This window comes from Streptomyces hyaluromycini, assembly GCF_002217755.1.
GTDB lineage: Bacteria > Actinomycetota > Actinomycetes > Streptomycetales > Streptomycetaceae > Streptomyces > Streptomyces hyaluromycini.
Genome location: NZ_BCFL01000019.1, coordinates 165,280 through 393,710 on the forward strand (window position 1 = coordinate 165,280; position 228,431 = coordinate 393,710).

Consider the following 228,431-nt stretch of genomic DNA (forward strand, 5'->3'; position numbering starts at 1 on the left):
GCCACCGCCGAGGCTCCGGGCAGCAGTTCCTCGTAGTGATCGAGGAAGGCACCCCACTCGGCAGGGGCTATCTGCGGACCCGGCTCGTTCAACTGGGTCGTGTCACCCGTCAGTCCGTCCACGACGGCGATGGTCCGGCGGGTCGGCCCGGCGACCGGGAGCAGCGCGTCCCGTACGCCCGGGGTCTCCGCGAGCCGCTCCCGCACCGCCCGCCCGGTGGCCCCGCCGACGAACCCCGTCACGGTCGCCTCGTGTCCGAGAGCGGCCAGTACCCGGGCCACGTTCACCCCTTTGCCGCCCGGCCGTTCGGCCACGTCCGAGACGCGGTGCGAGGTGTGCGGGCGCAGTGCGCCGACTCGGTAGGTGATGTCCAGAGCGGTGTTCAGCGTGACGGTGAGGATCACCGGGCGACCTCCCTCGCATATGCCCGTGCCACCGGTTGGGGGGCCTCGATCATGCCAAAGAGACGGCGACCGGCCTAGGGTCGCCGTCTCTCAACAGGGGGAGGGATCAGGACAGTTCGGGTACGACCACCCAAGCGCCCTTCCGCATCACGCCCTTCAGCGTGAAGTCCGCGTCCAGGACCAGCAGGTCGGCGTCCTTGCCGGGCTCCAGGGAGCCGACCCGGTCGTAGAGGCCCAGCAGCCGGGCCGGGTTGGCGGACAGAGCGGCGACGGCGTGCTCGACGGGGAGCTTGTCGACGGTCACCGCCCGCCGCAGCGCGCGGTCCAGCGTCAGCGTGGAGCCGGCGATGGCACCGCTGTCCGCGAGCCGGGCGACGCCGTCGGTGACCTCCACCTCCAGTGGGCCCAGCAGATAGCGGCCGTCGCCGAAGCCGGCCGCGTCCATCGCGTCCGTGATGAACGCGACCCGGTCCGGGCCCGCGTGATGGAACGCCAACTGGAGTGCGGCGGGGTGGAGATGGGTGCCGTCGTTGATGAGCTCGACCGTCACCCGCTCGTCCTCCAGGAGAGCGGCGATCGGGCCGGGGGCGCGGTGGCCGATCTGCGGCATCGCGTTGTAGAGGTGGGTGGCGACCGTGGCGCCCGCGTCGATCGCCGCCACCGTCTGCTCGTACGTCGCGTCCGTGTGGCCGACGGCGGCGATCACGCCGTGCTCCGCGAGGAGCCGTACCGACTCGATGCCGCCGGGGAGCTCGGTGGCGAGGGTGACCATCTTCGCGTGTCCGCGCGCCGCGTCGACCAGCTTGCGGACCTCCGCGGGGTCCGGGTCCCGCAGCAGCGCCTCGGAGTGGGCGCCCTTGCGGCACGGGGAGATGAAGGGGCCCTCGAAGTGGATGCCGGCGATCTCGCCCTGCTCGGCGAGCTCGGAGAGGAGACCGGCCTGGCGGGCCAGGACGTCCATCTCGTCGGTGACGGTGGAGACGACGAGCGTGGTCGTGCCGTGCACGCGGTGCGTGTGGACGCCGGTGAGGATCTGGTCCGCGGTGCCGGAACTGAAGGAGGCTCCGCCGCCGCCGTGGTTGTGCAGGTCGACGAAGCCGGGCAGGAGCCAGTGGCCGGTGAGGTCGATGACCTGGGCGTTCTCGGAGGGGGTGGCGGTGATCCGGGTGCCCTCGACAGCGAGTCGGGCGTTCTGGATCACTCCGGTCGGGAGGACTGCTCGGGCGCCGTCGAGGACCAGACCGTTCGACCCCGGCTGCGGGAGCGTTGTGGTTGATCGCGCAGTTCCCCGCGCCCCTGACGGGGCGCTGTCGTGCGGCTCGTTCGCAGCCATCAGGGCTTTACCTCCGGAGTGGTCGTCGCTAGTAGGTCCTGGGCGAGTAGGCCCGCCCCCAAACAGCCGGCCGTGTCTCCCAACTCGGCCGGGACGATCGCCGGCAGTTTCTGGAACGTCACCCGGCGCTCCACCGCCTCCCGCAGCGGGTCGAACAGCACGTCTCCCGCCTCCGCCAGGCCGCCGCCGATGATCAGGACCCGCGGGTCCAGCAGGGTGAGGGCCGTGACCAGGCCGTCGGCCAGTGCGGCCACCGCCTCCCCCCACACCCGGACGGCGTTCGGGTCACCGGACGTGACCGCCTTGGCGCAGTCCGCCGCGTCCGCGTCCGGGTCGCCGCCGGCCTTCGCCCAGGCCTCGCTCACCGCGGCCGCCGACGCGTACCGCTCCAGACAGCCGCGCTGCCCGCACGGGCAGGGGGCACCCTGCGGTCGTACGACGATGTGCCCGATCTCGCCCGCGAAGCCGTGCGCCCCCGACTCCACCCGGCCGTCCAGGCCGAAGCCGCCCGCGATCCCGGTGCCGAGGGCCACGAAGAAGAAGCGGTCCGCGCCCCGGCCCGCGCCGAGCCGGCCCTCGGCCAGGGCGCCGGTGCGCACGTCGTGGCCGAGGGCGGCCGGGATGCCGAGGCGGTCGGCGAGCAGGGCGCGCAGCGGGACGTCGCGCCAGCCGAGGTTGGCCGCGTAGACCGCGATGCCGGCGGGCTCGTCCACGATTCCAGGGACGGCGAGACCGGCCGCCGACGCCGGCTCGCCGAGCTGCTGCTCGCCGTACTCCCGCAGTTCGGCGGCGAAGTCGAGGATGGCGGTGACGACCGCGTCGGGGCCGCGGCCCCGGCCGGTCGCGCGGCGGTCCTGGTGGAGCAGCTCGCCGTCCGGGCCGACCAGCGCGGCCTTCATTCCGGTGCCGCCCACGTCCAGGGCGATGACATGTCTCACGGGAACAGTGTGGCCCGCCGACCCGCGAGAGGTCTAGTCCACTTGCGTGGTGTAGACCTTATAGGTCAGACATATTGAACGGCGAGACAGTAGGACAGGGGCAGTAGACGTGCGGCGGCGTAGGGCAGGAATGATCGCGGTGGTGTCCGCAACGGGCATGACGGCGGTTCTCGGTGGGTGTGGGACGACGGGATCCTCGGACGTCACCCTCAGACTCGTCGCCGCCGACTACGGAGACTCCGCCGCCAACAGCTCCCAGAAGTACTGGGACAAGCTGGTCAAGGCCTACGAGGCCCAGCACTCCGGAGTGAAGGTCGACGTCACCGTCTACTCGTGGAACGACGTCGACCGCAAGGTCAAGGACATGGTCGACGCCGGCCAGGCCCCCGACCTGGCGCAGATCGGCTCGTACGCCGACTACGCGGCCGCCGGCAAGCTGTACGAGGCCGGTGACCTGCTCTCCATCCCGGTCCAGGCCGACTTCCCGTCCCAGCTCGCCGAGGCGGGCCAGTGGAACCACGCGCAGTACGGCATGCCTTTCGCCGCGTCTACGCGCGTCCTCTTCTACAACAAGACCCTCTTCTCCGAGGCCGGCATCACCACCGCGCCCACCACCTGGAGCGAGCTCGCGGCCGATGCGAAGGCGCTCAAGGCGGACGGCGTGAAGTACCCGTACGCGCTGCCGCTCGGCCCCGAGGAGGCGCAGGCGGAGACCATGCAGTGGCTGCTCAGCGGCGGCAGCGGCTACACCGACGACACCGGCACGTACACGATCGACTCCTCGCAGAACATCGACACCCTCACCTGGCTCAAGGACGAGCTGGTCGGCAAGGGCCTGACCGGCCCGGTGGCCCCCGGCAAACTGAACCGCGCGACCGCGTTCGCCGCCTTCGCCGACGGCCAGGTCGGCATGCTCAACGGCCACCCCACGCTCATCGAGCAGGCCGAGAAGAAGGGCGTGAAGTTCGGCATGGTCCCGATGCCCGCCCGCGCCGGCCAGAGCACCACCACCGCGTCCATGGGCGTCGCCGACTGGATGGCGGCGTTCAAGCAGAACGGCCACGCCGACCAGGTGGGCGACTTCCTCGACTACGTCTACAGCGAGAAGAACGTCCTCGCCTTCTCCCGCGAGTACGGCCTGCTGCCCGTCACCACGTCCGCGTCCCAGACGATGACCGACTCCACGCAGACCCAGGACAAGCAGCTGCGCCCCTTCCTGGAGCAGCTGCCCACATCGGAGCTCTACCCCGCGGGCAAGACCTCCTGGGCGGCCATCAGCGCCGACATCAAGAAGCAGATCGGTACGGTGGTGAGCCCGACCGGCAACCCGACCAGCGTCCTCACCCGCCTCCAGGCCGAGGCGGCGACGGCCGACAGCCGTACGGCCGCGGGCGGCTGAGCGCTACCGTTCTCGCCATGGACCGGCAAGAACTGGGCGAGCGCGAGCAGGCCGTCCTCGCCCTCGAACGCCGGGGCTTCCCCAGCCCCGGCGCGAAGGAACGCGCGATACGCGAGGAACTGGACCTGGCTCCGGTGCGCTACTACCAGCTCCTGAACGCCCTGCTGGACGACGAGCGGGCGCTGGCCCACGATCCGGTGACGGTGAACAGGCTGCGGAGGGTAAGGGACGCGCGCCGATCGGAACGCTGAGGCATCGTCCGGAGTCCTGCGGGCCGGTGGGGGCTGGGCGCGCAGTTCCCCGCGCCCCTGCGGGGCGCTGCCCCTGACGGGCGGCTGCCCCTGACCCCTTTCGGGGCGCTGCTCGGATACTGTCGTCTGCATGGGAACCCACATCACGGAACCCCTCCCGACGCCGCGGACCCAGGCCGGTCGCGACGGTCTCGCCGCTCTTCTCGCGCAGCACCGCACGGCCCTCGTCGGCCTCGACTTCGACGGCACGCTCGCCCCGATCGTCGCCGACCCCGAGCAGGCCCGGGCCCACCCGGACGCCGTACCGGCGCTCGCCGCCCTCGCGCCGAAGGTGGCCGCCGTGGCCGTCGTCACCGGCCGCCCGGCCGAGGTCGCCGTCCGCCACGGCGGTTTCGCCGACGTCCCGGGCCTGGAACACCTGGTCGTCCTCGGCCACTACGGCGCCGAGCGCTGGGACGCGGCGACCGGCGAGATCACCTCCCCGCCACCCCATCCCGGCATCGCCGCCGCCCGCGCCGAACTCCCCGCCCTCCTCGACCGCGTCGGCGCCGCGCACGGCACCTGGATCGAGGAGAAGGGCTTCGCGGTGGCCGTCCACACCCGCCGGGCCGACGACCCCCAGGCCACCTTCGACTCCCTCCGCGCCCCCCTGACCGACCTGGCCACCCGGCACGCCCTGATCGTCGAACCGGGCCGCCTGGTCCTGGAACTCCGCCCCCCGGGCATGGACAAGGGGGTCGCACTGCGCGAGTACGCGAGAGAGATCGGCGCGGGGTCGGTGCTCTACGCGGGGGACGACCTGGGCGACATCCCCGCCTTCGCCGCAGTGGAGAAGCTGAGGGCGGAAGGCGTCCCGGGCCTGCTGGTGTGCAGCGGCAGCGAGGAGGTCACAGACCTGGCGGACCGGGCCGACCTGGTGGTGGAAGGCCCGGAGGGCGTCGTACGGCTACTGAGAAGTCTGGCTGCGTACAGCGCCCCGTAAAGGGCGCGGGGCTGCGCCGATATGCGGCTCGGCTCCGCCGCGTGGGCGCGCCCAGCCCCCTCCGGGCCGCAGTCCGCATCCACCGCCCGCGGGGGTCGAAGGGGGCGCAGCCCCCTGGTGATGGGACGGGTAGGGGCGGCGGGGGCGGAAACTACCCGCCCAACGCCCCCAGTTGCTCAAGAAACCAAGCCGCAGGAGGCAACGCCGTAGCCGCCTCGGCCAACCTCTTGCAGCGCTCCGCCCGCTCCTCCACCGGCATGGCCAGCGCCAGCGCCAACGCATCGGCCGTCCCCCCGATGTCGTACGGGTTCACGACCACCGCGTCCTCGCCCAGCTCCTCGTACGCCCCCGCCTCCCGCGACAGCACCAGCACACACCCCTCGTCCGACACCACGGGGATCTCCTTCGCCACCAGGTTCATGCCGTCCCGGATCGGGTTCACCAGCGCCACGTCGGCCAGCCGGTACGCCGCCAGCGACCGTGCGAAGTCGTCCTTGACGTGCAGCACCACCGGCGTCCAACCCGCCGTCCCGTAAGCGGCGTTGATCTCGTCCGCGACCCGCTGCACTTCCGCCGTGTAGTCGCGGTACACCGAGAGGTCCTGCCGTGACGGGTACGCGAACGCGACATGCACCACCCGTTCCCGCCACTCGGGGTGGTCGTCGAGCAGCTGCCGGTACGCCAGCAGCCCCCGCACGATGTTCTTCGACAGCTCCGTCCGGTCGACGCGGACGATCGTCTTACGCCCCTCGCCGCCGATCTCCTCGCGCAGCGCCCGCATCCGCTCGTCCACGTCCGGCTCGTGCGACCGCTTCCGCAGGAAGTCCGCGTCGGCCCCCAGCCCGTGCACCCCGATCCGGGTCCCGCCGGAGCCGGAGGCCCGATCGGCGGCCGGGATCCCAGGGCCCAGCACCGTGTGACAGCAGTCGACGAACGCGTCCGCCCACCGCCGCGTCAGGAAGGCGGCATGGTCGGCGCCCAGGATCCCGGTCAGCAGCTCCGCCGCGATGTCGTCGGGGAGGAGCCGGAAGTAGTCCGGCGGCGCCCACGGGGTGTGGGAGAAGTGGCCGATCCGCAGGTCGGGGCGGAGGCGGCGGAGCATGCGCGGGGCGAGTGCCAGGTGGTAGTCCTGGATGACCACCACCGCCCCCTGGCCCGCCTCCTGCGCCAGTGCCTCCGCGAACGCCTGGTTGTAGGCCTGGTACGACCCCCACTGCCGCCGGAACTCCGCGTCGAAGACGGGCTCCAGCGGGGTCTGGTAGAGCATGTGGTGGACGAACCAGAGGACCGAGTTCGCGATGCCGTTGTACGCGTCGGCGAACACGTCCGCGTCGATGTCGAGCATCCGGACCTGCTGCCCGCCGGTGTCCCCGGCCGGCAGCCGACCGCCCTCGGCCCGCCGCACCGCCTCCCGGTCGCCGTCGCCCAGCGCCGCGCACACCCACACCGCGTTCGCGTCCGGCCCGATGGCCGACAGCCCCGAGACCAGCCCGCCGCCGCCCCTCCTGGCGTGCAGCGCGCCGCTCGTGTCGTCTGGGCGCACCTCGTACGAAACCGGGCCGCGGTTGGACGCGACCAGCACCTCGGCACCGCCGGTGGTGGCAGCCATCAGATCTCCTTCGAGGGGACCACTGGCTTTGGCCGGTGGTGGAATCGCCGCGGGCCCGCTGAGGAGCCGCGCAGCAGCCGGTCCTGGACCTGATCCATCATCAAAAGTGGTAGCATCTTGGTTGTGGCTAGGGGTGATCGCCGGGAGTCGCTGAACCTTCGCGTTGCCCCCGAGCTGAAGCGGCAGGTCGAGGAGTATGCCGAGCGCGTCGGCATCTCGATCAACGCTGCCGCGTGCGTTCTCCTCGCCGAAGCACTTCGGGTGGAGCGGAGGCGCGAGCGGTGATTCGCGCGTACAAGTTCCTGCTGCGCCCCACGGCAGGTCAGACCGTCGCACTGCGCGACATGCTGAGCGATCACTGCTCGCTCTATAACGGCGCCTTGCAGGAGCGGCGGGACGCCTATCGGCACGTCTCCAAGACGTGCCTGCGGTACGGTGACCAGTCCGCCCAGCTCAGGGAGATCCGGGCGTTTGACCCGGAGCGCCAAGGGCGTTGGTCGTTCTCCTCTCAGCAGGCCACCCTGCGCCGCCTGGACAAGGCGTTCCAGGCGTTCTTCCGCCGTGTCAAGAACGGCGAGACGCCCGGCTACCCGCGCTTCAAGGGCGTCGGTCACTTCGACACCGTCGTCTTCCCGAAGGACGGTGACGGTTGCCGCTGGGACTCCACCCCCTACGACCGGCAGACACGTGTACGCCTGCAAGGTGTCGGTCACGTCCGTGTGCACCAGCACCGGACCGTCCGGGGCCGCGTGAAAACGATCAGCGTCAAGCGTGAAGGGCGCCGCTGGTACGTTGTCCTGTCCTGCGACGACGTCCCCGCCGAGCCCCTGCCCCCCACGGGTGCCGTAGCCGGGATCGACATGGGCACCACGCACTTCCTGACCACCTCCGACGGCGAGCACATCGGCAACCCGAAGTTCCTCGACCGAATGGCCGACGAACTCGCCGAAGCCCAGCAGTACCTCGCGACGTTCCCCCGGCGGACCCGGCAGCGCAGCAAGCGTCACCGTGCCGCCGCCCGCAAGGTTGCCAAGCTGCACACCAAGATCCAACGTCAGCGCGCCGACTCCCACCACAAGACCGCACTCGCCTTGGTCCGCGAGTACGACACGATCGCTCACGAGCGACTGAACACCGCAGGCATGACCCGCACCCCCAAACCCAAGCCCGACCCCGACAACAACGGCGTCTTCTTGCCGAACGGCGCCGCCGCCAAGGCCGGGCTCAACCGCAGCATCCTCGACGCGGGCTGGGCGCAGTTCCTCTCGATCCTGGCGAACAAGGCTGAAAGCGCCGGCCGTCACGTGATCGAAGTGGACGCGCGTAACACCTCCCGCACGTGCCTCGCATGCGGGCACGTCGCGAAGGAGAACCGCGTCACCCAGGCGAAGTTCGCGTGCACGGCGTGCGGCTTCACCGCGAACGCGGACCACGTCGGCGCGACGAACGTCCTCAACAGGGCCGGGCTGGTCCTCTGCGATGTGGCCTAGCCACTGCCTCAGGAAGCCCGCGCGTTGACGCGTGGGTGGAGTCACACGCGTCAACCTAGCCCGGCCCGTAAACGCTCAAACGTACGGCCACCCCCGACGCGCCGCCGTATACGGCCGTACGGCGAAGTCACGCCACCTTGCGCTCGGCGTACTCCGCGATCTCCGCCATCGGCGGCCGTTCCTCCGTGTCCACCGAGTAGGTGCGCGGCTCGAAGCCGTCCTCGCCCCGTTCGAACTGGGTGAGGGAGGGGCGGATCAGGTGGCCGCGGGCCAGCCGCAGCTGGGCCGTGCGGTAGATCGCGGCGGACATCCGGCCGAGGGCCTGGCCGTCCTGGTGGCGGTGTTTGCGGACCCCCACGTCGACCTGCGCCAGCGCGTTGAGCCCCACCAGGTGCAGGGCGTCGACCAGCATGCCCAGCTCCACGCCGTAGCCGACCGGGAAGGGGAGCTGTTCGAGGAGCGAGCGGCGGGCCGCGTACTCGCCGCCGAGCGGCTGGACGAAGCCGGCCAGCAGGGGCCAGTGCATGTTCAGCAGCGGGCGGGCCATCAGCTCGGTGACCCGGCCGCCCTGTCCGGCGGCGCCGCCGAGCGGGCGGTCGTACATCGCCTTGACCAGGTCCACGTCCGGGTCGGTCAGCAGCGGGCCGACGATCCCGGTGACGAAGTCGGAGGAGAAGTCCCGCAGGTCGGCGTCGATGAAACAGACGACGTCCCCGGAGGTGACGAGGAGCGAGCGCCACAGCACCTCGCCCTTGCCGGGGACGGCGGGGATGCGGGGCAGGATCTCGTCGCGGTGCACGACACGGGCGCCGGCCGCCGCGGCGACGGCCGCCGTGCGGTCGGTGGAGCCGGAGTCGACGACCACGATCTCGTCGACGAGCGGCACCTGCTGCATGAGGTCGTGACGGATGATCGCGACGATGTCGCCGACGGTCTCCTCCTCGTTGAGCGCGGGCAGCACGACGCTGACCGTCTGCCCGGAGGACCGTTTGGCGGCCATGATCCGGTGCAGCGGGCGGTCGGACACGGACCAGGAGCGGGTGGCCAGCCAGCGCTCGACTTCTTCCAGCACGGTCAGCGGCTCCTCACTGTCACGGTCACACGGCGACGTGTGATCCATCTCGCGGTTCGGACGACTCACTCAACTGTCCTGGCCTTCGGTTACAGTCTTGAACAACGCCGATGACCATCGCATGTCCTGGGGTCACCCGGCGTTGACAACCACATACCGCTCATCCAGAGGGGCAGAGGGAAACGGCCCGTTGAAGCCCCGGCAACCCTCCAGTCGGTACTCGTAGATCACTGTCGATCATCGCGAGGCTCCCGGCTAGGGAAGGTGCCAAATCCGTCTCACGGCGAGATGCGTCGTGAGGAAGATGAGGAGAAAGGGCCTCGCCTCACATGGCTGTGCAGACTGTTGCAAGCGCCACCGATTCCACCGTAGACCTTGGTCCCGCCGCCGCCCTGAGCTGCCGCGAGTGCGGTCACCGCGTTCCGCTCGGCCCGGTCTTCGCCTGCGAGGAGTGTTTCGGCCCGCTGGAGATCGCGTACGACTTCTCGGCCTACGACACCGAGGAGCTCCGCAAGCAGATCGAAGCGGGTCCCGCGAACATCTGGCGCTACGCGCCGCTGCTGCCCGTCCCCGCGGACGTGGCGACCAAGCCGAACATCAACCCCGGCTGGACCAAGCTCGTCAGGGCCGACAACCTGGCCCGTGAGCTCGGGGTGACCGGCGGCCTGTACGTGAAGGACGACTCCGGCAACCCGACGCACTCCTTCAAGGACCGCGTCGTCGCCCAGGCCGTCGAGGCCGCCCGCGCCTTCGGCTACACCACTCTCTCCTGCTCCTCCACCGGCAACCTGGCCGGCGCGGTCGGTGCCGCCGCCGCCCGGGCCGGCTTCCGCTCCTGCGTGTTCATCCCGCACGACCTGGAGCAGGGCAAGATCGTCATGGCCGCGATCTACGGCGGCGAGCTCGTCGGCATCGAGGGCAACTACGACGACGTGAACCGTTTCTGCTCCGAGCTGATCGGCGACCCGGCCGGCGAGGGCTGGGGCTTCGTCAACGTCAACCTGCGGCCGTACTACGCGGAGGGCTCCAAGACCCTGGCGTACGAGATCTGCGAGCAGCTCGGCTGGCGGATCCCGGACCAGCTGGTCATCCCGATCGCCTCCGGCTCGCAGCTCACGAAGATCGACAAGGGTCTGCAGGAGCTGATCAAGCTCGGGCTCGTCGAGGACAAGCCGTACAAGATCTTCGGCGCCCAGGCCGAGGGGTGCTCGCCGGTGTCGGTCGCCTACAAGGAGGGCCACGACGTGGTCCGCCCGCAGAAGCCGAACACCATCGCCAAGTCCCTCGCCATCGGCAACCCGGCCGACGGGCCGTACGTCCTCGACATCGCACGGCGTACCGGCGGTGCCGTGGAGGACGTCACCGACGAGCAGGTCGTCGACGCGATCAAGCTGCTCGCACGGACCGAGGGAATCTTCGCGGAAACCGCCGGCGGGGTGACGGTTGGAGTCACCAAGAAGCTCATTGAGAATGGGTTGATTGATCCGGCGAAGTCGGTTGTTGTACTCAACACCGGTGATGGACTGAAGACGCTGGACGCGGTCGCCGGTACCGGGCTCACCGCCACCATTCGCCCGAATCTGGAGTCTTTCCGTGAGGCCGGGCTCGCCTGAGTCCCCCGAGAAATAGGGCCTTGCCCAGACCGGAGGTAAAAACGTGAGCGTCACCGTTCGCATCCCCACCATCCTGCGCGCCTACACCGGCGGTAAGGCCGAAGTCGCCGCCGAAGGCACCACCCTCGGCGCGGTCATCGCCGACCTGGAGAAGAACCACGCCGGGATCTCCGCGCGCGTTCTCGACGACCAGGGCAAGCTGCGCCGGTTCGTCAATGTGTACGTAAATGACGACGACGTGCGGTTCGAGCAGGGCCTGGAGACCGCCACCCCGGACGGGGCCGGTGTCTCCATCATCCCGGCCGTCGCCGGCGGCTGACCCGCTGACCTGCTTGACAGGCTGATCGAATGACCGAACATTACCTTCGGTAACGCCGATCACCGACTGTTCATCCGATTGCCCCCTCCGTGAGAGAAGCGGAGGGGGCAATTCTGTGTGGTTGAGCGCGGTACAGTTGGGGAACGCGGTCCCGATCTCCAGGTCGGGGACCCCGTATTCGATACCGCGAGCCCGACAAGAAGTAGCCAAAGTGTGCGGGTTATATGCGGCTTTTGCGGCCTTTCTGTGGCCCGACTTGCCCTGAATTCGGCCGAATTCTCGCTACATTCCGGACCGCTCCCGTCCAGAATTCTCGTCCGATTGACCTGTTGCAGACGGCAGTTGGACAGATACATTCAGCCGCGGTCGACGCGTTCCGGCGCACGCCCCCAACCAATGGGGGGTGAGGTCTGACCCGGATCCGCGAAGTGTGGATCTGTGCAAGGGCCAGTAATAGGGGAGTTAGGCATGGCTCAGGGCACCGTCAAGTGGTTCAACGCGGAGAAGGGGTACGGCTTCATCGCGGTCGACGGTGGTGCGGATGTTTTCGTCCACTACAGCGCGATTCAGATGGACGGCTACCGCACCCTGGAAGAGGGTCAGCGGGTCGATTTCGAGATCTCGCAGGGCCAGAAGGGGCCGCAGGCGGACATGGTCCGGCTCGCGACCAGCTGAAGCACGCGCCGACTGACTGCAGCGACGTTCTTCCGTTCTTCTGCTGAAGGGCTCGCACCCACCGGGTGCGAGCCCTTCAGCGTGCCCGGGGTCCGGCTCCGGCAGGCCCGGAGATCCGGCCCCGGCGCGCCCGGAGGTCCTGCCGGACTGCGAGAGGCGCTTGCACTCGACCATGCCGAGTGCTAATCATTGGCGTTAGCACTCTGAAGGTGAGAGTGACAAAGAAGGACCGGGTCGGTGAGGCCCACAGGCCGGGTGGGGCAAGGAACCCACGGGCCGGTGAGCCGTCCGTCGCGGGCGCGGGCGCGGTCCGAAGACTCACCCCCAGTCCTGGAGGGACCACTTCACATGGCCAAGATCATCGCGTTCGACGAGGAGGCGCGGCGCGGCCTTGAGCGCGGTATGAACCAGCTCGCCGACGCCGTCAAGGTCACCCTCGGCCCCAAGGGCCGCAACGTCGTCCTTGAGAAGAAGTGGGGCGCCCCCACGATCACCAACGATGGTGTGTCCATCGCCAAGGAGATCGAGCTGGAGGACCCGTACGAGAAGATCGGCGCCGAGCTGGTCAAGGAAGTCGCCAAGAAGACGGACGACGTCGCCGGTGACGGTACGACCACCGCGACCGTGCTCGCCCAGGCCCTGGTCCGCGAGGGCCTGCGCAACGTGGCCGCCGGTGCCAACCCGATGGCCCTGAAGCGCGGTATCGAGAAGGCCGTCGAGGCCGTCTCCGGTGCCCTGCTGGAGCAGGCGAAGGACGTCGAGACCAAGGAGCAGATCGCCTCCACGGCCTCCATCTCCGCCGCCGACACCCAGATCGGCGAGCTCATCGCCGAGGCCATGGACAAGGTCGGCAAGGAAGGCGTCATCACCGTCGAGGAGTCCCAGACCTTCGGTCTGGAGCTGGAGCTCACCGAGGGTATGCGCTTCGACAAGGGCTACATCTCGGCGTACTTCGCCACCGACATGGAGCGTATGGAGGCGTCCCTCGACGACCCGTACATCCTGATCGCCAACTCGAAGATCGGCTCCGTCAAGGACCTGCTCCCGCTCCTGGAGAAGGTCATGCAGTCGGGCAAGCCGCTGCTGATCATCGCCGAGGACGTCGAGGGCGAGGCCCTGTCGACCCTGGTCGTCAACAAGATCCGTGGCACCTTCAAGTCCGTCGCGGTCAAGGCCCCGGGCTTCGGCGACCGCCGCAAGGCGATGCTGAACGACATCGCCATCCTCACCGGTGGCGAGGTCATCTCCGAGGAGGTCGGTCTCAAGCTGGAGAACACGACCCTCGACCTGCTGGGCAAGGCCCGCAAGGTGGTCATCACCAAGGACGAGACCACCATCGTCGACGGCGCCGGCTCGTCCGACCAGGTCGCCGGCCGGGTCAACCAGATCCGCGCCGAGATCGAGCAGTCCGACTCGGACTACGACCGCGAGAAGCTCCAGGAGCGCCTGGCCAAGCTCGCCGGTGGCGTCGCCGTCATCAAGGCCGGTGCCGCGACCGAGGTCGAGCTCAAGGAGCGCAAGCACCGCATCGAGGACGCCGTGCGCAACGCCAAGGCGGCCGTCGAGGAGGGCATCGTCGCCGGTGGTGGCGTGGCCCTGCTGCAGGCCTCCCAGGTCTTCGAGAAGCTGGAGCTGGAGGGTGACGAGGCGACCGGCGCACAGGCCGTGAAGCTCGCGCTTGAGGCCCCGCTGAAGCAGATCGCCGTCAACGCCGGCCTTGAGGGCGGCGTCGTGGTGGAGAAGGTCCGCAACCTCACCCCGGGTCACGGCCTCAACGCCGCGACCGGCGAGTACGTCGACCTGATCGCCGAGGGCATCATCGACCCGGCGAAGGTGACCCGTTCCGCGCTGCAGAACGCCGCCTCCATCGCCGCGCTGTTCCTCACCACCGAGGCCGTCATCGCCGACAAGCCGGAGAAGGCCGCCGCGGCCGCCCCGGGCGGCATGCCGGGCGGTGACATGGACTTCTGATCCGATCCCGGATCAGCCCGTCCTTTCCGAGGGCGGCACCTCTTGCCAATGGGCGAGGGGTGCCGCCCTCGGGCGTTTCCGGCGCCGGTGTCCGGGTGTCCGGGTGTCCCGGTGGCCGGGTGGCCGGGTGGCCGGGGTCACACCGCACCCGCGCGGGACCGGGAATGCGCACGACCGGGCAGGTCGTTGTGCACAGACGTGCACTCGATGCGCGTGCACATACCGACTGGTATACGACTCGTCCGGTATACGACCTACTCACGAGGAGCCCCCCACGTGACCGTCACCACGCCTCCCGCCTCCCGCGCGGCCGAGATCCTCTCCCGTCCCATCGCCCTGAACGGGCTCACGGTCCCCAACCGGATCGTGATGGCGCCGATGACCCGCCAGTTCAGCCCCGGCGGCGTACCCGGCGAGGACGTGGTCTCGTACTACTCCCGCCGGGCCGCCGCAGGTGTCGGTCTGATCGTCACCGAGGGGACGTACGTCGGCCACGACTCGGCCGGGCAGAGCAGCCGTATCCCGCGGTTCCACGGCGAGGAGCAGCTGGCGGGCTGGGCGAAGGTCGCCGAGGGGGTGCACGCGGCCGGCGGCACGATCGTCCCGCAGCTGTGGCACATCGGCATGGTCCGCAAGCAGGGCCAGCCGCCGTTCGCGGACGCCCCGGCCGTCGGTCCCTCCGGCATCCGCCTGGACGGCACCGAGGGCGAGGGCAGGGCGATGACCCGGCAGGACCTGGACGACGTCATCCGCGCGTTCGCCGAGGCCGCGGCCGCCGCCGAGCGCATCGGCTTCGACGGCGTCGAACTGCACGGCGCCCACGGCTACCTGCTCGACCAGTTCCTGTGGGCGGGCACCAACCGCCGCACCGACGCGTACGGCGGCGACCCGGTCGCCCGTACGAAGTTCGCCGCGGAGATCGTGGCCGCCGTACGCGCAGCGGTCTCCCCGGAGTTCCCGGTCATCCTGCGCTACTCGCAGTGGAAGTCCGACAACTACGACGCCCGCCTCGCCGAGACCCCCGAGGAGCTGGAGGCGATCCTCACGCCGCTGGCCGCCGCCGGCGTCGACGTCTTCCACGCCTCCACCCGCCGCTACTGGCTCCCCGAGTTCGAGGGCTCCGACCTGAACCTGGCCGGCTGGACCAAGAAGCTCACCGGCAGGCCCACCATCACCGTCGGCTCGGTCGGCCTCGACGGCGACTTCATCAAGGGCTTCCAGGGCGAGGGCTCCCCGCTCAAGGGCATCGACGACCTCCTCGACAGCCTGGAGCGCGACGAGTACGACATGGTCGCCGTCGGCCGCGCCCTGCTCCAGGACCCCGAGTGGGCGGCGAAGGTCCTCGCCGGCCGCACGGACGAGCTCAAGGCGTACGACGCGGCGGCCCTGAAGACCCTGAGCTGACCCCGCCCGTTCGCCCTCGGGTCAGCCGGCGATCCGGCCGAAGAACCCGAGGGCGAACGCGTAGGGCACCACGAGCAGCAGCGCCGGGCGCAGGGCGCGCCGGCGCTGTTCGCCTTCGTGCACCCGGGTGTCGTACGCGTAGACGAAGGCGCCGGCGGCACACCCGCCCATGTACGCCGTCGTCAGAAACCCGAACATCCTGCCCCACTCCCCGACCACGGCGACCACGGCCAGCACGTGGCCCGCGACCGCCGCACCCGCCCCGACCCAGGTCATCGGGTCGTCCTGCACCCGCCAGGCGGCGGCCCCCCTGCGCCCCCGGCCGGTGAGCCTGGTGAAGAGCGCGTACCCGATGGCGGGCAGGCCCGCGAGCGCCAGCAGGGTGGCCCACAGGGCGCCGGTGTCCGGGGAGACGGTCACAGCCATCCCCCGATGCTCATGATCATGGCGGCCATCAGCTGCACCAGCAGGGACAGGACGCCGAAGATCAGGGCGCCCAAGGGCGCGGCGTCCGCTTCCACGCCCGTGTACCTCCCGAGGCCCCAGCCTCCCACCGCGGCCAGGAGAGGTATGAGGGCCAGCACGACCTGACCCGCCGCGAACAGCGGGACCACGTCGAGCGCCATCAGTACCCCGACCCCGGCCCAGGCGCCCCGCGCCCCGCGCGTCTCCGGCCGGCCGAAACGCATCGCGCCGTAGATCACCGAGTGCACCACGGCGACGAGGGTGCACATGACGGCCGCGCGCGCGGCCAGGTCGCCCAGGGGCGCGAGGAAGTCCCCCCGTACCAGCCCCTCCAGGAGGTGCCCCGACGCGGTGAAGGCCGACATCCCGAGGGTGATCAGGAGCGAGACGCGCAGCTGCTTGAGCAGGCCGGTCATCGCCGTCCGCCTGGCGTGCGGGTTGCGTGGGTCGCGTACGTCATCACGGCTCGGCTCTCCGGTCGGCGGCTGATGGGGGCATGGGACGTCAGGAACCTGTGAGGGCGCCTCCCGGGGACGGTCACGAGATGCCCAAGGGGCGAGCCGCGGGTCTTCCTGACCCTTGACCCGGCTGAAAATCGCTGCTCCGGATGGGCGCATTCTATGCGCATGCCATGGGGCGCCTGTCGGGCAAACCGGTGCTGAGCTGCCAGAACGTCCCAAGTGGGGTGGGGGGCGCGGCCATTTGACGCACGCACTTCGTTATTGGCTTGTGACGGCTGCCGAAGTCACCGGTAGCGTCCTGACCATGCGGATACTCCATCTCTCGGACACCCACCTGGACCGCACCGACGCCCCCAACAGACGGGGTGTCAACGCCACCGCGTCGCTGCGGCTGATGCTCGACGAACTCCGCCATCTCCAGGGCCTCGACGCGGTCGTCGTCACCGGCGACCTCGCCGACGACGGCTCGGCGGAGGCGTACGCGGCCCTGCGCACCCTGATCGGCGCCTACGCCGAGGCCCGGAACATCCCCGTTCTCTGCACCACCGGCAACCACGACGAGCGCGAGGCCTTCGCCAAGGTGCTGGGCAGCGGGCATCTGGACGCCGACGGCACCGATCGCGCCGAGCTGGTGTTCGGTTCGCAGGAGCGGGCCGCCGTGAGCACGGTCGGCGGCTGGCGCTTCGTCACCCTGGACTCGCTCGTGCCGGGCAGGATCCACGGCCGCCTCGGCGCACCCCAGCTGGAGTGGCTGCGCGAGGTGCTGCGCACCCCGGCCGGGCACGGCACGGTCCTCGCCTTCCACCACCCGCCTCTCGCCCTGGACATCTCGCCGACCCAGCAGGCCTTCGGGCTGCGCGACCCCGGCGACCTGGCGGCGGCGATCCGGGGGAGCGACGTACGGGTGATCCTCACGGGCCACTACCACCTCCAGCTCTTCGGGGTGCTGGAGTCGGTGCCGGTGTGGGTGACGCCGGGGGTGGTCAACCGGATCGACCTGGCCGTGGCGCCCGGCGGTGAGCGGGCGGTGCGCGGGGCGTCGGCGTCGCTGGTGGAGCTGGGCGGGCCCGCGAGCCCGATGTTCCACACCTTCCATGCGCGGGATCCGCGGGCCCATGAGACGGTGTACGAGATCGACGAGGCGGAGGCCAGGGCGTTCGTGGCCCGGCACGGCTGACCTGGATTGCCTGGATTCACTCCAACGGGTGAGGGGTGTTCGGCACTCGTGCGAAGCGCCGGACGTTTCATCAGTGACCGGCCGTGACACCGGCAGCGATCACCAGAAACGGTGGGTGCGGTCGGCCGTCGAAGCGACAGCGGTCAGTCGTCGGAAGTGCCAGCAACCAGCCGTCGAAAGTGAGCGATCATGATCACGAACGAGTCCGCCGAGCCGGCACCCGCGACCGAGGGCCCCGTCGTGCGCACCACCGCCGGTGCCGTGCGCGGCCTGCGGGAGGACGGCCTGGCGGTCTTCCGGGGGATACCGTTCGCCGAACCCCCGGTGGGAGCGGCCAGGTTCGCGGCGCCCCGCCCGGCGCGGCCCTGGGAGGGGACGCGCGAGGCGTACGCCTTCGGCCCGCCGCCCCCGCAGGACCTGGGCATCCAGGGAGCCCCGGGTGTCCTGGACGCCCCCGAGGGCGACGACTGGCTGACGGTGAACGTGTGGACACCCGCCCCGGACCCGGCCGCCCGCCGCCCGGTGATGGTGTGGATCTACGGCGGCGCCTACAAACTGGGCCACTCCGGCAGCCCCGGCTACGACGCCCAGCACATCGCACGCGACGGCGACGTGGTCGTGGTCTCGCTCAACTACCGCGTGGGCATGGAGGGTTTCGCCCACATCGAGGGGGCGCCCGCCAACCGGGGCCTGCTGGACCAGGTGGCGGCGCTGGAGTGGGTGCGGGAGAACATCGCGGCGTTCGGCGGCGACCCCGACCGGGTCACGGTCTTCGGCGAGTCGGCGGGCGCCGGGTCGGTGGCCTCCCTCCTGGCGATGCCGAGGGCGCGGGGCCTGTTCCGGCGGGCGATCGCGCAGAGCGTCCCGGGCACCTTCTTCTCCGCCGAGCTCGCCGAGGACATCGGCAGGGCCCTCGCGGCCGAGGCCGGCCTGCGTCCCACGGTGGCCGACCTGGCGGCGACCGACCCGCGCCGGCTGACGGAGGCCGGGCAGGCGCTCGGCGCCAAGATGCCCCAGCACGTGGACCGTTGGGGCCAGATCGCGCCGACGGTCACCCCGTTCTCCCCGGTGGTCGACGGCGAGGTGCTCCCCACCACCCCCTGGCAGGCGCTGGCGTCCGGCTCCGCGCGGGACGTGGACCTCCTGGTCGGTCACAACCGCGACGAGTTCCGGCTCTTCCTGATCATGAGCGGGATGTACGGCAAGATCACGGAGGAGCAGGCGACCGGCGCCCTGCGCCTGTTCGCACCGGGCGGCACGGCGGGCGACCACGCCTACCGCGCCGCCCACCCCGACGCCTCGCCGAGCGAGCTGTACGAACGGGTCCAGACCGACTGGCTGTTCGCCATACCGTCCCTGCGCCTGGCGGAGGCGCAGACCGCGGGCGGCGGCCGGGCCCACCTCTACGAACTGACCTGGGGCGCCCCGGGCAACGGCGGCCTGCTCGGCGCCTGCCACGGCCTGGACATCCCGCTCCTCTTCGGCACGTTCGAGGCGGACCTGGCCAACCTCCTCTGGGCGGGCACCGACGTCACCCCCGAGGCGAAGGAGCTCTCCGCCCGCTTCCGCACCGCGTGGACGTCCTTCGCGGTGACCGGCGACCCGGGCTGGCCGGCCTACGACGCACAGGCCCGCCTCACCCAGGTCCTGGACACCACACCGACGGTGACGGCGTACCCGGAGGAGAGCAGCCGGCAGCTGTGGGAGGGGTACGACTTCACTCCCTCACCACTGCTCGGCTGACCGCGGCTAGGCGCTCCGCTGGAAGTGCCGAGATCTGCCGTCTGCCGTCTGCGGCGCCGTCGTGGCTGGTCGCGCAGTTCCTCCCCCAGCCTTCGGCCGGGGGAGCCCCAGCGCCCCTTCGGGGGCGCTGTCGAACCGCAGCGGACTTCGCCGGACCCGCTTAGGCCTAGTCGGCGGGCCCGCCCAGGTCCGCCGCCTCGGGCAGGATCACCATGTCGATGTCCTTGCGTCCCAGGAGCGGTCCCAGTGCCATTCCGCGCTCCGGCGGCCAGAACACCGGCTCCTCGCCGGGGACGGGGTCGTCCCCGCCTTCGAGCCACAGCCCCTCGCCCCCGCCGGGGGTGAAGAAGGCCACCATGCGCACCTGCTCGTCGGTGAGGTTGCGGAACCGGTGCCGCGTGCCCCGCGGCACGAAGACGAAGTCACCGGCGTTCGCCACGAAGGTCTCCTCGCCGTTCAGGAACTCCAGCGAACCCGATATGACGTAGAAGGACTCGTCGGCACTCCTGTGCACATGTGCCACCGGGCCGCCGCCCGGAGGCACCCAGCAGTCGGTGAAGCCCAGGATGCCGCCGGTGGAGTCGGCCGGTGCCAGGGTCGAGTAGACGTCGCCGGACATCCACTTGACCACGCCCTTCTCGGCGGGGACATGCATGACGCGCGGACGGAGGTAGTCCGCGATCTCCGCGTCGTTGTTCGGCGGTGCAGAACTCATGTCTCTTCCTCGGAAATTGGGGTACATCGGTGCGCCGGGCGTGGGGGCACCGCCCGGAGGTCTGTGGTGGTGCGACGCCGCGGACCGCGCGGCGGGTCAGCGGACGCCGTACTCGCGTGCCAGCCGGGCAGCGGCTCCGATGCCGCCGGTGAAGGGCTCACCGTGGCCGGGCAGCAGCAGGCCCGCCGCCGGCAGTTCGTCGAGGCGGTCCAGGGCGGCGAGTGCGGCCCGGCTGTCGTGGGTGAAGCAGCGGCACACCAGCGTGGGCCCGGTACGACCGGAGAACGCGTCGGCGGTGACCAGGGCGTCGCCGGTGAAGAGCAGCCCGCGGTCGGCGAAGAGGTACGCGGTGCTGCCGGGCGTGTGTCCGGCCAGGACGACGGCCTGCGGGGCGCCCGGCAGGTCCTTCAGCACCCGGTCGGCGTCGAAGATCCGCGCCCCCTGCACGGCGGGCGCGGTGAAGGCCCCGGAGCGGGCCAGCTGGAGGGGGAGGGCGAGCGCGGAGGGCCGGCGCAGCAGGTAGGGGAGCATCGAGCGCTCCGGCCTGGCGTGGCGGTTCACGCTCCGCGGGCCGTCGCGCAGGATGCCGGCGTCCCGTTCGTGGATCCAGATGTCGGCGCCGGCCTTCTGGAGGGTGTGGGCCAGGCCGGTGTGGTCGAGGTGGCCGTGGGTCAGGAGTACGGCGCGGATGTCGGCCACCGGACGGCCCAGGTCGTCCAGCAGTCCGCCCAGCTGCTCCAGATGGGCGGGCAGCCCGGCGTCGATCAGGACGAGACCGTCGGGGTCCTCGATCAGGTAGAAGTTGACGCCGTGGTCGCCCAGGCGATGGACGCCGGGTGCCACCTGCGTGGGCGCGGGACGGGACATGAGAGCCTCCGGCAACCGAGCAGAATGAATTCGATACAGCGGACTGTAACAGATTGGGGGTGTGCCGATGGCAGGCGAGACACCACGCCGGCCCTACAACTCCGAGCGCCGGCGCGAGGCCGCGCGCCGCAACCGTGCGGCGGTGCTGGCGGCCTGCCGTGAGCTGCTCTTCCGGGACGGCTTCCACGCAACGACCATCCGCGCGGTGGCCGAACGGGCCGGCGTCTCCGCCGAAACCGTCTACAAGTCGTTCGGCGGCAAACCGGGCATGGTCAAGGCCCTGTGGGACATCACGCTGGCCGGAGACGACGAACCGGTGCCCATGGCGGACCGCCCCCAGACGCGCGAGATCCTGCGGACGGCGGACCCGGTCGCCAAGCTCCGGCTCTACGCCGCGTACGTGCGCGGCATCCATGAGCGCGTGGCCCCGCTGTTCGCCCTGCTGACCCAGGCCGGGCCGGACGTCGGGGAGATCCTGGAGACGGGGGAACGGGAGCGGCTGACCGGCGTCACCTCCTTCGTCACGCACCTCGGCGAGAGCGGTGCGCTGCGTCCGGGGACGGACCCGGCCCACCTCACGGACGCCGTCTGGGCCCTGGCGGGACCGCAGCTGTTCACCCAGCTCACCGAGGGGCGCGGCTGGTCGGCCGCCACCTACGAGGAATGGCTGGCCGACACGCTCACCGCCACCCTCCTGTCCGGGGAACGGTGAGCGCGGGGCCGGTCACGGCAGGATGGAGTCGACGTATCCGCCGTCCACCCGCAGGGCGCCCCCGGTGGTGGCCGAGGCCTGGTCGGAGCTGAGGTAGACGACCATGTGGGCGATCTCCTCCGGTTCGATCAGGCGCTGCAGCAGCGACTGGGGCCGGTGCTCGCGCATGAAGACGCGCTGGGCCTCGTCCCAGGGCAGGTCGCGGTCGACGAGTTCGTAGACGAAGTCCTCGACGCCCCCGGTGTGGGTGGGACCGGCGATCACGGAGTTCACCGTGACACCGGTGCCGGCGGCCTGCTTGGCGAAGCCGCGGCCCACCGCGAGCAGCGCGGTCTTCGACATGCCGTAGTGGATCATCTCCGCGGGGATGGCCACCGCCGAGTCGCTGGCGATGTACTGGACGCGCCCCCACCCGCGTTCGGTCATGCCCGGCAGGAAGAGGCGGGTCAGCCGCACCGCGGCCAGCACGTTCACCTCGAAATAGCGCCGCCACTCCGCGTCGGTGATCCGCAGCGGGTCCTCGGCGCCGAAGATCCCCAGGTTGTTGACGAGGATGTCCACCTGAGGCAGCACCTCGGCCGCCCGCCGGGCGCCCTCCTCGCTGGTCACGTCCGCCGCGACCGGGACGAGACCGGCACCGGGGGCCTGCTCCGCCAGCCGGGCGACGCTGTCCTCGACGCGCCGCGCGTCCCGGCCGTTGACCCCCACCCGGGCCCCGGCACGGGCCAGGCCGACGGCGATCGCCGCGCCGATGCCCTGCGTGGAGCCGGTGACCAGTGCCGTGCGACCCGTCAGATCGATCTTCATTCCGCCGAACCCCTTCCGCGTACGTGTCACGGCTCAGGTACCCGGGTCGGCGTCCCGGCACAAAGGGTTCGGGCGTTCAGCGCCTGGATGGCGGCACCGGCGCCGGGCGATGCGGCAGGTCACTCCGGCGGTGCCGCGGTGATCCGCTTGCACCGGAGCAAGTCGGCTAGAGGTTGCCGAGGGGCTCGATGTCCACCTGTACCGGAGTGCCCCACACCCGGAGCACCTCGTAGTCGGTGAACTCGTGGACCAGCCGGTAGGCCATGGCGGGCCGGGACCCGCGCCGCTGGGCGGCGAGGTACAGCTCGGCCTCCTGCCGGTCGCGCCGGGGGGTGCCGCACAGCTCCCACTCCCGGCCGTTCCACGCCTCCGGCAGCCAGCGCTGCTGCGGTTGCGGCCGGTCGCCCCGCACCCCGTACCGGGACATGGACGCACTGACGGCCTCGCCCGGCACCGGCCGGGGCCCACCGCCGAACTCCGACCGCCGCGCGGCCCGCCGCCGCGTCTCGCACAGCAGACACAGATCGGGGGCGCTCTCGTCCACGGGCCCCTGCGGGTGCTCGGCGCACCGGGTCGTGGGCGCGGCCCTGCTGACGCTCTCCTCCAGCAGGTCGAGAGCGCGCCGGAGGTCGTCCTTGACCTCGTGCAACTTGCCGTCGGTCGTCTCGCCGGTCAGGGCCTCCCCGTGCTCGCCGAGGAGACGAAGGGCCCGGCCCAGGGCGGTGAGCTGGGAGTGATTCATATGGACCAGCGTGGCATACGGCGCTGACATCGCGGCCGGATGTCAGGTGCTGCGGCCGACTTTGAGCACGTAGACCGTGACGGTCTCGCCGTCCGGGCGGTAGAGCACCCGCCAGGTGCCGACGTGCAGGCGGTAGTACCCGGATGTTCCGAGTGCGCGAGCCTCCTCCGGACGAGGCTCTTCAGCAAGCGCTCGTACCGCTGCGGCCGTCGCCTTGGCACCCACGGGATCGATCGCTCGGAGCCGCCGGAACTCCTCCATGGCGTGGTGTTCCCACACCACCGCGTGGATCACGAAGCGACTCCGCGGCGGTCCTCTTCCTCCAACTGCGCCATGAACTCGTCGTGCGCCATCGAGGGCCCGGACCGACCGGCTTCCCGTGCACGTGCTTCGGCGATGTCCGCCTCGTCCCGAAGTCGCTGAAGTTCCTCAAGCTCGCTTATGGGGATGAGCGCGGCGGCGGGCTTGCCGTACTCGGTGATCAGGATGTGCTCCTGGCCGTGCCGGACCCGGCCGACGAGCTGACCGAGCTGGTTCCGGGCCTCCACAAGCGGATACGTCTCCATGGAAAAACTGTACACACCGGCGGGTGTGTGCAGTGTGTGCGCAGGAGTGGTCATGCGGGTGTCCTCTCTCGTCGTTCGTTCATCGCGCCACGGATCTCCGCGACGCGGGACCGGACCTCGGAAGGTGACAGGGGCGTGTTGGGGCCGCTGGGGGCGCGTTCGCCCCGGCACGCGCCGCAGGTACCGCCCGGCAGGGCCTCCGGGCGGCCCGGTGCTCTGCACTTCGCGCACTCCAGGATGCGGAGGGGCGGGCGAGCGGGCCGTACCGGCTCGGGCGGCAGCTTGTCGGTGAGGCGTTTGCGGAGCAGGGCGGCCGGGTGGTGGACGGGGGAAGGGAGGCCGCTGGTCAGGGCCTGGAGTGCGTACTCGTCGCTCGCACCCCGTGCGAACCACTCCGTCAGCAGTGGGGCGAGGGCGGCGCAGTCGGCCTGGGAGAGGGAGAGAGCCGGGGCCGTACGGCCGAGGGCGGCGAGGAGGATGTGGGCGCGGCTGCGGGTGGGGCGGACCCGGTCGGGGGGCTGCTCCGGCTCCGGCTCCGATACGGCGCCTCGCGTGAACGCAGCCCACCAGTCATCGTCGCGTGCGGTACGGGAGAACCACGATCGGGTGATCCAGCGACAGCTCCCCGAGTCGGCGAGATGTTCCCGGCCCCGCCTCAAGTGCCCGGCCCGCTGGAGGTTGTTGAGGGCGGTACGGAGGGCGCACTGACCGTACGGAAGCTGCTTGGCCAGCGTCTTCACGGAGATGTCGGCGCCGTCGGGGAGCCGGTCGACGTATGCGGCGATGGCGGCTTCGCGGGGTGGGAGATGGGCGAAGTCGTGCGCGGTGCGACGGTGTTGCTCAGGCGCGGACCGCTTTCCGTACCCCGGGTTGGCCATGGGGTGCGGGGCGGCGTGCGTGGGCAGGGAGGCAGCACTAAGCTGGCTGTCAGCCATGGGGATCGCTGGTTCCGATCTCGTTGGTCAAGCCCCCGCAGGTGTTGCTAGCGCCTGGCGGGGGCTGTTTCGTTCGTTATGCGGGCACGCTAGACGATCGTGACTGTGCGTGGCAAACCGAACGCGTGCCGTCAACTCGCGGGGTGGGAGGGTGGGTTGAGGCCCTCCACCCGTTCCTTGAAAAGAGCGCTCGGGGCTGAGCGCTTGAGCCTCGGGTGCTCGCTAGGCCTGTGACGTGACGACCAGGATCAGGCTGCCGGGTGAGCGATAAAGGTGACTTCCTCGCGATCGTCGTCCAAGGCGATGCTGAGGGAAGCGTCCAGGGCCAGGGCCAGGCGCCGCAGCAAGGGGAGGGTCGGTACGGTGTCGGCTCCTTCCAGGCGGGAGATCTTCGCCTGGGTGAGCCCGGCGCGTTCGGCGAGGTCGGCTTGTGACAGCCCCAGCTCCTTGCGGCGCTCGTACACGGCCTGGGCGAAAGCCATGGCCAGCCGGATCTCCGCGCGCTCGGCTGTGACCTCAGGGGACTCGGTGTGCTCCATGGCCAGCTTCTTCTCGCGCGCCAACCTCCAGCGGGAGTGGTTCATCGCGCGTCTCCTTCCTCTGCGCGGCTGTACGTCACGTGGGCCGGGCCGTGCTCGTCGGCGCACACCTTGCGGGCAGCCACCGCACGGGCTACCTGGTCCGCCTCATGCATTCGGGTCTTGCGGAACACGGTGAGGAGCACAATGCGGCGCTCCGGTGCGAACCAGTACGTGATCCGTGTGCTCACACCGCCCAGGGTGGGGCGCAGCTCGTACACCCCGTCTTCCAGAGGGCGAGCGAACGGCATGGGCGTTCGAGGCCCGAGGGCGGAGAGCAGCTCGGCGTACTCCTCTACTTTGCGGTGTTGTTTGTCGGGGAGAAGCTCCAGCCAAGACCGCACCTCGGGCTCCAGCTCGATCACGTACAGGTCATCCATGCGACGGAACGTAATATGTCGCTAACAGCATATCTCTGTTCGCTGAACGGTGGTCACCGGAATGAGTGATATGGAGCCCGAGGTGGCGGCTTCGGGCAGGCCGGCCGCTCCTGAGGTGCTTGAAGAGCCTTAGGACGGCCGGGGGGTTTCGGCGACGAGTGTGTAGAGCTCGACGATGACGCCGTCCCTGCAGTGGGCGATGTCCATGCCGGTCGCGACGGGCGGTTCGCCGGCCGGGCCGTACACCCAACCGAGATGGCCGAGGTCGTCGGTGACGGAGACGGGGCCCTCGGGCCGGAAGACCCAGCCCGGCTGCTCCGCGAGCAGCTCCGCGGCGCGCACGGAGAGGGCCTTGCGGCCGCGCACGACCCGGTCGGGCTCGTGCCACACCACGTCCTCGGCATACGTCTTGGTGATGGCCGCGTTGCGGCGCTTGGCGTCCGGTTCGTTGAAGACGCCGAGCAGGTTACGGCGCATCAGGTCGGCGACGGTGCTGGTCATGGGCGGCCCTTCGGGTGGTGACGGTCACTTCTTGACAGCCTCCACGAAGGCCGACCAGGCAGCCGACCGGAACACGAGCTTCGGGCCGAGGGGGTTCTTCGAGTCTCGGACGGGGGTGAGGGTGGGGAAGGCGTGGGTGACTTCGAGGCAGTTGTCGCCGCCGCCGCTGTAGCTCGACTTGATCCATACGGCCGCGCTCAGGTCATCGTCAGGGATGTTCCTCATGGGCATAATCCTGCGCCAACGCCTCGATCAGGGCCAGAGACTTCTCCTGCGAGAGCGCGGAGGCGACAAGAAGATCGAACAGGAACCTCAGTTGGGTGACAGTGGCCGGGTCGTCCTCCACCCGCCCGGTACGCACCGATTCGAGGTAGACCAGCTGAGGGGCATCGTCGAACTCCATCAGTTTGAGGGCACCCCCCATGGCCGTGTGCGCACCTGAACTGAGTGGCAACACCTGCACGATGACCCGGTTCCGGCGGGACAGACCCGCGATGTGACACAGGGCCTCCGCCATCACCGCCCGGCCGCCGGTCTCCCGACGTAACGCCGCCTCGTCCAGCACGGCCCACAACAACGGCTTTGTTGGGTGATCGAGCAGGCGGGCCCGTTCCATGCGGCCTTCCGTCCACTGCTCGATGGTCTCCTCCAGGGCCGTCGGGTCATACGCGCGGTTCACGGCAGAGGCGTACGCGCGCGTCTGAAGTAGCCCGGGGATCAGGAGCGGCGCGTACTGCCTGATCGCCGTGGCTTGGGCCTCTGTCTCCGCTACGTCCGCGAAGTGTGCCTCAAACTTCGACTTGGCTGCGGCCGCGCAGTTCCGCATGAAGAAGCCTGCCGTCTCCAGGACTTCGTCCAGCATCCGCGCGTACTCCGGCTGCATCCGCCGAGTTCCCGCCTCCAACTGCCCGATGAACGACCCGCTCACGAAAAGCCATTGGCCCAACTCCGCCTGGCTCAGCCCCTTCTGCTCCCGCGCATGCCGTAACTCCGCCCCCAGCAGGGCGCGCGGTGATGACGACGGGTCCAGGTCTTTCGGTCCTGCCATGTGCACGCCCCTGTCCAACAGCCGACGTTGTTGGGATGCCGTATCTGGCCAGGTTAGAGGCATGCACGACACGCTGTGTGGTGAACCGGGAACTCAGCGTGGAGGTAGGGAATGGTGCTGCGGACCACCGAAGAAGTGGTGGAGACGTTGCGGGCGGCCCTGAAAGGCGTCGGTGTCGTGCTGCCGTCGCTGTGCGTCGATCCGGTGACCGGGGCGAGTGACGAGCCGTTCGCTCTGGTGGAACTGGGGCGGTGCAATGTGCGGGTCGCGGAGCGGCTCGCGTCGGTGGTGCGGGGAGAACGGCCGCCGCTCGGGACGTATGTGACGGACGTACGGGACGGGCGGATCGGCGAGGTCAGGGGGCATGTCGGCGGTGTCGTGCAGGTGCGGCCCGTCGTCGGCGGCAAGGAGTGGGACTGTCCGCCGGAGTCGCTGGAGCCGGCGCCACCGGAGGAGGTGCTGCGGGCACAGGTGCGGCGGCTCAACAGGGTGCGGCGGCTGCCCTGTTGACGCCGGAGATTCCCGGCCTGAGTGTCGCTGCGAGAGAAAGCCCGCTCTGTAGTGTCGCAGTCATGAGCGTTGAGGTAGCGGTCGTCCGGGAAGCGGACGACGAGTCGGTTGAGGCATTGGCGCGCTTGCTGCCGCAGCTTTCGAGTACGGCCGGTCCCCTGGATCGCGGGGCCGTGCGGGCTTTGCTCAGCAGCGATGCGAACACAGTGGGCCTCGATGCGAGGGATTCCCGGGTCTACCGCTTTGTCCTGCGGCGGTGAGCGGAGTCGTATCGACGGACGTCACTGAGCGCGAGCTGACCCATCCCTGGGAAGGTGTTCTGATCGCTCCGGTGCACGGAAGCGAGGTCGGCGTTCTGGTCCTGGCGGGATCCAGCGGGCGCGTCGAGCGTGAGCGAGCGCGCATCCTCGCTCAGCAGGGCTTCGCGGCCTTGACGATCCGCTGGTTCGGTGGGCCCGGGCAGCCGCCGGGGATCTGCGAGGTTCCCCTGGAGACCTTCACCACCGCCGTCGACTTCCTCCGGCTTGGCGGAGCGCAACGCATCGGAATTCTCGGCTTCTCCAAGGGGGCTGAGGCAGCTCTGCTCACGGCTGTGCGTGACACGCGTGTGGACGTGGTCGTCGCGCTGTCGCCCACCTCGCGCGTCTGGTGCAATGTCGGCCCGGGCCGCGACGGTGCGCACCACCCGTATCGCTCGTCCTGGACCTGGCGGGACCGGCCGCTGCCGTTCGTCCCGATGGACGATTCCTGGGTTCCCGAGGAGCCGGACGGCGGTCCGGTCGCCATTCGGGGATGGTACGAACTGAGCGAGCGGACCTTCGCTCACTCGCTTCCGTCGGCGGACATCCCCGTGGACACGGCCAGAGCCGATGTCCTGTTGGTGGCGGGCGGCGATGACGCGATGTGGCCGTCGCTTCCCTTCGCCGAGCAGCTGGCACATCGCCGACGGTCGGCCGGGGCGGCCGTGTGTCTGATCGCCCGCGACGACGCCGGCCACCGGCAACGCCTTCCTGGTGAGAGCCCCGCGCCGGCGTCCCCGCGCTTCAGGTACGGAGGCACTCCTGAAGCGGATGCGCTCCTCGGCAGGGCAGCCTGGCCGCACATCCTCGACGCGCTCGGCGACGGAAGAGCCGCTGCCGACGACTGCTGAGACTGGCTGGCGGATACGCCTCGTGACTTCATCACCTGGATCGCCGAGGTGACGGGCTGCCAGGGCCACCCGGGCCACCCGGGCCGCCCGGGCTACCGGGGCTACCGGGGCCACCCGGGCTACCGGCGGAGCTGAGACCGACGTACGTCGCCAGGAAACCCACGGCGTAACCGGTCAGCAGGCCGCCCGCGTAGATCGCCGCCGCCAGGGCCGGCCCCCTGTTCCCCGTGAGGAGAGGGAACAGGGCCCAGCCCGAGGGGCCGATGGCGGTGGCGCCCACGCGGTCGCCGAGCACCGCGAAGAAGCCGACGAAGGCGCCGCCCGCCGCCCCGCCCGCGCAGGCGGTCAGGAAAGGGCGGCCGAGCGGCAGCGAGACGCCGTAGATGAGGGGCTCGCCGACGCCCAGCAGGCCCGCCGGGAGCGCCGACCTGATGGTCGTACGGAGCGCGGTGTCGTGACGGAGGCGGGCGTAGACGGCGATCGCCGCGCCCACCTGGCCTGCGCCCGCCATGGCGAGGAGGGGGAGCAAGACCGTGTAGCCCTGCTGCTGGATGAGGGTGGTGTGGATGGGGATCAGGGCCTGGTGCAGGCCCAGCATGACGAGGGGGAGGAAGAGCCCGCCGAGGATCAGGCCGGCGAGCGGGCCGGTGGTGGCGAGCAGCCAGTTCGCGGCGGTGCCGATGGCGGAGGAGACGACACCGGCGGCGTACATGAGGCCGTAGAGCGTGGCCAGTCCGGCGACGAGGACGGTGACGGTGGGGGTGAGCAGGACGTCGAGGGCGTCGGGGACGCGGCCCCGGCACCACCGTTCGACGTACGTCGCCAGCAGCGCCGCCGCCAGGGCCCCGAGGACCCCGCCCTGACCGGGTGCCAGCGCCACCCCGAAGGCCGTCACCTTCGCGACGCCCGGATAGACGACGATCGCCGCGACCGCCCCGCCCAGCACCGGCGTCCCGCCGAACACCTTCGCCGTGTTGTACCCGACGAAGACGCTGATCAGGGCCATGAAGCCGGAGGCGACGGCGGCGAGGGCGGGCGTCAGCCAGGGCAGCCAGCCGGCGTTCACGAGCAGCCCGTTCAGGCCGGCGAGCACCCCGCAGCCGATCAGGGCCGGGATGAGCGGCACGAAGACGTCCGCGATACGGCGGAGGGCGGTCTTGACGGGGGTCGCGTTGCGCCGGGCGCGCTCCGCCCGCAGCTCGGCCCCACGGGCGGCCAGTTGCCCGGCGGCGAGCAGCTGTTCGAACTCGGCGGTCACGTTCACCACGGCCCCCGGTCCGATGACGATCTGCAGGGTGTCCCCGTCGGCCACCACCCCCAGCACACCCGGCACGGCCCGCACCGCCTCCGCGTCCACGAGCGAGGGATCACCCAGCCCCACCCTGAGCCGGGTCATGCAGTGGGCGACGGAGGTGACGTTCGCGGGGCCGCCGACCAGGGGCAGCAGCGCGGCGGCGGTGTCGTACGACGATCTCTGCACCCCCTGAGCGTGCGGGTCAGCCGGCCGCCGAGGCGAGCGCGGCGCGCAGATGGCCGCCGGACTCCTCCAGAAGGCGGGCGGCGGAAGGCCCGTCGACGCCGGCCAGGATCACCAGGACGGCGTTCTTCACCTCGCCGTCGGTGGCGGTGAGGGCCGCCTCGATCTCCTCGTCCGGGGCGCCCGTGGCGAGGGCCACGATCCGCCGCGAACGGGCTCGCAGCTTCTCGTTCGAGGCGCGGACGTCGACCATCAGGTTCCCGTAGGTCTTGCCGAGCCGGATCATCGTGATCGTCGACAGCATGTTCAGGACGAGCTTCTGGGCGGTGCCGGCCTTGAGGCGAGTGGAGCCGGTGAGCAGCTCGGGGCCGACGACGACCTCGATCCCGTGCTCGGCGGCGGCCGCGAGCGCGCTGCCCGCGTTGCAGGAGAGGCCGACGGTCAGGGCACCGAGGCCACGGGCGTGCTCGACGGCGGAGACGGCGTAGGGGGTGCGGCCGGAGGCGGAGACGCCGACGACGGTGTCGGAGGCGCCGATTCCGAGCGCGTCGAGGTCCTTGCGGGCGAGTTCCGCGGAGTCCTCGGCCCCTTCGACGGACGTGACCATGGCCGTCGGCCCGCCCGCGATCACCCCTACGACCTGACCGGGCCGGGTGTTGAAGGTGGGCGGACACTCGGACGCGTCCAGGATCCCGAGCCGCCCGGCGGTACCGGCCCCGGCGTAGACCAGCCGGCCGCCCTGGGCCATCCGGGCGGCGACGGCATCGATCGCGGCCGAGATCCGGGGCACCTGCAGAGCCACCGCACCGGCCACTGCGGCGTCCTCGCCGTTCATGAGCCGGGCGATGTCGAGAGTGGGAAGCGTGTCGATCTCGGCGAGCTCCGGGCGGAAGGCCTCGGTGGTGAGCGACTCCAGCTCGGAGCGGAGACCGCGGTGTTCGGTGGTCATGGGAAACGGTTCTTTCTGACTCGGTCGAGTGCACCCACCCAGGGGCGCGGGGAACTGCGCGACCAGCCACAACGGCCCGCAGTCGACCCACAACGCGCACCCCTACGGTCTGTCTATCTCGGCACACTCCGGTGCCGATGGGCCAACGCCTCATACGACGCCGCCAACGCCGGCGCCGCCGCCTCATACGTCCGCTGCGCCACCCCCACGAACAGACAGTCCACCACCAGCAACTGACCGGTCCGCGACGACATCGCCGCGGGCCGCAGCTCGCTCTCCCGCGAGGTCGACGTCGTCAGCACATGGTCGGCGTACTGCGTCACCGAGGAACCCGGCCGCCCGGTGATGGCGACGGTCGTGGCCCCCCGCTCGAAGGCCACCCGCAACGGCTCTATGACATCCCCGGTCGCCCCGGAGTGCGTGATCGCTATCGCCACGTCCCCGGCCCGCAACTGCACCGCGTTGGTGACCGCGAGATGCGGATCGCTGTGGGCGTGCGCTATCAGCCCTATCCGCAGCAGCTTCTGCGTGAGGTCCTGGGCGACAAGACCCGACGCCCCGATGCCGTACACATCGGTCCGCCGCGCCCCGGCGAGCGCACTCACCGCGGCCCCCAACTGCACCGTGTCGAGGCCGGCCGCCGTGTCCGCGAGGGTCTGCTGCTCGTCGTGGGCGAGTTTCGCGACGACGTCGGCGATCGGGTCGTCGACGGCGATGTCGGTGGTGATCGCGGGCGCCCGCCCCGACTGCTGCTGCGCGGCGAGCCCGGCGAGGGCGAGCCGCAGGTCGCGGTAGCCGGGGTAACCGAGCAGCCGGGCGGTGCGGACGACGGTCGCCTCGCTGGTGCCGGTGCGCTCCGCGAGGCCGGTGACCGTGAGGGCCGCGCAGCCGGCGGGGTCGCCCGCGACGGCCTCGGCGACGCGCTGCATGGACCGGGTCATGGAGGGCGCGAGGGTCCGCACCTTGGCCGCGAGGGCGGCGGGAGCCGGCGGCGCGGCACCTGCTCCGCGGTTGCCGAAAGTTTCCTTCACGTTCTCGGTCACCCTTGAAAGATATTTTCGTTTCGGTCGCCGGGTCAAGACCGCGCACAATGGGACCATGGACCCCGTAAGCCCCTTGGAACAGGCGTTGCATGCCGCGCGCGCCCTGGTGCTCGCCGATCTCGTCGCCGGCGAGGTCGCCGAGGCGGACGTGGTCTCGCTGGTCGAGGACTCCGTCGTGCAGCGGCGCTGGTGGGTCCAGCAGTGGCCGGACGGCGCGGAGTACGTGGCGGGACTGGTGGCCCAGGACGTGCAGGACGCCCTCCTGGAGCGGTACGGCCGCTGGCCGCTGTGCCCGGTGTGCGGCTCCGGCGACCCGCACGCCCTGGACGTCGAACCGGAACTCGGCCCGGATCCGCACTGGGTGTGCCACAAGGCGGGCGTGAAGGTCGCCTCCGTCGGCTCGCTGGGCGGCTCCCTGGGCGGCTCTCTGGGCGGGGAGCCGTCCTCGTGACGGTGTTCTCATGACCGTGTACATCGACCCGCCGAACTGGCCGGGCCACGGCCGGATGTGGTCCCACCTGGTCAGCGATGTCTCGTACGCCGAACTGCACACCTTCGCCGAGGGCATGGGCGTACTCCGCCGCGCCTTCGAGCGCGACCACTACGACATCCCCTCCCACCGCTACGCGGACGCGGTGCGGGCCGGTGCCGTGGAGGTCAGCAGCCGCGAGGTGGTGCGGCTGCTGCACGGGGCGGGGCTGCGCCGCCGTAAGAGCGACAGCCGGTAACGGCCGTCACGGCGCGCGCAGTTCGAAGGCCACCTCGTTCTCGTCCGCGCTCACCCTGGCGAACCCGGCGCGGGTGACGACCGCCTGGGACGGGGTGTTGGCCGCCTCTATGGTCGCGAACAGGGACCGTACGTCGTCCCGGGCGAACGCCCAGCCGGCCAGGGCGCGGAGCGCTTCCGTCGCGTAGCCGTTGCCGCGGGCGGCCTCGGTCAGGTCGTAGCCGATCTCCACCCGGCCGTCCTCGTCGGGGGCGGAGTGGAAGCCCATGCCGCCGATCGCCCGGCCGTCCTCCCGGCGGACCAGGGCGAAGACGCCGAACTCGGGCCGGTGCACGCCCCCTTCGTACGCCTTGAGGAGGAAGCCGGCGGCGTCGCGGGTGCCTTCGTAGGGGCCGCCGTCGATCCACTCGAAGCCGCCGTCGCCGCCGAGGCGCAGGTCACGGGCTTCGGCGGGGCGGATGCCGACGAGGTCGAGGCGTTCGGCGGGGATGACGAGGTTGTTGTACCAGGTCCAGCCGGTGACCGGGGCGCGGCCGGGCAGCTCGCCGCGGCCGGTGGCCCAGAGCAGGGTCTGCCAGGGCGTCGGACCGGGCTGGACGTGCGGGAAGAGATGGGTGAGGACGGACTCGGCGAGCTCCTCGGCGGGCCGGTAGGGGATGCCCAGGCCCTCCGCCATGTCGTGGGTGTGGAGCAGCAGTTCGGCGACGCCCATACCGGCGAAGCCCGTGCGGTCGGCGCGCTGGGAGGGGTAGGGGTGGAAGGCGCGGACCTCGCGCGGGGTGCTGCGGACCGTGACGGCGAGCAGGGCGCCGGTGGTCTGGACGACGTGCAGCACGCCGGCGTCGTCGGCGCCGTCCTCCAGGACGAGCTCGAAGGGGACGTACGCGGTCTCGGCGCGCCCTGCGAGCTGGCCGGCGTAGGCGATGAGGGCTCCGGCGAGGTGTACGGCCGTCTCCCGGACGCTCCACTCCAGGCGGCCCGCCTGCACCTCCGACCAGTCCCGGTCCGTCGCCGCCCGCAGTGCCGCCACGCTGCCCGCGACGGCCTCCGCCACCTGGTCCCCGCCCAATGTCCGCATGGGCCGCACCCTAGGACGCCGGATCCCCGGCGGTCGACAGCATTTCGAGCTCCGCGGCGAGGTTGTAGCGGGCGGTCGGCTCCCACTCGGTCCGGCCGTACGGCGTTCTGAACAGCTGGGGCAGGTCGAGGAGTTGGCGCAGGATCGCGGAACGGCCGGCGCGGAAGGCGTCGTTGGGGACGAAGTGGTACTCCTCGCGCACCTCGGCGGTGTAGGCGGCGTACGCGGCGGGCGGGGCGGCGAGGATCGCGAGGTCGGCGTCGCACAGGACCTCGCCGTTGCGGTCGCCGGGGGCCGGGTCGTGGGTGACGGTGAGCCGGACCAGGCGGGCGACCTCGGCGGTGCTCTCCGCGGAGATCCCGGCCTCGGGGAGGGCGCGTTCGGCGAGGCGGGCCGAGCGCTCCTCGTTCTCCGACCGGTCCGGCAGGTACACCGCGTCGTGGAACCAGGCGGCGAGCCGGACCAGGTCCGGGTCGTCCGCGTACTCCTCCAGGACGTCGATGCGGTCGAGGACCGCCGTGAGGTGGGCGACCGTGTGGTATCTCCGCTGGGGCTCCTGCCAGCGGCGGAGCAGTTCGTCGGCGTACCGGTACGGGGAGGGCACGCTGGAGTCGTCGTCCCGTGACCGGAGGAAGGCGGTCAGCCAGCGGGAGTGCAGGGCGTCGAGATCGGCCATGTGCTCATTCTCCCGCCGGCCACTGACATCGCCCTAGCGTGGGGCGCATGACTGCTGCCGCTGACGACGCACGCGACCCCCTGCTGCCCGGACGTCTCCTCACCATCGAGCGCGACGCGCTGATCCCGCTCCTCCGTTCCCGGCCGGACGCGGACTTCGCGCTGCCGACCGCCGCCTGTCCGGGGTGGACGGTGCGGGACGTGCTCGCACACTGTTCGTCCGCGCTGATCCGGGTGGTGGAGAGCCGCTTCGAGAAGGGCGTGTTCTCGCCGGAGGCGAACGACCGGGACATCGCCGAGCGCGCCTGGGGGCACCTCCCACGCCTTTAGGGCAGTGGGGGAGGACGAACGCCCGGGTCCTCGACGAGCTGGAGCGCGGCATGACCGAGGCCGGGGACGTGATCGCGGGGCGGGCGGACGGGGCGCTGGACCCGGTCGCCCTGGGCGAGTGGGTGCACGCCGGTGACGTCCGGGACACCCTCGGGGAACCCGGCGCCTACGCGGGCGCGGGCCTGCCCCACGCGCTCTCCCTGCTGGCCTGGGTGACCCGGAAGCGGGGGCATCTCCGGCTCCAGGCCGACCTGGACGACGTGGACGAGCCGCTGCACCTGGGCGGGCCGAGCGGGACCCGGACCCCGGCCCGCTTCATGGGCGACGCGGCGACGCTCGTACGGCTGTACACCGGGCGGTCGCCGGACGGGGCGTCGTACGAGCTGATGGGGGCGGAGGCGGCGGAGCTGAACCTCTACGGCTGAATACGGCCGGTGTGTGACGGGGGCGGTCTCGCGGCCGTCGGTGTTCCCCGCGTACCCTGGATTGGACTAGACCTCCGGACTAGACCTCTTGCGAGAGGTGCACGGGGTACACGGGGAACACCACGGAAGGGGCCCTATGAGCACGCGGGCAGTCCTGGAGGTGATCGCCCTCGACGCCGAGGACGCGGTCGCCGCCCAGGCCGGAGGCGCGGACCGCCTTGAACTGGTCACGGACATGGCGGCCGACGGGCTGACCCCGCCGCCCCGGACCTTCACCGCGATCCGGGCCGCCGTCGACATCGACCTGCGTGTGATGCTGCGCCTGGCGGACGGGTTCGCGGCGGGCGACACCGGCCGCCTGGCGGGGGTGGCCGGGGAGCTGCGGGCGGCCGGGGCCGACCAGTTCGTGCTCGGGTTCCTGGCCGCGGACGGCGGGGTGGACCTGGACGCGGTGGAGCGGGTCGTGGCCGCGCTGGACGGCTGCCGCTGGACCTTCCACCGGGCCATCGACCGGGCCGCGGACCGGGACGCCCTGCGCAAGCAGCTCGCCGACCTGCCGGGCCTCGACGCCTACCTCACGGCGGGAGCCGCGGAGGGTGTGGACGAGGGGCTGCCCAGGCTGCTGGCCGAGGCACGGCGACGCGGCGAGCCGGGGTACGAGCAGACGATCCTGGTGGGCGGAGGGCTCCGGCTCGACCACGTGCCCGAGCTACGGGCGGCGGGCGTCGACGCCTTCCACATCGGCGGGGCGGCGCGGCCGGCGGGCTGGGAGGGGGCGGTGTCGGAGGAAGCGGTGCGGTCCTGGCGCCGGGCGCTGGACCGGTCCGGGGGTGCGGGACCGCGTTGATCGGCGGAGGACCCCGGCCTTGTGCGGAGGACCCCGGCCCTGTTCATGGGCCGGGGTCTCAGCGCCGGTGGGTGACGGTCGGGTCAGTCGGCGGCGAGCAGGTGGGCGGGGGCGATCCGGGACAGCCCCCGGATCGGCACCGTCAGCGCCGCCACCACCAGGGCGGTCGCGGCGAGCGTGGCCAGCAGCGCGGCGCCGGCGACCGTGAACAGGTGCCCGTGCAGCACGCCCCGGCCGAGTGACAGCACCCCGGCCAGACCGGCCACCGCGCCGGACAGGCCGCCCAGCAGAGCCAGTCCGATCCCCTCGTAGAGGGTCAGCTTCGCCAGCTCGCGGTTGGTCCAGCCGGTCGCCCGCAGCACCGCGAGATCGGCGGCGCGCTCGCGCTGCGAGATGACCAGTACGTCGATCGCGCCGGCGGCGCCCAGCAGCAAGGACAGGGCGACGCTGAGGTAGTCGGCCTCGCGCGCCTGTGCCACCACGGCGTTGCCGAGCAGCGACCCGGCCACCTCGCCCCGGAAGGCCAGCGTCAGGGCGAGCAGCACCGTGAAGGCGGCCACTCCCAGCGCCAGCCCCGCCGCACCCAGCAGCGTGCGGCCCCGCACCCGCAGCAGATTGAGCACGGCAAGTCCGGCCACCGAACGTACCGGGCGCGCGCGGCGGGCCGCCGTCACCGGGGGCCGGACGGCTTCCATCGGCCCCAGCCGGGTGGCGAGCCAGGCGGGGATCAGGCCCGCCACCGTGGCCAGCAGGAGCGCCACCGGGAGTACGAGGAGTGACTTGGTGCCGGCTTCGGGCTGTCCCAGCACCCGGCCCAGCACGTACGCGAGCACCGTGCCCGCCGCTCCGGCGGCGAGGCCGATCACCGCCAGTTCGCCGAGGACCAGGCGGAGTACTTCGCCGCCGCTCCAGCCCAGGCAGCGCAGCGTGCCGATCTCGGTGCGCCGTGAGCGCACCGAGGCCAGCGCCGCCTGGCCGAGGAAGAGCGCGCACACGACGAGGACCAGCACGAAGAGCACCGCGCTCTTGGTGTCCACCGCCCTGAGGATGCGCAGGGCCACGCCCTTGGCGACCCAACGCTCCGTCACCTGCGCCGAGCCGCTCAGCGCCACCGTCTGCGGGGCGGGCGAGCTGCCGACGGTGACGTCGACCTGGAGCCGGGGACAGGCGGCCCGGATCGCGCCGGCCACTGCGTTCACCCGCGCCCGGGAGGCGGTGTCGACGCCGGTCACTCCGGCCACCCGGACCCTGATCGCGCTGACCGGCGCCTTGTCCTGGAGACCCGGGACGCGGCGGCTCTTGGTGAGCGCGGTGACGGAGTCCATCGTCGTCAGCATGGTGGGCGGCGGGCTGACGTAGCCGCCCAGGTTGCGATCGGGCTGCAGCGGCTTGCCGTGGAGCTTCGCCCGGGTCGCGCTGTCCGCGCCGGTGACCTGCGGCGTCTGGTAGGTCTCCAGCGGGGTGTCGGACAGTGCCGAGAAGCCGTGCAGTCTGCCGGTGTCGTAGCGGCCGACCAGGTGGACGAAGGGATTGGGCAGGCGCCCGGAGTCGACGCCGTCGCAGACACCCAGCCCGATGCAGTCCGTGGCGGCGTGGCTGGTCACCTTCCGGTACTGGGTGCCCTGGTGGTTCTCCTCGGGGACGTTGGCGAACGGCTGCTGGTTCGAGTTGGTGACCCACAGGCTGCGCTTCTGCGGCGGCTGTGTCTGCGCGGCGAGGTCGCCGTCGGAGGCCCGGCGGTAGGTGACCGGGCCGACCGTCCAGTAGTCGCCGGTGTCGAACGAATCCTCGTTCAGCGCCTTCCGGTAGCCCTTGCCCAGGTCGACCCGGGTCCTGCCCACCGTGGTGCCGTGCAGGCCGCGGACGAAGCTGTCGGCCGTCGGGTTGCCCAGTTTCGAGGGCAGCTCGGCCGGGTCGCCGACGTCGAGCCGCTGGACGGTGGCGTCGAGCGTCCCGGTGGTCAGCGGGTCGTTGCTGAGCAGCGCCGGGATGTAGGAGTCGTGCTGTCCGTGGACGCTCTTGGCGGACGACACCGTCCACGGCTTGTCCTGCTCGGTGAGCATCCGGCCCGAGGTGACGGTGGAGCCGAGGCCCACCAGCTTGTCCTCGGCCGCCGGGTCGATGGCGGACAGCAGCACGGGGTAACTGACCGGAACGTCGATGGTGGCCTTGTCCCGGCCGGACTGGCAGTTCATCCGCGAACTCAGGTCCGGGTCGAACGGTGACTTCTCCCTGAGGTCCTCGGCGATGAAGTTCGACTTCATCGGCAGGTTCAGGTTGAACTCGGTCTGCTCGGTCTTGTCCCGGTTGAAGTAGAAGCAGACGTCGTACTTCCCCTTCAGCCGGTACCGCTGGGTGCTCTTGTCGACCGCTCCCTTTTCCAGGGTGTCGGACTGGAACAGGTCCTCCGGCGTCCCCGCCGAGGTCAGGGGGGAGCGGGTGAGGTAGACGTACTCGTCGGAGGTGCGGTAGGTGCCCAGTCCGGAGGTGAGCGTCGGGCTGATGCGCAGGATCTGCCGGGACGCCTTGCCGTCCAGGAAGCGGGACACGTCCACGGTGACGGTGCTGGACACCATGAGGTAGCCGATGTTGGCGACCGGCGCGGCCACGTCGACCCCGGCCAGGCCGCGGATGCGCCGGTACTGGTCCATGGTGATGCCGCCGAACGTGCCGGACAGGAAGTTCGGCGTGACCAGACCGCTCTGCCGCTCCACGGCCGTCTGCGAGTCCGGCGGGCGTACCAGGACGTCGTACGCGGACCGTGCGTTCTTCCGTACCGTGCCCACGGTGGTCGCCTGACTCGTGCTCACCGTCGCGGTCAGCAGGGTGAAGCTGGTCGCCGCCACCAGGATCCCGGCGGCCAGGGCCAGCGCGCGCCCGCGTCGCCGCCGTAACTGATCGAGGATCATCGCTATCACGGGCGCAGGCCCCCCAGCCGGTGCAGCACGTCGCCGGACGGCGTGATCCGCTGGTCCGAGGTGATCCTGCCGTCCTGCAGGCGCACCACCCGGTCGCCGTTGGCGGCTACCTCCGCGTCGTGGGTGGCGATCAGCATCGTCATCCCGTACCGCTCGCGCAGCGACATCAGCAGGTCGATGATCTCCCGCCCGATGACGCTGTCCAGGTTGCCCGTGGGCTCGTCGGCCAGCAGCAGTCCCGGCCGGTTGATCAACGCGCGTGCGACGGCGACGCGTTGCTGCTGGCCGCCTGACAACTGCGCGGGCAGGGCGTCGGCCCGGTGGTCCAGGCCGACCGCTTCGAGCAGTTCCATGCCGCGCGCACGCCGGTCGAAGTCCACTCTGCGCGGCAGGACGGGGGCGAGCACGTTGTCCAGCGCGGTCAGCGCGGGCAGCAGGTGGAAGCGCTGGAAGACGAAGCCGATCCGCCGCCGGTGGCGGTCCAGGTCCCGGGGCACCAGCTCCGTGCCGTCGATCTCGACGTGCCCCTCGTCGGGCTGGTCCATGCCACCTGTCACGTGCAGCACGGTGGACTTGCCGGCACCGGAAGGCCCGGTCAGCATCACCACCTCGGCGGCCGCGACCTCCAGGTCGACCCCGTCCAGAGCGGTCAGCCCGGGATACCGGCGGCTCACCCCGCGCAACGCCACGCTCACAGCCATTGTTGCAGCCTCGCCCTCGTACATCGCGGCACATATATCGCCGCACATACATTGCGGCAATTCAGGGGTATGTTGTCACAATGTAGAAGGGACGTATATGCCGCTCCATCACGCCGTGCTCGCGCTGCTGACCCGGCGACCGAATCACGGATACGAACTCAAGGCTCGGTTCGAGGAGGCCATCGGCCCGCAGTGGGGTGGCCTGAACATCGGTCACCTCTACCAGATCCTCGAACGGCTGGTCCGTGACGGCTATGTCTCACGCTCGCAGGTCACGCAGACCGACCGGCCCGACAAGAACCTCTACACGCTCACCGAGGCCGGTGAGGCCGAGTTGCGCTCGTGGGCGACCACCGCCTGGGTGCGCGTCGGCGGCTTCCGCGACGAACTGTTCCTGAAGCTCCTCGGCGCCGTCGCCCTGGGCCCGCAGGCCCTGACCACGCTGATCGAGTCGCAGCGGCAGACGTACCTGGCCGAACTCGCGGGCCTGGCACGGCAGCGCCGGGCCCACGCCGACGAACCGCTGGTCGCCGTCCTGATCGACGCCGCCATCGCACACACCAAGGCCGACCTCGGACTGCTGGACAGCGCCGCGCAGCATCTGGGCCCGCTCGCCGCAGCACAGGGCGCACAGGCACCGGAGGGTTCACAGGCGCCGGAGCGTGTACAGGCGCAGGGCGGCGCCGATGAGGCCGGCGGGCACGGCGGGACGAGAGGGTCCCGCAGGGAGTCCGCCTAGCTTGACGTCCGTGGTCAACGCGGGGATCCGCCGAGTGGTTGCGACGAGTCCTCACGCACCCGCACTTGGTGAGGGCCCTCAAGAGGCACCCCATGGGCCGTGGTCGCCCCCGCCACTCCCAGCGCCAACACCGCGATCCCCGCCCCCGCCAGCAGGAACCACCGATCCCCGAAAAGCTCCAGCGCGAGACTCCCCGTACCCCCCGCCGCCGCCATCCCCAAATACGTCGCACTGCTGCTCAGTGACACCAGCACCGGCGCATTGGCGGGGGCGATGGAGGTGATCCGGGTGATCTGGGCGACCGCCAGCGCCCACCCGATCACCGGCGTGACCACCGACGCGGCGAGCGCCGTCGGCATCGTGCGCAGCGTCCAGGGCGCGGCCGCCGCCACCGCGACGTAGGCGGCGAGGGCCGACAGCACCACCACGCGCGGTCCCCACGCGTCCACGAGCCGCCCGCCCAGCTGCGAACCGGCCACTGCCGCGACGCCGCTGACCAGGAGCAGCAGGGTCAGCCTGTCCTGGGAGCCGCCGGTCGCGGGCCGGGTGGCCACCGTGTAGTAGATGTAGGTCGTCTGGAAGGCCACGAAGATCAGGAACGTGGTGGCCGCCGCACCCACGACCCGCCGGTCGGCAAGCGGCGCCAGCCGCTCCCGGAGGGTCAACGCGGCGGCCGGCTGCGGGAGTTCCCGCAGGAGGGCGGCAAGGCCGGCGAAGGCGGCCGCGCCCAGGCCCGTCACCAGCCACATCGTCAGCCGCCAGTCCGTACGGCCGATCCAGGTGCCCAGCGGCACCCCGAGCGCCGTCGCGACCGTCAGCCCGCCCTCCCCCACTCTCGGCTTCGCCCGAGCGGGGGGACCCCCATCACCGCGATGGCCCGCCCGCGCCGCTCCGGCGGTACCAGCGAGGTCGCGACCGCGCTCGCGGTGGGGGTGTAGAGGGCGGCTCCCACGGCGGCCAGCACGCGCGTGCCGAGCAGGGCGCCGTACGACGGGGCGAGCGCCGTGAGCGCGTTGGCGGCCGTGAAGACGGCCAGCGCGGTGAGCAGGGCGTGGCGGCGGGGCCAGCGGGCGGTCGCCGTGGCCAGGACGGGGGCGAGGATGCCGTAGGCGAGGGCGAAGACGGTCACCATCTGTCCGGCGACCGAGATGGACACGTCCAGATCGCGGGCGACGAGCGGCAGGATGCCGGCCGTCACCATGCCGTCGGTGCCGACGGCGAAGGTGCCGAGAGCGAGCAGGAGCAGGCGTAGGCGCACGAGTCCCCCAGGTGCGTCGATTGCGCTGCTGGACGCCGTACTGGGGGCGCTGCCGGAGGCGCTTTAGCCGCCGTCGTCATCGCCGTCGCCGTTGCCGTCGCCGGGGAAGCGGTGGTGGGAGCCCGGACGGCTCAGGTCAGCTGCGGCGGCAGCGGGGCCGCGTGGGTCACGATCAGGCCGGACACGGCCCGGGTGAGGGCCACGTACAGACGGCGCAGGCCGGTGCGTTCGTCCGGTTCGCCGTCGACCACGGCCCCCGGCTCGTCGAGGACCACGTAGTCGTACTCCAGGCCCTTGGCCAGCGACGCCGGGACCAGGGTGAGGCGGGTCTCGGCCGTGGTCTCCTCGCCGGGGGCCAGGTAGCCGATGTCCGCCGCCGTCAGCGCCTCCGCGAGCGCCGGCACGCGCGCGTCCGCCGCGATCAGGCCCGTCGAACCCTCGTTGCGGAGCAACTCCTCGCACGCGGCGACCACTTCGCCGGTGTCCGCGATGGCGCGGAGGGCGAAGAAACCGGGGTTCTCGCGGACCGAGGCGACCGGCGCCAGGCCGGGGGCGATGTGCGGGAGGAGCCGGGAGGCGTAGGTGATGACGTCCGTGGGGACGCGGAAACCCGCCGTCAGTTCCTCGATGACGCCGTCCGCCTTGCCGAGGTGGGACAGGGCCTCGTCCCAACTCCGCGTCGCCCAGGGCGTGGTGCCCTGCGCCAGGTCGCCGAGGACGGTCGCCGAACCGGTGGTGCAGCGGCGGCCGACCGCGCGGTACTGCATGGGGGAGAGGTCCTGCGCCTCGTCCAGGACGACATGGCCGAGCGAGTGCGTGCGCTGGACGAGGTCCGTCGCCTCGTCGATCAGCACCGCGTCCGCGGCCGACCACGTGGCCGACTTGACGCTGCGCACCGGCTTCGCCCACACGATCGTCTTCTGCTCGTCCTCGTCGAGGATCCCGGCGGCGTGTTCCGCGAGGAAGTCCGCGTCCGTGAGCAGGCGCAGGACGAGTTTCGCCGGGTCGACCGGCGGCCAGATGTGCTTGACGGCCGCCTTCACCGCCGCGTTGCGGGCCACCGAGTCCTGCACGCGGTCGTCGGGCGCCTCTCCCGACCGCTCCATCTGGACCAGCACGGCGTGCGCGATGCGCTGCGGCAGGGCCTCGCGCGCCGCGCCGTACCGGATACCCCGCTCCAGCAACTCACGGACGATGTCCTCCAGTTCGTACGCCGGGACGCGCCAGCGACGGGAGCCGCGCACCACCACGACCGGTTCGGTGGGCAGGGTGACGTGCGCGTGGACGGCCCTGCGCAGGACCTCCGCCATCCGGGCGTCGCCCTTGACGATCGCGGCGGGGGCGTCGTCGCTGCCGCGTACGTCGACGTCCTTCGCCACCAGGTCGTCCACCGTCGCCTGCTGCACGGTCAGCTCGCCCAGCGCGGGCAGCACCTGCTCGATGTAGTGCAGGAAGGAGCGGTTCGGCCCGATGACCAGGGTGCCGGTGCGGGCGAGCCGCTCCCGGTGGGCGTAGAGGAGGTACGCGACCCGGTGCAGGCCGACGGCGGTCTTCCCGGTCCCGGGGCCGCCCTGCACGCACACCGTTCCGCCGAGCCCGCTGCGCACGATCTCGTCCTGCTCGGGCTGGATGGTCGCCACGATGTCGCGCATCGGACCGACACGCGGCCGCTCGATCTCCTGCTGGAGCAGCTTGCTGGTGCGGGCCGCCTCGGCGGGGTCGGAGAGGTGCTCGTCCTCGTACGCCGTGATGTCGCCGCGGGTGTACCCGAAGCGCCGGCGCAGCGCGATGTCCATCGGGTCCTTCTTGGACGCCCGGTAGAACGGCTGCGAGACCGGCGCCCGCCAGTCGATGACCATCGGGTCGCCGTCGTGGTCGTGCACGTGCCGGCGGCCGATGTAGAAGCGTTCGCCGTACGCGCCCTCGGCCTGGTCGGCGCCGGGGGCGTGCAGGTAGTCGAGGCGGCCGAAGAAGAGCGGCGTGTCGCTGAGGTCGGCCAGCGCCTTGATGCGCTCCTCCATCTGGCGGGCGAGGACCTCGGCGTTGACCCAGTTCGCGGTGACGTCGCTGATGTCCAGCGACTCGGCGTCCTCCCGCATGGCGCGCAGGGCGGCGCGGGACTCGGCGAGGTGGGAGCGTTCGCGGGAGAGGGGGTCGGGGTGCGGGTCCGCTAGCGGGTCGTGGGCGGGCGTGGACAAGGGGGTGCCTCCGAAGGCCTGCGAGTCGATGGCGCTCAGGTGTGGATGGCGCACAGGTGGCGATCAGCCGACCGGTTTCCGTCCGGCAACGTAGGGGCGGCCCGTAGGGCCTCGGTTGAGGGTGGTGGTGGGAGACGGGTGGGCGGCACTCCGGGGGGCGGAGGCGGGCAAGAGCGGAGATTGTAGTGAGGTGGGGGCGGGGGAGGCCAATGGATTTCCGGGGGCAGCGCCCCGTCAGGGGCGCGGGGCTGTATCAATATGCGGCTCCGCCGCGCGGGCGCGACCAGCCCCCACCCACCCGCACCCGCTGAGTCCCCTAGGGGGAGCGTCACCCGGAGGGTGGGTCGGAGGTGGGGGGCGGGGTCCGTCGGGGGGTGGACGGGAGGATGCCGGAAATTGGACCCGTGGACCGATGCCATGCTTATGTCCGAAGTTCCACCATTGAGGCATGAGCGCAGCAACCATCCACCCAGCCCCCAGCGGCCCCCCGGGCGCCACGGCCCTCGACGGAGTCCCTCACACCCACCACCGCCTCGGCGACGCCCTGCGCGCCGTCAAGGTCTTCGTCGGCGCGGCGTTCAGCGTCGCGATACTCGGCGAGTACGGCGAGGAGACGGGCATACACCGCAAGTGATGGCATAGGGTCACCACCGTGCCGAACCGGACGGTGACATCACCCCCTGCCGCCCCTGCAGCCCCTGCCGCCCCACCCCGCCGTCTCTCCCTCCCCCTGTCCCTCTCCTTACTGACGGTCTCCCTCTGTTCCTTCGCCGCCCTCTGCGTCCTGCTCCACGCCCCGATGGCCGATCTGCTGGTCTACCGGGCCGAGGGCGAAGCCGTGGTCCACGGCGGTGACCTGTACGGCTTCACGGTCACCGAATGGCGGCTGCCGGCGACGTATCCGCCCTTCGCGGCGGTCCTGTTCGTCCCGACGGCCTGGATCCCCGTCCCGGCCCTGAAGGTGGCGTTCCTCGCGGGCAACGCGCTCCTGCTCGCCCGGTTCGTCGCCCTCTCCGCCCGTCTGGCCGGCCGCACGGCACCCCTCCCGCTGCTGTGCGCGGCCACGGGGCTCGCCCTCTGGCTGGAGCCGGTCTTCCAGACGCTGCTCTTCGGCCAGGTCAACCTGGCGATCGCCTGCCTGGTCCTGTGGGACCTGACCCGCCCGCCCGGTGCCCGCGCCAAGGGCCTGGTCCTCGGCATCGCGGCGGGCGTCAAACTCACCCCGGCGATCTTCATCGCCTACCTGTTCCTCACCGCACGCAGAAAGGAGGCGGCCACCGCGACGGCGTCCTTCGCCGGCACGGCCCTGTTCGGCGCCCTTCTCCTGCCCTCGGCCACCGTGGACTTCTGGACGCGGCGCGTGTTCGAGACCGGCCGGGTCGGCAAGGCCTGGATCATCGACAACCAGTCGCTCCAGGGCCTGATCGCCAGGGCGGCGGGCACGGAGACACCGGGCCTGGCCTGGGCCCTCCCGGCGAGCGCACTCGCGGCGACGGGCCTGTGGCTGGCGACCCGCGCCCGCGACCCCCGCTCCGACCGCTGGGGCATCCTGCTCACCGCGTTCACGGCCCTGCTGGTCTGCCCGATCAGCTGGTCCCACCACTGGGTGTGGTGCGTGCCGCTGCTGGCGGTCCTGCTGGCCGAGGGCCGGATGCTCCTCGCGGCGGCGACGGCACTCGTGTTCACGGCACGCACGATGTGGCTGGTGCCCCACGAGGGCGACCGCGACCTGCACCTGCCGTGGTGGCAGCAGCCGCTCGCGTCGCCGTACCCGCTCCTCGGACTGGCGCTGCTGGCGGGCGCCGCGGTCGTCCTGCGAAGGCGCGGCGCCGCCCTGCCGGACCGGCCCGGCAACCCCCTGCCGAACGCTCGTCAGCCCTCCGCGAGGAGCTCGTCGGCGTCCATGATGCGGTAGGCGTACCCCTGCTCGGCGAGGAAGCGCTGCCGGTGGGCGGCGAAGTCCTGGTCGATGGTGTCGCGGGCGACGACCGAGTAGAAGTGGGCCTGGTGGCCGTCGGCCTTGGGCCGCAGTACGCGTCCCAGCCGCTGGGCCTCCTCCTGCCTCGACCCGAAGGTGCCCGACACCTGGATGGCGACCGTCGCCTCCGGCAGGTCGATGGAGAAGTTGGCGACCTTCGAGACGACCAGCACGCTGATCTCGCCCTCGCGGAAGGCGTCGAAGAGCTTCTCGCGCTGGGCGTTGGAGGTCTCGCCCTTGATGACGGGGGCGTTCAGGTGCTCGCCCAGTTCGTCGAGCTGGTCGATGTACTGGCCGATGACGAGGATCTGCTGCCCCGCGAAGCGCTTCACGATCGCCTCCGTGACCTTCCGCTTGGTCGCGGTGGTCGCACAGAAGCGGTACTTCTCCTCGGTCTCGGCGGTGGCGTACGCCAGCCGCTCCGAGTCCGTCAGGTTCACCCGCACCTCCACGCAGTCGGCGGGTGCGATGTAGCCCTGCGCCTCGATCTCCTTCCACGGAGCGTCGAACCGCTTGGGCCCGATGAGGGAGAACACGTCCGATTCCCGGCCGTCCTCGCGCACGAGGGTGGCCGTCAGCCCCAGCCGCCGGCGCGCCTGCAGATCGGCGGTGAACTTGAAGACAGGAGCCGGCAGCAGATGGACCTCGTCGTAGACGATCAGGCCCCAGTCGCGGGAGTCGAAGAGTTCGAGGTGCGGGTAGACGCCCTTCCGCCGGGTCGTGAGGACCTGGTAGGTGGCGATCGTGACGGGCCGGATCTCCTTCCGCGTCCCGCTGTACTCCCCGATCTCGTCCTCGGTGAGACTCGTCCGCTTCACCAGCTCGTGCTTCCACTGCCGGGCCGAGACGGTGTTGGTGACGAGGATCAGGGTCGTCGACTTGGCCTGCGCCATGGACCCGGCGCCGACCAGCGTCTTCCCGGCACCGCAGGGCAGGACGACGACGCCGCTGCCGCCGTGCCAGAAGTTCTCCACGGCCTGCTTCTGGTACGGCCGCAGCGCCCAGCCGTCCTCGGCGAGCTCGATCGGGTGGGCCTCCCCGTCCACGTATCCGGCGAGGTCCTCGGCGGGCCAGCCCAGCTTCAGCAGGGTCTGCTTGATCTGCCCGCGCTCGGAGGGGTGCACGGCGACGGTGTCCGGGTCGATCCGGGCGCCGACCAGCGGGGCGACCCGCTTGGAGCGCAGGATCTCCTCAAGGACCGGCCGGTCGGTGGTGGTGAGCACCAGCCCGTGCGCGGGGTGCTTGCTGAGCGTCAGCCGCCCGTACCGGTCCATCGTCTCGGCGATGTCGACCAGCAGCGCGTGCGGTACCGGATAGCGGCTGTACTCGACCAGGGCGTCCACGACCTGCTCGGCGTCGTGCCCGGCCGCCCGCGCGTTCCACAGCCCCAGCGGGGTCACCCGGTAGGTGTGGATGTGCTCCGGTGCCCGCTCCAGCTCGGCGAAGGGCGCGATCGCCCGACGGCAGTCGTCGGCCCGCTCGTGGTCGACTTCCAGGAGCAGGGTCTTGTCGGACTGGACGATTAGGCAGGACACGCATACCTCCACGGATTGGATTGTCACCGTGACAGACAGCACACCTGCCACGGCTCGGGCCATGCCCCGTGCCCGGCACCGAAAGGGCGTTCCGGCCAGCGCGCCGGGGATGCGCGCTGCTATCTATGTTCGCCTATCGCGTGAAACGGACGAGACGACTTCTCCTGAGCGCCAGAGAGCGGCCTGCGAGGCACTGTGTGAGGCACGTGGCTGGGACGTCATAGTCGTCGAGGAAGACATCGATGTCTCCGGCTTCTCGCGGGGCCTCGACCGGCCGGGGCTGCAACGCATCCTGACCAGGCTTGCCGAGCTGGACGTGATCGTGTTCTTCAAGATCGACCGGCTCGCACGCTCGACGGTCGACTTCGCGGAGATCATGCGACTCGCCGAGCACCAGAGCGTCGCGCTCGCGTCGGCGACGGAGCCTCTCGATCTCACGTCCTCCATGGGCCGGGCTATGGCGAAGGTGATCGCGGTCTTCGCGGAGCTGGAGTCCGACACCATCGGCATGCGGGTGTCCAGCGCGCACGAGCACCTGCGCCGCGAGGGCCGCTACACCGGGGGCCGGGTCCCGTACGGGTACATGGTCGTCCCCAACCCGAACGGGGCGGGCAAGGTTCTCGCGGTCAACGAGGACGAGGCCAAGACGATCAGGAGGATCGTGGAGCAGGTCCTTGCCAAGGACTCGCTCATGCAGATCATCAACGACCTCAACAAGGAGGGCGTCCCATCGCCCGGCCACACCTCACGCCAGACCACGGGCAAGCGCAGCGACTCCAAACAGTGGTACACGACGACTCTGCGCAGCCTGCTGGGCAATCCCCAGTTGCTCGGCCAGGTCGTCGAGGACGGAAAGCCGATCCTGCGGACGGACGGGCTGCCCCTGGTCAACCGTCCGCCGATTCTCGACACGGACACCTGGCAGGCGCTACAGGATGAGCTGGAGCGCCGGGCCAATCCCGGTGAGAAGCGCCGGGAGGGGACGTCGCTGCTGCGCGGCATCATGCACTGCGGAGTGTGCGGTGAGCGCATGTACACCTTCAGCGGACGCAACGGCCAGCTTCGGTACCGGTGCATCGGCCCCTTGAAGTACCGCCAGCGGGCGGCCAAGGGTGAGGCGAAGCCAGGAGAGAAGTGCTACGGGCCCACCGTGGCAGGGGTGACCACCGAAGAGCACGTCACCGAACAGTTCCTCGCGAAGTACGGGCACCTTCCCGTGATGCGGATGGTCCAGGAGGTGGGCGAGGACTTCCGTCCCCAGATCAGGCAGGCCGAGGAAGCCTTGGCCGACTTGCAGAAGGACCGCTACGACCGGGGTCTGTTCAAGGGCGACGACGGTGCGATGCGGTACGCGGAGCAGTACGCCAAGCTGGAGGACCGTCTTGCCTCCCTGAAGGAGAAGCAGCGAACGGCGAAGCCCGGCGGTGTGAAGGCGGAGCCGACCGGCGAGACGCACGCCGAGCAGTGGAGGCGCTCGGACGTGGCCGGTAAGCGAGACCTGTTGCTGAACGCGGGCGGCTACGTGGAAGTGGCACCCGCGCGGCGTGGCGGCAAGAAGCTGGACACGTCGCGTCTGTCGGTCCACTTCGGCGAGGAGGGGCACATGCGGCGGGCGGCCGCGGAGAAGAAGACCGGGCAGGACGAGACGCCCAAGGACGATGAAGGCTGACGTCGCCGGACAGGCGAGAGGGCGCCTTCACCGGGTGAGGTGGGGGCGCCCCCTCGCGTTCTGCCAGGTTCAGGCTGCGGTCCGGCCGATTTCGCGCCAGGGGCCGACGATCTCGATGGAGGGGCGGCAGTGCGACAGCGTGGCACCGTCGCGGGTGGTGAACTCAACCGTCTCCGCGGCGAGCTCGCAGAGGGCCTCACCGGGAGACGGAAGCCGCCGAGGTCGTAAGCGTCTGTGAGACGGAACACGACGCGGACGCCGGGCTTGGGATCGAAGCGGGGCGCCGCCGTCAGCAGGCCCGCCCGGATGGATTCAGGGCCGGAGATCACGACCGGCAGGCTGCTCGATCGGGGCAGCAATTCAAGCTGGTCGGAGGCGCCGCCGGACTGGATCGGCGACCGTTCGCCGAAGAGCCGCCGAACGGCTGCGGCGACTTCCGCACTCCCCGTGGAGACGTGCCAGGCACCCTGGCCGCAGCGGAAACGGCCGACGAATGTCGTGGTGCGATCGGTCACCAGGCGTCGCCCTCCCGCTTGAGCCCGAAGCGCATGCGCGGCCACGCAGTCTGTCCAACAGCGCAGTCGGACGCAGCCAGCGAACCCTCGATGCTCGCCGGCACAGTTCGCCCTATGCCTTGAGGCCGAAGAAGTTGGTGAGCAGCGCGAGGACGAGTGTGAGGAGAGAGCTGATGACGGTCAGTGCGATTCCGAACGCCAGCGCCGACTTGCCCTGCACGGATCGGCTTCGGATCTCCCGCCGACGCTCTGGGAGTACGGGCGTTGCATAGTCCACCTTGAGCCACTGCTTGTAGGCGATGACTGAGCCGAGGAGACCGAGCAAGACAGCGGGAGGCATCACGCGTCCGACCAGACTGCGTGTGTGATCGGAAGGCGAGATCAGCCCAAGCCTGTCGGCCAGGAGGACGGCCAGGAACATCATGCCGGGACCGAAGCCAAGAATCCTCACGGCGCTGATCGCGGCGAGGTTCTGCCATCCCGGCCGTAGACGGACGCTGATCAAGCTGTGTACATCCCGCGCAAGTTCGCGGGCGTCCTGGCTGTCACTCGCCGAGACGTAGGGCACTACCCCGAGCTGTACTTCGATGCGCGGTTCCTCCGTGGTAAAGCGCACATAGTCCAGGTCGCTCGGCTTGGCGTCTCGTAGGTCCTCAACCTCATCGGCTACGCCATCGACGCCTACGCGCATGGTGACGCGTTGGGCACGCTCACACCGACCAAGCCCGCGTGACCTGCGACGAGTAGAGCACCGATCCGCTGAGTGACGGCGAGCCACACGGCTCAGCGAGTCGGTCATGGCCCCGTCTGTGCTCCCCCGAGGTGCATGGGCGGGCTACATGCTGCGTCAGTCCCACTGGAGCGGCGGCCATAGTCACGGGCCAAAGTTCCAGTGTGCCTCATACACGAACGATCACCTTCGCCGCTGGACGGATCGTGCCCGTCCCCGCCCGGCTTTTGGGGGCATCTGATCGTCCGGTGCAACCTTGGGTCCGTTTCGGGTGTCATGTCCGAGGGAGCCGCGGATACGCGTGGCTCGGTGGGGAGGTTGGGGTGACGTCCGTACGCATCTGGGGACCCGGCGTGGGGGCCGTGGTGGTACTGGTGGCGACCGGGGTGTGGGCGCGCGGGTCCAGCGCCGTGGACGCCGGTCTGTGGGCCGAGATACGCCCCGCGGTCGAGGCGCGGCTGGTGGCGCAGTCCGCCGGGACCGGGTCCGGGGAGAGCGAGCCCGCTCTCCGGTCGCGGTGGTTCTGCCGGGCGGAGGCGCTGGACCTTCAGGAGAGCGGCGGCCAGGTGCGGGCCGGCATCAACACCCTGTGCGAGGAGTACGGGGAGCACGCCGGCGCCCTGGTGCTGTGCGGTGGTGCGGAGATACCGGAGGTGGTCCGGCTGGAGCGGGACCCGGCCGACGGCGGCTATCGCATCGTCTCCGAGGAGCAGGCGCCGGAGGACGACGGCTACGGCGAGTGGGAGGAGACCCACTTCAGCCACTACGCGGCGTCCCGCCTCGACCGGGGGATGACGTCCACCGGTCTGCGGACGGCGGCCCGCACGCACTTTGGCCTGTCGGCCGAGGCGCCGGTAAGGGACTGTTAGCCGGGGCGGGGCGGGGCGGGGCGGGGCGGGGCGGGATCGGAGGTCCGTCGTTCGGCTGCGGCGCCGTTGTGGCTGGTCGCGCCCACGCGGCGGGAGCCGCATATCGATACAGCCCCGCGCCCCTTACGGGGCGCTTCAGTTCCGGGGCGCTTCAGTTCGGGGTGCTTCAGTTCGGGGTGCTTCAGTCCTCCGCCAGTTCGGCTACGCCCGTTACGCGGTGCAGGGGGTAGGTGCGTACCTCGTCGGCTGTGTGGTCGTATGCCGTGACGAAGCCGCCCTCGACGCGGATCGGGGCGATGACGCGCTGGGTGGCGGTGCCCTCGGCGTTGACGTAGCCGATCCAGACGGTGTCGCCGGTGAGGACGGCGGCCTGCATGGTGGCGAGGGTCTCGGCGGGGGTGGTGCGGGGGAGTTCGCCGCCCCTGACGGCGGCGCCGGTGGACTTGCGCGGGGTGGTGGCGGCGAGGTCGCCGGCGCGGATCGCGCGGATCGCCGCCGTGAGGAGGGTGGAGTCCGGTGGCGGCGGGCCGTCCGGGACCGGCTCGGGGGCCGTGCGCGGCGGGGTGCGGTGGGCGTGGGCGCGGGTGATCAGGACGTCGCCCTCGGCGGACTCGGCGGCGGGCGCGTAGCCCATCGCGCGCAGGCCTTCCAGGAGGGCGGCCGGGTCGGCCTGGGTGGCGAGCACCGTCGGGGCCAGGCGGCGCAGGCCCAGACCCGATGCCCGCTTGTCGGCCATGATCTCGTTGAGGACGGTGTCGTCGTCGCAGCGGACGTACGCCGAGGCCGCGCCCACCCGTAGGTGGCCGTGCCTGCGGGCCACGTCGTCGATCAGGTAGGCGAGCGGCTGCGGGATCGGTGTGCGGGAGTGCTCGGCGAGGAAGGCGTGCAGGTCGGAGGCGGTCCGGCCGGCGTCCAGGGCGCGCCGGACGGAGGCCGGCGTGAAGCGGTAGACGGTGGCGCCGCCCTTGGACTCGACGTCGGCGAGGACGCCCAGCGCGTCGGCGAGCGGGCGGCGCAGCGGGCCCGGGGCGACCGCCGTCAGGTCGGCCTGGAGCAGCACGTGGTCGAGGGGCTCGGGGAGGAGCGGGGCGAGCAGCCGGCCGGCGGCCGCGGCGGCGACGGCCTGCTCGGGCGGCGAGAGGGGAGCGGGGGCGAGGAAGCCGGGGGCGGGATGGTGATGGTGCACGGGGAGCTTGTCGCCGGGGCCGGTGGGCTGCGCGGCTGAAGCCGCCCTCGCCGCGGCCCCGGACCCGGACCCGGCTGAGGCAGCGGCTGAGGCAGCGGCAGCGGCTGCGGTCGCGGCCGGTGCGCCGAGGAGTGCGCGGCCGTGCGCCGACAGCGCCCCGCGTCCCGTCACGCCCAGCAGCTCGGCCTCCGACAGGGTCCAGCGGGCCAGCCGGCCGCGCAGGTCGTCGTCGCTCCCCCACGCTCGGCTTCGCTCGCGCGGGGGGACCCCCACCTGGGGGCCGCGCAGCGGGCGTTCCCAGCGCAGCCGGGCCAGCACCGAGTCGGCGGCCGGGGCGGTGCCCTCCGGGAGCGCGGCGAGGAGGGTCAGCACCCGGTGCCGTACCTCGGGCGCGGCGGAGCGGTCGAGGCCGGGGCCGAGCGCCGACAGGGCGCGGTCCTTGGCGTCCCGGCCGCCGACCAGGCCGGAGGTGCGGGTCGCGGTCAGCCAGGCCTCCGCCAGCTGGGCCCAGCGTTCGGCCGGCGGCCCGTCCAGCCACTCGTCGTAGGCGGGGGTGGCCGCGTACCGCTCGTCGGCCTCGCCGTCGGAGGCGAGCAGCCCGGCCGCGTAGGCCAGCTCGACCCAGAAGGCGGCGATCGGCTCGGGCAGGTCCAGGGCGACGGCCGTCCGCTTGAGGTCCCGGACGCTCAGGCCACCGGCCCGCAGCACCGCCGGACCGCCCTCGTCCCAGTCCTTCAGCAGCTCCTCGACGGTGGCGAGGGCGGTGTACGCCTGTCCGGCCGCGGTCGCGTCCACAACCTGTGGACGGTGGACCGCCCCCGGCTCGACGGCCGGAGGCACGGGCTCCGGTTCGCGGTGCGCGCGACCCTCGCGCAGGTGCAGGGCGACCTCGCGGGGGAGGACCACCGTGCCGGGCGCGGTCGGCAGCAGCAGGCCGCGGTCGAGGAGCCAGCGCAGGTGGGCGGCCGGTTCGGGCGTGATCTGGCCGTACGGCGGCCCCCAGACCAGCCGGGAGAGGACCTCGCGGGACTCGGCGGGCGCGGCGCCGAGCAGCTTGGCCATCTTCTTCCGGTGCCCGAACAGCTTGGTGAGCGCGTCCACCGCGGACACCGGGTCGTGCGTGGAGGGCAGCCCGGCGGCGGCGACGAGCTCCTGGATCCGGCCCGGCGACATCCCCGAGGTGGCCTCCCGCACGGTCGGGCCAAGACCGGTCGGCGAGGGGTGCTGCGGCGACGGGGCGAGCACCTCGCGCGCGGTCCGCACCAGCCGCAGCCGGTCGTCGTCGCCCCACACCAGCGCCTGGTCGCGGAGCGCGGTGACGGCACGCGGCAGCTCGCCGGCGACGGCCGGATCCCCGCCGTCACCGGCCATCAGACCCAGCAGCTCCTGGTACGACGCCGGGTCGCCGGCCACCGCCAGCGCCTCCGCGGTCTGCAGGGCGAAGCGGTCCAGGCGTTCCAGGGCGCGCAGCACCGAGGCGCGGGTGCCGGCCCGGGTGGCCAGCTGGGTGAGGTCGGTGGGGACGGGGGTGATGAGGTCGGGGCGGGCACGCAGCAGTACGGCCAGGGAGGCGTCGTCCCTGGCGCGAAGCGCCTCCGCGAGGGAACGCGGCGGGGTGGCCGGGTTGCTCATCCGACCCACGGTAGCGGGTGCGGGGTGGACACCGGGATCACCTGTCCCCCGGCCGTTTCTGTGTAAGGGGCAGCCGCCGGGCGAACGGAACGTTTCGCAGATGTCCTCCGAATGAATTTCAGCGGGAGGATCGCGGCAGCCGTGGCAACACCCGGCACCCGCTCGTCACCCTGGGCTCCCTGGCAACCGCGCGACGTCGACGGCGGCAACAGCGCGGCGAGGCATGGCGATTCGGCGAGGCAAGGCGATTCGGGGGATGCGGTCGTGAGAACGCTAGGCGTCGAACTCAATTTCAACAACGTCGTCGCGATCTTCAGCGTCGTGATCCCGGTACTGGCGTTCGTGTGGGAGTTCGTCGTCATCCGCCGCAAGCGGCTCGGCTACCGCCTCCAGATGGACACCCTGGCCACGGACACCGCGCACGCGCCGAGCGCCGACGTGCTGGCGCGGATGCGGGACGACGGGCACGAGCTGGTGGAGCCGTCGTTCGTGCTGGTGCGGATCGAGAACGCGGGCTGGCGGGAGATCGTCCCCGGGGACTATCTGACCCCGCCCGACGACAAGACCGGGATCCGGGTGCTGTTCCGGGACCGCCGGGTCGTCGGCATGGCGGTGACCGAACTCAGCCAGCCCACCCTCCGGCACTTCTTCGTCACCACCCGCGACGGCAGGACCGAGGAGACCGACGGCTTCGGGAAGGACTGGGAGGACGGCGTCGGTGTCATCCGGCTGCCCAAGGTGACGCTCAACCCCGGCGCCCACTACAAGATCCTGGCGGTGCTGGAGCGCCGGGGCGGCAACGCGCACGCGTCCTTCCCGCCACCGGAGTTCCAGGCCGCGGTGACCGGGGGCATGGACCACTCCTTCGCCTGGGTCCGCTGGCTGTCCCGGCTCAAGCTGGCCCACACCGAGAGCCACACCTTCGCCTCCCGGCCGGCGCTGGGCGGTATGGCGCTGCTGGCGGCGGCGGTCCTCGTCCAGGCGAGCCTGACCCTGTTCTTCCCCGCCAAGCCCGCCCCGCTGGACTGCGTCGGCGGCACGCTCCACCTGTCGGGCTCCACCGCCTTCGCGCCCGCGGTCACGGCGGCCGCGAAGGAGTACACCAAGCTGTGCGCGGCGAAGGGCGCGCACATCCCCGTCGACGACGGCACGTTCGTGAACAGCACGGACGGCATCACCAGGCTGGAGCAGGCGGGCACGGACGCCGGGATCAAGGGCAACGACGGGCTCGGCAACCGCATCACCTTCTCCGACGGGCTGTCGCAGGGCAAACACGACCAACTGCTGCCCCGGCCGGTGGTCTACACCCTGTTCACCCTCGTCGTGAACGAGGACGCGCAGGTCAGGACCCTCTCCCTCCAGCAGGTCCGCGACATCTACGCGGGGAAGGCCAAGTTCTGGTCCCAGGTGGGCGGCAAGTCCGGCCTCCCCATCCACCTGATCAACCGCAACGTCGGATCCGGCACCCGCAACGCCCTCGAACAGCGGGTCCTCGGGAACAAGCCCGTGCCGGCGGCCAAGGTCGCCGACTGCACGGCCCTGAACGAGGACCAGTACGGCGTGTGCGAGGTCACCGGCACCGACAGCCTGCTGCAGGCCGTGAGCAAGGATCCCGGCGGGATCGGCTACAGCGAGGTCAGCAGCGTGCCGTCCGGCAACCTGGTCAAGCTGGAGATCGACGGCATGCCGCCCACCCTGGTCGGCGTCGAGCAGGGCACGTACCCGTACTGGCAGACCGAGTACGCCTACACCTTCGGCGAACCGCCCGCCGGCTCCATCGCCACCGCCTTCCTGCGCTACCTCACCGACCAGGGCGGCAAGGACATCCTGCGCGAGTACGGCAACCGTCCCTGCTCGGAGACCCGCTACCCGCTGGTGTGCCGGCCGACGTGAGCCGTGGCCTGCGCTACCGTCGTTCCGACGGGGTAATCCAAGGCAACGCACCGGCCCCGGAGGGGACTTCGTGGGTATCGAGAGCGATCAGGTCGTCTACGAGTATCTGAGCCGCGTCGGGGACATCGCGCACCAGCGCCAGTTGTCGTCGGCCGAGCGGATGCGGCTGGTCTCCGGGCTGCGCAACGACATCGACCGGCAACGGGCGAAGGCGACCGTCGACAGCCCCGCCGCGGTACGGCGCATCCTGGACCGGCTGGGCACGCCCGACGAGGTCGTCGAGGCGGCGGGGGGTACGGCGGGCAGCGCGCCCCAGTCGCCGCCGGCGGCCGCGGTCCCCACCCAGCGGGACGCGCCCCCGCCCTCGCGGCCCGAGGATCCGCGCCGCGTCGTACCGCGCCCCCGGCCCGCCGAGCCGGGCGGTTCGGCACCGCCGCCCGACTGGTGGCGGGTGGACAGCAGCCCGTTCGGGGACGGCGACGGTGTGCCGGGGTTCGTCGGCGGGGTGGAGATCCCCGAGCTGCTCAGCAGGCCGCGGTTCCGCAAGGAGGAGCCGGAGGCCGAGCCGGTGGAGGAGGCGGCGGCTCCCGTGGTGGAGGAGGCCGCGCCGTCCGGACGACGCCGGATCCGCGTCGTCCCCCGTCCCGGGGCCGGCTGGAGCAACCCCCTCCTCCTGCTCGCCGCCGCCGCGCTCGTCGTGGGCGCGGTGCTCGGCAACTGGTTCGCGCTCGTCCTCGGCTGGGCCATCGCCTACGGCTCCCGGCGGCTCACCCCGGCGGAGACGAAGCTGGCGGTGATGTGGGTACCGGGGCTGTCCGTCGCGGCCGGGCTCGTGTGGCTGTGGGGGCGCAGCGCCGGGCGGTGGGGCGCGCCGATCGCCCAGGGGCAGATGAGCGGTGCGGTGGGGGAGACGTGGCCGTGGGTGGTACGGGGCGCTGCGCTGGCCTCGGCCGTGTTTGTGGTGTGGCGGTCGCAGAGGGCGCGGTAGGGAAGGGCGGCGGCGCGGTACGGGGCGGGGCGGCCGGCCGTCGAGCGGCTGTGGGCCGGTGGGGGCTGGTCGCGCCCACGCGGCGGTAGCCGCAAATCAAACACAGCCCCGCGCCCCTTACGGGGCTACTCAGCTGCGGGCAGGCGTGCCGCAGGGCGGCACGGGTGGGCGCAGCGGCACCCTGCCAGCGCCGGTAAGCGTCCCCACCCCCCGGCCCCAGCCCCTGCCTACCCGCACACCCTGCACAATGGCCGATATGACTTCTCGCCGCCCGCTCACCGTCGGCTTCGATCTCGACATGACCCTCATCGACTCCCGCCCGGGCATCCGCGCCGCCTACCTGGCGCTGGCCGAGCGGACCGGGACGTACATCGATGCCGATCTGGCGATCACCCGGCTGGGGCCGCCGCTCGCCGAGGAGCTGATCCACTGGTTTCCGGCCGAGCGGATCACGGAGATGAGTGATCTGTACCGGGCGATGTATCCGGAGATCGCCATCGCGGCGACGCCCGCCATGCCGGGGGCGCGGGAGGCGATCGCGGCGGTGCGGGAGGCCGGCGGGAAGAGCGTGGTGGTCACCGCGAAGTACGAGCCCAACGCGAAGCTGCACCTCAGCCACCTCGGCATAGTCCCGGACGCCGTCGTCGGCGACCTGTGGGCCGAGCAGAAGGCGGTGGCGTTGCGCGAGCACGGCGCGGGCGCGTACGTCGGCGACCATGTCGGAGACGTACGCGGGGCGCGCAAGGCGGGAGCCCTGTCGGTGGCGGTGGCCACCGGGCCCTGTGATGCGGAGGAGCTTCGTGCGGCCGGTGCCGACGTGGTGCTCGGCGACCTCACCGAGCTGCCTGCCTGGCTGGCCGGATACCGCGAGGACGGCTACCGGGAGGACGCCTCCCGCGCCTGACGGCGTCCGGCCGCGATCGACTGGAGCACTCCGGCGCCCGCGACCAGGAAGCCGACGCCCATGAGCATGCTCAGCAGGTACATGTACGTCGGAAAAGGCTTCGCACCGAGGAACAGCGGTATCACGGTGACGAGTGTGGCCACCGTACCGATGAAGAAGACCACGGCACCGGCGCGGATCAGTCGGTCACCGGGCCCGGCGGAATTCGCTTGGGTTTTGTCACGCACTCGACCAGGGTAGTTCCCTGCCCGAAGGAACAACCGGGCGACGTCTTGTCACGCGCCCGAAGACCATTAGCCTTGGTACCGGCGGGTCGTGGTCGACCCGCCCGAGTGCTATCAAGGCCCGTTCCAGAGCTGTTGCATTCAGAAGTTTTCCGAGCAGTTTCCGACGAGATACGAGGACGAGGACAGACGTGCCTACCGGCAAGGTCAAGTGGTTCAACAGTGAGAAGGGCTTCGGCTTTCTCTCCCGCGACGACGGCGGTGACGTCTTCGTCCATTCCTCGGTTCTCCCCGACGGGGTCGACGCACTCAAGCCGGGCCAGCGCGTGGAGTTCGGCGTCGTCGCCGGTCAACGCGGTGACCAGGCACTGTCGGTGGTCCTGCTCGACCCCACTCCGTCGGTCGCCGCCGCCCAGCGCAAGAAGCCGGACGAGCTGGCCTCGATCGTGCAGGATCTGACGACCCTGCTCGAAAACATCACGCCGATGCTGGAGCGCGGCCGTTACCCGGACAAGGCCGCCGGATCGAAGATCGCCGGGCTGCTGCGCGCGGTCGCGGACCAGCTGGACGTGTAGCCGCGCAGGCGGCATATGCGTCTCGGAAGCGGGTAAGTCCCGTGCGTTTTTTCAGGGGAAATCGAGTGCGTGCGGGCCGAGGGGCGGGACGAGTCCCTCGGCCGCCGCGCGGGTGAGCAGTCCGCGGACCGCCGCGTAACCGTCCTCGCCGAGTTCCGAGGTGAACTCGTTGACGTAGAGCCCGATGTGCTGGTCGGCGACGGCCGGGTCCATCTCCTGGGCGTGGGCCATGACATACGGCCGGGAGGCCTCGGGATCGTCCCAGGCCGCGTGGACGGAGGCGCGGATCGAGTCGGCGAGGCGGGTGAGCGTCTCGGCGCCGAGGGAGCGCTTGGCGATGATCGCGCCCAGCGGGATCGGCAGGCCCGTGGTGTCCTCCCAGTGCTCGCCCATGTCCGCGAGCTTGTGCAGGCCGTAGTTCTGGTAGGTGAAGCGCGCCTCGTGGATCACGAGCCCCGCGTCGACCTTCCCGTCCCGCACCGCCGGCATGATCTCGTGGAAGGGCATGACCACGATCTCGCCCACGCCACCGTCCGACAGCGTGTCCGCGGCCCAGAGACGGAACAGCAGGTACGCCGTCGACCTCTCGCTCGGTACCGCGACCGTACGGCCGGTGAGGTCCGTCCCCGCCTCCCGGGTCAGCACCAGCGGCCCGCAGCCCCGCCCCAGCGCGCCCCCGCAGGGCAGCAGGGCGTACTCGTCGAGGACGTAGGGCAGCACGGCGTACGACACCTTCAACGCGTCCGACTCGCCGCGCTCGGCCATGCCGTTGGTGATGTCGATGTCCGCGAAGGTCACGTCGAGGGCGGGCGCGCCCGGGACGCGGCCGTGGGCGAGGGCGTCGAAGACGAAGGTGTCGTTCGGGCAGGGCGAGTACGCGATGCGCAACGGGTCAGCGGTGGTCATGTGGGTTCCAACTCTCCAGGGCGGGCACGAGCTTCCCGAAGGCCTCGGTCAGGGCGGCCAGGGCGTCGCCGATGCGCCAGGCGGCTCGGTCGCGGGGGCCGACGGGGTTGGAGACCGCGCGTATCTCCAGCACGGGCACGGCGTGTGCGGCGGCCGCCTCGGCGACGCCGAAGCCCTCCATGGCCTCGGCGAGGGCACGGGGGTGCCGGGCGAGCAGTTCGGCCGCGCGGGCGGCCGTTCCGGTCACCGTGGAGACGGTGAGGACCGCTCCGGGGTGAGCTCCGACAGCCTGGGCCGTCACTCGTACGAGTGAATTTGGTGGACGGTGGCTGACGGTCCCGAAGCCCAGTTCGGTGACCGGCAGAAATCCGTCGGCCGTCTCGGCACCCAGGTCGGCCACGGTGATCTCGTCGGCGACGACCAGGGAGCCGACGGGCGCCATCGGCTGGAAACCGCCGGCGATCCCGGCGGAGACGACCAGCGCGTAGGGGCGGCCGTCGAGGGCGGCGGCGGTGAGGGCGGTCGCGGTGCCGGCGGCGGCCGGGGCCGGTCCCACCCCGGCGGCGAGCAGGTCGTACCCCGCGCGGGTGCGGTGCAGCAGGGCCGAGCCCGGCAGCCGTACCTCGGTCGTCCCGCCCGGGAACGCCCTGGCCACCGCGTCCCGTTCGGCCGGGACCGCGGTGGCTACGAGGACGCGTGCGGCGGACGTGGTCAGGCGTCCTTCTTGAGCTTGAAGGACCACAGGCCCAGCACCGACTTGTCGCCCTCCTTGATGGAGACGAGGGTCGAGTTGCCGGAGGCGCCGTACTGGGCGTTGAAGAACACGCTGCCCGGGATGGTGCGGTAGGTCTTGGAGCTGGAGTCCGTGAGCGCCTGACCGTTCATCAGGATCGTCCAGCCGTTGTCCGCGATCTTCGGGTCGACGCCGAAGCGGACCGTGTCGTCCGGGTCCACCTTGATGGACTTGATACCGGTGTCCTTCAGGCACTTGGCGAGGGAGGCCGTGTCCAGGGCCTTGCCGTCGTTGTAGCAGGTGGCTTCGGAGTTGACCGAGTTCGTGCCGACGGTGATCGTGGCGATCGGGGTCGGCTTGTCACAGGCCGACAGGACGAGCAGTCCGGCGGAAACGGCGCCGGCGGCGGCGACGACGCGGCGGCGTCGCGAGCGGGAGTGCAGCGTGGTCATGGCCGAAGGCTATCGGGCACTCTCGGCCGTCTCCCCATGTGGGGTACGGCGTGCCCGGTTCGTTACGCCACTCGCGGTCTGGGGTGGGTGCCGTGCCGGGCGGAGCCGAGCAGACCGCGCAGGGTGGCCAGCCAGCCGGCCGCCACGATCACCGCGGCCACCACCAGGCCCAGAGTGCCGTTCAGCGGCATCACGATGCCCACCGCGCCGCCGAACACCCAGGCCACCTGGAGCAGCGTCTCCGAACGGGCGAACGCGGACGTGCGCACCAGTTCCGGCACGTCCCGCTGGATCAGCGCGTCCAGGGACAGCTTGGCCAGCGCCTGGCCGAAACCGGCCACCGCGGCCAGCACGGCCACCAGGAAGGCGCCGAAGAACAGGGCCGCGACGACCGCCGTACCCAGCACCAGGGCCACCGCCGCCACGATGATGATCTCCGGCGCCCGGGAGCGCAGCCACGACCCGACCGCCGTACCGAGCGCGTTGCCGGCGCCCGCCGCGACACCCACAATCCCCAGCGACACGGCCGCGCTCTCACCGGTCAGCGGGTGCTCGCGGAGCAGGAACGCCAGGAAGAAGATCAGGAAGCCGGAGAGGCAGCGCAGGGCGGCGTTTGCGCCGAGGGCGTGGGTGACGGCGGGCCCGACCGTCCGCAGCCCCGGCCGCTTCGCCTCTTTCCGCAGCGGGCCGTGCAGATGCTCCTCGTCGGCGGCGAGCAGCGCCACGTCCTCGCCCTTGGCCGAGTCGACCTTCGGGGGGAGGGTGAAGGAGAGAAACGTCCCGGCAACGAAGATCACGAAGGCGCCGTAGAGCGGCCAGGGGTCACCGACGGCGTGCAGCCCCGCCCCGATCGGCGCGGCGACGCCGGTGGCGAGCAGCCCCGCGAGGGTGACCCGCGAATTGGCCTTCACCAGCGAGAACCGGGGCGGGAGGAGTCTGGGCACGACGGCGCTGCGCACCACGCCGTACGCCTTCGACGCGACCAGCACCCCGAGCGCGGCCGGATACAGCTCCAGGCTGCCGCCGGCCACCGCGCCCGAGATGATCAGCGCGAGCAGCGCCCGGGCGAGCATGGAGCCGGCCATGGCGGCCCGGCGCCCGTGCGGCAGCCGGTCGAGCAGCGGGCCGATGACCGGGGCGAGGACGGTGAAGGGCGCCATCGTGATGGCGAGGTAGAGCGCGACGCGGCCGCGGGCCTCGTCGGTGGGCACGGAGAAGAACACGGTGGAGGCGAGGGCGACGGTGATCATCACGTCCCCCGCGCCGTTGACCGCGTGCAGTTCGATCAGTTTCCCCAGCCCGGACTCGCCGGCGCCGTGCGCGTGGGTGGCCTTGCGGATGCCGCGGGCGGTACCGGTCACCGGGAGGTGCAGGGCACGGCCGACGGAGCGGACGGCACCGCGCATCCGGCCCGCACCGCTACCGACCCCGACGGCGCGTTGGGGTGACCTCGCGGTTGCCACGTGCTTCATAGTGCCCTGAGAGTGCAGTTCCTAGTGCACTTTGTGACCAAGCGAGTCGTAGGGGCGCCGTGGGGTGGGGGCCGGGGGTGGGGATGCTTACCGGCGCTTGCGGGGTGCCTCCCCCAGAGGGGGGACCCCCAGCGCCCACCCGTGCCGCCCTGGGGGCACCTCCCAGGCCCTTAAGGCACTTGGGGGAGGCACGACTGCCCGCGGCTAAAGAGAAACGGCTGTGCAGCGCCCCGTAAGGGGCGCGGGGCCCCAGCTGATATGCGGCTCCGCCGCGTGGGCGCGACCAGCCCCCGCCCACCCGCACCCGAAACACATCCGACCCCACCCCGTCGGCTCTCCCCTCCCCGCAGGTATGCCGGACTGTCCCCATCCACCGGCGACGGGGTAGCGTGCCTATCTCAGCCATAGCGCAGAATGGATGGCATAGGTGCGCCCGAGCGCGATCGGACGCGGACGTCGATGCGGCCCACAGGTCCGCTCCGTCCGCCCCACCGCCGGAGGCAACCGCACTCGTGAGACGGCGTAGGAGAGAAGCGATACCTGTGAGCGCAGCGACAACGCGAAGCCGCACCCCCGACCGTCTGTGCGCCGAGGCCGTCGACCTCGCCCGTGGAGCCGCCGAGGAGGCCGCCGCACCGGGGGTGGTCGGCGAGCACGCCGGAGCGGTGGCCGAGGGCGATCGCGTGGTCACGCACTTCTTCGAGTGCAAGGAGCTGGGGTACCGCGGCTGGCGCTGGGCGGTGACGGTGGCCCGCGCCTCCCGCGCCAAGGTCGTCACGCTGGACGAGGTGGTCCTCCTCCCCGGCCCCGACGCCCTTCTCGCCCCCGAGTGGGTGCCGTGGAGCGAGCGGCTGCGCCCCGGCGACATGGGCCCCGGCGACCTGCTGCCCACCGAGGCCGAGGACCTCCGCCTGGAGCCCGGCTACACCGGCGAGGACGAGCCGGAGCCGAACTCCCCGATCTCGGAGGAGATGGAGGAGCTGGCGGAGGCGGAGGACGCCGAGGTCACCGCGGGCACGCCCGCGCACCTGCCGACGGTTCCCTCCCGCGGCACGATCGCCTCGATCGCCGAGGAACTCGGCATGCGCCGCGCCCGGGTCCTGTCCCGCTACGGCCTGCACATCGCCGCGGACCGCTGGGAGGAGTCGTTCGGCGCCAAGACCCCCATGGCCCAGGCGGCCCCCGCGACCTGCGTCAGCTGCGGCTTCCTCACCCCCATCGGCGGCTCCCTGGGCCAGGCCTTCGGCGTCTGCGCCAATGAGTTCTCCCCGGCCGACGGCCGGGTCGTCTCCCTCTCCTACGGCTGCGGCGGCCACTCGGAGGCCGCCGTCATGCCGAAGACACCCCAGCCGGCCCCGCCGGTCATCGACGAGACGCGAGTCGACCCCTTCCCGCTCCGCCCCGCCTCCGACTCCGGTTCGGTACCGGCGACGGAGGACGAGACATCGGCGGAACTGGGCCACTCCTAGCCGGCCGGCGGCAGGCCGGACGCCCCGTCAGCCCCGGGGCGGCGGGCTGCTCTTGCCCCTGCGGAGCGGCAGGCCGCCCGCCGGGCGGGGGCGCCCGGCGGGCGCATGCGCCGCGATGTGTCGTCGTTCGGCTGCGGCGCCGTTGTGGCTGGGCGCGCAGTTCCCCGCGCCCCTTTCGGGGCACTTCCGCGAGCCGCGACACCTTCGCGTCGCCCATGCGGCGGTGGCCGCACATCGAATGCAGCTCTGCGTCCGCTTCGGGGGGCTTTCGCGAGCCGCGACGCCTTCGCGTCGCCCATGCGGCGGTGGCCGCACATCGAATGCAGCTCTGCGTCCGCTTCGGGGGGCTTTCGCGAGCCGCGACGCCTTCGCGCCCATGCGGCGGTGGCCGCGCGTTCCATGCAGCCCCGCGCCCTTGAGGCGCTGCCGGACCGGCGCCTGGAGCAGCTTCCGCAGTCGCACGTCCGCGCAGAGTGACCGGCGCGGCGCGAGGGTGTGCGGGACCGCTCGGTGCCGGGTGTGGGCCGGGGGTTCACTTCTCGGCCGACCGAGTCGGGTGGGCGGCCCCCCGGCGCGCGGTACCTTCGTCCTCACGTCGACTTGGAGAGTGAACGTGAGCAAGTTCGTGCGGCCCGCCGCCGAGGGCGCCGACCCCTTCGGCACCGCCCGCCTGCGCCGCGGTGTCCTCGACGCCTGGGCCACCAGCCCCGCCCGGTTCCGGGAAGATGCCAACGCCGAGGAGGACCTGGTCCTCGGGGGGTACCGGGACCGGCTCGTCGTGGAGCTCGCGCAGAACGCCGCCGACGCGGCCGCCCGCGCCGGTGTCCCCGGCCGGTTCCGGCTCACCCTCCGCGACGGCGTCCTGTTCGCCGCCAACACCGGCGCCCCGCTGGACGCGGCCGGCGTCGAGTCCCTCTCCACCCTGCGCGCCTCCGCGAAGCGGGGGGACAGCGACAGCGCCGTCGGACGGTTCGGCGTGGGGTTCGCCGCCGTGCTGGCCGTCACGGACGAGCCCGCGGTCGTCGGGCGGCACGGCGGGGTCCGCTGGTCGCTCGCCGAGGCCCGGGAACTGGCCGAGGAGACCGCCCGGCACAGCCCGGGACTGGGGGACGAGATCCGCCGGCGTGACGGCCATGTCCCCCTCCTCCGGCTCCCGTTCGCCGCCGAGGGCACCGCCCCGGACCCGTACGACACGGTCGTGATCCTGCCGCTGCGGGACGCGGCCGCCACCGATCTCGCCGAGCGGCTCCTCGACGCCGTGGACGACGCCCTGCTCCTCGCCCTCCCCGGTCTCGAAGAGGTCGTGGTGGAGAAGGACACCGTACGGACGCTGCGCCGCCGCACCGACGGCGCGCTCACCGTCGTGGAGGATTCGCAGGAGGGCACGACCCGCTGGCGTACCGTCTCCGCGCACGGCCCGCTCACCCCCGACCTGCTCGTCGGCCGGCCGGTCGAGGAGCGGCTGCGGCCGCACTGGTCGCTGACCTGGGCCGTGCCCACGGACGGCCAGGGCGCCCCCGACCGGCCGCGCACCGCCGCCGTCGTGCACGCCCCCACCCCCAGCGACGAGCCCCTCGGGGTGCCCGCCCTGCTCATCGCCTCCTTCCCCCTCGACACCACCCGCCGGCACGCCGCCCCCGGCCCGCTCACCGACTTCCTGGTGCAGCGCGCGGCCGACGCGTACGCCGAACTCCTCGCCGACTGGCGGCCGGTGGGGGAGGGGATCATCCACCTGGTGCCCGGCCCGCTCGGCAAGGGCGAGCTGGACGGCGCGCTGCGCCAGGCGATCCTGGAGCGGCTGCCGCGCACCGCGTTCCTGCCGCCCGCCGTCGAGGCCGGCGACGACAGCGAACTGCCCGAGGCGCTGCGGCCCCGCGACGCCGAGATCGTGGAGGGGGCGGGCGCCGACACGGTCCGCGTGCTCGCCGAGGTACTGCCCACGCTGCTGCCCGCCGGCCTCGAACGCCGTGTCGAACTGCGTACGCTGGGCGTCGCCCGCCTTCCGCTCGCCGACGCCGTCGACCGCCTGGCCGGTCTGGAGAAGGACCCGGACTGGTGGTGGCGGCTCTACGACAGCCTCGCGGGTGTCGACCCGGACCGGCTCTCCGGCCTGCCGGTGCCGCTCGCTGGGGGCACCTCCCAGGCTTTCGGCTCTGGGGGAGGGAGGACCACCATCGGTCCCCGTCAGGTGCTCCTCCCCATCCCGGACGCGACGGCCAGCGACCCCGAGGTGCTCGCCCGGCTCGGTCTCAAGGTCGCCCACGAGGACGCCGCCCACCCGCTCCTGGAGAAGCTCGGCGCCCTGCCCGCGTCCCCGCGGGCGGTCCTCACCACCCCGCAGGTGCGGGCCGCCGTGGCCGCCTCCCTGGACGACGACGGAGGCGTGAACTGGGAGGAGGACGTCCCGGACGCCGAGGAGCTGGCGGACACCGTGCTCGCGCTGGTGCGGGACGCCGGCCTGGAGCCCGGTGACGAGCCGTGGCTGGGCGCGCTGGCGCTCCCGGACGAGGACGGCGAGCCGGCCCCGGCCGGTGAACTCGTCTTCCCCGGCAGCTCCTTCGCCCGCATCATCCGCGAGGGTGAACTGGCCGCCGTGGACGCCGACCTGGCCGCGAAGTGGGGCGAAGGCCCGCTCGCCGCCTGCGGGGTCCTCGCGAACTTCGCCCTCGTCCGCGCCACCGACGTCGTCCTCGACCCGGACGAACTGGAGCCCCGCGAGGGCGACTTTGCGGAACCTGATGACGCTGGCCTCCTTGACGCCGTCGACGTCTGGTGCGAGGACATCCTCGACCGCTTCCCGGACACGCCCGTGCCTCCGGTCGCCACCGAGCTGATCGCCGTCCGCGACCTCGACCTCGTCGACGAGGACCACTGGCCCGAGGCCCTCGCCCTGCTCGCCCAGCCGCCCCTGCGCGACGCCCTCACCCAGCCGGTCCGCATCCTGCTCCCCGACGGCACCCACGAGGTCGTACGGCCGTACACCGCGTGGTGGCTGCGCGGGCACCCGGTCCTCGACGGCCGTCGCCCCGCCGGTCTGCTGGCCTCCGGCGGCGACCCGCTGCTGCGCGGCCTCTACGAGGAGGCCGACGCGACCGGCTTCGAGGACGAGCAGGTACTGCGGGCGCTGGGGGTACGGACCTCGGTGGCCGCCCTGCTGGACGAGCCCGGCGGCGCCGCCGAACTCCTCGACCGCCTCGCCGACCCGGACCGCTCGGTCACCGGTGCCCAGCTGCACGCGCTGTACGGCGCGCTGGCGGACCTGGACCCCGAGCAGGTGACGCTCCCCGAGGAGCTGCGGGCGGTGCTCGACGGCCGGGTGGAGGTCGTGGACGCGGCGGACGCGGTGGTCGTCGACTCACCCGATCTGCTGCCCTTCACCTCCGGTGTCCCCCTGCTCCCCGTGCGGCCGTCCCGGGCCGCCGAGCTGGCCGAGCTGTTCCAGGTGCGGCGGCTGAGCGAGTCGGTGACGGGGTCGGTGGACTCGGAGGGCACGGAGCACGATGTCCCCGAGCCGGTGCACGTCCTGCTCGGCCCCCGCACCCCGGCGACGTATGTCGAGCACGAGGAACTGGTGGTCGACGGCGTCGAGATCGACTGGCGCCTGACGGGCGACGGCGTCCTGCACGCCGCGACCCTGGAGGGCGTGGCGGCCGGTCTGGCCTGGGCGGCGGGGCAGTGGCCGCGCCGCTTCGAGGTGGCGGCACTGCTGGAGGACCTGTCCCGGACGGAGGAGCTGGCGCGGGACCGCTGGTTCGACTGAGCCGCCGTTCGCAAGGCCCGCGACAGTTTCGGCGCACAACTTTCAAAAGTCGTACAACCTTTGTCCCCCTGCGCGGATCTGAACAGGGGAGTCATCCAGACTCGCCGATCACTTCCATGCAGGGGAACGCATGCGTATACGCGCCACTGTGGCCGCCGTCTCCGGCGCCCTGGCACTCTCCGCCCTCGCGATGCCGGCCGCGCACGCCGCCGGCGGCGGTTCGTCCTTCGGCACCGAGGCGACGAAGCTCTTCGCGGCCGCTCACTCGACGTCCGGCAAGACCGCGTTCAGCGCCACCACCGCGGACGACGACGCTCCGTACGCCATGGACGTCAGCTTCTCCAACGTCAAGATCGCCAAGGCGGTCACGGTCGGTACGACCGCCCACGTCGCCACGTCGGTCACCTACACGCTGACCCACGGCGCCGATGTCGACATCACCGCCGCGGACTTCTTCTCGGGCGCCTACATCTACAAGGGCTCCTACGAGGACTCGGCCAACTTCCTGATCGGCGACGACCCGGCGAAGTGCACGGTCACCTCGGCGACCACCGCCAGCTGCAAGGGGAACATCGACATCTACCCGGGTGAGGGCGAGCTCTTCAACTCCGACGCCGGCCTCTGGCACGCCGGTGCCCTGGCCATCGCGTACAACGGCCAGGACCCGACCAGCAGCGACTTCGACATCACCAAGGTCGGCTACGCCGACCAGGGCGCCCTCGGCAGCACCCAGGTCCAGCGCCTGTCGAAGCTGACGGTCAACGCCTCCCCGGAGCCGGTCAAGAAGGGCAAGACCATCACGGTCACCGGCGCCCTGACCCGCGCCAACTGGGAGGACGGCAAGTACCACGGCTACGCCGGCCAGTCCGTGCGGCTGCAGTTCCGCAAGAAGGGCAGCAGCACCTACACCAACGTCAAGGGCATCAAGTCGTCCTCGACCGGCACCCTGAAGACGACCACGAAGGCGACGGTGGACGGCTACTACCGCTTCTCCTTCGTCGGCACCGCCACGACCCCGGCGGTCAACGCGACGGGTGACTACGTCGACGTGAAGTAGCCGCACCGGGAGTAATCCCAAGGAGACGTAATCCGGTCGCAAAGGAAACAAAATCTGACCGGATTACGTCTCACTCGTACAACCTCGCTCACCCCTCGTGGATCTGATCACCCGAGTCAACAGACTCCCTAGATCACTTGGGCCTCGCGCCCACTGTTCCCACTGGGGAATTCATGCGCATTCGTGCCACTGTGGCCGCCGTCTCCGGCGCCCTGGCCCTCTCCGCGTTCGTCGCCCCGGCCGCACACGCCGCGGGCAGCACGCCGGACGTCACCTTCTCCAACATGAAGATCAACAAGGGCAGCAGCATGGTCGTCGGCACGACCAAGGCGTCCTTCTCGGTCACGTACACCGTGACCCACGCGGCGAGCCTGCCCGCGAGCGACTTCGCCACCGGCCCGGTCATCTACCGCGGCAGCTCCGTGACGGCGCCGAGCGACCTCTTCGCCAGCGACGAGCCGGGCACCTGCACCGCCGCTTCCTCGACCGTCCTCAACTGCAAGGCCACCCTCGCCTTCACGGTCGGCGGGGACGCGGACCTGGTCAACTCCGAGGCGGGCTCCTGGTCGGTCGGCGGCGTCGCCGCCGACGCGGACAGCAACGTGAAGTGGGTCGGCGGCCTGGGCACCACCAAGGTCCTGCGCGCCACGAAGCTGACGGCCAACGCCACCCCCGAGCCGGTCAAGAAGGGCAAGACCATCACGGTCACCGGCACCCTGACCCGCGCCAACTGGGACACCCACAAGTACGGCGCCTACGGCAGCCAGTCGGTGAAGCTCCAGTTCCGCAAGAAGAGCTCCACCACCTACACCACCCTGAAGACCATCAAGGCCTCCTCCACGGGCGCCCTGAAGACGACGACCACGGCGTCGGTCGACGGCTACTTCCGCTACTCCTTCGCCGGCACCTCGACCAGCCCGGCGGTCAGCGCCACGGGCGACTACGTCGACGTGCAGTAGGTAAGCGCCCCGTAGGGGCGCGGGGCTGTATTTGATTTGCGGCTTCGCCGCGCGGGCGCGATCAACCCCCACCGGGCCCGCGCGGTTCCCCACCACCGCATCAATCCGGAAATCTCCGCTCCACCCACTTCCAAAGAAGCTCCAGCACCGCCGACCCCACCACGGCGATGCCGACGGCAGTCCACGGCATCACCACCCCCACCAGCTTCAACGCGAAGAAGCTCTGCAGTGCGGGTACGGCGAGCACGAACACGAAGGCCACGCCCATCGCGGCCACCAGGGCCACCCGCCACCACGTGTACGGGCGGGCGATGATCGCCAGCACCCACATCGAGATCAGGAACAGGGTCAGGGTCGCGGCACTGGTCTCGGCGTCCAGGGACCCCGTTCCCGTGTAGTAGTGGCGGGCGACCAGATACGTCACGAAGGTCGCGACACCGGCCACCACTCCCCCCGGGATCGAGTACCGCATCACACGGCGGACGAAGTGCGGTCGCGCCCGTTCCTTGTTCGGTGCCAGGGCCAGGAAGAAGGCCGGGATGCCGATGGTCAGGGTGGAGAGCAGGGTCAGGTGCCTCGGCAGGAAGGGGTACTCGACCTGCCAGCAGACCACGAGGACCGCGAGCAGCACCGAGTAGACCGTCTTGACCAGGAACAGGGTGGCGACCCGGGTGATGTTGCCGATCACCCGCCGCCCCTCGGCCACGACCGAGGGCAGCGTGGCGAAGCTGTTGTTGAGCAGGACGATCTGGGCGACCGCCCTCGTCGCCTCCGAGCCCGAGCCCATCGAGACCCCGATGTCGGCGTCCTTCAGGGCGAGTACGTCGTTCACGCCGTCGCCGGTCATCGCGACCGTGTGCCCGCGCGACTGCAGCGCCCCCACCATCTCCCGCTTCTGCTGCGGGGTGACCCGTCCGAAGACGGTGCCCGAGTCGAGGGCCTCGGCCATCTCGGCCGGCTCGGCCGGCAGGCGGCGCGCGTCCACCGTCGTACCGGTGAGGCCGAGCTTGGCCGCCACCGCGCCGACCGACACCGCGTTGTCGCCGGAGATGACCTTCGCGCGGACCTCCTGGTCGGCGAAGTAGCGGAGGGTGTCGGCGGCGTCCGGGCGGAGCCGCTGCTCCAGGACCACCAGCGCGGTGGCGCCGGCCCCCTGTGCCACCTTCGGGTCGTCGAGGTCCCGGCTGGCGCGGGCGAGCAGCAGCACCCGCAGCCCCTGCTCGTTGAGGCGTACGGTTTCGGCCAGCGCCGGGTCGTCGGCGCCGAGGAGCACGTCCGGCGCCCCCAGCAGCCAGGTGCTCAGCTCCCCGTCGCCCTCGCTGAAGGTCGCCCCGCTGTACTTGCGGGCGGAGGAGAAGGGCAGCGACTCCACGCACCGCCAGTCCTCGCTGTCCGGGTAGGCGTCGATGATCGCCTGGAGGGAGGCGTTGGGGCGCGGGTCGGACTCGCCGAGCGAGCCCAGCACCTTGCGTACGTACGTCTCGTCGACCCCGTCCAGCGACCGCAGCTCGGTGACGTCCATGCCGCCCTCGGTGAGGGTGCCGGTCTTGTCGAGGCAGACGGTGTCGATCCGGGCGAGGCCCTCGATCGCGGGGAGTTCCTGGACCAGGCACTGCTGGCGGCCCAGCCGGATCACGCCGATCGCGAAGGCGACGGACGTGAGCAGGACCAGGCCCTCGGGGACCATCGGGACGATGCCGCCGACGGTCCGGGCGACGGCGTCCTTGAGCCCGTTGTTCTTGACCACGAGCTGGGTGGCGACCAGGCCGATCGCGGCCGGGACCATCATCCAGGTCACGTACTTGAGGATGGTCGAGATACCGGTGCGCAGCTCGGAGTGGACCAGCGTGAAGCGGGACGCCTCCTCGGCCAGCTGGGCCGCGTAGGCCTCCCGGCCCACCTTGGTCGCGGCGAAGGCGCCGCCGCCTGCCACCACGAAGGAGCCCGACATCACCTGGTCGCCGGGGCGTTTGACGACCGGGTCGGCCTCACCGGTGAGCAGCGACTCGTCGATCTCCAGGCCGTCGGCCTCGGCGCACACCCCGTCCACGACGATCTTGTCGCCGGGGCCTATCTCGATCAGGTCCCCGAGCACGATCCCGTTCGTGCTCACTTCGACGGCGGCCCCGTCCCGGCGCACCGTCGGCCGCGCCTCGCCGATCACCGCGAGCGAGTCCAGGGTCTTCTTCGCCCGCCACTCCTGCACGATGCCGATGCCCGTGTTGGCGAGGATCACGAAGCCGAACAGGCTGTCCTGGATCGGCGCCACGACCAGCATGACCAGCCACAGCACACCGATGATCGCGTTGAACCGGGTGAAGACGTTCGCGCGCACGATCTCGCCGAACGAGCGGCTGCTGCGTACCGGTACGTCGTTCACCTGGCCGCGCGCGACCCGCTCCGCGACCTCGGCGGTGGTCAGGCCGGTCGCCCTGATCGGCGCCGGCAGCGGTACGGGATGCACAGGGTCGAGCTCGGCGCCCGCGTCGGTGTGCTGCATGCCTTCGACGGTACGTGCGGATTTGCGCGTTCACCTGCCGAGTGCCCGGAAGATCCGACCGTGGGAGGAGCGAAGTCGTGCGCAGGTTGTAGACGCCGACACCCTTTGCCCACCCACCCACCCGACTCGGTCACCTGAAAAGCGGGCCACACTCCGCAGCCCGCCCGGCGTCTGACGGTGAGGTCCGCCCCTGGGGACCGCCGACGGGCCGGTGGGAGCGCAGGCCGCGGCGTCCGCAATCCTCTCCAGCCCGTCCGCCGCCTGAGGGCGTGGGTCGGTCTGCAACTTCCTCTAGCCCGTCTGTCGTCTGAGGGCGTGGGTCGGTCTGCAACTTCCTCTAGCCCGTCTGTCGTCTGAGGGCGTGGGTCGGTCTGCAACTTCCTTCAGTCCGTCTGTCGTCTGAGGGCGTGGGTCGGTCTGCAACCCCCTTCAGCCTGTCCGGCGTTTGAGGGCGAGGCCGTTCGGGGCGATGCGGTGGTGGGGCAGGGAGGGGTGCGGTCTGGTCGGGCTCGGGGTGATTTCCTACTCGGTCGTCGCGCGAAGCGCCTTGATCGCTGCGTCCCGCCGCTTCACGTAGTACACGCCGATCAGGCCGAGGCCGCCGCCGGCCAGGCAGGTCCAGATCCACCAGGTGTGGCCGTGGTCGGAGTACCAGCCGTAGAAGGGGAGCTGGGCCAGGAAGAGGACGAACCAGATGATCGTGCCGCCGATGATCGTCGGGACGACAGGGCCCTCAAGGGGCTCCGGTGCCTCGTGCTGGGGGGTCCACTTCGCCATGGCGCTTAGCTTACGCACCTGCCGGGTCTACGCGCGGAGATAGCGATCTGGACATCATACGTTCATACTGAAACCGTTTGTGTTTGACCACTTCTGATCGTAGGAACCTCCAATGTCAAGCCCGGCTTCCACTCAGGCCCCCGCCCCCGAACAGCCGGGTGCGACCCCCGCGTACGGCGCGCTGGATCGTTACTTCAAGATCTCCGAGCGGGGCAGCACCCTCGCCCGCGAGGTACGCGGCGGCTTCGCCACGTTCTTCGCGATGGCGTACATCATCGTGCTGAACCCGATCATTCTCGGCAGCGCGAAGGACATGTACGGCCACCAGCTCGACCATGGTCAGCTGGTCACCGCCACGGTCATCACCGCGGCCTTCACGACGCTGCTGATGGGCGTCATCGGCAACGTCCCGATCGCGCTCGCCGCCGGCCTCGGCGTGAACTCCGTCGTCGCGCTCCAGCTGGCCCCCCGGATGTCCTGGCCGGACGCCATGGGCATGGTGGTGCTGGCCGGCATCGTCGTGATGCTGCTGGTCGCCAGCGGTCTGCGCGAGCGCGTGATGAACGCCGTGCCCTACAGCCTGCGCAAGGCGATCTCGATCGGTATCGGCCTGTTCATCATGCTGATCGGTCTGGTGGACTCCGGCTTCGTCACCCGTATCCCGGACGTCGCCCAGACCACCGTCCCGCTCCAGCTCGGCGCCGACGGTCACCTCAACGGCTGGCCGGTCCTGGTCTTCGTGCTCGGCGTGCTGCTCACCCTCGCGCTGATCGTCCGCAAGGTCTCCGGCGCGATCCTGATCTCGATCGTCGCGATGACCGTGCTGGCGCTGGTCATCAACGCCGTCGCGCATGTGACGACCTGGGGCCTGACCGTCCCGAAGTGGCCCGGCAACCCGGCCGCCACCCCGGACTTCGGTCTGCTCGGCAAGGTCAGCCTCTTCGGCGGCTTCGGCAAGGTCGGCCTGCTGACCGGCATCCTCTTCGTCTTCACGGTCCTGCTGTCCTGCTTCTTCGACGCCATGGGCACGATCATGGGCGTCAGCGACGAGGCCAAGCTGACCGACGCCCAGGGCTACATGCCGGGCATCAACAAGGTGCTCTTCATCGACGGTGTCGCGGTCGCGGTCGGCGGTGCCAGCTCGTCCTCCGCCACCACCTGCTTCGTCGAGTCGACGGCCGGCGTCGGCGAGGGCGCCCGCACCGGCTTCGCCAACGTCGTCACCGGCGGGCTGTTCGCCGTGGCGCTGTTCCTGACCCCCGTCGCCACGATGGTCCCCTCCCAGGCGGCCACCCCGGCGCTGTTCGCGGTCGGCTTCCTGATCCTGGCCGGGTCGATCAAGGAGATCGACTGGGCCGACCACACCCTCGCGATCCCGGCCTTCGTGACCATGGTGATGATGCCGTTCACCTACTCGATCACCAACGGCATCGGCATGGGCTTCATCACCTTCGTGCTGATGCGCCTGGCCGTCGGCCGGGCCAGGGAGATCCCGGCCGCGATGTACGTGGTCTCGGCGGTGTTCGCCTTCTACTACCTGATGCCGGCCCTCGGCCTCACGTGACCCGCGCGGGGCGCGCCGGTCGCGTGAGGCCGGCGGGCCCCGTTCAGGAGACGAAGTCGCTCTTGTAGAAGACGCTCGCGTCCAGGGTGTCCGGATCGGTGGTCGTGGTCTTCGAGGAGAAGCCGAAGGCCAGCCTCGGCGCCCCGGAGACCAGCCAGATCGCCGTGCCCTGGGGCTCACGCCCCGGCAGGGAGGCTCCGGCGGTCGTCTGGAACTTGTCGTAGTACGAGCCGCCCGTGTCGTTCAGGTCGAGCGTGACCAGGTAGGAGGGTCCGCCGGGGCCCCCGTACAGGAGATAGGCGTACTGGCCGCACAGGGTGATTCCCTGGAACAGGTCGTCGTCGGTGAGGCCGAGCTCGTCGTTGTTGGGGATGGCCCGTTCCACGAGCCGGTAGCCGTCGCTGAGGCGCCCGGCGACGGCGTCCGCCATGTCGAAGACGGCCAGGCGCCACACCCGGGCCGCGGAGTCGCTGGTCGCGTAGCGGATCAGCAGCCGGTTGGTGTAGGGGTCGATCGCGGGCCGGGGCAGCTTGACGAAGCTGGAGATGGTCGGGGTGCGGTCGTAGATCGTGATGCTGGGGTTGAAGTACTCGAGGGTCAGCCCGTCCGTGAACCGGAAGCGGGACAGCTTCTCGCCGGCTCCGTTGTCGTCGGAGTCGCTGCCCTCGATCCACAGGTACGGCGTCGAGCCCGAACCCGTCGGCTCGACGCCCATCGAGGAGCCGTGGCCGAACCCCTGGATGGCCATCGTGCCGAGGACGTTGCCCGAGAGGTCGGTCTGGGAGATCCACAGGTCGCCGTTGTGCCCGGCGCTGTCGCCGATGCGGTGCTGGGCGAAGTAGATACGGCCGTTGACGTTGTCGTACGCGAAGGACTGCATGGCCCAGTACGGCTGGTGGAGGGTGGCGCGCCAGACCGGGTTGCCGCCGTCGCCGGACAGGACGAAGTGCTTCGAGGCCGCTACGGAGGCCTGGGCGGTGCCCGCCGCCACCAGCGGGGCCGCCGTACCGACCGTGGCCGCGCCGACGAGCCCGGCGCCGGTGCGCAGCAACTGACGTCTGCTCGGGTTCCGCTGCTGCCTGACGGACGTTCCGTCGTTCATGGGTGGTAACCCCCCTGTTGTTGCCGGGCGGGCGCCCGGCGCGAGGGGTTAACGCTAGACGAACGGGAGTTGACATCGCATCTGTGTTCGTCGAAAACCTGTCGGGGTCTGTCAGGTGACCCCGTAGAACCTCTCCGTCTCCTCGACGGCGGCCGAGAACCGCTCGTCGAAGTCGTCCCGGACGAGCGTCCGGATCACGTAGTCCTGGACGCTCATCCCCCTTTTCGCCGCATGGCACCGGAGCCGGTCGAGCAGCTCCTTGTCTATCCGCAGGCTGAGCACACTGGTCCCCATGGATACGAGGGCGCCACATCCGCGCGCCCGATGCGTCACTTTCCGGATTCGGCTCACTCGTAAGGGTGACGCGATGATTTCTGGGGGATGCCCCCGGACCCCCGGGTTCAGTGGCCGAGGTCACGGGCGTATCGGCGCGTCCGATTGTCCTTAGGAAGAGTAATGAGTTACTCTAAGGAACATGCCGGACCTTACCCATGGCGACGACGCGGCCGCCGTGAACTCCCTCCGCTCCGCCGTGATGCGACTCTCGCGACGGCTGAAGCACCAGCGGGTCGACGAGTCACTGAGCCCCACCGAGATGTCGGTGCTGGGCACCCTCTCCAACTGCGGCCAGGCCACCCCCGGTGAGCTGGCCCGCAAGGAGCACGTCCAGCCGCCCTCGATGACCCGCATCGTGGCGCTGCTGGAGGCCAAGGGGCTGGTCCGGCTGGAGCCGCATCCGGAGGACCGGCGCCAGAAGGTCGTCACCAGAACCGAACAGGCCGAGGCGATGCTTGAGGAGAGCCGTCGCAAGCGCAACGCGTTCCTGGCCGGCCTGGTCGACGGCCTCGACGAGGACGAGTGGGCGAAGCTCCGCGCCGCCGCCCCCGTGCTGGAGAAGCTCGCGCATCTGTAAGTCCCCGAGAGAAGGAGGAGGCGAATCCGTTTGAGTACGGGACCCGGAACACCTTCCGCCCCCGCACCGACCGCCCCTACTACCCCCGCAGCCCGCAGGTCCTCGATGTTCAGCTCGCTGAAGGTCAGGAACTACCGGCTGTTCTTCGCCGGCCAGGTCGTCTCGAACATAGGCACCTGGATGCAGCGCATCGCGCAGGACTGGCTGGTCCTCAGCCTCACCGGCTCGGCGACCGCCGTCGGCGTCACCACCGCCCTCCAGTTCCTGCCGATGCTGCTCTTCGGCCTCTACGGCGGGGTCCTGGTGGACCGTCTGAACAAGCGGCGGGCCCTCCTCGTCACCCAGACCTCCATGGCCCTCACCGGCATCGCGCTCGCGCTGCTGACCCTCTCCGGCCATGTCCAGGTCTGGCACGTCTACCTCGCCGCGTTCGTCGTCGGCCTCGCCACGGTCGTCGACAACCCGGCCCGCCAGTCCTTCGTCTCCGAGATGGTCGGCCCGGACCAGCTGCAGAACGCGGTCAGCCTGAACTCCGCGAACTTCCAGTCCGCCCGCCTGGTCGGCCCGGCCGTCGCCGGTCTCATGATCACCGGCGTGGGCACCGGCTGGGCGTTCCTCTTCAACGGCCTGTCCTTCGTCGCCCCCCTCGCCGGCCTGCTGCTGATGCGGGCGCGCGACCTGCACGTCGTGGAGCGCGCACCGAGAGGAAAGGGCCAGTTGCGGGAGGGCCTGCGCTATGTCGCCGGGCGACCGGACCTGACCTGGACCATCATCCTGATCGGGTTCATCGGCACCTTCGGCTTCAACTTCCCCGTCTACCTCTCCGCCTTCGCGGACGACGTCTTCCACGCGGGCGCCGGCTCCTACAGCCTCTTCAACACCCTGATGGCCGTCGGCTCCCTGGCCGGCGCCCTGCTCGCGGCCAGACGCGGCACGGCCAAGCTGCGCGTGATGCTCGCGGCGGCGGTGGCCTTCGGCGGCCTGGAGCTGGTGGCCGCGACCGCCCCCTCCCTCTGGCTGTTCTCCCTGCTCATGGTCCCGATCGGCATGTTCGGCATGACGGTCAACGTCACCGCCAACACCACCGTCCAGATGGGCACCGACCCGGCCATGCGCGGGCGGGTGATGGCCCTCTACATGATGGTGTTCATGGGCGGCTCGCCCATCGGCGCGCCCATCGCCGGCTGGATCACGGACGCGTACGGCGTCCGGGCGGGCCTGGCCGTGGGCGGTACCGTCGCGGCCGCGGCCGCCGTGGTGATCGGCCTGGTCCTGGCCCGGGTGGGCAACCTCCGCCTGTCGGTCGGCTGGCACGGCGGCCACCCGCGGGTGCGGTTCGAGCCGAGAGAGCCGGCGGAGCAGCAGGAACAGCTGGCACCGGCGGCGTGAGGGCCGCCTGAGGCACCTGCCGCCTGAGACGCATACGGCAGGTAGTGGCCCGGAGGCGGACTACAGCCTCCGGGCCAGTACCTGTCCCGGCCAGCTGCCGTCGCCCTCGACGGCGACCGTGAAGGCCTCGGTCGGGGTGAAGCCGTTGCTCTCGTAGAAGGCGACCAGCTTGCGGTCGTCGCCCGCGTAGCAGTCGACACGGAGCAGCGAGACCCCGGCCCGGCGGGTCTCCGCGGCCGCGTGGGCGAGCAGCGCGGCGCCGACGCCGGTGCCCTTGAACCGGCGGTCCGAGGCCAGCAGGTGGATGTACCGCTCGGGCTCGTCGACGGGCGCGAGGTAGGGGCCTGGCGCGTCGGTGAGGGTGAGGGTGGCGGCCGGGATCCCGTCGTACTCGGCGATGTACGGGCTGCCCTCGGCGAAGTACCGCGTGATCATCGCCACGGCCTTCGGATTCTCCGACCAGGGCGTGGTCCCCCACTGCCGGGTCCGCCCCTGGGACACCAGCCACTCCACGGCGCTGTCGAACATCCCGAGGACCACCGGTATGTCGTCGGCGCGGCCGTCCCGGATCCTGATCGTCCCGTTGCTCTCCGTGCTGTCCGTGCTCTCCATGGAGCGATTCATGCCGTCGTGACGTCCTGCGCGCAACCGTTTTTTGGCAGGGTTGCCCCCATGAGACTCTTCGCAGCCGTGCTGCCCCCGCCGGAGGTGGCCGACGAACTAGCCGCCGAGGTCGACAGGTTGAAGCGGCTGCCGGGTGCGGAGGCGCTGCGCTGGACCGGGCGCCCAGGCTGGCACTACACGATCGCGTTCTACGGCGAGGTCGAGGACGACGTCGTACCGGCCCTGTCGGAGCGCCTCGCCCGTGCGGCCCACCGCACCCCGCCCTTCGCGCTGGCCGTCGCGGGCGGCGGGCAGTTCGGACACGGCAGGGCGCTGTGGGCGGGCGCCGACGGCGACCTGGACACCCTCCGCCTGCTGGCCGACCGCGCGGAGGCGGCGGCCCGGAAGGCGGGCCTGCCGATGGGGGAGCACCGCCGTTACAAGGCCCACCTGACGGTGGCCCGCAGCCGGGACGCGGTGCAGGTACGGCCGTACGTCGCGCTGCTCGCGGAGTTCGCGAGCCGGAGCTGGACGGTCGGGGAGCTGGCGCTGGTGCGGAGCAACCTGCCGACGTCCGGGGTGCCGGGGGAGCAGCCGCGGTACGAGGCGGTCGCCCGCTGGGAGCTCGGAGCGGGCGGTTAGGCTCGTTGCCGTGGACCCGAAGACCCGGAACCGGATCATGGCCGGTGCGCTTGTGTTGTTGTTCGTGGTGGTGGCAGTTGCCTCGGCCATGAGGTGAGGGAGGGAAAAGGGGCGGGGGAACTGCGGCCGGCGTTCGGCTGCGGGCCGTCTGTGGCCGGTCGCGCAGTTCCCCGCGCCCCTGAAGGGGCGCCGATCCTGAGGTCGACTACCAGGCGAAGGCCTCCGGGGACGGCCCAGGGCCCGGGAAGATCTCGTCCAGCCCGGCCAGCAGCTCCTCGCTCAGTTCCAGCTCCACGGCCCTCAGCGCCGAGTCCAGCTGTTCGCCGGTGCGCGGGCCGACGATCGGGCCGGTGACGCCGGGGCGGGTGAGCAGCCAGGCCAGGGCGGCCTCGCCGGGCTCCACGCCGTGCTTGTCCAGGAGGTCCTCGTAGGCCTGGATCTGGGCGCGTGAGGTCGGGTTGGCGAGGGTGTCGGCGGCCCGGCCGCTCGCCCGGCGGCCGCCCGAGATCTCCTTCTTGATGACCCCGCCCAGCAGGCCGCCCTGCAGCGGCGACCAGGGGATGACCCCGAGGCCGTATTCCTGCGCGGCCGGGATGACCTCCATCTCGGCGCGGCGCTCGGCGAGGTTGTAGAGGCACTGCTCGCTGACCAGCCCGATGGTCCCGCCGCGCCGGGCGGCGATCTCGTTGGCCTGGGCGATCTTGTAGCCGGGGAAGTTGGAGGACCCGACGTACAGGATCTTGCCCTGCGCGACGAGGGTGTCGATGGCCTGCCAGATCTCCTCGAAGGGAGTCCGCCGGTCGACGTGGTGGAACTGGTAGACGTCGATGTAGTCGGTCTGCAGCCGCTTGAGGCTGGCGTCGACCGCGCGCCGGATGTTCAGCGCGGAGAGCTTGTCGTGGTTGGGCCAGGCGTCGTCGCCGTCGGCGGCCATGTTGCCGTACACCTTGGTGGCGAGCACGACCTTGTCGCGGTGGACGGGGCTCTTGGCGAACCAGTTGCCGATGATCTCCTCGGTCCGCCCCTTGTTCTCACCCCACCCGTACACGTTGGCGGTGTCGAAGAAGTTGATGCCGGCGTCCAGCGCCGCGTCCATGATCGCGTGGCTGTCGGCCTCGTCTGTCTGCGGGCCGAAGTTCATGGTGCCGAGGACGAGTCGGCTGACCTTGAGTCCGGTGCGTCCGAGCTGCGTGTACTTCATGGTCACCCAGCCAACGGCGTGGAGTGCGCTCTAAGCAAGGACTTCCGGCCGGTCGGCCGGTCGAGCTAGTCGGTCGGGAACTCGTCCGTCTTGAGGACGAGGCCGACCACCGTGCCGGTCAGGTCGACGTCGGTGCCGAAGTCGACTCTTGTCTCGGTCGCGTAGTCCTCGCCCTTGGGGTTGGTGAAGACGTGGCAGCGGCGCTGGTAAGGATCGGCGATCAGGTAGACGGGGACCTCGGCGACCGCGTACGCGGTCTTCTTGAGGCCGTAGTCGTTGGCCGCGGTGCCCTTGGAGATGACCTCGGCGACGAACTCGACGTCCTGGTGACGCCAGAGGCCCTTCGCCGTCTTGACGGCGCCCTCGGCCACCACCGTGACGTCCGTTGCGAACCCGTTGAGGTGGCCTGGGTAGTCGATGCGTACATCGGACTTGACCCGCTTGCGGGGGTACTTGGTCCGCAACTGCTCGTAGATGTCCGCAATGATCTCCCAGTGGGTGTCCCGCTGTGGCGCCATGAAGACGATCCCCTCGACGATCTCGACCTTGTATCCCTCGGGGGCGGGCATCTTCTCGATCCGCTCGAACAGCTCGTCGAGCGTGATCTCCTCGTCGCTCTCGGCCATCGCGATCCTGTCTTCGAGGACGGTCATCCTGGCGCTCCTCCCCGGCCGTCCTCCACACGAGTGCGGCCGCGCGGTTCAACGATACGTACGGTGACCGGGCAACGGCGGAATTCGGTCAATCCGTTCCCGGCTCGTACTCCTGGCCGATCCCCCACCCCTGCCACATCGCCTCCGCGAACGCCTCCGCGATCCGGTGCTCGCCGTTCGCGTTCGGGTGGGTGCCGTCGTAGGTGTCCGTGTGGATGTCGTACGACTCCGGCGGCGAGGCCATGAGGATCGGGGAGCGGGGCTCGTCCAGGTCGGCCGCCGCCTTCGCCAGCAGCTCGTTGAAGAGGGCCACCTGTTCCGCGAACGGACCGTCCGAGGTGGCACGGACGTTCGGGATCACCGGCAGCAGCACCATGCGGATGCCCGCCCTGGCCTGCCGCGCGTTCGCGACGAAGGCGCGCATGTTCGCCGCCGTCTGCTCCGCGTTCGTGTAGAAGCCCAGGTCGATCAGGCCGAGGGAGACGAGGAGGACGTCGGCGCGGCAGGAGCGCACCGCCTCCCCGATCAGCGGCGCCATGTGCAGCCAGCCCTCGCCCCAGCCGGCCAGGTGGGCGCGGGGGAAGTCGGGGTCGGCGTAGGAGTACGAGACGGGTGCCTCGGCCAGCTTGTCGTACAGCGTCTCGCGCGGTCCGACCAGCGTGAACGGGCCGCCGTACGTCTCGCACAGGTGCTGCCACATGCGGTACCGCCACGTGTGCTCGCCCGTGCTGCCGATCGTCATCGAGTCCCCGACGGGCATGAACCTGAGCATCCGCTCATGATGGACGATCAGAGGGAGGGGTGGGGTGTGAGGACCGACACGTCCCCCGCGGCCGGACACAGCACGGGATGGCAGGCTTGGGCCCATGCGTCCACGATCGCTCTCCCTCCTCGCCGGTGTCCTGCTCACGGGTGCCCTGGCCGCCGCACCCGCCTCCGCCGCCGACGGCACCGGCGACAAGGGGTTCACGATCACGGATCCGCGGATCGCCGAGTCCAGCGGTCTCGCCGCCTCGCACCTGCACCCCGGCATCTACTGGACGCACAACGACAGCGGCGACGGGCCGTACATCTACGCCGTCGACAGCGCGACCGGGAAGACCGTCGCGAGGATCACGCTCAGCGGTGTCGGCACGCCCCGTGACGTCGAGGCCATCTCCATCGGCCCCGACAACCAGATCTACGTCGGCGACATCGGCGACAACCTCGACGGCAGCTGGCCGTACGTCTGGATCTACCGGCTGCCCGAGCCGAAGAAGCTGGTCGACCAGACCGTCCGGGCCACGCAGTACGTCGTCAAGTACTCCAACGGCGCGCGGAACGCCGAGTCGCTGATCGTCCACCCCAGGACCGGGCGGGTGTACATCATCGACAAGAAGGAGGACGGCGGGCATCTGTACGAGGGCCCGGCGACGCTGTCCTCCTCCGGTACGAACATCTTCAAGCCCGTCGTCGCCGTCGACCTCTGGGCCACCGACGCCGCCTTCTCGCCCGACGGAAAGCAGCTCGCCGTACGCGGCTACTTCGGCGGCATCTACTACGACTGGAACGGCGGCGCGATCAAGCGCGAGGGGCGGCTCGACGTGCCGCTCCAGAAGCAGGGCGAGTCGGTCAGCTACTCCGCCGACGGGACCAGGCTGATGTACGGGAGCGAGGGGGCCGACAGCCCGGTGCAGGCCGAGGACGTGCCAGGGGGGTCGGGCAAGGCGTCGCCGTCGGGCGGCGGGAGTTCGGCGGCCGCGAGCAAGGACGACAGCGGGTCCGTGGGGGGCGGGGCCAAGGTCGGTGCCGTCGTCGTCGGGGTCGCCCTGCTCGCCCTCTTCGGCCTGCGGCGGCTGCGGCGCCCGACTGCGCGCCGTCACTGATCCCTCTCCGTGTGTCACCCGTCCGGGTCACCGGCGCGGCGGCGCGCCGGTCCGGGCAGGCTGGGAGACGTCCCGCGGGACGGGGGCGGCAACAGGTGATCGGGTCCCGCTTCACGGAATCGGAGCACCCATGCGCCGCAACGTCCTGCGCCTGGCCGGGAACGTCTGCCTGCTCACGGCAGCCCTGGGCCTGACCGTCCCGGTGACCGCCGGCACCGCCACCGCCACCGCCACCACCGCCGAGCCCACCCGGACGGTCCGGGCCACAGCCGCCGCCCTCCCGCAGTTCAAGTCCGTCAGGCTGCCGATCAGCGGCACCTTCACCGGCCCGAGTGAGAGCATCTCCGGCACCGGCACCGCCGACGTCACCGTCATCACCCTCCCGAACGCCGCGTACAACGGGGCGGTCCCGGCCGGGGGTTCGGCGGGCTTCGGCTTCGGGGGCGCTCCCGGGGGCGGGGGCGTGCCGACGGTGACGTGCACGGCGACGTGAGGCGGCGGTCGTCACCCGGGTGGCGGACCGGGATGCCCGAAATACACTGCTCTGGGCTCCGGTGCAGCAGGCTGTTCCCGCCGGTCGTCGACAGGGGCGGCCGGACACCGCACCACGACGGCTGATGGAGCTGACATGTCCAACGTGCCCGCCGACCTCCGCTACACCGAAGACCACGAATGGATCCGCACCGAGGCCGACGGCAGCCTGGCCGTCGGCATCACCTATCACGCGCAGAAGAACCTCGGCGACATCGTCTTCTTCGAGCTGCCCGAAGTCGGCAGGAAGATCCAGGCGGGTCACGCCGTCGGCACGGTGGAGTCGGTCAAGGCGGTGTCCGAGATCTTCAGTCCGTTCGACGGCGAGGTCGTCGCGGTCAACGAGGACGTCGTGGAGAACCCCGAGGACGTCAACGCCGAGCCCTACGGCATGTGGCTCTTCAAGATCAAGACCAAGGGCGGGGCGTCGTCCAACGGGCTGCTCGACGCCAAGGCGTACCAGAAGCTCGTCGACGGGGAGTGAAAGCCCGAGGGGCGCCCGGTGTCCCCGCACCGGGCGCCCCTCGTCGTGCCCGGCACTCAGCCCCGCACCGCCCTGAGCGCGTGCAGGCGGCGTGGTTTGGGGGCGTCCAGCAGGCTGACGCCGTTGTAGGCGCGGCTTTTGACGAAGAGCACGGGAGCGGCGACGAACGTGACGAAGACCGAGACGACGCTGACCGGGAACAGGGTGGGCAGCGACTGGCCCTCGGGCAGCGTCTTGCCGCCCTCGTGGACGGCGTAGGCGAAGGCCGCGAAGAAGACGATCGTGCAGAGGGCGGCCAGGGTCCGCAGGACGACCCGGGTCCGGAGGGTGCGGGCCTCGGTGCGGACCTCGGCCAGCAGGGACGCGTCGCAGACGGGGCAGGTGAGCTCCACGGTCTGCTTGCCGGACTGCGGCCGGCGTACCCGGAAGACGCTGTCCTTCCAGGTGATCCGGCGGGTGCGGACGAGGAAGCCCGTGACCTTGTCGCTCAGGATGTGGCGCACCGCTACCTCGACGGTGCCCGGTATCGGTCTGTTCATGTACGCGTGGATCTCCTTCGTCGCATGGGGCACACAGTGTCCGGTGTGCGACGAAGGAGACTCAACTGTCCACGGCAGGCTTTGCCTTGATCATGCCTTCCGGGCAAACCAGCAGCTTGTTACGGGAGTTGCCGGGCCCTTACAGCTTCTCGATCACGTAGTCGACGCACTTCGTCAGCGCCTCGACGTCCGCCGGGTCGATCGCCGGGAACATCGCGATGCGCAGCTGGTTGCGGCCGAGCTTGCGGTAGGGCTCGGTGTCGACGATGCCGTTGGCGCGCAGCACCTTGGCGACGGCGGCCGCGTCGATCTCGTCGGCGAAGTCGATCGTGCCGATGACCTGCGAGCGCTTGGCCGGGTCGGCGACGAACGGGGTGGCGTACTTGCTCTCCTCCGCCCAGCTGTACAGGCGGGTCGAGGAGTCCTTCGTACGGCCGGTGGAGAAGGCGAGGCCGCCCTGGCCGTTCAGCCACTCCAGCTGCTGGTTGAGCAGGAAGAGGGTGGCGAGGGCCGGGGTGTTGTACGTCTGGTTCTTGCGGGAGTTGTCGATCGCCGTGGGGAGGCTGAAGAACTCCGGGACGTGGCGGCCGGACGCGTGGATGCGCTCGGCGCGCTCGATCGCGGCCGGGGAGAAGACGCCGATCCACAGGCCGCCGTCGGAGGCGAAGGACTTCTGCGGGGCGAAGTAGTACACGTCGGTCTCGGCGACGTCGACCGGGAGGCCGCCGGCGCCGGAGGTGGCGTCCACGAGGACCAGCGCGCCCTCGTCGGCGCCCGCGACCCGCCTGATCGGCATGGCGACACCGGTCGACGTCTCGTTGTGCGTGAACGCGTACACGTCGACGCCCGCCTCGGCCTGCGGCTCCGGGTGGGTGCCCGGGTCGGAGGCGATGACGGTGGGCTCGGCCAGCCAGGGGGCGAGCTTGGCGGCCTTGGCGAACTTGGACGAGAACTCGCCGAAGTTCAGGTGCTGCGACTTGTTGTCGATCAGGCCGTGGGTGGCGACGTCCCAGAAGGCGGTGGAGCCGCCGTTGCCGAGGACGACCTCGTAGCCCTCCGGCAGGGAGAACAGGGCGCTGATGCCCTCGCGGACCTGGCCGACCAGGTTTTTGACCGGGGCCTGGCGGTGGGAGGTGCCCATCAGGGAGGTACCGGTGGCGGCCAGCGCGTCCAGCGCTTCCGTCCGCACCTTGGAGGGGCCCGCGCCGAAGCGTCCGTCGGCGGGCTTGATGTCAGCGGGGATCTGGATGTCAGCCACGGGGTGAGGTTAGCCGGTGGAGGAAACCTGGGCGAAACCTCGTCCGTCGGGTGAGACGCGTTTCGGGTGCCGGCCCCGTGGGCTGCCGCCCCCGGACCCCCGCTTCGGCCTGAACGGCCTCGTCCTCAAACGCAGGACGGGCTGATTGAGTGGACGCATGTCGGAACTAGAGGCGGAACTGCGGAGCGCCGTCCGGGGTGAGGTCGGCTTCGACGTCACGTCCCGGGCGCTGGTCACCATGGACGCGTCCAACTACCGGCGGGTTCCGGTGGGGGTGGTGGCCCCTCGGGACGCGGACGACGTGGCGGCCGTACTGGAGGTGTGCCGGACCCGCGGTGTGCCGGTGGTCGCCCGGGGCGGCGGCACCTCGATCGCGGGGCAGGCGACCGGCACGGGCGTGGTCCTGGACTTCACCCGGCACATGAACCGGCTCCTCGCCCTCGACCCGGCCACCCGTACGGCCGTCGTCCAGCCGGGGCTGGTCCTGGACCGCCTCCAGGAGGCCGCGGCCCCGCACGGCCTGCGCTTCGGCCCGGACCCCTCCACGCACGGCCGCTGCACGCTCGGCGGGATGATCGGCAACAACTCCTGCGGGTCGCACAGCGTGGCCTGGGGGACGACGGCGGACAGCGTCCGGGAGCTGGACGTGATCACCGCGCGGGGGCAGCGGCTGCGGCCGGGGCGGGACTGGGCCGGGGCACCGCAGGGGCTGCGGGAGCTGGTGGAGGGGGAGTTGGCGCGCCTGCGCACGGGCTTCCCGGACCTCCCCCGCCGTATCTCCGGCTACGCCCTGGACGCTCTCCTCCCCGAGAAGGGCGCGGACGTCGCCCGCTCCTTCTGCGGTTCGGAGGGCACGCTCGGGATTGTCACGGAGGCGACCGTACGGCTGGTGGAGCCGCCACGCGCGCGTGCGCTGGCCGTGCTGGGGTACGCCGACGAGAGCGCCGCGGCGGAGGCGGCGGCGGGGCTGCTGGACTGTGCACCGCTGACGGTGGAGGGCATGGCGGCCGACCTGGTGCCGTCCGCCACGGGCCTGCCCCGGGGCGGGGCGTGGCTGTTCGTCGAGACCGGCGGGGAGTCGGCGGCGGAGGCACGCGCGCGTGCGGAGACGGTCGTGCGGGCGGCGGACGTCCTGGACGCGCTGGTCGTCACCGACGCGGCCGGGCAACGCGCGCTCTGGCGCATCCGCGAGGACGCGGCCGGCACGGCGACGCGGATGCCGGACGGCACCGAGGCCTGGCCGGGGTGGGAGGACTGCGCGGTACCGCCGGCCCGCCTGGGCGCGTACCTGCGTGACTTCCGTGCCCTGCTCATCGCGCACGGCCTCCGCGGCACCCCCTACGGCCACTTCGGCGACGGCTGCGTCCACGTCCGTATCGACTTCGACCTGCTGAGCGAGGCGGGCGTGGCCCGTTTCCGCCGCTTCTCGGAGGAACTGGCGGACGTGGTGGTGGCGCACGGCGGCTCCCTGTCCGGGGAGCACGGGGACGGCCAGGCGCGGGCGGAACTCCTCCCGAAGATGTACGGCGACGAGCTGGTGGCGCTCTTCGGCCGGGCGAAGGGGATCTGGGACCCGGACGACCTCCTCAACCCGGGCGTACTGGTCAGGCCCGCCCCCCTGGACACGAACCTCCGCTTCGCCGTCCTGCCCCGCGAGCCGGTGCCGGTGGCCTTCGGCTACCCCGCCGACGGCGGTGACTTCTCGGCGGCGGTCCGCCGCTGCGTGGGCGTGGCGAAGTGCCGTACGACCGGGCCGTCCGGCGCATCCGTCATGTGCCCCTCCTTCCGGGCCACCGGCGAGGAGGAGCACTCGACCCGCGGCCGGGCCCGGCTGCTGCACGAGATGCTGGCGGGCGAGCTGGTGACGGACGGCTGGCGCTCGACGGAGGTCCGGGACGCCCTCGACCTCTGTCTGTCCTGCAAGGGCTGCCGGTCGGACTGCCCGGTCGGGGTGGACATGGCGACGTACAAGGCGGAGTTCCTGCACCAGCACTACGCGGGCCGGCGCCGCCCGGCGGCCCACTACAGCATGGGATGGCTGCCGAGGTGGCTGCGCCTTGTGGCCCGGACCCGCACGGCGGCGGTCGTCAACGCCCTCGCCTCGGTACGACCGCTGGCGGCGCTCGCCAAGCGGCTGGGCGGCATCGCACCGGAGCGGAGGATCCCGCGCCTCGCGGCCGAGCCCTTCAGCCGGTGGGAGCGGCGGCGGCAGCGCGGGCGGCTGCGCGCGTGGCGGGCGCAGGCGCGGGCGGGACGGCGGCCGGACCTCCCGGGGCGGATGGCGTTCCTGTGGCCGGACACCTTCACCGAGCACCTGTCGCCGCAGGTGGGCCGGGCGGCCGTACGGGTGCTGGAGGCGGCGGGCGTGGGGGTGGTGCAGCTGCCGACACGGCGGTGGAGGGCACGGCGATCGGACGACGGCGGGCCGGCCGGCTACGGCATGTCCCTGCTGAATCCGCGCCGGACCCGAGCCTGCTGCGGCCTCACGTACCTCTCGACGGGCCAACTGGACCGGGCCCGCGCGGTGCTGCGCGAGACGCTGGACCTGCTTGAGCCGTTTCTGCTGCTGGAACCGGACGAGTTCGCGTACCCCCCGCCGTTCGTCGTCCTGGAGCCCAGCTGTGCCGCCGCCCTCCGTGCCGACCTGCCGGAGCTGCTTGCGGACGACCCCCGGGCGGCCCGTCTCGCCGCGCGGGTGCTCACCTTCGCGGAGGCGCTGGAACGCCTGGCCCCCGACTGGTCCCCGCCCCGCCTGGAGCGCCCGGTCACCGGGCAGACCCACTGCCACCAGCACGCGGTGCTCGGCGACGCCCCGGACCGCCGCCTCCGCGGGGCCGCCGCCCTCACCGGCGACCTGGTCGGCGGCTGCTGCGGCCTGGCGGGCAACTTCGGCTTCGAGAAGGGCCACTTCGAGGTGTCGAAGGCCTGCGCGGAGGATCAGCTCCTGCCGGCGGTGCGGGCGGCGGAGCCGGGCACGGTGGTCCTGGCCGACGGCTTCTCGTGCCGGACGCAGCTGGAGCAACTGGCCGGGGTACAGGGGAGACATCTGGCGGAGGTGCTGGCGGAGGGGCTGGAGGGGGAGGGGAAGTGACGGGGGAAGTGACGGGCGACGCAACCGAGTCGGGCCGGGTGGCGGTGCTCTCCGACATCCACGGGGTGCTGCCGGCGCTGGAGGCGGTGCTGGCGGAGCCGGATGTGGCCGCGGCCGACCGCATCGTCCTCACCGGCGACATCACGGCGGGCCCGCAGCCGGCCGAGACGATCGACGCGCTGCGCGCACTGGGCGACCGGGTGCTGTGGCTGTCGGGGAACGCCGACCGGGAGCTGGTGGAGTACCGCAGGGGAGAGCGCGCCGAGATCCCGGACCCGATAGGCCCGTTCGCGGCGGACGCGCTCCGCGACGACCAGGTCGACTTCCTGGCCGCCCTCCCCGGGACGGCCACTCTGACGATCCGTGGCCTCGGCCGGGTCCTCTTCTGCCACGCGACCCCGCGCGACGACGAGGAGATCGTCCTGGTCGACTCCCCTCTGGACCGCTGGGCGGAGGTCTTCTCCGCCGTCGCCCCCGGCATCGGCACGGTCGTCTGCGGCCACACCCACATGCCCTACATCCGCCTCGCCCACGGCCGCCTGGTCGTCAACCCCGGCAGCGTCGGCATGCCGTACGGCCGCTCCGGCGCCCACTGGTGCCTCCTCGGCCCCGGCACCGACCTGCGCGTCACGCCGTACGACATCCCGGCGGCCGTCGCCCGTGTCGTGGCGGAGTGCGCCTACCCCGGCATCGAGGAATGGGCCGACTACTTCCTGCGGGCCCGGGCGTCGGACGGGGAGGCACTCGGCGTGTTCGGGACGGCGCGGTAGCGGGCGCGGCCGTGGTAGAGAGGGGAGATGGCCGGTCGGTTACCGCTGGCGCGAGCAGTGGCCCGGGCTGACGGTTCTGGAGTGGCCGCCGGTCAGATGATGAACGTGGGCTGTTCGGTGATGCCCAGGAGGGTGCGGCCGTAGATCTCGCGGGCGAGGTCGGGGTTGACGACGCCGTGCCGGGAGGCGGTGCCGAGGTCGCGCCAGATGCGCTGGAGGGGGTTGGCCAGGGCGAAGGTGCTCGCGCCGCAGACGGAGACGAGGCGGTCCACGGCCTCGCGGGTGCGGATCGCGGCGACGGCCGTGTCCATGCGGACCCGGGTCCGCTGCTCGACCGTCAGCTGCCGGGCCCCGGCGGCGGCGTGGTCGAGGTCGTCGGCGGCCCGGTAGGCGTGCAGCTGGGCGGTGTCGACGAGGGACGCCGCGTCGGCGACGGCGAGCTGGACGCTCGGGGAGTCGGCCAGGCGCTCGTAGACGGTCAGGGACATGGGCTTGCGGGCCGCGGTGTCGAGCGTCAGGTCCAGGGCGGCCCGGGCCATGCCGAGCATGGGGGCGACGACGGTGAGCGCGAGCATCGAGGCGATCGCGACGGCGTTGCGGGGCTCGCCCTCGTACCGGGTGGCGTAGACCCCGGCCAGGACCGCGCCCATGTCGAGCGTCCGGTGGGCCGGCACCCGTACCCGGTCGGCGACGACGGTGTTGCTGCCGGTTGCGGCCATGCCCGCCACGTGCCAGGTGTCCTCGACCGTCACCTCCGCCACCGGCACCAGGGCGATCACCGGCGGCAGGTCCGGCGCGCCCGGAGCGATCGCCAGGGCCACCCAGCCGGCGTGGTCGATGCCCGAGGCCCAGCCCCACCGGCCCGACACGAGGAGATCGCCGTTCTCGGCGGTGGCCGCGGAGCCCGACGGGGTCAGCGACGCGGCGACCGCCACGTCGGGGTCCTGGCCCCAGACCTCCTGCCGGGCCCGCTCGTCCATCAGCGAGGCGACCAGGCCGCCCCCGGTGTAGATGTTCGCGATCCAGGCGGCGGAGGCGTCGCCGCGGGCCAGTTCGGCCGTCACCTCCATGGACGTACGCACCCCGGCCCCGAAGCCGCCGAAGACACGCGGGGTGCCGAGGCGGAACATGCCGCCCTCGCGCAGCGCACGCGCCGCGTCGTCCGACACCCTGCGCAACCGTTCGCTCTCCTGGGCCTGCCCGGCGAGAATGGGGACGAGCTTTCCGGCCGTCGCCGTCAGCTCGGCGCGGACGCCGGTCTCGTCGTCCGGCGACGGGGAGGACAACGGCGCAGAGGACAGGGGCAGGTTCACAGCAGGCTCCACTCAGGTGCGGGGACGGTTCATCGCGCTGGCAGCAGCGTAGGAAGCGGGACACGGCGTCCAAAGGAACATCGGTGCCACGATGGGGGGATACGGGTGACACGGACGGAGCCGGTCGACGGGGCGCCATGGCGGAACCGGGCGTCCATCGCCGTACCGCTGCAACACCCCCACCGGCAGGACCTCCTGCACGAACAGTGGCAGCGCCGCTTCGGCCACCTGGCCCACGTACGGCAGCTGCGCCTGCCCGCCGACCGCACGGCCGGCATGCACCGCACCCGGGTGGAACGCCGCCTGGTCGGCGACGTCGCGGTCAGCCGGCAGTTCAGCGACCCCATAGCGGGCGTGTCGGGTCACGGCGACGCCGACGGACGCGCCGACCTCGTCGCCGTCCACATCATCCGCAGCGGCAGCCTGTCCGTCGAGGACACCGCCCGGCGGGCCGACCTCGGCCCCGGCACCCTGTGCATACGCGACCTGCACTCCCGCTGGCGCTTCGCCTACACGGCACCCACCGACTGCAGGGTGCTCCTGCTGCCCAGGGCCGCCCTGCTCGGCCAGCTGCGCCGGACCCGGCTGCCGGCCCTGACCGTCGCCCCCGCCACCGCTCCCGAGTCCCGGCTGCTGCTCGCCCATCTCGACACTGCCTGGGCCCTCTCGGAGCACCTCGGCCCGGCGGGCACCCACGCGGCGGGCGCCGCACTGTCCCTGCTGCTGACCGGGCTCATCGGCACCCACGCCGCCACCGCCGTCCCCGCCCACGCCCCCGTTCCCGCCCCTGCGCCGACACTGCGCGCCGCGGCCACGGCCTACGCCGACCGGCGGCTGCGGGACCCCGGCCTCACCCCCGCCGCCATCGCCCGCGCGCTGCACGTCTCCGTCCGCACCCTCCACCGTGCCTTCGCCGACGGCGAGAGCGTCATGGCCTACGTACGCCGGCGCCGTCTCGAAAGCGCCCGCCGGGAACTGGACCACCCCGGGGGCGAGTACACCGTCGCCGACGTCGCCTCCCGCTGGCAGTTCGCCGACCCCAGCCACTTCCGCCGCACCTACCGCAACACGTACGGGCAGCCGCCGCGCCGGGGCTGAGCGGGTCCGGCGAATTCCGCTGCGCTTCGGGAGCGCCCCGAAGGGGCGCTGGGGGTACCCCCAGCCGAAGGCTGGGGGAGGAACTGCGCGACCAGCCACGACGGCGCCGCAGTCGACAGACGGCACATCGCGGCACTTCCAGCGGAGCGCTTAGGCAACGGACACCTCCCCGGCCGACACACCTTCACCCACCCGCGCGCCGAAACCGTTCCCGGCAGGCACGTGTCTGTTGTCCTGGAAGCCGACGCCGACCTGCCCAGGAGCACCGCCCATGACAGCAGCCCTTCGTCTCCAGCCCATCTCGCGTGCCGAGCATCTCGCCTTCGTGGGCTCCCGGCCCTCCGTCAGTCATATGCAGCTGCCGTCGTGGGGGGACGTGAAGCCCGACTGGGAGGCGGAGAGCCTCGGGTGGTTCGACGGGGAGGGGCGGGTCGTCGGGGCCGGGCTGGTGCTGTTGCGGGCGGTGCCCAGGGTGAAGCGGTATCTGGCGTATCTGCCGGAGGGGCCCGCCATCGACTGGCACGACCCCGACCTCGACCGGTGGCTCGATCCGCTGCTGGCGTACCTGAAGGGGCGCGGGGCGTTCGCCGTGAAGATGGGGCCGCCGGTCGTCGTACGGCGGTGGAGCGCGGAGGCGGTGAAGGAGGCCATCGCCGATCCGGCCGTCCGGCGGCTGGGGGACGCCGAGCCGACGTCGTACGACGCCCGCGCCGCGGACCTCGCCGAACGGCTGCGCCGGACCGGGTGGCGGCAGGCGGAGCCGGGCGGGGAGGAGGGGTTCGCGGCCGGGCAGCCCCGGTACGTGTTCCAGGTGCCGTTCGCGGGGCGGTCGCTGGACGACATCCAGCGCGGGCTCAACCAGCAGTGGCGGCGCAACGTGAAGAAGGCGGAGAAGGCGGGCGTCAAGGTGGTGCGGGGCGGGTACGAGGACCTGCCCGCCTTCTACGGCCTGTACACGGAGACCGCCGAGCGCGACCGCTTCATCGCGCGCCCCCTCTCCTACTTCCAGCGCATGTGGACCGCGCTCACCGCCGAACACCCCGACCGCATGCGCCTCTACCTCGCCCACCACGACGGCGACATCCTCGCCGCGGCCACCATGCTCACCGTCGGCGACCACGTCTGGTACTCCTACGGCGCCTCCACCGGCCGCAGGCGCGAGGTCCAGCCCAACAACGCCATGCAGTGGCGGATGATGTGCGACGCCCATGAGCTCGGCGCCGCCGTCTACGACTTCAGGGGCATCACCGACACCCTGGAGGAGTCCGACCACCTGCTGGGGCTGCTCCGCTTCAAGGTGGGGGCCGGCGGCGAGGCGGTCGAGTACGCCGGGGAGTGGGACTTCCCGCTCAACAAGCTGCTCCACAGGGCGTTCGCCCTCTACATGGCGCGCCGCTGAGGCCTGCGCGGGGTGCGGCCGGCGCCTGTTCGGGGCGTACCCGGCCCGGCTTCATAAGCTGGCTCTCAGGTTCTTAAGAGAACTCTCAGCTTCGCGGTCGTTATACAGCTGTTACCCAGGTATTCACAGCACCTGTTTGCCGTTCGCAAGCCGACTTTGCCGTTGCTTGGGATCCGGGCCGTGTAAGTTCATCTGTGTCGGGCGGCGGGGATTGCCGAGGATGACGATCCAAAATCCCCGGACGTTGCCCCAAGAGAATTCTCGTACCATCCCGCACCACTGCACTTCGAACTCTCAAGGAGTCGGAATGAGCCTCAAGAAGCTCGCCCCGCTGCCCCCCAAGCCCAACAAGCAGCTGCCGCCGCCGCCGCCGAAGCCCAAGAAGCGGGCCCCGAAGCCGGCTCCGAAGCCCATCCCGGGCCAGGACAACTAAGGCAGAAAAGAAAAGGACCGACGGTTCGCCGTCGGTCCTTTTTCACTCCCTGATTTTCAGGAGTTTCAGTAATTCCGGCGTCGGAGAGCGGAGGTTGTGTGAAATGCACGTGAAGGAGAGTGAAGGCGCAGAATACGAGTACGAAGTCGCGGACTCGGAATACGAGGACGATGACGACGAGTACGAGGACGAGTACACGCCCACCATCCCGGCCCGCGACGCCTTCCGCCGCTTCTGGCCGCTGACCCGGGGCCTGCGCGGCTGGCTGGTGATCGTCTGGGTGTGCACGGTGATCGCCGCGCTCGCCGAGACCGAGGCCATCCTCCTCTTCAGCGACCTCACCGACCACGCCCTGCAGAAGGGCTCGCTGAGCGCCTTCTGGAGCCCGGCGAGCAAATGGCTGGCCGTCGCGATCGTCGGCGCGATCGTCGCGTACGCCGGCAACTCCCTGGCCGCCTGGACCACCGAACGCTTCGTCATGCGGCTGCGCGAGCACGTCTTCGACCATGTCCAGCAGCTGCCCCCGCACTTCTTCCAGCGCCACCGCCAGGGCGACCTGCTCTCCCGCCTGACCAGCGACGTCGATGCCATCGAGACCATGGTGGTGTCCGGGCTGGTCGGCGCCGCCTCGGCCGTCTTCAGCGCCCTGTTCTACGCGGCCGCCGCGTTCTGGCTGCGCTGGGACCTGGCCGCCGCCACCTTCGTCCTCGCGCCCCTGTTCTGGCTGGCCGCCCGCCGCTTCTCCGGCTCCATCAAGGACGTCTCCCGGGAGGGCCGGGTCGCCGACGGCGCGATCACCTCCGTCGTCGAGGAGTCCCTCGGCAACATCGTGCTGACGCAGGCGTACGACCGCCGCGACGCCGAGCGCCGGCGCCTGAACGAGGAGGCGAGCGCATGGTTCCGCGCCTCCGTCCGCTCCACCCGCCTCAACGAGGCCTACGAACAGCTCGTCCAGGTCATCGAGACGATCTGCGTCCTCGCCGTCATCGGCATCGGCGCCTGGGAGATCTCCACCGGCCGCATGACCCTGGGCCAGCTCCTCGCCTTCTCCGCCTTCCTCGGCTACCTCTACCCGCCGGTGCGCGGCCTCGCCCAGCTCGGCCTCACCGTCACCGCCGCGACGGCGGGCGCGGAGCGGCTGATCGAGATCCTGGACGTGAAGCCGTCGGTCACCGACCCCCGGCGCGGCACCGGCACCGACACCGGCCGCCCGGACGGCGCCATCGAGGTCCGCGACGTCGGCTTCCGCTACCCCGGCGCCGACCGGACCGCCCTGGAGGGCCTCTCCTTCGCCGTCAGCCCCGGCGAACTCGTGATCATCACCGGCCCCAGCGGCGCCGGCAAGTCCACCGTCTCCAAGATGCTGCTCCGCTTCTACGACCCCGACAGCGGCGAAGTCCTCCTCGACGGCGTCCCGATCCGCGACTTCCCCCTGGCCCGGCTGCGCGAGTACGTCACTCTCCTCCCCCAGGAGACCCTCGTCCTGCACGACACCGTCCGCGCCAACATCGCCTGCGGCCGGCCCGGCGCCAGCGACCAGGCCATCGAGGACGCGGCCAAGGCTGCCGACGCCCACGACTTCATCGTCCGGCTCCCCGACGGCTACGACACCAGGGTCGACCCCAACTCCGCCCGGCTCTCCGGCGGTCAGCTCCAGCGCCTGGCCATCGCCCGCGCGATCCTGCGCGACGCCCCCGTCCTCGTCCTCGACGAGCCGACCACCGGCCTGGACGCGATGGCCGCACGCCGGGTCGTCAAGCCGCTGCGCCGCCTGATGACCGGCCGTACGACCATCATGATCACCCACGACCTCAACCTCGCCCCCGACGCCGACCGCATCCTCGTCGTCGACCGCGGCCGCATCGTCGAGACCGGCCGCCATGACGAACTCCTCGCCCGTGGCGGCGCCTACTCCCGGCTCCACCGCTCCCAGAACAACGCGGTGATGGACACCGGCGAACTGCGGCTGCCGCTGTTCGTCGACCAGGGCGGCGCCACACCGGCGGCAGAAGCTGTGGTGGCGGGGGTGCCCCAGGCCTCCTACGCGGGGGTGCCCCAGGCCTCCTACGCGGGGGTGCAGGGCGGCGGCGACGGTGGGTACGCCTACCAGCAGCCGTACGGGAACATGTACGACTACAACTACGACGTGTACGCGGCCGCGGGACTATGGCCCCAGCCCATGTACGAGGCCCACATGGAGGCGTCCCCCATGGAGCCCGACTACGGGGCCAACATGCCCACCACACTCCCCGACGGCCGACCCCTGTTCCGGGAAGAGGAGCCCTGGCCGGGCATCTGAGCCCCCCCGCGCGCATGGTCCTGGGTTTGCGGCGGAGTGGCTTGAAGCCGGCATGGTGACGCGAAAGAGCCGGTCAGGGCGGGGCCGGCGCCTGCAAGCCGTCTCCTGGTCTCTCCTCGGTCACCTGTTCTTCACCTGGGCTGCACATCGTGTCGTGACCATGATCAATGCCTTGGTCCGGGGTTCAGCTGCGGCAGAACCCTCCTGGGCTGCCAAGTGGGCGACGGGGGGCTTGTTGCCGCAGGCGGGGGATGTCGTCATGCCGTGACACGTGTTGGTCTCGCGCGCCCTGGGGGCCGGGCGGGTGACGGGGAGGGGTCTCCGCGCCTGGACGGGTCTCTTGTCCGCCTCCGTCATGGAGAAGGACACTTCCTTGCGATTCAGACGTCCGTACAGACCCTTTCACCGCTCTCCCGCGGCCGAGCCGGAGCCGGCTTCGGGTGCCTCGCCCGGTAGCCGGCTCGCGCGGCGACGCCGCGTCAACGGCTCCGTCGTCCCGCTGGTCGTCATCACCGCGGTTCTCGGGGGACTGCTGGGTGGCCGGCCCGCACCAGCGGGGCCTGCCATGACGAACGTGGCGGACAGCTACGACGGCTTCGACGTTGCGGCGGCCGAGCAACTGCGCCAGGACCAGTGCCTGATGGCCGACGCGCTGCGGATCGGCGGCACCGCCACGGTGCCGCTGGCGCAGAACGCGCTGAACCAGACCGCCGACCAGTTGCACACCGCCGCCGACCGCCAGTACTGGAACAACACACCGCTGTCGACCGCGTTCCAGCAGGACCGGGACGCCATCGACGCGGCGAGCGCCGTGCTGCCCACCCGGCTCGCGGCCTGGCAGACACCGCTCAAAGGCCTGTCCTTCCCCGCCAACTTCGCCACCGACGCCGAGTTCTACTGGCCGCCGGGCGTCCCCGCCACCACCGACAACTTCTTCGCCCAGGTGGGCTACTCGAAGTGGCTCGGCGAGCAGTGGTGGAAGACCGAGGGCGACCTCTACAAGGACCCCACCGCGCAGGCCGGCGACGCCACCGTCAAGGCGGTGAAGGATCTGGGAACACCCCTGTACGGGACCGTCGATCCGACGCTGCCCACGCAGCAGTGGCAGCAGGCCTACGCCGAGCACCAGGCGTTCGACCAACTGGTCAACGGCTCCGGGGGGACCGGCGCCGACGACGCCCGGATGTTCCTGTCCTCCGGCGGCTTCCCGCGTACCGCCCCCGAACCGGGCAGCCTGGAGTTCCGGATCGCCGTCGAGGACCTGAAGTCCCGGTTCGCGGCCTGCGCCTGGCACAATCCCATCGACCCGAACAAGGTCCTGGGACAGGAGGTCGCCACCGCGTCGGCGGAGTGGCAGCAGGAGCTCGCCTCCCAGACCGCCCAGCGCAACCAGATCCTCGACGCCGACACCGCCGCCACCAAGGCGCTCACCACGACCGCCCAGGCGCTCGGTGAGATGCTCGGCCAGTCCTGGATCGCCGACCACCTGGCCCGCTGGCAGGACTACTGGTCCGCGGGGGGCGCCGGCTGGATCGGGGACAGCCCGATGGCCATCCACGTCCACGGGTCCTCCGACAAGTGCCTTGAGGTCGGCGGGAATTCGACCGCCAACTCCGCCATCGTGCAGATCTACACCTGCAACGGCGGCGCCGGCCAGCAGTGGCGGATCTCCGGCGACACGCTGGTCAACGTCAACTCCGGCAAGTGCCTGATGCCGAAGGGCTCCGCAAGCGCGGACGGCACGGCGATGGTGCAGGGCTCCTGCACCGTCAGCAGCACCAGTGCCAACCGGTGGAAGTACAACCCGCACGCCACCACGCCGCTCACGAACCTCGCCGACGGCAAGTGCCTGAACCTGGCGTCCTACACCAACAGCCAGGACGCCACCCTGGCGACCTGCACCGGCGGTGCCCTCCAGAAGCTGGACATCGTCCCTGCCGGACACAACGGCACCGGCGACCTCGACTACCCGACCACGGCCCAGTTCCTCCAGGCCACCAAGGGCATCGCCGCCGCCCAGGCCGCCGCGCAGACCCAGCTGACGCTGATCCAGAAGCAGGCACAGGCCGCCACCTCCGCCGCCACCGGCACCGACACGTCTCTCAACGCCGCCTACGCGATCGCCGACCAGGCGGGCGAGCCCCGCGGCCGGGGTCTGCTGGCAGGTCTGCAGAAGGCGCAGGTGACCAAGGCGTCGTCAGCCGCGATCAACGCGATGCAGGCCGCCGCCCAGACCGCGCTCTCGGCGACCAAGGCGTCCGCGGCGGACAGCGCGACCATCGCCGCCCGCGCCGTGACCCAGGCCGCGGCCTCGACGGCGGCGTTCCGCAACGCGGCCGCGGAGGCGGCCAAGGAGCAGGCGAAGGCCGCCGCCGACGCCGCCGCGGTCCAGGCCGGCAACGCCAAGGCCGCCCGGGACACCGCCAAGGCCAAGCTGGCCGTGGCCACGCAGGCGGAGGCGGACGCGAAGGCCGCCGCGGCCACCGCGCACGCCCGCCGGCTGGACGCGGAGGCCGAGGAGGCCACCGCGAAGGCGGAGAAGGAGACCGCCGCCCAGAAGCAGGCGGAGGCCGCCGAGCACAAGACCAAGGCGCAGGACTACGCGAGCCAGGCGGAGGACGCCAAGGGCAAGGCCGAGGCGGCCGACGCCACCGCCACCGAGAAGCGGCAGGCGGCCGAGACCGCGTCCGACCACGCGAGGGAGCTGAGCGACAAGGCCTGGGACGCCAAGCAGAAGGCGGACGCCGCCCTCGCGAAGTCGTACGCCAAGGAGACCTACGCTCAGGCGCACGAGTCCGACGACCAGGCCCAGTCGTCCCGGCAGGCCGCGGACGCCGCGGACGCCGCGGCCGACGACGCGGAGAGCGCCGCCGCCTCGGCCGGCACGGAGGCGGACGCGGCCACCCAGGCCGCCGCCGACGCCGACGCGGCCGCCACCCGCGCGGAGGCCGCGGCCAAGCGGGCCCACGCCGACGCCGACGCCGCCCGGTCCGCCAAGGAGGACGCGGACGCCGCCGTCGCCACCGCGACCAGCGCCGCCGCAGACGCCATCGCCGCGTCCAAGACGGCCGCCACCGCCGCGAGCGCCGCGGTGAAACTCGCCGACGAGGCGGAGCGGCACGCCGCCGACGCCAAGTCACAGGCCGACGCGGCCAACACGGCCGCCCAGACCGCGATCGCCGGCGCCAACGTCGCCTCCGGACACGCCTACGCCGCCGCCCAGGCCGCCGTCGACGCCGGCAACGCCGCCCGCCAGGTGGCCGCTCCCGCCAACGACGCCGTCCAGCTCGGCGCCCCCTACGTCACCACCGACCCCGCCGCCGGCCTCGCCGTACTGACCGGGCAGTCCGCCAAGACGATCGCCGAGCAGCAGCAGGCCGTCGCCGAGGCCCACGCCCAGAACGCCCAGGAGGCCGCCGCCCAGGCGACGAGCACCGCCAACGCGGCCACCGGCGACGCCAAGGCCGCCTACACCCTGGCCGCCGAAGCCGCCGGATACGCCGCCGACGCCCGCGCCTCCGCGAAGGAGGCCCTGGACTACTCCGCCGAAGCCGCCGGATACGCCTCCCAGGCCGCCCAGTCCCTCGCCCGCACCATCGCCTACGACAACCAGGCCACCGCCGACGCCAAGGCCGCCGACGACGCCGCCGGCCGCGCCGACGGCTACGCCACGCAGGCCCGCGACTCCGCCGACGCCGCCGCCCGCGACGCCGAAGCCGCCCGCACCGCGGCCAGTCAGGCGCAACAGGCGGCCGCGGACGCCCGGGCCGCCGCCAAGGACGCCGACGCCCAGGCCACCGCGGCCGAAGAAGCCGCCAAGGACGCGCAGAAGTACGCCGAATCCGCCCAGCAGGCGGCCACGGAGGCGGCCGACGCGCAGGCCAACCAGCAGGTCGGCGCCGGCGCCGGAACGGGCATCGGCGGCACCTTCTACGTCGTCGACAAGGACACCCTCAAGGTCACGGACGTCAAGCAGGACAAGCCCTGTGAGATCCCACCGGGCTTCGGCACCAGCTGCACGGTGACCTTCACCTACACGTTCGACGTGTCGGTCGACTTCTACCTGTGCGCCAACCCCGACGTGCCCGCGACCGCGGCCGGCTGCCCCGCCGAGGACACCCTGTTCCTCAAGACCGAGCAGCTCAAGGGCCTGACGAAGGACGACACCAAGACCTTCACCCAGCTCGACATCCTCAAGGGCCTGCTGAACACCTACCAGACCGTCGGCAAGGAGATCCTGGTCCAGGACTTCGTCGACTGCTGGCACGGCAGTGCCAGCGGCTGCGCCTGGGCCGCCTCCAACTTCGTCCCCGGCAAGACTCTCGAGAAGATCGCCGAAGGGTTCCGCGCCCTCGACGCGGCGATGCAGACCGGCATCGGCATCCGGGACGCGTTCGACGCCCTGAAGGTCATCGACGGCCTCGACCCCTCGACGCTGAAGCACATCGAGGAAACCGTCGACGAACTCGAAGACGTCATCTCGGTCTGCACCAAGGACAGCTTCCCGGCGAGCACGGGCGTGGTGCTGGCCGACGGCTCCGTCAAGAGCATCCGCGCGGTCCGCGCCGGCGACCTCCTGCGCACCACGGATCCGGAAACCGGCCGGACCGTCACCGAGCCGGTGATCTCCACCCACCTGCACGACACCTCCGCGCTCACGGACGTCACCGTCGGCGGCGCGCTGGTCACCAGCACGACAGGCCACCGCTTCTACGTGGACGGCCGTGGCTGGACGGCGGTGTCGGACCTGCGCGTCGGGGATCTGCTCAGGGCTCCCGACGGGTCGCTCAGCCCGGTGACCGCCCTGCACGAGCACGGCGTCCTGGCGCCGCGCGAGGTGTACGACCTCACCGTCCAGGGCACGCACACCTTCTACGTCCGTGCCGACGGATCCCGGTCCCGGGACATCCTCGTCCACAACTGCACCGACATCATCGGGGACGAGGGTCTGGGCGGCGCGCACACCATCACGGACCACGTCAACAAGTCGGACCAGCAGATGCTGGACAAGGCGAATGCCGAGACGAACGGCGTCGCCACCCGGTGGACCGACGAGGCGACGGCCGCCGAAGCGGTCAACAAGGCCGTCACCGCCTGGACGAAGAAGAACGCCGTCCAGCTCAAGAACTGGCAGACCAGACAGGCAGGTCGTCTGAAGAAGGGACAACTGCTGGAGCCGAAGACGTTCACCTGGGACGTCCGGGACATGGGCCCCTCGCTGGGCAAGGTCTGGGTACGTGGCGGTGATCTCGCAGGGAAGGCCGCCGGGACCAAGGTGGTCGTCACCCTCAAATACATTGGTAAGACCCCGCGCCACTACGAGAAGTGGGTCGTCTACACCTCATATCCGGAGGGATGATCATGACGGCGGAGTTCGGACTCTCCTGGCTGTCCATGCAGTGCGACGGCCTGGAGCAGACCCTGACCGTGGCGGAACTGGACTGCCTCGTGGAGAGCGGTCCCAGGCCGGCCCTGCTGATGATCGCTGCCCGCTCGGTGACCGACGTTCCCGCGCCGAGCCGTACCCTGCTCGGCCGGGACGTGCGACGGCTGCTGGAGTCGCCTCTCGACGACGCCGTGCTGCGCACGGTGTGGGCCGAGGGCACGGACACCGCCTTCGATCCCGGATGGGACGAGGAGAGTATGCGGGACTGGCTGGCCGGGATCGAGGCGGCGTGGCGGGACGCCGAACGGCTGGCGGACCCGGGCTTCGTCCCGCCTCCGCAGGTGTCGGCGCCTGATCCGGGTCTGCGCGCGGCGGTCCTGGAAACCATCGACGGCGTGGCGGCCCGGCTGGCGGCCGTGACGGAGAACCGCGTCTGGCCTCCTAAGATCCCCGGCCTGCTGCCCGCTCTGACCGAGGTCGTCGAGAGCGTCGACGCGGACCTGGGTTTCCGGCTCTTCCTACGGGTGCTGAAGGCCTCGGCCCTGCCCGTCGGCCCGCGTGATCACCAGGCGTTCCTCGCGGTCGGCGAACGGTTCGGCTACCCGGACCTGGTCGCGGAAGGCTACCTCCACGTCGTTCCCGCCGTGCCCTAGGCGCGGCGCGGCTCGCGGCAAGGCGGGTGGTGAGCAGGCCACCGTGTGTCCCGGGGCCCCGGGACGGCAACCAGCCGTCCCGGGGCCCCGGCGCTTGTACGGCTCGGCATCTCAGCATCCAGGACAGCCCCATAAGGGGTTCACGCGCCTGTCGAAGTCCATTACCCTGGACTGAGAAGTGCACCGTAATGAACAGCGAACCCTCTGGACCGCCCGTGACCACCCCCAGCACCTCACAGCCGACGTCGACGCCCACGCCCGCCCCGGTGTCCGCGCCCGCCGCCACCGGCGTCCCCGGCCGGCTCGGCTCGCTCGGTCCCGTCGGGCTGGTCCTGGCCGGCGGGATCTCCGTGCAGTTCGGCGGCGCCCTCGCGGTGACCCTGATGCCCAGGGCGGGCGCGCTCGGCGTGGTGGCCCTGCGGCTCTTCGCGGCCGCGGTGATCCTGCTCGTCGTCTGCCGGCCGCGGCTGCGCGGACACTCCCGCACCGACTGGGGCACGGTGATCGTCTTCGGCATCACCATGGGCGCGATGAACGGCCTCTTCTACGAGGCCGTCGACCGCATCCCGCTGGGCCTCGCCGTCACCCTCGAAGTGCTCGGACCGCTCGCCCTGTCCGTGCTGGCCTCCCGGCGCCTGATCAACGCCCTCTGGGCGGGACTCGCGCTGGGCGGCGTCTTCCTGCTCGGCGGCGGAGACTTCAGCGGCCTCGACCCCGTGGGTGTCGGCCTGGCCCTGGGCGCCGGCGCCATGTGGGCCACCTACATCATCTTCAGCGCCCGCACCGGCCGCCGTTTCCCGCAGGCCGACGGTCTGGCCCTGGCCATGGCGGTCGCGGCCCTGCTGTTCCTCCCGCTGGGCATCGCCGGGGCCGGCGGCAGGCTCCTGGACCCGACCACCGTCGCCCTCGGCTCGTCGGTCGCGGTCCTCTCCTCCGTCCTGCCCTACACCCTCGAACTCCTCGCCCTGCGCCGCCTTCCCGCGCACACCTTCGCCGTCCTCATGAGCCTGGAACCGGCCATCGCCGCCACCGCCGGCTTCCTCGTCCTCGGCCAGGCCCTGTCGGCCACCCAGGCGGCCGCCGTCGCCCTCGTCATCGCGGCGAGCATCGGCGCGGTCCGCTCCCAGGTCGGACGCGGCCGGAAGGCGGCGGCCGGAGCGGAGCCGGCGGTCGTTGCCCAGCCGGAGCCGGTGGCCGCCGCTCAGCCGGAGGGGAACGGCAGCGCGTCCTGATAGCCGTTCGACGGCCGCTGGATCTTCTTCACGGTCTGGGCGTCCAGCGCGACCGGCGCGGACTGCGTGCCCAGCTTCCCGCCGGGATGCCAGTTCCCCGTCACGGACACCCAGGTGTTGGCGGCCGGGATGCTGTCGCTGTAGATCCGCACCTTCACGGACTGCGCGTCGGCCGCGCAGCAGGAGATGATGATCCGGGTCAGATCCCAGCTCCCGCCCCCCGGGACCGGCGTGACCAGCCCGCTCATCTCCACGGTCCGCGCCTTGATGGCCAGCGAGCGGTCCTGCTGCACCCGCGTGGTGAAGTCCGTGAGCGTGATGGGCAGCGGCGAGGTCTTCGGCAGCGGATCGAAGTCGTCCTGCTCCGCGACGACCTTGGCGGGCTGCCGGGCCGCGGTGTACGCGCCGAGCGCCGGCGGGGCGTAGAAGAGCAGACTCAGCGCGGGAAGCAGGAGCAGCCAGGCGACCCGGGGGACGGCCGAGTGGTCGTGACCGTGGTGCTGTTCGGGCTCGTTGTGTGGTCCGGCGCCATGTGCGTGGGCACCATGTGTGTGACCCTCATGCCTGCCGTGCCCCTTCCGCCCGTCCCGGCCCTCCCGCGCCGCCGCCTCCACGATGCCCAGCACCAGCAGCACGAACCCCGACGCGATCAGCAGCGGCCGCATCCCGGGTTTGACGTAGCGCAGGCACAGGTCCGTGAAGAGCGAGGCGTGCAGCAGTCCCAGGCCGCTGAGGACCAGCAGGGTCACCTGGAGCGGACGTCTCACAGCAGCACTCCTCCGACCAGCACACTGCACAGGACCGCGACCACCGTCGTGGCGGTCGAGAAGCGAGCCGCGAAGGCCCGGCCGAACGTGCCCGCCTGCAACGCGATCAGCTTGAGGTCGACCATGGGGCCGACCACCATGAACGCCAGCCGGGCGGTGGGCGAGAAACCCGTGAGCGACGACGCCACGAACGCGTCCGCCTCCGAGCACACCGCGAGGATGACCGCCAGCGCGGCCAGGAACAGCACCGACAGCCAGGGCGAACCGGAGAAGGTGTCGAGCACCGAACGCGGTACGGCCACGTTGAAGGTGGCCGCGGCCATGGCGCCGATCACCAGGAAACCGCCGGCCTGGAGGAAGTCGTGCTGGAACCCGCGCCGGAACTCCGTCCAGCGGCTGTGCCCCGGCTGGTGCCCGGTGTGCCGTACGGCGGGCCGCAGCCACTCCTCCCGCCCCAGCCAGAGCCACAGCCAGCCCATCACGGCGGCGGTGACCAGCGAGGCGAGCAGCCGGGCCAGCACCATGAGGGGGGTGCCGGGGAAGGCGATGGCGGTGGCGGTCAGCACCACCGGGTTGATGGCGGGCGCGGAGAGCAGGAACGCGAAGGCGGCGGCCGGGGTGACCCCGCGCCCGATCAGGCTGTTGGCCACCGGCACCGACGCGCACTCGCACCCCGGCAGCACGACCCCGGCGACCCCGGCGACCGGCACCGCGAGCGCGGGCCGCTTGGGCAGCAGCCGCGTGAACACCCGCTCCGGCACGAACGCGTTGATCGCCCCCGACAGTGCGGTACCGAGCAGCAGAAACGGTGTCGCCTGCACGATCACCGCGAGACACACCGTCTGCCAGGCCTGCAGCGCGGCCTTGCTGACGCCCTGGCCCACGAGGAAGAGGGCGGTACCGGGCAGGACGGCGGCGGCCACGAGGAGGAGCGGCCAGTAGCGGGGCGGTTCAGGCGGGGGCGGATCCTCGATCCCCGCGTCACCCGAGTCCACCGGGTAGCCGCCTGCCGGGGGTGTCACGACGGCGGTCGCCTCCACCCCTACGGCGAGTTCATCTGTCCTCCGCACGCCCCGCACGCCTCACACATCACTCCATCGCCGGATGTTCGCATCGAACATAGGGCATGCCGGTCCCTCTGCCGCGACGGGCTGTGCCAAGGATTGCCCCAGGGTGACTCCGGATGTCGCCAAGGAGCGCCGCCCGGGGCGGCGGGCCCGCGCTCCGGACCACGGCTCCGCCGAATTAATGCAAGCGTGCTTGATTGTTTCCTGGCCCGCTGCCATGCTCCTCCCCATGTCCGATCCGACGCCCGTCATCGACGACCTGCGTGAGGAGAGTGCGGAACTCGACCGGCTGGTAGCCGAGTTGGGGCCCGAGCAGTGGGCTCTCGGCACGCCCGCGCCTCGCTGGACCGTCGCCCACCAGATCGCCCACCTCGCCTGGACCGACCACTCCTCGCTGCTGGCCGTGACCGACCAGGACGCCTTCGCCCGTGAGGTCGAGAAGGCGCTGACCGCACCCGGGGACTTCGTGGACAACGGGGCGGAGGACGGCGCCGCCAAGCCGCCCGCCCGGTTGCTGGCGGACTGGCGGGCCGGGCGCGAGGCCCTGGACCAGGCGCTGCGCGCGGCACCCGTGCGGGCGCGATTCCCCTGGTACGGCCCCCCTATGTCGGTCGCCTCCATGGCCACCGCCCGGCTGATGGAGACCTGGGCGCACGGCCTGGACATCGCCGACGCGCTGGGCGTGACCCGCACCCCCACCGACCGGCTCCGGCACATCGCCCGCCTCGGCGTCCGCACCCGCGACTTCGCCTTCGGCGTGCACGGACTGCCCGTGCCGTTCGAGGAGTTCCGCGTCGAACTGACCGCACCCTCCGGCGACCTGTGGACATACGGCCCCGAGGACGCCGACGACCGCGTCACCGGCCCCGCCCTCGACTTCTGCCTCCTGGTCACCCAGCGCGCCCACCGCGCCGACCTCGCGCTCGAAGCCGTCGGCCCGGACGCCGACCGCTGGCTGGACGTCGCCCAGGCCTTCGCGGGCCCGCCCGGCCCCGGCCGCACCCCGAAGGGCGGCACCCCGTGACCCTGCGCATAGGCAACGCCTCCGGTTTCTACGGCGACCGCTTCGACGCGCTGCGCGAGATGCTCACCGGCGGCGAACTCGACGTCCTCACCGGCGACTACCTCGCCGAGCTGACCATGCTCATCCTGGGCCGCGACCGGCTCAAGGACCCCGGCGCCGGATACGCCCGCACCTTCCTGCGCCAGCTGGAGGACTGCCTGGGCCTGGCCCGGGAGCGGGGCGTACGGATCGTCACCAACGCCGGCGGCCTCAACCCGGCCGGACTCGCCGACGCCGTACGGCAGCTGGCCGACCGGCTCGGCATACCTGTGCGCGTCGCACATGTGGAGGGCGACGACCTGACCGCCGCCCACCCCGGCAGCCTCGCCGCCCACGCCTACCTCGGCGGCTTCGGGATCGCCGAGTGCCTGCGGGCCGGCGCCGACATCGTGGTCACCGGCCGGGTGACCGACGCGGCCCTGGTCACCGGGCCCGCCGCCGCCCACTTCGGCTGGCAGCCGGGGGAGTACGACCGGCTCGCGGGCGCCGTCGTCGCCGGGCACGTCCTGGAGTGCGGCACCCAGGCCACCGGCGGCAACTACGCCTTCTTCGCCGCAGCGGCGGCCGCGGGCCGGGACCTGCGGCGGCCCGGCTTCCCGCTCGCCGAACTCCACGAGGACGGCAGCTGCGTCATCACCAAGCACCCCGGCACCGGCGGCTTCGTCGACGTCGGCACGGTCACCGCCCAGCTCCTCTACGAGACCGGCGGCTCCCGGTACGCGGGCCCCGACGTCACCGCCCGCCTGGACAGCGTCCGGCTGAGCCAGGACGGCCCGGACCGGGTACGGATCGAGGGCGTCCGGGGCGAGGCACCGCCCCCCACCCTCAAGGTCGGCCGCAACCGGCTGGGCGGCTTCCGCAACGAGGTCGTCTTCGTGCTCACCGGGCTCGACATCGAGGCCAAGGCCGCGCTGGTGCGCGAGCAGATGGCCGACGCGCTCGCCAAGTCCCCGCCGTCCGGGATCCGCTGGGAGCTGGTCCGCACCGACCGCCCCGACGCGGACACCGAGGAGACGGCCAGCGCGCTGCTCCGGCTCGTCGTAAGGGACCGGGACCAGGAGACCGTCGGCCGGGCGCTGAGCGCGGCCGCCGTGGAACTGGCGCTCGCCAGCTACCCCGGCTTCCATGTGCTCGCCCCACCGGCAAAGGGCGCGCCCTATGGGGTCTTCGAGGATGTGTACGTGCCACATGGCGAGGTGCCCCATGTGGCCGTCCTCCATGACGGGCGACGGATCCCCGTGCCGCCGGCCCAGGACACCCTCGTACTCCAGGACCCGCCCGAACCATCGCTGCCCGAACCGCTGCCGGCCGGTGGTCCCACCCGGAGGGCGCCCCTCGGGCTCGTCGCCGGGGCCCGCAGCGGCGACAAGGGCGGGAACGCCAACGTCGGCGTGTGGGGGCGCTCGGACGAAGCCTGGCGCTGGCTCGCGCACACCCTGAGCGTCGACGCCTTCCGCCATCTCCTCCCCGAGACCGCCGGGTTGAGGGTCACCCGGCACCTGCTCCCGAACCTCCGCGCCCTCAACTTCACCGTCGAGGGTGTGCTCGGCGAGGGTGTGGCCGCCCAACACCGTTTCGACCCCCAGGCCAAGGCCCTCGGCGAATGGCTCCGCTCCCGCCACCTGGACATCCCGGAGGCCCTGCTGTGACGGTCATCGAGACCACCCTCGACACGAACAACCCCGACTTCCGGGCGAACCGCGACGCCATGCTCGCCAAGCTCACCGACCTGGAGGCCGAGCACGCCAAGGCCCTCGCGGGCGGCGGCGCGAAGTACGTCGAACGGCACCGGGGGCGCGGCAAGCTCCTCGCCCGCGAGCGCATCGAACTCCTCCTCGACCCCGACACGCCCTTCCTGGAGCTGTCCCCGCTGGCCGCCTGGGGCAGCGACTACGCCGTCGGCGCCTCGCTGGTCACCGGCATCGGGGTGGTCGAGGGCGTGGAGTGCCTGATCACCGCCAACGACCCGACGGTGCGCGGCGGCGCCAGCAACCCCTGGTCGCTGAAGAAGGCGCTGCGCGCCAACGACATCGCCCTCGCCAACCGGCTGCCCTGCATCAGCCTGGTCGAGTCGGGAGGTGCCGATCTGCCGTCCCAGAAGGAGATCTTCATCCCGGGCGGCGCCATCTTCCGCGACCTGACCCGGCTCTCGGCCGCCGGGATCCCCACCATCGCCGTCGTCTTCGGCAACTCCACCGCCGGCGGCGCCTACATCCCCGGCATGTCCGACCACGTGATCATGGTCAAGGAGCGCGCGAAGGTCTTCCTCGGCGGACCGCCCCTCGTGAAGATGGCGACCGGCGAGGAGAGCGACGACGAGTCCCTGGGCGGCGCGGAGATGCACGCGCGCGTGTCGGGTCTCGCCGACTACTTCGCCGTCGACGAACCGGACGCGCTCCGGCAGGCACGGCGCGTGGTGGCCCGCCTCAACCACCGCAAGGCCCACCCCGACCCGGGCCCCGCCGAACCGCCCAAGTACGCGGCCGACGAACTCCTCGGCATCGTCCCCGGCGACCTGAAGATCCCCTTCGACCCGCGCGAGGTGATCGCCCGCCTGGTCGACGCCTCCGACTTCGACGAGTTCAAGCCGCTGTACGGCACCAGCCTCGCCACCGGCTGGGCGAGCCTGCACGGCTACCCGGTCGGCATCCTGGCGAACGCGCAGGGCGTGCTGTTCAGCCAGGAGTCCCAGAAAGCCGCCCAGTTCATCCAGTTGGCGAACCAGCGGGACATCCCCCTCCTCTTCCTCCACAACACCACCGGCTACATGGTCGGCAAGGAGTACGAGCAGGGCGGCATCATCAAGCACGGCGCGATGATGATCAACGCGGTCAGCAACAGCCGCGTCCCGCACCTCTCCGTCCTCATGGGCGCCTCCTACGGCGCCGGGCACTACGGCATGTGCGGCCGCGCCTACGACCCCCGCTTCCTGTTCGCCTGGCCCAGCGCCAAGTCCGCCGTCATGGGCCCGCAGCAGCTCGCCGGCGTCCTCTCGATCGTCGCCCGCCAGTCGGCTGCCGCGAAGGGACAGCCGTACGACGAGGACGGCGACGCGGCCCTGCGCGCCATGGTCGAGCAGCAGATCGAGTCCGAGTCGCTGCCCAAGTTCCTGTCCGGGCGGCTGTACGACGACGGCGTCATCGACCCGCGCGACACCCGCACCGTCCTCGGCCTGTGCCTGTCCGCCATCCACACCGCCCCCTACGAAGGCGCGCGGGGCGGCTTCGGCGTCTTCCGGATGTGAGGGACCACATGATTTCGACCCTGCTGGTCGCCAACCGCGGCGAGATCGCCTGCCGGATCTTCCGCACCTGCGCCGAACTCGGCATCAGGACCGTCGCCGTGCACTCGGACGCCGACGAGAACGCCCTCCACGCGCGCGTGGCCGACACCGCCGTACGGCTGCCGGGCGCGACACCCGCCGACACCTACCTGCGCGCCGACCTGGTGGTGAAGGCCGCCGTGAGCGCCGGCGCGGACGCCGTGCACCCCGGGTACGGCTTCCTCTCCGAGAACGCCGACTTCGCCCGGGCCGTCCTCGACGCCGGCCTGGTCTGGATCGGGCCGCCCCCCGAGGCGATCGAGTCGATGGCCTCCAAGACCCGCGCCAAGGAGCTCATGGGCATCGCCCCGCTCGGCGAGGTCACCGAGTCCGACCTGCCGGTGCTGGTCAAGGCGGCCGCCGGCGGCGGCGGGCGCGGCATGCGCATCGTGCGCCGCCTCGACGAACTGGGCGCCGCACTGGAGGGCGCACGCGCCGAGGCGGCCAGCGCCTTCGGCGACGGCGAGGTCTTCGTCGAGCCCTACATCGAACGCGGCCGCCATGTGGAGGTGCAGATCCTCGCCGACACCCACGGCACGGTGTGGCCGCTCGGCACCCGCGACTGCTCACTCCAGCGAAGGCACCAGAAAGTCATCGAGGAAGCACCGGCCCCCGGTCTCCCCGAGGGGCTGGTGAAGGAGCTGCACGCGCTGGCCGTGCGCGCCGCCCGCGCCGTCGCCTACGTCGGCGCGGGCACCGTCGAGTTCCTCGTCGCCGACGGCAGGGCGCACTTCCTGGAGATGAACACCCGCCTCCAGGTGGAACACCTCGTCACCGAGGCGGTGTTCGACCTCGACCTGGTGGCGGAACAGATCCGCGTCGCCGAGGGCCACGCCCTCCCCCTCGACGCCCCACGCGCGCGTGGCCACGCGATCGAGGCCCGCCTCTACGCCGAGGACCCCGCCCGCGACTGGGCCCCGCAGACCGGCACCCTGCACCGCCTCGCCGTACCGGACGGCGTCCGCCTGGACACCGGCTACACCGACGGCGACGAGATCGGCGTCCACTACGACGCGATGCTCGCGAAAGCGGTCGCCCACGCCCCCACCCGCGCGGAGGCCCTGCGCAAACTGGCCCACGCCCTGGAGCAGGCCACCCTGCACGGCCCCGCCACCAACCGCGACCTCCTGGTCCGCTCCCTGCGCCACGAGGAGTTCGCGACGGCCCGCATGGACACGGGTTTCTACGACCGTCACCTCACCCACCTCACGGCACCCGCCCCCGACCCGCACGCCCCCCTCGCGGCCGCCCTGGCCGACGCCCACGGCCGCTCCCGCTTCGGCGGCTGGCGCAACCTGCCCTCCCAACCGCAGACCAAGCGCTACCTGATGGCCGGCGAGGAGCACGAGGTCCACTACCGGCACACCCGCGAGGGCCTCACGGCAGACGGCGTACGGGTCGTGCACGCGGGCGCGCGTCTGGTCGTACTCGACATCGACGGCGTACACCGCAAGTTCGAGGTGACGAGCTACGGCAACCAGGTCCACGTCAACAACACGCCCCTCACCGCCCTGCCCCGCTTCCCCGATGCCAAGGCTCAGTTGGCACCGGGTTCGCTGCTCGCGCCGATGCCGGGGACGGTCGTACGGATCGCCGAGGGCCTGGCCGAGGGGGCGTCGGTCGAGGCCGGCCAGCCCCTGCTGTGGCTGGAGGCGATGAAGATGCAGCACCAGATCACCGCACCGGTCACGGGCACGCTGAGCGAACTGCGGGCCGTGGTCGGCCAACAGGTAGAGCCCGGCTCTCTACTGGCAGTAGTACAGGCGCCCCTTCTTTAGGGGCGCGGGGAACTGCGCGAGAAACCACGACGATCCCGCACCCGAAGGAGCACCGTGCCCCCCCAAATCGAAACCGACGAACACAAGGCACTCCGCGAGGCCGTAGCGACCCTCGGCAGGAAATACGGCCGCACCTACATGACCTCGGTGATCTCCGCCGGAGGCCACCCCAGCGAACTCTGGAACGAGGCAGGGAAACTCGGCTACCTCGGCGTCAACCTCCCGGAGGAGCACGGCGGCGGAGGCGGCGGCATCGCCGAACTCTCCATCGTCCTGGAGGAACTCGGCGCCGCGGGCTCCCCACTGCTCATGCTCGTGGTCTCACCGGCCATCTGCGGCACCGTGATCGCCCGCTTCGGAACCGACGACCAGAAGTCCCGTTGGCTGCCCGCGCTGGCGGACGGCTCCCGCCTCATGGCCTTCGGCATCACCGAACCCGACGCCGGCTCCAACTCCCACCGCATCACCACCACCGCCCGCCGCGACCCGGCGAGCGGCGACTGGCTGCTCACCGGCCGCAAGGTCTTCATCTCCGGCGTCGACATGGCCGACGCCGTCCTGATCGTCGGCCGCACCGAAGACGCCCGCACCGGTAGCCTCAAGCCCTGCCTCTTCATCGTCCCGACGGACGCCGAGGGCTTCCACAAGCGCCCCATCGACATGGAACTGAGCGCCGCCGAGAAGCAGTTCGAGCTGACCCTCGACGACGTACGACTGCCCGCCGACGCGCTCGTCGGCGACGAGGACGCGGGTCTGCTGCAACTGTTCGCAGGCCTCAACCCCGAGCGCATCATGACCGCCGCCTTCGCGATCGGCATGGGCCGCTACGCACTGTCCAAGGCGATCGAGTACGCGCGCGACCGTACCGTCTGGAAGGCCCCCATCGGCGCCCACCAGGCCATCGCGCACCCCCTCGCCCAGGCGCACATCGACCTCGAACTCGCCCGCCTGATGATGCAGAAAGCAGCGCACCTGTACGACGCGGGCGACGACATCGGCGCAGGTGAGGCCGCCAACATGGCGAAGTACGCAGCGGGCGAGGCATGCGTGAAGGCGGTCGACCAGGCCGTGCACACCCTCGGCGGCAACGGACTCACGCGGGAATTCGGGCTCGCCTCGTTGATAACGGCCGCGCGCGTGGCTCGTATTGCTCCGGTGAGCAGGGAGATGATTCTCAACTACGTCTCCCACCAGACCCTCGGCCTGCCCAAGTCGTACTGAAGTCGTACTGAGGTCGTACTGAGGCTCAAGGCCGCCTTGGAGGAACCGTGTTCCGCAGTGAGTACGCAGACGTTCCGCCCGTAGAACTCCCCATCCACGACGCCGTGCTGGGCCGGGCCGCCGAGTTCGGTGACGCGCCCGCCCTGATCGACGGCAACGACGGCACCACCCTCACGTACGCACAGCTGGACCGGTTCCACCGGCGGCTCGCGGCCGCGTTCGCCGACGCGGGCGTCCGCAAGGGCGACGTGCTCGCCCTGCACAGCCCGAACACGGTCGCCTTCCCGACGGCGTTCTACGCGGCCACGCGCGCGGGCGCCTCCGTCACCACCGTGCACCCGCTCGCCACGCCCGAGGAGTTCGCCAAACAGCTCAAGGACTCCGCCGCCCGCTGGATCGTCACCGTCTCGCCGCTGCTGGAGGCCGCCCGCCGGGCCGCCGAACTCGCTGGCGGGGTAGCGGAGATATTCGTCTGCGACAGCGCACCCGGACACCGCTCCCTGCTCGACATGCTGGCCAGTGAGGCCCCCGAGCCGCAGGTCGACATCGACCCCGTCGAGGACGTCGCCGCGCTGCCGTACTCCTCCGGCACCACCGGCGTCCCCAAGGGCGTGATGCTCACCCACCGGCAGATCGCCACCAACCTCGCCCAGCTCGAACCCGCCGTCCCGGCCGGCCCCGGCGACCGCATCCTCGCGGTCCTTCCGCTCTTCCACATCTACGGCCTCACCGCGCTCATGAACGCGCCGCTGCGCAGGGGCGCCACCGTCGTCGTCCTGCCCCGCTTCGAGCTGGAGACCTTCCTCGCGGCGATCCAGAACCACCGCATCACCGGCCTGTACGTCGCCCCGCCGATCGTCCTCGCCCTCGCCAAGCACCCCGCGGTCGCCGACTACGACCTGTCCTCCCTGAAGTACGTCATGAGCGCCGCCGCACCCCTGGACGCCCGCCTCGCCGCCGCCTGTTCACAGCGGCTCGGCCTGCCGCCGGTCGCGCAGGCCTACGGCATGACGGAACTCTCGCCCGGCACCCATGTCACCCCGCTCGACGCCCTGGACCATGCACCGCCCGGCACCGTCGGCAAACTCATCGCCGGCACCGAGATGCGGATCGTCTCCCTCGACGACCCGCACAAGGACATCGGCATCAGCGAACCCGGCGAGATCCTCATCCGCGGCCCCCAGGTCATGAAGGGCTACCTCGGCCGCCCCGACGCCACCGCCGACATGATCGACACCGACGGCTGGCTGCACACCGGGGACGTCGGCCATGTCGACGCGGACGGCTGGCTGTTCGTCGTCGACCGGGTCAAGGAACTCATCAAGTACAAGGGCTTCCAGGTGGCCCCGGCCGAACTGGAGGCACTCCTGCTCACCCACCCGGGCATCGCCGACGCCGCCGTCGTCGGCGACTACAACGAGGACGGCAACGAGATCCCGCACGCCTTCGTCGTCCGCCAGCCCACCGCCGGCGACCTCACCGAGAACGAGACCATGCTGTACGTCGCCGAACACGTCGCGCCCTACAAACGCGTCCGCAAGGTCACCTTCATCACCGGCGTGCCCCGCGCGGCCTCCGGAAAGATACTCCGCCGCGAACTGCGCGCCGCCGTGAAGACCGCGGAACCCGAGGAGGGCCCATGACGTTGATCGGACAGACACACGCGCGTGCCGTCACCTTCCTCAGCCTCGACGCCACCGCCACCCACAACGCCCTGTCCGCCGCCCTCGTCGCCGAGCTCGCCGAGGCCCTCACCGACTGCGCCAAGGACCCCGACGTCCGCGCCGTCGTCCTCACCCACACCGGTACGACCTTCTGCGCCGGCGCCGACCTGCGCGACCCGCCCGACCCCGACGCCCTCGTCGGCCTCCTCCGCCAGATCGTCGAACTGCCCAAACCGGTCGTCGCCCGCATCACCGGCCACGTCCGCGCGGGCGGCCTCGGCCTCCTCGCCGCCTGCGACATCGCGGCCGCCTCCACCGGGTCCACCTTCGCCTTCACGGAGGTGCGGATCGGAGTCGCCCCCGCGGTGATCTCCCTCCCCCTCCTCCCGCGCACCGACCCCCGCGCCCTCGCCCGCTACTACCTCACCGGCGAACGCTTCGACCCGCCCGAAGCCGTACACCTGGGCCTTCTCACCACCACCGCCGAAGACGTCGACACCGCCCTGGCCCCCATCCTCGACGGCCTCCGCCGCTCCTCCCCCCAGGCCCTGGCCGAGACGAAGCGGCTGCTCACGGCTAGGGTGCTGGAGACATTCGACCGGGACGCGGCCACCCTCACCGCACTCTCGGCCCGGCTGTTCTCCTCCGACCAGGCCCGCGAGGGGATGACGGCCTTCCTCGAACGACGGGACGCGGCGTGGGTGGTGTGAACACGGGTGTGAGTACGGGTGTCGGTACGGGTGTCAGTACGACGGAACGCGCGCCGAAGCAGGACCGCAGCCGGGCCACCCGGCAGCGGCTCCTGGAGGCGGCCGTGGCCTGCCTCGCCGAGCGCGGCTGGACGGGCTCCACGGTCGCCGTCGTCGCCGAACGCGCCGGCGTCTCCCGGGGCGCCGCCCAGCACCACTTCCCGACCCGCGAGGACCTCTTCACGGCGGCCGTCGAATACGTCGCCGAGGAACGCTCCACGGCCCTTCGCGCCCTGTTCCCGCAGGGCGCGGCCGGCGACCGCCGAGCCGTCGTCTCCGCCCTGGTCGACCTCTACACCGGCCCCCTCTTCCGCGCCGCCCTCCACCTCTGGGTCGCCGCCTCCAACGAGGACCAGCTCCGCCCCCGGGTGACAGAGCTGGAAGCCCGGGTGGGCCGCGAGACCCACCGCATCGCCGTGGACCTCCTGGCCGCCGACGAAACCCGCCCCGGCGCCCGGGAAACGGTCCAGGGCGTCCTGGACATGGCCAGGGGCCTGGGCCTGGCCAACCTCCTCACGGACGACAGAGCGAGGCGGGAGCGCGTGGTGACGCAGTGGGCGCTGCTCCTGGAGGAGACCCTGGGCTGAGCGCCCTTTCAGGCGGCCGGGACTCCACCGGCCGGTGACCGGGCCGGTCTCGGGCCTGGCCGGCCTTGGGCTTGGCCGGCCTTGGGCCTGGTCAGTGGTCGGCGGGGGTGTCCCCGCGGAACGCCCCGGCCACCACGGGGACCAGCAGCCGTTCGATCTGCTCGGCGGACAGGGCGGCCAGCTCGGTGCCGATGGGTGCCAGGGCGAGCCAGTTCAGCAGGCCGGCCGCGCATCGCGTACGGAAGTGCAGTTCCTCTTCGCCGACTCCGGGAAGGTTCGGGGCCAGTACCCGGACCACTCCTCGGCGGCTCTGCTCGAACTTGCCGTCCAGCCGGTGCCATCCCTGGGGCGGATCGATACCGACGCGCGCCACGGTCCGCATCACGTCCAGGTCTTGCCCTCCGGCCGCCAGTGCGCGCACCATCGGCCGGGCGAACGCCGCCGCCACGTCATGGAGTGTCGCGGTGGAGGCGAGGGAGTCGAGTTCCAGGATCTTGTCGTCCAGGTACCGCTCCAGGGCGTGCTCGATCGCCGTGTCGCACAGCTTCTTCAGCGACCCGAAGTGGTAGCTCACCGCGGCGACGTTGGCTCCGGCGCGATCCGTGATCTCGCGGAGTGTCACGCCCTCCTGGCCTCGCTGCGAGAGCAGCTCCAGGGCGGCCGTCCGGAGGCCGTCCCGGGTGCGCTGACCGGCCTCCCGGCGCAGGTCCGTCTTTTCCGCCGGTATCATGCAATGTACTCAAGCATATGTTTGAGTACATTGTCAACAGTCGCCTGGCCGATCACGGCCCAGCGCCGGTCGCCGGACGCCGTATCGACCCGGATCGCCGCCCCATACCTGCCCTGACCGGCCGCGATGCGATCGGCTCGGCCACCCCCGTGGCTGCGCGACCACGGAATTCAAACAGTAGCTTGACAGCCCACAGGGCCGTTCATAAGGTTAAGCGAGCGTTTGAATTACTAAGAGCGCGACAGAGACCGCTGCGACGGATCTCGAATCCTGAGTACCCATCTGGAGGAACACGACATGAAGCTGCTCAGCCGGAAGTCGATCACCGCCGCGACCGCGGTAGCTGTCCTGGGTGGTCTTTCCATCGCCGCCGCGCCGTCACAGGCCGCGAGCCCCGCCCACAACACGGCGGCGGTCCACAGCAACACGGCCGCCCCGACCCTGACCGCACGCCAACTGGCGAAGCTGCCGCTCACCGACCGCCACCTGACCAAGCACGAGAAGGCCAACCTCGCGGTGGTCCTGCGCGACTACTACGTGGCCGAGGGCAGCCACATCGACGTCCCGACGTTCGTCAACAGCTTCACCAAGGACGGCGTCTTCAACGACATGGTCGCCGGCCAGGCCTACCAGGGGAAGGCGCTCGGCAACGTCCTGCCCTACATGAAGGGCCTCTTCTCCAACGTGCACCGCGACCTCAAGCGCATCACCGTGAACGGCGACACGATCAGCATCGAACTGTCGATCGACGGCACGTTCGACGGGCAGCTCCAGACACCGGCGGGTGTCCTCAAGGGGAACGGCAACAAGGTCGCCGCGCCGACCGCCGACTTCTGGTACCTGAAGAACGGCAAGGTCAAGATGTTCAACTGCTTCGTCGGCTACTCGAAGATGTACCACGACATGGGCATCGACTTCGACTGGGCCTCGGCCGTCAACAAGCACTGACCCGCTCACCTGGCGGGTGATGCCCGGCACCCCGGCCGCGCATCACCCGCCGAGCGACCCGGGCTGACGCCCCGGACTAGTGGGCGATATCCCCATACCCCTCGATGTCCTGAGGCCTCCGTGCCCCCGGCCCCACATACTCCGCCGACGGACGCACCAACCGCCCCGTCCGCTTCTGCTCAAGAATGTGCGCCGACCACCCCGCCGTCCGCGCACACGTGAACATCGACGTGAACATGTGCGCCGGCACCTCCGCGAAGTCCAGCATGATCGCGGCCCAGAACTCCACGTTCGTGGCCAGCACCCGGTCCGGCCGCCGGTTGTGCAGCTCCTCCAACGCCGCCTTCTCCAACGCCTCCGCGATCTCGAACCGCGGCGCCCCCAGCTCCCGCGCCGTCCGCCGCAGCACCCGCGCCCGCGGGTCCTCCGCCCGGTACACCCGGTGCCCGAACCCCATCAGCCGCTCACCCCGGTCCAGCGCCCGCCTGACGTACCCCACCGCGTCCCCGGTCCGCTCGATCTCCTCGATCATCCCGAGCACCCGCGACGGCGCACCCCCGTGCAGCGGCCCCGACATGGCCCCCACCGCACCCGAGAGCGCCGCGGCGACATCCGCACCGGTCGAGGCGATCACCCGCGCCGTGAACGTGGAGGCGTTCATGCCGTGCTCGGCAGCCGAGGTCCAGTAGGCATCCACAGCCGCCACATGCTTGGGATCCGGCTCCCCACGCCACCGGATCATGAACCGCTCCACCACCGAGTGCGCCTTGTCGATCTCCCGCTGCGGCACCATCGCCAGCCCCTGCCCGCGCGCGGACTGGGCGACGTACGACAGCGCCATGACCGCGGCCCGCGCCAGGTCCTCCCGGGCCTGCGCGGCATCGATGTCCAGAAGCGGCTTCAGCCCCCACACCGGCGCCAGCATGGCGAGCGCCGACTGCACGTCCACCCGGATGTCACCCGAATGGACGGGGATCGGGAACGGCTCGGCCGGCGGCAGCCCCGGATTGAACGCCCCGTCGACGAGCAGCCCCCACACGTTCCCGAACGACACGTGCCCGACCAGATCCTCGATGTCGACGCCCCGGTACCGCAGGGCGCCTCCCTCCTTGTCCGGTTCGGCGATCTCCGTCTCGAACGCGACGACTCCTTCGAGCCCGGGTACGAAGTCCGACATGGGGCGGCTCCTCATGGGTGTAGGCGGAGGCAACTGCACCATAACCCCGAGTGCCAGAGTTGGGGAGCCCAGCGGCACTCAGTGCCACAGCAGGTATGCGTCACATGTGCCCCGGACCCATATGTGCATACGGCAAGATGACCGCGTGACCGATCGTGACGCCGCCGCCTCCGACGACCCCATCCTCGACCCCGCCGCGATGCGCAAGCATTACCGGGCCGAAGGACTCGAAGAGCACGACCTGGCCGCGCACCCCATGGACCAGTTCACCCGCTGGTTCGAACAGGCCGCGCGGGCCGCCGCCGACGGCATGGTCTACGAACCCAACGCGATGGTCGTCGCCACCGCCGACGCCGAGGGCCGCCCCAGCTCACGCACGGTCCTGATGAAGCAGTACGACACCCGCGGCTTCGTCTTCTACACCAACTACGACTCCCGCAAGGCCCAGGACCTCGCCGAGAACCCGTACGTCTCGCTGGTCTTTCCGTGGCACGCCATCGCCCGCCAGGTCGTCGTCACCGGCACCGCCCGCCGCACCGGCCGCGACGAGACCGCCGCCTACTTCCGCACCCGCCCGCACGGCTCCCAGCTCGGCGCCTGGGCCAGCACCCAGTCCTCGGTCATCTACTCCCGCGCCGAACTCGACGCCTCGTACGCGGAGCTCAGCGCCCGCTACCCCGAGGGCGAACAGGTCCCGGTCCCCCCGCACTGGGGCGGCTTCCGCATCGCCCCCCAGACCGTCGAGTTCTGGCAGGGCCGCCAGAACCGCCTCCACGACCGCCTCCGCTACGTAGCCGACCCCGACGGCACCTGGCACGTGGAACGCCTCAGCCCCTGACGTCCTGGCAGGGCCCCAAACGCAGACGACCCGCGAGCTCGGGTCCCTCCGCCTGACGGCGGAGAAGCCGGCCGGACGTACCGGCGAGCTCGCGGGTCGGGTGACTGCATTGGATTGGGCCGGCTGCGTGTTTCGAGCACACGCTGGTCCGGCACCGCACATCGTGTGGTGGCGAGCCGCTAGCCCGCAGCCACCTCGCGCGTCCGGGTTTCACTCATTTACCCGATCACCTCCTTTCGGCGTACTGGCCACACTAAGAAGCTCCTGGGACGGACTCAACTGTTTTTTGGAGATGCTTGCGGAGGCGCTTCCCGCTGGGTGCTGTAGCCGTACCCGTCGCCCCGCTGCAGAAGCCGAAGATTCCAGTGAGAGACGTTCAGGCGGCCTTGCGGCGTGGTGAGGCTGTGCTGCCCCCTGGCCCGGACGGAAATTCGTCCCGTCCAGGTACCTGCCCACTTGCCCGAGGGGACGACGGCACGCACGAGGTCCCCGGTGACGTACCCGAAGTGTTGCTTGGTACGGGAGCGCCGTAGGCGCGGGAATCCGTACCGGTCGGGTGTGGTGCGTGCGTACGAGCCGCGGCCGGTGGCCTTTGCGACCAGGACCCGTTCGGGGAACCGTACGATCGCGTCTCCGCTCTCGTGGTCGAGGTGGCCGACGGACAGCGCGTCGAGGGCGTGCGTCTTACCGAGGCCGGTTCTCACGCGGTTGGCCATGGTGAGGTGGCCGGGCCAGGCATGTACGGGGCGGCCCAGGGTCTCCAACGCCTCCGCGAGCCGCGACTGTGTCGAGTTCATCGCGGCGGCGTCCCGGAGAGGTGTCCTGAGCTGCTCAAGGATCTTGGCGAGGCGGTCGGGGCGGTGGGCGAGGAAGGACTCGACGGAGCGGCTGTCCTTGGCTTTGTTGCAGGGGATGCAGGCGAGGACGAGGTTGGTGATGCGGTTCGAGCCGCCTTGGCTGCGGGGCCGTACGTGGTCGATGTTCAGGGGGACGCCGGTGGCGTCGCAGTAGGCGCAGGCGCTGTTCCACCTGGCGTGGAGGTACGAGCGTGTGGTGCTTCCGGCGAGTGTGCCCTGGGAGTATTCCGTGCCGCGGAGACGGCGTCCCGCGCTCATGGAGTGGGTGTCGAAGGCCGTGCGTTCGAGGTGGATCTCGGTGACGGGCGCGTAGCGGCAGAGGCGTTTGGCCAGGGAGAACGTGGTGTCGACGCGGTGGCGTAGGGACGGTGGGAGCCAGCCCTGTGCTACGCCGCGGTTGTTCGATCGCGGTGCTCGGTAGCGGCAGTTTGCCGAGCGGCGTCGATGTCGGTATCCGGCGCGTTGCCCCATGGTGTGGTGGATCTGGTCGCCGCGGTGCTGGAGTTCGATCGAGAAGAGTCCGCGTCGGACGGTGACGACGCGGCCGTCTGTGCCCGTCTCCTTCTTCTCGTCGGTGAGGGCGAGTCCGGTGCCTTTGGAGCCGGGGTCGATGCGTAGTTGCAAGCCGTCGACGGCCGATTCGGCGCGTGTGCGGTCCTTGAGCCGGATGGCGAAGGGTGTCTGACGTGCGACGACGGCTCGTCCTTTCCGGAGGAGTTCACGAGCGCGGGCCGGATGGCAGGGCATGAGCGGGTGCCCGTCCCTGGAGAGGACGAAAACTCTGCTGTCGCCGCTTCCGCCCGCGTACTCCGGTGGTTGTGTGGGAGCGTCACCGCTCCCGTTCTCTGCCGCCTGCGCCACCGTGGCGGCGCGCTTGGCGTGTCGCCGACGGGCCTTGGTGCCGGTCCCGTCGGTCTCCCCTCGCCCATGTTCCCTGCCGGTGCCCCGCGCGGTGGCGGGGTGTCCGTGAGCCGTTTCGTCCCTGCTCCCGGGGGTGTCTGCTCTCACGGGTTCCAGAGCAGGCTGCTGAGGAAGCACGGCCTGGTGGGTCTGCTCGCCTGCGGGAAACGTAGTCATCGGGGGGCACCTCCCTGATCCTGCGATCGTGATGACTGGGGCTGGTCACTCCACGGCTCCGTGGCCGGGGAGCGAGTGACCTCCCTTCCGAAGTGTGCAGATGAAGCTACTGACCCGGGCCTCCGCTGTCGCCTTGATCGAACGAGGGTCGCTCGTTTATGCGGACCCGGCTGATTTCCCGAACGTGCACGTGATTTTCCTGCTAGGCGATGACCATCGTTCGACGTGCCCGAGCGGGCCCTCTAGCGTTCTGGGCATGACAAAGCGGCGGGTGATTCTCAGTGGGTCCGTGTTCGAGGAGGAGATCGGGTATGCGCGGGCGGTGGTGGACGGGGACTGGGTGCATGTGTCGGGGACGACGGGGTTCGACTATGCGGCGATGACGATCTCCGAGGACGTGGTGGAGCAGGCGGAGCAGTGTCTGCGGAACATCGGGGCGGCGCTGGCGGAGGCCGGGTGTGGGTTCGGGGATGTGGTGCGGGTGCGGTATCTGCTGCCTGTGCGGGAGGACTTCGAGCCGTGCTGGCCGGTGTTGCGGCGGGTGTTCGGGGAGGTGCGGCCGGCGGCGACGATGATGGTGTGCGGGCTGTCGGATCCGCGGATGAAGATCGAGATCGAGGTTTACGCGCGGCGGTCGGCAGAAGGGGAGGGTGACGCGTGAGTGATCTTCGGGTGGTCCTCGTCGGCGGCGACGAGGCGCTGGAGGAGTGGCGGTATGTGCACAACGTTGTGGTGCCGCCTGCTGCGATGTCGTTCGAGGAGGCCGGGGAGCGGCTCGCGCGGGGGAATCGGCTGGAGAACGCGTACGACGGGGACGTGCTGGTGGGGTGTTCGACCGTGCGGCCCGTGGTGGGTGGGGTGGGCACGGTGATCGCGCGGGTGTTGCCGGAGTTTCGGCGGCGGGGGTTTGGTGCCGCGTTGTACGAGCATGCGCTCGCGTGTGTGCGTGGGCAGGGTGCGGAGGTCGTCGAGACGTGTGTGCTGGGCGTCAACGAGGACGGGCTGCGGTTTGCCCGGCGGTGCGGGTTTGCCGAGGTCGAGCGGTATGTGCTGGACGGGGAGAGCGACGAGTGGGTGGATCTGCGGCTCGTGCTGTGAAGGGCGGCGGGCGTCGGCTTGCAACGATTCCTTCAATCTTGCGGGAACACAGTGTGGGCTGCGTCACGTTCGAGTTGAATGAAGGGCAGCGAGTGAACCGACGCGCCGTGCGTGCGGACGCAGCCTGATGGGGGTCCAGGTGAGTGCTTCCCGGCGTAGTGGGGCCACGGACGAGCTGGGGCCCGACGAGCCCGAGCCGGAGTCGGAGCGGGATGCTCCGGAGGACTCGGGCGGCTCCGACCTGCTCGCCGCGCTGCTCGACGGCATGGACGCGGCGCTGTGTGCGTTCGATGCGGATGGCTTCGTCACGCATTGGAACCGTGAGGCCGAGCGGATCCTGGGGTGGACGGCGGCCGAGGCGGTGGGCCGGCACGGGTTCGCCGGTTGGGCGGTGCGTGAGGCGGATGCCGACGAGGTCGAGGGGCGGCTGCTGTCGGTCATGCATGCCTCGGGCCGCCAGGTGCACGAGTTCGCGCTGCTGACCAAGGACGGCGGGCGGGTGCTCGTCCGGACGCAGTCGGCGGCCGTGCGCGGGCCGGACGGCAAGCCGGCGGGCGTGTACTGCGCGTTCAGCGAGGTGCACGCGCAGATCGACCTGGAGCGGTCGATCGCGCTGAGCGAGGCTCTGTTCGAGGACGCTGCCTGGGGTGTCGTCCTCGTGGACGCGGATCTGCGGCCCGCCGTGGTCAACGCGCATGCCGCGCGGGCGCTCGGTATCGGGCGTGCGTCGGCGCTCGGGCGGCCGCTGGGGGAGTTGCTGGCGCTGGGTGTGGAGGATCTTGAGGGTGCGCTCACGCATGTGCTGGCCGAGGGGGCGCCGCCGGCGCCGGCGGAGATGTGGGTGAGTGTTCGGACGCCGGAGGGCGAGCAGCGGCGCTGCTGGCGGTCCGGGTTCCTGCGGCTGGCGTCGCCGCTCGCGGAGGAGCCGGTGCCGCTCGGGGTGGGCTGGCTGTTCCTGGACGTCACGGAGGCCAAGCACGCCGAGCAGGAGGCGGCGATGCTGCGGTTCCGTGCCAACCAGCTGCATCGTGCGGCCCGTGCGGCATCCGAGTGCGAGGACCCGGCGGAGGCGGCGACCGTCCATCTGGACTTCGCGCTGGCCGGGTTCGCCGACCACGCCGTGATCGACCGGGTGGTGGGCGGTTCCCGGGCCGACGGAGAGGTGGGGCCGGTCCGGCTGGTGCGGATCGCGGCCACACCGTCCGGGACGCCGGGGCCGAGCATGCTGACGGGCGCGGCGGGGCTGCCGGTGCGCTACGAGGAGGGGCATCCGGCGTTGCAGTGCGTGGCGCGGGCCGGGAGTGTGCGGGCGGACGCCGGTTCGGTGCCGCTGGACCGGGCGCGGGCCTGGGCGCTGGACCGGCAGTGGCCCGGTGACGCGGTGCACGCGTTGTGCGCGGTGCTGCGCAGCCGGGGGCGGACGCTGGGCGTCGTGACGTTCCTGCGCGGGTCGGCCCGCAACCGTTTCGAGCGCGCGGACGCGACGTACGCGGAGGACGTGGCCGTGCGCATCGCGACCGCGCTGGACCTCGCCCACCTTGCGAAGGAGCGGCAGCAGTGACGGCCGTTCAGTGCTGGTAGAAGATCCGGTCGCGGTACTCCTCGAACACGCGGGCGTTCCATGCGTGGCCGCCGTCGACGTTGCCGGAGCGCAGCAGCGGGGGTTCGGTGCCGCGGTCGGCGAGGGTGGCCGCGGTGGTGGCCAGGACCGCTTGGAGGAGGGCGCTGGTGACGACCGTGGAGGCGGGTGCGAAGGGGGCCGGGATGGTGTCGAGGGTGAGTTCGGCGTCCCCGACGGCGATCTTCGAGTCGAGGACGACGTCGCAGTGGTCCTTGAGGTAGGTGCCGGAGGAGTGCCGGGAGGTGGTCTCGGTGGCGTACGCCACCGATGTCACGCCGATGACCTTGATGCCGCGCCGGCGGGCCTCGACCGCCATTTCGACGGGCAGGGCGTTGCGGCCGGACAGGGAGATGATCACGAGGGCGTCGCCGGCGCGCAGGGGCGAGGTGTCGAGGACGGCGGTGGCGAGTCCGTCGACCCGTTCGAGGCGGGAGCCGAGGGTGGCGGGCATCACATCGACGCCGACGAGGCCGGGGGCGGCGAGGAGGTTCATGAGGGCGAGGCCGCCGGCGCGGTAGACGACGTCCTGGGCGGCGAGGGAGGAGTGCCCGGCGCCGAAGGCGAAGAGCCGGCCGCCGGAGGCGACGGTGTCGGCGAGGAGGGTGCCGGCGGCGGCGATGGCCTCGGCCTCCTCGTCGCGGACCCGTTGCAGGAGGCCGATGGCGGCGTCGAAGAACAGGTCGGCGGGCGTGCCGTCGCTCATGCGGTGCCCCTTCGCAGCGTCAGCGTCAGCGTGTGTGTCGCGGATCACCCTCAGGTCTGGACCAGGCCGGTGTCAATACGGCCTGTGCGGGGGCAGGGGCTGAGGCCGGGGGGTGGGGACGCTTACCGGCGCTTGCAGGGTGCCTCCCCCAGAGGGGGGACCCCCAGCGCCCACCCGTGCCGCTCTGCGGCACGCCTGCCCGCAGCTACGACGTGCTCCGTAAGGGGCGCGGGGAACTGCGCGATCAGCCCCCGCCGGCCCGCAGGTGAAGCGCGGCCCGCACCCCCCGTTTTTCCGGTGTCCCCCGCTTGTCAGTGGGATCCGGCAGAATTGGTTGCAGGGCCAGCGCACGCCGCCGGGGTTTCCGGCAGAGGTAATCGAGGGGCACGTATGTCCGGACTGATCGACACCACGGAGATGTATCTCCGCACCATCCTCGAGCTCGAAGAGGAAGGCGTGGTCCCCATGCGCGCCCGCATCGCGGAGCGGCTCGACCAGAGTGGGCCGACGGTGAGCCAGACGGTCGCGCGGATGGAGCGGGACGGACTGGTGTCCGTGGCCAGCGACCGCCATCTGGAACTGACCGACGAGGGCCGCAGGCTGGCGACACGCGTGATGCGCAAGCACCGCCTCGCCGAGTGTCTGCTGGTCGACGTGATCGGCCTGGAGTGGGAGCAGGTGCACGCTGAGGCGTGTCGCTGGGAGCACGTGATGAGCGAGGCTGTGGAGCGGCGCGTCCTGGAGCTGCTGCGGCACCCGACCGAGTCGCCGTACGGCAACCCGATCCCGGGTCTGGAGGAGCTGGGCGAGAAGGACGGCGCGGATCCGTTCCTCGACGAGAGCATGGTGTCGCTGGCCGACCTGGATCCGGGTACGGACGGCAAGACGGTGGTCGTGCGCCGGATCGGCGAGCCCATCCAGACCGACGCGCAGCTGATGTACACGCTGCGGCGGGCGGGTGTGCAGCCCGGTTCGGTGGTGAGCGTGACGGAGGCGGCCGGCGGGGTGCTGGTGGGCAGCGGCGGCGAGGCGGCCGAGCTGGAGGCGGACGTCGCCTCCCACGTGTTCGTCGCCAAGCGCTGAGCGCCAAGCGCCGAGCGCCGCCTGCTCGGCGCCGTAACCGGAGCATCGTTCAACTTCCGTTGTTCGTGGGGGAGTTGAGGCCTTCACTCGACGTCTCACCCGCGTGTGTCGAACGCGTCGAATCCAAGATTCAGTGCGCCGAATCGCAGCGCTGGAACGTTTCGCGTGCAAGGCTGTCGCGAGAGGCATATGACCTGAGGGGGGCGGGGAGGATGTGCCGAAGACGTGGGATTGGCCCCGGTACCTTTCGGTACCGGGGCCTGTCCTCCCCAGTGCTGACCCGGAGCCCCGAGCTCTCAGGGTCATCCCCTCGGACCGTTTTCCCCGAGCGGTCCGCCCCCCGCAGAACAAATCCCCCCGGTGACGCCGATCATGCCTGGGGAGGGGTCACTCGAATGAGGGGTGTTGCCCGCAGGAACCCGATTTTCGAATAGAGGTTCGATAGTCTGCGGTGGTACCGAACCACCACGAAGCGACACGAGGCGACACTAGGCACGCGGAGCTAGGGGGGTGCCAGGCCCATGGCACGGCGCATCGACGTGACAGGAGCCGGCGGCGTGGACCTCGCCGCCTGGGAGTTCGCGGACCCGCCCAAGACGGAGGATCCGGGCCACTCGTTTCCCGGTGTGCTGTTACTGCACGGCCTGATGGGCCGCGCCTCGCACTGGGCGTCCACCGCCCGCTGGCTCGCCGGGCGGCACCGTGCCGTCGCCCTCGACCAACGCGGCCACGGCCAGAGCGACAAGCCCCCGCAGGCCGCCTACACCCGTGAGGCGTACGTCGAGGACGCCGTGGCCGCCGTCGAGCAGCTGGGCCTCGCGCCGGCCGTGCTCATCGGCCACGCCATGGGCGCCCTGACCGCCTGGCAGCTCGCCGCGAAACGCCCCGAGCTGGTGCGGGGCCTGATCATCTGCGACATGCGCGCCTCCGCACTCGGCGCGGCCTCGCAGCGCGAGTGGGCCGACTGGTTCAAGTCCTGGCCCGTGCCCTTCGCCACGCTCGCCGACGTACGCAAGTGGTTCGGCGAGGACGATCCCTGGGTGGAGCGGCCGAACCCGGCGCGCGGGGAGTTCTACGCCGAGGTGATGCACGAGTGCGCCGACGGCTGGCGGCCCGTGTTCGACCCTGACCAGATGCTGAAGTCCCGCGAGACCTGGGTGTACGACGCGCACTGGGAGGAGCTGGCCCAGGTGCCGTGCCCCACGCTGGTGGTGCGCGGGGTGGACGGGGAGCTGGGGCGGGCGGAGGCGCAGGAGATGGTTCGGGTGCTTCCCCGAGGGGAGTACGCCGAAGTGGCGGACGCCGGGCATCTGTTGCCTTATGACCGGCCGGAGGCCTGGCGGGCGGCGGTCGAGCCGTTTCTTGATCGGGTGGGGGAGTGAAGGGCGCCTACGGGGGAGGGGGTGCAGGAGGTTCGGCGGGTGCGGGTGCGTTGTGGTTGCTCGCGCAGTTCCCCGCGCCCCTGAAGGGGCGCGTGTTCCGTCCGTCGGTTGGAGGGCTCGCGCCTACGCGGCGGTAGCCGCAGATCGATACAGTCCCGCGCTCCTGAAGGGGCGCGTGTTCCGTCCGTCGGTTGGAGGGTTCGCGCCTACGCGGCGGTAGCCGCAGATCGATACAGTCCCGCGCCCCTGAAGGGGCGCGCTGCAGCTAGCCCTTGCTGACGGCGAGCAGGATCTCCGGCAAGCAGGCCGCTGTTCGCGGGGCCGCCATCCGCAGCCCTGCCCACGTGATCGTCGCCCCGTAGGCCGCCCCCGCCGGCAGCAGCAGCCAGGTCCACTCCTCGCCTCCCGCGCTCACGTTCAGCGCGATGGTCAGGGCGATGACCGGGGAGCTCAGCAGGGCCGCCGCGACCATCCCGCCGAAGATCGCGATGCAGGCCAGGCCGGTCTGGCCGGGGGCGACGTTGCGGTGGCCCTCCTGGGGGATGGAGTAGGGGAAGCGGGCGGAGGTCCAGGCGCCGGTCGCCAGCATCGCGCCGAGCAGGGCGAAGGCGAGGCCGAGCACCTCGGGCAGCCGGGGCCAGTCGCCCAGCAGGGCCGTGGTCAGGACGGTCACCAGCGCGGTGTACGGCAGGGTGATCGCCAGCAGGGCCAGTGCCCGCCCGCGCAGTTCGACGTAGGCGTCCCGCGCGGACGAGACGGTCATCGCGACCATCCAGAAGGCGGAGGTGTCCTGCCCGAACTGGTTGTACATCTGGATGCCGAGCATCCCGGCGGCGAAGCACGCGAAGTAGACCGACCCGGTGCCCTGCAGGGCGTTGAAGACGGGCACGATCAGGCCGATGGCCAGCGAGGTCACCCAGGCGGCCTTGGTCTTGGGATCGCGCCAGACGTAGCGCAGGCTGCGCGCCATGACCGTACCGGTGCGTCCGCCGGGCAGCAGCCGTCCGAGAACGCCGCCCGCGGACGAGCGGCCCCGGTCGGCCGCGTCGGGCGCCTGGAGCGTGGAACCGTCGGGTGAGGTCATCAGCCGGGTCAGCGTCCGCGCCCAGGCGCCCACGAGCAGCGCCGACGCGGCCAGGGACAGACCGAGCTGGAGGACGGCGGTCCCGTACGAACCCTCGCTCGCCGAGTGCACCGCGCCGATCGCCGACGCGGGCGGCAGCCACCGCACCACGTCGGCCACCGGCGCGAGCCTGCCGAGGCCGGCCGAACCGAGGCTCTGGGCGCCGAAGTTGACGAGCTGTGCCCCGACGGCGACGACCAGGCCGCTCAGGACGGCCAGGTCACGTCCCCTGCGGCTGCTGAGCAGCCGTACGTTCGCGGCGGCCACGGCGCGCGCGAGGGCCACGCAGACCAGCAGGGCGAGGGGTACGGCGACGACCGCGACGCCGTAGCCGGCCGCACCGTGCGCCACCGCCACCGCACAGCCCACCAGTAGCAACAGGCTGACCAGGGGGCCGATGCCGACCAGCGAGGCGGCCAGCAGGGCCCGTACCAGCGGCCGGGGCCGCAGCGGGAGCATCACCAGCCGGGTCGGGTCCAGGGTCTCGTCGCCGCCCGGGAAGAACAGCGGCATCACCGCCCACCCCAGCGCCAGCACGGCGGCCCCCAGCACCGCCACCGCGTCCGCGTGCGCATGCCCGCGCAGCAGGACCAGGCCCAGCAGCTGCAGTACCGCGAACAGCAGCGCGACGACCGCCGACGCGACGAACGCGGCCCGCCGGCCGCCGGACTGCCGCAGCCCGTTGCGCAGCAGCGACAGCTTCAGCCGTACGACGGTGGCGGTCACGTCCGTCATCGGGCCGCCCCGCCGCCCAGCCAGTCCAGATCGGAGGCCGCGTTCCGGCCGCTCGCCCCGACCAGCTCCAGGAACGCGGCCTGGAGGGTGGGATGCGCCCCGCGCACTTCTTCCAGCGTCCCCGTCGCGCGGATCCGCCCGGCCGCCAGCACCGCGACCCAGTCGCACAGCGACTCGACGAGCTCCATCACGTGGGAGGAGAAGACGACGGTCGCGCCGGAGGCGGTGTACCGCTCCAGCACGCCCCGGATGGTCTGCGCGGACACCGGGTCGACGCCCTCGAACGGCTCGTCCAGGAAGAGGACTTCGGGGTTGTGGAGGAGAGCGGCGGCGAGCCCGATCTTCTTGCGCATGCCGGTCGAGTAGTCGACGACGAGTTTGTGCTGGGCTCCGGCGAGGTCCAGTACGTCCAGGAGCTGGGTGGCCCGCTTGTCGACCTCGGCGCCGGGGAGGCCGCGCAGCCGGCCGGAGTAGCCGAGCAGTTCGCGTCCGGAGAGCCGCTCGAAGAGGCGGAGGCCTTCGGGGAGGACGCCGATGCGGGCCTTCACGGCGACCGGGTCCCGCCACACGTCGTGGCCGACGACCTCGACGGAGCCCTGGTCCGGGCGCAGCAGTCCGGTCACCATGGAGAGCGTGGTGGTCTTGCCTGCGCCATTGGGGCCGACCAGCCCGACGAACTTTCCGGCGGGCAGCGACAGATCGATCCCGCCGACGGCCACCTGCTGCCCAAACCGCTTCCAGAGCCCACGAACACGCACGGCATCGGTCATGGATGAACCCTATGGGGCGGCGAGGTTTTGAGGGTGCGGGTGGGTGGGGGCGGGGGTTTCGCTTGCCGGCGCCGGCAGGGTGCCTCCCCCAGAGGGGGGACCCCCAGCGCCCACCCGTGCCGCCCTGCGGCACGGCTGCCCGCAGCTATGTGGCTGACGCGACTGCAGCGCCCCTTGAGGGGCGCGGGGAACTGCGCGACCAGCCACGACGCACCCGCAGCCGCTCACAACACATCACCCGGCAGCCCAGGAGGCGCTACCGATCCCTCCCGCACGCATAGGCCAACGGCGAGATCAGCTCCTCCGCATCCGGCAGCCACCGGTTCGCCGCCGTCGGCCGGCAGGCCCACTGGACCGCCCCCCGGGACCCGTACCGCGTCGGCGGTGCCGGCACGTACGCCCCCTCCCCGAGCGCCGTGAGGTCCAGCGACGCCGGTGACCAGCCGATCTTCCGTACCAGGTCCGGCACCTTCACCGACGCGCCCGGCAGTACGAAGAACTGCATCCGGCGGTCGGGGGTCAGGGTCACCGGCCCCAGCGTCAGCTCCATCCGCTCCATGCGCGCCAGCGCGAGAAACCCGGCCGTCTCCGGGACGGACAGCGCGTCGAAGGTCCGCCCCGTCGGCAGCAGGATCGACGCCGTCGGCTGCTTCTGCCACATCCGGCGCGCCACCGTCGCACTACCGGTGGCCTGCGTCGCCCAGTCCGGGCGCGCCGCGTGCGCGCCGGGCGCGCCGCACGCGACCTCACCACAGGAGCAGCGTTGCACCCCCTCGGCCGCTTCCAGCCAGGTGCCCGGGAAGACGTCCCAGTGGCGCTCCTCGGCGTAGCGTACGGCGGTCTCCAGCAGCGATTCCCCGCGCTGCTTCGGAATCTGAGCGGCTTCGGTGCCCACGATCGTCTCTTCCACGCTCAACACAACTCCCGCACCCACCTGGAGTTACGGGCGTAGCGCGCGCGGGGGAGGAGCATCTTTCCCGTAACTGGGGCGCATGGATGCACGTGTGGGGGCGCGCAGGAGGAACCGGGGCGTGAGCGGGTAGTCACACGTGGGGGGTTGGCGGCGGTCGTACCCGTGGTTCCGCTGCTTTTACCCGGCAATCCTCGCATGTCCCGCATTTTCGGCATGTCCGCTGGGCAGTGATCGCAAAGGCCGGATCTTTTCCCTACAGGGAGTTCGCAGGGGGTACGCCATGGCCGCAAGGCCGCTTGTCGCGCGGCAGCCGAACGAACGGTTGCAGGCGCTCATCCAGGAGGCGGGGTGCTCGAACGCCGGGCTCGCCCGCCGGGTCAACATGTGCGGCGCCGAGCACGGTCTCGACCTGCGGTACGACAAGACGTCCGTGGCGCGCTGGCTGCGCGGCCAGCAGCCGCGGGGCCGGGCGCCCGCGATCATCGCCGAGGCGCTGGGCCGCAAGCTGGGCCGTACGGTCACGATCGACGAGATCGGCATGGCCAACGGCAAGAACCTCGCGTCGGGCGTCGGTCTCCAGTTCTCGCCGACGGTGCTGGGGGCCATCGAGCAGGTCTGCGAGCTGTGGCGCAGTGACGTGGGGCGCCGGGACTTCCTGTCCGGTTCCTCGGTCGCCGCGTCCGCGCTGGTGGAGCCCAGCCGGGACTGGCTGATCTCGGCGCCGGACGCGCAGGTGGCGCGGCAGGCGGGGCCGCGGGTCGGGCAGTCGGACGTCGCGGCGGTGAAGGCGATGACGCAGGCGCTGACGGATCTGGACCACCAGTTCGGCAGCGGGCATGTGCGTCCGGTCGTCGTGCACTACCTCAACAGCGTCGTCTCCGGGCTGCTGGCCGGCTCCTACCGGGAGTCCGTGGGGCGGGAGTTGTTCGCCGCCGTCGCCCGGCTCACCGAGCTCGCCGGGTACATGGCCGTCGACACCGGTCAGCCCGGGCTGGCCCAGCGGTACTACATCCAGTCGCTGCGCCTCGCGCAGGCGGCCGGCGACCGTGGCTACGGCGGCTATGTGCTCGCCTCCTCCATGAGCCACCTCGCCGCGCAGCTCGGAAACCCGCGCGAGATCGCCCAGTTGGCACGGGCGGCGCAAGAGGGGGCGCGTGGTCGTGTGACCCCGCGCGCGGAGGCGATGTTCTTCGCGGCCGAGGCCCGTGGCCACGCCCTGCTGGGCGATGTGCGGTCGGCGCAGCTGGCGTCCGGGCGGGCGGTGTCGGCGATGGAGGCGGCCGATCCGGCGTCCGGGGACGACCCGGCGTGGATCAGGCACTTCGACGAGGCCTACCTGGCCGACGAGTTGGCGCACTGCCACCGCGACCTGGGCCAGGCCGAGGCGGCCGCCAGGTGTGCGCAGCAGTCGCTGGACGGGCACCCGGAGACCCGGGCGCGGCGCCGCGCGATCGGCTATGTGCTCCTCGCCACGGCGCAGGTGCAGCAGCGCGAGATCGAACAGGCATGTGCCACCGGGACGAAGGCGGTGGAGCTGCTGGAGACGGTCCGCTCCAACCGGGGCGCCGAGTACCTGGAGGACTTCCAGCTGCGGCTGGAGCCGTTCCGGGACGAACCGGTGGTCAGGGAGTTCGGAGCGCGCCTGGATCTGCAGGCGGCCGCATGAATTCCTGCCCCGCGGCTGCATGAACGTGTGGAAAACCACACGTTGCCGCTCAAGAGGCGGCATATACAGCGCACCGCGGGGCGGTTCTGTTACTGCTGTCACAAGGAACAAGATCGCGACCTTGGCTGCGTGGCACCTGGCTGAGGGGACCCGGTAGCGTGAGCCGACGATTCACAAGGTCCCCCATTAGTAGGAGTCCCGGTGACGCAGAGTGGACAGGGCGAGCCCGCGCGCGAAGGCATCGTGCTGCCCTCCGACGGTGGCGAGCCCCTGCTGCCGGGTATGACGGGCAGTCCCGTCCCCGTCACACAGCCGCCCGCCCCGGCCGCCGCGCCGTCCGAGGGCCAGTCCTGGGGCCAGCCGTGGGGCCCCGGCCACCAGCAGAGCCCGCAGCCCGAGCCGGGCGGCCAGGGCTGGCCGCAGGCGGCCGGCCAGGAGTGGGCCGCTCCGGAGCACCAGCTGCCGCCCGCCTGGAACGCCCAGTCGCATGCCGCCCAGGCCCAGGCCGCCCAGGCCCCCGGTGCCGGTGCGCTTCCGCCGGAGGGGGCGCCGGCCCCGTCGTACGGCGGCTACGAGCAGTCGTACGGCTATGGCGGCCAGCCCCAGCAGCCGTACGGCGCCCCGCTGCCCCCGGCCGCCGGCCAGGACCCCTACGGCGCTCAGGGCGCCGCGCTGCCGCCCGCCGTCCCGCAGGGCGGCCACGGCGGCTACGGCGGTGCGCTGCCGCCCGCCGACGAGGGCGCCACCCAGTACATACCGCCGGTGCCCGCCGCGCCGGTGGACGAGGGCGCCACGCAGTACATACCGCCGGTTCCGGCGGCCTCCGAGGGCGCCACCCAGCTGATCCCGCCGGTGGGCCCCGGCGCGCTGCCGCCGGAGATGTCCCACGGGCAGACCGCCTTCCACGGCGGGCCGCCCGCCCCGGCGGCGCACTCCGACGCCGAGGCCACGCAGTACATCGTGCCGTACCCGGCCGGCGGCCCGCAGGGTGGCGGGGCCGACCGGCAGCCGCCCGCCGAGTTCGACAACCTCTTCCGCAGCGGGCCGGGCGGCGAGCCCCCGGCCGCCTCCACGGCCTATCTGCCGCGCTTCCAGGAGCAGCCCCAGAGCGGCTACCAGCAGCCGCCGGCGTTCACCCCGCCCCCGACGTCGTACGACCATCACGACGACGACGGTGGCGGCCGGGGCGGCCGCGGCAGGTCGAAGGTGCCGCTGATCGCGGCCGTCGGGATCGGCATCGCGGTGCTCGGCATCGGCGCCGGTGCCCTGCTCAGCGGTGGCGGCGGGGGCTCGGACGACACCGGCAAGACGGTGGCCGCGTCCGCCTCGGCCACCGACGGGTCCTCCTCGGCCGCGGCCGACCCCGCGAAGGCGCAGGCCGTCGCCCTGGACAAGCTGCTCGCCGACAGCGGCAGCAGCCGGGCCTCGGTGATCAACGCCGTCGCCCAGGTGAAGCAGTGCAAGGACCTGGACGGCTCCGCCTCCGACCTGCGCAACGCCGCCCAGCAGCGCACCGAGCTGGTCACCCGGCTGTCGAAGCTGGCCGTCGACAAGTTGCCGGGCAACGCCGAGCTGAGCACCGCCCTCACCAAGGCCTGGCAGGCCTCCGCGAACGCCGACAACCACTACGCGGCCTGGGCCGACCAGGCCAAGGGCAAGCACGGCTGCCACAAGGGCGAGGCCCGCACCACCGGCCAGACCCTCGCCGGCAACCGCGAGAGCGGCACCGCCAGCAGCCAGAAGGTGAAGGCGGCCGCGCTGTGGAACACGATCGCGAGCAAGTACGGCCTGACCCAGCGGCAGCCGACCCAGCTGTGACGGCCGGGGCGTGCGCGGGGGTCAGCTGAGGTCGGCGTTCTCCAGGACCTTGGTCATGTCCAGGGCCTGCTTGTTCGCCGACTGCAGCAGACCGCCCTTGACCGTCTGGACGTTCACGTCGGCGTTGACCAGCCGGGCGAAGCCGGCCGCGGCCAGCTTGCCCTGGTAGGGCCAGCTCAGGGACGGGGTGAGGCCGCCGGTGTCGACCTTCAGGCCGTCGTTGAGGGTGTGCCGCACACTGTCGGCGCTGACCTCGCCGTCGCCGATCTTCTCCAGCGCGGCGGTGAGGACCTTGTAGGCGATCCAGGTGGTCTGCACCCCGGCGTCGGCCGGGTCGATCCGGTTGTCGCCGAAGGCCTCCTTGCTGATGACCTTCTTCATCCCGTCCCAGCGCGAGTCCGAGGCCACCGGGTACCAGCCGGTGATGTACGAGCCCTCGTACGGGCCGGACGCGCCGCCGGTGGAGTTGATCACCGTCTGGTCGACGCTGCCGACCTCGGCGGCCGTCTTCACCTTCGGGTAGTCCTGGCGGGCGCGCTGGAAGTTGTCCATGAAGGTGGCCGTGCGGTCACCCAGTTCGGGCACCACACAGCCCGTCTTCAGCGAGTTCGAGGTGGCGCTCTCCAGCGCCTTCTGCGACTGCTGGTCGTACTCGGTGAGGTCCTCGGCCGCGAGCTGGTCGATCGCCTTGGCGTGGCCGCCCGCCTGCAGGCCCGAGTCGAGCAGCTGGGGCAGCTGGTCGCCGGCGATGCTGTCCGGGCGGACCAGGGTGACCGGGCCGCAGGAGTCGGCCAGCGCCTCCCCGAGTCCGGACAGCAGGGTGAGCGAGCCGCCGTTGACCGGGTAGGAGACGGGGCTGGTGAACTCCTCGTTCGACGCCCCGTAGCCGCCTATGTAGGGGATGGCCGCGCCCTCCAGCGGGGCGAAGTAGGAGTCGCCGAACTGGCTGTAGGAGCCGACCACGGCGACGACGTTCTCGTCGACCGCCCGCTGGGCGCAGCTCGCGGCGCCCACGCTGCTGTTGTGGTCGTTGCAGGTGACGAGCTTGAGCTTGCGGCCGTTGATGCCGCCCTCGGAGTTGATCCACTTGACGTAGGCGGAGGCCATGGCGGGCATGCCGGGCTTGTTGGTGGCGCTGGTCCCCTGCGGCGCCCAGGTCATCACCTTGATCGCGTCGTCCGTCGAGGCCGACATCCCTGGGATGACACCGCAGCCGGCGGCGAGCGACACACACGCCGTCACGGCCACCGCGGACAGGGCGGCGGCTCTGACGCGCCGGTGGTTCGCGGAGACGGTGCTGCTGAGGGGGGTGCTGAGGATGGGGCGCCTGCCGGTCATGAACATGCACGATTCCGCCACATCAATAACCGAAAAGTGACCCATGGTCAACGAAGGGTGACGTCCAGGTGAATTGCGGGGGGCCTGTTAAGGGTGTGTGACGAGGAACGTACGATCGATGACCGTGCAAGGTTCGGAGAACTCTTCCCGTCGCGGCCGTCGCTCCTCCACCATGGGCGGCATGCCACTCAATGACATGCCGTGGTGGCGCTGGCGCAGCAATGTGCGCTCCGCGCTGCACATGCTCTCCGACCCGGACTTCCAGCGGAACGTCTGGCTGGCCGGCCAGGACGGGTACGGCGACGTGACCGACGCGGTCTACCGGCTGGTCGAGGACACCTGGCTGGACAGCTGGTCCGCGGAGAAGTACGTCGGGACGATATTCCGCGACTCGCAGGAGGCGGCGCTCGTCGACACCGCCGTGCTGCGGGTGCTGCGGATCATGCACCAGGTCGGGCCGGACGCGCCGGTCTCCGCCTACCTCGACCACCAGGCGTGGCCGGACGCGGTCCGGGCGGCCCGGGACGCGCACATACGCCTGGCGGCGAGTGACGGCGACGACCCGGACGCCCCGCCGCGCACTCTCGAAGTGCTGCGGATCATGACGCGGGCGGCCTGAGTCCGCGAAGCGGACGCCGACCGCCGGGGCGGGCGGGGCATGAGATTCTGTGCTGCATGACCGACGAGTCCACCCGAGCCCAGGCCGCCCCGGCCGACCAGTACGTCCTCACGCTCTCCTGCCCGGACAAAAAGGGCATCGTGCACGCCGTGTCGAGCTACCTGTTCATGACCGGCTGCAACATCGAGGACAGCCAGCAGTTCGGGGACCACGACACGGGTCTGTTCTTCATGCGCGTGCACTTCTCGGCCGACGCGCCGGTGACGGTCGACAAGCTGCGGGCGAGCTTCGCGGCGATCGGTGACTCCTTCCACATGGACTGGCAGATCAACCGGGCCGACGAGCGGATGCGCATCGTCCTCATGGTCAGCAAGTTCGGCCACTGCCTGAACGACCTGCTCTTCCGCGCCCGCATCGGCGCGCTCCCGGTGGACATCGCGGCTGTGGTCTCCAACCACACCGACTTCAAGGAGCTGGTGGACTCGTACCACATCCCCTTCCACCACATCCCGGTGACGAAGGAGACGAAGGCCGACGCCGAGGCCCGGCTGCTCGACCTCGTCCGCGAGGAGAACGTCGAACTGGTGGTGCTGGCCCGCTACATGCAGGTCCTCTCGGACGACCTGTGCAAGCAGCTGAGCGGCCGGATCATCAACATCCACCACTCGTTCCTGCCGAGCTTCAAGGGCGCGAAGCCGTACCACCAGGCGCACGCGCGGGGCGTGAAGCTGATCGGTGCGACGGCGCACTACGTCACGGCGGACCTGGACGAGGGCCCGATCATCGAGCAGGAGGTCGAGCGGGTCGGCCACGACGTCACCCCGGACCAGCTGGTGGCGATCGGCCGCGACGTGGAGTGTCAGGCGCTGGCGCGGGCGGTGAAGTGGCACGCGGAGCGCCGCATCCTGCTCAACGGCCGACGGACGGTCGTCTTCGGCTGACGGTTGCGAGGCGGGCTTCGCCCAGGGGGCGGTCCGGCCCCTTGGGCGGACGTCCCTACATCCGGCTCAGGCTCGCGGCAGCGAACAGCACGTCTCTGATCGCCGCCCGATCCCCCAGCTGGCCCGCGGCCGCCTCCTCCGGCGGCACATGGCCCGCGGCCAACCGGCAGAACTCCACGTCGTCCAGCGCCACGTGCGCCACCTCGAACTCCGACGAGCCCACCGCCCCCGGCGAGTCCAGCGGGATCAGCCACTCGCCGCCGCCGCTGCCCTCGATCTCCAGCCGCAGACTCCGGCCGGGCCGTCCCGCAGGGACCAGGTGGGGGGTCTGGCCGGGCGACGCCAGCCCCGCCCGCCGGCGCTCGGCCAGCGCAGCGGGCAGCATCCGGGCCGCGAGGTCGATCATCCGGTGCAGGTGCCTCGGGGCCGGCGGCCCGTAGGGATAGTCCACCGCCTCCGCGATGTCCTCCGCGTGCACCCAGCACTCGAAGGCACGGTCCAGCATCGAGTCGTGCAACGGCAGTTCGAAGTCGCCGTACGCCACCCCGAGGCGCCCGGCGCCGCCGCCGGTGAAGGAGACGGTCTGCACGAGCCGGTGGCTCTGCTCCCGCCAGGGCACCCGCACCGCACGCGTCGGCGGGAAGTGCGAGGCCTGCCAGAAGGCCTCGGTGCGGGCGGCCGGGCCCTGCGCCCGGACCTCCCCCAGCGGGTCCTCCAGGCCCAGTGCCGTCGCCACCAGCCCGTCGACGGACAGCAGATGCGCGATCACGCCGGCGACCGTCGTACGGCGGCTCGCCGCCGCCTCGCCGTCGAACCAGCGCAACCGCACCGGCGTGTGCCACTCCGCGTCGCCGATGTCCTGGAGCAGGGCGTCGAGGCGGGCGGTCTCCGCGTCGTAGGGCGCCGCCCAGGCGGGGATCGGGATCCTGGCCGGCCGGCGGTCCAGGCAGGCCTCCAGGACCCGGGTGCGCAGCCCGGGATCGAGGTCCAGGCTCTCCGGCTGGTGCAGCAGGCCGACCGCCTCGCGCAGCCGCCGTGCCTCGTCCGCGCAGGCCCCGCAGTCGCCGAGGTGAACCTCGACGGCGAGGGACTCGGCCGTCGAGCACGCGGCCAGCGCCCACGCCCCGAGCAGCGACTTGAGGACGTCGTGCGGCAACTCCAGCGGTACGGGCGGCAGGCCGGCCGGCTCGGGCAGCGGCTGGCCGCCGTCCTCGACGGAGGCCCGGGGCAGCGGTATGCGCGGCGACCGGCCGAAGTCGGCGCCGCCGTCGTGCGGCACGTCGCCGTCCCCGGAGCCGGCGCCGGCGCCGTCGTGCGCCTCGGAGAACTCGGCGCCGGTCACGCCCCACCTCCGTATCCGGGCGGTGTCCCGGCGTCGTGCGCGGTGGACAGCAGTTGCAGGCCCAGGCGCAGCCGGCGGCGGGCCTCGTCCTCGGTGACGCCGAGGTCCACCGCGGTCTGCCGGTAGTCGCGGCGCTGGAAGTAGGCGAGGTCCAGGGCGGCGCGCAGCGGGGCCGGCATGGAGTGCACGATGTAGTCCGCGCGGGCGGCGACGGACGCCCGCCGCACCTTGTGCTCCAGCTCCTCCGCGGCCTCCGGGGAGCCGCTGTCGCCCGGGGCGAGCGCGGCGGTCTCGGTGGCCCTCAGGCGCTGCACGGCGAGCCGGTGGGCCAGCGCGGCGAGCCACGAGCGCAACGGCCCCTGCCGGGGGTCGTAGGCGTCGGGGTGCTCCCAGACCTGGGCGAAGACCTCGCGGGTTATGCCGTCGGCGGCCCGCTCGTCCCCGAGGACGCGATGGGCGAGCCCGTGCACGAGCGAGGCGAAGCGGTCGTACAGCTCACCGAGGGCGGCCGCCTCGCCGCGGGCGAGCCGCTGCTGCATCTTGCGGTCCCAGCGGGGCGGTACGTCCTTCTTCGCCATGCGGCCCCCTCCCCGTGTCCGTGTCCAGCGTGTCTCCACCGTCTCCTCGAATGTAGTCGGCACGTCCGGCAACGCACGCCCCTTTATGGCAATGCGCGCCCTTGACGGACCGCGGGTGGTACTGGGCGCTTCCGGTCCTTCTCGGGTCTCCCGTTCGTCTCCGGCCGAACCCTCTGTTTCTGATCGAACAGGATCGGTGATGACCGAAACAAGACCCTCTCCGATCGATGCTCGTTTGTCATCCGGGGTTTCGGGGAACGGCCGCTGGGCAGCCGCGCGACAAGAAGCGTAGGAACTGGCTCCGTTTCCGGGCGGTTCCGGAGATCCGGCGAGCGGAGGGCTGAGCCGTGGCTTTCAAGGTGACCGGCGTCGAACAGGGCGAGTGGGCGGTGCTCGGAGTGTCGGGCGAACTGGACCTGGTGACCTCGCCGGTGCTGCGCCAGCGGGTGCACGACGTGGTCGCCGAGGGCCATCACAGCCTGGTCCTCGACCTCTCCGACGTCTTCTTCTGCGACTCCAGCGGGGTCGGCGTCCTCATCGCGGCCCGCCGCCTGATCCGCTCCTGCCGGGGCCGGCTGCGGCTGATACTGCCCGCCCAGGGCGCGAGTGACGGTTCTCACGTCAACCGGGTCCTCGGCGCCCTCGGTGTACGGCGGCTGTTCGACGTGTACGCCGACATCGACAGCGCGACCGCCGACGAGGAGGACCCGCTGTCCGCGTAGCCGGGGTGGCCGGGGCAGCCGGGCTCCGCGAGCCCGTAGCCGACGATCACGACAGTGCCACGTTGTTGTCGCGGAATTCCCCCGGTCTTGGCACAACCGTCGTTTTCCCGCTCTCCGGCCGCCGCCGCGTCGTACGCTCCCAGCGAGATGAACCCCCACGTCACGTAAGGCGGCCCGAACAGACATGGTCAGCACCGAGTACGAGCGACGGATCGCCGCCCGGTTCGCAACCTTCGACCAGGACGGCAACGGCTGGATCGACCGCGAGGACTTCAACGCGGCGGCCAAGGCGCTGCTCGCCGAGTTCGGCGTCCCCGCGCGCTCCGACAAGGGCCAGGCCCTGTACGCCGGCGCGGAGGCCTTCTGGCAGGGCATGGCCGGCATGGCGGACCGGGACGGCGACCAGCGCATCACCCGCCAGGAGTTCGTGAGCGGCGCGGTCAAGCGGCTGCACGACAACCCCGAGCGGTTCGGCGAGATCGCCCGCCCCTTCCTGCACGCGGCCCTCGCCCTCGCGGACACCGAGGGCACGGGCACGGCGACCGTCGCCGACACCGTGCGCGTGCTGCGCGTCCTCGGGGTCGCCCCGGAGCTCGCGCAGGCGGTCGCGGCGGGCCTGGACACCGACGGCGACGGCAAGGTCGCGGAGGCCGAGATCGTCCCGGCGTTCGCCCGCTACTTCACGATCCCGGAGTAGGGCTCTCCGCAGCAGGACTCCCGGCACCAGGACTTTCCGCAGCAGGACTCCCGGCACCAGGACTTTCCGCAGCGGGACTCCCCGCAGCGGGACTCCCCGCGGCGGGACCCTCCGGTGCGGGAGTCCCCGAGAACCGCTCGCGCAGCCTGTACTTGAGCACCTTGCGCAGCGTCTCGTTGCGCGGAAGCGCGTCCACCACCTCCAGCCGCTCCGGCAGCTTGTGCACCGACAGCCCTTCCGCGCGCAGGTAGGACACCGTCTCCGGGAGCGTCAACACGGCGGCCCCCGGAGGCTGTTCGACCACCGCGCACACCAGCTCACCGCGCTCCGCGTCCGGCAGCCCGACCACCGCGGCGTCGGCCACCGCCGGATGCGCGGCGAGCAGGTCCTCGATCTCCTTCGCCGAGATGTTCTCGCCCTTGCGGATGATCACGTCCTTGAGCCGCCCGGTGAGGACCAGGTGGCCGGTCGCGGTCACCCGGCCCAGGTCGCCGGTGCGCAGGAAGCCCTCGTCGTCGAAGGCCGCGGCGGACTGCGCCGGATCCAGGTACCCCTGGCACACCGCCTCCCCGCGCAGGCGCACCTCGCCGCCCTCCGCGATCCGTATCTCCATCCCCTCCGGCGGCCGTCCCTCGGTCGTCGCCAGGTTCTCCACCGTGTCGTCCGGCGCTCCCATCGTGATCATCGGCACCTCGGTCATGCCGTACCCGTGCGTCAGCTGCACCCCCATCTCGCGCACCACCGCGTGGTACACCTCCGGCGGCTTGGGCGCCCCGCCGCCGGCCAGCAGCCGCAGCGAGGGGATGACCGGCACCCCCGGCCGCTTGCGCTGCTCGGCCAGGAACATCGAGTAGAACGCCGTCGAACCGCCCGCCACCGTCACCCCGTGCCTGCGGTACTCCGGCAGCGCGTCCGGCAGCGCGAACTGCTCGAACAGCACCGCCGGGAAGCCGTACAGCAGCAGCATCACCGTGTAGTCGGGGCCGGCGATGTGCGCGTACGGGAACGCCATCGAGCCCACGTCGTCCGCCGTGAGCCGCAGCGCGTGCGCGAGACACGACCCGCCCGCGACGAGCGACCGGTCCGTATGCAGAACGCCCTTGGGGTCCGAGGTGGTTCCCGAGGTCCAGTAGATCCACCGGACGGAGGTGCCCTCGGCGGGCGGGGCGGGCAGCACGGCCGGATCGCCGTCGGGGAGGTCGTCGTAGGCCTCGAAGATCCCCTTCGCGCCCAGCCGGCGCGCCATCTCCGTGTGGTCGAAGCCGCGCCACACGCCCGGTACGGCGAAGAACTCGGCCCTGGACTCGCGCAGCGCGAAGCCGACCTCGCGGTCCCGGTAGAAGGGGATGACGGGGGACTGGACGGCGCCGAGCCTGGCCAGCGCGAAGGACAGGACGGCCGTCTCGATCCGGGTCGGCAGCTGCCAGGCGACCACCGTGCCGGGGCGCACGCCCATGCCGTACAGCCCGGCCGCGACGCGTTCGGCACGCGCGCGCAGCCCGCCGAAGGTCAGGGTGCGGTCGCCCTGGAGGAACACCGGGCGGTCGGGGGTGAGTCCGGCGCGCCGGGCGACCAGGTCCCAGAGGGTGCGGGAGGTACTCAGCTCGTGTGCGGTGGCGTTCATGGCGTCCCCCTGCCCAGCGGACCACGGAACTGACGAGTCGTCAGATCGTAGGTCCTGGCGCCTTGTCGGTCCAGGGGTGCGGGGCTAGCCTGCGATGGCTGACGAAGTCTGACGAACCATCAGCTCCGTGGGGGTGCCTGCCGGTGGACCTGTCGTACACGCCCGAGGAGGAGGACTTCCGGGCGCGGCTGCGGGAGTGGCTCGCCAAGGTGCTGCCCGGCCTCCCGCCGAAGCCGAAGCCCGAGGACTGGCCGGGCCGCCGCGCCTACGACCTCGGCTGGCAGCGCACGCTGTACGACGCCGGGTACGCCGACGTCCACTGGGACGCGTCCCCCACCATGCGGCTGATCTTCCTTGAGGAGACCGAGAAGGCCGGCGCGCCCTATGTGGGCGCCAACTTCGTCGGCCTGCTGCACGCGGGCCCCACCATCGCCGCCGAGGGCACCGAGGCGCAGCGGGCCCGCTGGCTGGCGCCGATCCTGCGCGGCGACGAGGTGTGGTGCCAGGGCTTCAGCGAACCGGACGCCGGCTCCGACCTGGCCGCGCTGCGCACGCGCGCGTGGCGCGACGGCGACGACTACGTGGTGAGCGGCTCCAAGATCTGGACCTCGCACGCGGAGGTCGCCGACTGGTGCGAACTGCTGGTGCGCACGGACCCGGAGGCGCCCAGGCACCGGGGCATCACCTGGCTGGCCATGCCCATGGACGCCCAGGGTGTCACCGTACGGCCGCTGCGCACGCTCGCCGGGTCCCACGAGTTCGCCGAGGTGTTCCTCGACGAGGTGCGGGTGCCGGCGGCCAACCGGGTCGGCGCCGAGAACGACGGCTGGCGCGTCACCATGGTGACCCTCTCCTTCGAACGCGGCACCGCCTTCGTCGGCGAGGTCGTCGCCTGCCGCCGGGTGCTCGGCGACCTCGCGCGCGTGGCGCGCGCGAACGGCACCTGGGACGACCCCGAACTGCGCCGCCGCCTGGGCCGCCTGAACGCCGAGTTCCGGGCGCTGTGGCGGCTCACCCAGTGGAACGTCAGCGAGGCGGAGGGCAGGGGCGTGCCGGGCGTCGGCGGCTCGGTCTTCAAGCTGCGGTACTCGCACGCCCGGCAGGAGCTGTACGACGCGGCGGCCGCCGTGCTCGGCCCCGACGCCCTCGACCTCGACCGGCCGTGGGTCCTCGACCGGCTCTCCGCCCTCTCGTACACCATCGCGGCCGGGACCTCGCAGATCCAGCGGAACATCGTGGCCGAGCGGATCCTCGGGCTGCCGAAGGGGCGGTGAGCGGACGTGCGCTTTCGACTGACCCGTGACCAGGAGGCGTTGCGGGCGGGCATGCGGGAGCTGCTCGGGCGCCGCTTCGACGGCGCGGTGCTGCGGGCGGCCGCCGGCGCGCCGGGCCGGCTGGACCGGGGCCTGTGGCGGGAGCTGGGAGCCGCCGGGTTCTTCGCGCTGCGGCTGCCCGAGGCCGACGGCGGTGTCGGACTCGGCCTGGCCGAAGCCGTGTTGGTGTTCGAGGAGGCGGGGCGGGCGCTGCTGCCCGGCCCGCTGGTGGCCACCCACCTCGCGGCGGCCGACGTGCCCGGCGCGGCCACCGGGGAGGCCGTGGTGGCCCGTGCGGACGGCGGCCTGGTGGAGTGGCTGGCCGAGGCCGACGAGGTGACGGGGGACGCGTCGGGGGCCGTACCGGTGCGCTCGGTGGACCCGTTGACGCCCCTGCACCGCGTCCCCGGGCCGGTCTCCGGGCCGCCCGACCCGGTCGCCGTGCTCCTCACCGCCGCCGAGCAGCTCGGCACGGCCACGCGCGCGTGCGAGCTGGCCGTGCAACACGCACGCACGCGCGTGCAGTTCGGGCAGCCGATCGGAGCGTTCCAGGCGGTCAAGCATCTGTGCGCCGACATGCTGGTGCGCGCCGAGACCGCGCGGGCGGCCGTCTACGCGGCCGCCGTGACCTCCGCCCCCGCGGACATCGCGGCGGCCCGGCTGCTCGCCGACGAGGCCGCCGTGCGCGGCGCCCGGGACTGCCTCCAGGTGCACGGCGGGATGGGCTTCACCTGGGAGTCGGAGGTGCATCTGCATCTGAAACGGACATGGGTGCGGGCACAGCGTGGTGGTGCGAACACGGAGAGTGAGGAGATGCTCGCCGCGGAGCTGCTCAGCTGAGCGTTCGAAACGGCTCTGGCCTGCGGAATCATGGGTTCTGGCGGTCGGGATGTCGCGGATTGTGGCATACCGGAATCACGGAGCGTTGATACCGGGTTGTGTCCAACGCGTGACTCGTCACGGCCTGGAGTCGGCTGTCCCCTCCGGTACCTTCTGTGGGATGCGAGTGGTTCCGAGGACGAGCCATGCCGGCGGAGCCGTCGAAGCGGCCCCGCCACTCATGGTGCGCACCGCCGCTCGCAGGGCGGTAAGGGCTTGTGCCCCCGCTTGTTCGACTCCCCGCCGCGAGCGTCGCACAGTATGCCGGAGGCGTACTCCTTCGCGCTGGAATATGCCCGAAGCGCTTGTTGGGGTGACTGTACGTCAACCATGCTGTCTCGTAAGGGAATCACGTTCCGTGACCCTTGCTCTGGCCGTTGTTCTGGCCATGCAGAAAATGGCTACGATCGTGGCCCTCGTCGTCCTTTTCGTCGCGGCCCTCGTCGTGGCGTTGGCTCGGCGCGGGTTCATGTGTCCGCCGGTTCGGATGGTGTGAGCGGTGCAGGTGCTTCAAGTGCAGCTGGAGATCCGGCCCGACCCCACGGAGGTGGGGCGGGCCAGAAGGTGGGCCCGCTCGCGCCTCGCCGGGGCCGGTATAGCGGCGGACGAGCCGCTGGCCGAGACGCTGATCCTGCTCGTCTCCGAGCTGGTCACCAACGCCGTGGTGCACACCGGCTGTCCGGCCGTACTGCGGCTCTCCCTGCCGGGCACGGACCGCGGGGGCGCCGACGAGTCGGTCACCGTACGGCTGGAGGTGGCCGACGCCAGCGACCGCGCGCCCGTGCCGCGGTGCGCCGACGGCGACGCGACCGGCGGCCGCGGCCTCGCCCTCGTCGACGGGCTCGCCGACCGCTGGGGCTGGAGCCCCGAAGGCGCCGGCAAGCGCATCTGGTGCGAACTCGACCGGTGTTCGCAGCCCCGGCAGGGCGCGGCGGTCGCGTACGGGGGCGGACTGGCCTCGTACGAAGGGCTGGCCTTCGAGGCGGTGTGATCCCGGTGCGCGGCCATGCGCCGGGGGTTGCATCCGTGCGCGCCCATGGCGAACCGGGGCATAAGTCGTAAAACCCCGTACGGGTGTTGACGCCTTGTGACCGTTTGCTCACGCTTGAGGTCTGCGATTCGCCGCGAGGGGACGGCGAGGGTCTGGGTGACGGACGCCCTCGTCGAGTGTGGGTCGAGCCGGATGGCGGCGCGCGGGACCGGGCTCGGGGCGGGCCGGTGCGCGTGGTCGTCCGGATGCAGGGGGAATGGGGGAGGGCCGGTGTCACGCCGCCTCGGGCGTGACACCGGCTTTCGACAGGCGGCGGGCGGTGCTCACAGGACGGCCACCGGGGCGACCGGAGTGCCCGTGGCCCCGACGAACGGCTCGGGCATCGCCGACAGCAGGAACGCGTACCGGCCGGTTTCTCCACAGGCTGTGGACAACTCTTCGAGATTCCAGTTCTGGCCCTGCAGCATCCCCATCTCGACCAGGTCCAGGGCGTGCACGGGCAGCCACAGGTCCTCGATCTCGGGCGGGAAGATCTCGAACGTGAGGGTGTCGTTGGCGACCGCGGCCACGTCGCGCGCGTGGAACCACTCCGGGGTGTGCACCGAGAGACCCGGCGACGGGTAGCCGTACCCGTGCTTGTCCCCGGCCAGGTACACCTGCACCTGCCCGGTCCTTACGAGGACGATGTCGCCGCTGCGGACGGTCGTCCCGGCGAACTCCTCGGCCGCGTCCAGGTCCTCCGGAGTGACCGCGTGCCCGCCCGCCAGCCGGTCCACGCCACGCGCGCGTGCCACGTCCAGGAGCACCCCGCGCGAGACGATGTGCCGCGCCTTGTCGATCCCGCAGAACTCGGCACCGCCGTGCGCGGTGACGGTGTGCGCCGGGCGGCCGTTGTAGAGCTTCCCCGAGTGCGAGACATGGGTGAGCGCGTCCCAGTGGGTGCCCGCCTGCAGCCCCATGGTCACGGCGTCGTCGCTGCACGCCACGGTCCCCGGGCCGAAGAGCTCCTGGTTGATCTGCACCATGGCGTGCAGGGGGTTGACCCGCCCGGGGATCATCCCGGTCTGCACCCCGTCCTGCTGGAGCGGAAGGGCGAGGGGAACGCGGCGCCCGCTCCTGACGGCCGCCACAGCCTCCCGCACCACCTCGTCGGTGACCAGGTTCAGCGTGCCGATCTCGTCGTCGGCGCCCCAGCGCCCCCAGTTGTTGACGCGCTTGGCGATGTCGTGGAACGCGGGATGAAGCGCCGGCAGTGACATCTGGGTCCTCCCCAGGCCTTGTGTCCGCACATCTGACGGGTCATAAAATCTAACGGTCCGTCAGAAACCGCGGGAAGGGGCCGGGCGTGGGGAACTTCTTGGCAGGCAAGGTCGTCGCCGTGACGGGTGCGGGGCGCGGTATCGGACGGGCGGTGGCGCTGGCGGCGGCGGCCGAGGGGGCGAAGGTCGTCGTCAACGACTACGGCGTCGCGGTCGACGGCGGATCGCCCACGAGCGAGGTCGCCCAGGCCGTCGTCAAGGAGATCGAGGCGGCGGGCGGGGACGCGGTCGCGGTCGCCGACGACATCTCCACGATGGCGGGCGGGCAGCGCGTCGTGGACGTGGCGCTGTCGGCGTACGGCCGGCTCGACGGGGTCGTGTGCGTGGCGGGGATCCTGCGCGAGCGGATGCTGTTCAACATGGCCGAGGAGGAGTGGGACCCGGTTCTCGCCACCCACCTCAAGGGCACGTTCACGGTGTTCCGGGCGGCGTCCGCGGTGATGCGGAAGCAGCGCGCCGGCACCCTCGTCGGCTTCACCAGCGGCAACCACCAGGGCTCGGTCTCGCAGGCCAACTACAGCGCGGCCAAGGGCGGGATCATCTCGCTGGTGCGGAGCGCCGCGCTGGGCCTCAACAAGTACGGGGTGACCGCGAACGCGGTGGCGCCGGTGGCCCGGACCCGGATGTCGGCGGGCGTGCCGACGGAACTGACGGAGATCGGCGAGCCGGAGGACGTGGCCGCGTTCGTGGTCTACCTGCTGTCCGACGCGGCGCGGGACGCCGGGGTCACCGGGCAGGTCTACACGGTGGCCGGACCGAAGATCGCGGTGTGGGCCCAGCCGAGGGAGCTGCGGGCCGCGTACGCCGAAGGGGGCGCCTGGACGCCGGAGCGGATCGCTCAGGCGCTGCCGGGGAGCGTGGGGACGGATCCGATGCCGATGCTGGCGCGGCTGGCGGCGATGGAGGCGGCCGCGCGAGAAGGAAGCCGGCCGAACGCGTAAGGGGGGTGGGCCGCGTGTGCTCCGGCGACCGCGGAGGGGTGAGGGCCGGGCGCCTGCCCGCCGTGGCGGGGGCGGGCGGCGCGCGACTGCGGCGCCGTCGTGGCTGGTCGCGCAGTTCCCCGCGCCCCCAGGGGGTGTGCTCGCGGGCGTTGTGTTCGCGCGCTTGTGCGGGACGCGGGCTGTGGGCGAGTGCGGCGCCGTCGTGGCTGGTCGCGCAGTTCCCCGCGCCCCCAGGGGGTGTGCTCGCGGGCGTTGTGTTCGCGCGCTTGTGCGGGACGCGGGCTGTGGGCGAGTGGCTGTGGGCGAGTGCTGCGCCGTCGTGGCTGGTCGCGCAGTTCCCCGCGCCCCCAGGGGGTGTACTCGCGGGCGTTGTGTTCGCGCGCTCTTGCGGGACGTGGGCTGTGGGCGAGTGCGGCGCCGTCGTGGTCGCTCGCGCAGTTCCCCGCGCCCCTGGGGGGTGCGGCTGCCGGCGTTCGGAGGTCTCGCCCTCTCCTGTCGGCCCCTCTCTTCTCTCCGCCGCGACGGTGATCGGCCACTACGGCGGTTGCCGGTGGTTTTCGTACGGACCTAGCCCCGACGCATCTCTGGAGGTCACCGTGGAGTTCGGCTTTGCGCCGGAGGATGAGGAGTTTCGCCGGGAAGTCCGGGGCTGGCTCGACGCGCACGTCAAAAGCGATGTGGACCGGCGCAGTTGGGAGCGCACGCTCGGGGCCGCCGGGTGGATCGGGATCGGGTGGGCGGAGGGCGGGTACGGGAACCGGACCGCGACGCTCACCCAGCAGGTCGCCTGGGCCGAGGAGTACGCCCGGTCGGCGGCGCCGCCGCGGTCCGGGCACATCGGGGAGAACCTGCTCGCCCCGACACTCATCGCGCACGGCAGCAGTGAGCAGAAGGCGCGTTTTCTGCCGGCCGTCGCCGCCGGGGAAGAGCTGTGGTGCCAGGGGTACAGCGAGCCCGGCGCGGGGTCCGATCTGGCCGGCGTGCGGACCGCGGCCGTACGGGAGGCGGACGGGTATCGGGTCTCCGGGCAGAAGATCTGGACGTCGCTCGCCCACGAGGCCGACTGGTGTTTCGTGCTGGCGCGGACCGAGGCGGGCTCGCGGCGGCATCACGGGCTGAGTTTCCTGCTGGTGCCGATGGACCAGCCGGGCCGTATCGAGGTCCGCCCCATCCGGCAGATGACCGGCACCAGCGACTTCAACGAGGTCTTCTTCGACGGGGCGTACGCGCGCGCGGAGCATGTCGTCGGCGGCGAGGGCAACGGCTGGCGCGTCGCGATGAGCCTGCTCGGGTTCGAGCGCGGGGTGTCCACGCTCGCCCAGCAGATCGGGTTCGCCGAGGAGTTGGGGCGGGTGGTGCGGGACGCCGTACAGAGCGGGGCCGTCGACGATCCCGTCGTACGGGAGCGGCTGGTGCGGCAGTGGGCCGAGTTGCGGGTGATGCGGTGGAACGCCCTGCGGACGCTGGGGAATTCGGCCGTGGAGCCCGGCGCGCCCAGTGTGGCCAAGCTGCTGTGGGGCGGCTGGCACCAGCGGCTCGGAGAGCTCGCCGTGCTGGTGCGGGGCGCGGCCGCGAGCGTCGGCCCGGCCGGCTGGTCGGCCGCCGCGCCGTACGAACTGGACGCCGCCCAGCACCTGTTCCTCTTCTCCCGGGCCGACACCATCTACGGCGGCTCGGACCAGATCCAGCGCACGATCATCGCCGAGCGGGTGCTCGGTCTGCCGAGGGAACCGAAGGGGGTCGAGTCGTGATGCGCGGTGTCGTGTTCGACGGAAAGCAGGTGCAGGTCGTCGACGATCTGGATGTGCGGGAGCCGGGGCCCGGGGAGGTACTGGTCGCGGTGTCGGCGGCCGGGTTGTGTCACAGCGATCTGTCGGTGGTGGACGGGACCATACCCTTCCCTGTTCCTGTGGTGCTCGGGCATGAGGGTGCGGGTGTGGTGGAGGCGGTCGGTGTGGGCGTCAGCCATGTGGCGCCGGGGGACCATGTGGCCCTGTCCACGCTCGCCAACTGCGGTGCCTGCGCCGACTGTGACCGGGGCCGGCCCACCATGTGCCGCAAGGCCATAGGGCGCCCGCAGAAGCCGTTCACGCGCGGCGGCCAGGCCGTGTACCAGTTCGCGTGCAACTCGGCCTTCGCGGAACGCACGGTCGTCAAGGCCGTGCAGGCGGTACGGATCCCGAAGGACATCCCGCTGACGTCGGCCGCCCTCATCGGCTGCGGGGTGCTGACCGGTGTGGGCGCCGTACTGAACCGGGCCCGCGTCGACCGCGGTGACACGGTGCTGGTCATCGGCACCGGCGGAATCGGTCTGAACGTCATCCAGGGCGCGCGGATCGCGGGCGCGCTGCGGATCGTGGCCGTGGACGCCAACCCGGCCAAGGAGGAGGCGGCCCGGCAGTTCGGCGCGACGGACTTCCTGACCTCGGCGGAGGGCGTGAAGGACCTGCTGCCGACCGGGGTGGACCACGCCTTCGAGTGCGTCGGCCGGGTCGAGCTGGTCCGGCAGGCCGTCGACCTCCTCGACCGGCACGGCCAGGCCGTCCTCCTCGGCATGCCCGCCCCCACCGCCGAGGCGTCCTTCGCCGTCGCCTCCATGTTCCTCGACAAGTCCATCCTGGGGTGCCGCTACGGCTCCTCACGGCCGCAGCACGACATCGCCCTCTATGCCGAGCTGTACCGCCAGGGGAGCCTGCTGCTCGACGAGTTGGTGACCGAGACGTACCCCGTGGAGGACTTCGAGAAGGCCCGCGCCGACGCGGAGGCGGGGCGGGTGGCCCGGGGGGTGCTCACCTTCTAGGGGGCGCCGGTACTGCTCTGTTCCTGCCCCGTCGTGGGTGCCTCGGCGCCGGCCCGGAAGGTGCGGCGGTAGGCGGTCGGGGTGACACCGAGGGCCGTCTGCAGGTGCTGGCGCATCGACTGGGCCGTGCCGAAGCCGGCGTCCCGGGCCACCTGGTCGACGGAGAGGTCGGTGGACTCCAGGAGGTGGCGGGCGCGTTCGACGCGCTGCTGGGTGAGCCACTGGCCGGGGCTGATGCCGGTCTCCTCGCGGAAGCGGCGCGTGAAGGTCCGTACCGACATGGCCTCCTGCTCGGCCATGTCGCGCAGCTGGATGGACTCGTGGAGGCGGCCCAGGGCCCAGGCGCGGGCCGCGGTGGTCGTGGCCACCTGGGGGTCGGGGACCGGGCGGTGGATGTACTGGGCCTGGCCGCCGTCCCGGTGCGGGGGGACGACGGTGCGGCGGGCCACCTCGTTGGCGACGGCCGTGCCGTGGTCGCGGCGGACCATGTGCAGGCACAGGTCGATGCCGGCGGCCACCCCGGCGGAGGTCAGCACGTCACCGTCGTCGATGAACAGGACGTCCGCGTCCACCTCGATCTGCGGGAAGAGCCGCTGGAGGTGGTCGGCCTCGGCCCAGTGCGTGGTCGCCGGGCGGCCGTCCAGGTAGCCGGCGGCGGCCAGGACGTAGACGCCCGTGCAGATGGAGGCGAGCCGGGTGCCGGGGCGGATGTGGGCGAGGGCGGCGGCCAGCTCGGGGGTCAGGACACCCTGCTCGAAGACCGGGCCCAGCTCGTACGACGCCGGGATGATCACGGTGTCGGCGGTGGCCAGGGTCTCCGGGCCGTTGGGCACGTGGACCGCGAAGTCGGCGTCGGTCTCGACCGGCCCGGGCGGGCGGACCGAGCAGGTCGCGACCTCGTAGAGATGGCGGCCCAGGGCGTCCTTGGGGCGGCCGAAGATGCGGTGCGGGATGCCCAGCTCGAAGGGGAGCAGGCCGTCGAGGGCGAGGACGACGACGCGGTGCGGGCGGAAGCCGGGGTCACTGCTCATGGCCCGATCCTAGTGAATGCTGTCCTCCGGGCCACTCGATGGAGCGAGGCCGTCGGCCGGATATTTATGGCGTGACCCAGACAAGCGAAGCCGCAGCCGCCCCCGCCGAGGACTCGAAGGGCTCGAAGGGCTCGAAGGGCTCGAAGGGCTCGAAGGACTCGAAGGACTCGAAGCCGACCCGCTCACCGCGCATCCACCGTGCCTGGTTCGTCGCCGCCGTCACCTTCGTCACGATCATCGGCGCGGCCGCCTTCCGCTCCCTACCCGGCCTGCTCATCGACCCCCTGCACGCGGAGTTCGGCTGGTCGCGCGGCACGATCGGCGCGGCCGTCTCCGTCAACCTCGCGCTGTACGGGCTCACCGCGCCCTTCGCGGCCGCGCTGATGGACCGCTTCGGCATACGCCGGGTGGTGGCCGTCGCCCTGACCGTCATCGCGCTCGGCTCGGGTCTGACCGTGTGGATGACGGCGGCCTGGCAGCTGATGCTCTGCTGGGGCCTGCTGGTCGGCCTCGGGTCCGGCTCGATGGCCCTCGCCTTCGCCGCCACGGTCACCAACCGCTGGTTCACCACCCGGCGCGGACTGGTCAGCGGCATCCTCACCGCCGCCTCCGCCTCGGGCCAGCTGATCTTCCTGCCGCTGCTCTCCTGGATGGTCGAGACGTACGACTGGCGCCCGGCCGCCGTCACCGTCGCCCTCGCCGCCCTCGCGGTCGTCCCCTTCGTGTGGCTGCTGCTGCGCGACCACCCGGCCGACGTGGGCCAGAAGCCCTACGGCGCGACCGAGTTCGTACCGAAGCCTGCGCCGGTCACCGGGGCGGCCCGCAGGACCCTCGGAGTGCTGTCCTCCGCCGTCCGCACCGGTCCCTTCTGGCTGCTCGCCGGCACCTTCGCGATCTGCGGGGCCTCCACCAACGGCCTGGTCCAGACCCACTTCGTGCCCGCCGCCCACGACCACGGCCTGCCGGTCACGACGGCGGCCTCGCTGCTCGCGGTGATCGGCGTCTTCGACGTCGTCGGCACGATCGCCTCCGGCTGGTTCACCGACCGCTTCGAACCGCGCCGCCTGCTCGCCGTCTACTACGCCCTGCGCGGCATCTCCCTGCTGTTCCTGCCGATGCTCCTTGGACCGTCGGTCCACCCCTCGATGATCTTCTTCATCATCTTCTACGGCCTCGACTGGGTCGCCACCGTCCCGCCCACCCTGGCCCTGTGCCGGGAGCGGTACGGCGACGACAGCGCCATCGTCTTCGGCTGGGTCCTCGCCTCCCACCAGATCGGCGCGGCCCTCGTCGCCTACCTCGGCGGCGTCGCCCGCGACGCCTTCGGCACCTACGACATGGTCTGGTACGCCTCCGGCACCCTGTGCGCGGCGGCGGCCCTGATGGCCCTGCTGATCCGCCGCCGGCCGCTGACCCCCGTGGGAGACCCGGCGGTCGTGGGCGGGCCCCTCCCGGCCTAGGGCCTGTCTGACAATTCCCGTCTGCCTCGCGACGCCATGCACGCACTCTCGCCGCACCGGGCGCAGACCCAAGTACGTCCAGGGCCTACGCCCGGCACGCCGAGAGCACGCACCTGACGCCGCGAGGCCGCCCTCCGGGCGACGACGGGAATGGTCAGACAGGCCCTAGGCCAGGAACCCGTCCGGCACGGACCGGCCGTACAACTCGTCCAGGCCGATCAACAGCACTCCACTCCGAGCCGCCTCGGCCCGCAGAGCGTCGCTGAAACCCGCCGCGCTGAAACAGGCCAACCCGCAGTGCGAGGTGTCCATGCCGCGCCCGGCGAGCAGTTCCCTTGCGCGCGCGAGGCGTTCGAGGTGGTTGACGCCCATGACCGTGCCCCACTTCGCCTCGCCGAGCAGGGCGACCGACGGGCGGTTTCCCCCGGAACCCTGCTCGACGACGGCCACATCGACCTGGATCTGCCGACGCTCCTTCGGATCGGTCACGACGCCGCTGCCCACCTCGCCCAGCGAGGTACTCAGCAGGGTCCTCCCGGGCCCCAGGACGTATTCACGGCACATCGCCTCGAAGTGCGGACCGGCCACCTGCGCCGCGAAACGCTGTCCCGCCTGGGCCCATACCTCCGTGGCCTGGCCCCCTTCCAACCGGGCCCAAGCCGGACGCATGACGGCCTCGTAGAAGGTGATGACGGGTTCCGTGATGCGGTACTGGGATTTCCCGGCCCGGAAGATGTCGACCTCCCGCACCAGAAGATGGCTGTCCTCCAAGACATTGAGCGGGTGCGAGATGTCGACGGACTTGCGGCCGATGTATCCCGCGATGCCTCCGCGCGTGGTGTTGCCCTGGGCCACGGCGGCCAGTACCGAGTGGTACAGCGCTGTGTCCCGGATGTCGGCCTCCTCGGCAAGCAGGTAGCGGGCTTCCCGGAAGAGGGGACTGAACGGGGAGAGAACCGTGCGGCAGATCCATTCGTCGAAGCCGTTGAGATCGGCGGGGACATCGTCCGCCAGGAACTGCCGGCGGTAAGCGGGCGTGCCACCGAGGACCGCGTGCAGCCGGGCCGCGAGTGCGGGATCCGTGGCGACACCCCAGAAGTCCGCCGCCGCCCGGTATCCGAAGGGCCGCACGACGAGTTCGAGCTGGGCCCGGCCCCGCAGCGGCGCACTACTGACCAGCAGCCCGCCCATGACGGACATCGCCGAACCGCACAGAAGCAGCCGCATGCGGCTCTCCTCCACCTGGCCCCGGTCGATCGCGCGCTGGATCAGGGAGGGAAGTTCCGGAGCCGCCCGCACCAGGTACGGGAACTCGTCGATGACCACGAGAAACGGGGTGTCCGGTGCCGGACCGCCGGGTGTCCGCGCGCCGGAGGCGGCGAGCCCGAAGAGGTAGGAGACCGCGTCGTCCCAGGTGGCGAAGGAGAAGGCCACCGGGGAGCCCACGTATTCGGCCAGGGCGGCGCTGAACTGCCGGAGAGACTCCGCCTCGGTGGCGTCGGTGGCCCCGAAGTAGAACCCGCCGCACTGCTCGACGAGCGCCCGCAGCAGATACGTCTTTCCCATACGACGCCTGCCACTGAGGACTCCGAGCGCGGCGTGCGGCATGGGCCGGCCGACGAAGGCCGTGAGCGCGTCCCACTCGGGTCCCCGGTCGAAGACGCGTGACGGCTTGGACGGCCTTGGCTGCTGCATGACCACTCCCAGGTCTCACTCTCGCTCTTGCTCTTAGGAACACACTTCTAAGGAGTGTATCCCTAACAGCTCATGAGGTCAGGAAGCTTCCGATGACGAACGCCAGCGTCGCCACCCCGATGAAGGTGGCACCTCCTGCCGCGAGCGCGCCGACGACCCGGTCCCCGGCCGGATGTCCTTCCTGTGCCACCCAGACGACCCCCGCCGCAACGGCACCGATCACCATCGCGCCGAGCAGGACGATCGCCACCCACACCCCCTTGCCCCCACTGCTGTCGCCGCCCATGTGAGGCGCCCACCCCTTCCGTCGAGAACCGCTCCGGACCGTCGAGACCAACGAAGAGGAGCGTAGCAGCGACTCCAACACTCACCGATATTTATGACACTCTCGCGGTGATAGGGTTTTGTGGCACGGCATTGCGCGAGGAATGAGTGGGAAGGGGCCCATGCCCGTCGACCAGGGCCTGACCGCGGACCTGATGCGACTCACCGCGCGCGTCGAGGCGGACCTGGCAGCGCGAGCCTCCGCCGACCCGGCCGGGCTGCGGTGGCGCGCGGAGTACGAGTCCGCCAGGACCCGCGGAGTGACGGCGAGGACCTGGAGCGCCTGGCTGGACGACCAGGTGTCCCGGACCGCGACGGCCTGGGTACTCGTCACCGTGATGATCAGGTTCTGCGAGGACAACGGTCTGCTCGACATCTCCCTCACCGGGGACGCGCCGTCCGGTGACCCCGTGCTCCAGGCCGTCGACCGGTTCCGTGATCACCCCGTCATGGGCATGGTGTTCGGAGACGGGAGCAGCCTCCTGAACGGGATGCGCCCAGGGGCGCGGGCATGCGCCGAACTCCTCGACTTCTGGCACGGCAGGACGCCCGACGGCACGCTCGTACACGACTTCACGGACGCAGCGCGGTCCACGAGCTTCTTGGCGGACCTCCACTCCTCGCTCGACGACGGCGCGCGTCAGTCGTACGGCCAGGTGCCGACACCTCGGTTCGTCGTCGATCTCGTCCACGACCTCACCCTCGAACCGGCCCTCGCCCAACAGGCATCCGACGCGGCGGGGCTGTCCGGCTTCCGGCTCGTGGATCCCGCTTGCGGCTCGGGTGCATTCCTGCTCGGGGCATACGAACGGCTCTTTCGCCGTTGGACCGAGCTCAAGCCGGAGATGAGCCCCTGGCAGCGCGCGGCGCGGGCGCTGAGATCCGTGCACGGATGCGACATCGACCCGTGCGCCGTACTCGTCGCACGCTTCCGTCTGCTGCTGGCCGCGATGAACAGCACGCAGGAGCCGCGCATCGACGACGTTCCGGATCTGCCTCTGGTGGTGGCGGCCGGCGACTCCCTCCTGTACGGCAGTCCGGGTGGGCCGGGCGCACCGATACTCATGGACCTCGGCTCCGCAGCCGACGTCGACGCGTACGCCGATCGCCACGGGCTCCTCGACCGCGCCTCCTATCACGTGGTGACGACCAATCCGCCGTATGTCACGGTCAAGGACAAGGCCCTGTTCGCGGCCTACAGAGACGCCTACGACAGTTGCAGCGGTCCCTACGCGCTTTCGGTCCCCTTCACCGAACTCGCCTTCCGGCTCGCGCGGCCGGGCGCGACGGCGGGCCGGGTCGGCCTGCTGACCTCCAACGCCTTCATGAAGCGCGAGTTCGGACGAAACCTCGTCGAGCGCTTCCTCCCCACAGTCGAGATCTCCCACGTCATCGACACATCCGGGGCCTACATCCCCGGACACGGCACCCCTACGGTCGTCCTCGTGGGCCGCAGCCGGGTGCCCGATCCCAACCTGCCCGTGCATGTCGTCGTCGGCCGTCGAGGCGAGCCCGGGGCACCGGTCGAGCCTGCCGAGGGAGCCGTCTGGCGGTCGCTGCGTCGCCTGGCGTTCGAGCCGCCCAGGGCGACGAGCGAGTGGGCGGAGTCCTACGTCCAGGAGCGCGAGCAGCTCCGCACCTTCCCCTGGACCCTCACCCCGACGGACGCCCGGGAAGCGCTGCGCCGAATGGAAACGGGGAAACGGCTCCGCGACCGCGCGGTCCGCATCGGATACGCAGCCAATACCGGATCCGACGACATCTTCTGCGCCACTGCCGACACCTTCCGGCGCTCCGGGGCCGAGGAGAGCGCGACCGTCCCGGTGCTGACCGGATCCGAGGTGCGCGACTGGTCGGCGGACCCGGCGCTCGTGGCGTTCTTTCCACGGACCGGACGCGACGGGACACCCGTCGACCTCCGCGGACTCCCGGGACACCACCGGCGCCTGTGGCCCTACCGAACGGTGCTGCGCGAACGGCCGGGCACGAAGAAGAAGGCGCCGTGGTACGACTGGCACCAGATCTCGGCCGGCTGGGACACGCACCCTTGGTCGATCGTCTTCCCCTGGGTGGCCACCCACCCTCACTTCACCCTTCTCCGCGGCTCCGCCGTCCCGCTGAATTCCGCGCCGGAGATCAAGCTTTCACCGAGCGAATCGGAGGACTCTCACCTCGGGCTCCTCGGTGCGCTGAACAGCTCGGCCGTCTGCTTCTGGCTCAAGCAGATGAGTCAGAGCAAGGGGCAGCCGCGCGCCGGCCAGCTCCGAGGCGGCGAAGCCTGGGAGAAGATCTATGAGTTCACCTCCACCCGACTTCTCGATCTGCCGCTTCCCGAGGCGTTCCCGCACGCGCAAGCGGCGGAGCTGGACCGGTTGGCGGTCGAGTCGAGGCATGTCCTGACCGACGTAGCCGATCCCGCCACCCACCTCGACGACCGGTTCCTCAGCCGGGCCCGCGAGCGGTGGCAGACCCTCCGGTCTCGGATGGTCGCAGCCCAGGAGGAGCTCGACTGGCAGGTGTACGCCCTGTACGGCCTGGTCGCCGAGGAGGGGCTGACCGCCCAGGGAGACCTTCCGAGTGTCGCCCTGGGCGAGCGAGCGTTCGAGATCGCGCTGGCGAGGCGGGTCGCTACGGGCGAGGAACAGACCGATTGGTTCACCCGCCATACGACGACGCCGGTGACCGACATTCCCAGGCACTGGCCCTCGGCGTACCGGGACCTCGTGGAGCGCCGTGTGTACGCCATCCAGCAGAGCCCTGTGATGGCTCTGCTGGAACAGCCTGAGTACAAGCGTCGCTGGGCCGCTCCGCCCTGGGAGGTCCTGATCCACGGCATCCTCAAGGAGCGTCTGCTCGACCGTTGTGAGTCGTCCCGACTGTGGTACGAGCACACGGTCCAAGGCAGGCGTCCGGTGACTCTGACGGTCCGGAAACTGGCCGAACTGCTCGGCAAGGACGAGGACTTCACCTCCGTGGCGGCGCTCTACTCGCGGTCGTACACGCCGGGAGCGGTCAACGTGAGCGAGGTGTTGCTCGAACTTCTCGCCGATGAGCACGTTCCCCAGGCTGCGCCGCTTCGGTACAAGGCGTCCGGTCTCGACAAACGGCGCCAGTGGGAGGAACTGTGGAAGGCGCAGCGCTGGGACGACAGCCAGGGACACATCGACAGTGAGGTGCCGCACCCGGTCCCGCCGCGCTTCACGTCGGCGGACTTCCTCAGGCCCTCCTACTGGAGACGGCGTGGGAAGTACGACATGCCCAGCGAGCGTTTCGTGTCGTTCGCGTCGTCGGCCTCGCCGCTGTCCCTCACCACGACGATCGGCTGGGCGGGCTGGAGCGCGGATGAGCGTGCCCTGGCCGTACTGGACCTGCTCGACGCCGGCTCCCATGCCCACACGCACCGCCCGGCATCAGCCCTCCCGCTGCTCAGGGCGCTCGTGGACCAACTGCCTCGGATCACAGCGCCCGGTGATGAACCCGCCGCTGACGCGGAAGCGCGAGAGGAGCTTCTTCACCGCCGCTATGCCGAACACCTCACCCGCCTCGGCCTGTCGGCCGAGGAAGTGATGTCGTGGCGGCCTGCCGCGCCGAAAAGAGGCAGACCGCGCAAGGGCGCTTGATCAGTTACAGGAAGCGCCCTTTGTGGAACAGCAGGGGTGCCCGGTCCGGGTCGTCGCCCGTGCCCAGTGCGGTCACCCGGCCGACCACGATCAGGTGGTCGCCGCCCGTGTGCACCGCGTGGACGGCGCAGTCGATCCAGGCGGTGGCACCGGTCAGCCGGGGGGAGCCGGAGACCGGGGCCGCGTCGTACGGCACGCCGGTGAACTTGTCCGCACCGCTCACCGCGAAGGCGCGGCACAGTTCGCCCTGGCCCGCGCCGAGGACGTTGACGCAGAAGACACCGGCGCGGGCGATGCGCGGCCAGGTGGCCGACGTACGGCCGACCATGAAGCAGATCAGGGGCGGGTCGAGGGAGAGGGAGGAGAAGGACTGGCAGGCGAAACCGGCGGGGGAGGGCTCGCCCTCGGCGGCCGGTGCGGTGATCACGGTCACCCCGGTCGCGAAGCTGCCGAGCACGCGCCGGAACTCCGCCGCGTCGACCGGCGCCCGCTCGTCCGCGCGCACGCACCGCAACTCCGGGCGCGGCAGCGCCTCCACCGGCCCCGCCCCGGGAGCCGACCTCAGATAACGGACGGCGGCCGCGGCCGCCCCTGCGTGTCCCATCACCTCTCCATTGAAAGTGACGGGCCGTCAGATGGGAAGGGGCAGGGACCCGGCAGCACCGTCATCGGCCCTGGAAATCGGGGCTTCTGCGCTCCACGAAGGCCCGTACGCCCTCCTGGGCGTCCCGGGTCGTCATGTTGATCTCCTGGGCGGCCGCCTCGGCGGCGAAGGCGGACGCCCGGTCGGTGTCCAGGGACGCGTTGACCAGCTGCTTGGTGAGGGCGAGGGCACGGGTGGGGCCGGCGGCCAGGCGGGCGGCCCAGTCGCGGGCCGTCTTCGGCAGCTCCGCGTCCGGGACGACCCGGTTCACCAGGCCGAGCCGCTCGGCCTCCGGGGCGGAGAGGGCGTCGCCGAAGAACATCAGCTCCTTGGCGCGGTGCGGGCCGACCAGGCGGGGCAGGAGGTAGGCGCCGCCGCCGTCGGGGACCAGGCCGCGGCGGACGAACACCTCGATGAAACGGGCCGATTCGGCGGCCAGGACCAGGTCGCAGGCGAGCGCGAGGTGGACGCCGAGACCGGCGGCGGTGCCGTTGACCGCCGCGATCACCGGCTTCTCGCAGTCGAGGACGGCGGCGACGAGCCGCTGGGCACCGAGCCGGATGGTCCGGGCCACGTCGCCGGGCACGCGTTCGGCGGAGGCGCCGGGGGTGCCGTCGGCCGTGCTGCCGCTGCCGCGGAGGTCGGCGCCCGCGCAGAAGCCGCGGCCGGTGCCCGTGATGACCACCGCGCCGATCCCCGGGTCCGCGGAGGCCTCGCCGAGGAGGCGGATGACGTGCTCGCGCTGGTCGGGGGTGAGGGCGTTGAGGGCGTCGGGGCGGTCGAGGGTGAGGTGTGCGACCCGCTCCGCCGTCACGTACCGGACGGTGTCCATCAGCGGCACACCGCCAGCGCGTCCAGCGCCACCGCGCCCTGGCCCTGCTCCAGCACCATCAGCGGGTTGATGTCGAGTTCGGCGAGCTGGCCGCCGAGTTCCAGCGCCATCCGCTGCACCCGCAGGACCACTTCGACGAGCGCGTCCAGATCGGCCGGCGGCCGGCCCCGGACCCCGTCCAGCAGGGCCCGCCCGCGCAGCTCCGCGAGCATGTCCCGGGCCTGGTCCTCGCCGAACGGCGGCACCCGTACGGCCGCGTCGTGCAGGACCTCGACCAGGACCCCGCCGAGCCCCACGGTCACGGTCGGCCCGAAGAGGTCGTCGTGGGTGACCCCGACGACCATCTCCACGCCCCGCTCCACCATCTGGCAGACCAGCACGCCGTCCAGGGCGACCCCCTCGTACCGCGCGATGTCCGTCAACTCGCGGTACGCGTCCCGTACCTGGCTGGCCGAGGTCAGCCCGATCTTCACCAGGCCCAGCTCCGTCTTGTGGGCGATCTGGCCGCCGGACGCCTTCATCACCACCGGGTAGCCGACCAGCCCGGCCGCGCGCACGGCCGCCGCCGCGCTGGTCACCAGCTGCTCGCGGGGCACCCGGATGCCGTACGCGCGCAGCAGCTGCTTCGCCGCGTGCTCGCTCAGCTGCTGCCCGGGACGCATCAGCGCGAGCGCCTTGCGGTAGGAGGGCGAGGGGGTGCGCGGGGCCTCGTCGAAGGGGGAGCGGTAGGTGCTCACGAAGCGGTGGTGGTCGAGGTAGGCGCGGACGGCGGTGAGGCAGTTGCCGACCGTGCGGAAGGTGGCCACCCGGGAGGAGCCGAGCAGGACCTCGCGGTAGGCGGCCTCGGTGCCGACCGGGGAGCCCCACACCACGCACACCAGCTTGTCGGTCGCCTCGGCCGCGTCGACCAGGTCCTGGACGAGCTTGTCGCTGAGCGGCGGGAAGGGCCCGGTGATCGGGCAGACCAGCACCCCGACCTCCGGGTCGGCGAGGATCGCGTCGATGATCTTCCGGCCGCGCCAGTCGCCCACCGGGTGCCCCCCGTTGTCGACCGGGTTGGCCACGCTCAGGTACTCCGGTATCCACTGGTGCAGCTCGGCCTGCCGCGCCTGCGACAGCACCGGGAGCCGCAGCCCCGCCCCGGAGGCCAGGTCGGCGACGTGTGCGCCCGTACCGCCCGAGATCGAGTAGACGACCACCCCGTCGGCCAGCGGTGCCCGGGCCCGGGCCAGCAGGGCGGCGGTGTCCTGGAGTTCGTCGAGGCCGTCGACGCGGATCACCCCGTACTGCCGCAGCGCCGCGTCGACCACGTCGTCCGCGCCGGTCAGCTTGCCGGTGTGGGAGGCGGCGGTGCGGGCACCGGCCTCGGTGCGGCCGACCTTCACGGCGACCACGGGCACCTGGCGGCGGGCCGCGCGGTCGGCGGCGAGCAGGAAGGCGCGGCCGTCCTTGAGGCCCTCGACGTAACAGGCGATGGCGCCGACCTCGGGGCGCTCGGCGAAGTAGGAGATGAAGTCGGCGGTCTCCAGGTCGGCCTCGTTGCCGGTCGGCGCCCAGTGGGAGAGCCGGATGCCGAGTTCCTGCGCGGCGAAGACCGGCCTCCCCTGGTGTCCCGACTGGGTGATCAGCGCGATCGCCGGGCCGTCCAGGTCGTCGCGGAACCGCTCGAAGGCGTTCAGGTTGGTGTTCGGGCCGAGCAGCCGGAGCCCGGACCGCCGTACGGCCGCCGCCAGGCGGGTCTGGGCCGCCGCGCCCTCCTCGCCGGTCTCCGCGAACCCGGAGGCGAAGGCCACGGCGAACTTCACCTTGGCCTCGGCGAGTTCCTCGATCACCGGCAGCGGGTCGGCGACCAGGAGGACGGCGAGGTCGACCTGCTCGGGCAGGCCGGCGACGGAGGGCACGCAGGGGATGCCGAAGACCGAGGGCCGGGTCGGATGCACCGGGTGCACCCGGGCCCCGACCCGCCCGGCCCAGTCGAGCAGCTGCCGGGTGATGCCGGTGTTGGGCCGCCCCTCGGCGTCCGAGGCGCCGATCACGGCGACGGACTCGGGGCGGAAGAACCTGTCCAGATCCGGTACGTCCGCATACAGCGGCCGTCCGCTGACGTCCAGCTCCTCCGTGTCGGCCGTGCGGCCGTGGACGGCCGGCCCGGGACGCTGCTCACCGCAGGCGATGACCCGGGCCCGGCGGGAGTCGGTGGTGAGGGTGCCGTGGGTTGATCCAAGCATCGTTCCGCCCGCTCCTGTGTGACAGCACAATTAACTGACGCAGTGTCAGATTACTGAACTGACACTGCGTCAGGAACTGGTCTGCACGCAAAGTTGGAGCAGGAAGTTGAAGCCGGAAGTTGCCACCGGGGGTTCCCCGGAGGTTGCGCCGGGAGTGCTCCGCCGGCTCACCCGAGGGCGGCCAGCACCTCCTTCGCCACCCGCTCGCCCGACCGCACCGCCCCGTCCATGAACCCGGTCCAGAACGTCGACGTCTCCGTCCCGGCCCAGTGGATGCCGCCCGCCGGCCGGCGCAGCGCGGCCCCGTACTGGGTCAGCACACCCGGCGTTGCGTAGGCCACCGGGCCGCCCCGCGAGAAGCCCTCATTGTCCCAGCGCTGCAGCACGAAGGAAGTGGGTGATGTGGCCTTGTCGCAGAAGTAGTTGGCGTAGTCGGCCAGAACGGCGGCCTTGACGTCGGCCTCGCTCGCCGCGTCGTACGCCCGCATCTCGTCGGCCTCGATGAAGCCCATCAGGGCGCCGTAGGAGGCGTCCGGCGGGGAGTTGTCGAAGGTCGAGCGGACCACGCCGGAGTCGCTGACCGCCTGGCCGTTGAGGCCGTCGGCCCGCCAGAACGGGGTGTCGTAGACGGCGATGGCCTTGCCGATCGAGCCCATCGGCATCCGCTGGGTGAGCTGGTCGCGGGCGGCCGGGAGGAGCGGGTCGTAGCTGATCCGGGCGGCGAGCGGGGGCGGCAGGGCGACGACGACGCGGGTCGCGTTGACCGTGATGCCGTCCGCCGTGACGACGTACGTGCTGCCGGACCTGACGATGGACCGCACCGGCGCGCTCAGTACCACCCGGTCGCCGAGGGTTGCGGCGAGCTTGATCGGGACCTGCTGGGAACCGCCGACGAAGCGGGACTCCTGGGCGCCGCCGGCGGTGTCGGTGAGGCGTTCCAGGGTGCCGGCGTCGGACTCGTCGCCGGCTGCGGCGATGTAGTAGAGGACGTAGAGCAGGGAGAGTTCACGGGGCTGGGCCGAGAAGATCGACGTGCAGGCCAGGTCCAGCAGGAACTTGGCGGAGGGCACGATCGCGTTGGCGTTCAGCCAGCTCTCGAAGGTCTGCTTGTCCCACTCGGCGGCCTTGGCGGCCGTCCAGGGCGCGTCCACCGGGACCTGCGCGGCCATGCTGTCCAGCTCCGACTGCACGATCGCCGCGTTGGCGAGACCGGCCGCGTCCACCGGCGGGACCGAGCCGAGCAGGCCGCTGGTGTCGTACGGGGTGCGCTTGCCGTCCTTGTAGAGGAGGTTGTTCCCCGTGTTGTAGGTGGTGAAGGTGGCCACGCCCAGGGAGTCGGCGAGGGCCTTGATGCGGTTCTGGGTGGGGCCGATGAACTCGCCGCCGCCCTCGGTGAAGCCGCCGTTCGCCAGCTTCAGGTTCACCACCCGGCCGCCGACCCGGTCCCGGGCCTCCAGGACGGCAACCGTCCTGCCGCCGGCCACCAGGTCGCGGGCCGCGGTGAGCCCGGCGATGCCGCCGCCGACGATCGCGACGTCGACGGTCCGGGAGGCGGCGGCCGAGGCCGTGCCCGCGGAGACCGCGGTGAGGCCGACGGTCCCGGCGGCGGCACCGCCGAGGAGGGAACGGCGGGAGAGCCGGGGGGAGGTCCTGGGGGAGCGCTGTCTTTCACGTGCCACGTGCGTCCTCCGTCATGAGCGAGAGGGGTGGAGCCGGAAAGTTGAGCAGGGCTCACATTCTGGTCCCGGGCACGCGCGTGATGCTACCGCCGGTAACAAACGGCTCCCGTCGCATGCGTCACATGTGCAACAGGGTTGATACGTAGGGAGGTTGAGGTCTCCTATGCCCTTCGAGGGGGTGCGGCCTACGCCACCCGGCGACGCTTGGCGACCGCCTTCGCGATCTTCTCCGCGTCGATGGCCATCTCGCGGAACATGCCGCTGATCGGGTTGGTGTAACCGGTGAAGTAGAGGCCGGGGGCGTTCTTCGGGGTGCGGGCGCCGTGGGCGACGGGGCGGCCGCGGTCGTCGAGGACGTCCAGGTGGCCGACCAGGCCCTCCAGGGCCCGGACGTATCCGGTCGCGGCGATCACCGCGTCGGGGGAGACGCGGGTGCCGTCGGCGAGCAGGACCTTGCCGTCCTCGAAACCGTCGACCGCGGCCACGATCTCGACCTTCCCCCGCCGCACCGCGTCGATGAGGCCCACGTCCAGGATCGGGATGGAGCCCTGCTTCACCCGGCTGTAGAGGCCGCTGTCGGGGCGGGGCAGGCCGTGCGCGGCCAGGTCGGGCACGCTGACCTTGGCCATCGTGCGGGCCAGCCGGTCGACGAGGGCCGTCGGCAGCCGTCGTACCAGGACGGAGTTGTACTGCGCGGCCCAGCCGGCGGTGGAGCGGCGCATGATGTGCGGGACCGTGCGGACGGCCAGCCGTACCCGCGAGGCGCCGCCCTCGGTCAGGTCGACGGCGATCTCGGCGCCGGTGTTGCCGGGGCCGACGACGAGGACGTCCCGGCCGGCGAAGGGCTCGGCGTTGCGGTACGCGCCGGCGTGCAGGAACTCGCCGCCGAAGCCGTCCCGGCCCGGCCAGTCGGGGATGCGCGGGGTGTGGTTGAAGCCGGTGGCGACCACCACCGCGGAACCGGTCAGCTCCCGCCCGCCGGAGGCGTGCAGCAGCCAGCCGTCGCCGTCGGCGGAGCGTTCGACGCGGGAGACCTCGACGCCGGTGACGATCTCCAACTCGTGGTGCTCGGCGTACTTCTCCAGGTAGCGCACCACGTCGTCGCGGGAGACCCAGCGGCCGAAGCGGCGCGGCATGGGCAGCCCGGGGAGCGCGGACAGCCGCCGGGTGGTGTGGAGGCGGAGCCGGTCGTAGTGACGGCGCCAGGACGCGCCGACGTCGTCGGACTTCTCCAGGATCACGGCGCGGATGCCCCGGGTTCGCAGCGCGTACGCGACGGCGAGACCTCCGGGGCCGGCGCCGATGACGTAGACGGGCGAAACGGTGGGGGAAAACACGGCCATGAGCGGGAGCGTAATCACGCCCCACGTTGATGGGTCTCGGTCAAGACCGGAATTGGTTGCGGATTGATCACACCCGTAGGAGAAGTGGGTGGGACTTGTGACGTAGCCCACCTCATCTGGCGGAAAACCGGCCGGAAACCGGTCCGAAAAGTGAAAGGCCCGTGACATCGGGCCCCGGTGCGCTGGGGCCCGACGTCACGGGTGGGCGGTGTCCTTAGACAGACGGGAAAAAGGACACCGCGTTCGGGGAGGCTATCGCGGCTTCAAGAGGGCCATCACGATTGTGAGAGCTTCTTACTTCCGCGGTGGCCTGTTAATTCCGCTTGCCCTTCTTGCCCTTGCCATAGCTCGTCACCGTGCCGATCCAGGTGATGAAGTCGCCCGGGTCGGTGTTGGCGCCGTGCCCCTCGTCCCAGTAGTACAGGTGGTTCACGTCGTCGCCGAGGTTGTCCAGGCGGGCCGCCAGGTTCGCGGAGATGACGTGCGAGGTGTCGGAGTCGCTGGTGCCCAGGCGGATCCACCAGTGCTTGGAACGGCGGTCGTTGACCTTCTCCACCAGGTGGTACATCGGGTTCATCAGGTTCAGCTTCTCGGGGACGTCGGCGGCGACCCGCTTGGTGCTGAGGCCGGTGGAGTCATTCTTCGCGCCGTACGCCGTGAAGTGGCGGGTCTCGGTCGTACCCGCTCCGAATTCATTGTTCTCGCCGGCCGACAGGTCGAAGGCGTCGAAGGCCGGGGTGTCCTTCTTGCGGGCGCCGACGTGGGTGAGGAAGTCGTCCCACGCGAAGGCGGCCCTGCCGCCGGACCAGGTGATGAAGGTGTTCTTGGCCAGGTACGTCTCGCGGTCCGAGTCCGAGAGCGCGGCGAGGTACCTGGTGGCCGACGGCTGGAGGTACTGCTCGACCAGGTAGTCGTCGTAGTTGCGGGCGGTCAGCGGGCCGAAGCCGGCCAGACCGCGCAGCTTCAGGCCTGCCTGGTACTCGGCGAACTGGGCCTTCAGGTCCTTGGAGACGGACTGGTCGACCTGCTTGCCGGTGGCGAGGTCGTTGGTGCCCCAGTTCCACTCGTAGGCGCCGTCGGCGTGCTCCAGATCGGTGATCGGGCACCAGGCGCCGACCGCGAAGACCGCGTCCGAGGCGTCGGCCGCGCCGAGCTCCTCCAGGTACTTGTCGTAGACCGGGCTGTCGCCCGACGCGCCGAGCAGCGAGGACAGGGCGCCGCCCGCGCTCGTACCGGCGGAGACGATCCGCTCGGTGTCGCCGGGGATCAGGCCCTGGTTCGCCTTGATGTACCGGACGGCGGCCTTGAGGTCGACGATCGCCGCGGGGGCGGTGCCGTAGTACTCGCCGTCGGAGTTCTTGAGGGTACGGCCGCGGGCGCCGGGCTCGATCACGACGTACCCGGCGGCCAGCGCGAGCAGCTGGTTGCCGGCGGTGGCGCCGCCGGTGGTGTTGGTGTTGGCGTTCGCGTTGGGGGCCGCGCTGGTGGAGGAGCTGGGCGCCGCGCTCGGGGCCGCGCCGCCGCCCATCGCCGAACCGCCGCCGCCGACCGCGGTGGCGTCCGCGACGGAGGAGGGCATGTAGCCGCCGATCGAGTTGGCGAGCAGGATCGGGGCGTTCGCCGGGTCGACCGCCGTGCCGTCGATCTCGACCGGGGCGCTGACGATCAGGGACTGGTAGGTGGCGTCCACCGGGTTGGCGACGTAGGTGATCGCCTTCCAGAAGTGGTATGTCACATTGTGCTCGGTGCCCTCGGTGTCCGTGATCGTCGTCGTCAGCTTCGCATAGGCGTCCGCGTCGAACTTGAGGGAGTCCGAGGACGAGGAGGACTTGCTCGACGCCTGCGCGCTGAGGGCGATACCGCCGACTGCCGCGACACCGGCCGTGGCGCCGATCCCCATGACCACGGTCCTGCGCTTCACTGCCCTGTGCTTCACCTTGCTGCTCCTCGTATCCGGGCTCCTTGGCCTTGCGGCTGCGAACGTAATCTCGCGCCGACAAAATCGTCAACAATTTGCCGGGATCTCATGGGGGACCCATAGAGCCATGGGAAATGCACAGGCTTTCCTCACCCGGGCCTAGGCTGCGCTTCGGGTTCTGACGTAACGTCAGATTCATGGATGCGACGAGTTCCGACGGGATACGCGCACAGCCCCCGCGATACGACCGCCCCGAACCGGACGCCTTCACCCGCCCCTACTGGGAGGCGGCGGCCGAGGGCCGGCTCCTGCTCCGCCGCTGCGGCTCCTGCGGCCGGGCCCACCACTACCCCCGGGAGTTCTGCCCGAACTGCTGGAGCGAGGACGTCACCTGGGAGCGGGCGACCGGCCGCGCGACCCTCTACACCTGGTCCGTGGTCCACCGAAACGACCTCCCGCCGTTCGGCGACCGCGTCCCGTACGTGGCCGCCGTGGTCGACCTCGCGGAGGGCCCGCGCATGATGACGGAGCTGGTGACCGCCGACCCCGAGACCATGCGCGCCGGACTGGAACTGGAGGTCGCCTTCCGGGAGGGGGCCCCGGTGTTCCGCCCGGCACCGACGCACTGAGCCGGGCCGGCCCCACGCAGAGAAACCCCACCGGACCGCTGCCCGGTGATGCACGGAACCCCGCCGGCAGGCCGCCGGGCGATGCACGGAAACCCGCTGGGCCCTCGCCCGGCGCGCACGTTTCAATGGGCCCATGGCCCTCACCGACGAACAGCCCGCCGCCCACCGCACCGACCCCACCCCGCACGGTCACGGTCTGCGGCTCGGCCGCTGGGATCCGGACGCGGAGGCGCAGGTCGAGGCGTGGCTACGGGCCCGTAGCGACCCGGACTTCCGGCGCTGGAACACCCCGCTCACCCTGGTGACCGACCTCGCGGGTGCCCGCGCCGTCCTGCGCAGGCAGGCGGCGGACGACACGTGCGAGCCGTTCCGGATCACGGACGCGGAGAGCGGTACGACCCTCGGCCACGTCGGCGTCAACATGATCGACCGGACGTTCCGGACGGCCCGGGTCGGCTACTGGGTGCTCCCCGAGGCGCGGGGCCGCCGGGTCGCCACCCACGCCCTGGCCCTGGCGGCGGAGTGGGCCTTCGCCGAACTGGACCTCCACCGCCTTGAGCTGGGGCACGCCCTCGGCCACGACGCGTCCTGCCGCATAGCCCGGTCATGCGGTTTCGCCTACGAGGGGACACTGCGCGGCGCGATGTTCGAGGCCGGCCGCAAGGACGCCTTCCGCGACGTACACCTGCACGCCCGCCTCGCGACGGACCCCGGAACCCCCCTGGAAGCCTAGATCGAATCCCAGGGAACCTCGGCCCAGGCGGCGCGCAGCGCGTCGGTCAGGACGGCACCGTCGCCGGGGAAGGGCACGTCGTCGATGCCGGCGAGCGGCTGGGCGGGGCAGTGGGAGTAGGCCGCCGCTCCGGCGCGCAGCGAAGGCAGGTCGTCGGTGGTGAGGCGACGGGTCGACCACGGCACACCGGCCTTCGCCGCCCCGCCCTGCAGCAGCTGCATGGTGATGCCGGGCAGTACCGGGGCCTCGGGCCACACGACCTGCTCCCCGTCCCAGAACGCGACGTTCCAGATCGAGCCCTCGCGCAGGTACCCGTCCCGGCCCACGAACAGGGCGTCGTCGAACCCCGCCTCCCGGGCCCGGCGCCGCTGGTACGTCAGCCCCATGGTCGCCAGGTGCTTGAGGTGCGGCAGCTCCCGCTCGTAGACGACGGTGCGCACCCGCAGGGCCGGGCCCGGTGTGTCGGCCACGGGGGCGGTGACCGACACCATGACGTCCGGCGCCGACGGCTCCTGCGCACCGGGGACGACCGCCACCCGGACCGACGCGGCACGCTCCCCGCGCACCGCGTGCCGGATGAACTCCCGGAGCCGGTCCGGGTCGCCGTCGGTCACGCCGAAGAGCTCACGGGAGGCCCCCTCCAGCCGCCCCAGATGCAGCTCCAGACCGCGCACGGCCCCGTCCCGCACCTGCATGGAGGTGAAGTGCCCGTAGTTCCGCGTCGCCACCCGGTGCAGGTCCTCGACGTCTGCCCGCCGGCCATTGATCTCCACGTTCGGCACCGCGCCATGCTGCCACAGGCGCCCTAATTCAGGTGCCCGGTACGGCGTTCGGACGGGATCATCGACCATGGCTCCCGAAAGAGGCACATCCGACTGGTACTTCACCTCCGATGTCGACGAATTCCTCGCCCACGCACAGGACTTCCTCCGCTCCCGCCCGGACCTGCACACCATTCCCCTCACCGTGACCGAGCAGCTCCGGCGGCGCGGACCGCGGGCCTACGGCGACCAGCCGCCGTTCTTCGGCCACCTGGCCCGGAGCGACGGCAGCGTGGCCGCCGCGCTGCTCCACACACCTCCGTACGCCCTGCACACCACCCCGCTCACGGCCGACGAGACCGCGGGGCTGGTCGACCGCCTCCTCGCGCTCGGCCACCCGGTGCCCGGGTTCTCCGCCGAGCGTGCCATGGCGGAAGCGTTCGCGGCGGAGTGGGAACGGCGGACGGGGGCGCCGGGAGAGCTGCGGGAGTCGCTGCGCCTCTACCGGCTGGCCGAGCCGAAGGCCCCCTCCCCGGCGCCGGAGGGCCGGGCGCGGGTCGCCGGCGCGTCCGACCGGGACCTGCTGATCCGTTGGTACGAGGGGTTCGTGGCCGACGCGGGCACGCGGGAGGGCCGGGACGGCGCGGACTGGGCCGACTTCCGGCTCTCCTACGACGGCGTCACCCTCTGGGAGACCCCCGACGGCACCCCCGTCTCCATGGCGGGCGTGACCCTGGCCGTCGCCGGCCAGGTCCGGGTCGCGCCCGTCTACACCCCGCCGGAACTGCGCGGCCGCGGCTACGCCGGCGCGGTGACGGCGGAGGTCAGCCGGGCGGCGCTGGCCGCGGGGGCCGCCGAGGTCCTGCTCTTCGCGGACCTCGCGAACCCGACGAGCAACGCGCTCTACCAGCGGATCGGCTATCGGCAGGTGGCCGACTGGGCGGTGTACGACCTCGCGGAGAAGGCGCCGTGAGGACGGCCGCTCAGGGCCACAGCAGTTGCTTCTGCCACCCGCCGTCCTCCTCCGCGACGTACCGGAGCCGGACGTGCCGCCGGTCCGGGTCGCCCTGGAAGAACTCCGCCTCCTGCGGGCGCAGGCGGTAGAGGGTCCAGGTCGGGGAGGGCGCGGCCGGGTCGGTACGGGCGCGTTCCCAGGCCGCCTCCGACTCCTCCCGCAACTCCTCCAGCGAGGACAGGAGCCCGCTCTGGCGGCCGGTGAGCGCCGCCGCCAGGGCGCCCGTCGAGCGGGCGTGCAGGTCGGCCTGGCTCTCCTCGGACGGGGCCGCGGTGACGGGGCCCCGGAGCCGGACCTGGCGGCCCAGCACCGGCCAGTAGAAGGCCAGGGCCGCGTACGGGCGGGCGGCCAGCTGATGCCCTTTGCGGCTGGTCACGTGGGATGCGAAGGACCAGCCGTGCGCGTCCGCGCCGTGCAGCATCACGATCCTCACGTCCGCCCGGCCCGCCTCGTCCGACGTCGCCAGCGACACGGTGTGCGGCTCCGGCTGCCCGGCCGCCACCGCCTCCTCGAACCACGTGGCGAAGAGGGGGAGCGGGGCGTCGGGCGCCGAGTCCGGGTCGAACGGCCGTAGCTCCGTGGTCCCGGGGGACCAGACGCGGAGCGACTTCAGGAGCGCGTGAAGATCCGTTGCTGCCATGTGCCGAGTATCACTCGGTACCTCCCGCAGCCGTGCCATCAGCCACCTCGTGCGGCCGCCGGGCGGCCCTGCGGCCGAACACCGGGGCACAACCGAGCAAACCGCTGCGAACATCTGTGCCCCGCCTCCACACTGTCCGGCATGAGGGGACCGAAGACCGTGAAAGTGGCCGTACGCCATGTAAACGGCGATGTCGGACGGCGCAGGACGCGGGCCGTGACCTGGGCCGCCCGCGACTTCCGGCTGGTCCGGCCGGCCGAGGGCCGGGACCGGGTCGAGCTGGAGTGCCCCGTCTGTACGGCGTCCGTCCTCGCCGAGGTCGCCGACCACGCGCGCACCCGGCGGGTGCGGAACGTCTGGGCGGCCGTGTCGGTGGTCTTCCTCCTCGTCACCGTCGCCGCCCTCTCCTACGCCGTCCACGAGGGCGGCAGGGCCCTGCCGGCGGGGCAGTCCCTGCCGGTCCTCTTCCCGGCCAGCGTGATCGTCGCCTTCGCCGGGCTCGTCATGACGCCCACGGCGTGGGTGCGCGGCCGCCGCCACATCGGCGTCGCCCTCCTCGACGGCCCCGCGCCGCGCCGCGGCCACCGCATCGTGCCGGCCCGCGGTTGAGCGCTCTGCTGGAAGTGCCGCGATGTGCCGTCTGCCGACTGCCGACTGCCGACTGCCGACTGCCGACTGTCGACCGCGGCGCCGTCGTGGCTGGTCGCGCAGTTCCTCCCCCAGCCTTCGGCCGGGGGTACCCCCAGCGCCCCTTTGGGGCGCTGCATCAGTGCCGGGCGAACTGGACCCCGGTCCGCTGCACCACGTCCGGGCGTACGGCGAGGGCCGGCACCGTGAGCTGTTCCCCGTAGATGTCGGTGAGGCGGATCTCGGCGCCGCAGCCGGTGCCCTGCTCGGAGAGGAAGTAGTTGTAGTCGGTGCGGGTCAGCGCCAGCCAGCCGGCGCTCGTGTGCACTTCCAGGCGGGCCAGCGGGTTGCGGTGGCCGATCGCCTGGATGCCGCACCAGTACTGGGTGGAACCGGTCTTGTAGCGGATCGACACCGTGTCGGAGGTGGCCGGGCTCAGCAGGCTCCAGGTGATCGTGATCCGGCCCGCCGACAGGGGTGCCAGCTTCGCGAACGCCTGTCGGCTGAGGTCGAGTTGGCCGACCGCGCAGGGCGCCGGGCACTCGTTGGTGATCCGTACGGTGATGGACGCACCGCTCGCCGCGCGGACGGAGACGTACGCCCCGCAGGCCTTCGCCGTCTCGTAGTCGGCGGTGTTCATCGCCGCGGTCATCACGTCGGAGGTCGGGCCGTAGGAGCAGGCGCCGTCGCCGTTGCCGACGTCGTAGGAGGTGGCGACCCCCTGGTAGGAGGTGCCGGGGCGGATCCGGCCGGCCGCGGGGGCCGTGGTGGACGGGGTGCGGGCGGTGCCGGTCGCCGAGTGCTCGGCCGAGGCGGCGGCCCGGGTGGCGGTCGGGGTCGCCGACGCGGACGCCGACGGGGTGGTCCGCCCGCTCGCCGACGGCTTCGGTGACGTGGCCGACGGCTTCGGTGACGTCGGCGTGGCCGTGTCCGCCGACGAGCTCGGCACGGCCTCGGACGCGGACACCGCCCGGTCCTGCCCGGCGGCGCCGGCCGCGGCGCCGGGGCGGAAGGCCACGACCAGGGTCGCGACCAGGGCGACGACGGCCACGGCGGCCACCGCGACCAACGGACCGCGCACCGGGCGCCATTCGAAGTCCCGGTCCGGCTGCGGGCGGCGGCGATGTGAGGAGGAGGCCACGGAGGGATCCTTACGCGATTCGGCGGTGCACGTCCTTCGAACATCGAAGCTTCCGGTACGACAGTTGCCGCCGGGGCCCGGGAGGTTGCCGCCGTCCCGCGGATTTCCGCAGCCGCTCGCGAAGCCCGGGTCACCCCCGCCCCAGCACCACCGTCCCCGACGAGCAGAACCAGCCGCCCGTCCCCGACGCCACCCCCAGCTCCGGCAGCCCCCCGTCGGCCCGCCGCACCTGCCGCTCCCCGGCCTCCCCGCGCAGCTGCCGTACCGCCTCCACCAGGAGGAACAGCCCCCGCATGCCCGGGTGCTGGGCCGACAGGCCGCCGCCGTCCGTGTTCACCGGGAGCTCCCCGCCCGCGACCCGCAGCCGCCCCTTCTCCACGAACGCACCGCCCTCGCCCTTCGCGCAGAAGCCGAGGTCCTCCAGGGTGACGAGGGTCATGTAGGTGAACGCGTCGTAGATCTCCGCGAAGTCGATGTCGGCGGGCGTGACTCCCGCCCGCCGGAAGGCCAGCCGCCCGCTCACCGCCGCCGGGGACACCGTGAAGTCCTCCCACTCCGACATCGTGGCGTGGGAGAGGCACTCGCCCGTGCCGAGGACCCACACCGGGGCGGTGCGGCAGTCCCGTACGTACTCCTCGGCCGCCAGCAGGACCGCCGCGCCGCCGTCCGAGCGGATGCAGCAGTGCAGTTTGGTGAAGGGGTCGGCGATCATCGGTCCTGAGAGGACCTCGTCGACGGTGACGGGGGTGCGGAACATCGCCTCCGGGTTCAGCGCCGCGTTCGCCCGTGCCTGGACCGCGACCTCGGCCAGCTGCTCGATGGTGGTGCCGTGTTCGATCATGTGGCGGCGGGCGGCCATCGCGTACTTGGCGATGAGGGTGTGGCCGTAGGGGACCTCGAACTGCAGGGGGCCGCGGGCGCCGAAGGAGAGGTTCCCGGTCCGCCGTCCCGCCCGGATGTCGGCGCGGGCCGTCGAGCCGTACACCAGCAGGACCGCGTTGGCGTGGCCGGCGGCTATCGCGTCCGCCGCGTGGGCCGCCATGACCTCCCAGGTCGAGCCGCCGACGGAGGTGGAGTCGGCCCAGGCGGGGCGCAGGCCCAGGTACTCGGCCACCTCCACCGGCGCCAGGGTGCCCAGGCCCGCCGACGCGAAACCGTCCACCACCTCCCGGCCGAGGCCCGCGTCGGCCAGCGCACGGCGGGCCGCCTGGGCGTGCAGGGCGTAGGGGGTGGCCTCGTCCACCCGGCCGCAGTCGGACAGGGCCACGCCGACCACGGCGACCTTGCGGGGTCCAGTCATGAATCTGACGGTACATCAGATCCGCTGGACTCCGCCCCTGTGCATCTGCAGCCGACGCCCCTAGCATGACGGGCCGTCAGATCGTCAGGAGGTCCGGTCATGGACGCCCGCTTCACCGACGAGCAGGACGAGATCCGGCGCGCCCTGCGTGAACTGCTCCACAAACGCTGCGGTACGGAGGACGTGCGGGCCGCCGTCGACAGGGCGGAGGGGTACGACCCCGGCCTGTGGACCGCCCTCGGCGAACAACTCGGCCTGCCCGGCCTCGCCCTGCCCGAGGCGTACGGCGGCGCCGGCTGCACCCGCACCGAAGTCGCCCTGGCCGCCGAGGAGCTGGGGCGGGCCCTGGCCCCCACCCCGTTCCTCGCCACCGCCGTCCTCGCCGCCCCGCTGCTGCTCGCCCTCGGCACCGACGCCCAGCGCGCCGAGCTGCTCCCGAGGATCGCCGACGGCGGCCTCACCGCCGCCCTCGCCGTCCCCGGCACCCGGCTCGGCACCGCCCTCGCGCTCACCGGCCCGGGCGCCGCCGACTGGGCGGGCGGCGGCCGGGCCGGAGGTGTCCAGGCGCGGCGCGCGGCGGGCCGGTGGCGGCTGTACGGGGAGGCCGACCAGGTGCTGGACGGGCACCGCGCCGGTCTGCTGCTCGTGCCCGCGCACACCGGGGGGTACGCCCGCTCGCGCGTCCTCCTCTTCCTGGCGGCGGGGGACACCGCCGGGGTCGTACGGACCCGGCGGACCGGCCTCGACGCCACCCGCAGCCAGGGCCGCATCCAACTGCGCGATGTGCAGGCCGAGTTGCTCGGTTCCGATGAGGACACCGACGTCCGGGCCGCCCTCGCCGGCCTCGGCGACTTCGCGGCCGCCGTGCTCGCGGCCGAGGCCGTGGGGGCCGCCGACCGGGCGCTGGAGCGCACCGTGGAGTACGTGAAGCAGCGGGAGCAGTTCGGGCGGCCGATCGGGTCGTTCCAGGCGGTCAAGCACCGGCTGGCCGACGTGTACGTGGCGGTGCGGGCGGCCCGGTCGGCGGCCTACTACGCGGCCTGGGCGACCGTGCACGGAGAACAAGTGGGCGGGCTGGCGCTCGCGCAGGCGCTGGAGGCGCTGCGGACCGCCGCCGGGGAGGGCATCCAGCTGCACGGCGGGATCGGGTTCACCTGGGAGCACGAGGCGCATCTGTACTTCAAGCGGGCCGCCGGGGACGAGCTGCTGTTCGGGCCGGGGCACCGGCTGCGCGCGCACGCGGCCGAGGCGGCCGGGCTGTTCGCGGGACGGGAGGTGGCGGTGTGATCGGCGAACGGCTGGTACAGAAGGTGTCCGCCACCCGGGGGTTCGCCAAGGTGGCCCCGCACGTGGTCCCGGCCCTGGACCGGGCCGTGCACCGGCTCAGCCGCGGCCGGGTGCTGCTCAGCGCCCAGCTGCTGCCCGGCGTGATCCTCACCTCCACCGGCGCGCGCAGCGGGCAGCCCCGCCGTACGCCGCTGGCGTGCATGCCCGACGGTGACGGCTGGTTCCTCGTGGGGTCCAACTTCGGGCGCACCGGGCACCCCGCCTGGACGTACAACCTCCTCGGCCGCCCCGACGCCGACATCAGCTGGAAGGGCCGGGACATCCCGGTCACCGCCCGGCTGCTGGAGGGGGCCGAACGGGCGGAGGCCTGGCGGCTGCTGCTGGTGTTCTGGCCGCCGTACGCCGCCTACCAGGAGCGGGTGGACCGCGAGATCCGGATCTTCCGGCTGACCCCGAGGTAGCCGCGGGCAAAGCGCCCCCTGAGGGGCGCGGGGCTGTGCCTGTATGCGGCTCCGCCGCGTGGGCGCGACCGGCCCCCACGCACCCGCAGTCGGACCGCTACCGGCCGCTGCACCTTCGATGCCCGCGAGGTCAAGGGCCTCACCGCCCCGGACCGCCGCTGACGGCCGGGGAGCGGCTACAGCAGCCGTTCCCCCAGCAGCAGCGCCCCGATGCCGAGCATCGCCGCCCCCGAGGTCCGGGTCACCGCGCGGGCGGCCCGGGGCCGGGCGGCGAGCAGGGTGCGGGAGAGGGCGCCGACGGCCAGGTAGACCGCGGCACACGCGGCCATGTGCAGGGCGCCGAGTACGGCGGTCTGGGCGGCCACCGGGGCATGGCCGCCCTTCGTGACCAGGAACTGGGGGAGCACGGAGAGGTAGAGCAGCAGCGCCTTGGGGTTCAGTCCGCTGATCGCGGCGCCCCGCCAGAAGCCCTGCGGCCCCGCCTCCCCTTCCTGCGGCACCATCGGGCGGCGCAGGACGCCCCAGCCCAGCCACAGCAGGTATCCGGCGCCGGCCACGGTCAGCGCCGTGAGCAGCTGCGGCGACCGGGCCACCAGCACCGCGAGCCCCGCGACCGCCAGCGCGGTGTGCAGCGCGTACCCGGCGAGCAGGCCCGCCACCGCACGCGGCACCGAGCGGCCGCGCACCCCGGCGGCGATCACGTACGCCCAGTCGGCGCCCGGCACGCACACCAGCAGCAGGTCGACGGCGAGGAAGGAGAGCAGGAGTCCGGTGTCCATGGAGGGGACATTAGGCGCGATTGTCCCGAAAGTGTTGCCGAAATTTGCTCGCTACCAGAGGTTTCGGGGGAGAATCTGCCCCATGGACGACGTGGACCGGAAAATCCTTGCCGAGCTCCAGCAGGACGGGCGGCTGACCGTGACCGAGCTGGCCGGGCGGGTGCGGCTGAGCGTCTCGCCGTGCCACCGCCGGCTGCGCGAGCTGGAGCGGTCGGGGGCGATCAGCGGGTACCGGGCGGTGGTGGACCCGGCCGCCGTGGGGCTGAGCTTCGAGGCGCTGGTCTTCGTGTCCATGCGGCAGGAGGACCGGGACACGGTCGCCGACTTCGAGCGGGCGCTCGCGGAGATCCCCCATGTGCTGGACGCGCAGCGGCTCTTCGGCGAACCCGACTACCTGCTGCGGGTCGCCACCGCCGACCTCGCCGCCTTCCAGCGGCTCTACGACGAACGGCTCGCGACCCTGCCGGGCGTGCAGCGCCTCACCTCGACGCTGGTGATGAAGCACGTGGTCCGGGACCGTCCGCTGCCCGCGTGACAGAACGCTTGACAGAACGCGTGACGAAGCGCGTGACGGAGCGCACAGCGGAACAGGCGGCGGCCCACCTCGGGGTGAACCACCGCCTGCAGACAGGACCCAGGACGCGGACTACTTCGTGGGCTTCTTCCCGGTCACGCCCAGGTGCACCAACAGCGCGAGGTTCGGCTTGAGTTCGGCCTGCTTCACACCCCAGGTCTGGAAACCCTTCTGGTGCGCGGCGACGGCCGCGAGCATGGCGACCAGCGAACCGGCGACGGCCGCCGGGTTCACGTCCTTGTCGACCTTGCCCTTGGACTGCAACTCCGCGATGGAGTCGGTCAGGGAGTTGTTCACCGAGTTCAGGATCTTCATACGGATCTTGTAGAACCGTTTGTCCCCCTCGGCCGCCCCGAGGTCGACCACGCGCAGGATCGCGTCGTTCCTGCGCCAGAACTCCAGGAAACCGTCCACGAGTTCCTGCGCGGTCGCCCAGCCGGCCTTGCCGACCCAGGAGCGCCCCGCCAGAAGCTCGGTCAACTGGCCGCCCTCGGTGGCCATTTGCTCGGCGATCTCCAGGACGGCGCCCTCGACGTCCGGGAAGTACTGGTAGAAGGTCGCGGGTGAAGTGCCCGCCTTCCGGGCGACATCGATGACCTTGACGTCCCGGTAAGGGGAGGAGCTGAGCATCTCGCTGAGGCAGTCGAGCAGCTTCTGCCGGGTCGCCTGCCCACGCCGGCCGGCCACGCGGCCGTCGACGGTACGCACTTGTCCTGTCATGCCGTCAGCTTACCGAGGGGTGATCGGAGCGCGATTCGGCCGACTGCAAATGGGGTGCACGGGTGTACGGAGCGGCTGCACGGAAGGGAAACGGAAGAAAAGGCGCCGGTCAATCCGGCCGGGTGCGGCTGCTCTGCGCGGTGCGGGCCGGGCGGTTACTTTGACGACATGGCCGAAAACAGGGCATCCGGATACGCGGAGGGCGTCCCGTGCTGGGTGGACGTGCAGCTCCCCGACGTCGAGGCGGGCAAGCGGTTCTACGGCGGGCTCTTCGGGTGGACCTTCGAGGACGCCGGAGGAGGGGCCGTGTGGGCGCGGCTCGACGGCGCGGCCGTCGCCAGGCTGGCACGGAAGCGGGACGGCCGGATGCCCACCGTCTGGACGGTGTACTTCGCGACCCCGGACGCCTACGACCTCGCCCGCCGGGTCCTCGACGCCGGCGGACAGATCGTCAACGACCCGGTGCCCGTCCGCGACCTCGGCACCGCCGCCCTGGCCGCCGACCCCACGGGCGCCGTCTTCGGCCTCTGGCAGGCCGCCGTCCACCCCGGCTTCGGCGTCCGGCACGCCCCCGGCACCTTCGCCTGGGCGCAGCTCTACACCAGCGACACCGACGCGGCCAACACCTTCTACGGCCGCCTCTTCGCCGACGCCCTCTTCGGCGCCGGCGCCGACCCGGACTTCGGCCGCGCTCCCGTGACCGAGGTGTTCGCGGCCGGGATGCCGTCCCAGTTCGTCGTCCACTTCCGCACCGGGGACGTGACGGCCGCGGTCGGGGCCGTGCAGCAGCTGGGCGGCCGGGTCCAGGCGCCGCCCTTCGAGACGTCGTACGGAAAAGTGGCCGTCGTGACCGACAATCAAGGGGCGTCCTTCGCGCTGCTGGAACGCTGAGGCCGGAAACAGACGGGTCTCGGCGCATATTCAGTAGATAAATGTCTCACTTTGTCATGGGACACCCCGATTAATCACCGGGTTCGCAACCTGTGCCCGGGCCAGGAAGAATCGGGGTGCGTGCCGCCACGGCGGTGCGGTGGTGAGACGCTGCACGGGGTCGCGTACATATGTGGGTGGACGAGGCCCGTACGGGGAGGTGGCAGGCAAGTGGTGGATCAGCTGACGCAGCACGATCCGCGGCGGATCGGGCCGTTCGAGGTGCTGGGACGGCTGGGGGCCGGCGGCATGGGGCTGGTCTATCTGGCGCGCTCGGCGTCCGGCCGGCGCGTGGCGATCAAGACCGTCCGGACCGAGCTCGCCGAGGACCAGCTGTTCCGGGTCCGCTTCACCCGTGAGGTGGAGGCGGCCCGCGCGGTCTCCGGCTTCTACACGGCGGCCGTCGTCGACGCCGACCCGCGCGCGGCCGTGCCGTGGCTCGCGACCGCGTACGTGCCGGCGCCCTCCCTCGAAGAGATAGTGAACGACTGCGGCCCGCTCCCGGCCCAGGCGGTCCGCTGGCTCGCGGCGGGCGTCGCGGAGGCGCTCCAGTCGATCCACGGCGCCGGACTGGTCCACCGCGACCTCAAGCCCTCCAACGTCCTCGTCGTCGAGGACGGTCCCCGGGTCATCGACTTCGGTATCGCCTCCGGTGTCTCGAACACCCGGCTGACGATGACGAACGTCGCGGTCGGCACCCCCGCCTACATGTCCCCGGAGCAGGCCAAGGACTCCCGCAGCGTCACCGGCGCGAGCGACGTCTTCTCCCTCGGCTCCATGCTCGTCTTCGCCGCCACCGGCCACCCGCCCTTCCACGGCGCCAACCCGGTCGAGACCGTCTTCATGCTGCTCCGCGAGGGTCCGGACCTCGAAGGCCTCCCGGACGAGCTCCGCCCCCTCATCGAGTCCTGCATGCAGATGGAGGCCGCCGCCCGCCCCAACCCGGCCGACCTCCAGGCCCAGCTCGCCCCCCACCTCTTCGGCTCCGGCTCCGACGACAGCGGTACGGCGTCCGCCTGGCTGCCCGAGAAGGCGGTCGGGCTGATCGAGTCCCGCCGCGGCGGCCGCCCGGCGGTGAAACCCTCCGCCGGCCCGTCCGGCGCCCGCAGCGCCGGCCGTCTCCCGGTCCCGCCGCCGCCCTCCTACGACCCCGTGGTCCCGGCCCCGGTCCCCGTCGGCGCCCCCGGCCCCGACCCCGGGCCGGTCCGGCTCGCCGGCGCCCAGGTGCCGATCGGCCCCGGCCCGCGCGTCGCCGACGCCCGCGCCGCCGCCGTGAAGGCACCGCCGCCCGAGGCCGGCCTGGTGGCCAGCTGGTCCCGCCCGCACCCCGGCGTCAACGGCGCCGACCCCGCCGTACCGCCGGTCCCCGGCCTGCCCCCGGAGACGGCGTCCGGCTGGCGGCCCTGGCGGTTCCGGATGTCCAACGACGTCTGGGGCACCCCGTCCGTCGACGGCGACCTCGTCTACGTCACCTCCTTCGAGGTACACGCCCTCGACGTGGCCACCGGCCGCCGCCGCTTCAAGACCCGGGACGTCGCCTGGTCCATGGCGGTCGCGGACGGCCGTATCCACGCCTCCGACGGTCCCACCCTGTTCGCCCTGGAGGCCCGCGAGGGCGGCGACCTGTGGCGGCTGTCCACCGACGCCTGGGTGTACGCCCTCAAGGCCGACCGCGGCACCCTCGTCACCGGCACCCGGGGCGGCGGCGTCCAGGGCTGGGAGGCCTCCAACGGGCAGAAACTCTGGGAGCTGTCCGGCGCCCAGACCGACTTCGAGACCCCCGAGTCCGGCCCCTCCCTGCACGAGGGCACGGTCTACGTCTGGCAGGACGCGCGCCTGCGTGCGCTGGACGCCCGCACCGGCGACGAACGCTGGTCCTACCCGATCGGCGACGCGGCCTCCTGCGGCGGCGTCCCGGTCCGCCTCACGCACGCCGACGACGGCTTCGTGTACGCCTCCGCGGGCACCCGCGTGATCGCCCTCGACACCGCGACGGGCCGGGTCCGCTGGCACTTCGAGGCCCCGGCCGTCTTCCTCTCCCCGCCCGCCTACGTACCCGGCCCCGCCGTCGCCGGCGGCGGCATCTACCTCGCCGACTACCTCGGCACCGTCTACGCCCTCGACGCCACCGACGGCCGCGACCGCTGGCGCATCGCGACGGAGGCCCGCGCCTCCGTCGAGCCGGTACTCGTCGCCGCCGGCCACGTCCACGTCGGCAGCGGCAAGGGGCTGTACACCCTGGACGCGGTCACCGGTACGCCCAAGTGGCGCTTCCAGGCGGGCGGCGATGTCGTGGGCGCCCCGGCGGTCGCCGAGGGCCGCATCCACTTCGGCTCCACCGACCACCTCCTCTACACCCTGAAGGCCGACGACGGCCGGCTGCGCTGGAAGCTGGCCACGGGCGGCGAGATCACCGGGTCACCGGTGGTGCGGGACGGGGTGGTGTACGCGTGCAGCAAGGACCGCTGCGTGTACGCCTTGGACGCCGAGAAGGGCACCGGAACGGCGCGGACCGCTTGAGCGCGCCGTAGGGGTGCGCGCCGTGGGGTCACTGCGGCGCCGCGGGGGCTTGTCGCGCAGTTCCCCGCGCCCCTGGGTTGGCTGTCGCCTTGTCGGCTGCGAGGTGCTGGTCGCGCCCGCGCGGCGGAGCCGCAGTTCGGATACGGCCCCGCGCCCCTGGGTTGGCTGTCGCCTTGTCGGCTGTGAGGTGCTGGTTGTGCCCGTGCGGTGGAGCCGCAGTTCGGATGCAGTCCCGCGCCCCTAAAGGAAGGGGCGCTGCACCGGCGCCCCTTTAGGGGCGCGGGGAACTGCGTGAACGGCCACGACGTAGCCGCAGGCGCCCGGCGGCATCAAGTGGCACTCTCTTCGGCGCTTCGGCGCTGCCCGGGACGGCCGTCGTACCAGTTGGTCGCACGGAAGGGCTGCGCACGGCGGCCGCCGCTCGGGGTGGGAGTCGGCTCCCACAGCGAACGGTACGCCCGGGCTCCCCGCGCCGCCACGTGGTGCCTCAGCGGGTACGAGGAGCCGTACGCGGCCGGTCGGCGAACAGCTCCGCCTGCCGCTCGTCGGGCAGGTTGCCCAGGCTGATCAGGTGCGGCGCCTGGGCCCACCCCCGCTCCCGCGCCGCCTCCTTCGCCGCCCACAGCGCCCGCACGCTCCCCTGCACCCCCTCCGTCGGATACCCGGCGATGACGGAAGCGCACCGCACGGCCGCCTCCAACGCCCTCCCGGCGGCCGTCACTTCCGACACCAGGCCCACCTCGTACGCCCGCCGGGCCGAGACCCGCTCGGCGTTGCCCATCAGCACCATCCGGGCCACCTCCCCGTACGGCATCCGCTGCGCCATCAGCACCGACTCGTACGCGCTGACCATGCCGTAGGAGGTGTGCGGGTCGAAGAAGGCCGCGGTCTCGTCGGCGATGACGAAGTCGCACTCGCCCAGCAGGTAGAAGGCACCCCCGCAGGCCATCCCGGCCACCGCGGCGAGCACCGGTTTCCACAGGTCGTTCGACTTGGGGCCGATCGCGATCAGCGGATCGTCCTGGCTGTACGGCGACGACGGCTGCGGTACGACGGCGTCCCGGTCGAGACCGGTGCTGAAGGCCCGCCCGCCGGCCCCGGTGAGGACGACCGCCCGTACGGCGTCGTCGAAGCGCAACGCCCGCCAGGCGGAAGAGAGTTCGGTGGCCGTCGCGAGGTCGACGGCGTTGAGCCGCTCGGGCCGGTCGAGGGTCAGGACGCAGACCCCGCTCTCCTTGTCCGTGTCCAGGCGCAGGCTCACGACCGCTCCAGGACCCACTGCGGGAGACCGTCCGCGAAGACCGCCTGCACCCGGGCCCCGATCCGGATCCGGTCCAGGGGGAGGGAGTTGAGCGGCGCCCCGGCCTCGCTCACCACGTTCCCCACCAGCCGCACCCGGGGCGCGTCGTCCAGCTCCACGACGACGACGTTGTACGGCGCCTGCGCCGCGTACTCGGGGAGCAGCGGCGGATGCGGGACGACGTACGACCAGATCCGCCCCCGCCCGCTCGTCGGCCGCCACTCGCTCGCGAAGGACTGGCAGTGCGGGCAGCAGGGCCGGGGCGGGAAGCGGGGCTCGTGGCAGTCGGCGCAGGTCTGGACGCGGAGTTCGCCGCGGGCCGCGTACTCCCAGAAGGGGGCGCCGTCGGTGTCGGTGGCCGGTCGCAGCATCTCAGCTCCGGTTGGTGAGGAGGAGGGCGGAGGTCGGGACGCCCTCGCCGGCGGTGACCAGGCAGGTGGCGGCGCCCGGCACCTGGGCGGTACTGGTGCCGCGCAGCTGCTTGACGCCTTCGGTGATGAGGTTGAACCCGTGGACGTAGGCCTCGCTGAGACCGCCGCCGCCGGTGTTGAGGGGCAGCCGCCCCCCGATCTCCAGGGCGCCCCCCTCCGTGAACGCCCCGCCCTCCCCCCGCCCGCAGAAGCCGTACCCCTCCAGGGAGAGCGGTATGAGGGCGGTGAACGCGTCGTAGATCTGGGCGACGTCGACGTCGCCCGGGGTGAGATCGGCGTGCTTCCACAGGTGACGGGCGGCGGTCCAGGCGGGGCCGGTGAGGGGGTCGTCGTTCCAGTAGTTGACCATGCCGTGGTGCTGGGCGGGGAGGCCCTGGGCGGCCGAGTGGACGTAGACGGGCCTGCGCCGGCAGTCCCGGGCGCGTTCGCTGCTCACGACCACACAGGCCAGCGCGCCGTCCGTCTCCAGGCAGTTGTCGAAGAGGCAGAGGGGCTCGCTGATCCACCGGGAGGTCATGTACATCTCGCGGGTGAGGGGACGGTCGTACATCACGGCGGCGGGATTCTGGTTCGCCCGGTTGCGGCAGGCGAGGGCGACGTTGAACAGGTGATCCCGGGTGGCGCCGTACGCGTGCATGTAGCGCCGCGTGAGCATGGCTATCTCATCCGCGGGCCGGAGCAGGCCGAAGGGCCGGGTCCACTGGGCGGGGGTCGGGAGCTGGACGGTGGTGTTGGTCCAGGGGCGGGGGCCGGAGCCGCGTTTGCGCGACCGCCATGCCACGCCCACGCTCGCCTGCCCGCTCGCGATCGCCGCGGCGAGATGCGCGACCGTGGCACACGAGCCGCCCCCGCCGTACCCCACCTTGCTGAAGAAGGTCAGATCCCCGAAGCCGACCGCCTTGGCCAGCTCCACCTCGTCGGTCTCCTCCATGGTGAAGGAGGCGAGGGCGTCGACCTCGCCGGGGGCGATGCCGGCGTCGTCGAGGGCGGCGAGGACGGCCCGGCAGGCGAGGGTCTTCTCGTCCTCGCCGAGCTGTTTGGCGAAGGGGGTCTGCCCGATCCCGACGATGGCGGTGGCGTCCTTGATGCCCCTGAGACCGGCCATGTGCCCGCACCTCCACGGCTGTCGCGGCTTGCTGACAGGTCGTCAGGCTACAGCTAATCTGACGGTCAGTCAGCTATGCGTCCGGGGAGGCCGGTTGTGCGCGGTGACATGGAGTGGGGGACCGTTCCGGGACTGGTGCGGTCGGCGGCGAAGCGGTACGCGGACGTCGAGGCGGTGGTGGACGGCCGGACCCGGATCACGTACGCGGAACTGGGCGCCCGGGTGGAACGGGCGGCGGCCGCGTGCATCGCCTCCGGTGTGGAGACGGGCGACCGGGTGGGGATCTGGGCGCCGAACTCCCTGGACTGGATCGTCGCGGCACTGGGCGCGGTGTCGGCGGGCGGGGTGCTGGTCCCGCTGAACACCCGCTTCAAGGGAACAGAGGCGGCGGACGTGCTGCGCCGCAGCGGGGCCCGGCTGCTGTTCGTGACGGGGACCTTCCTGGGGACCTCGTACGTGGCGTCGCTGCGGAGGGCGGCGGGGGAGGGGGACGGGAGCGGCCCCCTCCCGAGCCTGCCGTCCCTGCGGGACGTGGTGGTGCTGTCCGAGGACGCGCCCGTCGACTTCCGTACCTGGAAGGACTTCCTGGCGGCCGGGGAGGGGGTCGCCGCCGCTGAAGTCGCCGCCCAATCCGCCGAGTTGGACGGCTCCCGCCTCTCCGACATCATCTTCACCTCCGGTACGACGGGCCGCCCGAAGGGTGCGATGATCACCCACGCGCAGACCCTGCGGGCGTACGAGATCTGGGCGGACCTGGCGGGCCTGCGCACCGGCGACCGCTACCTGATCGTCAACCCCTTCTTCCACACCTTCGGTTACAAGGCCGGGGTGATCGCGTGCCTGATGCGCGGGGCGACGATGATCCCGCAGCCGGTGTTCAACGTGGCGACGGCCCTCGCGAACATCGCGTCGGAGCGGGTGTCGGTCCTCCCCGGCCCCCCGACCCTCCACCAGTCCCTCCTCGACCATCCGGCCCGCGACACCCACGACCTCTCCGCCCTGCGGCTGGTGGTGACGGGGGCGGCGGTCGTACCCCTCCTCCTCGTCGAGCGCCTGCGCGGCGAACTCGGCGTCGAGACGGTGCTGACCGCCTACGGCCTCTCCGAGGCGAGCGGGATCGTGACGATGTGCCGCCGGGGCGACGACCCGACGGTGATCGCGTCGACGTCGGGCCGGGCGATCCCCGGCACGGAGGTACGGGTGGACGGGCTGCCCGGCGAACCCGGGGAGGTCCTGGTCCGCGGCTTCAACGTGATGCGCGGCTACTACGAGGACCCGGCGGCGACGGCCGGAACCCTGACGCCGGACGGCTGGCTGCGCACGGGCGACATCGGCGTCCTCGACCCGGCCGGCAACCTCCGCATCACCGACCGCCTGAAGGACATGTTCATCGTCGGCGGCTTCAACGCCTACCCGGCGGAGATAGAGCAGCTCCTCGGCCTCCACCCGGACGTGGCCGACGTGGCGGTGATCGGCGTACCGGACGCGCGACTGGGCGAGGTCGGCAGGGCCTTCGTGGTCCGGCGGCAGGGGGCGGTACTGACGGCCGACGACCTCATCGCCTGGGCACGGCGCGAGATGGCGAACTACAAGGTCCCGCGGACGGTGGAGTTCGTGGCGGAGCTGCCACGGAACGCGAGCGGGAAGGTGGTGAAGGGGGAACTGCGGGCCGGCGGGCCCAGGCTGTAGCCGACCGGGCTTGAACACACGTCGGCCGCGACGGCTCCCCCTCCGCGCCGCCGCGGCCGTTCCCCGTCCCGGTGTGGTCCTGTCAGGCGGTCTCGCCCGTGGCGTGGATGTTGTCGGCGTGGATGTTGGCCGTGCCGGCCTCCGCCGTCTCCTCGTCCGCCTCGAACGGGTTCCCGGTCGCCAGCGGCTCGCTCGTCGCGTGGATGTTGTCCGTGGTGACGGTCGTCTCGTCCTCGGTGCTCGTCGCGTGGATGTTGTCGGTGCTGTTGCCGTTGCTCATGTTCACTGCCTCCCCTGACAGTTCGGTGCCTTGACATGGACCGCCTGTCCGGCGGCTCCCCCGAGCCCGCCGGACAGGCATGGTGACCGCTCACCGTAGTGCAACGGTCCAGGTCGCCCCGTCTGCCCCCCGACGCGGCGGAACGACACCACGAGAGTGACGGACGGCGATAAACGAACGATGAACGTCCGGGCAGGCCTTTCTGCCCGCCCGGCTGCCCCCCGGGCTACGCCATCGCGAGCGGCTGGAGGAGGGCACGGACCTGGTCGGCCTCCGGAGCGTCCAGCGCCTCGAACAGGTCCAGTGCCTCGCGCCAGCACACCTGGGCCCGGCCGGGCTGCCCGATGCCGTTCAGCGCCTGCCCGAGGACGACCAGCACGTTGGCCCGCCGCCAGTCACCGCCGATGCCGCGCAGGACGGTCAGGGCCGCCTCGGCGTTGGAGGCGGCCTGCCCCGGATGCCGGGCGGCGAGATCGGCCTCGGCCAGGCGGAACAGGGACATGCCCTCCCACAGGCGCTGGCGGCTGTCCCGGAACACCTCCAGGGCCTCCTGCAGCCGAGCGGTCGCCTCGGTGAGCGCGCCGTGCTGGGTCAGGGCGAGACCGAGCGCGTAGCGGCCGTTGGCGCCCTTGAGGGCGTGTCCCATGGCGTCGTACATCCGCGTGCCCTGCCGGGCCAGTGTCACCGCGCTCTCGGTCCGCCCGGTGGCCAGGTGGATTCGGGAGAGGTTGCACAGGGCACTCGCCTCGCCGGGGCTGTCGTCGCAGGCGCGGAAGTTCTCGATCGCCTGGTTGAGATGGGCCTCGCCGTCGTCGTTCCGGCTCTGGTAGAGCGCGATCACCCCGAGGATGTTGGACGACCAGCAGCTCGCCAGGGGATCGACGGACGCGGTCGTCAGCTCGCGGGCCCGGCGGGCCTCCTCGTCGGCCAGGTCGAACCGGCCGGTGACGCTGTGGGCGTAGGCCAGGGTGATCAGGGCCCGGGCCTCCGCACGCGGGTCCGCGGCCTTCCGTGCCGCCTCGCACAGCGTCGCGGCGACCCCCGCGTACTCCTTGGAGTTGGTGCCGGACTCGGCCAGGTCCACGGCGGCCCACAGCGCGTCGACGGCCCGCGCGAGAAGTCCCGAGCCCGCCGACTGCCGTACGCACGCCAGCAGTGACACCGCCTCCGCGTACAGCCAGTCCTGCGCACGGTGCCGGTCCGCGAAGACCAGCCCCGGGCGTTCCGGGGTGGCCAGGTGGTCCACCAGCCGGTCGCCGGGCCGCTCCAGGGCGTAGACCCCGGCCGCCGTCGCCAGATAGAAGTCCAGCAACCGTGAGACCGCCGCCGACCGCTCGCTGGGCGGCCACTCGTCCCGTTCCGCGCACGCACGCGCGTAGAGACGTACGAGGTCGTGGTACCGGTAGCGGCCGGGGGCCGCGGACTCCAGCAGGGAGGTGTCGACGAGGGCCTCCAGGAGGTCCTCCGTGTCCTCCGGCGGAAGGTCCAGCATCGCGGCGGCCGCGGCCAGCGATATGTCCGGCCCGTCCGCCAGCCCGAGCAGGCGGAACGCCCGCGCCTGGGCGGGGTCCAGGGCGCCGTAGCCCAGTTCGAAGGTCGCCTTCACCGCGAGGTCGCCGGCCTGGAGTTCGTCCAGGCGCCGGCGTTTGTCGGCGAGCTTGGCCGCCAGCACCGAGACCGTCCAGGTGCGGCGGGCGGCGAGCCGGGACGCGGCGATCCGGATGGCGAGGGGGAGGAAGCCGCACGCGGCGACCACGTCCAGGGCGGCCTCCCGCTCCGCGGCCACCCGCTCCTCGCCGACGATCTTCGTGAACAGCTGCAGGGCCTCGTCCGGGGACATCACGTCCAGGTCCACCAGATGGGCCCCGGCGAGGTCGACCATCCGGGCGCGGGAGGTGACCAGCGCCGCGCAGCCCTCGGTGCCCGGCAGCAGCGGACGTACCTGCGCCGCGTCCTTCGCGTTGTCGAGCAGGACGAGGACGCGGCGGCCGTCCAGGACCGAGCGGTAGAGGGCCGCCCGGTCGTCCAGCGAGTCGGGGACGGACGAGTCCGGCGTGCCCAGGGCCCGCAGGAACGAACCCAGTACCGTCTCCGGCTCCGCCGCCCGCGGGCCCGCGCCCTGCAGGTCCACGTACAACTGGCCGTCCGGGAAGGCCGACCGGGCCTGGTGGGCGACGTGCACGGCGAGGGTCGTCTTGCCGACGCCCCCGATGCCCGCCAGCGCCGATACGGCCATCACCCGGCCCTCCGCCGAGGCCAGCACCTCGCTCAGCTCGGTGACGAAGGCGGAGCGGCCGGTGAAGTCGGGCACGGTGGCCGGGAGTTGCGCGGGGCGGACCTGGACGGCGGCGGGTTCCGCCGCCGGGGCCGAGGGCTCCGCCAGGGCCGGGTCGGCCTGGAGGATCCGCTGCTGCAGGTCCCGCAGGCCCGAGCGCGGGTCGACGCCGAGTTCCTCGGCGAGCAGCCGGCGGGTGTCCGCGTACACCGCGAGGGCCTCCGCCTGGCGGCCGCTGCGGTACAGGGCGAGCATGAGGAGTTCACGGAGGCGTTCGCGGAGGGGATGGGCCGCCGTGAGGGCCGTCAGCTCCGACACCGCCTCCGCGTGGCAGCCCTGCTCCAGGTCCATGTCGAGTCGGGATTCGAGGAGTTGGAGCCGCAGCTCCTCCAGGCGGACCCGCTGGGTCTCCGCGTACGGCCCCGGCACCCCGGCCAGCGGCTCGCCGTCCCACTGGGCCAGCGCCCGCCCGAGCACCTCCCGTGCCTGGTGCAGGTCCCCGCCGCTTCTCGCCTTCTCCGCCTCCGCCGCCAGCTCCTGGGCGACCGCCAGATCCAGGGCACCCTCGCCGAGCCCGCGGACGGCATAGCCGCCGGACTCGCTGACCAGGACGCCGGGGTCCAGGACCTTCCGCAGCCGGGACGCGTACGTCCGTACCGCCGCCAGTGCCTGCGAAGGCGGCTCCGGGCCCCACAGGGCGTCGATCAGCTCGGCCGCGGTCGCCGTGCGCCCCTCGCGCAGCAACAGGGCGGCGAGCAGGGCGCGTTGCTGGGGGGAGCCGGTGTTGAGCGGCTCCTCGGCCCGCCATGCGCGCACCGGACCGAGCACACTGAAGCGCAACGCCGCCGCCTCCGCCGGGGAGGGGGCGCGCCGCTGCTCCGGCACCCGTGGTCCACCGTCCATGCCCGTCCCCCTAGACATCCCGCTTCACCCCGTCAGTCTGCCTTGTCCGGGCGGGTTGCGTCAGCCGGGGGAGATACCGATCACAGGGCGACACGCAATCCTCACCTGCCCGCCTCCGCGAGCAGGACCAGTTCGTGCCGGAAGGACTCCGCGAGGCGGCCGGCGCCGAGCCCGTCGTCTACCCGGTGGAGAGCGACGGCTCGGACGCGCCCGAGCGCCTCGCGGAGGGCTTCGCCCGCGCCGTCCACGCCTCGCTCGGCTCACTCCCCGCGCTGACCAGGGCGTACGAACACGACCGCCCCGACCTGGTCCTGTACGACGTCTACGGCTTCGCGGGCCTGCTGCTCGGTGCCCGGTGGGGCGTGCCGACGGTCCTGTGCTCGCCCACGCACATGGCCTACGACGGCCTGTTCCCGGAGTTCTTCGACGGCGCCGGCGGCCTCGCCGAGCTCCCCGGGTACGACGCCCTCGCCGCCGCCTTCGCCGAGCGCGGCCTCGACCCCGCCCGCATCCACGAGGACGCGCTCGGAGCGGGCCGGTGAGCCATGCGACCCTGCGGGCCCTGGCGGCCCCGACGGTTCCCGCCCCGGCGCCGTCGCACCACCACCGCCCCCACCTCTACAGCCGCCCGGTCCCGATGAGCGACCTGGACCCGATGAACCACGTGAACAACGTCCGCCTCCTGGAGATGATCCAGGACGCCCACGTGGACCTCTTCTACCTCCAGCACGGCCACCCCGGACAGCCCGGCCAGGCCGTTCGCGTCCGGGTCATCTACGCCCGCCACGAACTCGACTGCACCGAGGCCCTCGACCTCCGCCCGGAACCGGCCGTCATCAGCACCACCGTGAGCTCGGTCCGCCGCCTGTCCTTCGAGCTGACCAGCCGGATCACCCGCGGCGACCAGGTGTTCTGCACCTGCGTGAGCACCTGCGTCGCCTACGGCCCCGCCGCCCGCCGCACCCGCGGGCTGGAGGACGACGAGCCGGCCGTGCTGGCGCGGCACGCGGTCTGCGACTGCCGTCCGTCCGCCTGACGAACCGTCATCGCGACAGCTGACGGTTCGTCAGATCGGCGCTACCGTGGGCGCCATGGACACCCAGGACGGCACCTTTCCGCTGATCATCTCCGTCGACGACCACACCGTGGAGCCGCCGGACGTCTGGCAGTCCCGCCTCCCGAAGAAGTACCTGGACACCGGGCCGCGCATAGTCCGGGCCCCGCTGAGGGAGATGAGCTTCCTCGGCGGCCGCTTCAAGCCGGTCATGGGCAGGCCCGGCGAGGACGGCCCCACCGGCGACTGGTGGATCTACGAGGACCTGCACCGCCCCCTCACCCGCCTCGACACCGCCGTCGGCTACTCCCGCGACGAGATCAAGCTCGAAGTGATCACGTACGAGCAGATGCGGGCAGGGTCGTACGACGTGCCGCAGCGGCTCGCCGACATGGACGTCAACCACGTCCAGTCCGCGCTCTGCTTCCCGACCTTCCCCCGCTTCTGCGGGCAGACCTTCACCGAGGCCAAGGACCGCGAACTGGCCCTGCTCTGCGTGAGGGCGTACAACGACTGGATGGTGGAGGAGTGGTGCGGCCCGCTGGCGCAGGGCCGTCAGATACCCCTCGCCCTCATCCCGCTCTGGGACGCCCGGCTGGCCGCCGCCGAGGTCCGCCGCAACGCCGCCCGCGGCGTCCGCGCCGTCGCCTTCTCGGAGATACCCCCGCACCTCGGGCTGCCCTCCGTCCACACCGACGACTGGGACCCCTTCCTCGCCGCCTGCGACGAGACCGGCACGGTCGTCGCCATGCACATCGGCTCCAGCAGCCGGATGCCGTCCACCTCCGCCGACGCCCCGCCCGCCGTCGGCTCCACCATCACCTTCGCCAACTGCTGCTTCTCGATGGTCGACTGGCTGATGAGCGGCAAGTTCGAGCGCTTCCCCGGCCTGAAGGTGATGTACGCGGAGGGCCAGATCGGCTGGATCCCCTACATCCTGGAACGCGCCGACGTCGTCTGGGAGGAGAACCGCGCCTGGGGCGGCGTCGCCGACAAGGTCACCCGCCCGCCCTCCGAACTCTTCGCCGAGCACGTCTACGGCTGCTTCTTCGACGACGCCTTCGGGCTGAAGAACCTGGACGCGATCGGCCTCGGCAACGTGCTGTACGAGACCGACTACCCGCACTCCGACTCCACCTGGCCGAAGTCGAGGGAGGTCGGCGAGGCGCAGATGGGCCACCTGGCCCCCGACGCGGTGGAGCGGATCGTCCGCGGGAACGCGATCGACCTGCTGGGCCTGACGGCGGACGGACTGTGGGGCGGAGCCCGACCGTGAAGCCCCTGTGAAGATGCTGGTCGTTCGGTATGGTGATCCCCTGAACAAGGGGGGCGTGACGTGCCGTACACCGCAGAGATCAGCCGGACGAACCCGGGTTGCTTCATCTTCCTCGTCGATCAGTCCGCCTCCATGAGTGATCCCATGGGCAGTGGTGAGGCGACCCAGCAGCGGGCCGAGGTTGTCTCCGACGCGATCAACCGACTGCTGACCGAGTTGTCCGTCAAGTGCGCCAAGGAAGAGGGCGTACGGGACTACTTCCACGTGGCTGTGATCGGATACGGGCACAGTCACGTGGGCTCCGCGTTCCAAGGGGCGCTGGCCGGGCGGGACCTCGTCCCGCTCGGTGAGGTCGCCAACAACCCGGCCCGGGTGGAGAGCCGGACCAAGAAGGTGCCCGACGGCGCCGGTGGCCTGGTCGAGACGTCGGTCCAGTTCCCTGTGTGGATGGATCCGGTGACCAACGGCGGCACACCCATGACACGTGCCCTAGGCTATGCCGACTCCCTGGTGGCCAACTGGGTGGAGACGCATCCGAGCGGCTTCCCGCCCATCGTGCTGAACTTGACCGACGGCGAGTCCACGGACGGCGACCCCACCAGCGCCGCCATCTCTCTGGCCTCGCACGCCACCGCCGACGGCGCGGTTCTCCTGTTCAACCTGCATGTGTCCGGTACCGGTGGTACGCCTGTCACCTTCCCGGACAGCGAGGAAGGCCTGCCCGACACCTACTCGCGGCTGCTGTTCCAGATGTCCAGTGTGCTGCCCAGCCACATGCGGTCGTACGCCTCCTCGCAGGGCCACCGGGTCAGCGAGACCACGCGCGGCTTCGTCTACAACGCCGACATCACCTCGATCGTGGAGTTCCTCGACATCGGCACCCGTGCCACGGAACTGCGCTGACCATGGAAGATGCCGCCGCGCTGCTGGAACACCAGCGCCTGCGGGTCCCCAAGGCGGGCAGCGGACCGGAGGAGTGCGAAGACGCCGAGCGGGTCTGGTCCGGTGAGTCCAGGACCGACGATGCCGGACGCAGCATCGTCCCGTTGTACGCCGCGGTGTCCGACGGCGCCTCGGAGAGTCTGCTCGCCGGAGCCTGGGCCGCCCGGCTGGTAGAGGATGCCGTCGAATCGCTGGCCCTGGCATACGACTGGTGGGGCAACCTGGAGGCCTTTGTCGAGGACCTGATGACCAGGTCAGCCGCGCGCTGGGCGGCCTACCTGGACCAGTACCGGGCCGAGCGTGAGGCGCGGGGGCGACCCATCACCTGGTACGAGCAACCCGGTCTGGACAAGGGGGCGTTTGCGACCGTGCTCGGCACTGAGATCAGGGCGACCACATCGGCCGACGGTACCCGCACCTGGTCCTGGCACGCCTTCGCCCTCGGTGACAGCTGCCTGTTCCATCTGAGGGACGACGTCCTGCTACGGGCCTTCCCGCTGGAGAACGCCGAGGACTTCGGCGTGACCCCCCAACTGCTCGGCAGCCGCAACCACGACACGGCGCTGGTCACGGACCGGCTCGCGGTCGCCCACGGCGTCCTTGAGCCGGGAGACGAGATCCTGCTCGCCACGGACGCGCTGGCCGCCTGGCTGCTGTCCCCGAGGGCCGGGTACCTCGCCCCCGGCCGTCAGCTGGCGATGGTCCTCGAACGGGATCAGGAGTCGTTCCCGGAGTGGGTGGACGACCAGCGGGCCCGAGGGCTCATGCGCAACGACGACGTGACCCTGATCCGGATGAGGGTGAGAGCGGAGGCGTGATGGCGGTGTCCCGCGGCGGGCGGCCCGTCACCGGAACCGGAGGGATCAGGAAGTTCCCCACGGGTGCGAACTACATGGAGGCCTTGCAGCACCCCGAGCTCTGCTTCCGCGACCCCGACCTCAGGAACGGCACTGTCCAGCAGAGCCCGGTGGTGGGACTCGGGCCCAAGGCGATCTCCGGCAACTTCGCCAGCGTCTTCTCCGTCACCGCGCGGGACGGACAGCGCTACGCGTTGAAGTGCTTCACCCGGGACACCTCCGCCATGGGGACACGGTACGACGCGATCAGTACCGCCCTGCGCGCGCTCGACGCCGGCGCGCTCTCCCAGCCCTGGTCTGTGCGCTTCGACTTTCTGGAACAGGGCGTTCTGGCGCTGGGCGACTGGTTCCCCGTACTGAAGATGGCCTGGGTGCAGGGGACGGACCTCCTCACCTGGATCGACCGCAACCGCCATGACGCCGCCGCCGTCCGCTCGCTTGCCGATCGCTTCCTCGCCGTCGTGGACGACCTGGAGTCCCACGGGATCGCCCACGGAGATCTCCAGCACGGCAACATCCTGGTCGCCACGGACGGCACGGTCCGGCTGGTCGACTACGACGGCATGTACGTGCCCGCGCTCAAGGGCGAGGCGGCGACCGAGAACGGTCACCGCAACTACCAGTCGCCACGTCGCACCGCCACCGACTTCGGTCCGGCCATGGACCGTTTCTCGGCGTGGGTGATCCACCTCTCCCTCGTGGCGGTCGCCACCGACGCAGGCCTGTGGTCGCAGCTCCATGACGACCAGGGGGAGTACCTGATCCTGTCCGAGTCCGACTTCAAGGACCCGGCGACCTCCCTGGCGTGGCCTCTGCTGCTCGGCCACCCAGACGAACGGTTGCGCGCCGAGGCGTTCCGGGTGCACGACCTTCTTGGGAAGCCGTGCTCGGCGCTGCCGCGCCTGGCGCCCAGTGCCCTGAAGCCGCCCGCGCCTCGCTCCGGGCAGAAGCGCAGGAAGGGCGCTGCCACACCGCCTGTGGGTGCCGGTGCAGCAGCGACGGTGCAGGCACCGGGATCCGTCGGCGGAGCCATACCGGCCTGGATGTCGGACCGGATGGCCACCGGCGGCCCGCTTGTCACGGCCGGTGCGCCCGCGGCTGTCGGCGGAAACGCCGGACCGGGGACCGCACACGCGGCCACCGCGGTGGCACCCTTCTCCAGGCGGCGTCCGAGTGACGTGATGGCCGCCGCTACCGCCCTGCTCACCACGGCCGCCCCGGGTGTACTGACGGTTGCCGCCGGCCAGCCGGAGGCCTACCTGCCGCTCGCCCAGACCACCGCACTGTTCGCCGCTGTCACCGCGATCGGTTTCGGACGGCGCCGCAGGCCCGAATACCGGCAGGCGAAGCAGCAGGTGCGCGGGCTGCGTAGGCGGATGCGTGAGCTGAAGGACCCGGCTGGGGCCCACCGGCGGCTGGAGCAGGAGATGCAGAAGCTGGACCAAACGGTGGCCAAGGACAACGCGGCCACCGACAAGCGCATCCAGAGCCTCCAGACGGAGCTGCGGGACGGCCTGGCCCGAATCACCATGGACCTCAACCGCCGCACGGACGGTGTCCGCAGACAACAGGCGGAACTGCCCGCCAAGGAACAGCGGCTGATCGCCGACGCGCTGGAGCCCGAGGTCCGGGCACACGTCGAGAACAGACTGCGCCGGACGTCGATCCAGGACGCCCGCAACCTTCCGAACATGGGCGCGAAGACCATCCAGGCCCTGATCGACGCCGGTATCCGCACCGCCGCGGACTACACGGGAGTGTCCTTTTCCCAGGGACCGGGCTCCGGCGGCCGAACCGCGTACTTCGTACTCGGCAGCGGTATGCACGTCCGGGTACCCGGCATCGGCGAGGGCAGGGCGACCAGTCTGGCGGACTGGCGCCAGTCGCTGGAACAACGTGCCCGCGCCTCCGCTCCGGCCACACTGCCGGCACCCGTTCTGAACCGGATCCGCGCCGAGATCGCCACTCTCCGGGCGCAGTACGCCACGGAGGTCAAACAGGCGGAGGGCAAGGCCCAACTGGACCGGGACGCCACGCAGAAGCGGGTCGCCGACGAACGGCAGCGGCTGATGAACGACCGGCAGCAGCGCGGCATGGAGGCGCAGCGCAGGAGGGCCGATCTGTTGCAGCGACAGAAGCTTCTGGCGGGGGCCCAGATGGAGCGGACCCGGGTGACGGGGGAGCTCTCGGCCGCTCGGGCGGAGATCCGGCGCGTCCTCGGGGCCGGCAAATACCTCAGGTTCGTACTGTCGGGCCGCTGAGCTTGCGCCTTCCGGTTCGGTGTCTCAGCAGCCGGTGGTGAAGCCTCCGTTGAGGTGGCGCGGGATCTCGATCTCGTCGACCAGGGCGGCGGCGTAGTCCTCGTAGGAGATGCGGGCCTGGCCGTCCGATCCGGTGACGGGTGGTCGAGGCCGGTGCGGTAGCGGCCGGGAAGGCGCGGACGGCCGCCGCGACTGTGGCCACGGCGGCTGTGTACGGCGCGGCGGCCGGGCCGCCGACGGTCATGCCTGCCGGTGTCAGCCGAAGAACACCGAGGAGATCTTGTTGTCGAAGCCGATCGAGGCCAGGTCGGCGATGTCGCCCTGGACCACCTTGGACTCGCCCTTGCAGTTCTTCTCCGACCAGATCTTCAGGGCTCCGGAGGCCCGGAGGGAGGAGGCGGCGTCGTCGCGGGCGACGTTCTGGCAGCCGGAGCCGGCCAGCCCCTCGGAGGGGTCGCCGAAATTGGTCTCGTCGGAGAGGACGACGCTGGTCGCGGCGGCCGTACCGGTCCCGGTGCCGCCGGTGCCTCCCTGGTCCTGGACCCCGGCCTTCTTGCCGTCCGGCGTCACGCCGAACCAGGTGCCGCCCACGCCCTGCCCGTTGGTGTCGCCGGGCTTGAGGTCCTTGCTGAAGCGGTAGACGGGCCAGCCGCCGATCGTCACCTGGAGGTTGCCGTCGTCCCGCTTGACCACGCCGACGGCGGACTTGTCCACACCGTCGATGAAGATCTTGCCGCCCGGGGCGACGACGACCGGCGGCCAGGTGGTCGCGCAGGCGTCGTTGCAGTTGGACTTGGACGGGTTCGCGGTGTCCTTGTCGAAGCGGTAGAGGGTGAAGCCCGCGCCGTTGACGACGACCGGGTTCAGGTTCCCCGCCTTGGCCGCGCTCAGCTGCACCCACTTCTTGGCGGCCGGGGTCACCGCCGGCTTGCCGGCGGCGGGGGCCCAGTCTCCCGTCTTCGGGGTGGCGTTGTTCTGCTTCGCGGTGCCGCTGTTGAAGTGCAGGCTCTGCAGCGCGGTGCTGACGCCGTCCTTGGCCGCCGAAGCGGCGGCGCCGGCGGCCTGGTCGGTGGCGTTGCAGGCGGTCAGCAGCAGGGACGCGGCGACCGCGGTGGCGGCCAGCGCGGCGATGCGGTTGCGGATCATGTCGGTCTCCCCGTGTCCGGTGTGACCCGGAACCCCCGGGTCGTCACCAGCCAGTACGAGCCCTGGTCGGGCCGCCTTCACCCGGTGACGCGCCTGGGACACGACCACGACGACCCCGGGTCAATCAGTCAGAGAGGCGGACATTCTTCACCGGACGGTCATCGCCCACGGCTCTTGTCTGACGAGGCGTCAGGCAAGACGATGGCTCCGGCAGTGCTGATGTGACGGTCCATCAGATCCAGGAGGGTGTGTGTCCATCCAAGACCTGCCGGACGGGCGTCCGGCGTACGGGATACAACTCCCCGTCCAGTCCCAGTCCACCATCTACGCCGAGAGCTGGGAGGCCGGGGCCGGGGCCGACGACCTCGTCGCGATCGCCCGGGCCGTCGAGGACGCGGGCTTCGCGTACCTCGCCGTCTGCGACCATGTGGCGATCCCGCGCCGGCTGGCGCCCGCCATGAGCACGGTCTGGTACGACCCGGTGGCCACCCTCGCCCACCTGGCCGCCGTGACCGGGCGGATACGGCTGCTCAGCCATGTCGCCGTCGTCGGGCTGCGGCACCCCCTGCTCTCCGCCAAGCAGTACGCGACCCTCGACCACCTCTCCGGCGGCCGCCTGATCCTCGGCGTCGGCGCCGGGCACGTGCGGGAGGAGTTCGAGGTGCTCGGGGTGGACTTCGGGCAGCGGGGAGCGGTGCTCGACGAGGCGGTCGACGCGTTGCGGGCGGCGCTCGGCCACGACGAATTCCCCTCCCACCACGGCAAGTTCTACGACTTCGAGGGGCTCGGGCAGCGGCCCCGGCCCGCGCAGCAGCGGGTGCCGGTGTGGGTCGGCGGGTCGTCGCCGGCCGCGGTGCGGCGGGCCGCGCTCAAGGGCGACGGCTGGCTGCCGCAGGGCGACCCGCGGGACCGGCTCCCGGCGCAGATCGCCCGGCTGCGGCGGCTGCGCGAGGAGGCCGGCATCGAGGAGCCGATCACCGTCGGCGCGATCACCGAACCGCTGTACGTCGGCACACCGGACTGGGCGGTCGGCCGCCGCACCCTCACCGGTGCCCCCGAGGCCCTCGCCGAGTCGCTGCGGGCGTACGGCGAGATGGGCGTGCACCAGATCCAGGTGCGGTTCCGCAGCCGGAGCCGGGCCGAACTCATCGACCAGATACAGGCGTTCGGGGCGGACGTCGCGCCCCGTCTCGCCTGAGGGAGGCAGTGGCATGGGCAAGCTGGACGGGCGGGTCGTCATCGTCACCGGGGCGGCGCGCGGACAGGGCGAGCAGGAGGCGCGGCTCTTCAGAGAGGAGGGTGCGCGAGTCGTCGTCGCCGATGTGCTGGACGACCTGGGCGAGGCCCTCGCCAAGGAGATCGGGGCGGCCTACGTCCACCTGGACGTCGGCGTGGAGGCGGAGTGGCAGGCCGCCGTCGCCGCCGCGAAGAAGGCGTACGGCCGCGTCGACGGGCTGGTGAACAACGCGGGCATCCTGCGCTTCAACGCGCTCGTGGACACGCCCCTCGACGAGTTCATGCAGGTCGTGCAGGTCAACCAGGTGGGCTGCTTCCTGGGCATGAAGACGGTCGCGCCCGAACTGGACGACGGCGGGACCATCGTCAACACGGCCTCCTACACCGCGCTGACCGGGATGGCGGCGGTCGGCACCTACGCCGCCACCAAGCACGCGGTGCTCGGACTCACCCGGGTCGCCGCGCTGGAACTCGCCGACCGGCGGATCCGCGTCAACGCGATCTGCCCCGGCGCCATCGACACCGCGATGTCCAACCCGGCCCGCCTTGACCCGTCCGCCGACCCCGCGGAGATGAGCCGCGCGCTGGACGAGCTGTACCGCAAGCTCGTGCCGCTGGGCCGGATCGGACGGGCGGAGGAGGTGGCCAAGCTGGCGCTCTTCCTGACCTCGGAGGACTCGTCGTACATCACCGGGCAGCCGTTCGTGATCGACGGGGGATGGCTGGCGGGGGTCAGTGTCATCTGACGGACCGTCATCTATTGACGTTTCTGACGCAACGTCAGAAAGTCGTAGCACTCATAAGGACCACAGGGACCACCTGGACTTGGGACGGTGAACCGCCTTGGAATTCGGGCTCTTTGTACAGGGATACGTGGGCAAGCGAGCCGAGACCGACCCGCTGGCCGAGCACAAGGCACTGATGGAGGAGACCGAGTACGTCATCCAGGCGGACAAGTCCGGCTTCAAGTACGCCTGGGCCTCCGAGCACCACTTCCTCGACGAGTACTCCCACCTCTCCGCCAACGACGTGTACCTGGGCTACCTCGCCCACGCCACCGAACGGATCCACCTCGGCTCCGGGATCTTCAACCCCCTCGCCCAGGTCAACCACCCCGTGAAGGTCGCCGAGAAGGTCGCCATGCTCGACCATCTCACCGGCAACCGCTTCGAGTTCGGCAGCGGACGCGGGGCCGGCTCCCACGAGATCCTCGGGTTCATCCCCGGTGTGACCGACATGAACTACACCAAGGAGATCTGGGAGGAGACCATCGCCGAGTTCCCCAAGATGTGGCTCCAGGACGAGTACGTCGGCTTCCAGGGCAAGCACTGGCAGCTGCCGCCCCGGAAGGTGCTGCCGAAGCCGTACGGCAAGTCGCACCCCGCGATGTGGTACGCGGCCGGGTCGCCGCCGTCGTACGCCATGGCCGCGAGGAAGGGGCTCGGCGTGCTGGGGTTCAGCATCCAGAAGGTCTCCGACATGGAGTGGGTGCTTGAGCAGTACAAGACCGCGATCGTGAACGCCGAGCCGGTCGGGGACTTCGTCAACGACAACGTCATGGTGACGACGACGGCGATCTGCGCGCCGACGCACGACGAGGCGATCCGCATCGCCGCGTCCGGCGGGCTCCACTATCTGCCGTCTCTGGTGTTCCGGTACCACGACACCTTCCCGCGGCCCGAGGGCTTCCCGGTGTGGCCGGAGACGCTGCCGGAGTACACGCCGGAGTTCGTGGAGCTGCTGGTCGAGGAGGAGTTGCTGATCTGCGGTGACCCGGACGAGGTGCTGCGGCAGTGCAAGCGGTGGGAGCAGGCGGGGGCCGACCAGCTGAGCTTCGGGCTGCCGGTGGGGGTGCCGAAGGAGGAGACGCTGCAGACGATTCGGTTGATCGGGGAGCACGTGATTCCGAAGATCGACACGGATCCGGTGCACCGGACTACGCGGTTCCGTCAGGGGGCTTGAGGTCGCGTCGGCGGGTGCGGGTGGGATGTGGCTGGTCGCGCAGTTCCCCGCGCCCCTAAAAGCAGATCGGTCAGCGCATCGCATGCCTGAGGAGGCAAGGCTCGTGCTCGATCACGTCATCAAAGGGGCGACGGTTGTTGACGGGACCGGCGCGCCCGCGTTCGTCGCCGACGTCGGCATCCGCGACGGCCGTATCGCCGTCATAGGAACCGTCACCGAGGAATCCCGTACCAGCGAGGACGCCGCCGGGCTGGTGCTGGCGCCTGGGTTCGTCGACCCCCACACGCACTACGACGCCCAGCTCTTCTGGGACCCCTACGCCACCCCCTCCCTCAACCACGGGGTGACGACCGTCGCCGCCGGGAACTGCGGGTTCACCCTCGCGCCCCTGAACCCGGGGCGTCCCGCCGACGCCGACTACACCCGTCGCATGATGTCCAAGGTCGAGGGCATGTCGCTGGTCGCCCTGGAGGAGGGGGCGCCGTGGAGCTGGAGTGGTTTCGGGGAGTATCTGGACGCTCTTGAGGGGCGGATCGCCGTCAACGCCGGGTTCATGGTGGGGCACTGTGCGCTGCGCCGGTACGTGATGGGGCCGGATGCGGTCGGCGGGCAGCCCAGTGAGGAGCAACTCGCCGAGATCGTACGGCTGTTGCACGAGGCCATGGACGCGGGCGCGTGGGGGTTCTCCACCACCCAGTCCAGTACCCACTCCGACGGGGACGGGCAGCCGGTGGCGTCGCGGCACGCGCTGCCCGCCGAGCTGCTGGCTCTCTCGAAGGCCGTCGGGGAGCACGAGGGGACGCAGATCGAGGCGATCGTCGCCGGGTGCCTCGACCAGTTCAGCGACGCCGAGATCGAGTTGTTCGCCGAGATGAGCGCGGTGGCCGGACGGCCCCTGAACTGGAACGTGCTGACGGTCGACGCCGCCGTGCCGGAGCGGGTGCCGCGGCAGCTCCAGGCCAGTGAGCGGGCCCGGAAGGCGGGCGGCAGGGTGGTCGCGCTGACCATGCCGATCCTCACGCCCATGAACATGTCCCTCGGCACCTTCTGCGCGCTGAACCTCATTCCCGGGTGGGGGCCGATTCTCGGGCTGCCGGTTCCGGAGCGGATCGAGAAGCTGCGCGATCCCGGGGTGCGGGCGGAGCTGCTGGAGCGCGCCCACTCCAAGGAGGCCGGTGTCTTCCGGCGGCTGGCGAACTTCGGGCGGTACGTCATCGGGGACACGTACAGCGAGGCGAACGCCGGGCTGTCGGGCCGGGTGGTACGTGACATAGCACAGGAGCGAGGCCAGGACCCCTTCCACACCCTGGTCGAGATCTGCGCCGCCGACGACCTCCGTACCGTCCTGTGGCCCATGCCCACCGACAACGACCCCGCCTCCTGGGCGCTGCGCGCCGAGACCTGGCAGCACGAGGACGTCATGCTGGGCGGGTCCGACGCGGGGGCCCATCTGGACCGCATGTGCGGGGCGCCGTACACCACCCGCTTCATCGGTGACTGCCTGCGCGGCCGGCAGCTGCTCGGCCTGGAACAGGCCGTGAAGATGCTGACCGACGATCCCGCCCGGCTCTTCGGGCTGCGGGAGCGGGGGCGGATCGCGGAGGGCTGGCATGCGGACCTCGTGCTCTTCGACCCGGAGCGGATCGCCGCCGGCCAGGCCACCCTGGTGCACGACCTGCCGGGAGACAGTCCGCGCCTGGACTCGAAGGCGATCGGGGTGCGGGCGGTCTGGGTCAACGGCGTCGAGGCGATCCGGGACGACGTGGTGAGCGGGGCCGTACCGGGGAAGGTGCTGCGGTCCGGGCGGGACACCAGGACGGTGAGCACCCGGTGAGCGAGGCGGGCGGGGCGGGCGAGGCGGCGGACGGGCAGCGGCTGTTCGTCGGGGGCCGGTGGGTGGCGCCGGACGACGGGTACTACGAGGTCGTCGACCCGGCGACCGAGGAGACCGTGGGCTGGGCGCCGGAGGCGTCCCGGGAGCAGGTGCTGGCGGCCTGTGCGGCCGCCCGGGAGGCCTTCGACGGCTGGTCGCGGACGCCGGCGGGGGAGCGGGCGGCGGTGCTCGGGCGGGCCGCCGACATCATCCGCGGGCGGCTGGGCGAGTACGCGGACCTGGCCCGCGCCGAGACGGGCGCGACCACCGCCACCGCCCGGGCGATGCAGGTGGGGGTGGCCGCGGCCCGGTTCCGGCGGTACGCGACCGTCGAACCGGCCGAGTGGGCGATCCCGCCGCAGATCAACGAGGCCGGGCCGATGGGCAAGGCCGGCGTCATGGGCGCGCTGGCCGTGCGGCAGCCGGTCGGGGTGGTCAGCTGCATCACCTCGTACAACAACCCGTGGGCCAACCCGGCGGGCAAGGTCGCGCCGGCGCTGGCGATGGGCAACACGGTGGTCGTGAAGCCCGCCCCGCAGGACCCCCTCTCCGTCTACCGGATGGCGGAGGCGCTGGAGGCGGCGGGCGCTCCGCCGGGCGTGGTGAACGTCGTCTCCGGCCGGTCGACCGCTGTCGGCGAGGCCGCCGTGGCCTCCCCGGACGTCGACATGGTGAGCTTCACCGGCTCCACGGCCGTCGGGCAGCGCATCGCCGAGGTGTGCGGGCGGGACATGAAACGGCAGTTGATGGAGCTGGGCGGCAAGGGTGCGGCGGTCGTCTTCGAGGACGCGGACGTCGGTTCGGCGGTGGCCGGCATCGGCACCACCTTCTCCTTCTACAGCGGGCAGATCTGCACGGCGCCCACCCGGGTGCTGGTGCAGCGGGGGCTGTACGACCGGCTGGTGGACGGACTGGCCGCGTATGCGGGGCGGTTGAAGGTGGGCGACCCGGCCGCGCCGGACACGGTGGTCGGGCCGTTGATCACCGCCGAGCACCGGGCGCGCGTCGAGTCGTACGTCGAACTCGGCAGGAAGGAGGGCGCGACGGTGCTGACCGGCGGCGAACGCCTGCCGCTGGAGCGGGGGTTCTACATTCCCCCCACCCTCCTCGCCGACTGCACGAACGACATGCGGGTGGCCCGCGAGGAGATCTTCGGCCCGGTCGTCTCCGTCGTCCCCTTCGACGACGAAGAGGAGGGCATCGCCCTCGCCAACGACTCCGACTACGGCCTCATCGACTACGTCTGGTCGGGCGATGTGGCCCGCGCCTTCCGGGTGGCACGGCGGCTGCGGGCGGGCGGCGTCGGGATCAACACCGTCGGCCGGAACATGGAGGCGCCGTTCGGGGGCTTCAAGAGGAGCGGGGTCGGCCGGGACGTGGGGTCCTACGCCCTGCACGCCTACAGCGAGGTGCAGGCGATCGTCTGGCCGGGGTGAGGTGTCAACGAGGGCTGCCTGCTTGCCCTTTGGGGATCCGGGAGGCGTCCCGTGCGGGCAGGGATGGGGCAATCCGCTCCGGAAGCGGTGGCGGATCCGTAGCGTCCGGACCTGACAAGGGGGACGGCCGGTTTCCGGATCGTCGATGTCCGGCCGCCCCCTTCCCCGAACACGCACGGAATCCTTGGAGACCACTCCATGAAGCACGTCAAGAGAATCGCCCTGACCACCACGGCCCTCGCCGCCGCGGCCGCCGCCACCCTGCTCGGCACGACGGCCGTCCAGGCCGCGTCCGCGAAGCCCGCCGCCCTCCCGGCCGTCCACGCCCCCGCCGCGCTCGCCGTGCCCGACGGCAACAAGCTGACCGGCGTCTACTCCGCGCACGGCGTGCAGACCTACACCTGCACCGACGGCGCCTGGAAGCTCCTGGAGCCCGCCGCCACCCTCTCCGACAAGCGGGACCGCGCCCACCGCCCGGTCGCCCTGCACTCCCGTGGCCCGGTCTGGGTCTCCACGGTCGACGGCAGTGCGGTCAACGCCACGGCGGCCGTCACCTCCCCCAAGGAGGGCACCATCCCCGAGCTGCTCCTGAAGGCCACGGCTACCCGCGGCGCCGGGACATTCGAGGGCGTCACCTACGTCCAGCGCCTGGACACGGAGGGCGGCGTGGCCCCGGCGGCGGCGTGCACGGGCACGGACCAGATCTCGGTGCCGTACGCGGCGACGTACGCCTTCTACAAGGCGAGCTGACCACGCCCTGAAGGGGCGCTGGGGGTACCTCCGACCGAAGGCTGGGGGAGGAACTGCGCGACCGGCCACGACGGTGCCGCGGTCGGCAGACTGCGCATCGCGGCACTTGTAGCGGAGCGCCTTAGTCGGCGAGATCGACCCGGATCGTCAGGAGCTGCGTCCCCAGTGCCTTTACGGCCATGCTGTTGCCCTTGGGCAGGGTGCGCAGCCGGGCGACCGGGTCGTCGTCGGGCAGCAGGTGGGCGGTGCCGTGGTGCCACCGCCCGCCGATCCGCACCCGCACCCGCGGGTCGGCCTGGATGTTCCGCACGTACTGGGACTTCGTCCCGAACTCCGACACCAGCCAGAAGCTCTCCCCGACCCGCCGCCCGCCCAGCGGGGTGCGCCGGGGCTCCCCGGAGACCCGCCCCGTGGTCTCCAGCAGGGTCTGGAAGGGGAGCAACCGGGTCAAGCGGTTGGCGACATGCCGCTGGAAGGCGGTGGTGGCACGGAATCTGCGATCGGACATGGTTCCTCGGCTCTCTCTTCTGCCGTACTTCGGCGCCGGTGTCCCCTTCAATGTCTCTTACCCTTCCTCGGCGAGAGACGGTGGGCCCGTGCGGATCATGACCTGGAACCTGTGGTGGCGCTTCGGGCCCTGGGCCGAACGGCAGAAAGCGATCCTCGCCGTGCTGCGTGAGCTGCGGCCGGATGTGGTCGGCCTGCAGGAGGTGTGGGCCGCGGACGGCGAGAACCTCGCCGAGTGGCTCGCCGGTGAACTCGGCCTGCACTGGGCCTGGGCCGCCTCCCCGGCCTCCGAGCGCCGGCAGCGGCGGATCGGGGAGCCGGGCACCGAGATCGGCAACGCGGTGCTCAGCCGCTGGCCGGTGACGGAGAGCGAGGTGCTGCGCCTGCCGGCGCCGGCGGAACTCGACGACGGACGCCTCGCCCTCTACGCCCGCCTCGCGGCCCCCGACCACCCTGTCCCCTTCTTCACCGTCCACCTGACCTCGCAGCTGCACCTGTCGGCCGTACGCAGCCAACAGGTCACTGCGCTGGCCGAGTTCGTGGCCGCCCACCGCGCGGGCACCGACTTCCCGCCCGTCGTCACCGGTGACTTCAACGCCTGGCCGGACTCCGACGAGATCCGCCGGTTCTGCGGGCTCCGCACCGCACCTGTCGTACCCGGCCAGGTCTTCTTCGACGCCTGGGAGTACGCCGACCCGGCCGCTCCCTCCGCCACCTGGGACAACGCCAACCCGTACGTCCCCGCGGGCCTCGGCCCCGGCGTCCGCGTCGACTACGTCCACGTCGGCGCCCCGGCCGGCCCCGGCGGCATCGGGGCGGTGCTTGCCGTACGGCGGGCAGGGGCCGGACCGGTCGACGGGGTGTGGCCGTCCGACCATGCGGCGGTCGTCGCGGATCTGGCGGACGGCGGACCCGCGGGGTCACTGTCCGGCGGGTGACTTCAGCAGGTCGAGGAGGGCGCCGAAGGCCTCGGCGCCGACGGTGAGCACGGTCCGGGGCGGGTCGGCGTCGGCTATGCGGACGGCGGTGGGGGCGGCGGATATGTGGACGCAGGCTTCGCCTTCTTGGCAGTACGACGACTTCCGCCAGGGGCGCGTGGACATACCGGCTCCTTCACAGGTTCTGGATGATGGCGTGGATCAGGTCCCGGGACTTCGCCGGGCTGAGGGCGATGGCTTCGACGACATCCAGCAGGCGTCGGTACTTCTCCAAGTGGGCCTCGGCGTCGAGCAGTACGGGACCGTGGAACTGGTCGAGCTGCACGGTGTCCAGCTCGGCCACCGGTCCGCACAGGTGGTTGATGGACTGGCCCGATCCCGGGAAGGCTCCGACGTCGAAGGGAAGCACCCGAAGGGTGATGTGGTCCCGCAGGCTCATGTCGATCAGATGCCTGAGCTGCTGCCGGGCCACGTGCCGACCGCCGACCCGCATGTGCAGGGCTGCTTCGTGGATCACCGTGCTGTATGGATTCGGGGACTCCCGGAACACCACGTCCTGGCGCTTGATGCGGTGCGAGACCCGGTGCTCGACTTCCGGCGGAGTGGGGGCCGGGATGGCCCGGCTGAAGATCTCCCGGGCGTGCTCACTGATCTGGAGCATGCCCGGAACGTGTGAGGTGAAGGCGGTGCGGATGGCCGTCGAGTGGTGCTCCAGCTCGGCGAGGGTGAGCAGCCCCGACGGAAGTACCTCGCGGTAGGCGTCCCACCACCAGCCGCGGGTCTTCTCCGCGGCCATGTCCGCCAGGGCGTCGATGTAGGGCTGGTTCGTGCACGAGTAGATGTGGGCCATCGCCCGGACACGGTCGGGGCTCACTCCGAACCTGGCCGACTCCACGTTGCTGAGTTGACCCGAGCTGGTACCGAGCATCTGCGCGGCCTCGGTGGAGGTCAGGCCCGCCCGCTCGCGGAGTTTGCGCAGCTCGGTGGCGAGTCGGACGCGTCGGGCCGTCGGCGCGGGCCTTGGCGTCATGGGTGTTCCTCCTGGCGGACGTACAGCGAGCTTGTCACTCACACGAGGGAGATGAGGCCGAGATCCTTCGAAAGCTCGCAAAGCTGCTTTGCGAGACCTCTATCGTCATTCCTGGGCGCCCCCTCCTGGAAGCGCACCGTGGGACGCCACGGCACAGACACCAGGCACCTGTCGAACTCCCCTCAGCGACCGGAGACTTCCGATGGTCACGGTATCCCCGTCCTGGAACTACACCCTGCACCTTCCGCACGATCCACGCGCACCGGCTATCGCACGGGGCACCCTGAGACTGATTCTCGCCGCGCATGAGATGCCCGAGCTCGCCCCCACCGCTGCACTCGTGGCGGCGGAACTGCTGGCCAACGCGCACTGTCACACAAAAGGGCCCTACGCCCTCCGCCTCCGCTCGGCCGAGCCCGGTCGTCTCCGGGTGGCCGTATGGGACACCGACCCGCACGTTCCGCCCGGCTTCTCGAACGCGTCCGCCCAGCCGCCCCCACCCGACGCCGAGCACGGCCGCGGACTGCCCCTGGTGCGGGCCTGTGCGGACACCTGGGGTGCGTCGCGGCTCCATGAGCTCGGCAAGCTGCTGTGGGCCGAGTGCGGAGGCGGGGCGGTGGCGTGGTGACCAGGGCCATACTGGGAAGCGGAGCGATGCCCCTTCATCAGGAGCTGATCATGAGCGCACAGCCCGAGCACGGCTGGGGAGCGATGCCCCTCCCGGAGATCCGGACCGTGGACGACCTGCGCAGCGCGCTCAGTCGCTACGGCTTCCCGGGCGACCGCGAGCGCTTCGAGGAGGAGCTGGCGGCAGCCATAGGAGCGTCGCCCACCAATGACTTCGCCGGCGCCGCTGCTGTGGTCCGCGCCTACCGGCACCGGGTCCTGATCAGGAACTCGTCCGAGGTTATGACGGCGCTGGAGGACGCGCGAGCCGGAGGCGGCGGTACGTGAACGACGTCCCGTTGGAGGAGGCCGAGCCCGCAAGGAAGGCGTTCGGGGACCTGGCGGAGGGGGAGCGGGAAGTGGTCCGGGAGGCGCTCGCCGCAATCGCCCGCGACCCGGCGGTGGGCCGCGAGATCCCCGGGTGGCGGCCTCCGTCCGTGGAGTACACGTACACCACACCACTCGCCCGCGACTCGGCCGAGGCCATCACCGTCGTGTACACGCACACCCCGGGCATGGGGGTGACCGTCGTGTACTACTTCCGAGATCCACAGGTCGTGGACTGACCCGTTTCCGGGAAGCCCCGACAGTGCGATGATCGGCCGGTGGGCATAGCCATCAGCACAACGCTCTTCATCACCGCCTTCTTCTGCATCGGCGCGGGCATCACGGTCGCCACGACGTCCTGGACGTTTCCCTGGTTGGCAGGCAAGGTGTACAGGCCTCGGCTGTGGGGTGCCGGGTACGTCCTGTTCGGCGTCGTCGTCCTCTACCACGCGGTGGTCGCACTGGTGCATGTCGACCCGACGGTGGACCTGGTGATGACGGTCGTGACCACGGTGACGGCCCTTGCCGGCCTCGGGATGATGGGGTTCGCTCAGCGGGTGGGGCACGGGACGCGGTCGCCCCGTACCGGGCCCGGCGCCACCGACTAGCGGGGCTCGTCCTGCCTGTCGAGGACGGTCAGCTCCTTCTCGGTCAGTCGCAGGGCGCCGGCGGCGATGTTCTGCGCGAGGTGTGCCGGGTTCGCGGTGCCGGGAATGGCCAGCACGTGCGGACCGCGATGGAGGGTCCAGGCGAGCCGTACCTGGGCCGGCGTGGCGTCGTGGGCACGGGCGACGGAGCGGACGCGCGCGTCGTGCTCCTGGTCTGCGGCCGCCTCGCGCCGCAGGCCGGAGACCGCGAAGAACGGGACGAAGGCGATGCCCTGCTCCCCGCACAGGTCCACCAGCCCGCTCTCGTCGGCGCGGCGCCAGTCCAGGCCGTAGGAGTTCTGCACGCAGACCACGGGCGCGATCTTCTGGGCCTCGGCCACGTGCTCGGGCAGGACGGCGGAGAGCCCGAGGTGCCGGATCAGACCGGCCGCGCGCAGCTCGGCGAGGGCGCCGAAGTGCTCGGCGATCGACGCCGTGCGGGGGCCTCCGGCGCGCAGGTTCACCACATCCAGGCAGTCCCGGCCGAGCTGGCGCAGGTTCTCCTCGACCTGGCCGCGCAGCTGGTCGGGGCGGGCCCGGTAGAGCCACTCTCCGGAGGGATCGCGCCCCGGGCCCACCTTGGTCACCACGACCACGTCGCCGCGCCAGGACGAGAGGGCGCGGTTGATGAGCTCGTTGGCGGACCGCAGCGGCGAGAAGTAGAAGGCGGCCGTGTCGACATGGTTCACCCCCTGCTCGAACGCGCTGTGCAGCAGACCGACCGCGGCATCGCGGTCGATCGGCGCGCCGTCGGAGTTCCCCATCATCCCGTTGCCCGTCAGCCGCATCGCGCCGTAGCCGATGCGGTTGACCTCCAGATCCCCGAGCATCCAGGTCCCTGCTGCCGCTGCTGCGCTCACCGTGCTCCTTCGCCTGTCGGTTCGTCAGGTCCTGGAGTATGGGCCGGTCACGGCGTGCTGCGACAGGCCGAACGGCGGGGCAGAACGTCACACTTCTATCGGGAACCAACGCCCGGCGCACCGCCGTTGAACCTGCTGAGAGAGCTTGGGGCAGAGCGGAACTCCGAGCGCTCAGCGCAAGGCGCGGTCCAGATGGGGCCGGTGGTCGGAGACCCACTGGTACGCCTGCCGTACCTCTGTCACCACCCCGGCGTCACGGAGACGGATCATCGTGGGGTCTCCGGATCCGGCTGCCGCCTCGATGCCGCGTCGGCACCGGTCCTGCCACCACAGGATCACAGAGACGAGATCACGCCGGTTCGTGAGCCCGTAGGCGTCGGCGATCAGACGCAGCCGTCGCGCGGCCTCGGAGGCGTCCTCGACGCTCGGCCCGAGCCCGAGGTACTGCCAGCAGACGTGGGCGACGTCGTGGATGCGCGCGCCCGGCGCCGCCAGATCCCAGTCGATGAAGGCCACCGGGCGCAGCACGCCGCCGACCGGTCGGTAGACGGTGTTCCTGGGCGCGAGGTCGTTGTGGCAGACGACCTCATGTGGACCTGCCAGTTCCGTGCCCGCCGTCAGGTCGTGGAACTCCCGCACGAGCTGGGCGACCCGCCGCAGACTCCCGTCGGAGTACACCTCCGGCGGTTGCCGCGGTTGCCAGGCCACATGCCCGTCGAGGTAGGTGAGGACCTCACGGCCCTCCTCGTCGATGCCGTGGTGGCGCGGTGCACCGGGCCAGCCGCCGGCCTCGAACAGCTTCAACAACTCCCCGACGAACCGCGTACCGGCGGACGCGGGACGCCGCACGGTGGCGCCGACGCGCACCACGTGACTGACAAGCCCACCAGGCAGCGGCGATTCGCCGGACCCCTCACCCTGCACGATACTTTGCACGATCTTCACTCAACACTTTTCCGTCACCCACCGTGGGTACTTCACGGTTTCCGGGTCCTCGGCGACAGGCTCGTGATCGCCGAGGACCGGCACGCGGAGCTGTGGCCGGACGCGGACCGTGTTGACGTCGGCGAACGGTTTCAGCGGCCCAGGAAGATCGGGTTGGTCAGCGCCGCCAGGGCGCCGGGTACCGTGCCCGCCGCTGTCTCGTGGCGCAGTTCCGCGCGTACGTACGCCGCGTACGTCGGGGTCGTCCGCCACTCCACGGCCCCCGAGCCGGCCACCGGCAGTGGGTCGCTGGTGAGGAGGACGCCCTGGTCGGTGACGAAGCGGACGGTGCAGCGGGGGACGCCGGAGGCCTCCAGGCGGACGGTCACCGGGGTGTCGGGGGCGACGGCGAGACGTTCGCCGATGCCCGCCTGTTCGCCGCGGCCGCCCGTCGCCGTGAAGCTCAGCGTCACGTTCTTCGACTCGGCGATGTAGGAGCGGCCCGCGCGCAGGCCCTCCTGGATGGCCTCGCGGGACAGGTCGTCGGCGAGGACGACCGTCTGGGGCGAGCCGACGGCGTCCGGGTCGCGGTGCGCGTCGCTGTTGCCCATGCCCGGGAGCCACTGCCGGTTGTCGCGCACCGACGCGACCAGCGTGGCGTCCCAGGCGGAGAGGGCCACCTCGTCGTCGGGGGTGTAGGGGCCGTTCCACACCTCGACCGCGTCCGCCTCCCCGAAGCCGAACTTCCAGGCGCAGCCGACGCACGTGGCGTGCGGATGCGCCGGTACGACCAGACCGCCGGCCTTGTGGATCTGGTGGGCGAAGCGGCCGAACCGGTTGTCGCGGGCCCGGTAGCGCCAGTCGACGAAGGTACCGGGCTCCGTGCCGAGGGCGACGACATGGCCGTTGCGGGTGGTGACCTCCTCGCCGAGCATGATGAGCAGGTCGTCGCCGGCCTGGTCCGCCCAGTGCGGGTGCGAGGAGTGCGTGTTGTGGTCCGAGGAGTTGATGAAGTCCAGCCCGGCGGCGCGGGCGAGGGCCGCGATCTCGGCGGGGGTGCGGCGGCCGTCGGAGTACCAGGAGTGGAGGTGGCAGTCGCCCCGGTACCAGTCCCGGCCGCGGCCCTTGGCGCGGGAGGGCGGGTAGACCGGGCGGACGGGAGTGCCGGGTTCGCCGTACGTGAGGGTGATCGTCAGCTCGTAGGCGAGGCCCTGCGGGGCGACCGTGTAGGGGCCGAGGGCGATGTGCCAGGTGCCGGCGCCGACCGGGCCGGGGATGTAGCCGGGGGTCGCGTCGTCGGCGCGGACGAAGAACTCCGTGCGGGCGCCGCCCGACCAGCCCCGGAAGCCCTTGCCGCCCAGCTCGGTGCCGTGCTGGTCGAAGATGCCGATGTCGAGCGCGTTGCCCGTGGTGCCGGCCGGGACGCTCGGCCTGTCGTAGGTGTAGGAGACCTTGATCTCCCGTACGCCGGTGGGCACTTCGACCGGTACGTACACGAAGTCCGGGGAGCCGGGCGGCAGGGTGCCGCGTACCGTCGCCGTCTCCTGAGTCCCCTGGTCCTGACCGTCCGCCGCTGCGAAGCTCACGGGTCCCAACGTAAGGGCTGCCGCGGCGCCCGTCACGAACAGCGCGCGTCTGCCGATGCCGTGCGTGTCCTCACACATACCGCTCACTCTCCCCTCTCGACGTGAACTCCCCCGGAACCCGGAAGGACAGGGAATCCACAGCCGTCCGTATGTCATGTGCATAGCTGTGTGAAAGGCGGTACGCGTGATGCCGACCAGTCGGTATGGACAGATCGAGCCACCCCCGGTACAGATGGGACATGCGCATAGCCGTCACGGTCTTCCTCACCGACGAGACCATCGCCCCCGTCCGGCTCGCCCGTGAGCTGGAGGCACGCGGGTTCGCCGGGCTGTACCTGCCCGAGCACACGCACATCCCGGTCGAGCGGACCACCCCGTACCCGGCGGGCGGCGACCTGCCCCGCGAGTACGGCCGTACCCTCGACCCCTTCGTCGCCCTCGGCCAGGCCGCCGCCGTCACCGAGGGCCTCGGCCTCGGCACCGGCATCACCCTGGTCGCCCAGCACGACCCGATCGACCTGGCCAAGCAGATCGCCACCCTCGACCACCTGTCCGGCGGCCGCTTCACCCTCGGTGTCGGCTTCGGCTGGAACGTCGAGGAGGCCGCGGACCACGGGGTGCGGTGGCGCGACCGGCGGGAGCTCGGCCGGGACCGGATGGCGTTGATGCGGGCGCTGTGGGCGGAGGAACCGACCGCCTACGAGGGGGAGTTCGGGAGCGTACGGGCGTCGTCCGCGTATCCCAAGCCCGTCCAGAAGCCGCGCGGGCCGGTCGCCGGTCCCCGCACGCTGATCGGCGGGGCCGCCGGGCCGAAGCTGTTCGCGCACATCGCGGAGTATGCCGACGGGTGGCTGCCGATCGGGGGACGGGGGCTGACGGAGTCGCTGCCGGTGCTCCGCTCGGTGTGGGCGGACGCTGGGCGCGACCCGGCGGCGCTTCAGGTGGTGCCGTACGCCGTCTTCCCGAGCGCCGGCAAGCTCGCGCACTATGCCGAACTGGGCATCGAGGAGGTCGTGGTGCAGTTGCCTCCGGCGGGGGAGGCCGAAGTGCTGGGGGTGCTGGACGCTTACGGGGAGTACCTGTGAGGGGGTGCGCTGAGTTTCCGGGTGCGGGTGCGTGGGGGTTGCTCGCGCAGTTCCCCGCGCCCCTGAAGGGGCGCACTACAGCGCCCCTTCTTTTGCTTTTAGGGGCGCGGGGAACTGCGCGAACAGCCACGACGCACCTGCACGTGCCCACGTACCGCCGCCCCACGGCCCCCACTGAACCCGCTCACCCCGAACGTATGCTCAAAGAATGACGACTTCCGCGACCTCCGGAACCGGCCCCACCGAGAACTCCATGCGTCGCGCCCTCAAACGCGCCCGGGACGGCGTCGCCCTCGACGTCTCCGAGGCCGCCGTCCTGCTCCAGGCGCGCGGCGCGGCCCTGGACGACCTCGCCGCGTCCGCCGCCCGGGTCCGTGACGCCGGCCTGGAAGAGGCCGGCCGGCCCGGTGTCATCACGTACTCGAAGAGCGTCTTCATCCCTCTCACCCGCCTGTGCCGCGACAAGTGCCACTACTGCACGTTCGTCACCGTCCCCGGCAAGCTCCGCCGGGCCGGGCACGGGATGTTCATGTCCCCGGACGAGGTCCTCGACGTCGCCCGCAAGGGCGCGGCCCTCGGCTGCAAGGAAGCCCTGATCACCCTCGGCGACAAGCCCGAGGACCGCTGGCCGGAGGCGCGCGAGTGGCTCGACGCGCACGGTTACGACGACACGATCGCCTATGTCCGGGCCATCTCCGTCCGGATCCTGGAGGAGACCGGCCTGCTGCCGCATCTCAACCCCGGTGTGCTGTCCTGGACCGACTTCCAGCGGCTCAAGCCGGTCGCCCCGTCGATGGGCATGATGCTGGAGACGACCGCCACCCGGCTCTGGTCCGAGCCCGGCGGCCCGCACCACGGCTCCCCGGACAAGGAACCCGCCGTCCGGCTGCGGGTCCTTGAGGACGCGGGCCGCTCCTCCGTCCCCTTCACCTCCGGGATCCTGATCGGCATCGGCGAGACGTACGAGGAGCGTGCCGAGTCGCTTTTCGCCCTCCGCCGCGTCGCCCGCTCCTACCACGGCGTCCAGGAACTGATCATCCAGAACTTCCGCGCGAAGCCGGACACGGCGATGCGCGGCATGCCGGACGCCGAACTGGACGAGCTGGTGGCGGCCGTCGCGGTGGCGCGGCTGGTCATGGGGCCGGCCGGCAACATCCAGGCGCCGCCCAACCTCGTCAATGGGGGCACCTCCCAGACGGAGTCTGGGGGAGAGTACGAGCGGCTGATCGGCGCCGGTATCGACGACTGGGGCGGGGTGTCCCCGCTCACCATCGACCACGTCAACCCCGAGCGCCCCTGGCCGCAGATCGAGGAACTGGCGCGGAAGTCGGCCGCGGCAGGCTTCGAGCTGCGGGAACGTCTCTGTGTGTACCCGGAGTTCGTCCGGCGCGGCGAGCCCTGGCTGGACCCGCGGCTGCGCCCGCACGTGGCCGCGCTGGCGGACCCGGAGACGGGCCTCGCGGTGCCGGACGCGGTGGTCGAGGGGCATCCCTGGCAGGAGCCGGAGGAGGTCTTCGTCGCCTCCGGCCGCACGGATCTGCATGCCTCCATCGACACCCAGGGCCGTACGGGCGACCGGCGTGACGACTTCGACGAGGTGTACGGCGACTGGGGCGCGCTGCGGGAGGCGGCCGCCCCGGGGATGGCGCCGGAGCGGATCGACACGGACGTGCGCGCGGCCCTGGCGACCGCGGCCGACGACCCGACGAAGCTGACGGACGCCGAGGCGCTCGCCCTGTTCCACGCGGACGGCCCGGCGCTGGACGCGCTGACCGGGATCGCCGACGACGTGCGGAAGTCCGCGGTCGGCGACGACGTCACCTACATCGTCACCCGCAACATCAACTTCACCAACGTCTGCTACACCGGCTGCCGCTTCTGCGCCTTCGCGCAACGGCGCACGGACGCGGACGCCTACACCCTCTCCCTGGACCAGGTCGCCGACCGGGCCCAGCAGGCGTGGGACGTCGGCGCGGTCGAGGTCTGCATGCAGGGCGGCATCCATCCCGACCTGCCCGGCACCGCGTACTTCGACATCGCGAAGGCGGTCAAGGAACGCGTCCCCGGCATGCACGTGCACGCCTTCTCCCCGATGGAGGTGGTGAACGGCGCGACCCGCACCGGCATGTCGATCCGGGAGTGGCTCACGGCGGCGAAGGAGGCGGGCCTCGACACCGTCCCCGGCACGGCGGCGGAGATCCTCGACGACGAGGTCCGCTGGGTCCTCACCAAGGGCAAGCTGCCCGCCGCCACCTGGATCGAGGTGATCACCACCGCCCACGAGGTCGGCATCCGCTCCTCCTCCACCATGATGTACGGCCATGTCGACCAGCCCCGCCACTGGCTGGGCCACCTCCGCACGCTGGCCGGCATCCAGCAGCGCACGGGCGGCTTCACGGAGTTCGTGACGCTGCCCTTCATCCACACCAACGCGCCCGTCTACCTGGCGGGCATCTCCCGTCCGGGCCCGACGATGCGCGACAACCGGGCGGTGACGGCGATGGCGCGTCTCCTCCTGCACCCCTACATCCCGAACATCCAGACAAGCTGGGTGAAACTGGGCGCGGAAGGTGCCGCGGAGATGCTCCGCTCGGGCGCCAACGACCTCGGCGGCACCCTGATGGAGGAGACGATCTCGCGGATGGCGGGGTCGTCGTACGGCTCGTACAAGTCGGTGCGGGACCTCGTCGCCGTGGCGGAGGCGGCGGGGCGTCCGGCGAAGCCCCGTACGACGCTGTACGGCGAGGTGCCGGAGGAACGGCAGCGGGCGGCGGAGGCGTCCGACGGGCACCTGCCGGAGCTGCTGCCGGTGCTGGACTGAGCGGAGCGAGTGGGCGGGCAGCGCACAGTACGATGATCCGACCCCTGTGCGAATGAGCGGGGGGCCTCATAACGGAGGAGATGCGTACCCGTGGCTGCCCGACTGCTGCCCTCCTGGGTCTGGGTCTCCGGCCTGACGGCCGGGGCGACGGTCGCCGTCGTCTTCCTCGCCCTCCAGGCCGACAAGGGGCCGCACCCCACGGCCGCGGCGGTCCGCCCGTCGGCGAGCGCGTCGGCGGGCGCCCACCCCTCCGTGTCCCCGAAGCCCACGAAGGCCCCCGCGGTACCGGCGGCCTCCGGCACCGGCCGCCGGATCGTCTACTCGCTGGGCGCCAAGCGGGTGTGGACGGTCGACGCGAGCGACAAGGCGACCCGCACGTTCACGGTGTGGCCGGGGACGGTCAGTCCCGACCCCGGCACCTACACCATCTCCAGGACGAGGTCCGCCACGACCGGCTCGGACGGCGTCCCGATCGAGCACATCCTCTACTTCGCCGCGAAGTCGGGGCTGTCGATCGCCTTCTCCAACGCGGTCGACGGCTCCTCCCCGGCACCCGCCGCCGGCAAGCAGACCAGCGGCATCCGGATGCCCAAGGCGGACGGCGCGGCCCTGTGGACGTTCGGCACGGAACCGAACACCAAGGTGACGGTGGTCAAGTAGCCGTCAGGAGATGGCGCGGAGTCGCGGTGGCCTGCGGAGCCGCTCGACGGCCGCGGCCGTCTCCTCGTCGGCGGGCAGCAGGACGACCAGCTGCTGGGCGTCCTCGGTGATGTCGAGCGTCTCGCGCCGCAGGCGCAGTTCGGTGCCCGAAGGGTGCCGCAGCCGCAGCACCCCGCGGGCCGGAACCACGTGCCGGTTCATCCGGCGGGTGAAGTCGGCCCCGGCGACCGGCGCCAGCTCCGCCGTGAACCATTCGCTGTTCTCCACGGAGGGCCCGAGCCAGAGGTCGAAGGCCTGCTCGTCGGCGACGGTGTCCCAGTCGGCGAAGAGGGCCCGGGCGCGCGGATCGGTGAACACGTACCGGGTGAGGTTGGGGACCTCGGCGTCCAGGAGCCCGGTCCCGCCCATCACCGCCTCGTACGACCCCGTACGGGCGAGGATGTCGCCGAGCCGGTTGGTGACGAGGGCGAGGCCCGGTTCGAGCAGGCGGAGGGTCTCCAGGACGGACGGCCGCACCTCGCGCCGCGGCGGCGCCGGTTGCGGGTGGGCGACGCACTCACCGCCGGTGATCTTCGCGAGGTAGCGGAGGTGGGCGCGTTCGGCGGGATCGAGGCTGAGGGCGTCGGCGAGGGCGTTGACGACGGCCACCGACGGATTGCGGTCCCGGCCCTGCTCGATGCGGGTCAGGTACTCGACGCTGATACCGGCCCGGTCGGCCAGGTCGAGCCGCCGCAGTCCCGGTGACCGCCGGCGGCCGCGCTCCGGCAGCCCGAGCACCGCCGGCTGGATGCTGTCCCGCTTCGCCCGGACGAAGTCCCCCAGTGGTGTCCCCATGCGGTCGAGGATAGGCGGACCGGAGTTCTCTCAGCATGGCCCTGCGGGGGCCAGCCTGAGCACGGTCTGGCTGGGCCTGGAGGGCGCCCCGATCGTGGAGGCATGGACAACGACAAGCACAGGCTCGTGATTCTGGTGGGAAGCGTCCGGGAGGGCCGCTTCGGCCCGGTGGTGGCCCAGTGGGTGGCCGAACAGGCGGGCGCACACGGCGCCTTCGACGTGGACGTCGTGGATCTGGCAACGTACGACGTCCCGTTGACGTTGCCGGCGGAGTCACCGAAGTACGCGGGTGACGCCTACCTCCGCCCGGCCGGAATGCGGGGACTGACGGAGGCTCTGTCGGCGGCGGACGCGTTCGTCATCGTCACCCCCGAGTACAACCACAGCTACCCGGCATCGCTGAAGGCGGCCATCGACTGGCACTTCACCCAGTGGACGGCGAAGCCGGTCGCGTTCGTCAGCTACGGCGGCGCGGCCGGCGGCCGCCATGCCGTGCTCCACCTGGAGAACGTGCTCACCGAACTGCACGCGGTGACGGTCCGGGACGGCCTGGCCTTCCCGAACTACTTCACCGCGTGGCAGGACGGCCGCCCCCTGGACTCCCAGGTCGCCGGGTACGCCAAGACCCTCCTCGACCAGCTGTCCTGGTGGACGGCCACCCTCCGCGCGGGCCGCGAGGCGGCCCCCTATCCCTCCTGACCCCTCCTGATCAGCCCTCCTGGTCCGAGGGGCTCAACTGGACGACGATCAGGGCGAGGCCGGTCAGGACCAGCACCCGGGTCGCGGCGTCCAGCCCGTTCCAGGTCTTGGACTGCCACATGGAGAACCACTCACCGCCGATCCCGATGAACCCGGCGCCGAAGAGCAGCACGAGCATCAGCAGACCGTAGGTGGAGACGCGCCGCGCGCGGACGTTGTCACGGCGGACCCAGAGCCAGGTCCCGGCGATCAGCACCAGCGCGGCCAGCGTCTCCCACACGATGATGGCGACGTAGGCGGCGTTCTCAAGTCCCTTGTCCGTGATGGCCCGCCACATCAGGTCGTCGTCCTTGAACGTCGTGTCCATGGCCAGGACATGCTGGACGAACGCCTGGTTGGTACCGAAGTCGGTGATGTTCCCGAAGGCGACGAGGGCGATGTAGAGGGCGACGCTGCCGGTGAGAACGGCAGCGGCGAGTGAGAGGGCACGGGGCCCGTGGGAGGTGGACATGCCACCGTCCTTCCCGCTCCCCGCCGTTCACACCCTTCTGTTCAACTCGTCGGCGGTCAGTTGGGGCAGCCGGGAATCGCCGGCGAGCTGGTCACGCAGTTGTTGGGAGTGTTGTTGACGACCTGGCTCGACGAAACGAGGTTCACCGTCCCGCCGGTGTTGTAGATGCCGCCGGCGTTGTCGGTGGCGGAGTTGGCGCTCACACGGGAGTTCAGCAGCGTCGCCACCGCGCCCGAGAACCGGTTGTAGATACCGCCGCCACGGGTGCCCGCTCCGGTCGCGTGGTTGTCGCTGACCGGACTGAGTTTCAGGGCCAGAGGACTGGCTTCGTTGTAGATGCCGGCGCCGGCGAGGTTGCCGGCGGCGGCGGCGCCGGTTGCGGTGTTGCCGGTGACCGGGCTCTTGTTGAGGGTCGTGTTCGCGGCAACGGCAATGCCCCCGCCGACGACGCCGGTGTTGTTCGTGATGCGCGTGGCGTTGAAGGTCGTCGTATTCAAGATGGAGGCGACGCCGCCGCCGAAGGTGCTGGTCGCGGTGTTGCCGGTGACCGTGCCGCCGTTGAACACGAGGCTGCCGCGGTCGGCCTCCAGGCCGCCGCCCCGAGGCGCCGTGTTGTTGCTGAGGCAGCTGTTCTTGACCTTGAGGGTGCCGTTGCTGGAGAAGATGCCGCCGCCCCTGAAGTCGGCGGTGTTGTTGATGACCTTCGCGGCGTTGAGCGTGAGCGCGGAGCCGGCACCGTTGACCAGGACGGCGCCACCGACACCGGCACCGGATGCATGGCCGTTGCTCAGGGTGAGGGAGTTGAGGGTGAGGTTCCCCGGGGCGTCGACCTCGAAGATACGGAAGAGCGCCGCCGACGACCGGGTGATGGTGTCATCGAAGCCGGTGACCGTCACCGTGCTGGTGATGACCGGCAGTCCGTTGCTGTCGTTGTCCGCGCCGGTGAGGGTGTAGGTGCAGCCCGGAAAGAGGTTGACCGTACCGCCGGTTGGGTTGACTGTGTTGATCGCCGCGATCAGGGCACTTGCAGTGCAGTTCGGAACGTTGACCGTCACCCGTTTCGCGACAGCGGACGATCCGTCGGGACGTGCGGCACGGTGCAGCGGCAGCGAGGGTGTGCGGGTGTCGACCAGCCGTGGCGCCGAGGGGGCGGGGTCGGGCTGGGCGTCGGCCTGAGGTCCGGCCAGGGCCACCAGGCCGGCAGCAAGAGTCGTTGTGCCTGCTATGCCGAGAATGCGGAAGCGCATGGGGATTTCCCTTCGGGGTCGCGAATGGAATGGACTGTCCTGGTGTGCGCACCAGGACAGGTGCGAGTGCCTTTGAGCGGTCAGTGCTCGGCACATGCGCGCGACGTATGAACAGCTCGCGCGGCAGTCGGTGAAGGCGCTCGCGTCGTGAGCGTGAGGACGGCTTGTGCCGCACGGCGGCAGTAAGCCCTCAACAAGAATGGCTCTGTGTAATGTGCCGCGCACACTGAGTGGCCAACCGGGTGAAGGGTATGCGGCGCCCGTGCCTGACCTCGGTGCGCGATCGGCCGTACTGCGTCGAGCCGGCGTTTCACGGGAACGCGGCCACCACCCCGATGTCGGCTGGCTGCGGTTCCACGATCAGCCCTCCTGGTCCGAGGGGCTGAGCCGGACGACGATCAGGGCGGGCCCGGTGAGCACGGCAGCGGCGAGCGGAAGAGCACGAGGTGCGTGGGAGGTGGCTATGCCACCGTCTTTCCTGCACCCGGCCAACTACACCCCCCTGTTCGGCAGTTGGCGGGCGGCCCGACGTCGTGGCGCAGCGGCGAACCGCTCGCACGCGGTTACCTTTGTCGAAGTTTCATGCGAAGGAGTTCTCATGGACACGGCAGACGCCGCCCGATGTACAAGCGCCGGGGGAGCGGAAGGTCCCGACGGCTTCGCGGAGTTGCGGACGCGCGAGTTCGGCTACCTCGACGAGGGCGGACACACCTACCTCGACCACACCGGCGCCGGACTTCCCCCGCGCTCCCTCGTGACGGGCAGCGCCCGGCGGATCACCGGCGGACTGTTCGGCAACCCGCACTCCGAGAGCCCGGCCTCCCGCGCCTCCGGACTCCTGCTGGCCGAGGCCCGGCAGGCGGTGCTCCGCCACTTCAACGCGGACCCCGACGAGTACGCCGTGATCTTCACCCCCAACGCCACCGGCGCCCTGCGCCTGGTCGGTGAGGCGTACCCCTTCACCCGCGACAGCAGGCTCGTCATGTCGCTCGACAACCACAACTCGGTCAACGGCCTGCGGGAGTACGCGCGGGCGCGGGGAGCCGCGACCGTGTACGTACCGGGCCTGCACATCGACGAGCGGCGCCTGCTCGCCGCCCTGTCCCCGCCCGGACCGCGCCGGGGCGCCGGCGGCCTGCTCGCCTACCCGGCGCAGAGCAACTTCACCGGCGTCCAGCACTCACTGGACTGGATCGCCACCGCCCGGTCACACGGCTACGACGTCCTGCTCGACGCGGCGGCCTTCGCCCCGACCAACGTCCTGGACCTGAGCCGCCACCATCCGGACTTCACCGCCGTCAGCTGGTACAAGGTCTTCGGACACCCCACCGGTATCGGCAGTCTGATCGCCCGCCGCGCGGCCCTCGCCAAGCTGCGCCGCCCCTGGTTCTCGGGTGGCACCATCTACGCCGTCAGCGCCCAGGCCCAGTGGCACGTCCTCGCCGCCGACGAGGCCGCCTTCGAGGACGGCACGGTCAACTTCCTGTCCCTGCCGGACGTGACCGCCGGACTCGCCTGGATCGACGGCATCGGCATGGACCGCATACACGCCCACGTCACCGCCCTCACCGCCCAACTGCTCAGCGGGGTGAGGGCATTGCGGCACAGCGACGGCTCCCCGCTGGTCCGGGTGTACGGCACCGAGCGCGCCGACACGGACCGCGCCGACACGGACCGCGGCGACGTGGCCCGCGGCGGTACGGTCGCGCTGAACGTGCTCGGGGCGGACGGCCGGATCGTCGACGAACGCGTCGTCACGCGCGACAGCGCCGCCCACGGCATATCCCTGCGCACGGGCTGCTTCTGCAATCCGGGCGCCGGAGAAGAGGCGTTCGACCTGCCACTGACCCGGCTGCGCTCGGCGGCCGGCACACAAGTCGCCTCACTGGACGAGTACTTGGAGCTGCTGGAGCTGCCGTCGGCGGGCGCCGTCCGGGTCTCCCTGGGCGTGTCGTCCCAGCCCGGGGACATCGAGACGTTCCTGACGTTCGTGACGCAGACCTACCGGGACCGGGTGCCGACGGTGACCGGCCTGGCCGCACGCGAGAGCTGCTGAGCCCCTGTCACCCTGCCGCTCACCCTGCCGCGCACCCCGCGACGGATCACCGCCCCGCCCGGCTCCGCGCCGCCCCGTCCCGGCACTTGCGCACCAGGATCACCCACGTCCAGGCCAGGAACACCAGCGCGAAGCCCGCCAGGACCAGCCACCCGCGGCTCGCCGGATGCCCGAACGAATCCCCGTACGACGCCAGCAGCGGCGGACCGAGCGGCGAGCGGCCCGCCCGCCACAGCGACTCCAGCCCCACCCCGCTGCCCAGCGCCTCGAACGCCCAGCGGTTGGTCATCGCCCAGCTGATCGCCTTCCCGGCCACCGTCATCCGGTGCACCGGCACGAAGGCGCCCGAGAACAGCACCTGGGGGAAGCAGAGCAACGGCAGCATCAGCGTGGCCTGCCCCGGCTCCGACACCGCCGCCGAGGCGAGCAGCCCCAGCGCGAGAGCGGCGGCCGAGGCCAGCACACTCGACGCGAACAGCGACCCGTACGTGTCCCAGCCCGCCGCGGGCAGCCGGTCCAGAGCCCGCAGCACGACCAGCAGCAACGCGTCCGCGACCGCGAGCACCGGCAGCATGGTGGTCAGCTTCGAGGCGACGTACGGACCGATCCGCAGCCCCGCGAGCCACTCCCGGCGCAGCACCGGCAGCTCGGTGCAGATCTGGAGCAGGCCGTAGGTCAGCCCGAAGAAGAACGCGCCGAACGCGATCCAGAACATGATCATCGCCGAGGAGCCCGGATCCGGTGCCGCCGGATCGAACGCACCGGCCCGGAACAGCACCGCGAACATCGCGACGATCATCACCGGCGAGCCCGCCAGGACGGCGACCGAGAGCCGGTTGTGCAGCATCAGCGCGGTACCGCGCCGGGTCAGCAGCGCCCACTGCCCGAAGACCCCGACACGGGGCGGCCGCGGCGACGGTGACGTGGCGTCAGGGAAGTCCGCGTCCTCGGGTGCGGCCCGTTCGACGCGCACACCGCCCGCCACCGCCTCGTACACCTCCTCCACGCTGCCGACCCCGAAGGCCTCGAACAGGGCGTCCGGTTCGCCCGCGTACGCGACCTCGCCACCGGCGGAGAGGAACACGACCTGGTCGGCGCGGAGCAGGTCGGCGAGGACATGTGTGGTCAGGACGACGGTGGTGCCGTCCTCGGCCAGCGTCCGCAGGGTGCGCAGCAGGGCCGCGCCGGTGACCGGGTCGAGCCCTGACGTCGGCTCGTCGAGGAAGAGCATCCTGGGCCGGGTGAGCAACTCGACCGCGATACTGGCCCGTTTGCGCTCGCCGCCGCTCAGCGCGCGCACCGGAGTCTCCGCCCGCTCCGCCAGACCGAGCGTGTCCAGCACCCGGTCGACGGTCTCCAGCACGGTCCCGGCCGGCGTACCCGGAGCCATCCGCAGCCCCGCCGCGTACACCAGGGTGCGGCGCAGCGGCAGCTCGCGGTGGATGATGTCCTCCTGCGGAACGAACCCGAAGTCCGGCCCCGGCGGCCCCGGTCGCGCCCCGTCGTGCAGCACCGCGCCCTCGGTCGGTGCGCTCAGCCCCGCCAGCGTCTGCAACAGCACGGTCTTGCCCGCACCGCTGCTCCCGGCGATCACCGTGAGCCGCCCCGGAGCGACATCGACGGATATGTCATTCAGTATCCGCCCGCCCCCACGGACGTCCCGGCTCACCCGACGCGCCCGCAGGCGCAGGCCGTTGACGGAGGGAGCGGGAGCCTCTACGGACGCGTGCGGGGGCGATGTCGACATGGGGGCAGCATGTCAGGTGTGCCCCGGGCTCGACAGGCGCCCGTGTCCTGATGCCGGGGCCTCTGCCAGACTGCGGGCGGAGTGGCTACGGGGGTGCAGCTGATGGGGTCGACACGGCCGTCGATGCAGGAGCTGATCGGGCGGCGCCGGAGGGCCGGGTTCGTCGGGCGGGTCGAGGAGCGGGCCGCGTTCCGGCGGAACCTGGAGCTGCCGCCCGAGGACGAGCGGCATCGCTTCCTCTTCCATGTGCACGGTGACGCGGGCGTCGGGAAGACCCGGCTGGTACGGGAGTTGGAGCAGATCGCCCGGGAGGCCGGGGCGCTGACCGCGTATGTCGACGAGGGCGTGGCCGGCGTCCCCGAGGCGATGACCGTGATGATCCGTCAGTTTGCGGCACAGGGGCGGAGGTTCAAGGAACTGGAGCGGTTGCTGGCCGCGCACCGGGAGCGGCGGCACGAGGCGGAGGCCGCCCTGGCGATGGGCGGACCCGAGGACCGGGAGGGGCCGTCGGCGGGCAGTCTGGCCGTGGCGCGGGCGGCCCAGGTGGGACTGGGGATGGTTCCGGTGGCCGGCGCCTTCGCCGTCGCCCTGGACACCGACCGGCTCGCCGAAGGCGCCGACCGGCTCCGGGCCCGCTTCCGCAGCCAGGAGGACGCCCAACTGGTGCTGTCCCCCGAGCGGGTACTCACCCCCGTGCTGCTGACGGAACTGGCGGGCGCGGCCGACGCCGTCCCCTGGATCGTCCTCCTCCTCGACACCTACGAGCGCACCGGCCCGTTCCTCGACCCCTGGCTGCACGACGTGATGACCACCGACCGCCATGGCGCCCTCCCCGCCAACGTCGTCGTGGTCACCTCCGGCCAGCACCCGTTCGACACGGCCCGCTGGGGCAGCTTCGCGGACTTCAGGACGGACCTGCCGCTCGGCCCGTTCACGGAGGCGGAGGCCCGGGGGCTGCTCGCGGACAAGGGGGTGCGGGACGAACCGGTGGTCGCCGAGGTGCTGCGGCTGACGGGCGGCCTTCCGGTGCTCGTCTCCACCCTGGCCGAGTCCGGGCCCGTCGGCCCCGGGGAAGTGGGGGATCCGAGTGCCACGGCGGTCGACCGGTTCCTGAAGTGGGAGCGGGACCCCGTGCGCAGAGCGGCCGCGCTGGCGGGCGCGCTGCCCCGACGGCTCGACGAGGACGTGTTCCGGTCGGTCGTGGCCGGTCCCGAGAACCTTTCGGGCGCGCTCTTCGCATGGCTGAGAGGCATGCCGTTCGTCAGCGAGCGAGGGGGGCGGTTGCAGTACCACGATGTCGTACGGGCGCCGATGCTCCGGCTCCAGCGACTGCGCTCACCCCAGGGCTGGGCCGAGCGGCACACCCGGCTCGCCGAGGCGTACGGCAGACGGCGCACGGAGACCGAAGCCGGCCTGCGCCCGGACGAGTTGTGGGCGGACGAGGGGTGGCGGGAGCTGCGGCTCGGCGAGTCGTACCACCTGCTGTGCGCGAGACCCCGCGCCGCGCTCCCGGCGGTCCTCGCCGACGTCGTCACGGTCTGCGCCTACGGAGAAGACGTCGTACGTCCCTGGGCGCGGCTCCTGGCCGAGGCGGGCGAGGACGCGGACGCCGAGGCCGTACGGACCTGGGGCGGCGACCTCTCCGAGGCGCTCGCCGGCGGCGGGCTCGCCGGGCTGCTCCGGCTGCTGCTCGGCCGCGCCCGGGGCGACGAGCCGTGGCGGGCGACGGCCTGGGCGCTGCGGGCCGACGCGCTCGCCCGGGACGGCGCGCCCGAGCGGGCCCTGGAGGAGTACGACCGTGCCCTCGCCCTGGACCCGGCCCTGGTGCGGGCCCACCGCGGCAGGGCCGTCACCCGCGGCGGGACCGGCGACTACGAAGGTGCGCTGGCCGACCTCGACCGGGTGCTCGAACTGGAGCCGGACAACCCGTGGAACGTCATCCTGCGCGGCGAGCACCACCGGCTCGCACGCCACCACGACGAAGCGGTGGCCGACCTCAGCGAGGGGATCAGACGCAACCCCACCAGCGAGTTCGCCCTGGCCTCCCGCGGCGCCGCCCACGAACGCCACGGCGACCTCGACGCGGCCCTGGCCGACTTCGACCACGCCCTGGAACTCAAGCCCGACTACGCCTGGGCCCTCGCCCGCCGCGCCCGCGTCTGGCGCGGCCTCGGCGACCAGACCCGCCGCCTCGCCGACCTGGACCGTGCCCTCGCCCTGCAGCCCGACTGGGCCTGGGGCCGCTGCGAACGCGGCGACGCCCTGCGCGTCACCGGCCGCGACCAGGAGGCCCTGGCCGACTACGACCGCGCCCTCGAACTCGACCCCGGCTACGCGTCGGCGTACGCGAGCCGAGGCGTGTCCCTGTCCAACCTGGGCCGGAACGAGGAGGCCCTCGCCGACCTGGACCGCGCCCTTGCGCTGAACCCCGGCTACGCCTGGGCCCTGGCGATGCGGGCCCGGGTACGGCGTCGGCTGGGCGACCTGCCGGGCATGCACGCGGACCTGCGCCGAGCCGTCGCGGCGGATCCCGGCACCGACTGGATCCGCCGGGAGCTGGCGGAGACCTGAGTCCCGGGTTCAGCCGAGGCCATGATGGGCGGCCCACAACTCCCCGGCACGGCCGGCCGCGTCGGTTATCAGGGCGGCGAGTTCGGGTCTGTCGGGGACCGGGAAGGAGACGTATGCGCCCCGACCGCCGGCGACGGGCCGGCCGTAGGCCTTCACGGCGAGGTGACCGTCCGGGAGAAGCCGGATGTTGAGTGTGGTCAGCGTGAACTCTTCATCGCGTCGGGTGTCCGTCCATCGGAGCGCCTGCGGGATCGTGACATTGATCGCCAGAGCACTCACTTCCGGCTCGCCGTTCACAGACGGACGAGGTCCCGCACGAACTCGGCCCATGAGGCGTCCGCGAAGGCGAGCCCGGCCCTGTCCTTGTCCTTGGAGTCGCGGACGTGGACGGTGGTGGCGGCGGGGGATATGGCGACCTCGACGCAGTCGGGGCCGTCGTTGCTGCTGTAGCTGCTCTTGAACCAGTCCAGCGCGTTGGGGGTCATGCCTATTCTCCCAGCACTTTTTCGATGAAGGCCAGTGACTCCCGTGGCGGGAGAGCCTGCGCCCGGATCATTCCATAGCGCATATCCATGATCTGGACTTCCCGAGGATCACTGATCACACGGCTATGCAGTTGGGCCTCCGAGTGCCCGATGGTCTTGCCGTCCTGGAGCTTGAGCAGCCGGATCGGCCCGGCCATGCCGGCGTGGTCCTCGCGGTCCGTGGGCATCACCTGGATCTCCACGTTCCTCAACTTGCCCAGTTCCAGAAGGTGTTCGAGTTGTCGGCGTAGCACCATTCTGCCTCCGATCGGCCGACGCAGTGTCACCTCTTCCTGGACGAACGTGAGCAGCGGTGGGGGAACCCGCTCGAAGACGCGGCGGCGTGCCAGGCGTGCGGCGACCTGACGTTCGAGCTCATCCTCCGGGTATGCGGGTCGGCGCATGGCGAACAGCGCCCTCGCGTACTCCTGTGTCTGTAGCAGGCCGTGCATGTTGTGGTTGGCGTACGCGCCGAGCTCGACCGCCTCATCCTCCAGCTTCGCCAGATCCCGAACCTTCTTCGGATACCGCGCCCGCTCCACGTCCTCCTTCATGAACGCGAGCTTCCCGCCCGACCCCAGCACCTCATCGGCCTTCTCCAGGAAGTCGGGCTTGGGAATGCGCCGCCCCCGTTCCACGGCCGACACCATCTCCTCGCTGTAGCCGATGGCGGCGCCGAGTTCGCCCTGTCGCAGCCCGGCGGCCTCCCGCCACACCTTGATCTGCCGCCCGACCGCCCTGAGTACGGCCTCGGCTTCCTCGTCCTCCACGCCCGCCCCTTCCGGCGTACGACCCGTACGACCCCGCCCGGCACCCGGACAGTCACGCTCTGTGCCGGGGTCGTTGCTGTTCAGGGTAGGAAGACGCGACCACGCTGGGTGACATGAACCAGAAATCCCTCCCGCAAGTCACCGCCCCGACGGGCCTCTTCGCGGTTCAGCTGTCCGCGACTCGAAGAGGTGCGCGACTCGCGAGACTGCTCACGGAACGCCAACTGGACGACTGGGGTGTGCCGTTCGGGGAGGCGGCGACGCAGATGGTGGCCGAACTGGCGTCGAACGCGGTGCTGCACGGACGCGTTGCGGGGCGGGACTTCCGGCTGGGGCTGCGGCTGTGCCCGGGCGGAGCTCTCCGTATCGAGGTGACCGACGCCCGGGGCGACCGGATCCCGCGCGTCCACGATCCGGCGACCGCCGACGCGGAATCGGGGCGCGGCCTGCTGATCGTGGGGGCGTACGCGGAGCGTTGGGGCGTGGACCTGGCACCGGCCGGCTGCAAGGTCGTATGGGCGGAGCTGGCACCGGCCGGCTGCAAGGTCGTATGGGCGGAGCTGGCACCGGGTCGCGAGGACCCATGACCCGGGCGTTCCCGACGTCAAAGAACAAAGAACCGGGGAAAGAACCCAACCCGCCCCTACCGTCCCCGTCGATCACCCGCCGGAGTGAATATGCCGAACTCAGCTGGCACGGAGGGGCAGTTGTGCGGCAGCGTCTGCCGCAACAGGTCCGTACATACTTCGGCCCCCGCCGGGACTGCCATCCCACTGCGAGGGCCTGATCATCGGGAAGCAGCTGCTTCCCGATGACTGAGGCGAGAGCAGCAGCTTCCGATGACTGAGAAGAACCCTAGCGCGCCCAAGTCCGCCAAGACCCGGCATTCCTACTCGGGTGTCATCCACGTGAATGAACCTCACACCGAGAACTTCACCGTGGTCGGCAATCACCTCCTCCAGCACCCCGAGTTGTCGCTGATGGCGATCGGTCTCGCGGTCCACATCCAGTCGCTGCCCGACGGGGCGCCGATCGGCATCAAGACGCTGGCGGCGAAGTTCCCCGAGGGGGAGATCCGGATCGCCGCCGCGTTGCGGGAGCTGGAGGAACACGGATACCTCACGCGTGCCAGGGAGCGTCTTCAATCGGGGCAAGTGAGGACCCGGACGACCTCGTACAACAAGCCGAGCAGGACCGCCTCGGTTCCCGCTGCCGAGCCGCAGGCTCCGGCTCCGGCACCGAAGGCCTCCGCCCCCGGGACCCCGGCCGCCGACCTCCTCACCCGCCTGCGGACCTATGACTCCCGTCTGCTGCTGTCCGAACGTGACGTTCGGCGGCTGGTGCCGGAGGTCTCCGCGTGGCTGGAGCGGGGCGTGCCCGCCACCGTCGTGGAGCGGACCCTGACGAGCGGCCTGCCGCAGGACCCGATCAAGCACCCGGCGGCCTTCCTCGCCCACCGCCTCGGCGCCCTGCTGCCTCCGGCCCTCCCCCTCCGGGCCCCCGCACCGCCT

208 protein-coding genes, 1 pseudogene and 1 riboswitch (2 of these 210 only partly in view) are annotated in these 228,431 nt (G+C 71.7%); of the genes and pseudogenes, 113 read left to right on the forward strand and 96 right to left on the reverse strand.

Going from position 1 to position 228,431, the window contains the following annotated elements; translation table 11 throughout:
- The 3 genes from SSP29_RS18615 to SSP29_RS18625 all read right to left on the reverse strand — a co-directional run.
- Positions 1–404, reverse strand: partial view of a 1-phosphofructokinase family hexose kinase gene (locus tag SSP29_RS18615; protein WP_089101828.1) — the 5' portion only. It extends 526 nt beyond the left edge of the window; only the first 404 of its 930 coding nucleotides appear in the window; it begins with the start codon at positions 402–404; the stop codon falls past the left edge of the window.
- 106 nt (positions 405–510) lie between these two features.
- Entirely contained in the window at positions 511–1,737 is a 1,227-nt protein-coding gene (gene nagA / locus SSP29_RS18620) for an N-acetylglucosamine-6-phosphate deacetylase (RefSeq protein ID WP_089101829.1), read from the reverse strand.
- Positions 1,737–2,675 carry an ROK family protein gene (locus SSP29_RS18625; RefSeq protein WP_089101830.1) on the reverse strand — a complete coding sequence of 313 codons (939 nt, stop codon included), beginning with the start codon at positions 2,673–2,675 and terminating at the stop codon, positions 1,737–1,739. The genes nagA and SSP29_RS18625 overlap by 1 nt, the downstream gene beginning before the upstream one ends.
- Before the next feature lie 130 nt (positions 2,676–2,805).
- Here SSP29_RS18625 and SSP29_RS18630 point away from each other — a divergent pair, with 130 nt between their 5' ends.
- The 3 genes from SSP29_RS18630 (at position 2,806) to otsB (ending at position 5,307) form a co-directional block, all read left to right on the forward strand.
- Positions 2,806–4,074, forward strand: coding sequence for an extracellular solute-binding protein (locus SSP29_RS18630; protein ID WP_150134434.1), 1,269 nt, complete (start codon positions 2,806–2,808; stop codon positions 4,072–4,074).
- A 17-nt stretch (positions 4,075–4,091) separates the two neighbouring features.
- A complete protein-coding gene (locus SSP29_RS18635) occupies positions 4,092–4,325 on the forward strand; it encodes a DUF3263 domain-containing protein (protein ID WP_089101831.1) in 234 nt (77 codons plus the stop codon).
- Between the two features lie 130 nt (positions 4,326–4,455).
- The gene (gene otsB, locus SSP29_RS18640; protein WP_089101832.1) at positions 4,456–5,307 is read left to right on the forward strand and encodes a trehalose-phosphatase; all 852 of its coding nucleotides are present in this window, start codon (positions 4,456–4,458) and stop codon (positions 5,305–5,307) included.
- A gap of 151 nt (positions 5,308–5,458) precedes the next feature.
- Here the strand turns inward: otsB and SSP29_RS18645 are convergent, their stop codons facing one another.
- Positions 5,459–6,916, reverse strand: coding sequence for an alpha,alpha-trehalose-phosphate synthase (UDP-forming) (locus SSP29_RS18645; RefSeq protein WP_089101833.1), 1,458 nt, complete (start codon positions 6,914–6,916; stop codon positions 5,459–5,461).
- A gap of 123 nt (positions 6,917–7,039) precedes the next feature.
- Between SSP29_RS18645 and SSP29_RS61550 the strand changes: the two genes are divergently transcribed.
- Both SSP29_RS61550 and SSP29_RS18650 read left to right on the forward strand, forming a co-directional pair.
- On the forward strand, positions 7,040–7,201 hold the full coding sequence (locus tag SSP29_RS61550; RefSeq protein WP_123060332.1) for a toxin-antitoxin system HicB family antitoxin: 162 nt from the start codon (positions 7,040–7,042) through the stop codon (positions 7,199–7,201).
- The gene (locus tag SSP29_RS18650; protein WP_089101834.1) at positions 7,198–8,406 is read left to right on the forward strand and encodes an RNA-guided endonuclease InsQ/TnpB family protein; all 1,209 of its coding nucleotides are present in this window, start codon (positions 7,198–7,200) and stop codon (positions 8,404–8,406) included. The genes SSP29_RS61550 and SSP29_RS18650 overlap by 4 nt, the downstream gene beginning before the upstream one ends.
- A 127-nt stretch (positions 8,407–8,533) precedes the next feature.
- Here the strand turns inward: SSP29_RS18650 and SSP29_RS18655 are convergent, their stop codons facing one another.
- Entirely contained in the window at positions 8,534–9,478 is a 945-nt protein-coding gene (locus tag SSP29_RS18655) for a glucosyl-3-phosphoglycerate synthase (protein ID WP_089102377.1), read from the reverse strand.
- Positions 9,479–9,635: 157 nt separating this feature from the next.
- Positions 9,636–9,789, forward strand: a riboswitch (SAM riboswitch).
- A gap of 18 nt (positions 9,790–9,807) precedes the next feature.
- On the opposite strand from SSP29_RS18655, the gene thrC reads away from it, so the two are divergent.
- The 5 genes from thrC (at position 9,808) to SSP29_RS18680 (ending at position 15,460) form a co-directional block, all read left to right on the forward strand.
- On the forward strand, positions 9,808–11,091 hold the full coding sequence (gene thrC / locus SSP29_RS18660; protein ID WP_089101835.1) for a threonine synthase: 1,284 nt from the start codon (positions 9,808–9,810) through the stop codon (positions 11,089–11,091).
- Positions 11,092–11,134: 43 nt separating this feature from the next.
- On the forward strand, positions 11,135–11,410 hold the full coding sequence (locus tag SSP29_RS18665) for a MoaD/ThiS family protein (protein WP_089101836.1): 276 nt from the start codon (positions 11,135–11,137) through the stop codon (positions 11,408–11,410).
- A 468-nt stretch (positions 11,411–11,878) separates the two neighbouring features.
- Positions 11,879–12,085: a cold-shock protein gene (locus SSP29_RS18670; RefSeq protein WP_019057200.1), complete on the forward strand. Its 207-nt coding sequence runs from the start codon at positions 11,879–11,881 to the stop codon at positions 12,083–12,085.
- 348 nt (positions 12,086–12,433) lie between these two features.
- The gene (groL, locus tag SSP29_RS18675) at positions 12,434–14,056 is read left to right on the forward strand and encodes a chaperonin GroEL (RefSeq protein ID WP_089101837.1); all 1,623 of its coding nucleotides are present in this window, start codon (positions 12,434–12,436) and stop codon (positions 14,054–14,056) included.
- 276 nt (positions 14,057–14,332) lie between these two features.
- Positions 14,333–15,460, forward strand: a complete 1,128-nt coding sequence (locus tag SSP29_RS18680; protein ID WP_089101838.1) for an NADH:flavin oxidoreductase — start codon at positions 14,333–14,335, stop codon at positions 15,458–15,460.
- A gap of 21 nt (positions 15,461–15,481) precedes the next feature.
- Here the strand turns inward: SSP29_RS18680 and SSP29_RS18685 are convergent, their stop codons facing one another.
- Both SSP29_RS18685 and SSP29_RS18690 read right to left on the reverse strand, forming a co-directional pair.
- Positions 15,482–15,886 carry a hypothetical protein gene (locus SSP29_RS18685; RefSeq protein ID WP_145968915.1) on the reverse strand — a complete coding sequence of 135 codons (405 nt, stop codon included), beginning with the start codon at positions 15,884–15,886 and terminating at the stop codon, positions 15,482–15,484.
- A complete protein-coding gene (locus SSP29_RS18690; protein WP_089101840.1) occupies positions 15,877–16,341 on the reverse strand; it encodes a hypothetical protein in 465 nt (154 codons plus the stop codon). The genes SSP29_RS18685 and SSP29_RS18690 overlap by 10 nt, the downstream gene beginning before the upstream one ends.
- 349 nt (positions 16,342–16,690) lie before the next feature.
- On the opposite strand from SSP29_RS18690, the gene SSP29_RS18695 reads away from it, so the two are divergent.
- Together SSP29_RS18695 and SSP29_RS18700 are read left to right on the forward strand one after the other, a co-directional pair.
- The gene (locus SSP29_RS18695; protein ID WP_089101841.1) at positions 16,691–17,563 is read left to right on the forward strand and encodes a metallophosphoesterase; all 873 of its coding nucleotides are present in this window, start codon (positions 16,691–16,693) and stop codon (positions 17,561–17,563) included.
- Positions 17,564–17,752: 189 nt separating this feature from the next.
- Entirely contained in the window at positions 17,753–19,306 is a 1,554-nt protein-coding gene (locus tag SSP29_RS18700; RefSeq protein WP_089101842.1) for a carboxylesterase/lipase family protein, read from the forward strand.
- Positions 19,307–19,472: 166 nt separating this feature from the next.
- Here SSP29_RS18700 and SSP29_RS18705 read toward each other — a convergent pair whose 3' ends face one another.
- Both SSP29_RS18705 and SSP29_RS18710 read right to left on the reverse strand, forming a co-directional pair.
- The gene (locus SSP29_RS18705) at positions 19,473–20,021 is read right to left on the reverse strand and encodes a cupin domain-containing protein (RefSeq protein ID WP_089101843.1); all 549 of its coding nucleotides are present in this window, start codon (positions 20,019–20,021) and stop codon (positions 19,473–19,475) included.
- 96 nt (positions 20,022–20,117) lie between these two features.
- Positions 20,118–20,888, reverse strand: a complete 771-nt coding sequence (locus tag SSP29_RS18710; RefSeq protein ID WP_089101844.1) for an MBL fold metallo-hydrolase — start codon at positions 20,886–20,888, stop codon at positions 20,118–20,120.
- A gap of 67 nt (positions 20,889–20,955) precedes the next feature.
- On the opposite strand from SSP29_RS18710, the gene SSP29_RS18715 reads away from it, so the two are divergent.
- Complete coding sequence (locus SSP29_RS18715) at positions 20,956–21,600, forward strand: TetR/AcrR family transcriptional regulator (RefSeq protein WP_089102378.1); 645 nt, start codon at positions 20,956–20,958, stop codon at positions 21,598–21,600.
- A 12-nt stretch (positions 21,601–21,612) separates the two neighbouring features.
- On the opposite strand, the gene SSP29_RS18720 is transcribed toward SSP29_RS18715, so the two are convergent.
- From SSP29_RS18720 to SSP29_RS18765, 10 genes are all read right to left on the reverse strand, one after another.
- Complete coding sequence (locus SSP29_RS18720) at positions 21,613–22,407, reverse strand: SDR family NAD(P)-dependent oxidoreductase (RefSeq protein ID WP_089101845.1); 795 nt, start codon at positions 22,405–22,407, stop codon at positions 21,613–21,615.
- 166 nt (positions 22,408–22,573) lie between these two features.
- Positions 22,574–23,149: a hypothetical protein gene (locus tag SSP29_RS18725; protein WP_089101846.1), complete on the reverse strand. Its 576-nt coding sequence runs from the start codon at positions 23,147–23,149 to the stop codon at positions 22,574–22,576.
- A gap of 42 nt (positions 23,150–23,191) precedes the next feature.
- Positions 23,192–23,443 (reverse strand): type II toxin-antitoxin system RelE family toxin, encoded by a 252-nt coding sequence (locus tag SSP29_RS18730; RefSeq protein WP_089101847.1) that lies wholly within the window; start codon positions 23,441–23,443, stop codon positions 23,192–23,194.
- The gene (locus tag SSP29_RS18735; RefSeq protein WP_167449953.1) at positions 23,440–23,715 is read right to left on the reverse strand and encodes a type II toxin-antitoxin system Phd/YefM family antitoxin; all 276 of its coding nucleotides are present in this window, start codon (positions 23,713–23,715) and stop codon (positions 23,440–23,442) included. The genes SSP29_RS18730 and SSP29_RS18735 overlap by 4 nt, the downstream gene beginning before the upstream one ends.
- 50 nt (positions 23,716–23,765) lie before the next feature.
- Positions 23,766–24,650 carry a hypothetical protein gene (locus SSP29_RS18740; protein ID WP_150134438.1) on the reverse strand — a complete coding sequence of 295 codons (885 nt, stop codon included), beginning with the start codon at positions 24,648–24,650 and terminating at the stop codon, positions 23,766–23,768.
- 248 nt (positions 24,651–24,898) lie between these two features.
- Positions 24,899–25,234, reverse strand: a complete 336-nt coding sequence (locus SSP29_RS18745) for a helix-turn-helix domain-containing protein (protein WP_089101850.1) — start codon at positions 25,232–25,234, stop codon at positions 24,899–24,901.
- A complete protein-coding gene (locus SSP29_RS18750) occupies positions 25,231–25,608 on the reverse strand; it encodes a type II toxin-antitoxin system RelE/ParE family toxin (protein ID WP_089101851.1) in 378 nt (125 codons plus the stop codon). Before SSP29_RS18750 ends, SSP29_RS18745 begins: the two co-directional genes overlap by 4 nt.
- A 129-nt stretch (positions 25,609–25,737) precedes the next feature.
- A complete protein-coding gene (locus tag SSP29_RS18755) occupies positions 25,738–26,109 on the reverse strand; it encodes a nuclear transport factor 2 family protein (RefSeq protein WP_089101852.1) in 372 nt (123 codons plus the stop codon).
- A 24-nt stretch (positions 26,110–26,133) separates the two neighbouring features.
- Positions 26,134–26,334 (reverse strand): DUF397 domain-containing protein, encoded by a 201-nt coding sequence (locus tag SSP29_RS18760; RefSeq protein ID WP_089101853.1) that lies wholly within the window; start codon positions 26,332–26,334, stop codon positions 26,134–26,136.
- Positions 26,318–27,157 (reverse strand): helix-turn-helix domain-containing protein, encoded by an 840-nt coding sequence (locus tag SSP29_RS18765; protein WP_089102379.1) that lies wholly within the window; start codon positions 27,155–27,157, stop codon positions 26,318–26,320. Before SSP29_RS18765 ends, SSP29_RS18760 begins: the two co-directional genes overlap by 17 nt.
- Positions 27,158–27,274: 117 nt before the next feature.
- On the opposite strand from SSP29_RS18765, the gene SSP29_RS18770 reads away from it, so the two are divergent.
- The 3 genes from SSP29_RS18770 to SSP29_RS18780 all read left to right on the forward strand — a co-directional run bounded on the left by SSP29_RS18770 (position 27,275) and on the right by SSP29_RS18780 (position 28,817).
- Complete coding sequence (locus SSP29_RS18770; RefSeq protein WP_089102380.1) at positions 27,275–27,667, forward strand: hypothetical protein; 393 nt, start codon at positions 27,275–27,277, stop codon at positions 27,665–27,667.
- Positions 27,668–27,729: 62 nt separating this feature from the next.
- Entirely contained in the window at positions 27,730–27,927 is a 198-nt protein-coding gene (locus tag SSP29_RS55840) for a hypothetical protein (RefSeq protein ID WP_174855977.1), read from the forward strand.
- Entirely contained in the window at positions 27,924–28,817 is an 894-nt protein-coding gene (locus SSP29_RS18780) for an acyl-CoA thioester hydrolase/BAAT C-terminal domain-containing protein (protein ID WP_089101854.1), read from the forward strand. The genes SSP29_RS55840 and SSP29_RS18780 overlap by 4 nt, the downstream gene beginning before the upstream one ends.
- A gap of 31 nt (positions 28,818–28,848) precedes the next feature.
- Here SSP29_RS18780 and SSP29_RS18785 read toward each other — a convergent pair whose 3' ends face one another.
- From SSP29_RS18785 to SSP29_RS18795, 3 genes are all read right to left on the reverse strand, one after another.
- Positions 28,849–30,297: a PTS transporter subunit EIIC gene (locus SSP29_RS18785; RefSeq protein ID WP_089101855.1), complete on the reverse strand. Its 1,449-nt coding sequence runs from the start codon at positions 30,295–30,297 to the stop codon at positions 28,849–28,851.
- 16 nt (positions 30,298–30,313) lie between these two features.
- The gene (gene murQ / locus SSP29_RS18790; RefSeq protein ID WP_089101856.1) at positions 30,314–31,243 is read right to left on the reverse strand and encodes an N-acetylmuramic acid 6-phosphate etherase; all 930 of its coding nucleotides are present in this window, start codon (positions 31,241–31,243) and stop codon (positions 30,314–30,316) included.
- A gap of 113 nt (positions 31,244–31,356) precedes the next feature.
- A complete protein-coding gene (locus SSP29_RS18795; protein WP_089101857.1) occupies positions 31,357–32,286 on the reverse strand; it encodes a MurR/RpiR family transcriptional regulator in 930 nt (309 codons plus the stop codon).
- A gap of 55 nt (positions 32,287–32,341) precedes the next feature.
- On the opposite strand from SSP29_RS18795, the gene SSP29_RS18800 reads away from it, so the two are divergent.
- Together SSP29_RS18800 and SSP29_RS18805 are read left to right on the forward strand one after the other, a co-directional pair.
- Entirely contained in the window at positions 32,342–32,737 is a 396-nt protein-coding gene (locus SSP29_RS18800) for a DUF8819 family protein (protein WP_089101858.1), read from the forward strand.
- 10 nt (positions 32,738–32,747) lie between these two features.
- Positions 32,748–33,014: a DUF4031 domain-containing protein gene (locus SSP29_RS18805; protein ID WP_089101859.1), complete on the forward strand. Its 267-nt coding sequence runs from the start codon at positions 32,748–32,750 to the stop codon at positions 33,012–33,014.
- Between the two features lie 6 nt (positions 33,015–33,020).
- On the opposite strand, the gene SSP29_RS18810 is transcribed toward SSP29_RS18805, so the two are convergent.
- Together SSP29_RS18810 and SSP29_RS18815 are read right to left on the reverse strand one after the other, a co-directional pair.
- The gene (locus SSP29_RS18810) at positions 33,021–34,091 is read right to left on the reverse strand and encodes a GNAT family N-acetyltransferase (RefSeq protein WP_089102381.1); all 1,071 of its coding nucleotides are present in this window, start codon (positions 34,089–34,091) and stop codon (positions 33,021–33,023) included.
- A gap of 10 nt (positions 34,092–34,101) precedes the next feature.
- Positions 34,102–34,767, reverse strand: coding sequence for an HD domain-containing protein (locus tag SSP29_RS18815; RefSeq protein ID WP_089101860.1), 666 nt, complete (start codon positions 34,765–34,767; stop codon positions 34,102–34,104).
- 47 nt (positions 34,768–34,814) lie between these two features.
- Between SSP29_RS18815 and SSP29_RS55845 the strand changes: the two are divergent.
- Positions 34,815–35,521 (forward strand): annotated as a pseudogene (locus SSP29_RS55845) (maleylpyruvate isomerase family mycothiol-dependent enzyme).
- 136 nt (positions 35,522–35,657) lie between these two features.
- Positions 35,658–36,368, forward strand: coding sequence for a copper homeostasis protein CutC (locus SSP29_RS18825; protein ID WP_089101861.1), 711 nt, complete (start codon positions 35,658–35,660; stop codon positions 36,366–36,368).
- 83 nt (positions 36,369–36,451) lie between these two features.
- Here SSP29_RS18825 and SSP29_RS18830 read toward each other — a convergent pair whose 3' ends face one another.
- Together SSP29_RS18830 and SSP29_RS18835 are read right to left on the reverse strand one after the other, a co-directional pair.
- Positions 36,452–39,277, reverse strand: coding sequence for an ABC transporter permease (locus SSP29_RS18830; protein ID WP_089101862.1), 2,826 nt, complete (start codon positions 39,275–39,277; stop codon positions 36,452–36,454).
- Between the two features lie 5 nt (positions 39,278–39,282).
- The gene (locus SSP29_RS18835; RefSeq protein WP_089101863.1) at positions 39,283–39,987 is read right to left on the reverse strand and encodes an ABC transporter ATP-binding protein; all 705 of its coding nucleotides are present in this window, start codon (positions 39,985–39,987) and stop codon (positions 39,283–39,285) included.
- Between the two features lie 97 nt (positions 39,988–40,084).
- Between SSP29_RS18835 and SSP29_RS18840 the strand changes: the two genes are divergently transcribed.
- Positions 40,085–40,726: a helix-turn-helix transcriptional regulator gene (locus SSP29_RS18840; RefSeq protein ID WP_089101864.1), complete on the forward strand. Its 642-nt coding sequence runs from the start codon at positions 40,085–40,087 to the stop codon at positions 40,724–40,726.
- 14 nt (positions 40,727–40,740) lie between these two features.
- Here SSP29_RS18840 and SSP29_RS18845 read toward each other — a convergent pair whose 3' ends face one another.
- The 3 genes from SSP29_RS18845 to SSP29_RS18850 all read right to left on the reverse strand — a co-directional run bounded on the left by SSP29_RS18845 (position 40,741) and on the right by SSP29_RS18850 (position 44,182).
- Positions 40,741–41,559 (reverse strand): MFS transporter, encoded by an 819-nt coding sequence (locus SSP29_RS18845; RefSeq protein WP_150134448.1) that lies wholly within the window; start codon positions 41,557–41,559, stop codon positions 40,741–40,743.
- Positions 41,541–41,984, reverse strand: a complete 444-nt coding sequence (locus tag SSP29_RS59780) for an MFS transporter (RefSeq protein ID WP_150134449.1) — start codon at positions 41,982–41,984, stop codon at positions 41,541–41,543. Before SSP29_RS59780 ends, SSP29_RS18845 begins: the two co-directional genes overlap by 19 nt.
- A gap of 131 nt (positions 41,985–42,115) precedes the next feature.
- On the reverse strand, positions 42,116–44,182 hold the full coding sequence (locus SSP29_RS18850; RefSeq protein WP_089102382.1) for a HelD family protein: 2,067 nt from the start codon (positions 44,180–44,182) through the stop codon (positions 42,116–42,118).
- Between the two features lie 448 nt (positions 44,183–44,630).
- Between SSP29_RS18850 and SSP29_RS18855 the strand changes: the two genes are divergently transcribed.
- Together SSP29_RS18855 and SSP29_RS18860 are read left to right on the forward strand one after the other, a co-directional pair.
- The gene (locus SSP29_RS18855; protein WP_089101865.1) at positions 44,631–44,816 is read left to right on the forward strand and encodes a hypothetical protein; all 186 of its coding nucleotides are present in this window, start codon (positions 44,631–44,633) and stop codon (positions 44,814–44,816) included.
- A gap of 165 nt (positions 44,817–44,981) precedes the next feature.
- Complete coding sequence (locus tag SSP29_RS18860) at positions 44,982–46,097, forward strand: glycosyltransferase 87 family protein (RefSeq protein ID WP_089101866.1); 1,116 nt, start codon at positions 44,982–44,984, stop codon at positions 46,095–46,097.
- On the opposite strand, the gene SSP29_RS18865 is transcribed toward SSP29_RS18860, so the two are convergent.
- On the reverse strand, positions 46,055–47,695 hold the full coding sequence (locus SSP29_RS18865; RefSeq protein ID WP_089101867.1) for a DNA repair helicase XPB: 1,641 nt from the start codon (positions 47,693–47,695) through the stop codon (positions 46,055–46,057). The genes SSP29_RS18860 and SSP29_RS18865 overlap by 43 nt on opposite strands.
- On the opposite strand from SSP29_RS18865, the gene SSP29_RS18870 reads away from it, so the two are divergent.
- Positions 47,667–49,364: a recombinase family protein gene (locus SSP29_RS18870; RefSeq protein ID WP_145968916.1), complete on the forward strand. Its 1,698-nt coding sequence runs from the start codon at positions 47,667–47,669 to the stop codon at positions 49,362–49,364. The two genes, SSP29_RS18865 and SSP29_RS18870, sit on opposite strands and share 29 nt — an antisense overlap.
- Before the next feature lie 627 nt (positions 49,365–49,991).
- On the opposite strand, the gene SSP29_RS18875 is transcribed toward SSP29_RS18870, so the two are convergent.
- Positions 49,992–50,570, reverse strand: coding sequence for a hypothetical protein (locus SSP29_RS18875; protein ID WP_089101869.1), 579 nt, complete (start codon positions 50,568–50,570; stop codon positions 49,992–49,994).
- A gap of 362 nt (positions 50,571–50,932) precedes the next feature.
- On the opposite strand from SSP29_RS18875, the gene SSP29_RS18880 reads away from it, so the two are divergent.
- The gene (locus SSP29_RS18880) at positions 50,933–51,478 is read left to right on the forward strand and encodes a hypothetical protein (protein ID WP_150134453.1); all 546 of its coding nucleotides are present in this window, start codon (positions 50,933–50,935) and stop codon (positions 51,476–51,478) included.
- 181 nt (positions 51,479–51,659) lie between these two features.
- Here SSP29_RS18880 and SSP29_RS18885 read toward each other — a convergent pair whose 3' ends face one another.
- Positions 51,660–54,296, reverse strand: a complete 2,637-nt coding sequence (locus tag SSP29_RS18885; protein ID WP_089101870.1) for a helicase-associated domain-containing protein — start codon at positions 54,294–54,296, stop codon at positions 51,660–51,662.
- A 264-nt stretch (positions 54,297–54,560) separates the two neighbouring features.
- On the opposite strand from SSP29_RS18885, the gene SSP29_RS18890 reads away from it, so the two are divergent.
- The 3 genes from SSP29_RS18890 (at position 54,561) to SSP29_RS18900 (ending at position 58,081) form a co-directional block, all read left to right on the forward strand.
- Positions 54,561–56,189 (forward strand): PstS family phosphate ABC transporter substrate-binding protein, encoded by a 1,629-nt coding sequence (locus SSP29_RS18890; RefSeq protein ID WP_245883137.1) that lies wholly within the window; start codon positions 54,561–54,563, stop codon positions 56,187–56,189.
- 70 nt (positions 56,190–56,259) lie between these two features.
- Positions 56,260–57,177: a hypothetical protein gene (locus SSP29_RS18895; RefSeq protein ID WP_089101872.1), complete on the forward strand. Its 918-nt coding sequence runs from the start codon at positions 56,260–56,262 to the stop codon at positions 57,175–57,177.
- Between the two features lie 256 nt (positions 57,178–57,433).
- Positions 57,434–58,081, forward strand: coding sequence for an HAD family hydrolase (locus SSP29_RS18900; RefSeq protein ID WP_089101873.1), 648 nt, complete (start codon positions 57,434–57,436; stop codon positions 58,079–58,081).
- Here SSP29_RS18900 and SSP29_RS18905 read toward each other — a convergent pair.
- A complete protein-coding gene (locus SSP29_RS18905) occupies positions 58,054–58,308 on the reverse strand; it encodes a hypothetical protein (protein ID WP_089101874.1) in 255 nt (84 codons plus the stop codon). The genes SSP29_RS18900 and SSP29_RS18905 overlap by 28 nt on opposite strands.
- Positions 58,309–58,496: 188 nt before the next feature.
- Here SSP29_RS18905 and SSP29_RS60925 point away from each other — a divergent pair, with 188 nt between their 5' ends.
- Positions 58,497–58,880, forward strand: coding sequence for a cold-shock protein (locus SSP29_RS60925; RefSeq protein WP_089101875.1), 384 nt, complete (start codon positions 58,497–58,499; stop codon positions 58,878–58,880).
- Positions 58,881–58,931: 51 nt separating this feature from the next.
- On the opposite strand, the gene SSP29_RS18915 is transcribed toward SSP29_RS60925, so the two are convergent.
- The 4 genes from SSP29_RS18915 to SSP29_RS18930 all read right to left on the reverse strand — a co-directional run bounded on the left by SSP29_RS18915 (position 58,932) and on the right by SSP29_RS18930 (position 62,377).
- Positions 58,932–59,786 (reverse strand): 1,4-dihydroxy-6-naphtoate synthase, encoded by an 855-nt coding sequence (locus SSP29_RS18915; RefSeq protein ID WP_089101876.1) that lies wholly within the window; start codon positions 59,784–59,786, stop codon positions 58,932–58,934.
- Positions 59,773–60,528 carry a futalosine hydrolase gene (locus tag SSP29_RS18920; RefSeq protein ID WP_174855978.1) on the reverse strand — a complete coding sequence of 252 codons (756 nt, stop codon included), beginning with the start codon at positions 60,526–60,528 and terminating at the stop codon, positions 59,773–59,775. Before SSP29_RS18920 ends, SSP29_RS18915 begins: the two co-directional genes overlap by 14 nt.
- Positions 60,498–60,971 (reverse strand): DUF2771 domain-containing protein, encoded by a 474-nt coding sequence (locus tag SSP29_RS55850; protein ID WP_089101877.1) that lies wholly within the window; start codon positions 60,969–60,971, stop codon positions 60,498–60,500. Before SSP29_RS55850 ends, SSP29_RS18920 begins: the two co-directional genes overlap by 31 nt.
- A 62-nt stretch (positions 60,972–61,033) precedes the next feature.
- Entirely contained in the window at positions 61,034–62,377 is a 1,344-nt protein-coding gene (locus tag SSP29_RS18930; RefSeq protein WP_089101878.1) for an MFS transporter, read from the reverse strand.
- 608 nt (positions 62,378–62,985) lie between these two features.
- Here SSP29_RS18930 and SSP29_RS18935 point away from each other — a divergent pair.
- From SSP29_RS18935 to SSP29_RS18955, 4 genes are all read left to right on the forward strand, one after another.
- Positions 62,986–63,912, forward strand: a complete 927-nt coding sequence (locus SSP29_RS18935) for a DUF3027 domain-containing protein (RefSeq protein WP_089101879.1) — start codon at positions 62,986–62,988, stop codon at positions 63,910–63,912.
- Between the two features lie 613 nt (positions 63,913–64,525).
- On the forward strand, positions 64,526–67,672 hold the full coding sequence (locus SSP29_RS18945) for a sacsin N-terminal ATP-binding-like domain-containing protein (protein WP_089101881.1): 3,147 nt from the start codon (positions 64,526–64,528) through the stop codon (positions 67,670–67,672).
- A 130-nt stretch (positions 67,673–67,802) separates the two neighbouring features.
- A complete protein-coding gene (locus SSP29_RS18950; protein WP_089101882.1) occupies positions 67,803–68,729 on the forward strand; it encodes a hypothetical protein in 927 nt (308 codons plus the stop codon).
- A gap of 173 nt (positions 68,730–68,902) precedes the next feature.
- Positions 68,903–69,688 carry a hypothetical protein gene (locus SSP29_RS18955; protein ID WP_089101883.1) on the forward strand — a complete coding sequence of 262 codons (786 nt, stop codon included), beginning with the start codon at positions 68,903–68,905 and terminating at the stop codon, positions 69,686–69,688.
- A 100-nt stretch (positions 69,689–69,788) separates the two neighbouring features.
- On the opposite strand, the gene SSP29_RS18960 is transcribed toward SSP29_RS18955, so the two are convergent.
- Positions 69,789–72,188, reverse strand: coding sequence for a cation-translocating P-type ATPase (locus SSP29_RS18960; protein ID WP_089101884.1), 2,400 nt, complete (start codon positions 72,186–72,188; stop codon positions 69,789–69,791).
- 522 nt (positions 72,189–72,710) lie between these two features.
- Positions 72,711–72,965, reverse strand: a complete 255-nt coding sequence (locus SSP29_RS18965; RefSeq protein ID WP_089101885.1) for a DUF2530 domain-containing protein — start codon at positions 72,963–72,965, stop codon at positions 72,711–72,713.
- 112 nt (positions 72,966–73,077) lie between these two features.
- On the opposite strand from SSP29_RS18965, the gene SSP29_RS18970 reads away from it, so the two are divergent.
- Positions 73,078–74,529, forward strand: coding sequence for an NCS2 family permease (locus tag SSP29_RS18970; RefSeq protein ID WP_089101886.1), 1,452 nt, complete (start codon positions 73,078–73,080; stop codon positions 74,527–74,529).
- Positions 74,530–74,572: 43 nt separating this feature from the next.
- Here SSP29_RS18970 and SSP29_RS18975 read toward each other — a convergent pair whose 3' ends face one another.
- Complete coding sequence (locus SSP29_RS18975; RefSeq protein WP_150134459.1) at positions 74,573–75,631, reverse strand: phage baseplate protein; 1,059 nt, start codon at positions 75,629–75,631, stop codon at positions 74,573–74,575.
- Positions 75,632–75,742: 111 nt separating this feature from the next.
- A complete protein-coding gene (locus SSP29_RS18980; RefSeq protein WP_089101887.1) occupies positions 75,743–75,925 on the reverse strand; it encodes a ribbon-helix-helix protein, CopG family in 183 nt (60 codons plus the stop codon).
- Between the two features lie 181 nt (positions 75,926–76,106).
- Here SSP29_RS18980 and SSP29_RS18985 point away from each other — a divergent pair, with 181 nt between their 5' ends.
- Together SSP29_RS18985 and SSP29_RS18990 are read left to right on the forward strand one after the other, a co-directional pair.
- Positions 76,107–76,544 (forward strand): MarR family winged helix-turn-helix transcriptional regulator, encoded by a 438-nt coding sequence (locus SSP29_RS18985; RefSeq protein ID WP_089101888.1) that lies wholly within the window; start codon positions 76,107–76,109, stop codon positions 76,542–76,544.
- 30 nt (positions 76,545–76,574) lie between these two features.
- Positions 76,575–77,933 carry an MFS transporter gene (locus SSP29_RS18990; protein ID WP_089101889.1) on the forward strand — a complete coding sequence of 453 codons (1,359 nt, stop codon included), beginning with the start codon at positions 76,575–76,577 and terminating at the stop codon, positions 77,931–77,933.
- 60 nt (positions 77,934–77,993) lie between these two features.
- On the opposite strand, the gene SSP29_RS18995 is transcribed toward SSP29_RS18990, so the two are convergent.
- The gene (locus tag SSP29_RS18995; RefSeq protein ID WP_089101890.1) at positions 77,994–78,545 is read right to left on the reverse strand and encodes a GNAT family N-acetyltransferase; all 552 of its coding nucleotides are present in this window, start codon (positions 78,543–78,545) and stop codon (positions 77,994–77,996) included.
- Between the two features lie 60 nt (positions 78,546–78,605).
- Between SSP29_RS18995 and thpR the strand changes: the two genes are divergently transcribed.
- Positions 78,606–79,178: an RNA 2',3'-cyclic phosphodiesterase gene (gene thpR, locus SSP29_RS19000; RefSeq protein WP_089101891.1), complete on the forward strand. Its 573-nt coding sequence runs from the start codon at positions 78,606–78,608 to the stop codon at positions 79,176–79,178.
- Positions 79,179–79,383: 205 nt separating this feature from the next.
- On the opposite strand, the gene SSP29_RS19005 is transcribed toward thpR, so the two are convergent.
- From SSP29_RS19005 to SSP29_RS19015, 3 genes are all read right to left on the reverse strand, one after another.
- Entirely contained in the window at positions 79,384–80,379 is a 996-nt protein-coding gene (locus SSP29_RS19005) for an aldo/keto reductase (RefSeq protein ID WP_089101892.1), read from the reverse strand.
- A gap of 65 nt (positions 80,380–80,444) precedes the next feature.
- Positions 80,445–81,032 (reverse strand): Uma2 family endonuclease, encoded by a 588-nt coding sequence (locus tag SSP29_RS19010; RefSeq protein ID WP_089101893.1) that lies wholly within the window; start codon positions 81,030–81,032, stop codon positions 80,445–80,447.
- An 88-nt stretch (positions 81,033–81,120) separates the two neighbouring features.
- Positions 81,121–81,804, reverse strand: a complete 684-nt coding sequence (locus SSP29_RS19015; RefSeq protein WP_089101894.1) for an SGNH/GDSL hydrolase family protein — start codon at positions 81,802–81,804, stop codon at positions 81,121–81,123.
- A gap of 94 nt (positions 81,805–81,898) precedes the next feature.
- Between SSP29_RS19015 and SSP29_RS55860 the strand changes: the two genes are divergently transcribed.
- From SSP29_RS55860 to gcvH, 3 genes are all read left to right on the forward strand, one after another.
- The gene (locus SSP29_RS55860; RefSeq protein ID WP_089101895.1) at positions 81,899–82,897 is read left to right on the forward strand and encodes a TolB-like translocation protein; all 999 of its coding nucleotides are present in this window, start codon (positions 81,899–81,901) and stop codon (positions 82,895–82,897) included.
- A 130-nt stretch (positions 82,898–83,027) separates the two neighbouring features.
- Complete coding sequence (locus tag SSP29_RS19025) at positions 83,028–83,390, forward strand: hypothetical protein (protein WP_089101896.1); 363 nt, start codon at positions 83,028–83,030, stop codon at positions 83,388–83,390.
- Between the two features lie 135 nt (positions 83,391–83,525).
- Complete coding sequence (gcvH, locus tag SSP29_RS19030) at positions 83,526–83,912, forward strand: glycine cleavage system protein GcvH (RefSeq protein ID WP_089101897.1); 387 nt, start codon at positions 83,526–83,528, stop codon at positions 83,910–83,912.
- A gap of 56 nt (positions 83,913–83,968) precedes the next feature.
- Here gcvH and SSP29_RS19035 read toward each other — a convergent pair whose 3' ends face one another.
- Positions 83,969–84,451 carry a hypothetical protein gene (locus SSP29_RS19035; RefSeq protein ID WP_089101898.1) on the reverse strand — a complete coding sequence of 161 codons (483 nt, stop codon included), beginning with the start codon at positions 84,449–84,451 and terminating at the stop codon, positions 83,969–83,971.
- 139 nt (positions 84,452–84,590) lie between these two features.
- The gene (gene serC / locus SSP29_RS19040; RefSeq protein WP_089101899.1) at positions 84,591–85,709 is read right to left on the reverse strand and encodes a phosphoserine transaminase; all 1,119 of its coding nucleotides are present in this window, start codon (positions 85,707–85,709) and stop codon (positions 84,591–84,593) included.
- A 157-nt stretch (positions 85,710–85,866) separates the two neighbouring features.
- Between serC and SSP29_RS19045 the strand changes: the two genes are divergently transcribed.
- Positions 85,867–88,800: an FAD-binding and (Fe-S)-binding domain-containing protein gene (locus SSP29_RS19045; protein ID WP_089101900.1), complete on the forward strand. Its 2,934-nt coding sequence runs from the start codon at positions 85,867–85,869 to the stop codon at positions 88,798–88,800.
- Entirely contained in the window at positions 88,797–89,570 is a 774-nt protein-coding gene (locus tag SSP29_RS55865; protein WP_245883138.1) for a metallophosphoesterase family protein, read from the forward strand. Before SSP29_RS19045 ends, SSP29_RS55865 begins: the two co-directional genes overlap by 4 nt.
- 92 nt (positions 89,571–89,662) lie before the next feature.
- Here the strand turns inward: SSP29_RS55865 and SSP29_RS19055 are convergent, their stop codons facing one another.
- A complete protein-coding gene (locus tag SSP29_RS19055; RefSeq protein ID WP_089101901.1) occupies positions 89,663–90,883 on the reverse strand; it encodes an acyl-CoA dehydrogenase family protein in 1,221 nt (406 codons plus the stop codon).
- Between the two features lie 105 nt (positions 90,884–90,988).
- On the opposite strand from SSP29_RS19055, the gene SSP29_RS58510 reads away from it, so the two are divergent.
- From SSP29_RS58510 to SSP29_RS19085, 7 genes are all read left to right on the forward strand, one after another.
- On the forward strand, positions 90,989–91,981 hold the full coding sequence (locus SSP29_RS58510) for a helix-turn-helix transcriptional regulator (RefSeq protein WP_167449954.1): 993 nt from the start codon (positions 90,989–90,991) through the stop codon (positions 91,979–91,981).
- Between the two features lie 271 nt (positions 91,982–92,252).
- Entirely contained in the window at positions 92,253–93,380 is a 1,128-nt protein-coding gene (locus SSP29_RS19065; protein ID WP_089101902.1) for a lipid II:glycine glycyltransferase FemX, read from the forward strand.
- A 307-nt stretch (positions 93,381–93,687) separates the two neighbouring features.
- The gene (locus SSP29_RS60930; RefSeq protein ID WP_268239917.1) at positions 93,688–93,813 is read left to right on the forward strand and encodes a hypothetical protein; all 126 of its coding nucleotides are present in this window, start codon (positions 93,688–93,690) and stop codon (positions 93,811–93,813) included.
- A 103-nt stretch (positions 93,814–93,916) separates the two neighbouring features.
- A complete protein-coding gene (locus tag SSP29_RS19070) occupies positions 93,917–96,112 on the forward strand; it encodes an ABC transporter ATP-binding protein (RefSeq protein ID WP_089101903.1) in 2,196 nt (731 codons plus the stop codon).
- A gap of 565 nt (positions 96,113–96,677) precedes the next feature.
- Positions 96,678–101,471 carry an RICIN domain-containing protein gene (locus SSP29_RS19075; RefSeq protein ID WP_167449955.1) on the forward strand — a complete coding sequence of 1,598 codons (4,794 nt, stop codon included), beginning with the start codon at positions 96,678–96,680 and terminating at the stop codon, positions 101,469–101,471.
- Positions 101,472–101,473: 2 nt separating this feature from the next.
- The gene (locus SSP29_RS19080; protein WP_089101904.1) at positions 101,474–102,151 is read left to right on the forward strand and encodes a hypothetical protein; all 678 of its coding nucleotides are present in this window, start codon (positions 101,474–101,476) and stop codon (positions 102,149–102,151) included.
- Positions 102,152–102,366: 215 nt separating this feature from the next.
- A complete protein-coding gene (locus SSP29_RS19085) occupies positions 102,367–103,383 on the forward strand; it encodes an EamA family transporter (RefSeq protein WP_245883140.1) in 1,017 nt (338 codons plus the stop codon).
- Here the strand turns inward: SSP29_RS19085 and SSP29_RS19090 are convergent.
- Entirely contained in the window at positions 103,353–104,150 is a 798-nt protein-coding gene (locus SSP29_RS19090) for a TIGR03943 family putative permease subunit (protein ID WP_089101906.1), read from the reverse strand. The genes SSP29_RS19085 and SSP29_RS19090 overlap by 31 nt on opposite strands.
- Positions 104,147–105,145: a permease gene (locus SSP29_RS19095; RefSeq protein ID WP_245883158.1), complete on the reverse strand. Its 999-nt coding sequence runs from the start codon at positions 105,143–105,145 to the stop codon at positions 104,147–104,149. Before SSP29_RS19095 ends, SSP29_RS19090 begins: the two co-directional genes overlap by 4 nt.
- Before the next feature lie 301 nt (positions 105,146–105,446).
- Here SSP29_RS19095 and SSP29_RS19100 point away from each other — a divergent pair, with 301 nt between their 5' ends.
- The 8 genes from SSP29_RS19100 to SSP29_RS19135 are packed head-to-tail and all read left to right on the forward strand — an operon-like array spanning position 105,447 to position 115,601.
- Complete coding sequence (locus SSP29_RS19100) at positions 105,447–106,241, forward strand: TIGR03084 family metal-binding protein (RefSeq protein ID WP_089102388.1); 795 nt, start codon at positions 105,447–105,449, stop codon at positions 106,239–106,241.
- Positions 106,238–107,929 carry an acyclic terpene utilization AtuA family protein gene (locus SSP29_RS19105; protein ID WP_174855979.1) on the forward strand — a complete coding sequence of 564 codons (1,692 nt, stop codon included), beginning with the start codon at positions 106,238–106,240 and terminating at the stop codon, positions 107,927–107,929. Before SSP29_RS19100 ends, SSP29_RS19105 begins: the two co-directional genes overlap by 4 nt.
- A complete protein-coding gene (locus tag SSP29_RS19110) occupies positions 107,926–109,524 on the forward strand; it encodes an acyl-CoA carboxylase subunit beta (RefSeq protein WP_089101908.1) in 1,599 nt (532 codons plus the stop codon). Before SSP29_RS19105 ends, SSP29_RS19110 begins: the two co-directional genes overlap by 4 nt.
- Positions 109,525–109,532: 8 nt before the next feature.
- The gene (locus tag SSP29_RS19115) at positions 109,533–111,380 is read left to right on the forward strand and encodes an acetyl/propionyl/methylcrotonyl-CoA carboxylase subunit alpha (RefSeq protein ID WP_089101909.1); all 1,848 of its coding nucleotides are present in this window, start codon (positions 109,533–109,535) and stop codon (positions 111,378–111,380) included.
- A gap of 54 nt (positions 111,381–111,434) precedes the next feature.
- Positions 111,435–112,601, forward strand: coding sequence for an acyl-CoA dehydrogenase family protein (locus tag SSP29_RS19120; protein WP_089101910.1), 1,167 nt, complete (start codon positions 111,435–111,437; stop codon positions 112,599–112,601).
- 47 nt (positions 112,602–112,648) lie between these two features.
- Positions 112,649–114,244, forward strand: a complete 1,596-nt coding sequence (locus SSP29_RS19125; RefSeq protein WP_089101911.1) for a 4-coumarate--CoA ligase family protein — start codon at positions 112,649–112,651, stop codon at positions 114,242–114,244.
- Positions 114,241–114,975: an enoyl-CoA hydratase family protein gene (locus SSP29_RS19130; RefSeq protein ID WP_089101912.1), complete on the forward strand. Its 735-nt coding sequence runs from the start codon at positions 114,241–114,243 to the stop codon at positions 114,973–114,975. The genes SSP29_RS19125 and SSP29_RS19130 overlap by 4 nt, the downstream gene beginning before the upstream one ends.
- A gap of 8 nt (positions 114,976–114,983) precedes the next feature.
- Entirely contained in the window at positions 114,984–115,601 is a 618-nt protein-coding gene (locus SSP29_RS19135) for a TetR/AcrR family transcriptional regulator (protein ID WP_089102390.1), read from the forward strand.
- Positions 115,602–115,692: 91 nt separating this feature from the next.
- On the opposite strand, the gene SSP29_RS19140 is transcribed toward SSP29_RS19135, so the two are convergent.
- Positions 115,693–116,331 carry a TetR/AcrR family transcriptional regulator gene (locus tag SSP29_RS19140; RefSeq protein WP_089101913.1) on the reverse strand — a complete coding sequence of 213 codons (639 nt, stop codon included), beginning with the start codon at positions 116,329–116,331 and terminating at the stop codon, positions 115,693–115,695.
- A 297-nt stretch (positions 116,332–116,628) separates the two neighbouring features.
- Between SSP29_RS19140 and SSP29_RS19145 the strand changes: the two genes are divergently transcribed.
- The gene (locus SSP29_RS19145; protein ID WP_089101914.1) at positions 116,629–117,279 is read left to right on the forward strand and encodes a nuclear transport factor 2 family protein; all 651 of its coding nucleotides are present in this window, start codon (positions 116,629–116,631) and stop codon (positions 117,277–117,279) included.
- Between the two features lie 76 nt (positions 117,280–117,355).
- Here the strand turns inward: SSP29_RS19145 and SSP29_RS19150 are convergent, their stop codons facing one another.
- A complete protein-coding gene (locus SSP29_RS19150) occupies positions 117,356–118,456 on the reverse strand; it encodes a citrate synthase 2 (protein ID WP_089101915.1) in 1,101 nt (366 codons plus the stop codon).
- A 121-nt stretch (positions 118,457–118,577) separates the two neighbouring features.
- Here SSP29_RS19150 and pdxH point away from each other — a divergent pair, with 121 nt between their 5' ends.
- On the forward strand, positions 118,578–119,294 hold the full coding sequence (gene pdxH / locus SSP29_RS19155) for a pyridoxamine 5'-phosphate oxidase (RefSeq protein WP_174855988.1): 717 nt from the start codon (positions 118,578–118,580) through the stop codon (positions 119,292–119,294).
- A 275-nt stretch (positions 119,295–119,569) separates the two neighbouring features.
- On the opposite strand, the gene iscB is transcribed toward pdxH, so the two are convergent.
- Positions 119,570–121,012 (reverse strand): RNA-guided endonuclease IscB, encoded by a 1,443-nt coding sequence (gene iscB, locus SSP29_RS19160; protein ID WP_275539769.1) that lies wholly within the window; start codon positions 121,010–121,012, stop codon positions 119,570–119,572.
- A 472-nt stretch (positions 121,013–121,484) separates the two neighbouring features.
- Between iscB and SSP29_RS19165 the strand changes: the two genes are divergently transcribed.
- From SSP29_RS19165 to SSP29_RS19175, 3 genes are all read left to right on the forward strand, one after another.
- Entirely contained in the window at positions 121,485–121,889 is a 405-nt protein-coding gene (locus SSP29_RS19165) for a RidA family protein (protein WP_089102391.1), read from the forward strand.
- Complete coding sequence (locus tag SSP29_RS19170; RefSeq protein ID WP_150134472.1) at positions 121,886–122,326, forward strand: GNAT family N-acetyltransferase; 441 nt, start codon at positions 121,886–121,888, stop codon at positions 122,324–122,326. Before SSP29_RS19165 ends, SSP29_RS19170 begins: the two co-directional genes overlap by 4 nt.
- 139 nt (positions 122,327–122,465) lie before the next feature.
- Entirely contained in the window at positions 122,466–123,887 is a 1,422-nt protein-coding gene (locus tag SSP29_RS19175; protein ID WP_089102393.1) for a PAS domain-containing protein, read from the forward strand.
- 7 nt (positions 123,888–123,894) lie between these two features.
- On the opposite strand, the gene SSP29_RS19180 is transcribed toward SSP29_RS19175, so the two are convergent.
- Positions 123,895–124,650: an SIS domain-containing protein gene (locus SSP29_RS19180; RefSeq protein ID WP_089101918.1), complete on the reverse strand. Its 756-nt coding sequence runs from the start codon at positions 124,648–124,650 to the stop codon at positions 123,895–123,897.
- Positions 124,651–125,040: 390 nt separating this feature from the next.
- Here SSP29_RS19180 and SSP29_RS19185 point away from each other — a divergent pair, with 390 nt between their 5' ends.
- Both SSP29_RS19185 and SSP29_RS19190 read left to right on the forward strand, forming a co-directional pair.
- The gene (locus tag SSP29_RS19185; RefSeq protein WP_089101919.1) at positions 125,041–125,733 is read left to right on the forward strand and encodes an iron-dependent transcriptional repressor DtxR; all 693 of its coding nucleotides are present in this window, start codon (positions 125,041–125,043) and stop codon (positions 125,731–125,733) included.
- Positions 125,734–126,254: 521 nt separating this feature from the next.
- Positions 126,255–127,115, forward strand: a complete 861-nt coding sequence (locus tag SSP29_RS19190) for an alpha/beta fold hydrolase (RefSeq protein WP_150134474.1) — start codon at positions 126,255–126,257, stop codon at positions 127,113–127,115.
- Between the two features lie 265 nt (positions 127,116–127,380).
- Here the strand turns inward: SSP29_RS19190 and SSP29_RS19195 are convergent, their stop codons facing one another.
- The 3 genes from SSP29_RS19195 to SSP29_RS19205 all read right to left on the reverse strand — a co-directional run bounded on the left by SSP29_RS19195 (position 127,381) and on the right by SSP29_RS19205 (position 130,662).
- Positions 127,381–128,973, reverse strand: a complete 1,593-nt coding sequence (locus SSP29_RS19195) for a transporter (protein ID WP_089101920.1) — start codon at positions 128,971–128,973, stop codon at positions 127,381–127,383.
- Positions 128,970–129,743, reverse strand: a complete 774-nt coding sequence (locus tag SSP29_RS19200) for an ABC transporter ATP-binding protein (RefSeq protein WP_089101921.1) — start codon at positions 129,741–129,743, stop codon at positions 128,970–128,972. Before SSP29_RS19200 ends, SSP29_RS19195 begins: the two co-directional genes overlap by 4 nt.
- 256 nt (positions 129,744–129,999) lie before the next feature.
- Complete coding sequence (locus SSP29_RS19205; protein ID WP_089101922.1) at positions 130,000–130,662, reverse strand: bifunctional DNA primase/polymerase; 663 nt, start codon at positions 130,660–130,662, stop codon at positions 130,000–130,002.
- 274 nt (positions 130,663–130,936) lie between these two features.
- Here SSP29_RS19205 and SSP29_RS19210 point away from each other — a divergent pair, with 274 nt between their 5' ends.
- Both SSP29_RS19210 and SSP29_RS19215 read left to right on the forward strand, forming a co-directional pair.
- Positions 130,937–132,322, forward strand: coding sequence for an NsdA family TPR-like regulatory protein (locus tag SSP29_RS19210; RefSeq protein ID WP_089101923.1), 1,386 nt, complete (start codon positions 130,937–130,939; stop codon positions 132,320–132,322).
- Positions 132,323–132,523: 201 nt separating this feature from the next.
- Positions 132,524–134,140: a hypothetical protein gene (locus tag SSP29_RS19215; protein WP_089101924.1), complete on the forward strand. Its 1,617-nt coding sequence runs from the start codon at positions 132,524–132,526 to the stop codon at positions 134,138–134,140.
- 21 nt (positions 134,141–134,161) lie between these two features.
- Here the strand turns inward: SSP29_RS19215 and SSP29_RS19220 are convergent, their stop codons facing one another.
- On the reverse strand, positions 134,162–135,478 hold the full coding sequence (locus tag SSP29_RS19220; protein WP_174855980.1) for an ABC transporter substrate-binding protein: 1,317 nt from the start codon (positions 135,476–135,478) through the stop codon (positions 134,162–134,164).
- 118 nt (positions 135,479–135,596) lie between these two features.
- Between SSP29_RS19220 and SSP29_RS19225 the strand changes: the two genes are divergently transcribed.
- Both SSP29_RS19225 and purU read left to right on the forward strand, forming a co-directional pair.
- Positions 135,597–136,097: an SCO4402 family protein gene (locus tag SSP29_RS19225; RefSeq protein WP_089101925.1), complete on the forward strand. Its 501-nt coding sequence runs from the start codon at positions 135,597–135,599 to the stop codon at positions 136,095–136,097.
- Positions 136,098–136,153: 56 nt separating this feature from the next.
- Positions 136,154–137,038 (forward strand): formyltetrahydrofolate deformylase, encoded by an 885-nt coding sequence (gene purU, locus SSP29_RS19230; RefSeq protein ID WP_089101926.1) that lies wholly within the window; start codon positions 136,154–136,156, stop codon positions 137,036–137,038.
- Positions 137,039–137,093: 55 nt separating this feature from the next.
- Here purU and SSP29_RS19235 read toward each other — a convergent pair whose 3' ends face one another.
- Positions 137,094–138,317 (reverse strand): maleylpyruvate isomerase N-terminal domain-containing protein, encoded by a 1,224-nt coding sequence (locus SSP29_RS19235; protein WP_107436236.1) that lies wholly within the window; start codon positions 138,315–138,317, stop codon positions 137,094–137,096.
- A 59-nt stretch (positions 138,318–138,376) separates the two neighbouring features.
- Positions 138,377–138,958 (reverse strand): RNA polymerase sigma factor, encoded by a 582-nt coding sequence (locus SSP29_RS19240; RefSeq protein ID WP_089101927.1) that lies wholly within the window; start codon positions 138,956–138,958, stop codon positions 138,377–138,379.
- 347 nt (positions 138,959–139,305) lie between these two features.
- On the opposite strand from SSP29_RS19240, the gene SSP29_RS19245 reads away from it, so the two are divergent.
- Positions 139,306–139,680 carry an STAS domain-containing protein gene (locus tag SSP29_RS19245; RefSeq protein ID WP_089101928.1) on the forward strand — a complete coding sequence of 125 codons (375 nt, stop codon included), beginning with the start codon at positions 139,306–139,308 and terminating at the stop codon, positions 139,678–139,680.
- A 184-nt stretch (positions 139,681–139,864) separates the two neighbouring features.
- Positions 139,865–140,377 carry an EF-hand domain-containing protein gene (locus SSP29_RS19250; RefSeq protein WP_089101929.1) on the forward strand — a complete coding sequence of 171 codons (513 nt, stop codon included), beginning with the start codon at positions 139,865–139,867 and terminating at the stop codon, positions 140,375–140,377.
- On the opposite strand, the gene SSP29_RS19255 is transcribed toward SSP29_RS19250, so the two are convergent.
- Positions 140,361–142,001: a class I adenylate-forming enzyme family protein gene (locus SSP29_RS19255; protein ID WP_089101930.1), complete on the reverse strand. Its 1,641-nt coding sequence runs from the start codon at positions 141,999–142,001 to the stop codon at positions 140,361–140,363. The genes SSP29_RS19250 and SSP29_RS19255 overlap by 17 nt on opposite strands.
- A gap of 143 nt (positions 142,002–142,144) precedes the next feature.
- Between SSP29_RS19255 and SSP29_RS19260 the strand changes: the two genes are divergently transcribed.
- From SSP29_RS19260 to SSP29_RS19275, 3 genes are all read left to right on the forward strand, one after another.
- Entirely contained in the window at positions 142,145–143,275 is a 1,131-nt protein-coding gene (locus tag SSP29_RS19260; RefSeq protein ID WP_089101931.1) for an acyl-CoA dehydrogenase family protein, read from the forward strand.
- A gap of 6 nt (positions 143,276–143,281) precedes the next feature.
- Entirely contained in the window at positions 143,282–144,154 is an 873-nt protein-coding gene (locus tag SSP29_RS19265; protein WP_089101932.1) for an acyl-CoA dehydrogenase family protein, read from the forward strand.
- Between the two features lie 553 nt (positions 144,155–144,707).
- Entirely contained in the window at positions 144,708–145,184 is a 477-nt protein-coding gene (locus SSP29_RS19275; protein ID WP_089101934.1) for an ATP-binding protein, read from the forward strand.
- Positions 145,185–145,507: 323 nt separating this feature from the next.
- On the opposite strand, the gene SSP29_RS19280 is transcribed toward SSP29_RS19275, so the two are convergent.
- Positions 145,508–146,443, reverse strand: coding sequence for a cyclase family protein (locus tag SSP29_RS19280; protein ID WP_089101935.1), 936 nt, complete (start codon positions 146,441–146,443; stop codon positions 145,508–145,510).
- Positions 146,444–146,529: 86 nt separating this feature from the next.
- Between SSP29_RS19280 and SSP29_RS19285 the strand changes: the two genes are divergently transcribed.
- The 3 genes from SSP29_RS19285 (at position 146,530) to SSP29_RS19295 (ending at position 150,244) form a co-directional block, all read left to right on the forward strand.
- Positions 146,530–147,444, forward strand: a complete 915-nt coding sequence (locus SSP29_RS19285; RefSeq protein WP_089101936.1) for an SDR family NAD(P)-dependent oxidoreductase — start codon at positions 146,530–146,532, stop codon at positions 147,442–147,444.
- A gap of 596 nt (positions 147,445–148,040) precedes the next feature.
- Positions 148,041–149,195: an acyl-CoA dehydrogenase family protein gene (locus SSP29_RS55875; protein ID WP_089101937.1), complete on the forward strand. Its 1,155-nt coding sequence runs from the start codon at positions 148,041–148,043 to the stop codon at positions 149,193–149,195.
- A complete protein-coding gene (locus tag SSP29_RS19295; protein ID WP_089101938.1) occupies positions 149,195–150,244 on the forward strand; it encodes a Zn-dependent alcohol dehydrogenase in 1,050 nt (349 codons plus the stop codon). The genes SSP29_RS55875 and SSP29_RS19295 overlap by 1 nt, the downstream gene beginning before the upstream one ends.
- Here SSP29_RS19295 and SSP29_RS19300 read toward each other — a convergent pair.
- On the reverse strand, positions 150,241–151,275 hold the full coding sequence (locus SSP29_RS19300; protein WP_089101939.1) for a GlxA family transcriptional regulator: 1,035 nt from the start codon (positions 151,273–151,275) through the stop codon (positions 150,241–150,243). The genes SSP29_RS19295 and SSP29_RS19300 overlap by 4 nt on opposite strands.
- A gap of 191 nt (positions 151,276–151,466) precedes the next feature.
- Between SSP29_RS19300 and SSP29_RS19305 the strand changes: the two genes are divergently transcribed.
- Positions 151,467–152,735, forward strand: coding sequence for an MFS transporter (locus SSP29_RS19305; RefSeq protein ID WP_438363802.1), 1,269 nt, complete (start codon positions 151,467–151,469; stop codon positions 152,733–152,735).
- A 165-nt stretch (positions 152,736–152,900) separates the two neighbouring features.
- Here the strand turns inward: SSP29_RS19305 and SSP29_RS19315 are convergent, their stop codons facing one another.
- Both SSP29_RS19315 and SSP29_RS19320 read right to left on the reverse strand, forming a co-directional pair.
- Complete coding sequence (locus tag SSP29_RS19315) at positions 152,901–154,430, reverse strand: AAA family ATPase (RefSeq protein WP_089102396.1); 1,530 nt, start codon at positions 154,428–154,430, stop codon at positions 152,901–152,903.
- 70 nt (positions 154,431–154,500) lie between these two features.
- A complete protein-coding gene (locus SSP29_RS19320) occupies positions 154,501–154,680 on the reverse strand; it encodes a hypothetical protein (RefSeq protein ID WP_145968919.1) in 180 nt (59 codons plus the stop codon).
- A gap of 196 nt (positions 154,681–154,876) precedes the next feature.
- Between SSP29_RS19320 and pglX the strand changes: the two genes are divergently transcribed.
- Entirely contained in the window at positions 154,877–158,374 is a 3,498-nt protein-coding gene (gene pglX, locus SSP29_RS19325) for a BREX-2 system adenine-specific DNA-methyltransferase PglX (protein WP_089101942.1), read from the forward strand.
- Between the two features lie 4 nt (positions 158,375–158,378).
- On the opposite strand, the gene SSP29_RS19330 is transcribed toward pglX, so the two are convergent.
- The 6 genes from SSP29_RS19330 to SSP29_RS19355 all read right to left on the reverse strand — a co-directional run bounded on the left by SSP29_RS19330 (position 158,379) and on the right by SSP29_RS19355 (position 166,999).
- The gene (locus tag SSP29_RS19330) at positions 158,379–158,978 is read right to left on the reverse strand and encodes a flavin reductase family protein (protein ID WP_089101943.1); all 600 of its coding nucleotides are present in this window, start codon (positions 158,976–158,978) and stop codon (positions 158,379–158,381) included.
- A 61-nt stretch (positions 158,979–159,039) separates the two neighbouring features.
- Complete coding sequence (locus tag SSP29_RS19335; protein ID WP_089102397.1) at positions 159,040–159,849, reverse strand: enoyl-CoA hydratase/isomerase family protein; 810 nt, start codon at positions 159,847–159,849, stop codon at positions 159,040–159,042.
- Positions 159,849–162,077, reverse strand: coding sequence for an acetate--CoA ligase family protein (locus SSP29_RS19340; RefSeq protein ID WP_089101944.1), 2,229 nt, complete (start codon positions 162,075–162,077; stop codon positions 159,849–159,851). The genes SSP29_RS19335 and SSP29_RS19340 overlap by 1 nt, the downstream gene beginning before the upstream one ends.
- A gap of 167 nt (positions 162,078–162,244) precedes the next feature.
- Positions 162,245–163,756, reverse strand: coding sequence for a flavin monoamine oxidase family protein (locus tag SSP29_RS19345; RefSeq protein ID WP_089101945.1), 1,512 nt, complete (start codon positions 163,754–163,756; stop codon positions 162,245–162,247).
- Positions 163,757–163,941: 185 nt separating this feature from the next.
- Positions 163,942–165,099 carry a flavin-containing monooxygenase gene (locus tag SSP29_RS19350; protein ID WP_089101946.1) on the reverse strand — a complete coding sequence of 386 codons (1,158 nt, stop codon included), beginning with the start codon at positions 165,097–165,099 and terminating at the stop codon, positions 163,942–163,944.
- Between the two features lie 313 nt (positions 165,100–165,412).
- Complete coding sequence (locus SSP29_RS19355) at positions 165,413–166,999, reverse strand: subtype B tannase (protein WP_089102398.1); 1,587 nt, start codon at positions 166,997–166,999, stop codon at positions 165,413–165,415.
- Positions 167,000–167,214: 215 nt separating this feature from the next.
- On the opposite strand from SSP29_RS19355, the gene SSP29_RS19360 reads away from it, so the two are divergent.
- The gene (locus SSP29_RS19360; protein WP_089101947.1) at positions 167,215–167,646 is read left to right on the forward strand and encodes a Zn-ribbon domain-containing OB-fold protein; all 432 of its coding nucleotides are present in this window, start codon (positions 167,215–167,217) and stop codon (positions 167,644–167,646) included.
- A 133-nt stretch (positions 167,647–167,779) separates the two neighbouring features.
- Positions 167,780–168,379: a GNAT family N-acetyltransferase gene (locus SSP29_RS19365; RefSeq protein WP_089101948.1), complete on the forward strand. Its 600-nt coding sequence runs from the start codon at positions 167,780–167,782 to the stop codon at positions 168,377–168,379.
- Here SSP29_RS19365 and SSP29_RS19370 read toward each other — a convergent pair.
- Positions 168,376–169,161: an aminotransferase class IV gene (locus SSP29_RS19370; RefSeq protein WP_089101949.1), complete on the reverse strand. Its 786-nt coding sequence runs from the start codon at positions 169,159–169,161 to the stop codon at positions 168,376–168,378. The genes SSP29_RS19365 and SSP29_RS19370 overlap by 4 nt on opposite strands.
- Positions 169,162–169,228: 67 nt before the next feature.
- Between SSP29_RS19370 and SSP29_RS19375 the strand changes: the two genes are divergently transcribed.
- Positions 169,229–170,113, forward strand: a complete 885-nt coding sequence (locus SSP29_RS19375; RefSeq protein WP_089101950.1) for a GNAT family N-acetyltransferase — start codon at positions 169,229–169,231, stop codon at positions 170,111–170,113.
- Positions 170,114–170,123: 10 nt separating this feature from the next.
- Here the strand turns inward: SSP29_RS19375 and SSP29_RS19380 are convergent, their stop codons facing one another.
- Positions 170,124–170,795 (reverse strand): pyridoxine/pyridoxamine 5'-phosphate oxidase, encoded by a 672-nt coding sequence (locus SSP29_RS19380; protein ID WP_089101951.1) that lies wholly within the window; start codon positions 170,793–170,795, stop codon positions 170,124–170,126.
- Positions 170,796–170,936: 141 nt separating this feature from the next.
- On the opposite strand from SSP29_RS19380, the gene SSP29_RS19385 reads away from it, so the two are divergent.
- Entirely contained in the window at positions 170,937–171,404 is a 468-nt protein-coding gene (locus SSP29_RS19385; protein WP_089101952.1) for a hypothetical protein, read from the forward strand.
- Between the two features lie 157 nt (positions 171,405–171,561).
- Here SSP29_RS19385 and SSP29_RS19390 read toward each other — a convergent pair whose 3' ends face one another.
- Positions 171,562–172,563 (reverse strand): expansin EXLX1 family cellulose-binding protein, encoded by a 1,002-nt coding sequence (locus SSP29_RS19390; RefSeq protein WP_089101953.1) that lies wholly within the window; start codon positions 172,561–172,563, stop codon positions 171,562–171,564.
- A 130-nt stretch (positions 172,564–172,693) separates the two neighbouring features.
- Complete coding sequence (locus tag SSP29_RS19395) at positions 172,694–173,863, reverse strand: thiolase C-terminal domain-containing protein (protein WP_089101954.1); 1,170 nt, start codon at positions 173,861–173,863, stop codon at positions 172,694–172,696.
- 99 nt (positions 173,864–173,962) lie between these two features.
- Between SSP29_RS19395 and SSP29_RS19400 the strand changes: the two genes are divergently transcribed.
- Positions 173,963–175,150, forward strand: coding sequence for an acyl-CoA dehydrogenase family protein (locus SSP29_RS19400; protein WP_089101955.1), 1,188 nt, complete (start codon positions 173,963–173,965; stop codon positions 175,148–175,150).
- Complete coding sequence (locus SSP29_RS19405) at positions 175,147–175,611, forward strand: nitroreductase family deazaflavin-dependent oxidoreductase (RefSeq protein WP_089101956.1); 465 nt, start codon at positions 175,147–175,149, stop codon at positions 175,609–175,611. Before SSP29_RS19400 ends, SSP29_RS19405 begins: the two co-directional genes overlap by 4 nt.
- A 176-nt stretch (positions 175,612–175,787) precedes the next feature.
- On the opposite strand, the gene SSP29_RS19410 is transcribed toward SSP29_RS19405, so the two are convergent.
- Positions 175,788–176,390 (reverse strand): LysE family translocator, encoded by a 603-nt coding sequence (locus SSP29_RS19410; protein ID WP_089101957.1) that lies wholly within the window; start codon positions 176,388–176,390, stop codon positions 175,788–175,790.
- A gap of 82 nt (positions 176,391–176,472) precedes the next feature.
- Here SSP29_RS19410 and SSP29_RS19415 point away from each other — a divergent pair, with 82 nt between their 5' ends.
- Complete coding sequence (locus SSP29_RS19415) at positions 176,473–176,925, forward strand: Lrp/AsnC family transcriptional regulator (RefSeq protein WP_089101958.1); 453 nt, start codon at positions 176,473–176,475, stop codon at positions 176,923–176,925.
- 111 nt (positions 176,926–177,036) lie between these two features.
- Here the strand turns inward: SSP29_RS19415 and SSP29_RS19420 are convergent, their stop codons facing one another.
- Positions 177,037–177,672 carry a TetR family transcriptional regulator gene (locus SSP29_RS19420; protein ID WP_089101959.1) on the reverse strand — a complete coding sequence of 212 codons (636 nt, stop codon included), beginning with the start codon at positions 177,670–177,672 and terminating at the stop codon, positions 177,037–177,039.
- A 180-nt stretch (positions 177,673–177,852) separates the two neighbouring features.
- Here SSP29_RS19420 and kbpA point away from each other — a divergent pair, with 180 nt between their 5' ends.
- Positions 177,853–178,575 (forward strand): AfsK-binding protein KbpA, encoded by a 723-nt coding sequence (kbpA, locus tag SSP29_RS19425; protein ID WP_089101960.1) that lies wholly within the window; start codon positions 177,853–177,855, stop codon positions 178,573–178,575.
- 210 nt (positions 178,576–178,785) lie between these two features.
- A complete protein-coding gene (locus tag SSP29_RS19430; RefSeq protein WP_089101961.1) occupies positions 178,786–181,134 on the forward strand; it encodes an outer membrane protein assembly factor BamB family protein in 2,349 nt (782 codons plus the stop codon).
- 487 nt (positions 181,135–181,621) lie between these two features.
- Here SSP29_RS19430 and SSP29_RS19435 read toward each other — a convergent pair whose 3' ends face one another.
- The 3 genes from SSP29_RS19435 to SSP29_RS19445 are packed head-to-tail and all read right to left on the reverse strand — an operon-like array spanning position 181,622 to position 183,970.
- Complete coding sequence (locus tag SSP29_RS19435) at positions 181,622–182,395, reverse strand: enoyl-CoA hydratase/isomerase family protein (protein WP_089101962.1); 774 nt, start codon at positions 182,393–182,395, stop codon at positions 181,622–181,624.
- The gene (locus SSP29_RS19440) at positions 182,392–182,805 is read right to left on the reverse strand and encodes a Zn-ribbon domain-containing OB-fold protein (RefSeq protein ID WP_089101963.1); all 414 of its coding nucleotides are present in this window, start codon (positions 182,803–182,805) and stop codon (positions 182,392–182,394) included. The genes SSP29_RS19435 and SSP29_RS19440 overlap by 4 nt, the downstream gene beginning before the upstream one ends.
- Before the next feature lies 1 nt (position 182,806).
- A complete protein-coding gene (locus tag SSP29_RS19445) occupies positions 182,807–183,970 on the reverse strand; it encodes a lipid-transfer protein (RefSeq protein WP_089101964.1) in 1,164 nt (387 codons plus the stop codon).
- 96 nt (positions 183,971–184,066) lie between these two features.
- Here SSP29_RS19445 and SSP29_RS19450 point away from each other — a divergent pair, with 96 nt between their 5' ends.
- Positions 184,067–185,659 (forward strand): FadD3 family acyl-CoA ligase, encoded by a 1,593-nt coding sequence (locus SSP29_RS19450; protein WP_275539766.1) that lies wholly within the window; start codon positions 184,067–184,069, stop codon positions 185,657–185,659.
- 82 nt (positions 185,660–185,741) lie between these two features.
- On the opposite strand, the gene SSP29_RS19455 is transcribed toward SSP29_RS19450, so the two are convergent.
- Positions 185,742–185,939, reverse strand: coding sequence for a hypothetical protein (locus SSP29_RS19455; RefSeq protein WP_089101965.1), 198 nt, complete (start codon positions 185,937–185,939; stop codon positions 185,742–185,744).
- Positions 185,940–186,165: 226 nt separating this feature from the next.
- On the reverse strand, positions 186,166–189,117 hold the full coding sequence (gene afsR, locus SSP29_RS19460) for an SARP-family global regulator AfsR (RefSeq protein WP_089101966.1): 2,952 nt from the start codon (positions 189,115–189,117) through the stop codon (positions 186,166–186,168).
- A 134-nt stretch (positions 189,118–189,251) separates the two neighbouring features.
- On the opposite strand from afsR, the gene SSP29_RS58520 reads away from it, so the two are divergent.
- Genes SSP29_RS58520 through SSP29_RS19490 form a run of 6 tightly spaced genes read left to right on the forward strand, consistent with a single transcriptional unit; the run spans position 189,252 to position 195,507 of the window.
- Positions 189,252–189,659 carry a glycosyltransferase gene (locus SSP29_RS58520; protein WP_089101967.1) on the forward strand — a complete coding sequence of 136 codons (408 nt, stop codon included), beginning with the start codon at positions 189,252–189,254 and terminating at the stop codon, positions 189,657–189,659.
- A complete protein-coding gene (locus SSP29_RS19470) occupies positions 189,656–190,153 on the forward strand; it encodes an acyl-CoA thioesterase (protein ID WP_089101968.1) in 498 nt (165 codons plus the stop codon). Before SSP29_RS58520 ends, SSP29_RS19470 begins: the two co-directional genes overlap by 4 nt.
- A gap of 55 nt (positions 190,154–190,208) precedes the next feature.
- Positions 190,209–191,447 carry an amidohydrolase family protein gene (locus SSP29_RS19475; RefSeq protein WP_089101969.1) on the forward strand — a complete coding sequence of 413 codons (1,239 nt, stop codon included), beginning with the start codon at positions 190,209–190,211 and terminating at the stop codon, positions 191,445–191,447.
- A gap of 60 nt (positions 191,448–191,507) precedes the next feature.
- Positions 191,508–192,350, forward strand: coding sequence for a vWA domain-containing protein (locus SSP29_RS19480; RefSeq protein ID WP_089101970.1), 843 nt, complete (start codon positions 191,508–191,510; stop codon positions 192,348–192,350).
- A gap of 2 nt (positions 192,351–192,352) precedes the next feature.
- On the forward strand, positions 192,353–193,207 hold the full coding sequence (locus tag SSP29_RS19485) for a hypothetical protein (protein WP_089101971.1): 855 nt from the start codon (positions 192,353–192,355) through the stop codon (positions 193,205–193,207).
- Positions 193,207–195,507, forward strand: a complete 2,301-nt coding sequence (locus SSP29_RS19490; RefSeq protein WP_089101972.1) for a protein kinase domain-containing protein — start codon at positions 193,207–193,209, stop codon at positions 195,505–195,507. Before SSP29_RS19485 ends, SSP29_RS19490 begins: the two co-directional genes overlap by 1 nt.
- Positions 195,508–195,762: 255 nt before the next feature.
- Here the strand turns inward: SSP29_RS19490 and SSP29_RS19500 are convergent, their stop codons facing one another.
- A complete protein-coding gene (locus SSP29_RS19500) occupies positions 195,763–196,653 on the reverse strand; it encodes a hypothetical protein (RefSeq protein WP_089101973.1) in 891 nt (296 codons plus the stop codon).
- Positions 196,654–196,903: 250 nt separating this feature from the next.
- Here SSP29_RS19500 and SSP29_RS19505 point away from each other — a divergent pair, with 250 nt between their 5' ends.
- The 6 genes from SSP29_RS19505 (at position 196,904) to SSP29_RS19530 (ending at position 203,910) form a co-directional block, all read left to right on the forward strand.
- A complete protein-coding gene (locus SSP29_RS19505) occupies positions 196,904–197,851 on the forward strand; it encodes an LLM class F420-dependent oxidoreductase (RefSeq protein ID WP_150134495.1) in 948 nt (315 codons plus the stop codon).
- Positions 197,852–197,864: 13 nt separating this feature from the next.
- Positions 197,865–198,635, forward strand: coding sequence for an SDR family NAD(P)-dependent oxidoreductase (locus SSP29_RS19510; protein ID WP_089101974.1), 771 nt, complete (start codon positions 197,865–197,867; stop codon positions 198,633–198,635).
- A gap of 97 nt (positions 198,636–198,732) precedes the next feature.
- Positions 198,733–199,851: an LLM class flavin-dependent oxidoreductase gene (locus SSP29_RS19515; RefSeq protein WP_089101975.1), complete on the forward strand. Its 1,119-nt coding sequence runs from the start codon at positions 198,733–198,735 to the stop codon at positions 199,849–199,851.
- Positions 199,852–199,954: 103 nt separating this feature from the next.
- Entirely contained in the window at positions 199,955–201,685 is a 1,731-nt protein-coding gene (locus SSP29_RS19520; protein WP_089101976.1) for an N-acyl-D-amino-acid deacylase family protein, read from the forward strand.
- Entirely contained in the window at positions 201,682–203,160 is a 1,479-nt protein-coding gene (locus SSP29_RS19525) for an aldehyde dehydrogenase family protein (protein WP_245883144.1), read from the forward strand. The genes SSP29_RS19520 and SSP29_RS19525 overlap by 4 nt, the downstream gene beginning before the upstream one ends.
- 198 nt (positions 203,161–203,358) lie before the next feature.
- Entirely contained in the window at positions 203,359–203,910 is a 552-nt protein-coding gene (locus SSP29_RS19530; RefSeq protein WP_089101977.1) for a DUF3455 domain-containing protein, read from the forward strand.
- Between the two features lie 121 nt (positions 203,911–204,031).
- On the opposite strand, the gene SSP29_RS19535 is transcribed toward SSP29_RS19530, so the two are convergent.
- Positions 204,032–204,418 (reverse strand): nitroreductase/quinone reductase family protein, encoded by a 387-nt coding sequence (locus SSP29_RS19535; protein WP_089101978.1) that lies wholly within the window; start codon positions 204,416–204,418, stop codon positions 204,032–204,034.
- A gap of 97 nt (positions 204,419–204,515) precedes the next feature.
- Between SSP29_RS19535 and SSP29_RS19540 the strand changes: the two genes are divergently transcribed.
- A complete protein-coding gene (locus SSP29_RS19540; protein ID WP_089102402.1) occupies positions 204,516–205,355 on the forward strand; it encodes an endonuclease/exonuclease/phosphatase family protein in 840 nt (279 codons plus the stop codon).
- Here SSP29_RS19540 and SSP29_RS19545 read toward each other — a convergent pair.
- On the reverse strand, positions 205,338–205,520 hold the full coding sequence (locus SSP29_RS19545) for a DUF397 domain-containing protein (protein ID WP_089101979.1): 183 nt from the start codon (positions 205,518–205,520) through the stop codon (positions 205,338–205,340). The two genes, SSP29_RS19540 and SSP29_RS19545, sit on opposite strands and share 18 nt — an antisense overlap.
- Before the next feature lie 10 nt (positions 205,521–205,530).
- Positions 205,531–206,385, reverse strand: coding sequence for a Scr1 family TA system antitoxin-like transcriptional regulator (locus tag SSP29_RS19550; protein ID WP_089101980.1), 855 nt, complete (start codon positions 206,383–206,385; stop codon positions 205,531–205,533).
- A gap of 202 nt (positions 206,386–206,587) precedes the next feature.
- On the opposite strand from SSP29_RS19550, the gene SSP29_RS19555 reads away from it, so the two are divergent.
- Genes SSP29_RS19555 through SSP29_RS19570 form a run of 4 tightly spaced genes read left to right on the forward strand, consistent with a single transcriptional unit; the run spans position 206,588 to position 207,986 of the window.
- The gene (locus SSP29_RS19555; protein ID WP_089101981.1) at positions 206,588–207,013 is read left to right on the forward strand and encodes an ATP-binding protein; all 426 of its coding nucleotides are present in this window, start codon (positions 206,588–206,590) and stop codon (positions 207,011–207,013) included.
- Between the two features lie 50 nt (positions 207,014–207,063).
- Positions 207,064–207,339, forward strand: a complete 276-nt coding sequence (locus SSP29_RS19560; protein ID WP_145968920.1) for a hypothetical protein — start codon at positions 207,064–207,066, stop codon at positions 207,337–207,339.
- On the forward strand, positions 207,336–207,617 hold the full coding sequence (locus tag SSP29_RS19565) for a hypothetical protein (protein WP_089101983.1): 282 nt from the start codon (positions 207,336–207,338) through the stop codon (positions 207,615–207,617). The genes SSP29_RS19560 and SSP29_RS19565 overlap by 4 nt, the downstream gene beginning before the upstream one ends.
- 39 nt (positions 207,618–207,656) lie before the next feature.
- Complete coding sequence (locus tag SSP29_RS19570) at positions 207,657–207,986, forward strand: hypothetical protein (protein ID WP_089101984.1); 330 nt, start codon at positions 207,657–207,659, stop codon at positions 207,984–207,986.
- Here the strand turns inward: SSP29_RS19570 and SSP29_RS19575 are convergent.
- The 3 genes from SSP29_RS19575 to SSP29_RS19585 form a co-directional block, all read right to left on the reverse strand.
- A complete protein-coding gene (locus SSP29_RS19575; protein WP_089101985.1) occupies positions 207,983–208,885 on the reverse strand; it encodes an oxidoreductase in 903 nt (300 codons plus the stop codon). The genes SSP29_RS19570 and SSP29_RS19575 overlap by 4 nt on opposite strands.
- Before the next feature lie 171 nt (positions 208,886–209,056).
- The gene (locus SSP29_RS19580; RefSeq protein ID WP_245883145.1) at positions 209,057–209,752 is read right to left on the reverse strand and encodes a phosphotransferase; all 696 of its coding nucleotides are present in this window, start codon (positions 209,750–209,752) and stop codon (positions 209,057–209,059) included.
- A 209-nt stretch (positions 209,753–209,961) separates the two neighbouring features.
- On the reverse strand, positions 209,962–211,473 hold the full coding sequence (locus SSP29_RS19585; RefSeq protein ID WP_089101986.1) for a CehA/McbA family metallohydrolase: 1,512 nt from the start codon (positions 211,471–211,473) through the stop codon (positions 209,962–209,964).
- Positions 211,474–211,634: 161 nt separating this feature from the next.
- Here SSP29_RS19585 and SSP29_RS19590 point away from each other — a divergent pair, with 161 nt between their 5' ends.
- The 3 genes from SSP29_RS19590 (at position 211,635) to SSP29_RS19600 (ending at position 215,961) form a co-directional block, all read left to right on the forward strand.
- On the forward strand, positions 211,635–212,480 hold the full coding sequence (locus SSP29_RS19590) for an LLM class F420-dependent oxidoreductase (RefSeq protein WP_089101987.1): 846 nt from the start codon (positions 211,635–211,637) through the stop codon (positions 212,478–212,480).
- A gap of 208 nt (positions 212,481–212,688) precedes the next feature.
- On the forward strand, positions 212,689–215,301 hold the full coding sequence (locus tag SSP29_RS19595; RefSeq protein ID WP_089101988.1) for a bifunctional FO biosynthesis protein CofGH: 2,613 nt from the start codon (positions 212,689–212,691) through the stop codon (positions 215,299–215,301).
- A gap of 90 nt (positions 215,302–215,391) precedes the next feature.
- Positions 215,392–215,961, forward strand: coding sequence for a hypothetical protein (locus tag SSP29_RS19600; RefSeq protein WP_150134502.1), 570 nt, complete (start codon positions 215,392–215,394; stop codon positions 215,959–215,961).
- Positions 215,962–215,964: 3 nt separating this feature from the next.
- Here the strand turns inward: SSP29_RS19600 and SSP29_RS19605 are convergent, their stop codons facing one another.
- A complete protein-coding gene (locus tag SSP29_RS19605; protein ID WP_089101989.1) occupies positions 215,965–216,795 on the reverse strand; it encodes a helix-turn-helix domain-containing protein in 831 nt (276 codons plus the stop codon).
- Between the two features lie 102 nt (positions 216,796–216,897).
- Here SSP29_RS19605 and SSP29_RS19610 point away from each other — a divergent pair, with 102 nt between their 5' ends.
- Entirely contained in the window at positions 216,898–217,494 is a 597-nt protein-coding gene (locus SSP29_RS19610) for an NADPH-dependent FMN reductase (RefSeq protein ID WP_089101990.1), read from the forward strand.
- Positions 217,495–217,504: 10 nt separating this feature from the next.
- Here the strand turns inward: SSP29_RS19610 and SSP29_RS19615 are convergent, their stop codons facing one another.
- Both SSP29_RS19615 and SSP29_RS19620 read right to left on the reverse strand, forming a co-directional pair.
- Positions 217,505–218,005, reverse strand: coding sequence for a DUF2165 domain-containing protein (locus SSP29_RS19615; protein ID WP_089101991.1), 501 nt, complete (start codon positions 218,003–218,005; stop codon positions 217,505–217,507).
- Positions 218,006–218,061: 56 nt separating this feature from the next.
- On the reverse strand, positions 218,062–219,252 hold the full coding sequence (locus SSP29_RS19620) for a hypothetical protein (protein ID WP_145968921.1): 1,191 nt from the start codon (positions 219,250–219,252) through the stop codon (positions 218,062–218,064).
- A gap of 598 nt (positions 219,253–219,850) precedes the next feature.
- Between SSP29_RS19620 and SSP29_RS19625 the strand changes: the two genes are divergently transcribed.
- Positions 219,851–221,308, forward strand: a complete 1,458-nt coding sequence (locus SSP29_RS19625) for an aminotransferase class V-fold PLP-dependent enzyme (protein ID WP_089101993.1) — start codon at positions 219,851–219,853, stop codon at positions 221,306–221,308.
- Positions 221,309–221,354: 46 nt separating this feature from the next.
- Here the strand turns inward: SSP29_RS19625 and SSP29_RS19630 are convergent, their stop codons facing one another.
- Positions 221,355–223,055, reverse strand: coding sequence for an ABC transporter ATP-binding protein/permease (locus SSP29_RS19630; RefSeq protein WP_089101994.1), 1,701 nt, complete (start codon positions 223,053–223,055; stop codon positions 221,355–221,357).
- A gap of 102 nt (positions 223,056–223,157) precedes the next feature.
- Between SSP29_RS19630 and SSP29_RS19635 the strand changes: the two genes are divergently transcribed.
- Positions 223,158–225,626, forward strand: coding sequence for a tetratricopeptide repeat protein (locus tag SSP29_RS19635; protein WP_089102405.1), 2,469 nt, complete (start codon positions 223,158–223,160; stop codon positions 225,624–225,626).
- A gap of 9 nt (positions 225,627–225,635) precedes the next feature.
- On the opposite strand, the gene SSP29_RS19640 is transcribed toward SSP29_RS19635, so the two are convergent.
- From SSP29_RS19640 to SSP29_RS19650, 3 genes are read right to left on the reverse strand one after another with little or no spacing between them, the layout of a single operon-like run.
- Entirely contained in the window at positions 225,636–225,956 is a 321-nt protein-coding gene (locus tag SSP29_RS19640; protein ID WP_438363800.1) for a hypothetical protein, read from the reverse strand.
- The gene (locus tag SSP29_RS19645) at positions 225,920–226,111 is read right to left on the reverse strand and encodes a DUF397 domain-containing protein (RefSeq protein ID WP_089101996.1); all 192 of its coding nucleotides are present in this window, start codon (positions 226,109–226,111) and stop codon (positions 225,920–225,922) included. The genes SSP29_RS19640 and SSP29_RS19645 overlap by 37 nt, the downstream gene beginning before the upstream one ends.
- A gap of 2 nt (positions 226,112–226,113) precedes the next feature.
- Positions 226,114–226,920 (reverse strand): helix-turn-helix domain-containing protein, encoded by an 807-nt coding sequence (locus SSP29_RS19650; RefSeq protein ID WP_089101997.1) that lies wholly within the window; start codon positions 226,918–226,920, stop codon positions 226,114–226,116.
- Between the two features lie 113 nt (positions 226,921–227,033).
- Between SSP29_RS19650 and SSP29_RS19655 the strand changes: the two genes are divergently transcribed.
- Complete coding sequence (locus tag SSP29_RS19655; RefSeq protein ID WP_089101998.1) at positions 227,034–227,507, forward strand: ATP-binding protein; 474 nt, start codon at positions 227,034–227,036, stop codon at positions 227,505–227,507.
- A 321-nt stretch (positions 227,508–227,828) separates the two neighbouring features.
- Positions 227,829–228,431 carry the 5' portion of a helix-turn-helix domain-containing protein gene (locus SSP29_RS19660; protein ID WP_150134506.1) on the forward strand. Its footprint extends 120 nt past the window's final position, so 603 of the gene's 723 nt are visible here — the first part of the coding sequence; it begins with the start codon at positions 227,829–227,831; the stop codon falls past the right edge of the window.

Coding starts and splice junctions, on each gene's coding strand:
- nagA (WP_089101829.1), bottom strand. CDS start 1,737: ATGGCTGCGAACGAGCCGCACGACAGCGCCCCGTCAGGGGCGCGGGGA.
- SSP29_RS18630 (WP_150134434.1), top strand. CDS start 2,806: ATGATCGCGGTGGTGTCCGCAACGGGCATGACGGCGGTTCTCGGTGGG.
- SSP29_RS18635 (WP_089101831.1), top strand. CDS start 4,092: ATGGACCGGCAAGAACTGGGCGAGCGCGAGCAGGCCGTCCTCGCCCTC.
- otsB (WP_089101832.1), top strand. CDS start 4,456: ATGGGAACCCACATCACGGAACCCCTCCCGACGCCGCGGACCCAGGCC.
- SSP29_RS18645 (WP_089101833.1), bottom strand. CDS start 6,916: ATGGCTGCCACCACCGGCGGTGCCGAGGTGCTGGTCGCGTCCAACCGC.
- thrC (WP_089101835.1), top strand. CDS start 9,808: ATGGCTGTGCAGACTGTTGCAAGCGCCACCGATTCCACCGTAGACCTT.
- SSP29_RS18670 (WP_019057200.1), top strand. CDS start 11,879: ATGGCTCAGGGCACCGTCAAGTGGTTCAACGCGGAGAAGGGGTACGGC.
- groL (WP_089101837.1), top strand. CDS start 12,434: ATGGCCAAGATCATCGCGTTCGACGAGGAGGCGCGGCGCGGCCTTGAG.
- SSP29_RS18685 (WP_145968915.1), bottom strand. CDS start 15,886: ATGGCTGTGACCGTCTCCCCGGACACCGGCGCCCTGTGGGCCACCCTG.
- SSP29_RS18690 (WP_089101840.1), bottom strand. CDS start 16,341: ATGACCGGCCTGCTCAAGCAGCTGCGCGTCTCGCTCCTGATCACCCTC.
- SSP29_RS18695 (WP_089101841.1), top strand. CDS start 16,691: ATGCGGATACTCCATCTCTCGGACACCCACCTGGACCGCACCGACGCC.
- SSP29_RS18700 (WP_089101842.1), top strand. CDS start 17,753: ATGATCACGAACGAGTCCGCCGAGCCGGCACCCGCGACCGAGGGCCCC.
- SSP29_RS18705 (WP_089101843.1), bottom strand. CDS start 20,021: ATGAGTTCTGCACCGCCGAACAACGACGCGGAGATCGCGGACTACCTC.
- SSP29_RS18710 (WP_089101844.1), bottom strand. CDS start 20,888: ATGTCCCGTCCCGCGCCCACGCAGGTGGCACCCGGCGTCCATCGCCTG.
- SSP29_RS18715 (WP_089102378.1), top strand. CDS start 20,956: ATGGCAGGCGAGACACCACGCCGGCCCTACAACTCCGAGCGCCGGCGC.
- SSP29_RS18720 (WP_089101845.1), bottom strand. CDS start 22,407: ATGAAGATCGATCTGACGGGTCGCACGGCACTGGTCACCGGCTCCACG.
- SSP29_RS18725 (WP_089101846.1), bottom strand. CDS start 23,149: ATGAATCACTCCCAGCTCACCGCCCTGGGCCGGGCCCTTCGTCTCCTC.
- SSP29_RS18735 (WP_167449953.1), bottom strand. CDS start 23,715: ATGGAGACGTATCCGCTTGTGGAGGCCCGGAACCAGCTCGGTCAGCTC.
- SSP29_RS18740 (WP_150134438.1), bottom strand. CDS start 24,650: ATGGCTGACAGCCAGCTTAGTGCTGCCTCCCTGCCCACGCACGCCGCC.
- SSP29_RS18745 (WP_089101850.1), bottom strand. CDS start 25,234: ATGAACCACTCCCGCTGGAGGTTGGCGCGCGAGAAGAAGCTGGCCATG.
- SSP29_RS18750 (WP_089101851.1), bottom strand. CDS start 25,608: ATGGATGACCTGTACGTGATCGAGCTGGAGCCCGAGGTGCGGTCTTGG.
- SSP29_RS18755 (WP_089101852.1), bottom strand. CDS start 26,109: ATGACCAGCACCGTCGCCGACCTGATGCGCCGTAACCTGCTCGGCGTC.
- SSP29_RS18760 (WP_089101853.1), bottom strand. CDS start 26,334: ATGAGGAACATCCCTGACGATGACCTGAGCGCGGCCGTATGGATCAAG.
- SSP29_RS18765 (WP_089102379.1), bottom strand. CDS start 27,157: ATGGCAGGACCGAAAGACCTGGACCCGTCGTCATCACCGCGCGCCCTG.
- SSP29_RS55840 (WP_174855977.1), top strand. CDS start 27,730: ATGAGCGTTGAGGTAGCGGTCGTCCGGGAAGCGGACGACGAGTCGGTT.
- murQ (WP_089101856.1), bottom strand. CDS start 31,243: ATGACCACCGAACACCGCGGTCTCCGCTCCGAGCTGGAGTCGCTCACC.
- SSP29_RS18800 (WP_089101858.1), top strand. CDS start 32,342: ATGGACCCCGTAAGCCCCTTGGAACAGGCGTTGCATGCCGCGCGCGCC.
- SSP29_RS18805 (WP_089101859.1), top strand. CDS start 32,748: ATGACCGTGTACATCGACCCGCCGAACTGGCCGGGCCACGGCCGGATG.
- SSP29_RS18810 (WP_089102381.1), bottom strand. CDS start 34,091: ATGCGGACATTGGGCGGGGACCAGGTGGCGGAGGCCGTCGCGGGCAGC.
- SSP29_RS18815 (WP_089101860.1), bottom strand. CDS start 34,767: ATGGCCGATCTCGACGCCCTGCACTCCCGCTGGCTGACCGCCTTCCTC.
- SSP29_RS18825 (WP_089101861.1), top strand. CDS start 35,658: ATGAGCACGCGGGCAGTCCTGGAGGTGATCGCCCTCGACGCCGAGGAC.
- SSP29_RS18830 (WP_089101862.1), bottom strand. CDS start 39,277: ATGATCCTCGATCAGTTACGGCGGCGACGCGGGCGCGCGCTGGCCCTG.
- SSP29_RS18835 (WP_089101863.1), bottom strand. CDS start 39,987: ATGGCTGTGAGCGTGGCGTTGCGCGGGGTGAGCCGCCGGTATCCCGGG.
- SSP29_RS18840 (WP_089101864.1), top strand. CDS start 40,085: ATGCCGCTCCATCACGCCGTGCTCGCGCTGCTGACCCGGCGACCGAAT.
- SSP29_RS18855 (WP_089101865.1), top strand. CDS start 44,631: ATGAGCGCAGCAACCATCCACCCAGCCCCCAGCGGCCCCCCGGGCGCC.
- SSP29_RS18860 (WP_089101866.1), top strand. CDS start 44,982: ATGGCCGATCTGCTGGTCTACCGGGCCGAGGGCGAAGCCGTGGTCCAC.
- SSP29_RS18875 (WP_089101869.1), bottom strand. CDS start 50,570: ATGCGCGTAGGCGTCGATGGCGTAGCCGATGAGGTTGAGGACCTACGA.
- SSP29_RS18885 (WP_089101870.1), bottom strand. CDS start 54,296: ATGAGCAACCCGGCCACCCCGCCGCGTTCCCTCGCGGAGGCGCTTCGC.
- SSP29_RS18900 (WP_089101873.1), top strand. CDS start 57,434: ATGACTTCTCGCCGCCCGCTCACCGTCGGCTTCGATCTCGACATGACC.
- SSP29_RS18915 (WP_089101876.1), bottom strand. CDS start 59,786: ATGACCACCGCTGACCCGTTGCGCATCGCGTACTCGCCCTGCCCGAAC.
- SSP29_RS55850 (WP_089101877.1), bottom strand. CDS start 60,971: ATGACCACGCTGCACTCCCGCTCGCGACGCCGCCGCGTCGTCGCCGCC.
- SSP29_RS18930 (WP_089101878.1), bottom strand. CDS start 62,377: ATGCGCGGTGCCGTCCGCTCCGTCGGCCGTGCCCTGCACCTCCCGGTG.
- SSP29_RS18950 (WP_089101882.1), top strand. CDS start 67,803: ATGCGTATACGCGCCACTGTGGCCGCCGTCTCCGGCGCCCTGGCACTC.
- SSP29_RS18955 (WP_089101883.1), top strand. CDS start 68,903: ATGCGCATTCGTGCCACTGTGGCCGCCGTCTCCGGCGCCCTGGCCCTC.
- SSP29_RS18960 (WP_089101884.1), bottom strand. CDS start 72,188: ATGCAGCACACCGACGCGGGCGCCGAGCTCGACCCTGTGCATCCCGTA.
- SSP29_RS18965 (WP_089101885.1), bottom strand. CDS start 72,965: ATGGCGAAGTGGACCCCCCAGCACGAGGCACCGGAGCCCCTTGAGGGC.
- SSP29_RS18970 (WP_089101886.1), top strand. CDS start 73,078: ATGTCAAGCCCGGCTTCCACTCAGGCCCCCGCCCCCGAACAGCCGGGT.
- SSP29_RS18975 (WP_150134459.1), bottom strand. CDS start 75,631: ATGAACGACGGAACGTCCGTCAGGCAGCAGCGGAACCCGAGCAGACGT.
- SSP29_RS18980 (WP_089101887.1), bottom strand. CDS start 75,925: ATGGGGACCAGTGTGCTCAGCCTGCGGATAGACAAGGAGCTGCTCGAC.
- SSP29_RS18985 (WP_089101888.1), top strand. CDS start 76,107: ATGCCGGACCTTACCCATGGCGACGACGCGGCCGCCGTGAACTCCCTC.
- SSP29_RS18995 (WP_089101890.1), bottom strand. CDS start 78,545: ATGGAGAGCACGGACAGCACGGAGAGCAACGGGACGATCAGGATCCGG.
- thpR (WP_089101891.1), top strand. CDS start 78,606: ATGAGACTCTTCGCAGCCGTGCTGCCCCCGCCGGAGGTGGCCGACGAA.
- SSP29_RS19005 (WP_089101892.1), bottom strand. CDS start 80,379: ATGAAGTACACGCAGCTCGGACGCACCGGACTCAAGGTCAGCCGACTC.
- SSP29_RS19010 (WP_089101893.1), bottom strand. CDS start 81,032: ATGACCGTCCTCGAAGACAGGATCGCGATGGCCGAGAGCGACGAGGAG.
- SSP29_RS19015 (WP_089101894.1), bottom strand. CDS start 81,804: ATGCTCAGGTTCATGCCCGTCGGGGACTCGATGACGATCGGCAGCACG.
- SSP29_RS55860 (WP_089101895.1), top strand. CDS start 81,899: ATGCGTCCACGATCGCTCTCCCTCCTCGCCGGTGTCCTGCTCACGGGT.
- SSP29_RS19025 (WP_089101896.1), top strand. CDS start 83,028: ATGCGCCGCAACGTCCTGCGCCTGGCCGGGAACGTCTGCCTGCTCACG.
- gcvH (WP_089101897.1), top strand. CDS start 83,526: ATGTCCAACGTGCCCGCCGACCTCCGCTACACCGAAGACCACGAATGG.
- SSP29_RS19035 (WP_089101898.1), bottom strand. CDS start 84,451: ATGAACAGACCGATACCGGGCACCGTCGAGGTAGCGGTGCGCCACATC.
- SSP29_RS19045 (WP_089101900.1), top strand. CDS start 85,867: ATGTCGGAACTAGAGGCGGAACTGCGGAGCGCCGTCCGGGGTGAGGTC.
- SSP29_RS19065 (WP_089101902.1), top strand. CDS start 92,253: ATGACAGCAGCCCTTCGTCTCCAGCCCATCTCGCGTGCCGAGCATCTC.
- SSP29_RS60930 (WP_268239917.1), top strand. CDS start 93,688: ATGAGCCTCAAGAAGCTCGCCCCGCTGCCCCCCAAGCCCAACAAGCAG.
- SSP29_RS19070 (WP_089101903.1), top strand. CDS start 93,917: ATGCACGTGAAGGAGAGTGAAGGCGCAGAATACGAGTACGAAGTCGCG.
- SSP29_RS19075 (WP_167449955.1), top strand. CDS start 96,678: ATGACGAACGTGGCGGACAGCTACGACGGCTTCGACGTTGCGGCGGCC.
- SSP29_RS19080 (WP_089101904.1), top strand. CDS start 101,474: ATGACGGCGGAGTTCGGACTCTCCTGGCTGTCCATGCAGTGCGACGGC.
- SSP29_RS19100 (WP_089102388.1), top strand. CDS start 105,447: ATGTCCGATCCGACGCCCGTCATCGACGACCTGCGTGAGGAGAGTGCG.
- SSP29_RS19115 (WP_089101909.1), top strand. CDS start 109,533: ATGATTTCGACCCTGCTGGTCGCCAACCGCGGCGAGATCGCCTGCCGG.
- SSP29_RS19130 (WP_089101912.1), top strand. CDS start 114,241: ATGACGTTGATCGGACAGACACACGCGCGTGCCGTCACCTTCCTCAGC.
- SSP29_RS19140 (WP_089101913.1), bottom strand. CDS start 116,331: ATGATACCGGCGGAAAAGACGGACCTGCGCCGGGAGGCCGGTCAGCGC.
- SSP29_RS19145 (WP_089101914.1), top strand. CDS start 116,629: ATGAAGCTGCTCAGCCGGAAGTCGATCACCGCCGCGACCGCGGTAGCT.
- SSP29_RS19150 (WP_089101915.1), bottom strand. CDS start 118,456: ATGTCGGACTTCGTACCCGGGCTCGAAGGAGTCGTCGCGTTCGAGACG.
- pdxH (WP_174855988.1), top strand. CDS start 118,578: ATGTGCATACGGCAAGATGACCGCGTGACCGATCGTGACGCCGCCGCC.
- SSP29_RS19165 (WP_089102391.1), top strand. CDS start 121,485: ATGACAAAGCGGCGGGTGATTCTCAGTGGGTCCGTGTTCGAGGAGGAG.
- SSP29_RS19180 (WP_089101918.1), bottom strand. CDS start 124,650: ATGAGCGACGGCACGCCCGCCGACCTGTTCTTCGACGCCGCCATCGGC.
- SSP29_RS19185 (WP_089101919.1), top strand. CDS start 125,041: ATGTCCGGACTGATCGACACCACGGAGATGTATCTCCGCACCATCCTC.
- SSP29_RS19190 (WP_150134474.1), top strand. CDS start 126,255: ATGGCACGGCGCATCGACGTGACAGGAGCCGGCGGCGTGGACCTCGCC.
- SSP29_RS19195 (WP_089101920.1), bottom strand. CDS start 128,973: ATGACGGACGTGACCGCCACCGTCGTACGGCTGAAGCTGTCGCTGCTG.
- SSP29_RS19200 (WP_089101921.1), bottom strand. CDS start 129,743: ATGACCGATGCCGTGCGTGTTCGTGGGCTCTGGAAGCGGTTTGGGCAG.
- SSP29_RS19210 (WP_089101923.1), top strand. CDS start 130,937: ATGGCCGCAAGGCCGCTTGTCGCGCGGCAGCCGAACGAACGGTTGCAG.
- SSP29_RS19220 (WP_174855980.1), bottom strand. CDS start 135,478: ATGACCGGCAGGCGCCCCATCCTCAGCACCCCCCTCAGCAGCACCGTC.
- SSP29_RS19225 (WP_089101925.1), top strand. CDS start 135,597: ATGACCGTGCAAGGTTCGGAGAACTCTTCCCGTCGCGGCCGTCGCTCC.
- purU (WP_089101926.1), top strand. CDS start 136,154: ATGACCGACGAGTCCACCCGAGCCCAGGCCGCCCCGGCCGACCAGTAC.
- SSP29_RS19240 (WP_089101927.1), bottom strand. CDS start 138,958: ATGGCGAAGAAGGACGTACCGCCCCGCTGGGACCGCAAGATGCAGCAG.
- SSP29_RS19250 (WP_089101929.1), top strand. CDS start 139,865: ATGGTCAGCACCGAGTACGAGCGACGGATCGCCGCCCGGTTCGCAACC.
- SSP29_RS19255 (WP_089101930.1), bottom strand. CDS start 142,001: ATGAACGCCACCGCACACGAGCTGAGTACCTCCCGCACCCTCTGGGAC.
- SSP29_RS19280 (WP_089101935.1), bottom strand. CDS start 146,443: ATGTCACTGCCGGCGCTTCATCCCGCGTTCCACGACATCGCCAAGCGC.
- SSP29_RS19295 (WP_089101938.1), top strand. CDS start 149,195: ATGCGCGGTGTCGTGTTCGACGGAAAGCAGGTGCAGGTCGTCGACGAT.
- SSP29_RS19300 (WP_089101939.1), bottom strand. CDS start 151,275: ATGAGCAGTGACCCCGGCTTCCGCCCGCACCGCGTCGTCGTCCTCGCC.
- SSP29_RS19315 (WP_089102396.1), bottom strand. CDS start 154,430: ATGCAGCAGCCAAGGCCGTCCAAGCCGTCACGCGTCTTCGACCGGGGA.
- pglX (WP_089101942.1), top strand. CDS start 154,877: ATGCCCGTCGACCAGGGCCTGACCGCGGACCTGATGCGACTCACCGCG.
- SSP29_RS19330 (WP_089101943.1), bottom strand. CDS start 158,978: ATGGGACACGCAGGGGCGGCCGCGGCCGCCGTCCGTTATCTGAGGTCG.
- SSP29_RS19335 (WP_089102397.1), bottom strand. CDS start 159,849: ATGGACACCGTCCGGTACGTGACGGCGGAGCGGGTCGCACACCTCACC.
- SSP29_RS19340 (WP_089101944.1), bottom strand. CDS start 162,077: ATGCTTGGATCAACCCACGGCACCCTCACCACCGACTCCCGCCGGGCC.
- SSP29_RS19350 (WP_089101946.1), bottom strand. CDS start 165,099: ATGGCCGTGTTTTCCCCCACCGTTTCGCCCGTCTACGTCATCGGCGCC.
- SSP29_RS19355 (WP_089102398.1), bottom strand. CDS start 166,999: ATGGGGATCGGCGCCACGGCCGGTGTCGCGGCAGTCGGCGGTATCGCC.
- SSP29_RS19360 (WP_089101947.1), top strand. CDS start 167,215: ATGGATGCGACGAGTTCCGACGGGATACGCGCACAGCCCCCGCGATAC.
- SSP29_RS19365 (WP_089101948.1), top strand. CDS start 167,780: ATGGCCCTCACCGACGAACAGCCCGCCGCCCACCGCACCGACCCCACC.
- SSP29_RS19375 (WP_089101950.1), top strand. CDS start 169,229: ATGGCTCCCGAAAGAGGCACATCCGACTGGTACTTCACCTCCGATGTC.
- SSP29_RS19380 (WP_089101951.1), bottom strand. CDS start 170,795: ATGGCAGCAACGGATCTTCACGCGCTCCTGAAGTCGCTCCGCGTCTGG.
- SSP29_RS19385 (WP_089101952.1), top strand. CDS start 170,937: ATGAGGGGACCGAAGACCGTGAAAGTGGCCGTACGCCATGTAAACGGC.
- SSP29_RS19395 (WP_089101954.1), bottom strand. CDS start 173,863: ATGACTGGACCCCGCAAGGTCGCCGTGGTCGGCGTGGCCCTGTCCGAC.
- SSP29_RS19400 (WP_089101955.1), top strand. CDS start 173,963: ATGGACGCCCGCTTCACCGACGAGCAGGACGAGATCCGGCGCGCCCTG.
- SSP29_RS19410 (WP_089101957.1), bottom strand. CDS start 176,390: ATGGACACCGGACTCCTGCTCTCCTTCCTCGCCGTCGACCTGCTGCTG.
- SSP29_RS19415 (WP_089101958.1), top strand. CDS start 176,473: ATGGACGACGTGGACCGGAAAATCCTTGCCGAGCTCCAGCAGGACGGG.
- kbpA (WP_089101960.1), top strand. CDS start 177,853: ATGGCCGAAAACAGGGCATCCGGATACGCGGAGGGCGTCCCGTGCTGG.
- SSP29_RS19440 (WP_089101963.1), bottom strand. CDS start 182,805: ATGCTGCGACCGGCCACCGACACCGACGGCGCCCCCTTCTGGGAGTAC.
- SSP29_RS19445 (WP_089101964.1), bottom strand. CDS start 183,970: ATGGCCGGTCTCAGGGGCATCAAGGACGCCACCGCCATCGTCGGGATC.
- SSP29_RS19455 (WP_089101965.1), bottom strand. CDS start 185,939: ATGAGCAACGGCAACAGCACCGACAACATCCACGCGACGAGCACCGAG.
- afsR (WP_089101966.1), bottom strand. CDS start 189,117: ATGGACGGTGGACCACGGGTGCCGGAGCAGCGGCGCGCCCCCTCCCCG.
- SSP29_RS19475 (WP_089101969.1), top strand. CDS start 190,209: ATGGACACCCAGGACGGCACCTTTCCGCTGATCATCTCCGTCGACGAC.
- SSP29_RS19485 (WP_089101971.1), top strand. CDS start 192,353: ATGGAAGATGCCGCCGCGCTGCTGGAACACCAGCGCCTGCGGGTCCCC.
- SSP29_RS19490 (WP_089101972.1), top strand. CDS start 193,207: ATGGCGGTGTCCCGCGGCGGGCGGCCCGTCACCGGAACCGGAGGGATC.
- SSP29_RS19500 (WP_089101973.1), bottom strand. CDS start 196,653: ATGATCCGCAACCGCATCGCCGCGCTGGCCGCCACCGCGGTCGCCGCG.
- SSP29_RS19510 (WP_089101974.1), top strand. CDS start 197,865: ATGGGCAAGCTGGACGGGCGGGTCGTCATCGTCACCGGGGCGGCGCGC.
- SSP29_RS19530 (WP_089101977.1), top strand. CDS start 203,359: ATGAAGCACGTCAAGAGAATCGCCCTGACCACCACGGCCCTCGCCGCC.
- SSP29_RS19535 (WP_089101978.1), bottom strand. CDS start 204,418: ATGTCCGATCGCAGATTCCGTGCCACCACCGCCTTCCAGCGGCATGTC.
- SSP29_RS19540 (WP_089102402.1), top strand. CDS start 204,516: ATGACCTGGAACCTGTGGTGGCGCTTCGGGCCCTGGGCCGAACGGCAG.
- SSP29_RS19545 (WP_089101979.1), bottom strand. CDS start 205,520: ATGTCCACGCGCCCCTGGCGGAAGTCGTCGTACTGCCAAGAAGGCGAA.
- SSP29_RS19550 (WP_089101980.1), bottom strand. CDS start 206,385: ATGACGCCAAGGCCCGCGCCGACGGCCCGACGCGTCCGACTCGCCACC.
- SSP29_RS19555 (WP_089101981.1), top strand. CDS start 206,588: ATGGTCACGGTATCCCCGTCCTGGAACTACACCCTGCACCTTCCGCAC.
- SSP29_RS19560 (WP_145968920.1), top strand. CDS start 207,064: ATGAGCGCACAGCCCGAGCACGGCTGGGGAGCGATGCCCCTCCCGGAG.
- SSP29_RS19585 (WP_089101986.1), bottom strand. CDS start 211,473: ATGTGTGAGGACACGCACGGCATCGGCAGACGCGCGCTGTTCGTGACG.
- SSP29_RS19590 (WP_089101987.1), top strand. CDS start 211,635: ATGCGCATAGCCGTCACGGTCTTCCTCACCGACGAGACCATCGCCCCC.
- SSP29_RS19595 (WP_089101988.1), top strand. CDS start 212,689: ATGACGACTTCCGCGACCTCCGGAACCGGCCCCACCGAGAACTCCATG.
- SSP29_RS19605 (WP_089101989.1), bottom strand. CDS start 216,795: ATGGGGACACCACTGGGGGACTTCGTCCGGGCGAAGCGGGACAGCATC.
- SSP29_RS19610 (WP_089101990.1), top strand. CDS start 216,898: ATGGACAACGACAAGCACAGGCTCGTGATTCTGGTGGGAAGCGTCCGG.
- SSP29_RS19615 (WP_089101991.1), bottom strand. CDS start 218,005: ATGTCCACCTCCCACGGGCCCCGTGCCCTCTCACTCGCCGCTGCCGTT.
- SSP29_RS19620 (WP_145968921.1), bottom strand. CDS start 219,252: ATGCGCTTCCGCATTCTCGGCATAGCAGGCACAACGACTCTTGCTGCC.
- SSP29_RS19625 (WP_089101993.1), top strand. CDS start 219,851: ATGGACACGGCAGACGCCGCCCGATGTACAAGCGCCGGGGGAGCGGAA.
- SSP29_RS19630 (WP_089101994.1), bottom strand. CDS start 223,055: ATGTCGACATCGCCCCCGCACGCGTCCGTAGAGGCTCCCGCTCCCTCC.
- SSP29_RS19635 (WP_089102405.1), top strand. CDS start 223,158: ATGGGGTCGACACGGCCGTCGATGCAGGAGCTGATCGGGCGGCGCCGG.
- SSP29_RS19640 (WP_438363800.1), bottom strand. CDS start 225,956: ATGGGCCGAGTTCGTGCGGGACCTCGTCCGTCTGTGAACGGCGAGCCG.
- SSP29_RS19645 (WP_089101996.1), bottom strand. CDS start 226,111: ATGACCCCCAACGCGCTGGACTGGTTCAAGAGCAGCTACAGCAGCAAC.
- SSP29_RS19655 (WP_089101998.1), top strand. CDS start 227,034: ATGAACCAGAAATCCCTCCCGCAAGTCACCGCCCCGACGGGCCTCTTC.